The sequence below is a fragment of the Peribacillus sp. NPDC101480 genome, assembly GCF_050277335.1.
Taxonomy (GTDB): domain Bacteria; phylum Bacillota; class Bacilli; order Bacillales; family DSM-1321; genus Peribacillus.
In genome coordinates, this window is sequence record NZ_JBNNSB010000005.1 from 173015 (window position 1) to 403700 (window position 230686).

The 230686-nt window shown below is 39.2% G+C and carries 205 protein-coding genes, 13 pseudogenes and 2 riboswitches (1 of these 220 only partly in view); of the genes and pseudogenes, 51 read left to right on the plus strand and 167 right to left on the minus strand.

The features are described 5' to 3' along the window. Window positions 1–16: 16 nt before the first annotated feature. On the minus strand, window positions 17–1228 hold the full coding sequence (locus ACQKMF_RS17950) for an iron-containing alcohol dehydrogenase (RefSeq protein ID WP_427574315.1): 1212 nt from the start codon (window positions 1226–1228) through the stop codon (window positions 17–19). Window positions 1229–1353: 125 nt separating this feature from the next. Next, on the minus strand, window positions 1354–2241 hold the full coding sequence (locus tag ACQKMF_RS17955) for a R2-like ligand-binding oxidase (RefSeq protein ID WP_101225405.1): 888 nt from the start codon (window positions 2239–2241) through the stop codon (window positions 1354–1356). A 137-nt stretch (window positions 2242–2378) separates the two neighbouring features. On the opposite strand from ACQKMF_RS17955, the gene ACQKMF_RS17960 reads away from it, so the two are divergent. Beyond that, a complete protein-coding gene (locus ACQKMF_RS17960; RefSeq protein ID WP_101225406.1) occupies window positions 2379–3065 on the plus strand; it encodes a response regulator transcription factor in 687 nt (228 codons plus the stop codon). A gap of 346 nt (window positions 3066–3411) precedes the next feature. Here ACQKMF_RS17960 and ACQKMF_RS17965 read toward each other — a convergent pair whose 3' ends face one another. Beyond that, entirely contained in the window at window positions 3412–4500 is a 1089-nt protein-coding gene (locus tag ACQKMF_RS17965) for a branched-chain amino acid aminotransferase (protein ID WP_101225407.1), read from the minus strand. A gap of 644 nt (window positions 4501–5144) precedes the next feature. Between ACQKMF_RS17965 and ACQKMF_RS17970 the strand changes: the two genes are divergently transcribed. Both ACQKMF_RS17970 and ACQKMF_RS17975 read left to right on the plus strand, forming a co-directional pair. Beyond that, window positions 5145–6413 (plus strand): L-lactate MFS transporter, encoded by a 1269-nt coding sequence (locus tag ACQKMF_RS17970; RefSeq protein WP_402937174.1) that lies wholly within the window; start codon window positions 5145–5147, stop codon window positions 6411–6413. Window positions 6414–6916: 503 nt separating this feature from the next. Continuing rightward, complete coding sequence (locus ACQKMF_RS17975; RefSeq protein WP_402937176.1) at window positions 6917–7984, plus strand: AI-2E family transporter; 1068 nt, start codon at window positions 6917–6919, stop codon at window positions 7982–7984. 240 nt (window positions 7985–8224) lie between these two features. Here ACQKMF_RS17975 and ACQKMF_RS17980 read toward each other — a convergent pair whose 3' ends face one another. Beyond that, window positions 8225–8680 carry a YueI family protein gene (locus ACQKMF_RS17980; RefSeq protein ID WP_427574319.1) on the minus strand — a complete coding sequence of 152 codons (456 nt, stop codon included), beginning with the start codon at window positions 8678–8680 and terminating at the stop codon, window positions 8225–8227. Window positions 8681–8900: 220 nt separating this feature from the next. Here ACQKMF_RS17980 and ACQKMF_RS17985 point away from each other — a divergent pair, with 220 nt between their 5' ends. Next, window positions 8901–9644: a L,D-transpeptidase family protein gene (locus tag ACQKMF_RS17985; RefSeq protein WP_101225410.1), complete on the plus strand. Its 744-nt coding sequence runs from the start codon at window positions 8901–8903 to the stop codon at window positions 9642–9644. Between the two features lie 400 nt (window positions 9645–10044). Here ACQKMF_RS17985 and ACQKMF_RS17990 read toward each other — a convergent pair whose 3' ends face one another. From ACQKMF_RS17990 to ACQKMF_RS18035, 10 genes are all read right to left on the minus strand, one after another. After that, the gene (locus ACQKMF_RS17990; protein WP_272492815.1) at window positions 10045–10167 is read right to left on the minus strand and encodes a hypothetical protein; all 123 of its coding nucleotides are present in this window, start codon (window positions 10165–10167) and stop codon (window positions 10045–10047) included. Between the two features lie 110 nt (window positions 10168–10277). After that, window positions 10278–10700, minus strand: coding sequence for a nucleoside 2-deoxyribosyltransferase (locus tag ACQKMF_RS17995; protein WP_157831145.1), 423 nt, complete (start codon window positions 10698–10700; stop codon window positions 10278–10280). 477 nt (window positions 10701–11177) lie between these two features. After that, entirely contained in the window at window positions 11178–11498 is a 321-nt protein-coding gene (locus tag ACQKMF_RS18000; protein ID WP_101225412.1) for a type II toxin-antitoxin system HicB family antitoxin, read from the minus strand. A gap of 110 nt (window positions 11499–11608) precedes the next feature. Further along, on the minus strand, window positions 11609–11890 hold the full coding sequence (locus tag ACQKMF_RS18005; protein ID WP_402937182.1) for a DUF4190 domain-containing protein: 282 nt from the start codon (window positions 11888–11890) through the stop codon (window positions 11609–11611). A 323-nt stretch (window positions 11891–12213) separates the two neighbouring features. After that, on the minus strand, window positions 12214–12864 hold the full coding sequence (locus tag ACQKMF_RS18010) for an amino acid ABC transporter permease (RefSeq protein ID WP_034307000.1): 651 nt from the start codon (window positions 12862–12864) through the stop codon (window positions 12214–12216). Between the two features lie 14 nt (window positions 12865–12878). Beyond that, entirely contained in the window at window positions 12879–13517 is a 639-nt protein-coding gene (locus ACQKMF_RS18015) for an amino acid ABC transporter permease (RefSeq protein ID WP_427574323.1), read from the minus strand. 106 nt (window positions 13518–13623) lie between these two features. Beyond that, a complete protein-coding gene (locus ACQKMF_RS18020; RefSeq protein ID WP_101225415.1) occupies window positions 13624–14451 on the minus strand; it encodes a transporter substrate-binding domain-containing protein in 828 nt (275 codons plus the stop codon). A 22-nt stretch (window positions 14452–14473) separates the two neighbouring features. Beyond that, complete coding sequence (locus tag ACQKMF_RS18025) at window positions 14474–15202, minus strand: amino acid ABC transporter ATP-binding protein (RefSeq protein ID WP_048687119.1); 729 nt, start codon at window positions 15200–15202, stop codon at window positions 14474–14476. Window positions 15203–15625: 423 nt separating this feature from the next. After that, entirely contained in the window at window positions 15626–16036 is a 411-nt protein-coding gene (locus ACQKMF_RS18030) for a hypothetical protein (RefSeq protein ID WP_402937188.1), read from the minus strand. A gap of 235 nt (window positions 16037–16271) precedes the next feature. Then, window positions 16272–17174 carry an AEC family transporter gene (locus ACQKMF_RS18035; protein ID WP_101225417.1) on the minus strand — a complete coding sequence of 301 codons (903 nt, stop codon included), beginning with the start codon at window positions 17172–17174 and terminating at the stop codon, window positions 16272–16274. Window positions 17175–17432: 258 nt separating this feature from the next. On the opposite strand from ACQKMF_RS18035, the gene ACQKMF_RS18040 reads away from it, so the two are divergent. From ACQKMF_RS18040 to ACQKMF_RS18050, 3 genes are all read left to right on the plus strand, one after another. Continuing rightward, entirely contained in the window at window positions 17433–17885 is a 453-nt protein-coding gene (locus ACQKMF_RS18040) for a nucleoside deaminase (protein WP_427574486.1), read from the plus strand. Window positions 17886–17916: 31 nt separating this feature from the next. Continuing rightward, window positions 17917–19668, plus strand: a complete 1752-nt coding sequence (gene ade / locus ACQKMF_RS18045; protein ID WP_427574326.1) for an adenine deaminase — start codon at window positions 17917–17919, stop codon at window positions 19666–19668. Window positions 19669–19819: 151 nt separating this feature from the next. Beyond that, entirely contained in the window at window positions 19820–20878 is a 1059-nt protein-coding gene (locus ACQKMF_RS18050) for a lactonase family protein (RefSeq protein WP_427574328.1), read from the plus strand. A gap of 59 nt (window positions 20879–20937) precedes the next feature. Here ACQKMF_RS18050 and ACQKMF_RS18055 read toward each other — a convergent pair whose 3' ends face one another. The 5 genes from ACQKMF_RS18055 to ACQKMF_RS18075 all read right to left on the minus strand — a co-directional run bounded on the left by ACQKMF_RS18055 (window position 20938) and on the right by ACQKMF_RS18075 (window position 26343). Continuing rightward, window positions 20938–21735: an endonuclease I family protein gene (locus tag ACQKMF_RS18055; protein WP_260357759.1), complete on the minus strand. Its 798-nt coding sequence runs from the start codon at window positions 21733–21735 to the stop codon at window positions 20938–20940. A gap of 94 nt (window positions 21736–21829) precedes the next feature. Beyond that, window positions 21830–22444, minus strand: a complete 615-nt coding sequence (locus ACQKMF_RS18060) for an NUDIX hydrolase (protein WP_260357760.1) — start codon at window positions 22442–22444, stop codon at window positions 21830–21832. Window positions 22445–22729: 285 nt separating this feature from the next. After that, on the minus strand, window positions 22730–24070 hold the full coding sequence (locus tag ACQKMF_RS18065; RefSeq protein ID WP_427574331.1) for an aspartate aminotransferase family protein: 1341 nt from the start codon (window positions 24068–24070) through the stop codon (window positions 22730–22732). 71 nt (window positions 24071–24141) lie between these two features. Then, complete coding sequence (locus ACQKMF_RS18070; protein ID WP_311735943.1) at window positions 24142–25599, minus strand: CoA-acylating methylmalonate-semialdehyde dehydrogenase; 1458 nt, start codon at window positions 25597–25599, stop codon at window positions 24142–24144. Window positions 25600–25794: 195 nt separating this feature from the next. Beyond that, window positions 25795–26343, minus strand: coding sequence for a GNAT family N-acetyltransferase (locus ACQKMF_RS18075; protein WP_427574333.1), 549 nt, complete (start codon window positions 26341–26343; stop codon window positions 25795–25797). Between the two features lie 121 nt (window positions 26344–26464). Here ACQKMF_RS18075 and ACQKMF_RS18080 point away from each other — a divergent pair, with 121 nt between their 5' ends. Together ACQKMF_RS18080 and ACQKMF_RS18085 are read left to right on the plus strand one after the other, a co-directional pair. Beyond that, entirely contained in the window at window positions 26465–27421 is a 957-nt protein-coding gene (locus ACQKMF_RS18080; protein WP_402937198.1) for a D-2-hydroxyacid dehydrogenase, read from the plus strand. Window positions 27422–27605: 184 nt separating this feature from the next. Next, window positions 27606–27806 carry a cold-shock protein gene (locus ACQKMF_RS18085; protein WP_029714163.1) on the plus strand — a complete coding sequence of 67 codons (201 nt, stop codon included), beginning with the start codon at window positions 27606–27608 and terminating at the stop codon, window positions 27804–27806. A 219-nt stretch (window positions 27807–28025) separates the two neighbouring features. Here ACQKMF_RS18085 and ACQKMF_RS18090 read toward each other — a convergent pair whose 3' ends face one another. The 9 genes from ACQKMF_RS18090 to ACQKMF_RS18130 all read right to left on the minus strand — a co-directional run bounded on the left by ACQKMF_RS18090 (window position 28026) and on the right by ACQKMF_RS18130 (window position 37941). Continuing rightward, window positions 28026–28880, minus strand: coding sequence for a crotonase/enoyl-CoA hydratase family protein (locus ACQKMF_RS18090; protein ID WP_230175883.1), 855 nt, complete (start codon window positions 28878–28880; stop codon window positions 28026–28028). Window positions 28881–29085: 205 nt separating this feature from the next. Further along, window positions 29086–30078 (minus strand): ABC transporter ATP-binding protein, encoded by a 993-nt coding sequence (locus ACQKMF_RS18095; protein ID WP_048679436.1) that lies wholly within the window; start codon window positions 30076–30078, stop codon window positions 29086–29088. A gap of 13 nt (window positions 30079–30091) precedes the next feature. Beyond that, complete coding sequence (locus ACQKMF_RS18100) at window positions 30092–31105, minus strand: ABC transporter ATP-binding protein (protein WP_402937200.1); 1014 nt, start codon at window positions 31103–31105, stop codon at window positions 30092–30094. A 49-nt stretch (window positions 31106–31154) separates the two neighbouring features. Then, complete coding sequence (locus ACQKMF_RS18105) at window positions 31155–32084, minus strand: ABC transporter permease (RefSeq protein ID WP_101225426.1); 930 nt, start codon at window positions 32082–32084, stop codon at window positions 31155–31157. Next, complete coding sequence (locus ACQKMF_RS18110; protein ID WP_063235007.1) at window positions 32084–33013, minus strand: ABC transporter permease; 930 nt, start codon at window positions 33011–33013, stop codon at window positions 32084–32086. Before ACQKMF_RS18110 ends, ACQKMF_RS18105 begins: the two co-directional genes overlap by 1 nt. Window positions 33014–33146: 133 nt before the next feature. Then, window positions 33147–34781: a peptide ABC transporter substrate-binding protein gene (locus ACQKMF_RS18115; RefSeq protein ID WP_402937203.1), complete on the minus strand. Its 1635-nt coding sequence runs from the start codon at window positions 34779–34781 to the stop codon at window positions 33147–33149. 695 nt (window positions 34782–35476) lie between these two features. Beyond that, on the minus strand, window positions 35477–35911 hold the full coding sequence (locus ACQKMF_RS18120; protein WP_137017639.1) for a DMT family transporter: 435 nt from the start codon (window positions 35909–35911) through the stop codon (window positions 35477–35479). Between the two features lie 154 nt (window positions 35912–36065). Next, a complete protein-coding gene (locus tag ACQKMF_RS18125) occupies window positions 36066–36644 on the minus strand; it encodes a GNAT family N-acetyltransferase (RefSeq protein WP_427574338.1) in 579 nt (192 codons plus the stop codon). Window positions 36645–36708: 64 nt separating this feature from the next. Then, window positions 36709–37941: an NAD(P)/FAD-dependent oxidoreductase gene (locus ACQKMF_RS18130; RefSeq protein ID WP_427574340.1), complete on the minus strand. Its 1233-nt coding sequence runs from the start codon at window positions 37939–37941 to the stop codon at window positions 36709–36711. Between the two features lie 337 nt (window positions 37942–38278). Between ACQKMF_RS18130 and ACQKMF_RS18135 the strand changes: the two genes are divergently transcribed. From ACQKMF_RS18135 to ACQKMF_RS18150, 4 genes and pseudogenes are all read left to right on the plus strand, one after another. Then, window positions 38279–38905, plus strand: a complete 627-nt coding sequence (locus ACQKMF_RS18135) for a CAP domain-containing protein (protein ID WP_427574342.1) — start codon at window positions 38279–38281, stop codon at window positions 38903–38905. Window positions 38906–39187: 282 nt separating this feature from the next. Next, complete coding sequence (locus ACQKMF_RS18140) at window positions 39188–40069, plus strand: helix-turn-helix domain-containing protein (protein ID WP_427574344.1); 882 nt, start codon at window positions 39188–39190, stop codon at window positions 40067–40069. A 327-nt stretch (window positions 40070–40396) separates the two neighbouring features. Continuing rightward, a pseudogene (locus tag ACQKMF_RS18145) lies at window positions 40397–40636 on the plus strand (transposase); the annotation flags it as partial. 69 nt (window positions 40637–40705) lie between these two features. Then, complete coding sequence (locus tag ACQKMF_RS18150) at window positions 40706–41305, plus strand: exonuclease domain-containing protein (RefSeq protein ID WP_101225432.1); 600 nt, start codon at window positions 40706–40708, stop codon at window positions 41303–41305. Between the two features lie 196 nt (window positions 41306–41501). Here ACQKMF_RS18150 and ACQKMF_RS18155 read toward each other — a convergent pair whose 3' ends face one another. From ACQKMF_RS18155 to ACQKMF_RS18190, 8 genes are all read right to left on the minus strand, one after another. Continuing rightward, the gene (locus ACQKMF_RS18155; RefSeq protein WP_427574346.1) at window positions 41502–43898 is read right to left on the minus strand and encodes a YhgE/Pip family protein; all 2397 of its coding nucleotides are present in this window, start codon (window positions 43896–43898) and stop codon (window positions 41502–41504) included. A 406-nt stretch (window positions 43899–44304) separates the two neighbouring features. Next, window positions 44305–45303: an NAD(P)H-dependent flavin oxidoreductase gene (locus ACQKMF_RS18160; RefSeq protein ID WP_402937214.1), complete on the minus strand. Its 999-nt coding sequence runs from the start codon at window positions 45301–45303 to the stop codon at window positions 44305–44307. A 172-nt stretch (window positions 45304–45475) separates the two neighbouring features. Continuing rightward, window positions 45476–46216, minus strand: a complete 741-nt coding sequence (locus tag ACQKMF_RS18165; protein WP_427574488.1) for a Cof-type HAD-IIB family hydrolase — start codon at window positions 46214–46216, stop codon at window positions 45476–45478. Window positions 46217–46387: 171 nt separating this feature from the next. Then, window positions 46388–47383, minus strand: a complete 996-nt coding sequence (locus ACQKMF_RS18170; RefSeq protein ID WP_101225435.1) for a cation diffusion facilitator family transporter — start codon at window positions 47381–47383, stop codon at window positions 46388–46390. 286 nt (window positions 47384–47669) lie between these two features. After that, a complete protein-coding gene (locus tag ACQKMF_RS18175; RefSeq protein WP_427574349.1) occupies window positions 47670–48422 on the minus strand; it encodes a hypothetical protein in 753 nt (250 codons plus the stop codon). A 593-nt stretch (window positions 48423–49015) separates the two neighbouring features. Then, a complete protein-coding gene (locus ACQKMF_RS18180; protein ID WP_427574490.1) occupies window positions 49016–50434 on the minus strand; it encodes an amino acid permease in 1419 nt (472 codons plus the stop codon). 814 nt (window positions 50435–51248) lie between these two features. After that, window positions 51249–52379, minus strand: a complete 1131-nt coding sequence (locus tag ACQKMF_RS18185; protein WP_101225438.1) for a histidine kinase N-terminal domain-containing protein — start codon at window positions 52377–52379, stop codon at window positions 51249–51251. A gap of 243 nt (window positions 52380–52622) precedes the next feature. After that, window positions 52623–54455: a sigma-54-dependent Fis family transcriptional regulator gene (locus ACQKMF_RS18190; protein WP_427574351.1), complete on the minus strand. Its 1833-nt coding sequence runs from the start codon at window positions 54453–54455 to the stop codon at window positions 52623–52625. Between the two features lie 514 nt (window positions 54456–54969). Between ACQKMF_RS18190 and ACQKMF_RS18195 the strand changes: the two genes are divergently transcribed. After that, complete coding sequence (locus ACQKMF_RS18195; RefSeq protein WP_241590872.1) at window positions 54970–56451, plus strand: aldehyde dehydrogenase family protein; 1482 nt, start codon at window positions 54970–54972, stop codon at window positions 56449–56451. A gap of 189 nt (window positions 56452–56640) precedes the next feature. Here ACQKMF_RS18195 and ACQKMF_RS18200 read toward each other — a convergent pair whose 3' ends face one another. The 4 genes from ACQKMF_RS18200 to ACQKMF_RS18215 all read right to left on the minus strand — a co-directional run bounded on the left by ACQKMF_RS18200 (window position 56641) and on the right by ACQKMF_RS18215 (window position 61800). Continuing rightward, a complete protein-coding gene (locus ACQKMF_RS18200; RefSeq protein ID WP_101225442.1) occupies window positions 56641–57345 on the minus strand; it encodes a TerC family protein in 705 nt (234 codons plus the stop codon). Between the two features lie 322 nt (window positions 57346–57667). Continuing rightward, the gene (locus ACQKMF_RS18205; RefSeq protein ID WP_402937224.1) at window positions 57668–59155 is read right to left on the minus strand and encodes a tagaturonate reductase; all 1488 of its coding nucleotides are present in this window, start codon (window positions 59153–59155) and stop codon (window positions 57668–57670) included. A gap of 80 nt (window positions 59156–59235) precedes the next feature. Continuing rightward, complete coding sequence (locus ACQKMF_RS18210) at window positions 59236–60249, minus strand: zinc-binding alcohol dehydrogenase family protein (RefSeq protein WP_101225444.1); 1014 nt, start codon at window positions 60247–60249, stop codon at window positions 59236–59238. A 45-nt stretch (window positions 60250–60294) separates the two neighbouring features. Continuing rightward, window positions 60295–61800, minus strand: a complete 1506-nt coding sequence (locus ACQKMF_RS18215; protein WP_427574354.1) for a UxaA family hydrolase — start codon at window positions 61798–61800, stop codon at window positions 60295–60297. A 194-nt stretch (window positions 61801–61994) separates the two neighbouring features. Between ACQKMF_RS18215 and ACQKMF_RS18220 the strand changes: the two genes are divergently transcribed. Beyond that, window positions 61995–62861, plus strand: coding sequence for an AraC family transcriptional regulator (locus ACQKMF_RS18220; protein ID WP_427574356.1), 867 nt, complete (start codon window positions 61995–61997; stop codon window positions 62859–62861). Window positions 62862–62929: 68 nt separating this feature from the next. On the opposite strand, the gene ACQKMF_RS18225 is transcribed toward ACQKMF_RS18220, so the two are convergent. From ACQKMF_RS18225 to ACQKMF_RS18260, 8 genes are all read right to left on the minus strand, one after another. After that, window positions 62930–64171 (minus strand): MFS transporter, encoded by a 1242-nt coding sequence (locus ACQKMF_RS18225; protein ID WP_101225447.1) that lies wholly within the window; start codon window positions 64169–64171, stop codon window positions 62930–62932. 159 nt (window positions 64172–64330) lie between these two features. After that, window positions 64331–65332, minus strand: a complete 1002-nt coding sequence (locus ACQKMF_RS18230) for a LacI family DNA-binding transcriptional regulator (RefSeq protein ID WP_427574359.1) — start codon at window positions 65330–65332, stop codon at window positions 64331–64333. Window positions 65333–65518: 186 nt separating this feature from the next. After that, window positions 65519–66355, minus strand: coding sequence for an SDR family oxidoreductase (locus ACQKMF_RS18235; protein ID WP_402937231.1), 837 nt, complete (start codon window positions 66353–66355; stop codon window positions 65519–65521). After that, window positions 66352–67428 carry a mannonate dehydratase gene (gene uxuA / locus ACQKMF_RS18240; protein ID WP_101225450.1) on the minus strand — a complete coding sequence of 359 codons (1077 nt, stop codon included), beginning with the start codon at window positions 67426–67428 and terminating at the stop codon, window positions 66352–66354. Before uxuA ends, ACQKMF_RS18235 begins: the two co-directional genes overlap by 4 nt. A 12-nt stretch (window positions 67429–67440) precedes the next feature. After that, entirely contained in the window at window positions 67441–68061 is a 621-nt protein-coding gene (locus tag ACQKMF_RS18245; RefSeq protein WP_101225451.1) for a bifunctional 2-keto-4-hydroxyglutarate aldolase/2-keto-3-deoxy-6-phosphogluconate aldolase, read from the minus strand. A 13-nt stretch (window positions 68062–68074) separates the two neighbouring features. Further along, window positions 68075–69094, minus strand: a complete 1020-nt coding sequence (locus ACQKMF_RS18250) for a zinc-binding alcohol dehydrogenase family protein (protein ID WP_402937233.1) — start codon at window positions 69092–69094, stop codon at window positions 68075–68077. A gap of 8 nt (window positions 69095–69102) precedes the next feature. Continuing rightward, complete coding sequence (gene allD / locus ACQKMF_RS18255; protein ID WP_101225453.1) at window positions 69103–70113, minus strand: ureidoglycolate dehydrogenase; 1011 nt, start codon at window positions 70111–70113, stop codon at window positions 69103–69105. A 26-nt stretch (window positions 70114–70139) separates the two neighbouring features. After that, entirely contained in the window at window positions 70140–71096 is a 957-nt protein-coding gene (locus ACQKMF_RS18260; protein ID WP_427574362.1) for a sugar kinase, read from the minus strand. A 393-nt stretch (window positions 71097–71489) separates the two neighbouring features. Between ACQKMF_RS18260 and ACQKMF_RS18265 the strand changes: the two genes are divergently transcribed. Next, entirely contained in the window at window positions 71490–72407 is a 918-nt protein-coding gene (locus ACQKMF_RS18265) for a DMT family transporter (RefSeq protein WP_427574364.1), read from the plus strand. Between the two features lie 378 nt (window positions 72408–72785). On the opposite strand, the gene ACQKMF_RS18270 is transcribed toward ACQKMF_RS18265, so the two are convergent. The 23 genes from ACQKMF_RS18270 to ACQKMF_RS18380 form a co-directional block, all read right to left on the minus strand. Further along, entirely contained in the window at window positions 72786–73424 is a 639-nt protein-coding gene (locus ACQKMF_RS18270) for an urease accessory protein UreH (RefSeq protein WP_427574366.1), read from the minus strand. After that, entirely contained in the window at window positions 73421–73897 is a 477-nt protein-coding gene (gene larC / locus ACQKMF_RS18275; RefSeq protein ID WP_137017611.1) for a nickel insertion protein, read from the minus strand. Before larC (ACQKMF_RS18275) ends, ACQKMF_RS18270 begins: the two co-directional genes overlap by 4 nt. Then, window positions 73894–74820 (minus strand): LarC family nickel insertion protein, encoded by a 927-nt coding sequence (larC, locus tag ACQKMF_RS18280; RefSeq protein WP_402937241.1) that lies wholly within the window; start codon window positions 74818–74820, stop codon window positions 73894–73896. Before larC (ACQKMF_RS18280) ends, larC (ACQKMF_RS18275) begins: the two co-directional genes overlap by 4 nt. Next, window positions 74801–75571, minus strand: coding sequence for a nickel pincer cofactor biosynthesis protein LarB (larB, locus tag ACQKMF_RS18285; protein WP_101225459.1), 771 nt, complete (start codon window positions 75569–75571; stop codon window positions 74801–74803). The genes larC (ACQKMF_RS18280) and larB overlap by 20 nt, the downstream gene beginning before the upstream one ends. Further along, the gene (gene larE / locus ACQKMF_RS18290; protein ID WP_402937243.1) at window positions 75568–76383 is read right to left on the minus strand and encodes an ATP-dependent sacrificial sulfur transferase LarE; all 816 of its coding nucleotides are present in this window, start codon (window positions 76381–76383) and stop codon (window positions 75568–75570) included. Before larE ends, larB begins: the two co-directional genes overlap by 4 nt. Window positions 76384–76558: 175 nt before the next feature. Beyond that, entirely contained in the window at window positions 76559–77191 is a 633-nt protein-coding gene (locus ACQKMF_RS18295) for a bifunctional 4-hydroxy-2-oxoglutarate aldolase/2-dehydro-3-deoxy-phosphogluconate aldolase (protein ID WP_101225487.1), read from the minus strand. 13 nt (window positions 77192–77204) lie between these two features. Then, window positions 77205–78161 (minus strand): sugar kinase, encoded by a 957-nt coding sequence (locus tag ACQKMF_RS18300; RefSeq protein WP_101225461.1) that lies wholly within the window; start codon window positions 78159–78161, stop codon window positions 77205–77207. Between the two features lie 21 nt (window positions 78162–78182). Beyond that, on the minus strand, window positions 78183–79046 hold the full coding sequence (locus ACQKMF_RS18305; protein WP_402937245.1) for a fumarylacetoacetate hydrolase family protein: 864 nt from the start codon (window positions 79044–79046) through the stop codon (window positions 78183–78185). A gap of 14 nt (window positions 79047–79060) precedes the next feature. After that, entirely contained in the window at window positions 79061–80020 is a 960-nt protein-coding gene (locus ACQKMF_RS18310; RefSeq protein WP_402937247.1) for a C-terminal binding protein, read from the minus strand. Between the two features lie 34 nt (window positions 80021–80054). After that, window positions 80055–81002, minus strand: a complete 948-nt coding sequence (locus ACQKMF_RS18315; protein ID WP_230175867.1) for a U32 family peptidase — start codon at window positions 81000–81002, stop codon at window positions 80055–80057. Beyond that, window positions 80999–81910 carry a dihydrodipicolinate synthase family protein gene (locus ACQKMF_RS18320; protein WP_101225465.1) on the minus strand — a complete coding sequence of 304 codons (912 nt, stop codon included), beginning with the start codon at window positions 81908–81910 and terminating at the stop codon, window positions 80999–81001. The genes ACQKMF_RS18315 and ACQKMF_RS18320 overlap by 4 nt, the downstream gene beginning before the upstream one ends. A gap of 17 nt (window positions 81911–81927) precedes the next feature. Beyond that, complete coding sequence (gene dgoD / locus ACQKMF_RS18325; RefSeq protein WP_402937250.1) at window positions 81928–83076, minus strand: galactonate dehydratase; 1149 nt, start codon at window positions 83074–83076, stop codon at window positions 81928–81930. A gap of 67 nt (window positions 83077–83143) precedes the next feature. Beyond that, the gene (gucD, locus tag ACQKMF_RS18330; RefSeq protein WP_427574373.1) at window positions 83144–84613 is read right to left on the minus strand and encodes an alpha-ketoglutaric semialdehyde dehydrogenase GucD; all 1470 of its coding nucleotides are present in this window, start codon (window positions 84611–84613) and stop codon (window positions 83144–83146) included. 22 nt (window positions 84614–84635) lie between these two features. After that, the gene (locus tag ACQKMF_RS18335; RefSeq protein WP_402940054.1) at window positions 84636–85793 is read right to left on the minus strand and encodes a UxaA family hydrolase; all 1158 of its coding nucleotides are present in this window, start codon (window positions 85791–85793) and stop codon (window positions 84636–84638) included. A 4-nt stretch (window positions 85794–85797) separates the two neighbouring features. Then, on the minus strand, window positions 85798–86097 hold the full coding sequence (locus ACQKMF_RS18340; RefSeq protein WP_230175863.1) for a UxaA family hydrolase: 300 nt from the start codon (window positions 86095–86097) through the stop codon (window positions 85798–85800). An 11-nt stretch (window positions 86098–86108) separates the two neighbouring features. Next, window positions 86109–86996, minus strand: coding sequence for a fumarylacetoacetate hydrolase family protein (locus ACQKMF_RS18345; RefSeq protein WP_101225469.1), 888 nt, complete (start codon window positions 86994–86996; stop codon window positions 86109–86111). A 31-nt stretch (window positions 86997–87027) separates the two neighbouring features. Next, the gene (locus ACQKMF_RS18350) at window positions 87028–87795 is read right to left on the minus strand and encodes an IclR family transcriptional regulator (protein ID WP_101225470.1); all 768 of its coding nucleotides are present in this window, start codon (window positions 87793–87795) and stop codon (window positions 87028–87030) included. Between the two features lie 63 nt (window positions 87796–87858). Next, complete coding sequence (locus ACQKMF_RS18355; RefSeq protein ID WP_402937254.1) at window positions 87859–90063, minus strand: dihydroxy-acid dehydratase; 2205 nt, start codon at window positions 90061–90063, stop codon at window positions 87859–87861. Between the two features lie 64 nt (window positions 90064–90127). After that, window positions 90128–91378, minus strand: a complete 1251-nt coding sequence (locus tag ACQKMF_RS18360; RefSeq protein ID WP_402937256.1) for a lactate racemase domain-containing protein — start codon at window positions 91376–91378, stop codon at window positions 90128–90130. Window positions 91379–91402: 24 nt separating this feature from the next. Then, window positions 91403–92446, minus strand: coding sequence for a TRAP transporter substrate-binding protein (locus ACQKMF_RS18365; RefSeq protein ID WP_230175860.1), 1044 nt, complete (start codon window positions 92444–92446; stop codon window positions 91403–91405). Window positions 92447–92506: 60 nt separating this feature from the next. Beyond that, the gene (locus ACQKMF_RS18370) at window positions 92507–93784 is read right to left on the minus strand and encodes a TRAP transporter large permease (RefSeq protein ID WP_101225474.1); all 1278 of its coding nucleotides are present in this window, start codon (window positions 93782–93784) and stop codon (window positions 92507–92509) included. Continuing rightward, entirely contained in the window at window positions 93781–94353 is a 573-nt protein-coding gene (locus ACQKMF_RS18375; RefSeq protein WP_397314886.1) for a TRAP transporter small permease, read from the minus strand. Before ACQKMF_RS18375 ends, ACQKMF_RS18370 begins: the two co-directional genes overlap by 4 nt. Window positions 94354–94389: 36 nt before the next feature. Then, on the minus strand, window positions 94390–95418 hold the full coding sequence (locus tag ACQKMF_RS18380; RefSeq protein WP_402937260.1) for a TRAP transporter substrate-binding protein: 1029 nt from the start codon (window positions 95416–95418) through the stop codon (window positions 94390–94392). An 859-nt stretch (window positions 95419–96277) separates the two neighbouring features. Here ACQKMF_RS18380 and ACQKMF_RS18385 point away from each other — a divergent pair. Next, a complete protein-coding gene (locus tag ACQKMF_RS18385; RefSeq protein WP_402937262.1) occupies window positions 96278–98014 on the plus strand; it encodes a methyl-accepting chemotaxis protein in 1737 nt (578 codons plus the stop codon). 71 nt (window positions 98015–98085) lie between these two features. On the opposite strand, the gene ACQKMF_RS18390 is transcribed toward ACQKMF_RS18385, so the two are convergent. The 5 genes from ACQKMF_RS18390 to ACQKMF_RS18410 form a co-directional block, all read right to left on the minus strand. After that, the gene (locus ACQKMF_RS18390) at window positions 98086–99045 is read right to left on the minus strand and encodes a DUF4822 domain-containing protein (protein ID WP_427574378.1); all 960 of its coding nucleotides are present in this window, start codon (window positions 99043–99045) and stop codon (window positions 98086–98088) included. Window positions 99046–99120: 75 nt separating this feature from the next. Beyond that, window positions 99121–99822, minus strand: coding sequence for an ankyrin repeat domain-containing protein (locus ACQKMF_RS18395; protein WP_402937266.1), 702 nt, complete (start codon window positions 99820–99822; stop codon window positions 99121–99123). A gap of 270 nt (window positions 99823–100092) precedes the next feature. After that, on the minus strand, window positions 100093–100779 hold the full coding sequence (locus ACQKMF_RS18400) for a response regulator transcription factor (RefSeq protein ID WP_101225055.1): 687 nt from the start codon (window positions 100777–100779) through the stop codon (window positions 100093–100095). Beyond that, window positions 100776–102224 carry a sensor histidine kinase gene (locus ACQKMF_RS18405; RefSeq protein ID WP_402937268.1) on the minus strand — a complete coding sequence of 483 codons (1449 nt, stop codon included), beginning with the start codon at window positions 102222–102224 and terminating at the stop codon, window positions 100776–100778. The genes ACQKMF_RS18400 and ACQKMF_RS18405 overlap by 4 nt, the downstream gene beginning before the upstream one ends. Before the next feature lie 397 nt (window positions 102225–102621). Then, window positions 102622–104880: a metallophosphoesterase gene (locus ACQKMF_RS18410; protein WP_427574382.1), complete on the minus strand. Its 2259-nt coding sequence runs from the start codon at window positions 104878–104880 to the stop codon at window positions 102622–102624. Window positions 104881–105586: 706 nt separating this feature from the next. Next, window positions 105587–105765, plus strand: a riboswitch (Lysine riboswitch). Between the two features lie 132 nt (window positions 105766–105897). Between ACQKMF_RS18410 and dapA the strand changes: the two genes are divergently transcribed. Further along, window positions 105898–106794, plus strand: coding sequence for a 4-hydroxy-tetrahydrodipicolinate synthase (gene dapA, locus ACQKMF_RS18415; RefSeq protein WP_427574384.1), 897 nt, complete (start codon window positions 105898–105900; stop codon window positions 106792–106794). Window positions 106795–107235: 441 nt separating this feature from the next. On the opposite strand, the gene ACQKMF_RS18420 is transcribed toward dapA, so the two are convergent. After that, window positions 107236–107727, minus strand: coding sequence for an Lrp/AsnC family transcriptional regulator (locus ACQKMF_RS18420; RefSeq protein WP_230175854.1), 492 nt, complete (start codon window positions 107725–107727; stop codon window positions 107236–107238). Between the two features lie 251 nt (window positions 107728–107978). Here ACQKMF_RS18420 and ACQKMF_RS18425 point away from each other — a divergent pair, with 251 nt between their 5' ends. After that, window positions 107979–108893, plus strand: a complete 915-nt coding sequence (locus ACQKMF_RS18425) for a DMT family transporter (RefSeq protein ID WP_402937273.1) — start codon at window positions 107979–107981, stop codon at window positions 108891–108893. A gap of 137 nt (window positions 108894–109030) precedes the next feature. Here ACQKMF_RS18425 and ACQKMF_RS18430 read toward each other — a convergent pair. After that, window positions 109031–109307, minus strand: a pseudogene (locus ACQKMF_RS18430) (DNA alkylation repair protein); the annotation flags it as partial. 45 nt (window positions 109308–109352) lie between these two features. On the opposite strand from ACQKMF_RS18430, the pseudogene ACQKMF_RS18435 reads away from it, so the two are divergent. Next, window positions 109353–109453: pseudogene (locus tag ACQKMF_RS18435) on the plus strand (DNA alkylation repair protein); the annotation flags it as partial. A 212-nt stretch (window positions 109454–109665) separates the two neighbouring features. Here ACQKMF_RS18435 and sdaAA read toward each other — a convergent pair. From sdaAA to ACQKMF_RS18490, 11 genes and pseudogenes are all read right to left on the minus strand, one after another. After that, a complete protein-coding gene (sdaAA, locus tag ACQKMF_RS18440; RefSeq protein ID WP_363320530.1) occupies window positions 109666–111228 on the minus strand; it encodes an L-serine ammonia-lyase, iron-sulfur-dependent, subunit alpha in 1563 nt (520 codons plus the stop codon). A 69-nt stretch (window positions 111229–111297) separates the two neighbouring features. Beyond that, a complete protein-coding gene (locus tag ACQKMF_RS18445; protein WP_402937275.1) occupies window positions 111298–112479 on the minus strand; it encodes an amidohydrolase in 1182 nt (393 codons plus the stop codon). Between the two features lie 14 nt (window positions 112480–112493). Further along, the gene (locus ACQKMF_RS18450) at window positions 112494–113729 is read right to left on the minus strand and encodes an MFS transporter (protein WP_402937277.1); all 1236 of its coding nucleotides are present in this window, start codon (window positions 113727–113729) and stop codon (window positions 112494–112496) included. A 162-nt stretch (window positions 113730–113891) separates the two neighbouring features. After that, window positions 113892–116210, minus strand: a complete 2319-nt coding sequence (locus ACQKMF_RS18455; protein WP_402937279.1) for a helix-turn-helix domain-containing protein — start codon at window positions 116208–116210, stop codon at window positions 113892–113894. Between the two features lie 222 nt (window positions 116211–116432). Then, window positions 116433–116993 carry an HPP family protein gene (locus ACQKMF_RS18460; RefSeq protein WP_260357799.1) on the minus strand — a complete coding sequence of 187 codons (561 nt, stop codon included), beginning with the start codon at window positions 116991–116993 and terminating at the stop codon, window positions 116433–116435. Window positions 116994–117187: 194 nt separating this feature from the next. Next, window positions 117188–117721, minus strand: a complete 534-nt coding sequence (locus tag ACQKMF_RS18465; protein WP_402937281.1) for a GNAT family N-acetyltransferase — start codon at window positions 117719–117721, stop codon at window positions 117188–117190. A gap of 181 nt (window positions 117722–117902) precedes the next feature. Beyond that, window positions 117903–118198, minus strand: a pseudogene (locus ACQKMF_RS18470) (zinc-binding dehydrogenase); the annotation flags it as partial. Window positions 118199–118227: 29 nt separating this feature from the next. Next, on the minus strand, window positions 118228–119406 hold the full coding sequence (gene sat, locus ACQKMF_RS18475) for a sulfate adenylyltransferase (RefSeq protein ID WP_427574389.1): 1179 nt from the start codon (window positions 119404–119406) through the stop codon (window positions 118228–118230). 68 nt (window positions 119407–119474) lie between these two features. After that, window positions 119475–120071 carry an adenylyl-sulfate kinase gene (gene cysC, locus ACQKMF_RS18480; protein WP_402937285.1) on the minus strand — a complete coding sequence of 199 codons (597 nt, stop codon included), beginning with the start codon at window positions 120069–120071 and terminating at the stop codon, window positions 119475–119477. Window positions 120072–120083: 12 nt separating this feature from the next. After that, the gene (locus tag ACQKMF_RS18485) at window positions 120084–120956 is read right to left on the minus strand and encodes a sulfite exporter TauE/SafE family protein (protein ID WP_402937287.1); all 873 of its coding nucleotides are present in this window, start codon (window positions 120954–120956) and stop codon (window positions 120084–120086) included. A 331-nt stretch (window positions 120957–121287) separates the two neighbouring features. Next, window positions 121288–122007 (minus strand): glycosyltransferase family 2 protein, encoded by a 720-nt coding sequence (locus ACQKMF_RS18490; RefSeq protein WP_402937289.1) that lies wholly within the window; start codon window positions 122005–122007, stop codon window positions 121288–121290. Between the two features lie 294 nt (window positions 122008–122301). Between ACQKMF_RS18490 and ACQKMF_RS18495 the strand changes: the two genes are divergently transcribed. Continuing rightward, complete coding sequence (locus tag ACQKMF_RS18495; RefSeq protein WP_427574392.1) at window positions 122302–123381, plus strand: glycosyltransferase family 4 protein; 1080 nt, start codon at window positions 122302–122304, stop codon at window positions 123379–123381. 67 nt (window positions 123382–123448) lie between these two features. Here ACQKMF_RS18495 and ACQKMF_RS18500 read toward each other — a convergent pair whose 3' ends face one another. The 3 genes from ACQKMF_RS18500 to ACQKMF_RS18510 are packed head-to-tail and all read right to left on the minus strand — an operon-like array spanning window position 123449 to window position 125887. Further along, window positions 123449–124174, minus strand: a complete 726-nt coding sequence (locus ACQKMF_RS18500) for a sulfotransferase family 2 domain-containing protein (protein WP_402937293.1) — start codon at window positions 124172–124174, stop codon at window positions 123449–123451. 36 nt (window positions 124175–124210) lie between these two features. Next, window positions 124211–124924, minus strand: a complete 714-nt coding sequence (locus ACQKMF_RS18505; RefSeq protein WP_402937295.1) for a glycosyltransferase family 2 protein — start codon at window positions 124922–124924, stop codon at window positions 124211–124213. A gap of 57 nt (window positions 124925–124981) precedes the next feature. Beyond that, window positions 124982–125887: an NAD-dependent epimerase/dehydratase family protein gene (locus tag ACQKMF_RS18510; RefSeq protein ID WP_402937297.1), complete on the minus strand. Its 906-nt coding sequence runs from the start codon at window positions 125885–125887 to the stop codon at window positions 124982–124984. Window positions 125888–126427: 540 nt separating this feature from the next. On the opposite strand from ACQKMF_RS18510, the gene ACQKMF_RS18515 reads away from it, so the two are divergent. From ACQKMF_RS18515 to ACQKMF_RS18525, 3 genes are all read left to right on the plus strand, one after another. After that, complete coding sequence (locus ACQKMF_RS18515) at window positions 126428–126868, plus strand: hypothetical protein (RefSeq protein ID WP_402937299.1); 441 nt, start codon at window positions 126428–126430, stop codon at window positions 126866–126868. Window positions 126869–127101: 233 nt separating this feature from the next. Further along, the gene (locus ACQKMF_RS18520; protein WP_402937301.1) at window positions 127102–128322 is read left to right on the plus strand and encodes a glycosyltransferase family 4 protein; all 1221 of its coding nucleotides are present in this window, start codon (window positions 127102–127104) and stop codon (window positions 128320–128322) included. Window positions 128323–128467: 145 nt separating this feature from the next. Next, window positions 128468–129382: an NAD-dependent epimerase/dehydratase family protein gene (locus tag ACQKMF_RS18525; protein WP_402937303.1), complete on the plus strand. Its 915-nt coding sequence runs from the start codon at window positions 128468–128470 to the stop codon at window positions 129380–129382. Window positions 129383–129928: 546 nt separating this feature from the next. Here the strand turns inward: ACQKMF_RS18525 and ACQKMF_RS18530 are convergent. From ACQKMF_RS18530 to ACQKMF_RS18545, 4 genes are all read right to left on the minus strand, one after another. Then, window positions 129929–130777, minus strand: coding sequence for a dTDP-4-dehydrorhamnose reductase family protein (locus tag ACQKMF_RS18530; RefSeq protein ID WP_101225081.1), 849 nt, complete (start codon window positions 130775–130777; stop codon window positions 129929–129931). Window position 130778: 1 nt separating this feature from the next. Beyond that, window positions 130779–131765, minus strand: a complete 987-nt coding sequence (locus tag ACQKMF_RS18535) for a polysaccharide biosynthesis protein (protein WP_101225082.1) — start codon at window positions 131763–131765, stop codon at window positions 130779–130781. Continuing rightward, window positions 131758–132849, minus strand: a complete 1092-nt coding sequence (gene wecB, locus ACQKMF_RS18540) for a non-hydrolyzing UDP-N-acetylglucosamine 2-epimerase (RefSeq protein ID WP_101225083.1) — start codon at window positions 132847–132849, stop codon at window positions 131758–131760. Before wecB ends, ACQKMF_RS18535 begins: the two co-directional genes overlap by 8 nt. Before the next feature lie 393 nt (window positions 132850–133242). Further along, the gene (locus ACQKMF_RS18545; RefSeq protein ID WP_427574397.1) at window positions 133243–134958 is read right to left on the minus strand and encodes an ABC transporter ATP-binding protein; all 1716 of its coding nucleotides are present in this window, start codon (window positions 134956–134958) and stop codon (window positions 133243–133245) included. A 220-nt stretch (window positions 134959–135178) separates the two neighbouring features. Between ACQKMF_RS18545 and ACQKMF_RS18550 the strand changes: the two genes are divergently transcribed. Then, window positions 135179–136405, plus strand: coding sequence for an MFS transporter (locus tag ACQKMF_RS18550; protein WP_402937309.1), 1227 nt, complete (start codon window positions 135179–135181; stop codon window positions 136403–136405). Between the two features lie 208 nt (window positions 136406–136613). Here ACQKMF_RS18550 and ACQKMF_RS18555 read toward each other — a convergent pair whose 3' ends face one another. The 8 genes from ACQKMF_RS18555 to ACQKMF_RS18590 form a co-directional block, all read right to left on the minus strand. Then, window positions 136614–137876 carry a LysM peptidoglycan-binding domain-containing protein gene (locus ACQKMF_RS18555; protein ID WP_402937311.1) on the minus strand — a complete coding sequence of 421 codons (1263 nt, stop codon included), beginning with the start codon at window positions 137874–137876 and terminating at the stop codon, window positions 136614–136616. A gap of 176 nt (window positions 137877–138052) precedes the next feature. Further along, complete coding sequence (locus tag ACQKMF_RS18560; RefSeq protein ID WP_402937313.1) at window positions 138053–138802, minus strand: (S)-benzoin forming benzil reductase; 750 nt, start codon at window positions 138800–138802, stop codon at window positions 138053–138055. Window positions 138803–139141: 339 nt separating this feature from the next. Next, complete coding sequence (gene cls / locus ACQKMF_RS18565) at window positions 139142–140599, minus strand: cardiolipin synthase (protein WP_101225088.1); 1458 nt, start codon at window positions 140597–140599, stop codon at window positions 139142–139144. Window positions 140600–140806: 207 nt separating this feature from the next. Next, window positions 140807–141070: a metal-sensitive transcriptional regulator gene (locus ACQKMF_RS18570; RefSeq protein WP_054395644.1), complete on the minus strand. Its 264-nt coding sequence runs from the start codon at window positions 141068–141070 to the stop codon at window positions 140807–140809. Window positions 141071–141241: 171 nt separating this feature from the next. Beyond that, entirely contained in the window at window positions 141242–141685 is a 444-nt protein-coding gene (locus ACQKMF_RS18575) for a CoxG family protein (RefSeq protein WP_101225089.1), read from the minus strand. A gap of 154 nt (window positions 141686–141839) precedes the next feature. Next, window positions 141840–142367 carry a DUF4309 domain-containing protein gene (locus tag ACQKMF_RS18580; RefSeq protein ID WP_230176002.1) on the minus strand — a complete coding sequence of 176 codons (528 nt, stop codon included), beginning with the start codon at window positions 142365–142367 and terminating at the stop codon, window positions 141840–141842. A gap of 491 nt (window positions 142368–142858) precedes the next feature. Then, window positions 142859–144289, minus strand: coding sequence for an aspartate ammonia-lyase (gene aspA, locus ACQKMF_RS18585; protein WP_101225091.1), 1431 nt, complete (start codon window positions 144287–144289; stop codon window positions 142859–142861). 23 nt (window positions 144290–144312) lie between these two features. After that, window positions 144313–145302 carry an asparaginase gene (locus tag ACQKMF_RS18590; RefSeq protein ID WP_402940056.1) on the minus strand — a complete coding sequence of 330 codons (990 nt, stop codon included), beginning with the start codon at window positions 145300–145302 and terminating at the stop codon, window positions 144313–144315. Between the two features lie 229 nt (window positions 145303–145531). Here ACQKMF_RS18590 and ACQKMF_RS18595 point away from each other — a divergent pair, with 229 nt between their 5' ends. Then, a complete protein-coding gene (locus tag ACQKMF_RS18595; RefSeq protein WP_101225092.1) occupies window positions 145532–145906 on the plus strand; it encodes a helix-turn-helix domain-containing protein in 375 nt (124 codons plus the stop codon). A gap of 430 nt (window positions 145907–146336) precedes the next feature. Here ACQKMF_RS18595 and ACQKMF_RS18600 read toward each other — a convergent pair whose 3' ends face one another. The 7 genes from ACQKMF_RS18600 to ACQKMF_RS18630 form a co-directional block, all read right to left on the minus strand. After that, window positions 146337–146504, minus strand: coding sequence for a hypothetical protein (locus tag ACQKMF_RS18600; protein ID WP_162878727.1), 168 nt, complete (start codon window positions 146502–146504; stop codon window positions 146337–146339). Window positions 146505–146733: 229 nt separating this feature from the next. Continuing rightward, the gene (mmuM, locus tag ACQKMF_RS18605; RefSeq protein WP_427574402.1) at window positions 146734–147696 is read right to left on the minus strand and encodes a homocysteine S-methyltransferase; all 963 of its coding nucleotides are present in this window, start codon (window positions 147694–147696) and stop codon (window positions 146734–146736) included. After that, a complete protein-coding gene (gene mmuP / locus ACQKMF_RS18610) occupies window positions 147693–149081 on the minus strand; it encodes an S-methylmethionine permease (RefSeq protein ID WP_260357803.1) in 1389 nt (462 codons plus the stop codon). Before mmuP ends, mmuM begins: the two co-directional genes overlap by 4 nt. A gap of 83 nt (window positions 149082–149164) precedes the next feature. Then, window positions 149165–149267, minus strand: a riboswitch (SAM riboswitch). Window positions 149268–149491: 224 nt separating this feature from the next. Further along, on the minus strand, window positions 149492–150100 hold the full coding sequence (locus tag ACQKMF_RS18615; protein ID WP_260357804.1) for a flavin reductase family protein: 609 nt from the start codon (window positions 150098–150100) through the stop codon (window positions 149492–149494). Between the two features lie 17 nt (window positions 150101–150117). Then, the gene (locus tag ACQKMF_RS18620) at window positions 150118–150726 is read right to left on the minus strand and encodes an alpha/beta hydrolase (protein WP_230176001.1); all 609 of its coding nucleotides are present in this window, start codon (window positions 150724–150726) and stop codon (window positions 150118–150120) included. Further along, entirely contained in the window at window positions 150726–151673 is a 948-nt protein-coding gene (locus ACQKMF_RS18625) for a ring-cleaving dioxygenase (RefSeq protein WP_101225097.1), read from the minus strand. The genes ACQKMF_RS18620 and ACQKMF_RS18625 overlap by 1 nt, the downstream gene beginning before the upstream one ends. 24 nt (window positions 151674–151697) lie before the next feature. After that, on the minus strand, window positions 151698–152675 hold the full coding sequence (locus ACQKMF_RS18630; protein WP_427574405.1) for a ring-cleaving dioxygenase: 978 nt from the start codon (window positions 152673–152675) through the stop codon (window positions 151698–151700). 250 nt (window positions 152676–152925) lie between these two features. On the opposite strand from ACQKMF_RS18630, the gene ACQKMF_RS18635 reads away from it, so the two are divergent. Beyond that, window positions 152926–153525, plus strand: coding sequence for a nitroreductase family protein (locus ACQKMF_RS18635; RefSeq protein ID WP_402937326.1), 600 nt, complete (start codon window positions 152926–152928; stop codon window positions 153523–153525). A 182-nt stretch (window positions 153526–153707) separates the two neighbouring features. Here the strand turns inward: ACQKMF_RS18635 and ACQKMF_RS18640 are convergent, their stop codons facing one another. Genes ACQKMF_RS18640 through ACQKMF_RS18650 form a run of 3 tightly spaced genes read right to left on the minus strand, consistent with a single transcriptional unit; the run spans window position 153708 to window position 156045 of the window. Next, entirely contained in the window at window positions 153708–154760 is a 1053-nt protein-coding gene (locus tag ACQKMF_RS18640; protein ID WP_402937329.1) for an alpha/beta fold hydrolase, read from the minus strand. Beyond that, complete coding sequence (locus ACQKMF_RS18645; RefSeq protein ID WP_427574407.1) at window positions 154753–155256, minus strand: hypothetical protein; 504 nt, start codon at window positions 155254–155256, stop codon at window positions 154753–154755. Before ACQKMF_RS18645 ends, ACQKMF_RS18640 begins: the two co-directional genes overlap by 8 nt. A 27-nt stretch (window positions 155257–155283) precedes the next feature. Continuing rightward, window positions 155284–156045, minus strand: coding sequence for an SDR family oxidoreductase (locus ACQKMF_RS18650; RefSeq protein WP_230176000.1), 762 nt, complete (start codon window positions 156043–156045; stop codon window positions 155284–155286). Window positions 156046–156359: 314 nt separating this feature from the next. Here ACQKMF_RS18650 and ACQKMF_RS18655 point away from each other — a divergent pair, with 314 nt between their 5' ends. Continuing rightward, window positions 156360–156809, plus strand: coding sequence for an OsmC family protein (locus ACQKMF_RS18655; RefSeq protein ID WP_101225103.1), 450 nt, complete (start codon window positions 156360–156362; stop codon window positions 156807–156809). Window positions 156810–156860: 51 nt separating this feature from the next. On the opposite strand, the gene ACQKMF_RS18660 is transcribed toward ACQKMF_RS18655, so the two are convergent. Then, window positions 156861–157112, minus strand: a complete 252-nt coding sequence (locus ACQKMF_RS18660) for a YkuS family protein (protein ID WP_101225104.1) — start codon at window positions 157110–157112, stop codon at window positions 156861–156863. A gap of 98 nt (window positions 157113–157210) precedes the next feature. Between ACQKMF_RS18660 and ACQKMF_RS18665 the strand changes: the two genes are divergently transcribed. Then, the gene (locus ACQKMF_RS18665) at window positions 157211–157345 is read left to right on the plus strand and encodes a YuzL family protein (RefSeq protein ID WP_101225105.1); all 135 of its coding nucleotides are present in this window, start codon (window positions 157211–157213) and stop codon (window positions 157343–157345) included. A gap of 89 nt (window positions 157346–157434) precedes the next feature. On the opposite strand, the gene ACQKMF_RS18670 is transcribed toward ACQKMF_RS18665, so the two are convergent. Continuing rightward, window positions 157435–157596 carry a hypothetical protein gene (locus ACQKMF_RS18670; RefSeq protein ID WP_157831130.1) on the minus strand — a complete coding sequence of 54 codons (162 nt, stop codon included), beginning with the start codon at window positions 157594–157596 and terminating at the stop codon, window positions 157435–157437. Window positions 157597–157693: 97 nt separating this feature from the next. Between ACQKMF_RS18670 and ACQKMF_RS18675 the strand changes: the two genes are divergently transcribed. After that, entirely contained in the window at window positions 157694–157885 is a 192-nt protein-coding gene (locus tag ACQKMF_RS18675; protein WP_101225106.1) for a hypothetical protein, read from the plus strand. 246 nt (window positions 157886–158131) lie between these two features. Here the strand turns inward: ACQKMF_RS18675 and ACQKMF_RS18680 are convergent, their stop codons facing one another. From ACQKMF_RS18680 to ACQKMF_RS18690, 3 genes are all read right to left on the minus strand, one after another. Further along, window positions 158132–159070: a magnesium transporter CorA family protein gene (locus ACQKMF_RS18680; RefSeq protein WP_101225107.1), complete on the minus strand. Its 939-nt coding sequence runs from the start codon at window positions 159068–159070 to the stop codon at window positions 158132–158134. 320 nt (window positions 159071–159390) lie between these two features. After that, window positions 159391–159663, minus strand: a complete 273-nt coding sequence (locus ACQKMF_RS18685) for a hypothetical protein (RefSeq protein WP_101225108.1) — start codon at window positions 159661–159663, stop codon at window positions 159391–159393. A gap of 61 nt (window positions 159664–159724) precedes the next feature. Continuing rightward, window positions 159725–160804 carry a nitric oxide synthase oxygenase gene (locus tag ACQKMF_RS18690; RefSeq protein ID WP_427574411.1) on the minus strand — a complete coding sequence of 360 codons (1080 nt, stop codon included), beginning with the start codon at window positions 160802–160804 and terminating at the stop codon, window positions 159725–159727. A gap of 262 nt (window positions 160805–161066) precedes the next feature. Here ACQKMF_RS18690 and ACQKMF_RS18695 point away from each other — a divergent pair, with 262 nt between their 5' ends. Together ACQKMF_RS18695 and ACQKMF_RS18700 are read left to right on the plus strand one after the other, a co-directional pair. After that, complete coding sequence (locus tag ACQKMF_RS18695; protein WP_101225109.1) at window positions 161067–161390, plus strand: winged helix-turn-helix transcriptional regulator; 324 nt, start codon at window positions 161067–161069, stop codon at window positions 161388–161390. 140 nt (window positions 161391–161530) lie between these two features. Beyond that, on the plus strand, window positions 161531–162448 hold the full coding sequence (locus tag ACQKMF_RS18700) for an NAD(P)/FAD-dependent oxidoreductase (RefSeq protein ID WP_101225324.1): 918 nt from the start codon (window positions 161531–161533) through the stop codon (window positions 162446–162448). A 92-nt stretch (window positions 162449–162540) separates the two neighbouring features. Here the strand turns inward: ACQKMF_RS18700 and ACQKMF_RS18705 are convergent, their stop codons facing one another. Then, window positions 162541–162687 (minus strand): lmo0937 family membrane protein, encoded by a 147-nt coding sequence (locus tag ACQKMF_RS18705; RefSeq protein ID WP_157831131.1) that lies wholly within the window; start codon window positions 162685–162687, stop codon window positions 162541–162543. A 237-nt stretch (window positions 162688–162924) separates the two neighbouring features. Between ACQKMF_RS18705 and ACQKMF_RS18710 the strand changes: the two genes are divergently transcribed. Beyond that, window positions 162925–163245 carry a YckD family protein gene (locus ACQKMF_RS18710; protein WP_101225110.1) on the plus strand — a complete coding sequence of 107 codons (321 nt, stop codon included), beginning with the start codon at window positions 162925–162927 and terminating at the stop codon, window positions 163243–163245. 170 nt (window positions 163246–163415) lie between these two features. Continuing rightward, complete coding sequence (locus tag ACQKMF_RS18715) at window positions 163416–165389, plus strand: S9 family peptidase (RefSeq protein ID WP_230175809.1); 1974 nt, start codon at window positions 163416–163418, stop codon at window positions 165387–165389. Window positions 165390–165431: 42 nt separating this feature from the next. Here ACQKMF_RS18715 and ACQKMF_RS18720 read toward each other — a convergent pair whose 3' ends face one another. From ACQKMF_RS18720 to ACQKMF_RS18750, 7 genes are all read right to left on the minus strand, one after another. Next, window positions 165432–165863 (minus strand): CBS domain-containing protein, encoded by a 432-nt coding sequence (locus tag ACQKMF_RS18720; protein ID WP_402937339.1) that lies wholly within the window; start codon window positions 165861–165863, stop codon window positions 165432–165434. Window positions 165864–165943: 80 nt separating this feature from the next. Beyond that, entirely contained in the window at window positions 165944–166780 is an 837-nt protein-coding gene (locus tag ACQKMF_RS18725) for an MBL fold metallo-hydrolase (protein WP_402937341.1), read from the minus strand. Between the two features lie 622 nt (window positions 166781–167402). After that, window positions 167403–168383 carry an ABC transporter permease gene (locus ACQKMF_RS18730; RefSeq protein ID WP_402937343.1) on the minus strand — a complete coding sequence of 327 codons (981 nt, stop codon included), beginning with the start codon at window positions 168381–168383 and terminating at the stop codon, window positions 167403–167405. After that, window positions 168376–169290, minus strand: a complete 915-nt coding sequence (locus tag ACQKMF_RS18735; protein ID WP_230175807.1) for an ABC transporter ATP-binding protein — start codon at window positions 169288–169290, stop codon at window positions 168376–168378. The genes ACQKMF_RS18730 and ACQKMF_RS18735 overlap by 8 nt, the downstream gene beginning before the upstream one ends. Then, window positions 169287–170078, minus strand: coding sequence for an SGNH/GDSL hydrolase family protein (locus tag ACQKMF_RS18740; protein WP_402937345.1), 792 nt, complete (start codon window positions 170076–170078; stop codon window positions 169287–169289). The genes ACQKMF_RS18735 and ACQKMF_RS18740 overlap by 4 nt, the downstream gene beginning before the upstream one ends. 378 nt (window positions 170079–170456) lie before the next feature. Next, entirely contained in the window at window positions 170457–171653 is a 1197-nt protein-coding gene (locus ACQKMF_RS18745; protein WP_402937347.1) for an MFS transporter, read from the minus strand. 68 nt (window positions 171654–171721) lie between these two features. Further along, window positions 171722–173854, minus strand: coding sequence for a PAS domain S-box protein (locus tag ACQKMF_RS18750; RefSeq protein ID WP_402937349.1), 2133 nt, complete (start codon window positions 173852–173854; stop codon window positions 171722–171724). Window positions 173855–174270: 416 nt separating this feature from the next. Here ACQKMF_RS18750 and ACQKMF_RS18755 point away from each other — a divergent pair, with 416 nt between their 5' ends. After that, window positions 174271–175143 (plus strand): YitT family protein, encoded by an 873-nt coding sequence (locus tag ACQKMF_RS18755; RefSeq protein ID WP_397315077.1) that lies wholly within the window; start codon window positions 174271–174273, stop codon window positions 175141–175143. Window positions 175144–175228: 85 nt separating this feature from the next. Here ACQKMF_RS18755 and ACQKMF_RS18760 read toward each other — a convergent pair whose 3' ends face one another. From ACQKMF_RS18760 to ACQKMF_RS18775, 4 genes are all read right to left on the minus strand, one after another. Beyond that, on the minus strand, window positions 175229–175423 hold the full coding sequence (locus ACQKMF_RS18760) for a cold-shock protein (protein ID WP_034307294.1): 195 nt from the start codon (window positions 175421–175423) through the stop codon (window positions 175229–175231). Between the two features lie 843 nt (window positions 175424–176266). Beyond that, complete coding sequence (locus tag ACQKMF_RS18765) at window positions 176267–176473, minus strand: cold-inducible protein YdjO-related protein (protein WP_061463486.1); 207 nt, start codon at window positions 176471–176473, stop codon at window positions 176267–176269. A gap of 126 nt (window positions 176474–176599) precedes the next feature. Next, window positions 176600–178726: a DNA helicase RecQ gene (gene recQ / locus ACQKMF_RS18770; RefSeq protein WP_402940061.1), complete on the minus strand. Its 2127-nt coding sequence runs from the start codon at window positions 178724–178726 to the stop codon at window positions 176600–176602. A 156-nt stretch (window positions 178727–178882) separates the two neighbouring features. Continuing rightward, window positions 178883–179716, minus strand: coding sequence for a LysM peptidoglycan-binding domain-containing protein (locus ACQKMF_RS18775; protein ID WP_402937351.1), 834 nt, complete (start codon window positions 179714–179716; stop codon window positions 178883–178885). A gap of 257 nt (window positions 179717–179973) precedes the next feature. On the opposite strand from ACQKMF_RS18775, the gene ACQKMF_RS18780 reads away from it, so the two are divergent. The 3 genes from ACQKMF_RS18780 to cotJC are packed head-to-tail and all read left to right on the plus strand — an operon-like array spanning window position 179974 to window position 181056. Beyond that, a complete protein-coding gene (locus ACQKMF_RS18780; protein ID WP_063234475.1) occupies window positions 179974–180207 on the plus strand; it encodes a spore coat associated protein CotJA in 234 nt (77 codons plus the stop codon). Next, complete coding sequence (locus ACQKMF_RS18785) at window positions 180208–180474, plus strand: spore coat protein CotJB (RefSeq protein ID WP_063234474.1); 267 nt, start codon at window positions 180208–180210, stop codon at window positions 180472–180474. Window positions 180475–180486: 12 nt separating this feature from the next. Continuing rightward, window positions 180487–181056, plus strand: a complete 570-nt coding sequence (gene cotJC, locus ACQKMF_RS18790) for a spore coat protein CotJC (protein ID WP_101225121.1) — start codon at window positions 180487–180489, stop codon at window positions 181054–181056. A 45-nt stretch (window positions 181057–181101) separates the two neighbouring features. Here the strand turns inward: cotJC and ACQKMF_RS18795 are convergent, their stop codons facing one another. The 4 genes and pseudogenes from ACQKMF_RS18795 to ACQKMF_RS18810 form a co-directional block, all read right to left on the minus strand. Beyond that, entirely contained in the window at window positions 181102–181974 is an 873-nt protein-coding gene (locus ACQKMF_RS18795; protein ID WP_427574419.1) for a CvfB family protein, read from the minus strand. A 121-nt stretch (window positions 181975–182095) separates the two neighbouring features. Continuing rightward, window positions 182096–182386 (minus strand): annotated as a pseudogene (locus ACQKMF_RS18800) (response regulator); the annotation flags it as partial. A 5-nt stretch (window positions 182387–182391) separates the two neighbouring features. Next, window positions 182392–182601: pseudogene (locus ACQKMF_RS18805) on the minus strand (GGDEF domain-containing protein); the annotation flags it as partial. A gap of 145 nt (window positions 182602–182746) precedes the next feature. Continuing rightward, window positions 182747–182950 (minus strand): response regulator, encoded by a 204-nt coding sequence (locus ACQKMF_RS18810; RefSeq protein WP_101225124.1) that lies wholly within the window; start codon window positions 182948–182950, stop codon window positions 182747–182749. Between the two features lie 146 nt (window positions 182951–183096). Between ACQKMF_RS18810 and ACQKMF_RS18815 the strand changes: the two genes are divergently transcribed. Beyond that, window positions 183097–184287, plus strand: coding sequence for an alanyl-tRNA editing protein (locus ACQKMF_RS18815; protein ID WP_402937355.1), 1191 nt, complete (start codon window positions 183097–183099; stop codon window positions 184285–184287). Window positions 184288–184643: 356 nt separating this feature from the next. Here ACQKMF_RS18815 and ACQKMF_RS18820 read toward each other — a convergent pair whose 3' ends face one another. Beyond that, entirely contained in the window at window positions 184644–185060 is a 417-nt protein-coding gene (locus ACQKMF_RS18820; RefSeq protein WP_402937357.1) for a hypothetical protein, read from the minus strand. A 77-nt stretch (window positions 185061–185137) separates the two neighbouring features. Beyond that, window positions 185138–185329: a hypothetical protein gene (locus ACQKMF_RS18825; RefSeq protein ID WP_034307314.1), complete on the minus strand. Its 192-nt coding sequence runs from the start codon at window positions 185327–185329 to the stop codon at window positions 185138–185140. A 141-nt stretch (window positions 185330–185470) separates the two neighbouring features. On the opposite strand from ACQKMF_RS18825, the gene ACQKMF_RS18830 reads away from it, so the two are divergent. Then, window positions 185471–185992: a GNAT family N-acetyltransferase gene (locus ACQKMF_RS18830; protein ID WP_402937359.1), complete on the plus strand. Its 522-nt coding sequence runs from the start codon at window positions 185471–185473 to the stop codon at window positions 185990–185992. 40 nt (window positions 185993–186032) lie between these two features. Here the strand turns inward: ACQKMF_RS18830 and ACQKMF_RS18835 are convergent, their stop codons facing one another. Further along, window positions 186033–188291, minus strand: coding sequence for a HelD family protein (locus ACQKMF_RS18835; RefSeq protein ID WP_427574422.1), 2259 nt, complete (start codon window positions 188289–188291; stop codon window positions 186033–186035). 321 nt (window positions 188292–188612) lie between these two features. Between ACQKMF_RS18835 and ACQKMF_RS18840 the strand changes: the two genes are divergently transcribed. Next, entirely contained in the window at window positions 188613–188852 is a 240-nt protein-coding gene (locus tag ACQKMF_RS18840; protein ID WP_101225129.1) for a hypothetical protein, read from the plus strand. A 184-nt stretch (window positions 188853–189036) separates the two neighbouring features. Here the strand turns inward: ACQKMF_RS18840 and ACQKMF_RS18845 are convergent, their stop codons facing one another. Then, on the minus strand, window positions 189037–189438 hold the full coding sequence (locus ACQKMF_RS18845; protein WP_402937363.1) for an RDD family protein: 402 nt from the start codon (window positions 189436–189438) through the stop codon (window positions 189037–189039). Between the two features lie 343 nt (window positions 189439–189781). Here ACQKMF_RS18845 and ACQKMF_RS18850 point away from each other — a divergent pair, with 343 nt between their 5' ends. Together ACQKMF_RS18850 and ACQKMF_RS18855 are read left to right on the plus strand one after the other, a co-directional pair. Beyond that, the gene (locus ACQKMF_RS18850) at window positions 189782–191401 is read left to right on the plus strand and encodes an ABC-F family ATP-binding cassette domain-containing protein (RefSeq protein ID WP_101225131.1); all 1620 of its coding nucleotides are present in this window, start codon (window positions 189782–189784) and stop codon (window positions 191399–191401) included. A 198-nt stretch (window positions 191402–191599) separates the two neighbouring features. Continuing rightward, window positions 191600–191872 (plus strand): hypothetical protein, encoded by a 273-nt coding sequence (locus ACQKMF_RS18855; protein WP_034307327.1) that lies wholly within the window; start codon window positions 191600–191602, stop codon window positions 191870–191872. Between the two features lie 432 nt (window positions 191873–192304). On the opposite strand, the pseudogene ACQKMF_RS18860 reads toward ACQKMF_RS18855, so the two are convergent. From ACQKMF_RS18860 to ACQKMF_RS18880, 5 genes and pseudogenes are all read right to left on the minus strand, one after another. Then, a pseudogene (locus tag ACQKMF_RS18860) lies at window positions 192305–192523 on the minus strand (flotillin domain-containing protein); the annotation flags it as partial. 132 nt (window positions 192524–192655) lie between these two features. Continuing rightward, entirely contained in the window at window positions 192656–193789 is a 1134-nt protein-coding gene (locus ACQKMF_RS18865; RefSeq protein WP_427574425.1) for an NADH-dependent flavin oxidoreductase, read from the minus strand. 227 nt (window positions 193790–194016) lie between these two features. Further along, window positions 194017–194385, minus strand: a complete 369-nt coding sequence (locus ACQKMF_RS18870) for a MerR family transcriptional regulator (protein ID WP_427574427.1) — start codon at window positions 194383–194385, stop codon at window positions 194017–194019. A 429-nt stretch (window positions 194386–194814) separates the two neighbouring features. Continuing rightward, on the minus strand, window positions 194815–195453 hold the full coding sequence (locus tag ACQKMF_RS18875) for a LysE family translocator (RefSeq protein ID WP_260357828.1): 639 nt from the start codon (window positions 195451–195453) through the stop codon (window positions 194815–194817). A 266-nt stretch (window positions 195454–195719) separates the two neighbouring features. Continuing rightward, window positions 195720–196352, minus strand: a complete 633-nt coding sequence (locus ACQKMF_RS18880) for an FMN-binding negative transcriptional regulator (RefSeq protein ID WP_232783009.1) — start codon at window positions 196350–196352, stop codon at window positions 195720–195722. Between the two features lie 112 nt (window positions 196353–196464). On the opposite strand from ACQKMF_RS18880, the gene ACQKMF_RS18885 reads away from it, so the two are divergent. After that, on the plus strand, window positions 196465–197850 hold the full coding sequence (locus ACQKMF_RS18885) for a PLP-dependent aminotransferase family protein (RefSeq protein ID WP_427574430.1): 1386 nt from the start codon (window positions 196465–196467) through the stop codon (window positions 197848–197850). A 44-nt stretch (window positions 197851–197894) separates the two neighbouring features. After that, a pseudogene (locus tag ACQKMF_RS18890) lies at window positions 197895–198076 on the plus strand (SMR family transporter); the annotation flags it as partial. 182 nt (window positions 198077–198258) lie between these two features. Here the strand turns inward: ACQKMF_RS18890 and ACQKMF_RS18895 are convergent. Next, complete coding sequence (locus tag ACQKMF_RS18895) at window positions 198259–198870, minus strand: FMN-binding negative transcriptional regulator (RefSeq protein WP_427574432.1); 612 nt, start codon at window positions 198868–198870, stop codon at window positions 198259–198261. Window positions 198871–199260: 390 nt separating this feature from the next. Here ACQKMF_RS18895 and ACQKMF_RS18900 point away from each other — a divergent pair, with 390 nt between their 5' ends. Both ACQKMF_RS18900 and ACQKMF_RS18905 read left to right on the plus strand, forming a co-directional pair. Next, window positions 199261–200184: a LysR family transcriptional regulator gene (locus ACQKMF_RS18900; protein WP_286141456.1), complete on the plus strand. Its 924-nt coding sequence runs from the start codon at window positions 199261–199263 to the stop codon at window positions 200182–200184. A 116-nt stretch (window positions 200185–200300) separates the two neighbouring features. Then, window positions 200301–200939, plus strand: a complete 639-nt coding sequence (locus ACQKMF_RS18905) for an HD domain-containing protein (RefSeq protein ID WP_101225138.1) — start codon at window positions 200301–200303, stop codon at window positions 200937–200939. A gap of 464 nt (window positions 200940–201403) precedes the next feature. Here the strand turns inward: ACQKMF_RS18905 and ACQKMF_RS18910 are convergent, their stop codons facing one another. From ACQKMF_RS18910 to ACQKMF_RS18930, 5 genes are all read right to left on the minus strand, one after another. Continuing rightward, complete coding sequence (locus ACQKMF_RS18910) at window positions 201404–202447, minus strand: aldose epimerase family protein (protein WP_427574434.1); 1044 nt, start codon at window positions 202445–202447, stop codon at window positions 201404–201406. A 286-nt stretch (window positions 202448–202733) separates the two neighbouring features. Next, window positions 202734–204128, minus strand: a complete 1395-nt coding sequence (locus ACQKMF_RS18915; protein ID WP_230175785.1) for a sugar porter family MFS transporter — start codon at window positions 204126–204128, stop codon at window positions 202734–202736. Window positions 204129–204444: 316 nt separating this feature from the next. Beyond that, entirely contained in the window at window positions 204445–205869 is a 1425-nt protein-coding gene (gene araA, locus ACQKMF_RS18920; protein ID WP_260357834.1) for an L-arabinose isomerase, read from the minus strand. Window positions 205870–205921: 52 nt separating this feature from the next. Beyond that, window positions 205922–206617, minus strand: a complete 696-nt coding sequence (locus ACQKMF_RS18925; protein WP_054395601.1) for an L-ribulose-5-phosphate 4-epimerase — start codon at window positions 206615–206617, stop codon at window positions 205922–205924. Window positions 206618–206639: 22 nt separating this feature from the next. Then, window positions 206640–208250, minus strand: coding sequence for a xylulokinase (locus ACQKMF_RS18930; protein ID WP_402937383.1), 1611 nt, complete (start codon window positions 208248–208250; stop codon window positions 206640–206642). 336 nt (window positions 208251–208586) lie between these two features. Here ACQKMF_RS18930 and ACQKMF_RS18935 point away from each other — a divergent pair, with 336 nt between their 5' ends. Beyond that, window positions 208587–209675 carry a GntR family transcriptional regulator gene (locus ACQKMF_RS18935; RefSeq protein WP_402937385.1) on the plus strand — a complete coding sequence of 363 codons (1089 nt, stop codon included), beginning with the start codon at window positions 208587–208589 and terminating at the stop codon, window positions 209673–209675. A 14-nt stretch (window positions 209676–209689) separates the two neighbouring features. On the opposite strand, the pseudogene ACQKMF_RS18940 reads toward ACQKMF_RS18935, so the two are convergent. Next, window positions 209690–209899 (minus strand): annotated as a pseudogene (locus tag ACQKMF_RS18940) (IS110 family transposase); the annotation flags it as partial. Window positions 209900–210168: 269 nt separating this feature from the next. Between ACQKMF_RS18940 and ACQKMF_RS18945 the strand changes: the two are divergent. Beyond that, window positions 210169–210345 carry a small acid-soluble spore protein H gene (locus ACQKMF_RS18945; RefSeq protein ID WP_427574438.1) on the plus strand — a complete coding sequence of 59 codons (177 nt, stop codon included), beginning with the start codon at window positions 210169–210171 and terminating at the stop codon, window positions 210343–210345. A gap of 119 nt (window positions 210346–210464) precedes the next feature. Here the strand turns inward: ACQKMF_RS18945 and ACQKMF_RS18950 are convergent, their stop codons facing one another. Together ACQKMF_RS18950 and ACQKMF_RS18955 are read right to left on the minus strand one after the other, a co-directional pair. Further along, complete coding sequence (locus tag ACQKMF_RS18950; RefSeq protein WP_402937389.1) at window positions 210465–210725, minus strand: hypothetical protein; 261 nt, start codon at window positions 210723–210725, stop codon at window positions 210465–210467. Between the two features lie 78 nt (window positions 210726–210803). Continuing rightward, on the minus strand, window positions 210804–211247 hold the full coding sequence (locus tag ACQKMF_RS18955; RefSeq protein WP_101225146.1) for an Lrp/AsnC family transcriptional regulator: 444 nt from the start codon (window positions 211245–211247) through the stop codon (window positions 210804–210806). Window positions 211248–211366: 119 nt separating this feature from the next. Here ACQKMF_RS18955 and ACQKMF_RS18960 point away from each other — a divergent pair, with 119 nt between their 5' ends. Continuing rightward, entirely contained in the window at window positions 211367–211930 is a 564-nt protein-coding gene (locus ACQKMF_RS18960) for a cysteine hydrolase family protein (RefSeq protein WP_427574441.1), read from the plus strand. 225 nt (window positions 211931–212155) lie between these two features. On the opposite strand, the pseudogene ACQKMF_RS18965 reads toward ACQKMF_RS18960, so the two are convergent. The 11 genes and pseudogenes from ACQKMF_RS18965 to ACQKMF_RS19015 all read right to left on the minus strand — a co-directional run. Continuing rightward, window positions 212156–212468: pseudogene (locus ACQKMF_RS18965) on the minus strand (flotillin family protein); the annotation flags it as partial. A 352-nt stretch (window positions 212469–212820) separates the two neighbouring features. Next, on the minus strand, window positions 212821–214359 hold the full coding sequence (locus tag ACQKMF_RS18970; protein WP_402940065.1) for a glycoside hydrolase family 32 protein: 1539 nt from the start codon (window positions 214357–214359) through the stop codon (window positions 212821–212823). Window positions 214360–214465: 106 nt separating this feature from the next. Then, on the minus strand, window positions 214466–215929 hold the full coding sequence (locus ACQKMF_RS18975; RefSeq protein ID WP_402937394.1) for a glycoside hydrolase family 68 protein: 1464 nt from the start codon (window positions 215927–215929) through the stop codon (window positions 214466–214468). Window positions 215930–216069: 140 nt separating this feature from the next. Next, window positions 216070–217344 carry an ABC transporter substrate-binding protein gene (locus tag ACQKMF_RS18980; RefSeq protein WP_402937396.1) on the minus strand — a complete coding sequence of 425 codons (1275 nt, stop codon included), beginning with the start codon at window positions 217342–217344 and terminating at the stop codon, window positions 216070–216072. After that, on the minus strand, window positions 217344–218510 hold the full coding sequence (locus tag ACQKMF_RS18985) for a response regulator transcription factor (RefSeq protein WP_427574443.1): 1167 nt from the start codon (window positions 218508–218510) through the stop codon (window positions 217344–217346). The genes ACQKMF_RS18980 and ACQKMF_RS18985 overlap by 1 nt, the downstream gene beginning before the upstream one ends. 5 nt (window positions 218511–218515) lie before the next feature. After that, the gene (locus tag ACQKMF_RS18990; protein WP_427574445.1) at window positions 218516–220318 is read right to left on the minus strand and encodes a cache domain-containing sensor histidine kinase; all 1803 of its coding nucleotides are present in this window, start codon (window positions 220316–220318) and stop codon (window positions 218516–218518) included. A 259-nt stretch (window positions 220319–220577) separates the two neighbouring features. Continuing rightward, window positions 220578–220895, minus strand: a pseudogene (locus ACQKMF_RS18995) (iron chelate uptake ABC transporter family permease subunit); the annotation flags it as partial. A 624-nt stretch (window positions 220896–221519) separates the two neighbouring features. After that, window positions 221520–221872, minus strand: a pseudogene (locus ACQKMF_RS19000) (VOC family protein). A 254-nt stretch (window positions 221873–222126) separates the two neighbouring features. After that, window positions 222127–223224: an L-dopachrome tautomerase-related protein gene (locus ACQKMF_RS19005; protein ID WP_427574447.1), complete on the minus strand. Its 1098-nt coding sequence runs from the start codon at window positions 223222–223224 to the stop codon at window positions 222127–222129. A gap of 409 nt (window positions 223225–223633) precedes the next feature. Next, complete coding sequence (locus tag ACQKMF_RS19010; protein WP_427574449.1) at window positions 223634–224017, minus strand: VOC family protein; 384 nt, start codon at window positions 224015–224017, stop codon at window positions 223634–223636. Window positions 224018–224433: 416 nt separating this feature from the next. After that, window positions 224434–226893 (minus strand): SpoIID/LytB domain-containing protein, encoded by a 2460-nt coding sequence (locus ACQKMF_RS19015; RefSeq protein ID WP_427574451.1) that lies wholly within the window; start codon window positions 226891–226893, stop codon window positions 224434–224436. Between the two features lie 189 nt (window positions 226894–227082). Here ACQKMF_RS19015 and ACQKMF_RS19020 point away from each other — a divergent pair. Continuing rightward, window positions 227083–228508, plus strand: a pseudogene (locus tag ACQKMF_RS19020) (IS4 family transposase). 164 nt (window positions 228509–228672) lie between these two features. Here ACQKMF_RS19020 and ACQKMF_RS19025 read toward each other — a convergent pair. From ACQKMF_RS19025 to ACQKMF_RS19035, 3 genes are all read right to left on the minus strand, one after another. Next, entirely contained in the window at window positions 228673–229245 is a 573-nt protein-coding gene (locus ACQKMF_RS19025; protein ID WP_048689580.1) for a DJ-1/PfpI family protein, read from the minus strand. A 54-nt stretch (window positions 229246–229299) separates the two neighbouring features. Next, on the minus strand, window positions 229300–230013 hold the full coding sequence (locus tag ACQKMF_RS19030; RefSeq protein WP_427574453.1) for an iron-sulfur cluster assembly protein: 714 nt from the start codon (window positions 230011–230013) through the stop codon (window positions 229300–229302). 75 nt (window positions 230014–230088) lie between these two features. Further along, a protein-coding gene (locus tag ACQKMF_RS19035) for an amidohydrolase family protein (protein ID WP_048689574.1) crosses the window boundary here: on the minus strand, window positions 230089–230686 show its 3' portion. 428 nt of this gene lie beyond the right edge of the window; only the last 598 of its 1026 coding nucleotides appear in the window; the start codon falls outside the window, past its right edge — the gene reads right to left on this strand; the stop codon is at window positions 230089–230091.

A 230686-nucleotide genomic window follows, 5' to 3' on the forward strand; every position in this document is an offset into this window, starting at 1 on the left:
GCTGGCTTTTTTAAAATCAACTAATTCTCACGGGTGAAACTCTTGAAACTACTGACATTATTAATTCCTCCGACATCGGGTAATTAGTGGCAGCTGGATCCGTCCTTACTGCTTTAAGAATTCTTTCCATATCGGATTGGTTAATTTCATAGGCGCTGAAGTCAGAGGGCAGCCCAAGATCGGATAGGAAAACACGGAGCTTTTCCACCACTTTCACTAAGGTTCTTTTTGAATCTTCATCATGGATTTTCACACTAAAGGCTTCGGCTATCAAATGGGCCTTTGGAAGATATAAATCCGGGGTTGATTCCATTACGACCGGTAATAACACAGCATTGGCCAATCCATGAGGAATACGGAATAACGCCCCATATGCGTGGGCAAAGTTATGAACCGGGATCGCATTCAATGCACTACAAAATGCAGTGATTCCCATCATGCTTCCATGAAGCATTTCCATTCTGGCCTCAATATTAGTTCCGTCCTTTACGGCCCCCTGTAAATTTCTATCAATAACTCGGATGGCCTGAAATGCATAAGCATCGGTTATTGATGTAGCCGCAGGTGAAACGATCGCTTCCATTGCATGTGTCAATGCATCTGCACCAGTAAACGCCGTAATATCACTCGGCAGTCCGACTGTTAACTCAGGATCTAGAATGGCAACATCCGAACTTAAAAAAACATTGTATATATTCATTTTTACTTTTTTATGTTCATTATATATGACTGCTATCGGAGATACTTCAGAACCGGTTCCTGCTGTTGTGGCTACGGAAATATGCGGGATATTCATGGATTGGGCTTTTGGAAAACCCTCATACAGATAGCCGCTTGGAATTGCATCTTTAATATCCGTAATTCCTTTGTATAATCCGAATTTCAATGCCTTTGCGGTATCAATGACACTCCCTCCACCGATGGCAAGTATGGCATCGGCATTCACTTCGCGTGCATATTTTAATGCTTCATTTACACATTCACTCGCTGCGTCTTGTGTAACACCCAGAAACTGTCCAACTATTTCAGCTCTGGCACCTAAATTCTCCTGATCAAAAGTTTCGGCAACTTTATTAACGACACCTGCATTTTCCAAGCCCGCATCACTTACGAGTAGAATCCTTTTGGCCCCGAGACCATTGAAAAGGTTTGGAATGAGTGAACGAGTGTTAGTGCCACTGTAAACCGAAGTCCTTAGCCAAAAATTCGATTGAGCGTTTACGTTCATACAGATCACCTCAGATATATTAGTCTATATTCTTAGATAAGGATTGTTTATACCCTGTCTCAAAGTTCCTGATGGCCATTCATTAACAAACATACTAAATAGTAAGCTTTTATCTTTTACCGGCTTTACAAAACCCCATATTCCTTTTCGTTACTTTGATAGATTTCTTCAATCCCCTTCCCTTTTGCCCTGGCTAAAATCTCCATCCGCACCGTTAATTGTTTCATGGTAAAATTCAATATAGCTTGTTGGTCATTGCCAAATGGATTTCCTAACCGATCATACCCCTCCGTATTTAACGCGATGGCCAGAGGAGAAAGTTGCTCCATTCTCTTTTCAACCTGTTTAAAGATATGTGGATGTTCACTGATGATTCGTTGCAGCAGGAAGGTCCCATAAGCAATATGGCGCGATTCATCCTTCTTCAAAAGACCCACGCCTTTTAATAAACCAGGCATCATTTTATTAGCTTCAAGCGTCTGATAAAAACCGAAATATCCAGTTTCTGCAAGAACTCCCTCGGTAAACATATTATAAACAGTGGCTGCTTCTGCCAATGCTTCAGGGGATTGGTCGGATAAAAGTTTCTCCATCGCTTCAGGCAATATTTCGTAAAATATCGATTTATAAGTGTCTGAATGATAAACTGTCAAATCACCCGTTTCACCAACCTGATCTAATGTATAACGAAAGAACTCCATATGCTTCGCTTCCTCGAACAGAAATGTCGTTAAGTACATTTCTTCTTCAATCCTGCCTTCTTTGGCTATCGTCATAATGAGAGGCAGCAAATCCAAAGTCACTGCTTCTTCCCCGCCCTGAAAAAGTGAAATGATCCGTAATAACACTTGCCTTTCAATATCAGTAAATGACTTCCAATCTTCTTTATCCTGGCTGAAATCAATGTCACGAGGATTCCATATACCGAATCTTTTGGCCTTTTGATAGAGTTTAAATGGCAGGGTATCTTCTCTAAAACTCCGGCTGGTGGTCGTTAAATTCTTTCTTTTCATGGTAATGCCTCCTTAAAATTAAGAACTTTAAACTTTTGTATCCAAGGATTTATTAAATTTGTAAGAGTTTTCATTATATTGTAAGATATTAGTAGCATTTATCCTAGCACTGAAAATGTAGGGAGGAATAAAGTCGAATGCTTGAGGAAACTATGATGAATCATGTAAAAAAGATTTCCCATCAAAAAGATATGGCAAATAAAGCACAAATGATCTTAAAGGGCTGTGTGGATTTTTTTTCATTTCAACGCGCTTCTTTATTCAGTTACTCATGTTTAACAGGAATGGGTGAAGGAATATGTGCATGTACGAGTGAAGATACCTTTTCATTACATAATGTTAAAGAAAATATTCATGATATATATCCCATCCACCAAGCAGTCATCCATAACAAACCCATATACTTAACCATCCAACATGCGAAATCCTCCATCCCTGCAAAATACGTTAAAAGGTTTTCCATCTCTTCATTGGCTATCATTCCGGTAATTGTGAATGACATGGCCATCGGTTTAGTGTTGGTTGATCCCATTCACGCTAACGAGCCTGTTACCAAGAATGATTTAATGAAGCTTTCCCATTATTTAAAATTGGCCGTAGGTTCGACATTGGATTCCGCCCCTCCCACTTACCTTCTAAGCAAACGTGAAGTGGAGGTCCTTCAATATTTAGCCAATGGATTGGGATTAAAGCAAATGGCACCAAAGATGAGCGTTAGTGAATTCACAGTCAGAGATCATATTTCTTCTGCTATCAGGAAATTGGGAGTGAATCACCGGACCGAGGCCGTCGCTGTTGCCATAAGGCACAAAATGATTATGTGAAACAAAAAAAACCTTCAAAGAAGGTTTCAGACTGTAAACAAACTCTATAAAATCGAATTTTTTACGGTTTGTACAATTTGAACGTTGATTTCCTCTCCAGGCACTCACTTTTCCCGCTGGCGTCTCGTACCCTCCGTTCCAATCAACTTTGTTTTAACTTTTAAATAGAACCCTTTTGCCTAAAGTCTTCATTTGAGGTGATGAGGATGCTTTCTAAAACATGATTCTATTCAGCGAAAACACGGAGGTCTCGTTGAGCCTCAATACTTAATTTCAGGCCAAAATTCAAAGGGAATTTCAAAAGGGGTTCGGAATTTTTAAATTCCGAACCCCTTTTGTTTAAGTCTCATTGAGTCACTTTTTCTTCTACTTTCGTAGTCCAATTCAACTCGTCTGCGACTTTACCTGTTTGGACACCTGTCAGTGTATCATAAAGCTTTCTGGAAAGTTCGCCAGTTTCCCCGCTTTGAACAATCATTTCCTCACCATTCCACAAAAATTCACCAATTGGCGATATGACCGCGGCTGTTCCCGTTCCAAAGGCCTCTTCCAAGTGACCTAATTTATGGGCTTCATGGACTTCCTCCATCGAAATGCGTCTTTCCGACACGGGAAGACCCCAATGTTTCAGCAATTCTATAATGGAATCACGAGTAATACCCGGAAGGATGCTTCCATTTAAAGCAGGGGTGATGATTTCACCATTAATTTTGAAGAAAACATTCATGCTTCCAACTTCTTCGATATACTTTTTCTCCACTCCGTCTAACCAAAGAACTTGGGCATAACCCATCTTTTCGGATACTTCCTGGGCTTTTAGGCTCGATGCATAATTACCGCCCGTTTTGGCTTCACCTGTACCTCCATTAACTGCACGTGTAAAAGCTGACTCCACTGCAATTTTAACTGGATGGATGCCTTCTTTATAATACGAACCTACTGGTGACATGATGATGATGAACTGATACTTATTCGATGGAGATACTCCAAGATAAGGCTCAGTAGCTATAATGAATGGCCTGATATATAAAGATGTCCCTTCTACCTGGGGAACCCAATCCTTATCAACGCTAATTAAAGTCTTTAAGGCCTTCAACGCGAAATCAACGTCGACATCCGGTATGCATAATCGGCTATTCGAACTATTTAAGCGTTGGAAATTCTTTTCCGGACGGAATAAGATAATTTCATCCTCAGGTGTTGCATATGCCTTCAATCCTTCAAAAACGGATTGACCATAGTGAAAAATCATAGCTGACGGCTCCAATGAGAGCGGTTGATAAGGAACAATTCTTGGATCATGCCACCCTTGCCCTTGTGTGTAATCCATAATAAACATATGATCGGTAAACTGCTTACCGAACTCAAGCTGGTCCGCTTGTGGTTTTTCTTTCTTTGTTGTACTAAGCGTGATTTGCATGTCATGTTCCTTCATTACCAAAACCCCTTGTTGATTAAATTTACAAGATTTCACTTCCATAAAATCTATCTTTAATTAGTTTACTCCTATAAGGAATCATAGTTCAAGCCTTTAAGACGAAATTTTCGGAATTTTTTAAAATAAATGGGTTTTTCTTTGATTTCCAGACTATGATTCCTGAAAAAAGAATCAATTATTCCTGAAACCCCTAAAAATATCAATTCCGAGTGGTACGCTAAGATGTCTTGAATATTAGATTAATTTTATCAAAATAATCACTATAAAGCCAATGAGAATAATTCTGGTTCATCACACCTTAAGAGTAAATTCAATCGTTTCCCTTTTTGTAACCAGGAAAATCGATAAATGAAAAGACTTTTGGCAGATTCGTGAATAAAACACCTAAGCTAATAACTGCAAACCTTATATGTATATTAAAATCCTTAGAATATATAACATTTTTAATCCGAATCCATAAAGTGTTTTTTCCCAACTCTAAGCACAGAGGAAAATTTTACATGAAATTCAATTTAGTAGTTTACTACTAAATAATATTCTTATATACTTATCCCACAAGATAGATAAAACGCATGCAAAACGATATATTATAGATAAAACGCATGCAACTTTCTTATTTTTTAACGAAAAGGGGTAACAACATGACAAAAAACAGATGGTTAATCGCTTTATCCGCTATCGCCATTCACCTTTCCATTGGTGGTGCATACGCATATAGCGTTTACAAAAAACCATTAGTCGAGACTATGGGGTGGTCAGAAACTGAAGTAACTTTAGCATTCACAATAATGATGGCGCTTGCAGGAACTTCTGCTGCCTTCTTTGGCAAATTCGTAGAAAAAAATGGTCCAAGGAAGTCAGCTATGGTCGCTGCCGTATTATTCGGTTTAGGTCAAGCTGGTTCCGGTTTAGCAGTAATGGTCGATTCACTGCCGCTTTACCTAATGACATATGGGGTTTTAAGTGGACTTGGTATGGGGATTGGGTACATTTCACCAGTATCCACTTTAGTCAAATGGTTCCCAGATCGCAGGGGATTGGCAACAGGAATGGCAGTATTAGGTTTCGGTGCCGGAGCACTCATTACAGCCCCAGTAGCTGCAAGCCTTATGGAATCCGTTGGCATTTATACTACATATTATATTTTAGGCGCAGGCTATTTCATATTGATGTTCCTAGGAGCATCCTATATTGCACCGCCAAAGGCCAACTGGCTACCTGAAGGAATGAAGAAAGATATTGAGTCCGGTAAGAAAGAACTGAAGAAAGACCTAAGGCAATTAACTGCAAAAGAAGCGGTTAAAACTAAACACTTCTGGATGTTATGGTCCATGAAACTGATAAATACAAGTGCAGGGATCATGATGATTTCGGTAGCTTCACCTATGGCTCAAGACGTTGTTGGTCTGTCCGTAGCAGGTGCAGCAACATTAGTCGGAATTATGGGAATCTTTAATGGCGGAGGAAGACTTGGCTGGGCAGCAGCATCGGATTATATTGGACGTCCAAATGTTTTCGTCATTTTCTTCATCATTCAAATCGGAGCGTTCCTTTTACTTCCTACCACTACAAATACACTATTGTTCCAAGGACTCATCTTGCTGGTCGTTAGTTGTTACGGAGGAGGATTTTCAAATCTCCCTGCATTTGCCGGGGATTTATTTGGAACTAAGGAAATTGGGGCCATCCACGGTTACCTTTTAACTACATGGTCTCTAGGCGGGGTTTGCGGACCTATGTTAGTTACCGCAATCAGGGAAAGTACGAACAGTTACATCCCCGTATTCTATGTTTTCGCAGCATTAATTGCGATAGCATTTGCCATCTCCATCTGGTTGCGTCTGGACATTAAAAAAATGCAAACAGAACAGAAACAAGGGGTAACGAACCCATTCAGTAAAATATCCTAATTTAAAACCTTGTAAAAAGGCATTATCAAGTAAAGTTCCATAACCGGAATTCACCTTTGATGATGCCTTTTTTGTTTTGGCCTAACCGGCGGCTGCCCTTAAAAAAATTTCGGATATCTTCCGGATCGATGTCTTTTTGGAACTTTTTACGATTTATCATCCCAGCAGGATTTCTTGCTGGTGCAGTTTTGGCGCATTGCTTAAACTTAACCGCAGTAGTCTAGGGAAATGCATTCATTGGGCATATCGACTTATGAAGGTGAGGACAGGTAAAAGTCAAAGTGACCAAATATTTTTTAAAAGTTGACTTTCATATTTCAGTGAAAGTCTGTTTTTGTTTGCTTGCCGCTATATTAACAGACTGTATTCCCATCTCCTTCTGGTCAGCTATATCGAAAAAAGTTGAATGATCATTTTACACCAAACAATTAGAACAAGTTATTTAGTTTAACATTAAGCTAAATCAGGGAATCAAGTAAGAGATGGAATTAGGGGGGATTGTCTTGTGGATCAATAAACCGTTTTTCAAATATGCATGCGCGATCATTTTGATCATTTTAATTATTTTTTTACTAGGTAAGATTGATTATATTCTGCAGCCGCTACAAAAAATAATTGCTGCGATGTTTTTCCCTATTATTGTGGCTGGGCTTTTATACTATATATTACGTCCGGTCGTTAACTTTTTAACTGAATTTATCCCGAGGTCAGCTAGCATCTTTACCGTTTTTTTAATTATATTTAGTATGATTGGGATGGTAGGTTACTTTGGCAGTCCTGTAATCGTTGACCAATTTCAAAAATTATCTGAAAACCTCCCCAGCAAAGTCAAGGCATTATCTAAAGAATCTGAAGTCATGATTGAAAAAAATGATTTTGGCATGGTCAATATGGAAGAATTGAAAGAAAAAGCGGTCACACATTTGAAAGATTACTCCGAAAAACTCATAGTGAATGTCAATACCATTTTTTCCACGATCACTAGTGTTTTAACAGTATTGGTCATTACACCATTCATTTTATTCTATTTCTTGAAGGATGGAGATAAATTAAGACCATTTCTATTAAAATATATTCCGACCGATGTAGAATCAGAGGGAAACACGATTTTAAAAGACGTCGATAAAACCCTTTCAACTTATATTATCGGTCAATTCATCATATCAATCGTCATTGGAACTTTGATGTATATTGGCTACCTTATTATCGGTCTCGATTATGCACTTGTACTAGCCCTATTCGCCATGATTTTTACCGTTGTACCATTCCTTGGTCCATTAATAAGCATCATCCCTGCCCTCTTCATTGCCTTACAGCAAGACATTGGGCTGGCAGTGAAAGTACTCATTGTCCTTACCGTTGTTCAACAGGTCGAAGGGCACTTGGTTACACCGAATGTTATGGGAAAACGTCTTAACATTCACCCACTTACCATTATCTTATTGCTGCTTGCTGCAGGATCAATATACGGTTTCATTGGCATTTTAATCGCTATCCCCACGTATTCCGTAGTAAAAACAATCATAGGGAATTTCAGGAAGTTTTATAGCTTACGGAAAAGGGTTGCATAATCAGGAATGGTTGTCTAAACATTTAATTAAAGACGCTTGAAAAATAAAACAAAAATCATTCATCAACTTTTCAAACTGTAGACAAACTTTAGGATAAGCGAGTTTGCCTGCAGTTAATTGTTTTTCAAAACGTTCCAGTTCATCCACATATAACAGTAAAAAACAAGAAGGATAACCTATTCTTGATTTTAAATCTCTTTCGTGCCTCTTTTTATAGACAAACTAAAAACGTTGATAATTCTACCAACGTTTGTTTAATAATTTTTTAACAAAGCGCTTGAAAAACGATTTGAAGCTTTTCTTTTTGATAACTTGCTGGGCATGAAATTTCTTCTCGATATGAATTTCCTCTTTGTTTATGGCATTATTTTCTGCCAATACCAGACCCAAATCTGAGTTGTGATCTTTGTTTAGGACAATTTTATAAGGAATATTATGACTCATTGCCAATTTAATATATTTCCCTAAATATTGATAGTCCATCTGACCATTTAAAAACAAATTTGAACGGGGATACTGCTTCATCATCTGCTCTATCTCCGGATATACATTCGTTTCAAAGACTTGGCTTTTTTTTAGTACGATGACGACGCGTTCCCGTAATGTGCCCAGAAATTCCCTTCGTTCACTAGGCTTTATTTCTTTTGGACCATGGATTCCTTGTTCTAGATAGTCCTCCACATTTAGGCGTGACAATTCTTTTCCACCTCCGCTTTCACTTCAATAATGTATGTAATATGGCCAAAAATAGTGCCCATCATTCTTTAGGTATGCAAACAATCAGAAAGTACTCTGGGTTTAAAATACCCATTGTTAGTTTACCCCCACTTTAAAAAATTGTCACTTTAGCCCCACTTCATGCATAGGATAGTATATGTGTAAAAGTAGGTTGCTTAAATGAGGGACGGGGAAAAACATGAGGAAATTAATTGTATTTATATTGATATTCGCCTTTACTTTTGTTGGGTTCAGTAATACTTCAGGTGCTGCAGCAAGGCAACTGATTATCATCAATAAAGCCAATAATCAGCTTGCCTATTACGAAAATGATAAGTTGGTGAGGGTATTCATTGTGGCGACAGGAAAGAAAGCCTCCTACACTCCTGAAGGAAAGTTCAAGGTAGTGACAAAGATTGTGAATCGTCCCTATTATAAAGGCAACATTAGAGGCGGAGACCCAAAAAACCCTCTAGGTAAAAGATGGCTGGGGATCAATGCAAGGAACACACCAGGAAATACGTACGCAATACATGGCAATAATGATTCTACAACCATTGGGAAATATATAAGTGCCGGTTGTATTCGGATGTATAACAATGAAGTTCAGTGGCTGTACGATAGGGTGAGAATGAACACTGTAGTCTTGATTGCCAGTTCGAATAGATCATTTGCCACCATAGCTGCCACGAATGGATATAAAGTGAGCGGATCTGTGAGCCTACCTGTAAATACCAACTCCACCCTAAAAAAAGGAAGCAGTGGCCCCCAAGTAATTGAACTGCAAAAAAGATTAACTAAACTTGGATTCAGCACTAAAGGAGTGGATGGGTCATTTGGAAAAAACACCGAAACAGCTGTGAAAAAATTCCAAAGCTCTAAAAAGCTTACTTCTGATGGGATCGTCGGACCAAAAACGAAAAAAGCGCTTGGACTTAAATAATTTTCATTGCCGATATCCACTTTTAGAGGATATCTTTTTTTGTGTTTTAACTTTCCAACCTATACATTATTACCCATATCGTCTTTAATTTCCCACCACCGGTTATTGACTTTATGTTATAATTTATACATCAACAGCTAATCATAATCGCACTGTCATTACATAAAAGGAGGTAATACAAATGTACGATGAAATTCTCGTAAATTCCATTAAAGCAATTTTTGTTATTGGCACCATCTCGATGTTTGTGATATTAGGATTCGTAAAAGGACGCCGGTTTTAACTTTATCCAATTCTTTAAAATATCCTCACTTGCCTGATTACTTGTATTTTTTTCATACCGGTACTCAGGTTATTTTTAGTCAGAAAAAAAGCATATCCTCTATGGGCATGCTTTTCCTTACCAATTATCCGTTTTATCTAAAAGTTGATCGATGTCAAATGTATCAAGATGGAATGGAACTGACTCTTCTGCTATCGCTTCAGTGGCTAACAATAATTGGTCGATATCAATAATGGCCAAAACAGTCCTCTCCCTTTTTTAATGGTCTTTACCCTCATTTTTAATACTTTAAACAATTCGTTCAAAAGAAATTTTATTAGAGGGTATCTTTAAAATTTTACATTTGACATTTATTTAAGATGCAGTGAATCTTGTTCAGATCCTTCCGGAGAAAGCGTATGTATCAATTTAACCAGCTTATAAAAGGTCCCGCTGCAGATTGTTACCTCGGGCAGATTATGAAATATTGATTTTTTATTAATATGATAATTGTCTTTCTCAGGCGAATACACAATTATTTTCTTATTTAAAGATAAAGCATAGCCAAGCTCATATAGATTACCTTTTCCTGCGGTTAGGAAGATCAGCATGAAATCGGCTTCCTCAATCCCCTTTTTCTCATATTCTCCAATGCCGTCCGTTATTTGGTTTTTCTCATCATTCGTAATTAAATTCAAGTCATTCACACATGTAAACCCTTTTGAAGTCAATTTCTTGATCAATGATTTGACTTGCTTCAAATTTTTTTCGTCTGATGCTATATAATATTTCACACATACACCTCCAAAATATATAACTATTGATACTTTTTACCTACGTTACCTATACTATACATATTCGTTATAAAGAACGCAATATCCTTTCCCAAAAATTAAAAAATAATTAAATCGAAGTTTCAAGCGAAACAAAAAACCATCATTCCTCTACAGGTCATGATGGTTACAGACTGAAGACATCCCCTATGAAAATCGAGTTTGCCTACTGTTTTTTTAGGGGTTTGTGCAATTTAAACGTTAATTTCCTCTCCACCAGGCTCTCGCTTTTCCCGCAGGGGTCTCGCACACCCGCTCCAATCAATGAAAGTGAAGCCAATCAGGAGTATTTTATACAATGGTCACTGTCGAGTTCACCTTATACAAAAAATAATATTCTATGTACGTATTAAGTGCCTGACAATCCGGGTTACAAAATTTTCATTGAATCTCAAGATATGCAAAATAAAAACCTTGTCCTTTAACCGGCAAGGTTTTTTATTTTGCATATGTGATATTTTCTATTTCAATCCTAAAGGGTGCAGCCTCACAAATATTGATTCCCCTATCCAGATTTACCTTTTCCATTTCACTTGCATCCGGGATTCTTTTTTTATCGTGAATAAAATGTTCGACCATGGATTCCAGCAGTTCTTGAGCACAAGCTAAGGCATCTACCCGATTCCTACCGCTAACGGAAGAAATAATTCCTTCTCGCCTAAAATCCGGGAAACAAACCTGAACGGAAAAAGAGTCGATAATCAACGGGTGTTTTTCATAATAGAATACGGCTGGGTACTCAAAGATTTGAATGGTCAAAATATCATCCCTTCATACAAAATTTAGGTTTTTATATTAATTATAACATGAATTTCCATTTTATATAGGTTTAATTTACTTTTCTTTGTTTGTCAAGTTAATTTTTGCACTCAATAGGTTGTTATGTCCGTATTTACTGCGAAATAAAAAAACACCAGGAAAATCAGAATCACGAGAACATTCAAGATTATTCCAACAATGCTGCACACTTTTCCAGCTGTCACTAATCCATCTCCAGATTCACCAGTAAGCTTAATTTCTTGTTTGCCCTTCGATGCAAATATTAAACCGAGAATACCTAATATGATGCCTATGAATGGAATAAACAAAGATAATACACCCATGATCAATGATACAATCGCTTTGCTATTGCTTCTTTTAATTTCCGACATATATTCCACCTTCTTTCTTCCTTTATATATACGGTTATTAAAAGCAAAAGATTCATTTTTTGTGTATTCATTCATCACTATTATTCCAGTCCATACCAGAAATCCACGCCTTTTCCGCCGACTGTATGCCAAGCCTCATCAAAGCACGTGCCTGTGGGGTCTCGGCTAGCCAGTTATTCGGCAGGAGTGTCGCAAATTTCTTCAATCTATTGGGGTTCACAAGGAAATTACATGAAGGATAACCAAGTATAGTTTTATAATCATAGTTAGGGGTGAGACACTTCCGAACCTCGTAAAAAACGACTCATTTCTGAGCCGTTTTTTTAGGTTCGTTTCAATTCAAGTCTCTGGGCTACCAAAGAAAGGCTATAATTCACAATGAAGTACATGAGAGCCACCAGGATCAAAATCGGTATTAAATACTTTTGACTTTGTCCATATATGATTTGACCATGATGGGTCAGCTCCGGCAAAGAGATGACAACCGCTAAAGAGGTATCCTTTAATAAAGAAATGAATTGGCTGACAATGGGAGGAACCATGCGGCGCAGCGCTTGGGGCAGAATAATATGTATCAATGCCTGTGTATAGCTCAAACCTGATGAACGGGCAGCTTCCATTTGGCCTTTATCAATGGATTTTAGCCCACTTCGAATGACTTCAGAAAGCATGGCTGACTCAAAAATTGTCAAGGCAACTATGGCTGCTGGAATGATTTCCAGTTTAATCCGTATCTCCGGCAAAGCAAAATAGGTAAAAAATATTATTAATAACAGAGGCAAATTACGCACCGTTTCTACAATCAAAGCTAATATTTGTGATAACACCGGCACTTTTGCGTATCGGATTATACCTACAAGACCGCCAATAATGAAACTTAGAATAATGGATATAAAAGCTACCTGGAGCGTTACCCAAAATCCTTCTAATAAAAACTTAAGATTATCTGGTGTATAGGCACCTGCAAAATCCATATCTTATACCTCCCTCAATTACTCTTAGCCAGACGTTTTTCCAAATAACCGACGCCAAAACTTAAAGGAATGGTAAGAATTAAGTAAAACGCTGCAACGAAAATGTACACATCGAACACGACAAAAGTCCTTGAAGAAATCAAATCCCCGTGGTACATAAGATCGAGTCCTGCAACAACGGCTAAAATGGAAGAATTCTTTACTAGATTGATAAATTGGTTTCCTAAAGGAGGAATGACTATTTTAACGGCCTGCGGCAGAATGACGAGCCTCATTGCCTGTCCATAAGTCAGACCTGATGAACGGGCAGCTTCCATTTGACCCTTTGGCACAGAAAGTATGCCTGCTCGAATTGCCTCAGCTATGAAAGATGAAGTGTAAATGGTCAAGGCTAATGTCCCGGCGTATAGTCCGCTTAGTTTAAGACCGAGAAAGAAGAAAAAGGTAATGATCAATAACGGTATGTTCCGAATGAACTCGACATAGGCGGTACCCAGCCAGTTTAGTGGCTTTAATGGTGCAATCCGCATGATGGCAATTAGCACACCAAGAATCAAACTCGCTATCAACGCGACCAAACTCGACATGATCGTATTTTTAAAGCCTAATAAATACATATCCAGATTCTCTATTAAAATGGAGAAATCAAGCACGGCATACACTCCTTTAACTAGTAAGGATGAGCAAAACGCTCATCCTCATAGACAAATGTTCAAATGTTATTTAAGGTCAGCTTCCCTTATCCATTTGCTAAAATGTTTAATGTTTAATCCATTTATCATGGATTTCATCGTACTTGCCTGAATCTTTAAGAGACTTAAGGGCTTTATTCAACTCTTCAACAAATTCAGCATTTCCTTTTTTCACGGCAATACCATAAGGTTCTTCCGTAAATGTACCGCCAACAAGCTCATAACTTGGATCTTCATCTGCCATTCCATAAAGGATGGAATCATCCGTGGTCAATGCATCCCCTTGTCCGGATTTAAGTGCAGCGAACGCTTCGGAATAGTTTTCAAATTCAAGCACTTGTGCTTCAGGAGCTTTTTCACGGATATTTATGGAAGAAGTAGAGCCCTTGACAGCCAATACCTTTTTCCCTTTTAAACTATCAATACCCTTGATATCGCTGCCCTTTTTGACTAATAAAGATTGTCCTGCGTCGAAATAAACATCAGTGAAGTCTACTTCTTTTTTACGATCTTCCGTGATTGTCATGGTCGCTACAATCGCATCGATATCACCATTATTCAATAATGCCATCCTGGTTTTAGAAGTCACTTCTTTAAATTCAACTTTATTCTCATCACCAAGGATTTCTGCTGCAAGAGCTTTGGCAATATCAATATCAAAGCCTTCAACCTCTCCAGTACTAGGATTCTTCAATCCGAATAGTCTTGTATCATTTTTCACCCCAAAAACGATCTTATCCTTTTCCTTCACTTGTGCGAGAACATCTTTTTCTTTGTCTTTGCCTCCACCCTCTTCAGCTTTGTCTGAATCGTTCCCCCCGCCGCATCCAGCTAATAAAATGACAGCCAGTAAGGATAGCAAAGATAATTTTAACCATTTCTTTTTCTTCAACATGTAATTCACCCCTGTTTTTTTTTTAATGATTTAATATACGGCTAAGGAATAAACGAGCCCTCTCTTCACGAGGATTGGCGTAAAACTCAGCCGGTGATGCCTCTTCTAAAACCCTGCCTTCGTCCATGAATACGATTCGATCCGCTACTTCACGGGCAAATCCCATTTCGTGCGTGACCACCACCATCGTCATACCTTCATGGGCAAGTGCTTTCATTACATCCAGTACCTCGCCAATCATTTCTGGATCCAAGGCTGAGGTAGGTTCATCAAATAGCATGATTTCAGGTCCCATTGCCAAACCTCTGGCAATCGCTACCCGTTGCTGCTGTCCACCTGAAAGCTGAGAAGGAAATGAATTCGCTTTATCTCCAATCCCCACTTTGTCCAGATACTTCAGTGCAATCTTTTTCGCTTCCTCTTCGGATTGCCCTAGAACTTTCCTGGGAGCAAGCATGATATTCTCGAGCACTGTTTTATGAGGATATAAGTGAAAATGCTGGAAAACCATACCGATATTCCGACGAAGTTTGTTTATGTCCGTCTTTTTATCCGCTACATTTAGACCATTTATTGAAAGGGAACCTTGCGAAATGGTCTCTAGACGATTAATGCATCGAAGCAGTGTACTTTTCCCTGAACCCGAAGGTCCGATGACCACTACCACCTCCCCCTTCTTAATTGTAAGATTAATTTCTTTCAATACATGGAAATCGCCATAATACTTATTCACTCGGTCAAAAACTATCATAATTAGCCCCCTGCCCAAAACTGAAAATTTATAATAATCAGAATTCTAAAAGCGTAATATATCACTCTCTTAACTCGAAACAAATCTTATGTATAATCCTTTCTTCAAAAATTATTTCCCAATATTTCATAATTCATCGTGAAAAGTCCATTTTTATTGTTATTTTAAACTAGTAATTCAAATAATATATTCAATATTCACATTTTTTATTATATATAATATTTCTTAAAATTACCATATAAACTTTAAATTGTTAAAAACGATATTATATTTCATGATATTATTGCTATATTTCATAAAACTGATAAATTTAAATTGATATCCCATAAAAAAAATTCCCTCTTTTTGTAAAAATGCATTTATTTCCCGAAGGCTTAATACGCTCTTAAAAATACAAAAAGACAGCTATCGCTGTCTTTTTCATCATTCCTTTATCGCGTCTTCAAATGGCGCTGAATATAAACCCCTTGGCGCCAGCATATCCGTATCCGATTCACGGATTTCCCCTCCGTGAGTATATGGTCCTGCCGGAAAAAAATCAAACAAATCACTTTCCTTATGTATGATCAAGAAATAATCGTATAAATCATCCATAAGTTCCTGATGTTCATCTATTTTCACGATTTCGCCATATTCATCAATTTCAAAGTTTTCATTTATCGCATCCTGAAGTTCCTCATTATTTGAATACGCGATATAAAAATCGACATCACCGCACTCCATGCATAGCAAGAGTTTTTCTTCCAGTGACTCTTCATAGGTTTTCAGAACGATTCCCTTTAAAATGGCATCAATCTTTCCAGTATTAGTCAGTTCAATTTTAGTCTGGAACATAAAACCCCTCCAATCAAATACAGGCATTAAAAAAAGTAAACACCAGTTTAACAAGCTTGCCCTTTAATTTTAAATGAAAATGATTTGGACACCTAAATCAAGTCCACAAGTCGTTCACTAACCGCGAGGTCAAAGGTAATTCATATAATCTTTCCTGATCCCTCTTTTAATTAGCCAGGATTCTTCCGCTTCTTGTATATAATAAGTTTGCCCACATAATTAGAATGATAATCTCCTATAATACAAAGAAAAAGATGATTGGAAGCGTAATCAGGCTTAATGATGTACTTATGAACGTAGCACTTGATACGAATTCAGGCTCCGTATTGAATTGGAGCGCATACATCGTAGTGTTGGCCGCCGTTGGCATTGCAGCTACGATGATCATGATATGCCTGACCATATCACCCACTGGCAAGGCAAGAGATAGCAGGAAGGCAATGGCCGGTGACACGGCAAGTTTAAGGAGCAGCGAAACTGATAGCTTCCGATAGGCTATTTTTTTCAGCGAAATGTTGGCCAGCTGCATTCCCAGTGTAATCATTATTGTGGGAATCGCTGCATTTGCAACAAGGTTAATAGCTTCCATAACCGAATTGCTTAAAGGTACGTTAACGAACTGAAATACTGTACCGGCAATGGCTCCATAAACAATTGGCATTCGACATACTGCTTTAATCGCCGTTTGAACTCCGTTACCTTCCGGGCTGCCCTTCGCTGCGAAATAAATGCCGATCGTGCACATCACTAACTGCTGTCCCACCATAAGGATGATTGCATAATCGAGTCCTGCGGCTCCGAATAACAGGAAAATGACGGGTGTTCCGTAATTTCCGTTATTCATGAATGCAGATGCCAATATCATGCCGCTTGTCTCAGTGACTGTATAATTGCGAAAATAAGATATGATGTAGACTACCAGTATAAGAGAAAGACAAAGTACTATCGTGAATAAGAACAGGTAGAAATAATTAATCGTAAATTCTGCGGAATAAAAAGTCCGGAACACAAGAAAAGGTGACATTAAATATAATGCCATCGTGGAAATCGATTTTGTATCAAGTTTGAACTTTTTCTGACCGATGAACCCTAAAACAAAAATACCGAAAATCGGTAAAAGAACTCCCAAAAACCCCATGCACTTCACCTTCATAATCTTAATGATTTTCTTTTAACAATATCAGTTTTATTATTATTTGTAAAAATTCTTTTAAACCATTTTGATTGCACCTCATATACCCTAACACAAACTGACTTTTCTCTATTTTCAGAAAACAATATTCCATTTCCCCATGCATATGGTATATTGTTTATTATATTTACGTTAATAAACGTAACATCAGTACTTTAGGTTATAAATATATATGAAGGGGTGTTTTTAGTGGATGTAAAATTCATGGAGATGGCTGTTCAGCTTGCATATGAAAATGTATTGGCGAAGAACGGAGGACCTTTCGGTGCTATAATCGTAAAAGATGGAAAAGTCGTAGGCAGAGGATGTAATAATGTGACAACAGCCAACGATCCTACTGCTCACGCCGAAGTACAGGCGATTCGTGATGCATGCAGGAATCTCGACAGCTTCCAGCTTACAGATTGTGAAATATACACTAGCTGCGAACCTTGCCCCATGTGCATCGGTGCTATTTATTGGGCACGTCCAAAAGCCATTTATTACGCATGCACTAAAGAAGACGCTGCAATTATCGGCTTTGATGATCACTTTATATACAAAGAACTTGCCCTGCCAATGGAAAATCGCACGATTGAAATGAAACAATTGTCTTTTAATGATCATGATTTACCATTCCGCACATGGGAAACCTATGTTGAAAAAGTGAAATATTAATCGGATATATTTTGCCAAAGGGGTTACGAATATGAAAAAAAAATTGCTTAAAAGGAGAATTGACGTTGCAGCAGGAAGAACACCAGCAGATTGCGTCATTAAAAACGGGCAAATCATAGATGTTTTCAATGGGGATATCTATACAGGCGACATTGCGATCGTCGATGGTTACTTTGCTGGAATTGGGCATTATGATGGTATTTCACAAATCGATGCTACAGGAAAATTCGTATGCCCTTCCTTCATTGATGGCCATGTTCATATAGAATCATCGATGGTCAGGCCTTATGAACTTGCAAAAATCCTCCTTTTACATGGTGTGACCTGCATCGTTGCAGACCCTCATGAAATTGCCAATGTTTCTGGCAAAAAGGGCATGGAATATATGATTGAACAATCCGCTCAACTTCCTTTTGACTTTTACTTCATGATGCCCTCTTGTGTACCTGCTACGGAGTTTGAACATTCTGGTGCTGTCTTAAGAAGTGAAGATTTAATTTCCTTTTATCAAAACCCGAGAGTGCTTGGTTTAGCCGAAGTCATGAATTTCCCTGCCGTTTCACATACGGAGGAGGATATGCTGCAAAAAATATATGATGCAAATAGACTAGGCAAAAGCATCGATGGCCATGCAGCCGGATTATCCGGACAACAGCTCGATGTTTATATGAGTGCAGGCATAAAAACGGATCATGAATGCACTACTGCGGAAGAGGCAAAAGAAAGACTGCGTAAAGGTATGTATCTTATGATCAGGGAAGGCACCGTTGCCAAAGACTTAATAAACCTGATTCCAGTTATTAACGAGAAGAACTCCCGCCGTTGTTTATTCGTCACCGATGACCGGCACCTAGATGATATTGTATATGAGGGAAGTATCGATCACAACGTTCGACTTTCCATAGATACAGGTGTCCCGCCAATTACCGCCATACAAATGGCGACCATTAATGCAGCAGAATGCTTTGGTTTAAAGGAACATGGTGCAATTGCACCTGGATACAAGGCAGACTTCCTTCTATTGGATGATCTTGATTCCATCAACATCCACTCGGTTTTTAAAGATGGAAAGCTTATCGTTCAAAATAATCATTTACTTAACTTTCCAGATGATAGGAAACAGGTTATTGATGACGGGTTGAAGCACTCCGTTCATTATCATGAAATAACCGAAGATGATTTGGCGATACCTTTTAAAAATGAGTTCGCTAATATTATTGAGATAACTCCAAACAGCTTGATTACAAAACATTCGATTGAACCGGTCACACTTAATTATGATGGACTATTCCATTTCTCCGAACATGTTGATCATTTAAAACTTGCTGTTATTGAAAGGCATCATCTGACCAAACAATTAGGTCTTGGAATCGTCAAAGGGCTCGGGTTGAAATCAGGTGCAATTGCCACGACAGTAGCCCATGATTCACATAATTTGATCATTGCCGGAACGAATGATCAGGATATGCTGCTGGCAGCAAAGGAAATCAAAAAAATGCAGGGTGGATTGACCGTAATCCAAAATGGGGAAATACTCGCTTCCCTTCCCCTGCCAATAGCTGGATTGATGAGTGAATGTGATTATATGGATGTGGTCCATTCATTGAATAAAATCGATGAGGCCCTATTGAAACTCGGTGCTAACAGGCATTTCAACCCTTTTCTTACACTTGCCTTCTTGGCGTTACCTGTCATCCCTGAAATCAAACTGACGGATCAGGGTTTATTTTCCGTTTCTGAGTTTAGGCATATTCCTATCGAAGCCTCAAAGCCAGTCGATTAAATTTGACCCCCTAGTCGGGGTTTTTTTCTTCACGCACCCAAAAACTTCCAAAATAAAAAGGTTCCAAATCAATAGAATACGGGAAAAGGATATAAGGTATCATCTATGTTAAAATAAAAATAAACACAAATCTTTCTTGGAGGAGATAAATATGGTAAAACATGATCAACAGAACATTATTGGATACATAGGCACTTACACAAAAGGAAACAGCAAAGGTGTTTACCGATTTACTTTAGATACAGCAGAAGGAAAACTCAGCACACCGGTTCTTGCAGCAGAATTGACCGATCCGACTTATGTCGCCATCAGCCAGGACAAAAAGAATCTCTACGCCATTTTAAAAGAATCGGGCAGTGGAGGTGTTTCAGCCTATTCGATTAATGAAGATTCAGGTGAGCTTACCTTCTTGGGGAAACAATTGACACCAAACGGTTCTTCCTGCCATATTAGTGTTGACAGCAAGAAACAGGTCTTGGTCACTTCCAGTTATGGTGAAGGCGTGATTGAATCATATCCGCTTCATGACGATGCGACCCCTTTGCCTGTATCATCAACTGTTCAACATAAAGGTCAAGGACCGAATGAAGAACGCCAAGAAAAAGCACACACTCACTTTGCTGGTTTCACACCAGATGAAAGGTTCATTGCTGTAGTCGACCTCGGGATAGATAAAGTGATAACCTATAAAATACATAGTGGGAATTTGGAAGAAGTAAACAGCTTATCTGTTGCTCCCGGCAGCGGACCACGGCATCTGACCTTCCACCCAAACGGAAAATTTGCGTATGTTATGGCAGAATTGGTACCCGAAGTCATTGTTTTGAGCTTCGATAGTCAAACTGGAAGTTTTTCTGAATTACAAACGGTTCGGACCGTCCCGGAAGATTTCAAGGAAAATAACCAAGGAAGTGCCATTCATATTTCTGATGACGGGCAATTCATATATGCTGCAAACCGCGGACATGACAGTATTGCCGTTTTCCAAATCAATCAAGAAACAGGCAAACTGGCATTCGTGGAACTGGTTTCTACCGAAGGTCACTGGCCACGTGATTTTTCATTGGATCCTAGCGGAAAATTCCTGATCGCTTCTAATGAACAATCAGGAAACCTGACACTATATGCACGGAATGAGCATGACGGAAAATTAACATTATTGCAAAAGGATGTTCAAGTTCCCTTCCCTGTTTGCGTAAAATTCTTATAATCTTAAAAAGAGGATTGAAGCTTGTACTGCAGCTTCAATCCTCTTTTTAAGATTCTTCTTTAATTCCATTTCTCCGCCATTTCGGGAAAATCTATATATGGGTTACGATTACCCTGCATTTCATGTATAGCCTGGTTTCTATGTTTTTCATAAGTGCTGACGGGAAAAAGCTGATGCCATTCCAAAAGCAGTGCCAGGTCGATTTTGCTGCTATCGATGATTCCCTCATATCTGAGTAAAAAATACAAAGTTGCCCTCGCCACGATCCCTTTTCCGTATTCAGGCTCGAATTTACTTTCGTCTGATTTTCCGCAACCCGCTTTTATACCGGCAGCCGATCTCTCAGGGATATAATCCTCAAAATCATGGTATGGATAGTTACTCCGGCTGCTATTACACGTTGGTTCACAAGCGAACAGATGATGCAAATCCCCCCTCATCGGTTCTTTTTTATCGAACCATGATTGAGGTACTACATGTTCACAATTAACGAGAATGTTCTCCGAATTTATTGATTCAATACCTCTTGACAACACTTCCAGTATACGGATATCTTCCTCAATCACTTGTACAGGATCCATCCCTTTACCGGAATACAGACTTTTCAGCTGGCCATTTTCCTGTAAGTCCACCCATGGGTAAACATGACGATGTGGTGAGTAGTTCAGCTGGTTTTTATGGGTTGCCACAAGTAGGTCCTTCAATCCTTCCCGGTCCAAGGAACCATCTTTGTAGTATGCTAGCTTAAGTTCCTGATCTTTGGTTTCATCATAGTATTCGCGGTTTTCATTGAAGTTGACTAGTGCAGCCATTGCCATTTCCCGTTCTTTTTCAAGTACTTCAAAACTATACTTCATCCACTCATCCCCCCGCTTCTATTAAAAACCTAGCATTTACCATAATTAAAGCTTAATAGAAAAAGACTGAAAAAAAAAGGTGCTTTAGAAGTGTCTAACGAAGAATTTCAATAAAATGGGTAAGGATTTTCGCCGTCATTCCCCAGATTACCCGACCATTATATAAGTAAAAATATTCTTCCATCCGTTTCGGCTGCCATTTATAATTCTCCCCTCCAACGACTAAATCGTGGGGGAAGTTTTCATGCGGTTCCACTTTATATTCCACATGGTAAATTTCTGGCGGTTTTTCCATGAAAAAGGATAGCGGGACCGTAAAAATGGTTTCTACCTCAGCTGGATTAGGTATTATCCGTTGATGGTTACGAACAAACCCTGCATAAGGATAGACGATCATCCCAAATGGAGATACCAAATAATCGATAGGAAAGACATTATCGATATCTTCTTTTCTCAAATTAAGTTCCTCATATGTTTCCCTTAGGGCCGCCGCCTGTTCATCATGGTCCAGCTTGTCTATTTTTCCGCCGGGAAAACATATATCCCCTGGCTGCCTCCTCAGTTTGTGTGAACGTTCTTCGAAAAGAACATGAATTCCATCTTCTTTCTCTAGAAGCGGTACCAATACAGCATACTTTGAAAAATTCCCACTCCCTAAAATTTCAGGGATATGTAATGTTAGTTTTTTTGTTATATCTTCATTATTCATGTCCCTCACCTCTTCTGACGGTTAATATTGAGTTTCTACCACTCCTTATCATTCCATTTTCGAACATCTGCTATAACTAAGCAAGGAAAACGATTCCAAAATATTGCCTATAATTTCTACTAGATTCCTTTTCCTCTTATTCTTCCTTGATCATAGACAAAAGCACCGTTCAAAGTTCTAAAACGGTGCTAAAACTAAACGCATCAGTCTCATATAAAAAGCATGTTTGCGTATCAACAGTACACGCGTAAACTTAATTGAATATTCGGGTTTTTCTACTTATTTTCATAGTTCAGCTAGCGTTCGCTTTACCGTCGTTATGATGAATGAAAAATCCTCTTCAGTTATACTAAGTGGGGGAGCAAGAGTCAGGACATTATTGAAACCCGCTACAGTATCACCATTTTTACCTATGATCAGCCCCTTTTCTTTACATGATGCAATCACTTTATTGATTTTGGAAAGTTCGATCGGTTGTTTTGTCAGTTTATCTTCCACTAGTTCAATCCCTACCAACAAACCTTTCCCTCGCACATCCCCAACATTGGGATGAGTTTTAATTTCTTCAAACTCTTGCAGAAAACGTAACCCTAACTCCTTAGACCGTTCTATAAGTTTTTCATTTTCATATATTTCAATATTCTTCAAAGCGACGGCACATGCAGCCGGATTGCCGCCAAATGTATTTACATGCCGAAAGCGGTCATATACATCTGAGCCAATATACGCTTCATAAATTTCACGTTTGACGGCTGTAGCGGATAATGGCAGATAAGCGCTCGTAATTCCTTTAGCCATTGTTACGATGTCTGGTTTTACATCATAGTTCATAAATCCGAATCTCTTACCAGTACGGCCAAACCCGCAAATGACCTCATCCGAAATGAGAAGGACACCATTTTTCTCACAAATTTCTTTGACACGTTTCATATAACCATCAGGTGGCATTAAAATTCCGCCCCCAGTGATGATTGGTTCCATGATGACCGCAGCAACCGTTTCGCTCAGCTCCCATGTAATGGTACGTTCAATTTCCGCTGCACTTTTTTCACCGCTTTCATCCTCTGGATTTCTGTAAGAATCCGGCGGTGATACATGGAGAAAACCTGGGGCCAGCGGTTCATATTTGTATTTTCGCTGCGCCTGCCCGGTCGCTGACAGGGCACCCATTGAATTGCCATGATAGCCGCGATAACGCGAAATGAATTTATAGCGTCCATGTTCACCTTTTTGCTGATGATACTGCCGCGCAATTTTAAAGGCAGTCTCATTTGCTTCTGAACCGCTGTTAGAGAAGAAAACCACATAATCCCCACCAAGCCATTCATTTAATTTCTCTGCTAGCTTAATAGCCGGAATGTGGCTATTCGTTAAAGGGGCATAAGGAAGTTCCTTCAGTTGCTCGTAAGCGGCTTCAGCCAGTTCCGTGCGGCCATAACCAACGTTGACACACCATAAACCTGACATCCCATCCAGGAATCGATTCCCATCAACATCCGTAATCCATGCTCCTTGCCCTTTTTTTATCACCATTGCCCCAGGGGTGGGTTCAGCCCCTTTCATATGATGCCACACATATTTACCATCCATCGCTTTAAGATCCTGACCCTGCTTTTCAACCTGCATAAGCTACACTCCTCCTAAAAAGATGTATAAAGGAAGGCCGACCACAATTTGAGCCGACCCCCTTTTTCCTATCAGTATCTTGCCGTTAACATTTTCTTTCTAGTGTAAAATTCCACTCCGTCTTTCCCATTGGCATGAAGGTCTCCATAAAAGGAACTTTTATAGCCGGAAAATGGAAAGAATGCCATTGGCGCGGGTACCCCAAGATTAATGCCAAGCATCCCTGCATCAATTTCTTCGCGAAATTCCCTGATGGCTTTTGCACTATCCGTATAGAGGCAGGCACCATTGGCAAATTCTGATTGATTGGTCAATTCGATTGCTTCTTCAAGGGTATTGACCCGTACTATGGATAAGACAGGAGCAAAAATTTCATCACTCCATATTTTCATGTTTGTTTTTACATGATCAAATAATGTCGGTCCAACGTAATAGCCATTTTCCTGATCGCCTTCATTCCTGCCATCACGAAGGAGGACAGCTCCTTCTTTCTCCCCGATTTCAATATATTGTTCTGTTCTCTTTTTATGAGTATCACGAATCACAGGCCCCAAGAAAACGTCCTTATCCATTCCATTTCCTATCTTGATGTCATCCGCTGCAGCCTTTAATCTCTCAACGAGCGAATCTCCCACTTCTCCCACCGCAACAACCACTGACGCAGCCATGCAGCGCTCGCCTGCAGATCCGAAAGCGGCATTCGTAATGTTCGTTACCGCATTATCCAAATCCGCATCAGGCATGACGATTGAATGATTTTTCGCTCCTGATAAAGCCTGGACACGTTTTTTATTGGCAGCTGCCGTTTTGTATACATACTCTGCGACAGGCTGGGATCCAACAAATGATACCGCTTTAATGTCTTCATGTTCCAATATCCCATTCACGACATCGTGGGCACCATGGACAATATTGACAACTCCATCCGGAACACCGGCTTCTGTCAATAATTCCACAAGACGGTTGGCCAATAGCGGTGTCCGTTCTGAAGGTTTTAAGATAAACGTATTTCCACAAGCTATTGCCAGCGGGAACATCCAACATGGTACCATCATCGGGAAATTAAACGGCGTAATCCCTGCAACGACACCCATTGGATAACGATACATGCCAGATTCAATACCTGGAGAAATATCAGGAAGCTGGCTGCCCATCATCAAGGTAGGCGCACCTGCTGCGAATTCCACGCATTCAATCCCCCGCTGAACCTCACCATATGCTTCTGTATAGCTTTTTCCATTTTCGATTGTGACCAGCTTTGCAAGCTCATCCCAGTGTTCTATCAATAATTGCTGATAACGGAATAAGAAGCGGGCTCTTTTTGGAACGGCGACCTTTTTCCATTCTTTATACGCCTTTTTAGCAACCTGCACTGCTTGGTTTACATCTTCCTTTGTTGAAAGGGGAACGATCGCCAAAGCTTCTCCTGTTGCCGGATTAGGCACTTGTTCATGTTTCGATGTTGTGGAATCCACCCATTTGCCACCGATATAATTTTTCAACGTTTTTACTTCATTTATTACTGCCATTAAAGAAACCCTCCATTTCAACACGATTTTATAGTTTCATTATATTTTTCAAACGGACTTTTTACATTAGACGTTTTGTATAGTTTTTGATTCAATATTTGCACATATTGTTTGTTTTTGATTTTCCAATATTTATAATTTCAAAACCGATGTATTTTTCCTTATTTCTTCTTTAATCAGCAGACTCCAAAGCCATCATTTTATAATGGAATATAGCTTTAAGTCTTGATGCTTTCCCTTTACAAACATTCCTTTTCTAATGATTCCCTCAATAGACATACCAGCCTTTTGCATGACGCGTTCTGAACCCATATTTTCAACGAAGCACCTTGCTTGTATACGAACTAGGTTCATATTTTCAAAGCCAAAGGCGATTATCTTTTGCGCTGCCTCCGTCATCAAGCTACTCCCCCAATATTCGGGTGCAAGCACATACCCGATTTCTGCACTATGATGATCAACCTGCCATGAAACAAAATCAATAGTACCAATCAACTTACCACTTTCCTTGTGTTCTATGCCCCATGGAGCGATTTTCTTATCCTCATAATTTTGCAGGATAAACCTGATAAAATCTTTTGTATCACATAGGGAACGATGAGCTTCCCATGTGACGTAACGGGAAACTTCACTGTTGGATGCATAAGCGAACATGTCTTCGGCATCATTCATGGTGACTTTCCTCATGACCAAACGTTTTGATTCTATAATAGGCAGCTGTCCATATATGTCTTTCACGTTCATGAATACACCCCATTCCATTGATTATTAGTATTATAGCAAGATTGTTAAGCAATCGCTTTCCCGATTGAAAGATTTTCAAAACTTACGTATAATTCAGAAAAAAAGATACAGGAGGTTAGTTATGCCAAAAAGAAAACTAATAATAAGCCAAAATTTGAATGAGCTCTTACTACAGAAAATTAAAGAATTGGTTCCCGATTGGACGGTTATCACCGGAAGATCTCCGGAAATATGGAGAAATCATATAGCCGATGCTGAAGTGATCGCAGGCTGGAAAGCGGAAATGTCTGTATCGATTGATGCAAGCGAAGTAAAATGGATCCAGACATGGAGCGCCGGAGTGAATGCTTTACCCCTGGAAAATTTAGAACAAATGAATGTTCAGATTACAACTGCAAACGGTGTTCATGCGTATCCCATTTCAGAGACTATTTTCGCGTTAATGCTTGCCTTAACAAGAAAAGTAGATACATATATTAAACAACAGCAGACAAAGACTTGGCATCACGCACATATGAAGCAGGAAATTCATGAAAAGACCATCGGAATCATCGGTGTCGGAAAAATCGGAAAGGAAACCGCAAAAATTGCCAAGGCTTTTGGCATGACAGTGTTAGGAATGCGCCATTCGGATAAATCAGAAGAATTTGTCGATGAGATGTTCACACAAAAACAATTGAATGATCTTCTTCCAAGATGTGATTATATTGTCGTGACATTACCTTTGACCCCAGAAACAAGGTATATGTTCGGGAAAAAGGAATTCATGTTAATGAAGCGCTCCGCTTTTTTCATTAATATAGGAAGGGGAAATCTCGTCATTCAAAACGATTTGGTTCAAGCACTTATGGACAAAGAAATTGCGGGTGCCGGACTTGATGTGTTTGAAACGGAGCCACTTCCTGAGAATAGCCCACTATGGGAGTTGGACAATGTAATCATCACGCCGCACACATCCGGAAATACGGAATTTTACGACCAAAGGCTCATTCATGATATTTTCATGCCGAATTTAAAGAACTATCTAAATGGTAAAAAACCTTCAACAAATTTACTTGATTACAAAAAAGGGTATTAAAAATTGTTCATCGAATGTGTACATAAATAATCTTCCCATGTTAGCTTGCAGATTCCGACATTATCTGTTATATTTAAAAAGAATTATTTTTGTTCGGGAAGATTGATAAGTGAAAAACTTTTCGTCTAATGATTGAGCAAGGGTAGTAACACAATGTGTGGATTCACACTAGGAGGCAACAACAATGGAACAAGGTAAAGTAAAATGGTTTAACGCAGAAAAAGGATTTGGCTTCATCGAACGCGAAAACGGAGACGATGTATTCGTACATTTCTCAGCTATCCAAAGCGAAGGATTCAAATCATTAGACGAAGGTCAAGAAGTTACTTTTGAAGTTGAGCAAGGTCAACGTGGACCCCAAGCTACTAACGTTCAAAAAGCATAATTTTAAATACAATATATAACGGACCCTACTTGTAGGGTCTGTTTTTTTTGATTAAAAAAGCAATCATAAAAAAACCCTATTCACGGGGAATAGGGAACATGAAACAAGTTTAGTAAATGGTAAACCCAGTATAACACACTAAGAATAGAAACCCTAATTTATCCGAAAAGTAAAAATTATCACGCACTTCCCCTGGTTTCCCTGGGCCATTCCATTCAATCATTTCTTATCCACTTCATATGTTCGATCCGTTCCCCAAGGATAAAACGGAGGCATATCACTACTGCTTTTCATCTTGAAATCAGCTTTCCTTTTTTCGAGGAAAGCTTCGATCCCTTCTAGTGCATCCGCTTGTTTTCCGGTCCAATGAATCATTTTCGATTCTATTTTGTGTGATTCAACAGGATGGTTTGCACCGAGCATGGTCCACATTAATTGCCGGGATAACGTCACAGAAACGGAAGATGTATTTTCCGCAATGTCTGTTGCAATTTCCATAGCAGCAGACATCAATTCTTCTGGCTCGACGATCTTGTTTACCAACCTTCCCTCATATGCTTCACTGGCCGAAATCATCCTGCCGGTAAAAATCCATTCGGAAGCTTTACCCATTCCGACAAGCCTGGGTAAGAACCAGCCGCTGCATGCCTCCATCGTTATCCCCCGCCTCGCAAATACAAAACCCATATTTGCATCTGTTGAAGCGATTCTAATGTCCATGGGCAAAGTCATTGTTATCCCAATCCCGACTGCCGCTCCATTAATGGCAGCAATCATAGGTTTCTTCATCTCGAAAATCCGTAATGACAACATTCCCCCTGCATCGCGGTATTCAACCAAAGGAGTGTGATCCATAAACGTTTCTGCACCTTTTTCCAAATCCATTCCAGCACAAAAAGTATCCCCAGCGCCAGTTAATATGACGGCTCTTACGTCATCATTTTCATCCGCTTCATTAAAAGCGCGAATCATCTCCTCACACATCTTTTCATTGAAAGCATTCATTCTCTCTGGACGATTAAGAGTAACAATCATGACACGATCGACGATCTCACTAGTTATCGTGGAATACAATAACAGCCCCTCCTTCTCTCACAAATTGATACATTCAACAGAATTTTATATTTACATATAATTACATTTTATATGTTTTATTTTCAGATTCCTAGTTTTTTATTTTGACATGCTGATAAATAATTTGATAATCGTTTCTATTCTAAAAATATTTTACATAAATGTGTAAAAAAAGACCAGTCGCAAATGCAACTGGTTTTTTTGTTTACCAATATAAATGACAAGCAACGAAATGCCCTGGTTTTTGTTCTTTCCATTCAGGTACAGCACTGGAGCATATCTCCATCGCCTTAGGGCAGCGCGTCCGAAATACACAGCCGCTCGGCGGATTGATCGGACTTGGTACATCGCCTTTAAGGACGATCCTTTCCCGTTTAATAGTCGGGTCTGGTATCGGCACTGCGGATAGCAAGGCCTGTGTGTATGGGTGTAGCGGATCTTTCGTTAAAGAATCACTATCCGAAAGTTCCATCATTCTTCCAAGGTACATGACTAAAATGCGATCTGAAATATACTTGACCATCGATAAATCATGCGCGATGAATAAATAAGTCAATCCCATTTCTTTTTGCAGTTCTTTTAATAAGTTGACCACTTGGGCCTGTATCGAAACATCCAAGGCAGAGATTGGTTCATCACAAACGATGAATTTAGGATTTAAAGCCAATGCCCTTGCAATTCCAATACGCTGGCGTTGTCCACCACTGAATTCATGCGGAAAACGAGTGATATGTTCCGGACTTAAACCAACTAGCTTTAGCAGGTCTTCCACCCGTTTTCTTCGCTCTTTACCTTTTGAAATTCCATGAATGGCAAGTGGTTCCCCTATCAATTCCTCCACCTTCATCCTTGGGTTCAAGGATGCGTACGGATCTTGGAAAATCATTTGTATTTCACGGCGGATATGTGACATTTCCCCGGGTTTGTAATCGAAAATATTTTTCCCCTGAAAAAGAACTTCTCCATCAGTCGGTTCATATAATCGAGTGATTGTACGACCTGCAGTCGACTTACCGCAACCGCTTTCCCCAACAAGACCGACAGTTTCCCCTGGATAGATTTTGAGATCCAAACCGTCTACCGCTTTAAGCGATTGAGAACCGATAGGAAAATGCTTCTTCAGATTCTTTATTTCAACAAGAGGAGAATTTTCGTTGTATGTCTTTTCTTTTACGGCCTTATTTTTCAGTGAAACCATTAGTTCTCCTCCTTTATACATTAGTCGGTGCTTGTACCTGTGCTGCCTTGGCCATCGGGTGGTGCAGCCAGCATGCGGCTGTCTGACCTTCTTCCACTACTTCAAGCTCCGGATCATGTTCTTTGCACACTTTCATAGCTGATTCACATCTTGGGTAAAATGGGCATCCTTTTGGCGGATCCAATAAATCCGGTGGTGATCCGATAATCGGAACCAACGGAGCCGTTTTTTCCATATCCAGCCTTGGCACCGTTTTAAGCAGACCTCTTGTATAAGGATGCTGCGGGTTTGAAAATATAGCCTCTACCGTACCCGTCTCAACAACCTTGCCTGCATACATGACGACTACCCGTTCACAAGTTTCTGCAACCACGCCTAAATCATGAGTGATTAATATGATGGAAGTATCCATTCTTCGTTGGATATCTTTCATCAGTTCCAAAATTTGCGCTTGTATCGTTACATCCAATGCAGTTGTTGGTTCATCGGCAATCAGTAATTTCGGTTCGCAAGCAAGGGCCATCGCTATCATCGCCCTTTGGCGCATACCACCTGAAAACTCATGCGGATATTGCTGCATCCTTTTTTCCGGCTGTGGAATACCTACTAGTTTCAGTGTTTCCAACGCCCGTTCGTATGCATCATTTCGGGACATATTTTTATTATGCTTTAAAATGCCTTCCATGATCTGGCTACCGATTTTTGTCGTTGGATTGAGTGAAGTCATCGGATCCTGGAAAATCATGCTGATTTCATTTCCGCGAATCCTCTGCATTTCCTTTTCACTCATTTTAAGAAGGTCTTTACCGCCAAAGTTTATCGACCCTTTTCCATACTCTGCCGGGGGTGTTTCCAATAATCTCATGATAGATTTCGCTGTAACACTTTTGCCGCATCCGGACTCCCCAACAATCGCAACGGCTTCCCCCTTTTTCACGCCAAAGTTCACACCGCGAACCGCTTGCACTTTACCTGCATAAGTATGGAAGGTGATTTGTAAATCGTTGACTTCTAATAGGTTCTCCATCATCGTCCCTCCTATTCTAGTAATATCAAATCATTATGTTAGGACTCATTTATTTCCGTAGTTTTGGATCTAAGGCATCCTGCAACCCGTCACCAGCCACATTGAACGCGAACATCGTTAAGGAAATCAATATTGCCGGGATTAACAGTTGATAGAAATTCCCTACCAGAATGCTTCCCAGTGCATCACTTGTCAATGTTCCCCAGCTTGCCTGAGGTGCCGGAACTCCCAGTCCCAAAAAGCTAAGTGTAGCTTCGGCAAAAATGGCAGTAGGTACAGTCAACGTTAAATTGACAAGGATCGGTCCCATTGTATTAGGAATCATGTGTTTTCTTAAAGTCCAGCTCGTATTGGCTCCAGAGATTGTTGCAGCATGGATATATTCATTCTCTTTCAGTTGTAAAACCTGTCCCCGTACCAGTCGCGCCATCGGAATCCACCCCGTAATCGACATCGCAATGATGATCGGCAGAATACCAGGTTTTAATACGACCATCATTAAGATAACCATCAATAGGTATGGAATCGCATAGATAACCTCGGCAAACCGCATCATGATATTATCCGTGCGTCCACCGCGAATGGCAGAAATCCCGCCATAAAGGACACCAATTAAAAAGTCGATCAGCGCTGCCATCAATCCAATGAACAAAGATATCCTTGCACCGTACCAAGCTCGCGTAAATAGATCCCTTCCTGATGAATCCGTTCCAAACCAATGCTCGCTATTTGGGCTAAGATTCTTATTCTCGAAATCTTGTCCATAATAAGTATATCCGTTAATGTACGGACCAAAAATCGCCATCAAGACCAAGAGGATTATAAGAACAAATCCAGTCATCGCCAGCTTATTTTCTTTAAATCGACGCCAGACGTCAGACCAATATGAAACTGTAGGTCTTGCTATTTTTTCAGCTTCCTTAAAGTTGCCTTCGGCGGGTTGGAACATATCTTCGGTTAAATGCACTTTATCTGCCATTATTTCTTCTCCCCCGTCACTTTAATTCTAGGATCAATCAACGTATAGGCTATGTCAACGATGAATATCAATAGAATAAGCACCGCACTATACACAATTGTGGAACCAAGAATCACCGGGTAGTCCCTGTTGGATATTCCCTTTACGAACATATCTCCCATGCCCGGAATACCAAAAATACGTTCAATGATGAAGCTTCCTGTCACGATATTAGCCGTAAGGATGCCCAGAATCGTGATAATCGGCAATAACGCATTCCGAATCGCATGTTTGATTATGACACCGCTCCGTTTCAATCCTTTGGCTTTTGCTGTCAAAATGTAATCCTGCCCCATTACTTCAAGCATGCTTGTCCGCATCAGTCTCGCGATGAAAGCAAGCGGCATCATAGAAAGGGCAATGGATGGTAAAATGGTATGCTGCCATGTCGCCCATGTAGCAACAGGGAATATATTCCATTTAATTGCAAAATAATTGATTAAAATAGTCGCCAGGATAAAGTTAGGAACGGAAATCCCTACGATGGCAATGATCATTGATAAATAGTCGGGCCATTTATTTCTTTTCAGTGATGCCACGACACCCAAAATGAGGCCAAAGAAGATGGCAATCACCAAAGCTTGTGCCCCTAAGTGCAAGGACACCGGAAACCCCTTCAAAATGTAATCATTCACGGAAATGGATGAAGATTTCAATGAAGGACCAAAATCAAATTGAACGACTTCCAATAAATAATTCCCATATTGGGTCAACAACGGCTTGTCTAATCCATAGTGGACTTGAAGGTTTTCATAAACAGCAGGAGGCATGGCTCCTTCTTTTGCAAATGGATTTCCCGGAATCGTATGCATTATGATGAACGTTAATGTAATAACAGCCCATAAAGTAATAATCGCCCATTTAAAACGGTTTAATGTATATCTCAACATGGTAATCACCCCAATCATCGATTTTCTAAGAAGTTGAAAACGGAAATGAATGCATGAAATATTCAAATTCGCAATTGAAAAATGGGGTATGTCCTTAATCGGACATACCTCCCATTTCACTATTATCCTTCTATTATTTTTTATCCGCGTAAATAAAGTTCGGATAAGCGTTAATCGGAGCAAAAACTCCAGTAACATTCGATTTAACCATATATGGTTTTGTATAGAAGTAAACCGGAAGGATCGGCATTTCGTCAATCATGACTTTCTCTGCTTTATGCAAAGCATCCATGCGTTCTTTTGGATCCATTGTAGATTTTGCTTCTTTTAATAAATTATCATATTCTTTGTTTGACCAACCTGCATCATTATAGGCTCCGTCCGTTTCCCAAAGCATGAATGTCATCGGGTCAACATAGTCACCAACCCATCCTGCACGGGAAATTTCAAAGTCACCAGCTTTTTCACGGTCAAGCTTAACTTGGAATTCTGCATTTTCAAGTGTCACTTCAACACCCAGGTTATCACGCCACATTCCTTGAACCGCTTCAGCAATTTTCTTGTGTGAATCTAAAGTGTTATACAAAATTGAAAACTCAGGTAATTCTTTCATGCCTTCTTCAGCAAGTCCTTCTTTTAACAATTTCTTAGCTTCGGTAACATCTTCCTTAAATAGGTTACCTGTATTTTCCTGGAAATCTCCAGATGCATCAGGAATACCCGGAGGGACTACGCCGAAAGCAGGCTTTTGTCCGCCTTGAGCAACATTTTCGGTGATTTTTTGACGCTCGATAGCCATTGAAAGCGCTTTCCTTACTTTAGCATTATTGAAAGGTTTCACTTCTGTATTAAAGTTGTAATAGTAAACGGCAAGTTCTTTGCCCATTTTGAATTCTTTATCATCAGAATTGACCATTTGACCTTGAATATCCACTGGCAGTGGATAAGCGAGGTCCAATTCGCCACTCTGATACATTTGCCATGCTGTATTTTCATCTTCAATTAGAGCAAAGTTAACCGCATCCAATTTGATTTTATCTTTATCGTAGTAATTTTCATTCTTTTCGATTTTCAGGCTTTCTTTATGTTTCCATTCCGTTAATTTGAACGGCCCGTTTGAAACGTGAGTTTTTGCATCCAAAGCCCATTTCGGATTTTCTTCCTGTACCTTTTTATTGATTGGATAGAAAGTATAGAAAGAAGTCAAGTCAAGAAAATACGGTGTAGGCTGTTCCAAAGTAACGACTAATGTATGTTCGTCTGTCGCTTTAACCCCTACGTCCTCTTCCTTCCCTTTCTTACTGTTGTAAGCTTCCCCGCCTTTAAGATAATAAAGTTGGTAAGCATAGTCAGCAGCCGTTTCCGGTTTCAAAGCATATTTCCAAGCATATTCGAAGTCATTGGCTGTAAGCGGATCTCCATTTGACCATTTCAAACCATCTTTCAATTTGAATGTCCAAGTTAATCCATCTTCACTGGTTTCCCATGATTCTGCAGAACCAGGTACGATTTTGCCTTCTTCCGTTTTCTTTGTCAGTCCCTCAAACGTATGTTCAAGGATCCATGATTCATGAGTGCCTTGTGCATTTGCAGGGTGAAGCGAACCAGGTTCACTCGAATTGTTTACATTTAATACCTTTGATCCGGATGAGTCACCCGAGCCACCTTCTTTTTCATTCGAAGTTTCCTTCGAACCGCCATTGCATGCCGCAAGCATAAGCATGATGGCCATAAGAAGAGCAAGCACTGAAAATTTAGACTTTTTCAAAAAATATTCCCCCTCATCTTTAATCTTTCTTAGAATAATCACATTTAAGAGATTATCCTTCTAACACCTATTAATCTTTCGTATAGTACAAATAATGTCAGCGAGGAAAGTTAGAAGCATTCATTGCAGGAATTCACCAAAAAACAACTAGCGAACCGTTTGCATAAATCTGTATTTCTACCTATAAAAGCAATTAATGCAGTTTACTAGTTAAAAATCACCCTCTTTTCAACCTCGCTAAGGATACTATACCTCGAATTAAAGATGTTGAATTTTAAGTATATTACGAATAAATCAAAAAATCAATAAACCAGTGAGTACTTTTTCACAATATAGTAATTAATTGCTAATCAATTCGATCTAGATACTAGGTAAATAGAAATGATCACCTGAAAGGACTTCCGACTTCCAGGTGTTTTTCCAAACACCTCTAAATCAGTATTCATATAGGTTCTCTTGTCTATTTATTTCTAAATATTCTAATAATTAATGCTAGGTTGGTTACTAAGACCACCTTCCTAGCAAACCATCCACTCTCAAATAATATATTTTAGTAGGATAATGCATTACTTCATTAAAATATTTAGTTCTTTTTAATCGATATCCAAATAATAGTTAATAACTATAGTAGAATAGAAATACCCCTTCATTCTCCCCTATATGTACCCGTCGTTTCAATGAAAAATGACCCTTCTTCATTTATGATTAAATAAATATAATGACACGAAAAGTAAACATATGCCTGCCACCTTTTTCGCGTCCAATGGGATGCGTACCCCTCCAAATAAACCGAAATGGTCAATGACAGCCCCGATTAGTATCTGGCCTGCGATAACCCCGACCAATGCAGGTGCCACTCCAATCTGAGGGACAACCAATATAATAACAATGACATAAATAGCCCCTAACAGTCCGCCTATCAATTGCCATTTTGGTACAGAAGCTACCGCAGAAATATTTCCATTTCCTGCAAACAAAACAATAAATAATAAAGCGAGTGTCCCGATTCCAAACGAAATGAAAGAAGCCTCAATGACCCCCACTTTTTTCCCTAATCCACCATTGATTTGTCCTTGTATGGCAATGGTGATGCCGCCTAGGACCGCAAGCAACGGAAATAGTATCTTCACAATGATTTTGCTCCTTTTTATGTCCACCCGGACTGATTAAATGAATTCGCATTCCATTTTAACATGAAAAATATGTATATTGTCCATTACTGATATAAAATCATCTGCAAATAAAAAACTGGCACTTGGGCCAGCTGCAATCTTCTATATTAAACTAAAATCTATTTGATCCCTGAAAACTTTGTTGCCGTAACTGGCAATACTCTGTGCTTAACAAGGAAAACACAAGGGCATCATGCGATTGTTCACGAAGAAATAGATAACTTCGGAGGCTGCCTTCCTCTTTGAATCCAAATTTCTTCAATAAGTTTCTGGATGCAATATTATCCTTGAAAGTTAAAGCGGCGATTCTTTGTAGTTTCAATTCTTCAAAGCAATAGCGCAATACTTCGTTGACAGCTTCAGACGCAAGGTGTTTCCTCCAATATTCAGGATGGATTTCATATCCTATTTCGGCGCGTTTGTTGGCTAGGCTCAATTGATTCAGGCCAACGGTACCGATGAATTTGCCTGAATCCTTTAAAATGACTCCCCATCGCATCCCACGTTTGTTTATATAGGCACTTTTAAACGAGTCGATTAAGCGACGGGCATCTTCTAATAGAGTTAAACTTTCTATCCCATCATATTTAGTCACTTCATCTTTAGAGAGGATTTCAAATAGACTCTCAGCATGATGGTGACCTATTTCGATTAAACGCAGCCTTTCTGTTTCCAATTCCTTAAACCACATCGAAGAATCCCTCCGTATATTCAGCTGTCTACTTATTTCTATTCATGAATAAGAGATACCTGTTTTAATGGACAATACTTTTTGAAAAATTCCTTTCCTTAACGTACAATGCCGAGTCCTCATGTCCACCCTTTGTAATCAAATCCCTGATGATTTGGGAAAGGATGACACTGTAAACCGTTCCATTCCCGCCATAACCCAATAAGAAGTAGCAATTAGGATGGTCAGGATACATTCCTATTGTCGGTAAACCATCATGGGTCTCACCAAAAAAAGCTCCCCAATAATAATCAGCCGAAATCCGATTCTCTAATTCTGGAAACAAATTGACAAGCTGCTTTAATAATTTATCTCTTTTGTTCAAAATCATTGAATCCCTTTTATCCAGATAACCGGTCGATTCATCAAGACCACCAATGATAATTCGATTGTCAGGAGTTTTTCTTGCATATAAATAAGGCCGTGCCGTTTCCCATATCATCATATTATCATGCCATTTAGCTTGATCTGCTATTTGATTGGTTGCGATGGCATACGAACTGAGAATCACTGCATTTTTATCCTTCACCTCTTCTTGGGCTTCATACCCAGTCGCGAAGATGACCGTCTGTGCATGTATCGTATGTCCGGTTTGGGTAAATAACTGGGTTTGATTCTCTTTTAATATCTTCCCATTGATTTTTGTTTTTGAATAGACACGTACGCCTTTCGAAACTGCCATTTCAATCAATAAATGTGCATGTTTATAAGGGTTGATTTCAGCATCATTATCTGTAACCAGCGCTCCTGCTTTCGGAAACGAAAACTTTCGGTAAATCTCTTTTTCAGTATAATATTCAACAGGGAAATTGCGGGATTTTAGATTATTATATTCTTCTTTAAGCATAGAAACATCCTTGGGATTGGATGCATAGTATAAGCTTTTTCTAATTTTAAAATCCGGGTTTTCCTTTAAACTTGGAACAACCTCTTTTTCAAGTATCCTAATGGCGTCCAAACAAAGCAGAACATGCCGCGTCCCAGCTTCTTCTCCAAAACTATGAATGAGGGATGTTAATGTTTTATCATTTGAATACTGTAAGAGTCCAGTATTCGCAACCGTACTCCCTTCACTTATATCCCGTTTATCGATCAGAACCACATTCAGACCCGTCTCTGCCAAAAAATAGGCACAGTGCGCCCCAGATGAACCACTCCCCACTATACAAACATCACATGAAAGATCCTCTTCCAGCATTGGGTATTCTTTTGCTTCAAATGTATCTTTCCAAAACAATTTGCCTGCCTTTAAATCCATATAAGTTCCACCCTTAGGATAATTTATTAGTTCAATCATATTTAGTTACATATAACTATATCGTTTTGATGTTCTTATTGTTTACCCTGACAAACACGGCCTGCAAACGTAAAATGATTCTTTATCTACATGAAATGATCCTACCAATTTATCAAAAAGCCCTATGATTTTGATTTACCATATACTCTCCCAAGTTATATGGACCCGTATTTTGTATGTTCTTATTCGATACCTTTTTCCCATTCCAATAAAGAATGTTAATGAGCTAATTTTACACAAAACTATTTTTATAGCATACTATACTTCCAATCCAGATATTCTACTAGGAGGAATCAAAATGAAGAAAATCATCATTTTATCAGCACTGTCTCTATCCCTACTATCTCCAAAAGTTGCAATGGGAGCCAATACATACGAGGTGGCAAAAGGAGATACCTTAACGAAAATTGCTTCTGAATATGATGTCAGCATTGACGAATTACTCAAAACGAACTCTGCAATAAAGGATGCAAATCAAATTCGAATCGGACAAATCATAAATCTTCCGGCATCCAACACAACAGTAAATCAAAAAGAAAGTCAATCAGTTGAACAGCGGGTTCTTAGTTTGGTTAACGAAGAACGTTCAAAAGCTGGCCTCTCTCCCCTTGAAATGGATACAGAAGTTTCCAACGTAGCAATTCTGAAATCTGAGGATATGCGTGATAATAATTATTTCAATCATACAAGCCCGAGTTATGGATCTCCTTTCGATATGATGAAATCCTTTGGTATCAGTTACGAGTACGCAGGGGAAAATATCGCAGCAGGTCAACCTAGTGCGGATGCTGTCATGAAATCATGGATGAACAGCCCCGGACATAAGGCCAATATCCTGAACAAGAACTATACACATATTGGAATTGGGCATGTGACAGGAGGGAAATACGCCCACTATTGGACCCAGCAATTCATTGGAAATTAATAACGTTAGAGGCGGCAGGTTGCCGCCTCTTTTTTTATCCTTATATTTTAAATTTAATGCTTACTATTATCCGTGATTATATACTTTTCTCAATTTATAATGAAAAGACGTCATATTAGTTTGCTCACTTCAATACTAAAACGCAATTCATAATTTTTGTTGTAGGGATACCATGGAAAACACGTAAAGTAGTTATTTCGAACCATCTTTCATTATCTTACTGATAAAAATTAAATTATGTTAAAATAGAATTCTAGACATAGGTACAAAGGGGCAATTGTAATGAAAATAGAGGTTGGCTCTGTTATCAACGAATTACGTATAAAACAAAATCTTACAAGGGAAGAACTGGCTAAGGATATATGTGAACCTAATGCCCTGTCAGATTATGAAAGAAGCATCACTTCTCCAACCATTGATGAATTGGCACTTTTTGCGGATAAACTTAAAGTTGACCTGCCGTATTTCTTCACTACCAAAAATGAACCGATTTATAATTACATAGAAACGATAAAACTTTTGATTAACAAATACAAACGGACTCGTAATTATGAAGCAATCTATGAAATCGTCCAAAAAGAAATGGCAACTGCATCGGAAAAATCGATATCATTTTATCAATTCTTAAAATGGCATGAAGGTATCTCTTATTTTTATTTATACAATGACAAACAAAAGGCTATAGAATTATTGAATGAGGCCATTCAGATTACCATGGGTAAACGGGTCATTCTTCATCAACAGGAAATAGAAGTTTTAAATAGTATCGGGATCATCCATTTTAAAACGAAGAATTATGAAGAGGCCATCACCATCTTCAATGAAGCACTGGAATTTATCGAGAATATTCCCCATGTGAATCAAGAAGGTACCATTATAGTGAAGATCATTCATGGATTAGCACAAACATTGACTGAACTTCATTATTATCAGGAATCATTAAATTATACTCTTAAAGGGATCAACATTTGCAATTCGATAGAATCATTATATTTATATGCGGAACTCCATCTTTTAACTGGTAAAAATCTGGTTCATCTTCAACAACCTGAAGAAGGACTGCACTATATAAAGCAATCCAAGAACATTTTCAGCCTTCAAAAAAACGAAGAATTCGTACAAATTGCCGAACATGAATTGGAAAGCATTTTGCAATGCTTATGAACTTCAATGGATAAAAAAAGATAGAGATTGCTTAAAATCTCTATCTCAGACTGTAGACAAACTCGATGAAAATCGAGTTTGTCTACAGTTTTTTTTGGCTTTACAAATTTGGACGTTGATTTCCACTTCAGGCACTCGCTTTCCGCGGGCGGTCCGGGAGCCTCCTCGGCGCACTTGCGCCTGTGGGGTCTCCCTTGGACTCGCTATTCCCGCAGGAGTCTCGCAAACCCGCTCCAATCAACTATGTTTAAAATTTTAGATGGAACTCCTTTTGCCTATAATCTTTTTTGTTTTAAAATAGAACTATTAATACTTGAGGTGATGAGGATGCTTTCGAAACATAATTCTATTCAGCGAGACCAACTTGAAATGATTACTTTAGATCAACTGGTGCCGGCGAATCATTTGGTTCGTATAATTGAGGCTTCCATTGACTTCACTTTCATTTATGACTTGGTGAAAGATATGTATTCAGAGGAAGGACGCCCAAGTATTGATTCAGTTATTTTAGTTAAACTGACATTCATTCAATATACCTTTGGTATTCGTTCCATGCGTAAAACGATCATTACACTTTCAATAGCTATTCTATGTCAGCTATAATAGAAGAATGTAACCAAACTGGAGGAAAAAAAATTGACTAATAGATTAGGTTTAGTACTCGACGTAGAAACAACTGGTTTACGTCCCTCTTCAGATGAAATTATCGAGCTTGCCCTTATACTCTTTACATACAGCAGTGAAACAGGGGAAATCATTAATCTTGTTGATCAAGAATCATTTTTGAGGGAGCCTCTCTCCCATGGAGCAAGAAGGAATTATGATCAAGCATACAGAATTCATGGGATTCCATACAGCTCCGTCGAAGGAAAAAGTTTTCACGATGAAAAAATTAAATCCTTCATTGCCCGTACCGATTCGATATTCGCACATAATGCTTCTTTCGATAGAAGTTTTCTCTACCAAATGTATCCGGAAATCAATGATCAAAAATGGTTCTGTACGATGCGGAATGTACCTTGGAAGCAATATGGATTTGAGAATAGTAAACTCTTAACATTACTGCAGGCACATAATATCACCAATTTTCAAACACATAGGGCTATGGACGATATTGCTTATCTAATGGAACTTATGAGAAAACCAGGTCCTTCTGGCCATCCTTATTTAAAGGATGTCATTGCAAAAAATCCGATGAAGAAATATGCACCTGCACCTCAAAAGACAAGGGTATAGCCGTTTCAATAATTACTTCATTGTTCAGGCTGCACCAATGTTTAGTCACAAACAAACCGTTGCCAATTCCGTTAGAAAATGAATGCATATCTTTACGATTGGTGTTATTTTAGGGGCACTTTTATTTTCCTGCATTTCACTTATTACCTGATATTTATCAAAAAACAGCGACCCATTACGTGTCGCTGTTTTTTGATCATTGTTCAGTTGCTTCTTCCTGTTGTTCATTTAATGCGCCGTTCAATTTCTTATGCCGATACATAAAGTAAAGAAGTGATAATATTAATGCCGCAACGAGGAATATGGCCAATATGCCAAGATTATGCCACATGAAGCTATAATCTCCTGTTGAAATCACTGCCCGAAAAGCATTAATAGAGTAAGTCATCGGTAAAAACGGTGTGAATCCTTGCAGGAAGCCTGGAACCAATTCATTTGGGAATGTTCCGCCACTGCTTGTCAGTTGAAGAATCAAAATCAATAATGCTATGAACCGGCCAGGATTGTCAAAGGCCGAACCAAGGAACTGAATGATTGCCATGAATGTGCAGCTAGCAAGAATGCTTACTGCAAAAAATAGCGGCAGGCTCGTAACATTGATTCCAAGGCCTAAAATTAAAATCGAGTCCACCAATATGGCTTGACAGATTCCTATGAGAGCCATGACGCTGTATTTACTAAGAAACCAGCTAAATCCACTCGCCGGTTTAACAGCAGGGTCTCTTAACGGGAAAATGATTGTCAGAACGATAGCCCCGATAAATAAACTTAATGAAATTAAATATGGTGCAAAACTTGTTCCATAGTTCGGTACATTATTAATTGGTAATTTATCCACTTTAACTGGGCTTGCAAACATGTCATATACTTCTTCATTGGATTTTATCTTACCTGCTTCGTTTGCCCCGTCATTCAATTCCTCATGTAATTCTGCAGATCCATCTGAAAGTTTGGCGATTCCATCTTGTAACTTTATGGCACCATTCGCCAGTTCTCCCATACCGCTAGTAAGGCTGGATGAACCCTCCTTCAACTTATCCGTTCCCGTAACCAGACCTTTGGAACCTTCGGAAAGCTGTGAGGTTCCACTTGATAATTGCTTGGAGCCATCTTCAAGCTGATCAAGCCCGCTTACCAAGTTATTGCTGCCTTCGGTTAACTGTCCTAGCCCACTCTGAGCGGAATCTATACTATCGCCAAATGTTGTCAAACCAGACACCAATTGACCTTGACCATTTTTCAGTTCATTCGCCCCATTGGCGAGTTTATCCTGAGCTTGCTTTAATTGAGTGAAACCTCCGCTTAATGCACTTGTACCTTCACCTAACTGATTTGCACCATCACTAAGGCTATTTGAGCCTTTAGCAATTTCAGTTGCACTGGCTGATAGTTTCCCTACTCCTGCAGAAACTCCTTTACTACCTTCACTGATGCGGGTTAGAGAAGAAATCACTTCCTCCAAACGCGCTTTTTCTGCAGGATCATCCGCAGCTTCAGATTGTTGTTTCAATCCGGAAATAACCTCATCCAATCCTGCCGACACTTCAGATGCCCCCGCTTTTGCTTCGTTCGATGCTGCGCTCCAATCAGACAATGAACCTGAAAGCTGGGCAGCACCAGCCGCTACACCATTTGCTCCCTCTGTCAACGCGGGCAGCTTTTCTTCTATTTGATTGAAGCCCTCTAATGACTGCTGCAGTCCAGAGGCCAATTCACCAGTTCCCGCTTCAGATTTCTTGGCTCCTTGCAAAAGCTCGGATTGCCCATCTTTCATTTGTCCAACACCAGAGCTGAACTGTTGTAACCCTTGATTGAGTTCTTTCGATCCCGCAGCTGCCGAACCGACCCCATTCGAAAAGGTCAATGATTTTTCAGCTAATTTTTCCAAGTTTTCATGGATTTCGACAGAACCTGAATGAATGGAATCAATTCCTTCATCCACTTTTTTGGAGCCTTCTTTGGCTGAGTTAATCCCTTCACCAAGTTCACTGGATCCGCTCTTCACTGTATCTGTCCCATCTTTCAATTCCCCAGCTCCATCACTGGCACTTTTGAGTCCATCAGCCACTTCGTTCAAATTATCGAACATTGACTCTGCATAGGTTTTCGTAACGGCTGACGATACCTCCCCTTTAATTCTCTCAGAAGCTGCGTCACCTATTTTAGTCGATATATAGTTGAACCCTTCATTGGACGTATAAATCAAATCAAGTTTTTCCGGATTATCCTCCTGTAAGGTCGTTGCATTCTTCGAAAAGTTTTTCGGGATTTCTATTTTCATGTAATAATCTTGATTTTCAAGGCCTTCATTGGCTTCTTTTTGACTAACGAAATGCCAATCGAAATCCTTCTTTTCCTTTAATTCCTTGACTAAATCTTTTCCTATTGTAAGTTCCGATTCATTGAACTCCGCACCCTCATCCATATTGACAATGGCAACAGGCAATTGGTCGACCTTACCATATGGATCCCAAAATGCCCACAGGAACGTGCCGCTATATAATAAAGGAATCAGTATGATCCCTATTATGGAAATGAGTATCATAGGATGTTTTATTATGGCTAAAAATTCACCCTTTAAAGATTTAAACACGCCTACCAAGCCCTCCTATACGACGAATATGCCGTTTATTAATCTATCTAGGTGAAAACTGATTGAAGAATGCATAATTAAGTCATTTGCTTCTGCAATATAAATTTAAATTCTTCTTCACCTTGATATATATAATTTTTAAACAATCAATAATTACTGACCATATTGTTCATTTGGTCAGTATCACAAAAATAATATAACATTTATCCTTCTTTTTATCAATATTTTTTCACAATCTTACCTCGTATATTTACTGCTTTTCTCTTTATATCCTATTTTGATTGCCTTTTTAGCTGATTGAGACCTTATCATGAATTATGTCTGACATTATATGAAAAAAAGGGATATCCATAATGGATACCCTTTTTGTTAGCTATATTAGCATAATTAATAAAGCGCTTTCATATCATTTTGATATAATTCCTTTTAATTTTTCGGCCTGCCCGGTCAATTTCTTCAAGGACTCCTGATACTCTTTTTCCAATTGTTTAATGATGCCGGCAGCGGTATCTATTTTTTTAATTGCCCCTACACCATGACCCGCTGACCAAATATCACGCCACGCTTTAGATTCAGATGGTTTGGACATGCTGTCAAAATCGACTTTTTCTTTTTTGGCTAATTGTTCCGGGTCCATGCCTTCCTTTCTGATGCTCGGTTTCAGCATATTACAATTAACGCCTGAAAATGCATCAGTCAAGATGATGTCATCATGATCACAATCGACAAGCATTTCACGATATTCATCATTTGCCCTGCTCTCTTTCGCCACGATAAAACGTGTACCCATATATGCAAGATCAGCTCCAGCTGCCTGAGCTGCCAAAATACTGTGACCAGTACTGATGGATCCGGCAAGCAAAATGATTCCGTCCCAGAAAGTCCTTACGCTGTCCACGAAAGCAAAGCTATTTATCTCACCCGCATGACCACCGGCTCCCGCGGCAACCAAGATCAATCCGTCCACACCTGACTCCGCAGCTTTTTTTGCAAAATCCACAGAACTGACATCCGAAAAGACCAAGCCGCCATAGCTATGTACGACATCCACCACATGTTTGGGTGAACCTAATGATGTAATGACGACGGGAGGCTGATGCTTTTTGACCAATTCCAACTCTTCTTCAAGCCGGCTATATGTACGGTGGACAACCATATTCATTGCCCATGGAGCAATCTTTGAGCCTGGTTCTTTATCCTTTGCTGCAATCAATGTGTCGTTTATGTCACCCATCCATTGATCCAGTACCTCTATCGGACGCGCATTCGGTGCTGGAAAAGAGCCGATCACCCCATTCAAACAGCATTCTTTCACTAACTCAGGACCGGATATTAAAAACATAGGTGCTGAGATAACTGGTAAAGATAATTGATTCCACCACTGTTCAGGCAAACTTCTAGTCATCCATTAAACCTCCCATTATTAATATATTACCAAAATATAACACTACAAGATTATCATACTTCTAAAATACACAATTTTCAAGAAATTTAATTTAGCAGCAAAAATTTCATTTTCGGCAGCGCCATTTCAATAAAAAAACTGTATATGGATACGTCCCATATACAGTTTCGGTTCAATTTGAAAGCGCCCATTTACGAATTGCCTTAGCCACACCATCTTCTTCGTTTGTCGCTGTAATCCAATCTGCTTTTTCTTTCACAATTTCTTGGGCGTTTCCCATTGCCACACCCACTTTTGCTTCAGAAATCATTGCAAGGTCATTAAGGCTGTCACCCACTGCCATAACATTATCCATAGTAATATCGAGCAATGAACATACGAGCTTTATCGCTTTCGCTTTATTTACGCCCATGGCATTCACTTCAATATTCGTCGGGCTTGAATTGCTTATTTCAAAGTTTCCTTTTGACACCAGTTCATCCATGATGATTTTGCGGATGCTTTCATCATCTGTATCAAATCCGAATTTAAGCCATTGCGAATCATGGATTTTCTCAGGCATTTCAGCCCTGTAAATATTATCGCAGCTTATTGCCCAGAAATGTGTACCATGTTTTTGGCTTAATTCCCACATCCATTGTATGGAATCACTATCGACTATATTCCTTTCCACCAGTTTTCCTTGATTATCGTAAATTTCGCTTCCGTTTACCGTAATGAGAAATGATTGAAGTTCCATTGACTTTGCAAAATCACTGCATGTAGCATAGGATCTTCCTGTGCTCAATACCACAAAAACCCCTTGATTTTCGGCTTCTTTTATCGCTCTGCGATTTTCTTCAGATATCTCTCCTGTCTTATTGAGAAGCGTGCCATCCATATCAAGTGCAACTAGCTTAATATCTTGTTTCACCAATCTTATTCACCCTTTCATAATCCTTCTTTATGTAACTAAGTCCATGATAGCTTATAATGCATACGCAAGGAAAGTACGTGAATAATTGAACAGGCATTATAAGTAGTGTCGTGATATTTATAATCAAACAAATTTCTTATCATGACACTTTGTATTCTGCCATTCTTTCTACTCCCTGTCTTTTTTAATTTCATTCAATTCTTTTTTTATTTGACCTTCCCATTTTGGGACACCATCATTTTCATCGAATTCTATAATGACATCCGTTACCCCTCTTTCCTTGAATATCTCATTAAATAGCCGATCTTTAATGTCATCCGCTTGGGCAATTGAAATATGGGGATCAAGTTCGACTTCAAGTTCTACATGGAAGTCTTCCCCTTCTTTTAATACCGCCAGTTTCTGTATATCCCTTACGTCTGGATCATCCATGACCATCGTCCCGATTTTTTGTCGCATTTCAATATCGGCTTCCCCAAGAGCCCCTGCAGCATTATCAAGAAAAACCCTTCCAACCACATAGAACATACCGAGACCGATCATGACGGAAGCAACTCCTTCCGCTTGAATGAAAGGCGTGAAGTTTGCTAATAAAATGGCAATTATCGCAAGCACCCCGCCACCGGTCGCTACCATATCTTCCATGAATACTAATTTCGTCGCTGGTTTTGCTCTTTTTAAACCAGTGAAGCTCTTAAATATGACGGCTGCTCCTTTAGCTTCGATTCCAGTCTCATGCACCACTTCTTTCATCGCTTTAAATAATACATATGATTCCAACACAACCGCTAAGAAAAGGACGGACAAGTTAATAAGGATACCAGTTGATTCTGCAGGGTGCAAAATGTGATGAAACCCTTCTTTAATCGTTTCATAAGACATGATTCCGACAATCAATACTGCCCCTAATAATACTAGGTTAACCAAACGTCCAAAACCATCAGGGAATCGATCAGTTGGTGCCTTTTTACTTAGTGCGGAACCAATGAAGACGAAAAACTGATTCGCAGCATCGCCCAAAGTATGTAAAGTTTCAGCAAACATAGCGACATTCCCTGTCATGAAGTAAGCAATCCCCTTTAGCACAGCGATGATACTATTCACACAGGCAGCAATGAAAGCCGATTTATTACCTTGTTTCAATAACTGAAATAATTCTTTCATTTAAAAATCCCCCCTAATCTTTTTATAAATCCATTTTCATAATGTATTATCCCCAACACTGGAATATATGAAACCACAAAAGCGAAACCCTTAACTATACGATTTGCGAATAATTTGCATCACTTTGGTTTTTAAGTTGTATCTCCCACAAACGAATATATTCCAGAATCGGACTCATCTATTCTAATAAGTTCACAATGAACGCATCCACTTCTTTTGAAGGATGATTAATGCATCAAAAAAAGGAGTAAGCGGCGGCTTACTCCATATCAAGAACTTCAAGCGTTTATCCTTCCTTTTTCACTAACTTAGATGGATTATTTACTTTATAGCGTATTTCTTTATTATATTTTTTGTCGACCACTTTTCCATCAAATTCGATTTCGTCACCTTCTTCGAATTCAGCTTTTTTCAATGTCTTGCTATATCCACACCAAGCATCGCCGATGGTCAATTCAGGTTCCGTTGTCACTTTGACATTCTCCAAGAGTATGACTTCATCTTCTTCACCAGTAAAATGGTTCATTTTCGCCGTGAACTCCTTGACGGTCGCGGTGAAATGCACTTTTTCCCCAGGTAAGTCCAACTTAGGTTTTGCTGTCGTTTTTTTAGTTTTGGTTTTTGCTTGTTTTGGTTCTTCACTTAGCTGATCGGAGTTTTCCGTAATTGGCGCTTCCATCACCTGCTCAGTTTCACTTGGAACTGCGGCTGTTTCGGAAACCGGGCCACTCAACAATTCTTTTCCGAAACTGGAGCTTTGCATTTCCTTTAAATAGGAAGGGTTAATGCAACTAAGCTTACCATTTTCAAATTGAACGACTACAGTGTCAAGTCCGTTGCCGTATTGTTCATAACCTGCTAATTTGACCTTTGCTTGAAAACTTCCGCTTTTATATACTAGTTCTCTTTTTACCGAACGGGCAGTGAATAATTTCCATTCCAATCCTTTAGCGATATAGTCCGTATCATCTAAAAAAGGGATAAATTCTCCTTTTGGTGCGATATAATGAATCAAATCTTCAGCTGGAGTTTCAGCCACAGTAACCACTCCTAATCTTTTCTATAGATTATATTCTAGCAAAGGATTTCAAAGTTGCAAATGAATGAGTATCGTAATGGGTTGATTGCAGTCAGAATCCCGAACTCGCTTAAATCTTTACCATGAAATGAATGCGATCATTTTTGTAACCAGAAAAAAAGCTGCCCACTAAGAGCAGCCCAGACTGTGACAAATTCAAAAGAGCCTTTGCCTGCAGTTTTTTATTTGAAAAACGTTCCAGCATCTCAGAAATCCGCTCCATTTTCCGCCGACTGTCTGCCATGTCACATCAAACCGTAAAAACCATAAAGAAAAACTAGTCTTTAATATGGTTCGGGATGAGACCAGCCTACAGTTTTTTTTCTTAAAATACAATTCAGTTGATTGGAGCGGGTGTTCGAGACTCCCGCATAGAAAAGCACGTCCAAGGGAGACCCCCACAGGCGCAAAGAGCGCCGAGGAGGCTCCCGGACTGCCCGCGGAAAGCGAGTGCCTGGAGTGAAAATCAACGTTCAAAGTGTACCCCCAAAAAAGTAAAAACCATGAAGGATAATCAAGTTTTCTTTCTTTAATTGAAAAAACTACTGTATCCATTACCCTTCCTTAACGTGAATGTTTTTTAGTATTGCATCTTGTTCAGGAGTAATTACCTTTTTCTTATGATAAAACAGAAAGTATGACCCAATTACTAGAATAGTGAGAAGGGTTGTAAGAAAGAATTGCAATCTCATGGAATCAATGAACGCCTGAGCAACGAATATAATAAATAATACGGCAATGGTCACGTAGGTTAAATAAGGGAATAGCCACATTTTCACTTTGAGTGTCCCGGGATTTTCTTTTTCCGTCTTTTTCCGTAAATATAGATGAGAAAAGGCGATAAAGATATACATGATCATAGTGACTCCTCCAGAGCTGTTTGCGAGGAAAGCAAACAATTTATCAGGAGAAACAAATTTAAATGTCGTGAACACGTAAGAAAAGAAAACACTTGCCATTAACGCCCAAATCGGGATTCCCCGCTTATTCACTCGGGAAAGTATTTTCGGTGCATCACCTTTTTTTGATAAAGAATATAACATACGAGAGCTTGTATAAAGGCCTGAATTCAATACAGAAAGCAATGAAGTGAAGATTACGATATTCATGATTTGACCCGCTGCCGGCAGGCCTGCCATGTCAAATACGCTGGCATAGGGGGTTTTCAGTAAATCTTCAGCCCCTTGGGGGATTACGAGAACCAACACGGTCACTGAACCAACAAAGAAAAGAAGGAGACGCCATACAACACTGTTTATGGCTCTAATAATATTTTTTTCAGGGTTTTCAGACTCTCCTGCAGCAATGGCAGCTACCTCACTTCCCGATAAAGAGAAAGTAATGAAAATTACACTAAGAAGGACAGGCAGAAACCCTTTTGGTAAAAATCCTCCATCTCCAGTAATGTTTGAAAGGCCTGGAGAATCAAATCCCGGAACAAATCCGAAAATCATGGCGGCACCCAGGAAGAGGAATATTACAATGGCAGCCACTTTCATGAAAGCTAACCAGTATTCAAATTCCCCATAAGCTTTGACTGAATAGATATTCGTAATCGTCATTAATATAGGGAAGGATAGACTAGCAGCCCACATGGGTATACCAGGAAACCAATCATGAATCATAGTACCCAATAACGTAGTTTCTATAGCAATGATGATAACCCAGTTGAACCAGTATAACCAGCCGATCGTGTATCCGGCCCAGGGACCAAATGCTTGATGCGCATATGTTGAAAAGGATCCGCTATCAGGATTTACCACAGCCATTTCACCCAGCATACGCATTATAAGCACGATCATCAATCCAGCGATTATATAGGATAAAATAGCACCAGGCCCAGCTGAATCTATTATTGTTCCGCTTCCGATAAATAGTCCTGCCCCAATTACCCCGCCAATAGAAATCATTGTGACATGCCTGGTCTTAAGACCATGTTTCAATTCATTTGTTTGAAGTGCCACTATTGTCACCATCCTTTAAAACTGTCTAATTTCCGTTTTGTACAGTAAACCATTGCTCATGGGTACCTTAGTAGAAATCTTTCATTCAAAACGATGTTTACAGTGCAGTCCTATTCCCGTTTCATCATTAGTTTTAATGAGGCCAAATTCACGATCGTTATATGTATATTGCACAGCATATACTCTATTAACCGTAACCGCTTTTCGATTTATATTCCCTCTTTACTAACATCAGCACCTCAACTGAAAGTACAAAGAACCTTGCTGTTTTTGCACTTTTTGTTGAGTGAAGTCCTTTTATGTAAAAATATAGATATCCCGCTCTACCCTTTCTTTCCTTACACTTCCTTTTTAATAAAAGCACCCTCTCTCACTAAAATTTTATACATATATAATAAAAGCAATATCCATGCCAAAAAAAGGATAGTTATTTTATTAGGGTTTAACGCTTTTATGTATTTAAAACGATTCAATATTGAATTATTTTTTCAATTTTCGATTCATACATTAATTATCGACCCTTTTCGATTCATAAACGAATCAAAAAATGACAATTTATTTGTTTTCTTTTATTATTTCGACACATATATACTGAAAAATACAGGGATAAAAAAGAAGATGCTAAAATCCTAATTATGATTTCTTGGCATCTTCCAAATAAATTTATTTTCACTGAGAATGATTATATGTAAAACACCGGCAGAACCGGTATGCCCCTCCTTATAATAATTAAAACTCTATGTTTACAAGCTTCGAAAAAATTCGATATGTATATAATGCTGTATGTAAATTACCCTACTGATATGTATGAAACCCTTATGATTCAGTACTGAACTTCGGGGAAATGGATGCTGAATGTGGTTAAATTTTCATTGGAGACACAATTCATATATCCATCATTACTTTCAATGATCTTTTTACATACGTATAATCCAATTCCCGTTCCTAATTCTTTCGTTGTGACAAAGGGCTCAAAAATAGATTCGATCAATTCACTGGCAATGGCCGGTCCATTATTTGAAATTCGAATTATTCTTTCATTCGCCTCAATTAAAGAGTTTATCCTCAAAATTCTAGGATGTTCCTTATCCTTTAAGGCATCAATGGAATTAATAAAAAGATTCAAGAACACTTGTTTTAACCCATCCTTGCTCGCTGTCATGACGAAGTTTGGATAAATATCTATTTCCACATTAACGCTGGCATCCACAATATTTGCATATGTCAATTCTTGTATTTCTTCAATTAACTTTAATACGGCAATTTCCTCTCTTTGTTCCTCATTAAAATCAGATTTAGAGGTATGGAGGAATTGGGTTATCCTGAAATTCAACTGGTTTAACTCATAATCTATGATATCCAAATATTTCAAGTCAGGATTCTCCCGCTTCAATAATTTATTGAACCCCATTATAGCTGTAAGAGGGTTACGGAACTCATGTACAAAGCTTGATGATATTTGACCCAGTACCGCTAATTTATCTTTGTGGTTTTCACTAATATAAGACTTTTTTTCCTCAATCACTTCATTTGTAAGATTCGTATATCTAGTTACTGCATGGTAGCTGAACGTATCAAAGTGCAGGTTAATGTCATTAATGAATCTCTGCATATATTTAATTGGGATATTGGCGCCAAAAACATTTCTGATTATGATATTTCTTCCCAAATTGATATTATATAGAAAATCCCCAATGTTGATATTTGCTTCAAGACGTTCTTTTGCAACTTGGTAAGCCAATTTTATCAGCACATCATCAGACAATACCTCCTTGAACGTTTGGATGACCAGTGAGTACATCCCATAACCATTTTCCTTAATTCTATCTTTGTAAGGGTCTATTTCATTGATCTTAATAGTCTCGTTCCATTCATTTAAAAACACAGATTCATTTTCTTCCAAATATTGAATCAATATATGTTTATACTTCTTATGTTCAGATGACAACTCCATACTATTGACCACACATCCCCTTGCGGAATTTAGTTACTACATCAATAACATCATTCTATATGAGATTTTGATATCCTGCACTTCATTATTTATTGTTTTTTAGGTGAAATGTAGCTTATAAGGAGACAGGTATGCTAGTCCGCATATAGTTACTTGCGATAACAAAGAACCGACCAAATCAGGTCGGGAATCTGAAATTGTCATAAAAAGATCCTTCATATTTTTTTATATACTGTGAGTCTCTTACTTTTGAAAGTTGATTCCATACTTTTTCATTTTTCTATATAGCGTATTACGGCCGATGTCGAGTTGTTTCGCCGCGTTACTGATATTCCCATTTGTTCGTTCCAATGCATTCCTGATAAGTAGGGTTTCTTGTTCTTGAAAGTTTCTTGGTTCTCGATCGGCATTTGCCCCTTCCTCATGCGTCATGGAAGAAACAGGACAAAGTGCCGCAACCAATTCCCTTGTAATCGGGCCATTATCAGCTAGGAATGCAGCCTGTCCCAGCACATTTTTCAATTCACGGAAATTACCTGGCCACGAATATTCCAAAATGAATGTTTTAGCTTCGTCAGTTAGTTCGGTATGTTCGCTCTTATAAGGTAAATCCATTAAAATATATTCTGCTAACAGCAATAAATCTTTACGACTCCTTAGATTTGGAAGTTTTAAAGACAATCCACAAAGACGGAAAAATAGATCTGCACGGAATTCCCCAGCTTCAATTCCTTTTTGTAAGTCTTTGTTGGTGGCGGCAATGACCCTTACATCGATTGGAATGGAAGCATGTCCTCCGACGCGCGTCACACATCGTTCCTGAAGCACACGGAGCAGAGTCGCTTGAGCTTTAAGCGGCATGTCCCCGATTTCATCCAAAAACAGGGTACCGCCATCTGCAGCTTCGAATTTCCCCTTATGCCCCCCGCTTTTTGCGCCAGTAAAGGCACCCTTTTCATATCCAAATAACTCACTTTCCAATAAGTTTTCGGGAATTGCGCTGCAATTGATGGCGATGAATGGTTCATCACTTCTTAAGCTAACCCCATGAATGGATTGAGCGAACAGTTCTTTTCCCGTTCCGCTCTCCCCAGTGATTAGCAGGCTGATATCAAGCGCTGCAGCTCTTTTAGCAATGGATATGGTTTGATTCATTTGCGGATCATTACTTATTATATCGGTAAATTGATAACGATTAGTTTTTAAACCATCAATCAATTTTTGTTTTTTTAACCTTACGATCACGGAGGATTGATGTTCTATATTTTTACCAAGGGTTTGAACCAGGAATTCCTGGTCCTTAATTGAAACCTTCTGTTCTAAAACAAGTGGGTCTGTACCTGATATTATATTCGATACTGGTTTTTCCATTGTGCCGATTACATGTGACGCCGCTATATTGAGATCTGTAACTTTTCCCTCTTTATCAAGGGTAATTAACGGATCAGGGTATGAATCATATATAAAATAAAGGTTTTTCTCCCTTTTTTGTGTATGTGACAATAAGAGTGCTTGTTTGATGCTATCAGCCACCCTCTGAACTAAACTAATGGAAAAAGGATGATAATTCTGTTGATGACTGCTTAAATTCAGAACACCAAGCAGATGCCCCTCAGGGTGATAAATGGGCGATGCGGCACAAGTAAGGAAATGGTTATCCTGATGAAAGTGTTGACTGCCATGAATTAGTACAGGGTTTTTCTCTACTATGGCTGTTCCTATCGCATTTGTTCCTTTTGATTCCTCTAGCCAATTAGCCCCTTTTCTTAGGGAAACATTATCTGCATGCCGAATGAAAGCTGGATCCCCAACTGTTTCAATGATATATCCTTCAGGAGCAGCAAGTAATAAAATGGACTCCAAACCATTAATCGAGCGATAAACTTCTTCTAAAATGGGAGAAGAATGGTACAGGAGTTCCGCATATCGATCGTGGTATTCGGCCAACTCGAATGCACCAAGCATATCTTCCCTATCCATCATGCTTGGCTGAAGTCCCTTCGAAATGCACCGCTGCCATGATTCTTGAATAAATGCCGGTACGGTTCCTTTATCCGAGCTTATATTAACAGACATTGAATAATCCTCCCGTATGTATAATCCAGTAAATCGGCCACTGTTTTTTATTCAATTTCATTAATGAAACTCTATGTAATCCAAAGTTTCAGAGCATTTAGGGTTCGTTCATTCAATTTAATTATAACAGAAAATTCAGATACCCACCAAAATGAAAACGCATTATGCCAACTTCTAATCTTTTTTGTTCCATATTGGTACAACTTCCTGTTCCAATATGGAACAGTTTACCACCTTCCCATGTCCCTCCAGCATCTTCTTTAGCTGGTTTCATTGGTTTTTTGTTATGGCATAAGTCTTGCATAATTACATGTCGAGAAATTGATTCCTTATGATAAGGGGGGAAAGAATTCAAGTAATCCAGTTTTAAAGATATTCAGACTTGCTGCAAGTCAGTCAATGAGAATAGTATCAAAAACATAAGATTATGCCTGATCCTTTTACTTAGAGGAACGCAATTGTCCGAACAAAACAAATATCGAACTTAAAATCCAAATGAAAAGGGGTATTATACATGGAACAAACTATTAAACTTAATCCGAGAGTGCAGGAATTCTTGAAGGGCACTAAAAAGCTTTTGATTAATGGGGAATTGGTGGAAGCTGCTTCAGGAAAAACCTTTGAGACCCTCGATCCTTCAAACGGCAAGGTTTTAGCGGTTGTGAGTGAAGCAGGTCCGGAAGATGTAGATAAAGCAGTCAAAGCAGCCCGTAAGGCTTTCGACAACGGTCCATGGAAAAAAATGAGTGCATCGGAACGCAGTCGCCTCATTTATAAATTAGCGGACCTCATGGAGGAACATAAAGAAGCGTTAGCACAATTGGATACCCTGGATAATGGCAAGCCGATTGGCGAAACCACCAATGCCGATGTCCCCCTTGCAATTGATCACTTCCGTTATTATGCTGGATGGACCACTAAGATAGTGGGACAAACAATACCTGTTGCTGGGAATTACTTCAATTATACCCGTCATGAAGCAGTCGGGGTGGTAGGGCAGATCATCCCTTGGAATTTCCCTTTACTTATGGCCGCATGGAAATTAGGCGCAGCCCTTGCAACCGGATGTACGATCGTTTTAAAACCAGCGGAGCAAACGCCGCTTTCAGCATTATATTTAGGTCAATTGGCGCTTGAAGCTGGTTTTCCTCCTGGCGTTCTCAATGTTATACCTGGATTTGGTGAAACAGCAGGGTCACCGCTTGTAGATCATCCTGATGTCGATAAAATTGCCTTTACTGGTTCAACCTCAGTAGGGAAAATGATCATGCGCCAAGCTTCGGGAACCGTGAAAAAAATCTCGTTGGAATTAGGCGGGAAATCACCTAATATCATTTTACCGGATGCAGATATGAGTAAAGCCATTCCTGGAGCTTTAATGGGCATCATGTTTAATCAAGGACAAGTTTGCTGTGCCGGTTCCCGCCTGTACATTCAAAAGAAATCCTATGATAACGTGGTAGCTGACTTAGTGTCCCATGCAAAAAACATTAAACAAGGGGCCGGTCTTGATCCATCTACCCAGATAGGTCCTTTGGTATCCAGTGAACAAATGGAAAGAGTCGGCGGTTATATTGAAAAAGGAAAGTCTGAAGGAGCTGAAGTGGTTACCGGGGGTAATTACGGACAAGGAGAGGGTTATTTTGTAACTCCTACAATATTTGCAGGCGTTGAAGACGAAATGACAATCGCTAAAGAGGAAATCTTCGGTCCTGTTGTAGCTGCGATGCCTTTTGACGATTTGGATGATGTGATAAACCGTGCAAATAACTCAGAATATGGATTGGCTGCAGGTTTATGGACACAGGATGTAAAAAAAGCCCATTATGTGGCTAATGAATTAAAAGCAGGTACAGTTTGGGTAAACTGCTATAACGCATTTGATGCAGCTTCCCCATTTGGCGGTTATAAACAAAGTGGAATCGGTCGGGAAATGGGCAGTTATGCTTTGGATAATTATACGGAAGTCAAAAGTGTATGGATTAACTTAAACTAATAAATAGGGTGAATGCTCCATATGCTCATTTGGCTAAGATATCATGATTGAAGTGCATGTTATCGTTTGCTAATTCGCAAAAGGATGTACCAAAGTGCGGACTTTGGTACATCCTTTTTCTTGTTTTGTACTTATATGGCATAGACAAAAAGAAGAGACCTTTCATTTCGAAAGGTCTCTTTGTATCAATTATCCATTACGTTCGATTTGCATTTTTTCTCTGTTTGCTTTTTCTTTTTCGATATTTTTCTGTCTTGAAATCCCGGCTACCAGGATTCCAATTACCACTATTGCTTCAAATCCATATTTAATGAAGGGATTTGCAAAGTAGTCGTGCATGAAAGGTTCAGCTACGATCATTTTAGAAGCTGTCCAGCCTAGTATTCCCGCACCAATTATTATGATGAATGGGAAGCGTTCGATCAGTTTCAGGATCAAAGTGCTTCCATACATCACTACTGGAATTGATACAAGTAAACCGATCACCACTAAAGTGAAGTTACCATGAGAAGCACCTGCAACCGCTAGGACATTGTCCAATCCCATCAATGCATCTGCGATAATGATGGTTTTTATAGCAGCCCACATAGAGTCTGCAGGCTTCACATCATGTTCTTCTTCATCGATAAGGAGCTTATAAGCAATCCATACAAGAAGTAATCCCCCTATTAAATGCAGTCCCGGCACCTCTAATAGCCAAACAACAAGCAGCGTTGCAATGATCCTTATCACAATTGCGCCGACCGCTCCCCATATTATCACCTTTTTTTGCTGTTCTTTTGGAAGCTTTCTTGCAGCCAATCCAATAAGGATCGCATTATCACCGGCTAGAACCAAATCTATCATAATGATCGCTAAAAGTCCTGAAATGAATTCACCTGTTAAAAAATCCAACACAAATTCCTCCTTTTTACAAAAATAAAGAGACCTCTGCCATAAATGGCAAAGGTCTCGCTAAGCACTAAATGAATTAGGCCAATAAAGCCGGTGGGATTCCCACGTAATGACGACTTTATTTCAGGTTATCCCTGACGCTACTCCCCTTCACGGGAATAAAGAATATGTAATTCTTTTAATATCTTTCCATTAGGAAACTACCAAGAAAAAATATCACTAATTCAGTATACCAAAAATACAAATAAAATAAAGAAAAAAATAATAGATAGTAATGTTATTCATGAACTTAACCTTGTGGAATTCCTTTCAACGGATAATTTCAGTCAATCATCCCTTCTAGATATTGGCATAATTCGTTTCCAAGGTTAGGGATACCGCTCAAATCCTTCCCCCATAGATATTGATTACTCAACGTTGCCTCTACCAATTGTCTAAGCGGGATTTCTTCCCTCTCATAACGAAGCCATTGTTCCCTGAAAAATTCAATTACCTTTATATCATCTCTAACGACATAGACTTTACCCGCAAAGCTTTTACCAATATAACTCCCCTTGGTTTCGTTAACCCTATAAAATCGGATCAGGCCCGAAAAGCCTTTTACGATACAGTCGGGCAGCCTGCCTTTCGCCTTATGATATTCCTCCAAGGTAGGCAGGAGACGAGCCTTGAACTTCGAAATACTGTTCAGCGAGATATCGGCCAGGAGGTGATGTACAAAAGGATTCTTAAATCGCTCTAGAACACTTTCCCCATATTGCATCATCTCATTTTGATCAAAAGGTAATGAAGGAATTATTTCCTTTTCGATGGCATTGCTCAGAAATTGGCTGAATTCCGGATGATCGATTGCCTGTTTTACTTCTTCCAATCCAGATAAAATGCCTAAAGGAGCCAACAAGGTATGTGAACCATTAAGTATCCTTACCTTCCTCATTTGATAAGGTGTCAAATCTTTTACCCAATGCACATTTAAGCCGGATTGTTGTAAAGGAAGACGTTGATCAATACAAGGGTCACCTTCAATCGCCCATAAATGGTAGGGTTCTGCCGTATTTAGCAGAGTATCCTTGTATCCCCATTCAGCAAATAGGTTGTCCGACTCATTGGCTGGAAATCCTGTAACGATACGGTCTACAAGCGAGTTTAGGAATAGGTTGTCCCGGTCCACCCACTCCATGAATGGCTTTGGTAAATCCCAATCCCTGCTATGCTTAAGAACATATTGCTTCAATGAATCACCATTTCTCTCTAAAAGCTCACATGGAAGCATGATCAGTCCCTTTTTCGCATCCCCGTTGAAATGCAGATAACGATGATACAAAAAAGAAGTCAGCTTTCCTGGAAAAGATTCAATCGGCTTTCCTTCTTCCAAAGGAATCGGCTGGTATTTGAGTCCTGCTTCAGTCGTGTTGGAAACTACAAATTCCAATTCAGGATTTTCTGATAGTGCTAAAAATTCCATCCATTCTTCATATGGATCAATTACCTTTGAAAAAACGGAAATGATCTCTGTATGTTCCACTTTCCCGCCTTGGTGAAAACCACGTAACATTAATGTATACATTCCATCTTGCCGCTTTACTTCCTCTATTTTCCCTTTTCCGGCGAGGCGGGGCTGGGTAACTGCAATACTTCCCATGAAATGTCCTTGTTTATTACATTCATGAATCATCCAATCAAAGAAGCCTCGAAGAAAATTCCCCTCCCCTATTTGCAATACTTTCATGGGAAGTTCCATCATATGTGAATATTGGGCAGCGTTTGTATCTTTACTCAGATGCTTCAGTTGACTTTTATTTAGGTTCATGATCAAGGAACTCCTTTCTAATAGAAATATCCAATTCGGATTGCGTTTTATGTGGTTTCCTTATGACAGCGTACTAATGTTCATATTTCGACAATGGCCTTGATCACTTTAGCTTCAGGAGTTAACCAACCTTCAAACTGATTGATCATTTCATCCAAATGTGTGCGGTGGGTAATATACTGGCTCATATCCAACAAATCATTTTTCAGCGTATTCACGACATAATCAAAGTCATCCCTTGTTGCATTGCGGCTTCCCATTAATGTAAGCTCTTTACTGTGGAACTCAGGGTCATTAAAGGAAATATCCGCTTTAACTAAACCTACATAAATCAATCTTCCGCCGTGAGCAGGGTATTTAAATGAATCCATCATTGACTTAGCATTACCTGTCGCATCAAATACCACGCTTGGCATATCTCCATTCGTCAATTGGGCTAATTTCTCCATTGGATTCTCCAAAACATTCAAAGTATAATCGGCATTTGCCCACTTGCCGGCAAACGCAAGGCGTTCATCATTTACATCCATTGCGATCACCTTAGCACCCTGTTCTTTAGCGAATGCCATGACTCCCAAGCCAATTGGCCCAGCACCAATTACAAGTGCAAATTCCCCTTTATGAATAGCAGCGCGCCTAACTGCGTGAGCCCCTATACTTAAAGGCTCTATCATTGCGGATTGGTCAAGTGTGAGACCCTCGGTTCTCACCAAATGATTATAAGGAACCGTAATCCACTCACTCATGCCGCCTTCAGCATGTACACCCAACACTTTCATATCCGTACAGCAATTCGTTTTTCCACTTCTGCAAGCCAGGCATTCTCCACATTCCATATAGGGGATGATCGATACTTGATCCCCGACATTAAGCCCAGATTCATTTTCCGGTATCGACTCAATAAAACCGGATAATTCATGGCCAAGTATTCGAGGATAGCTAAAAAAGGGTTGATTGCCTCCATAGGCATGAATATCCGTTCCGCATATACCTATGCGCCGCACACGAATCAAAGCTTCCCCTGAGTTTGGAACTGGTTTTTCCGACTGTATCATCTTAAATTCAAAAGGTTGTTCACAAACGATACTTTTCACTGAATAACACTCCTTTTTAATAGCTTGATAGAAATTGTGTATGTATTAGAGAATGACTCCTTCTTTAAAGATGCTTATCTCCCTATATCCGAATTTTTCATTATTCGTTTTCTTTTTACCTGTTGAAAGCTCAAGAATGTAATGGAATAAATCGTCCTTTAATTCATCGATCTTTTGACCTTCTATCAACCGCCCGGCATTATAATCAATCCAGTGCTTTTTACGATCGGCTAAATCCGAATTCGTAGCTATTTTTACAGTAGGCACGGGTCCCCCAAACGGCGTTCCCCTTCCCGTAGTGAATAGAACGATATGTGCGCCGGCTGCTGCCAAAGCCGTCACCGAAATCAGGTCATTGCCAGGAGAATTGATTAAATTCAAACCATGCTTCTCTACTCGTTGTCCATATGGGCTTACATCCACTACAGTGGCATGGCCCCCTTTTTGTGTACATCCAAGTGATTTTTCCTCCAGTGTACTTATGCCGCCTTCCTTGTTTCCAGGTGAAGGGTTTTCATAAATTTCCTGATCATGGCGAATGAAATACTGTTTGAAATCATTAATAAGGCCAACGATTTTCTTAAAGGTTTCTTCATCCCTTGCCCTGTTCATCAATATCGTTTCCGCTCCAAACATCTCAGGAACCTCTGTCAATATCGTGGTCCCGCCATTTTCCACAATAAGATCGGAAACAGCACCAACCAATGGATTAGCGGTAATGCCTGAAAAACCATCGGAACCACCGCACTTCAAGCCTATTTTCAACTTTGAAACTGGTACGGTCTGGCGTACGAACCTTTCCGCATATTCCACTAATTCCCCCATTAAACGTAAGCCGCTCTCCAATTCATCTTGAACCTCCTGGGCTTTTAAAAATTTAATCCGATGAGGAGGAAATTCGCCTATGGCTTCTTTAAATGCTTCGATTTGATTGTTCTCACACCCTAATCCTACAACTAAAACCCCTGCTGCATTTGGATGTTGAGCCAAGGCTGCCAATAGTTTCTGCGTATGGGTCAAATCATCTCCCAATTGAGAACAACCGTAGGGGTGGGAAAAGTGATGAATCCCATCGATTTGACGATCTTTAAACTGCTCATTGCCCATTTTAGCGAGAAGTTCACATGTTTTATTGATGCAGCCTACCGTATTGATGATCCAGATTTCATTCCGGATACCCACTTCCCCATTTTCACGGATATATCCTTGGAAGGTATGATTTTGACTTGGCTTATTTGTATCTTGAATGCTAGGTTGATAGGAATAATCCAATATACCATGCAAACCGGATGCTAGATTATGGGTGTGAACCCAATCGCCAATGGAGATATCTTCTTTAGCTTTTCCGATCGAGTAGCCAAATTTGATTACGTCCTCCCCTCGTTTAACCGGTTTCACTAACATTTTATGCCCTTTAGGAATGTCGTCATTTGCCTTGATATGGATCATTCCACTGTCTTCTGTTTGAATCTGGAAGCTCTGTCCTTTATGAATTCCCTCCAAGGAAATAACAACATCATCATTTGAATGCAATTGAACATATTTATTCATTTTGTCCCTCCTTATCATGAGTAAGACGTTCAGAACCAAACGTCAATTCATTCCGAAAGCCCTTTCATTTTTCCCTTGAATTTTTTAATTTTTAAATCTATTTTAATTTTAACATCAATTTATGAGATATAAATTGCGTTTTTTGCTATAAATATACTCATTCTTGTTGTATTATACTTTCAGGAGATGAACAAATGAAAAAAATTCATAATGCATTAAACCATGATTTACTCTTCCCATTCTCATTTGTCTATCAAGATACGAAAAGTCCCCAGAATGAATTGTCCGATCATATGCATGACTATTATGAAATTGTTTATGTTTATAACGGTAAAGGGACCTTTTTTATCGGTGATGTGTTTTATGATATGCAGCAAGGGGATGTATTCCTGATCCCGAATAATACCATTCATAGGGCATTACCGAATAAGGACGACCCTGTCACCTCCACCATTATCTTTTTCAGTCCCACATTAATATATAAAGATGTGGTTGATGATTCTTTTTCATATTTACACTTGTTTGATCTGACAAAAAAGAGTAAGAATTACAAAATATCATTGCCGCAGAAGGAACAAGTAAAGTTGGAGGAACAGCTACAGCTCATCCTGCAAGAAACAACTAGCCAACTAATAGGCTCGAGGCATGCTTGTTTGCTGATCGTTCATCAGATCATACTTGATTTATACCGTACCCGGATAAATGGCAAAGAGGATTTATCCGAGGGCAGCTATAGCTCAGAATGGATCAAAGATATTTTAATCTATATTAATGAACATATTGATGAACCATTAACACTGACGGCACTTGCACAAAAAGCTTTGGTCAGTCCCGCTCACTTCAGCAGAGTTTTTAAGGAAACGACTGGAATTGGCTTAATCGTATATCTAAACACGAAAAGTATCATCAAGGCAAAGGAACTTTTGCTGGAAACGAATCACACCATTGCACATATTGCTGAAATGTGTGGTTTTGAAAGCATGCCCCAATTTTATCGTACCTTTAAGAAATACAATGAAAAGACACCAGCTACATTTCGAAAAGAAAATCGTATTCGCTAGGCGTGCCTAATACAAATGAAAAATGGAAGTGTCTTCCCTTTGGGAGACACTTCCATTCTAACAATCTATTACGCAGGCTTTACTATCGGTCGTACAAAACGGATGACTGCAAGCGATGCAACGATGGCCAATCCACCAGCAAGCAAGAATGCAACTGTGTATGTGCCTGAGGTATCGACAATGTATCCTGTTAACGTCGGTCCGATGATTCCTGCTGTATTTGCCAAGAAATGCATAAAACCTCCAACAGATCCAACATTACCAGGGTCTACGACATCGTTGACGATTGCCCAGTAAATGGCACCAGTCAAATATAGGAAGAAGACGGAAAGTGCTACAAGCGTTACCGCACTGACCGTCGTGGATACAAGTCCGGCAAAACCGATACATACTGCCGATAAGAACAAGCATGTTACAAGCACGAGTTTACGTGAGAATAAAACACCTTTTTGAGCGAATTTTTTAAAGAAGAAATCCGACACGAATCCACCCAAAGCAAGTCCGATGAATCCAAAGATCCAAGGAATCACTGTAATGATACTCATATTTTCCACACTTAGGCCGCGTGCATCCACCAAATAGCTTGGGAACCAAGTTAAGAAAAAGAAGAGAATATAGTTGTAGGAGAAAAAGGCTAGAGCTGTAAATAAAACAGTTTTTTGTTTTAAATAAAAGGTGAATTTCACCTTTCCTTCCGATGTTGCCGCTACATAAGATTTTCCTGTATGTTTCTGTTCTTTGGACTCTTGTGGTTTTTCTTTAACGAACTTCCACCAGCAAATCGCCCAAATAAGACCAATTATCATTATGGCAATGAAAGAAACTCTCCATCCATATGAGATGGCAATGAATCCAACTATTGGACCTGCGATTGCGCCACCAAGCGGAGTCCCGCTATTCGTCAGACCAACGACAGATGCCCGTTGATTTGACGGGAACCAGTTATTCACCATTTTATTGATGGTTGCTGAAAGAGGGCCTTCGCCCATCCCAAACAAGATGCGGATGACTATCATACTGGCAAAACCGACAGCAAGCACAAGTGCACCACTGAATAATGACCAAACGATCATTGCCACGAAAAGCGTAAGCTTTGCTCCCCATTTATCGGACGCCATGCCTCCAAGGAAGTTAAATACGGCATAACCAACTGAAAAGCTACTAAAGATAATTCCCATCTGTGTTGCTGTTAGGGATAAATCATCTTGGATGAACGGAGCTGCAATGGATAGTGCAGATCGGTCCAGATAATTTATTACCCCTGCCAAGAACAAGAAAACGATAACCATTCCTCTACCATTTGAAAACATAAAGAACCCCCCTATACGTTTCTATAAATGCAGCAGCATTTTTGGAAACGTTTCCATTTAATAACCAAGAGTAAAACCTATATGACCCAAAAACTAAATCGGTTTAGAATCCCCGTAAAAAAAGCGCTTTCTTTTTCACAGGAATTCTTACATCCGAATCTAGCAAGAATTCCTTGAAAGCAAAGTCGGTTTCAAGCGATGGACGCTTGTATCCTCTTTTCCTGATTTATTGATTTGACTAAGCAGTAACTCTGCTGCCAAGTTTGCCATTTCAATGGCCGGCTGATTAACCGTTGTGATGGTCGGTGTATAGAAACTGGCATAAGGAACATCATCGATACCTATGACCGCTATGTCATCAGGTATATTGATTTCGTGCTGTTTCATATAACGCAATACTTCATTAAGTACGATATCATTTCCTGCCAAAATGGCTTGAGGCGGCTTTTCCAATTCGAAAAATTCTAAAAGCGCAACCGGAATTTCATCTGCATTCACAGTTTTAATATATTCTGAATTGAATGGTACCCCATGTGACGCGAGTGAATCCTTGTACCCTTTGATCCGTTCGATTCGAGGACTGATATCGCGTATTATTGAAGTGGTTATGATTGCAATGTTTTCAAAACCCTTTTCAATAAACCGATCGACCGCTAACTTGGAAGCAAGGTGATTATCGAGCATGACTGTAGCAATATTCAATTCTTCGATCGTCCTATCCATGAAAACAATCGGGAATTGATCACTCTTCATACGTTGATATAAATCAAGATTGTCCCCTGTGGGGAAAATGATGATCCCATCCACTTGTTTAGCCCTTAGCATTTCAATATAATTCTTTTCCTTTTCAGGATTGTCATCTGCATTGCAAACGATAATGTGGAACCCTTGTTCATAAAAGTAGTTTTCTATAGCTCTAATAACTTGCGTTGAAAACGTGTGAAGGATATTGGCAACCACTACCCCAACGGTAAAAGTGGATTTTTGTTTTAAACTGCGCGCTATTATATTAGGCTGATAGTTTAACTCTTCTATTGTTTCTTCAATCTTTTTCCTTGTTTTTTCACTCATATATTCATAGCGTTTGTTCAGGTATTGGGAAACTGTGCTTTTTGATACTTTCGCGTGATTGGCGACATCAGTAATTGTAATGGTTTTCATTTCATTCATTCCTGTCGTGTGATTTCAATTTTTTCTGCCTAATACCAAAATGGCTTATATATAAGGAATATTCTATTATAATAAGTAAAGCTTTACAATCACCATCTGATGCAGTAAATAGACAATTTCCCAACCCGTTGAACTAATTTAAATCTTAACTTGTTCGCCTTTTTATTGGACCTGGCTTCAGACGCCCGAATATGCCATGAAGCCCCCATCGACCGGTACCGTAATTCCTGTGACAAAGCCCGAATAGGATTCATCAACGAGCCAAAGCAATGTACCAAGTAAATCTTCAGGCTGCCCGAAACGCTTCATGGGTGTTGAAGTAATGATTTTATCAGACCTTGCCGTCAGACTGCCATCTTCATTAAGCAAAAGATCCCGATTTTGCTTCGTCAAAAAGAAACCTGGAGCAATGGCATTCACCCGTAAACCTTCTTCGGCAAAATGAACAGCCATCCACATGGTAAAATTATTTATCGAAGCTTTGGCGGCACTATATGCTGGTACTTTAGTCATTGGAGCGTAGGCGCTCATGGAAGATATATTTACGATAACTGGTGCTTCCACTTGCAATAATTCTTTTCCAAAAACCTGACTTGCCAAAAATGTACCGGTAAAATTACTGGCAAAAACTTGGGAGAAACCATCCTCATCCAGATCAAAAAATGATTTTCCTTCTGCTTCTTCCCCATATTTCTCTGGAGAAGTAATGGCATCAGGATGATTGCCACCCGCTCCATTTATTAATAGATCCACTCTTCCGAACGTATCAATTATTTTCCCTCTTGCATCCTCCAATGAGGTTCTATTCAAAACATCTGCCGCGATTGATATCGCAGTTCCCCCTGCTTGTTCAATGAGTTCGACCACTTCTTGACCTTTTTCTGCCGTTCTGTTCAATATAGCTATCTTGACACCATGACGGGCCAATTCCACAGCCATTTTGGAACATAAAACACCGCTGCCCCCAGTGATGACTGCCACCCTGTTCGTTAAGTTTTCATGTATGGGGATCATGATTCCCCACCTGATTTACCAGCTTCATATGCATCCCATAATCCGAGCAAATACATGATTCCCAATGCTCGGTCATATAAACCGTATCCAGGGCGGCAATCTTCACCCCATATATGGCGGCCATGATCCGGTCTGACATAACCAGTATAATTTTGCTTATTCAATTCTTCCACGACGCCCTGTATATTGATGGATCCATCCTGGGTATGATGGGATGTTTCCACAAAGTCGCCATTTTCATAAATCTTCACATTTCTTATATGGGAGAAAGGCGAACGGTTTGCATACTTTTTAGCCACTTGGACCATATCATTTTCAGGGTTTGCCCCCATCGAGCCTGTACACATGGTGAACGCATTCGACGGTGAATCCGAAATCGAGATCAGTTTTTCATAGCTCGACTCTCCGGTGATGATTCTTGGCAAGCCAAAAATGGACCATGGCGGATCATCCGGGTGTATTGCCATTTTTATACCGCAAGCCTCGGCAACAGGTAATATTTCTTTTAGGAATATTTCAAGATTCGCCCACAGCTGCTCTTCGTCCACAGTTTTGTAAGCTTCGAATAATTCAGAGATTTGATCCATCTTTTCTGGTTCCCAACCTGGTAAAGTTAAATCTGAGGCTTCCGTTACCGTACGAATTAAATCTTGTGGATCTAACGTATCCACTTTCGCCTTTTCATAAAACAGGGCAGTTGAGCCATCTTCCAAAGGATGGAACATTTCAGTCCGAGTCCAATCAAAAATCGGCATGAAGTTATAACAAATGACTTTCACTCCAGCTTCCGAAAGATTCCGGATCGTCTCTTTGTATTTCTCTATATATATCATGCGATCTTCGTTACCCAATTTAATCGATTCATGGACATTTACACTTTCTACGACATCCGTGTGAAAACCAAATGATTGGATATACTCGATTTCTTTTTTAATTTCTTCCTTTTCCCATACCTCACCAACAGGTTTTTGGTGAAGTGCCCAGACGATCCCTTTCACTCCAGGAATCTGTTTAATGTGCTCCAATGAAACGGTATCATTGTCTTTCCCGTACCATCTAAATGTAATGTTCATCATGCACCTCCGTCATTCCGCAATTTTCTGCATGTATTTTCTGCTTAACTCCACTGCGGCCTCATAGCCGCCATTCTGATAGGCTTTGTTCAAGTCACTGCCGATACCGATTGCTACCGCGCCTGCATTAAGCCAGTCCTTCATGTTATCTAAATTTATTCCGCCTGTTGGCATGATCCTTACATTGGGCAGTGGTCCATTAACCGACTTGATGAAAGAAGGTTCGAAATGGTTTGCCGGAAATAACTTTAAAACATCACAACCTGCTTCCAATGATGTAGCCATTTCTCTAATTGTCATGCAACCAGGCATATAGGGAATGCCGTATCGATTACATAGTTCGGCTACTCCATTGACAAAATAGGGACTGACGATAAAATTGGCGCCAGCTAAAATCGCATGTCGTGCCGTTTCAGAATCAAGTACCGAGCCTGCCCCTAAGAGTGCTTCCGTATTTTGCAGTTCTTTGAAAGCTTCTTCAATTCCCGGTGTTGTATAAGTCAATTCGATTGCCCGAACACCTCCTTCTACAGCTGCGTTAGACAGCTGTACCGCTTCTTTTGCATCCTGTCCCCGGATAACAGCTACAACTTTCGTTTCCGTTATTTGATGTATGATTGAGTGTTTATCCATGACTCCTACCCCCTTAATTAAAAACGATGATCGCTTTTCGAACTTGTTCGGGATGATTTTCAACAAAATTAAATGCTTCCTGGATATCATCGAGCGAAAATGTATGGGTGACTAAACCTTCATGTCTGAGTTTGCCTTCATTCAAAAGCTTAACCACTTTTGGAAACTGGTCGGTTTGCAATCTAGATCCTTTCACAGATACTTCCTTTTTAGTGATTGGAAGCTGGGAAATAGCTGAAGGACGTTCATCAAAACCGAGTACGACAATCCGCCCGGCCGTTGACACTACATCAAAGGACAATTCAAAGGTCATCGGTAAGCATACTGCATCAATGACGACGTTGGCCCCTTCCCCATTCGTCCATTCTTCCACTCGTTTTTGAACATCTTCCTTTCCCGCATGTACAGTGATATCAGCGCCGCTTTCTTTAGCGAATTCCAAACGCTCATCACTTAAATCCGTGATCATCACAGATGCTCCTTGAAGCTTTGCCATCTTTAAAATGCATATCCCAATAGGTCCAGCTCCCTGGATTAGCACGGTTTCCCCTTCCTCGACTTCGCCTCTCCAAACGGCCTGTGCTCCAATTGTGTATGGCTCCGCCAATACTATTTCATCCCAAGCTAAAGCGGAATCCACAACATGTAATTGTTTCTCGGGAAGGACGAACCATTCCCTCAACCCACCATCTTCATGCACGCCAAAAACGGAAAGTTTTTCACAAACATTTTGGCGTCCTTTGCGGCAAGCGTAACACTCACCGCAATAACTGATGGGCTCAATAACAACGTGGTCCCCAACTTTTATGCCCGCGACGCCTTGACCTATCTCCACAACTTCTCCCGCTACTTCATGTCCAACGACCCGCGGCAAAGTTGCAAGAGGATTGGTGCCATGGTAAATATGCATATCCGATCCGCAAATCCCGACTCTTTTTACTTTTACAAGGACATCCGTCGAGTTCGAAATCCGTGGTTTTTCAACTTCTTGAATGTTAAGTTCATGAGCTTTACGTACTTGAACCGCTTTCATTTCCCCACCTACTTTGTAAGAAATTCATAAACACTTGATGCTATCGTAATACCTTGTTTCAGGTTTTTTTCTTCATTGATTTGTTCGATCTCACCCGGTACATATACGCGATCGAACCCTGGAGCAGGTTCAACCTGTTGCAGCTCTTCGATCATTTGATCCATTTGCTCTAGAAATATATCAGTATCCGTAAAGAACGAAGGATTAATTACACAAAAATAATGTCCCAGCTTCCGTTTCTTATCAAGATCGTCATACATTTTCCCAATGTGCGGGCCAAATGCCGCACCGGCCAATAATCCAGAAAACACATCTACAATTACGGATAGGCCATAACCTTTCGGGCCTCCGAAAGTGGAAAGGGAAACGACTTTATTCGGGTCTGTGACCGTAGCTCCATTTTCATCCACTCCCCATCCTTCAGGGATTTCCTTTCCCTCTTCCCGTGCCTGGAGGATTTTCCCCAGTGCAACATTGGAAGTTGCCATATCAAGAATAAAGGGTTTCTTCGTTTTGGCAGGAACTCCGTATGCGATTGGGTTGGTACCAAGAAAAGAAGTTTTCCCTCCGAATGGGACCACAATTTTATCGGTATGTGACATTGCGATTCCAATCAACTTTGCTTCAGCTGCTTTTTGAACGAAATAGCTTAGTGCTCCGCAATGGCTGCTATTAAAAACAGTCACCATGCCCACGCCATTATCTCTGGCCATTTCGATCGCATGGTCCATGGCCACGTCGCTGATCACATGACCAAATCCATCATCTCCATCAACTACACCGGTAACGGGTCCTGTCTTTTGAAAGGAAATCTGTGCATCGGGATTTATTCCTCCTGCCTGTAAACGGTTCACATAATGCTCTGTTCGTAAAACACCATGGGAATTGACATTTCTAAGATCGGCATGAACCAATACTTCCGCGATTTTCCCGGCATTTTCTTCATTTAAACCCACTTTGGTCAGCTGTTGTATTACTAATCGTTTTGCTTCCTCCGCTTGAATCGTTACTGTTGCCATTTCATTCCCTCGTTTCTTTCAGTCATCTATCTTTCTATAACGGCCTCATTCTGTATGAAAGGCATTACTTCATCCAAATACGGTAATCCTTCATTGTCCCCAGCCACAGTTGTGACAAGAGCTCCTACACCATTTGCGAATGTTAATCTTTCATCAATGGATAAGCCATGAAGATATCCGTAAATATAGCCGGCATCATAACCATCTCCCGCTCCAACAGTGTCCAGGGGTATAACAGGGAAGGCTTCTTTTTCATGCCATTCATTTTTGGTATATAGTTTTGAACCATGTTTCCCGTCCTTGATGACAAGTTGATCAATGTCATTCACCTTCGCGAATTTTGCCAAAGATTCTTTTGAGTCAGTTCCGATGATCAATCTTATTTCATCCAAACCTGTAAGCAAAATATCAACATATGGAAAAATATCATAATAAACTGATCTTGCTTCCTCGATTGACCATAGCTTTAAGCGGATATTCGGATCAAAGGAAATAGGTATATTTTTTTGTTTTGCAATGTCCATTACCCTCTTGGCAATATCCACATTTTGGGGATCTATAGCCAGAAATACTCCAGTAAGATGGACTATATCAATCTCTTCAAACATCTTTTCTGTTATATCTTCCGGTTTTAAAGTTAAAATCGGAGATTGATAGCGGTAATAAAATGTCTTTCCGGAACCATCTTCCCGGATTTCTTTAAAGTTAAGGGATGTTGGATAACCATTTACAAAGGCAACATCACTCATGTCCACGCCTTCCCCACGAGCGAAATTATAGATAACTCTGCCGAACTCGTCCTTGCCTAAACGACTTATCCATTTTGCCCGCATGCCTAGCCTTGCACAGCCAATTGCAAAATTCAGTTCTGCGCCTCCTACTTTTCGCTCAAAACGGGTTACGAATCTTAAAGGTCCTGTTTCTTCCGGATTTAGCGTAATCATGGCGTCGCCCAGCGTTAAAACACCATATTTTGATGACAATACAGTACCCCCTTCTTTCGAACAATCACAAATAAAAAGAAAAACATTTGATCATATCACTTTCATTAAGCTATATTGCTAAATCGATTTAGTTAATTACTAAACCGGTTTGGTAAATCATAAGGAAATTGTAAATGAAAACCCTACCAAAAACAATAGAAAAGTTAGATAATTTGTAATTTTATTTTTATTTGATAATATTTCAGCTAAATTTATGATAAAAAACCATATTAAGGTAAAGTGAAAGGGGTTATTTCTTCCCTCTTTTTTTAATGATTAAGAGCTTCTGATTTTTCATCCTTGGGCTTTTAATCAAATTTTACTCTTTGCTATTAATTTAGTGAAAGTTGTATAATATATCAATTATTAAATAAGTTTGAAAGGTTGTTTGGAATGAGTTTTTTGAAAATATACATCTTACTTACCGGAATAATGATCACGTGGGGGTTAAATGTCTCAGTTATTAAAATTTTAGTTGCGTATACGCAGCCAGTAACGATCACTTCATTGAGAATTTTTACTGCTTCTCTTATCGTCATTATTATTCTTTTCTTCTTTGGATTAATACGTCTTCCTAAAAAAAGTGAACTTCTTTACGTTTTTGGAGGAGCACTTTTGAGTGTCGTTTTTCATCATTATTTTTTAGCTGAGGGATTGACGAAGACTTCAGCCTCGAATGCTGGACTGATTCTGGGCATGGGGCCAATATTGACTGTCATCTTGACCATGATATTCTTTCGTAAAAAGCCCACTTTAATCCGGCTTCTTGGCTTTATATGCGGTGCTCTGGGCGTGAGTTTTACCGTTATGGCAGGAAGTGGAGGACTTCATTCCATTAATCTGGGAGATGTGGATATTCTCCTTTCCATTCTTTCACAGGCACTGAGTTTCATACTCATTAATAGAGCCTCAAAAACAATGGATCCACGATTATTAACCGGCTACATGATGCTTATCGGGTCTTTTATTCTTTTTGCCATCAGCTTATGGAAGGAACCAGAGGGCTTATCTTCACTGGCAACGGCACCGCCATCCATCTGGGGAGCTTTCTTGTTCTCCGCTATTTTTGCCACTGCCCTTGGGCACATGAGCTATAATTATGCCATTGGTAAGGTAGGCGCAGCCGAATCATCGATATTTCTTAACTTAAACACCTTATTCTCTTTGTTAGGGGCAGCATTTTTCCTTAATGAAGCCATAGTTCCTGCACATTTCATTGGACTTATATTCATTGTTTCAGGAGTATTGCTTGGCTCCGGTGCAATAGAAATATGGATTCTTCAACGGAAAAATAAACGCATTTCTGCCTAACGGCTACAGCAAAACCTAGATTTCGTGACTTTCTATATAAAAATACTAACAGATCCTACGACACTGCCATTCTTAAAAAAATGGCTTAGCAGTGTCATGGGGTCTTATTTTTATTGTCCATCCCTTCTTCCAACTACAAATAATTGCAGAATAATAATTGGAGGTTCATATCCGTTACAATATACCCCGGAAATTTGCTTGGACATGTCCATTGAAGTGTGCCCATTAAAACAAGCCTTTTTGTCAGTTTTCTTTCTGAGAAACCTCCTAGAAGACATATTGTCTACTTAATATTGGTTTTGATGAATTAATAAAAATAAAAGAGACTGTCCATGGGTTACAGACAGCCTGAGATTTCAGTCATGCTTATAAAATAAATCAATTAGCCCAGAGCGCAAACAAACCTTCTGTTACACCCAATTTGTATATATAATAAAGTCCGAATGAAAAACTTAAAGCTCCCGCCAGCTTGATGAAGATTCGGTTTAAAACGATGTCCTTTCGATTCAAAGCAAACGGTATGCCTAGTAAAGTTGTAAAGCACAGCATGCCAATAATGGTTCCCGCGCCAAATATTATTATATAGATGGACCCTTGGCCTATTCCGGTTACTGTCGACATCGTTAGAATGACCATTGCGGCACTGCCCGCGAGACCATGGACGAACCCAATTAAAGCAGACACCAAAAAAGGGCGAAATCTATCTTTGTCGTTCGTGATATTAGGGCTAGCTTTAAATAAACTTTTCGCCCCTAGCATAACAAGCATAATGCCAACACCGAATTCCAGCGTCATGCTTAACGACTCTGGAATCTCCCCTTTCATCCAAATGAACATCATACCTATAAGAAACAGCGTACATGTATGTCCTATACCCCAATACACCCCCGTTAGAGTGGAACGCGATAATTTTTTCGCATTTCCTGCCGTGGTTGCTACCGCAATAACATGATCCGGCTCTAACGAATGCTTTATCCCTAATATGAATCCAAATGTAAGAATCGACACCAAACTCATTTCTCTACCACCTCCCCGAGACACTTCCATACTTCTTCATACACCCTTTTAAGAGGTATATTGTTCTGTACGGCAATTTTACGGCAATCTTCATATTCAGGTGCCTGCTGCAAGGTCAACCCCTCATGAATCCCTCTCTTCATCGTCACTTCCCCCCATTGAGTATTCACATTGAAAAAAGAGCGCTCAAGCCGGTGCACGGTAAGAGGGTAGTAGCGAATACCGAGAGTCGTCGTTTCAGCAAATAATATCTTCTTCATTTTCGAAATCACCTGCTGTGAACAGAGAAGTTGCAATAACACCCCCGGTCGATTTTTTTTCATAAAGATTGGTGTATAAAATACATCATTTGCTCCTGATTCAAACAACAAATCCATTACATGCCCAAGCCATTCACCGGAAATATCATCTAGATTCACTTCCATTTTCACCATTTGTTCATCAAGATGCTCATGATCAGGTGGGCGCTTCATTGGATCTCCCCTATAATAATGCGTAGGACGTTCGGATGATTTTCGAATGTTTTTTTTCCCGCACCATAGCCAATCGATTCGACAGTCATGGGTGGAAGCGAGCCGAAATTTTCAGCTAAAACAGCAGCGATGGCAGCACCGGTCGGCGTTGCTAATTCAGAACGAATATCGTTTGAGGCAATCGGTACCCCCTTTAATATTTCAAGAGTGGCAGGTGCAGGAACAGGATATATTCCGTGATCAATATGTATATGTCCAAATCCCGTTGGAATGGCTGATGACTGAACAGATTCAATACCTAGCTGATCGATTAAAATTGCAGCCCCGATTATATCTATTATTGAGTCTACCGCTCCCACCTCGTGAAAGTGAACTTTATCAAGAGGAAGCCCGTGTATGTGCCCTTCCGCCTCACCAATCTTCTTAAAAATGGCGAGTGACATGTTTGTTACCGATTCATTAAAGTTCGCCTCATTGATAGCTTCTACAATTTGTTTGTAGGTACGGCTGCCGTGATGGTTGTGAGGTACATGGCTATGGTTGTGTTCATGTCCATGACTTTGTTCATGTTCATGGCTATGGTTGTGTTCTTGTCCATGGTTGTGCTCATGTCCATGACTGTGTTCTTGTCCATGACTGTGACTGTGTCCATGACTTTGTTCATGTCCATGACGGTGTTCTTGTCCATGGCTGTGGCTGTGTTCATGTGTTTGCTCTGATTTACTGGTAAGAAAGACATCAAATTTAGTACTTGTAATGCCATTTTTGACGACCTTCACCCATGACAGATTATATTCTTCATCTATGTTCAGCTTTTTTAACTCTTCTTCCATTTGTACAGGGTCTGCACCTGCATCAATCAACGCACCAATAACCATATCTCCGCTTATGCCGGAAAAGCAGTCAAAATATAAAGTCCTCATCACTATTGACCTCCTTTTTATGTACGAGTTTGTATATAATGGCTGCATTGTAGGCTGCACCAAATCCATTATCTATGTTCACCACACTTACACCCGATGCGCATGAATTAAGCATCGATAAAAGTGCCGATAAACCGTTAAAATTAGCACCGTAACCAATACTTGTCGGCACAGCAATAATTGGATTCGTGACAAGGCCTCCTAACACACTTGGAAGTGCCCCTTCCATCCCCGCAACACAAACTGATACCGTAGCCCCTCGTATCTCGTCAATATTATCAAGAAGGCGGTGCAGTCCAGCAACACCTACATCGTATATACGCCTGACTGGAATACCTAGAGTTTCGGCCGTCACGGCAGCTTCTTCAGCAACGGACAAATCTGATGTCCCGGCGCACACAATTGCAATATATGAATCAACGGATTTCGGCTTTTCTTTAACCCAAGCAAGTGTCCGTGCAATCTCGTTATACTCAAAATCACTACATTCTTTTTGTACAAATACCGCTTTTTCCCGAGAAATACGAGTCACAAGCACAGAATCATTCCTTGTCCGCAGCGATTGGACAATCGTTAAAATTTGTTCAGCTGTTTTCCCTTCCCCAAACACAATTTCGGGAAAGCCTTGTCTCCTTTTACGATGATGATCGATTTTTACAAACCCTAAATTTTCATAGGATGCAAGTTTTCCCTTCGCTTCCGCAACTGTCAATGAACCCTTTTGAACCTGCTCCAAAATATCGTCAATCATAACATTTCTTCCTTTTTAAGCGCCATATTCATACTTCCGCTTGTATAGCCCGTGAGATCCATTGATACATACTTATAACCAAATTGCTTCAGCCGTTTCGTGATCGCCGCATGGTATTGAAGCACTCGCGGCATATCATCGGGTTCAACTTCAATTCGGGCAGTATCCTCATGGGTCCTGACTCTTACCTGATGAATATCCAGTGATTTTATGTAAGCCTCTGATTTATCAACTTTGGTCAATTTTTCCTTCGTAATGATATCGCCATATGCTATTCGTGAGGATAGGCAAGCAAATGACGGTTTATCCCAGGTTGGCAATCCGGCTTGCTTGGACAATACTCTTATTTCTTCTTTGTATAAATCGGCTTCTAGAAGAGGTCCCTTGATTCCTTTTTCTTTAGCTGCTTTCATGCCTGGACGAAATTCGTTAGCATCATCAGCGATAACTCCATAAATAATATTATTAAATTCATATTCTTCAAGAATAGGAAGCAGATGGTCAAATAAACTACTTTTACAAAAGTAACAGCGATTCTGATTGTTTTCTTTATATCCAGGAATGGCCAACTCCGAAGTTTGAATGACACGATGGTTGGCACCAATCCATTTTGTTAGCATAATGGCTTCATTCAATTCACTCGACGGATAGGTTTCCGAATCTGCTGTAATGGCTAACACATTATCATAACCCAGAGTATCAATAGCGACTTTTAGCAAAAACGTGCTATCCACCCCTCCTGAAAAAGCGACCACAACCGACTCCATTTTTTGGAGAATACCCTGCAGATTACTGTACTTTTCTAGTAACATAGCACTTTTCCCCTTTCTGGTTTGTCTTTAATTTATCTACTGTCCATCAGCAATGCCACCCTTGATGGAAATTTAACGGATACATCAAATTGGTAGGAATGGAGGAAAAAACATACAGTCATACTTTCATTTCCAGCGATTATTGAATTGATATGAATATAAGCGTCGGACTGCATTAGCTTTTTTGTACGATAGCCGAGAATTTTTTTGCCGTTTCTGTCAGCCTTGTGTAATCTTCACCTGTAATCAATTTCGCAGGATTGATCAATGAACCGCCAACTCCCGCAGCGATGGCCCCTGCCTTAAAAAACGAAGCGAGGTTGTCAAGGTTGACACCGCCAGTTGGCATTAGAGGGATGTGAGGAAGCGGCCCTTTAAGATTTTTAAAGTAACTAACACCCAATGCATCTGCCGGGAAAACTTTGATGATGTCAGCTCCATTCTCGTAAGCAGTCAATATTTCGGTTGGTGTGAGCGCACCTGGGATGCTAATAACGCCATAGCGCTTCGCCATTTTAATCGTTTTGACATTGACGGTTGGAGAAAAGATAAATTCCGCCCCTGCCATTATTACCGCACGGGCCGTTTCAGGATCCAATACTGTACCGGCACCCGCTATGATATCATCACCGAACTCCTCTTTCACTCTTTCAATCAAATGGCACACTTTGGGAGTTTCCACTGTTATTTCTAGCGTTCGGATGCCGCCCTCTTTCAGGGCCCGGGCGATTGGTATAATTTGATTGGGGCGTGCTCCGCGAATGACGGCGACCAGCTTCCCATGTTTAAGCTCTTCAAGTTTAGTCATTTTTTCCACCTTTCTACCTCTTCACATCATCAGCGCCGCCACTCATGAACAAAGCGAGGTCGGCACGGGCCGGCAAACCCTCAACATCGCCATTTACCATCGTTGCCATTGCTCCCATGGCATTTCCACGCCTTGCAGCTTCATCTAGCGGCAGTCCATCAAGCAGACCGGAAAGTACACCGGATGCAAAAGCATCACCAGCACCGATGGGATCCACGACCCGTTCCACATAGAATCCAGGAACGTATGTTTTCGGTACAGACGGGGCTGAAATTAAAGAGCCTTCTTTGCCCAATTTAAGTAAAACTGTTTCGACACCGAGTTCATGAAAATGATCGGCAAATTTCTCCGGAGTATGGGAGCCGAATAAAAATTCGGCTTCGGCCACCCCAGGCATGACGATATCACTTTTCGAGGCGTACTTTGTTATGATGTGACGTGCTTCATTTTCATCACCCCATATTTTCAAGCGAATATTCGGATCGAAGACGATTTTTGTTCCGTTTTCCTTAGCAATGCGGATCGCTTTATCCAAGAGCGACTGACAAGAATTCCCTAGTGCAGGGGTAATCCCCGTAATATGGAGATAAGCGGCGTCTTGGATGGCAAGATCAGTTAGTAATTCCGCCGTCATTTTACTAGCGGCCGAATCTTTCCGGTAATAATAAACTCGAGTATCATTCAGCCGTCTGAATTCTTTAAAAAAGACTCCGGTAGGCGCATCAGGGTCTCTTGTTACATAAGAGACATCAACGCCTTCTCCGCGAATGAACGATTGCATGGCATCGCCAAATTCATCCTCACCGAGACGGCTAATCCAGCGTGAGCTATGACCGAGTCGGCTTAACCCGATCGCGACATTGGATTCCGCACCGCCAAACTTCATCGAAAAAGATCTGGCGTGGCGAAGCGGTCCTTCTTCATTCGGGGTAAACACTGTCATTGTTTCTCCGATGGTTACAACATCCATGTCATCATCTTCTTTCTCTTATCATGCTATTACGTGATTAGAAAGCTTACCGATCTTCTCAATTCTGACGTTCATCCGGTCACCGTTTTTCAACCAGATTTTCGGATTCCTTCCCATTCCAACGCCTGGTGGCGTGCCAGTTGCAATCAAATCACCTGGCATTAGCGTCATGGACTGTGATAAAAATGAAATGATTTTCGGAACCGTAAAAATTAGGTTGCTTGTATTTGAATCCTGCATAATTTCACCGTTTAATTCGAGCGAAATCGCTAGATTGTGGGGGTCACCCACTTCATCTTTTGTCACGATAACAGGACCAAATGGAGCGAATGTATCCGCCGTTTTGCCCCTTGACCACTGACCGTCCTGAAATTGCAAATCTCGGGCGCTGATATCATTCATAATCGTGTAGCCAAAGACGTAGTCATCCGCCTCTTCTTCTGACACATGTTTCGCTTCTCTACCAATGACAAACGCAAGCTCTGCTTCAAAGTCGACCTCGGTTGAATTAATCGGGATTTCAATCGCATCATTATGTCCGGCAATAGCATTAGCATATTTCGAAAAAATGACCGGTGATTCAGGAGGCTCCATCCCGGTTTCCTTGCAATGATCAAAATAGTTAAGTCCTACGCAAATGATTTTATCCGGCTTTGCGATTGGCGGCAGGATATTTACTTCTGACAGTTTGAATATTGCATCGTCATTTACCCGTTGCTCGATTAACTGTTCAGCACGTGAACGCAACTCGCTTCCTCGTTCTATAAATTTTTTCATGCAAGCAGGAAATTCTTCTGGACCGAGGGCCGTTAAGCTGATAATTTGATCATCTTTAACAAGACCGATGTGCTGTTCGGTTTGCACGGAAAAAGTTGCTATTTTCATATTTTTCCCCTTTCTTAGGTTAATGCGTATGGTGTTTTTTCCCCTTTTAAGACCTGAACGATATTTCTTGCTGCTTTTTGACGAAGTTCAACCATCGCTTCCTCAGAATACCAGGCGCTGTGCGGCGTAATGATGACATTGTCCATTGTGAGTAGCGGGCTATCGATTCGGACCGGCTCATTTTCTGTCACATCAAGTGCAGCACCTGCAATTATCCCTTTTTCAAGTGCATAGGAAAGTGCTTTTTCATCGATTATCGGTCCACGTGCCGTGTTAATGATGACCGCGTTACTCTTCATTTGTTTAAGGCGCTCCTCATTGATCAGGTGGTATGTATCATCAATTAAGGGCACATGGATCGACAAATAATCGGCTTCGCCTATAATTTCGTCGAGATCCATTTTTTGAACCCCGACAGCAGCCATGTCTGCCGCCGATACGAAAGGGTCATAAGCAGCGGTTTTAAAGCCGAGCGGTTTCACCTTTTCAATGAAACGGCGCGGAATCCGGCCAAAGCCGAGAACCCCAACCGTTTGTTCGTTAAAACGGTGAATCGGGACACACACTTTAAAGTCCCAGTTACCTTTTTTCACTTCCTTGTTTAACAGTGTCACTTTCCGCGCCGACGAAAGTAAAAGTGCCAATGCATGATTCGATACTTCTTCCATGCCATAATCCGGTACATTGGCGACAGTGATCCCCTTTTCTTTAGCCGCATTGAGATCAATTGTATTGACGCCAACACCATAGCGGGAGATGATTTTCGTGTTTTCAAGCGACTCAATGACTCGGCGTGAGATAGGAGCATATTGATTTAAAATTGCATCCGCTTCTTTTGCCTGCTCCATAACTTGTTCTTCAGTTTTGCATTGCGCTTTGATGAAATTGATATCCAGACCGCTTTCTTGAAAAATCTCTTCTTCATATTTCAAATGTTCAAATTCGTAATCCGTTAATAATATTTTAAAGGTCATTCGGGCTCAACTCCTTTATTGTAATACCAGACATCTATTTCGCTGCTGCCTTTTCAATTTTTGCAATTCCCAGTCCTTCTGCACCGAGTTTCGATGTTTTTGCTTCAGGATAGTATCGTTCGATCATTTGAATACCAATTGCGGCACGGCGTACACGTTCTTGAGCGAGTGAGATGTTCGTACTTTCCCATTGTTTCCCTGAAGGGTATACATCAGGATGATTACGCAGACCAAATTTAATGTATACAGGCGCCAATACACGGATAATTTCCGGTATTTCATAATAGCGAAGAAAGCCTCCAAAGGTATCCGGAACTTCAACATATAAATCAATTGGAATGTTTATTGATTGTCGGATCGCTGCAAGTTTAGACAGCGTTAATGCAGGTGGCACGTTGTAGGTATCCGCTCCGATGTCTTCCATTAATTTAACGGATACTGGATTGGCTGAACCCATTTGAACTGATACTTTAACAACAAAGTCTTCCGGAAGCTGTCCGTATTTTTTCATTTCTTTCGTTAAAAGTAGGAGTCCTTCATCCGCAACTAACGCACCGCGAAGACCAAGTGCAGCTCCTCTTTTCAAGTCTTCCATTGCATAAACAAGCTGGTCCGATCCTTCATGGCGGATTCCCTGAGATTTACCTCCTGGCGTAAGCGGTCCCGCACTGACATCCCATGAACCCCTGGGGCCGACAAACAAACTGAGCTCCATGCCGCGCTCTGCTGTCATTTCACACATTTCTTTAATTTCTTCATCCGTTTGAAGCATGATGCCGCTGCCCTGGGATATCCGGTGAATAGTCAAACCAAGTCGGTCAATTTCTTTCAATGTTTCTTTTAGGGCAGCTGGACCTTCTACACTTGGTAGTTCAATGCGGTATTGAGCTCCATCCGGAAATGTTTTCGTTGATGTAGGAAGTTCTTTAAGATCAGTGGATGGGTAGCCTAATTGTTCGAGCAAGTCGCGTGATTCTTTCATTTTTGGATGCCTTCTTTCATATCAATATTTTTTAAGAGAGCAGCTACTTTGTCACTCAAATCAGCAGGGTATACATCGCATGGGGCACGGTGTCCAGCCGCAACGTCAAACCAGCGCTGATGAACGGCTTCTTTCATGGCTGTAAAAAATGTCGGACCGTAATTGTACACATCCATCAGTTTTGAAATCACTTGATGATTTTTCTGGGCTTCAGCGAGATCCCCTTTATGATACGATTCATATAAATGTACGGATATTTCCGGGGCAAAGACAGCGCTTCCATTAATGCTTCCAGCTGCACCAATCATTTGAGCCGGAAGCAAATGCTCGTCAAACGCGGAGAAGACTTTGAAATCACTGCGAACTTTCTTCACTTCCGCGAGCACTTGACGAAGGTGCCCGAAATCACTGACCGTCTCTTTAATACCTGCTATGTTGGAATGATCTTGGGCTAATTTTTTAATCAATTCGATTGATAAATTTTGTCCGGTCAAGAGCGGGATGTTATAAATGAAAACTTGCAGATTAGTATGATTCGCTACGCTGGAAAAATGTCGATATAATTGCTCGTCAGACAGCTTCCAGTAATATGGGTTTACTACGAGAACGCCGTTTGCTCCATGCTCTTCTGCATAAGAAGTCAGTTCATGCACCTCTTTTAATGCGGTATGCCCGACTCCGACCATAACTGGCACTCGTCCGTTAATGTGCTTTAACATTTCGCGTACATATAATTTCCTTTCTTCAGTCGTAAGTGAGGAGAACTCACCTGAACTACCCATCAACAAAATACCGTCAATATTCCGTGAGATTAATAGGTCGATATACCTTCTGTTCAACTCCAAATCCAAGTTCCCAGTTTCATCAAATAAGGTGACTACCGGTGGAACGATGCCATGAAAGTCCATTATTTTTCCTCCTTTTATTACCATTCAGCGATACTCCCGTCTTCATTACGCCAAATTGGGTTTTTCCAATTATGTCCGGTCTCTGCTGCCTGCTTCACTTTTTCTTCATCAATTTCCACTCCAAGACCAGGTTTATCCGGAATGTTCACATAGCCATTTTCATAATCGAATAATTCTGGATTTTTCATATAATCGAGAATGTCCATGCCTTCGTTGTAATGAATACCAAGGCTTTGCTCCTGAATAATGAAATTCGGTGTCGTTGCGTCCAAATGAATGGATGAAGCAAGAGTCATCGGACCGAGCGGGCAGTGCGGCGCAATTGCTACATCATACGCTTCTGCCATTGCGGCAATTTTTTTCCCTTCTAAAATACCACCTGTATGAGACAGATCCGGCTGAATTATATCGACATAACCATCTTGAAGTAGCTGCTTAAAGCCCCAGCGCGTATACATTCTTTCTCCCGTCGCAATCGGACACGTAGTATGCCAGGCAATCTCACGAAGTGCTTCATTGTTTTCCGGGAGCACCGGTTCTTCAATGAACATTGGACGGTATGGTTCGAGTTCTTTCACAATCACCTTTGCCATCGTTTTATGAATCCTTCCGTGAAAATCCACACCGATCCCAAAGTCCTTGCCAACCGCTTCCCTGATTGAAGCAACGCGTTCGATGACCGCTTCTACTTTCGAAAAGCTATCTATGTAATTCATTTCTTCTGATGCGTTCATTTTGACAGCAAGGAAGCCTTCTTTCTGTTTTTCTATTGCGGCAGCAACTACATCCAGCGGTCTATCTCCTCCGACCCATGAGTAGACTTTAATTTTTTGACGTGCTTTGCCGCCGAGCATTTGGTATACAGGAATATCGAAGTATTTTCCTTTTATATCCCATAGTGCCTGCTCAATGCCGGAAATGGCGCTCATTAAAATTGGGCCCCCGCGGTAAAATCCACCTCGATAAAGCGTTTGCCAGATATCTTCAATATCGTTCGGATTTCTCCCGATCAAATAATCAGTCAGTTCGTTAACTGCTGCTTTAACAGTTTCAGCACGGCCTTCCACGACAGGCTCTCCCCATCCGGAAATGCCCTCATCCGTATCGATTTTTAAAAACAGCCAGCGGGGCGGAACTTTGTATAAAGAAATTTTTATGATTTTCATCAAGCACCTCGCAATGTTTTTTTGAAGAAAGAGAGATTTTCAAAAATGGAAACCTCCCTTGCACTTGTTAAGAACCTTTAATAAAAACCGTTTTTATGGCTGTATAAAATTCTTTCGCCGCTTCACCTTGCTCTCGCGAACCCGTGCTTGATGCCTTCATGCCTCCGAATGGGGCTTGCAACTCTACGCCCGCGCTTTCTGCGTTAATGCGGACAAGACCTGCTTCAATTTCATCAATGAACTCCAAAATTGAGCTAATATTTGATGTGAAGATTGATGCACTCAATCCATACTTCGTATTATTTGCCAAGTCAATCGCTTCGACAAGATCGGTTGCTTTCATAAGTGCGATAACTGGTCCAAAAATTTCTGCCTGTGCAATCTCCATTTCGGACGTCACGTCTTCAAAAATCGCTGGTGTGATGAAAAAGCCCCTATCATAGTCTCCGCCAGTTAATATCTCCCCGCCATGTATAAGTTTTGCGCCTTCCTGCTTGCCTTTTTCAATGTACTCTGTGACCGTTTTGAACTGGCTTTCGCTTGCACATGGACCCATCCAAATACCCTCTTGAAGACCGTTGCCTACTGTAATTTCCGCTGCTTCCTTTACCAGTTTTTGTTTGAATTCATCATAGACGGATGATTCAACGACTACACGACTTGAAGCTGTGCATTTCTGGCCGGAAGAACGAAATCCACCGCTGATGACCGCCTCGACAGCTTGGTCGATGTTTGCATCTTTCGTTACGATGACTGGGTTCTTGCCACCCATTTCAAGCTGATATTTTATGCCGCGTGCGGAAGCTGATTTTGCGACGCTCTGACCGACACTTTCAGAACCGGTAAATGTGATCGCATTTAAAAGCGGATGATCTATGAGTCCTTGACCGATGATCGACCCCTTACCGGTAATGAAGTTCACTACGCCCTCTGGGAAGCCTGCTTTTGTGAAGCATTCCATCACTTTCGCTGCAGTAACGGCTCCCTCCGTAGCCGGTTTCCATACGATTGAGTTGCCATATACAAGAGCAGGAGCCATTTTCCAGATGGGAATTGCAACCGGGAAGTTCCATGGCGTGATTATCCCGACAACACCAAGTGGGCTGCGTTTCGTAAACATTAGGGCATCTTTATCGGATGATGGAATAACATCGCCGTCTTTCCGCATCCCTTCCCCAGCATAGTAACGCAGAATTGCAACCCCCCGTGCCGTTTCACCTTTTGCTTCAGGTAACGTTTTCCCCATTTCGCGCGTCATCGTTTCGGCAATTTCATCTAGATTTTCTTCCAATATATTGGCCGTTTTGAAAAGGATTTGTCCACGTGCAGACTGCCCGATCCTGCGCCAATCCCTCTTTGCTTTATGCGCAGAAGCTACAGCTTTGTTCAAGTCATCTACCGTTGAGCTTTGAACATAACCAACCGGTTCTTTGTCCGCAGGATTAATGCTTTCGATTGTATTTCCAGAAGATGCATTCATCCACTCATTATTAATGAAATTTTTATATGTTTTCGTTGCAAATGTAGTTGATATCATAGTCTTTAGCTCCTTTTTCGTTTTAGAATGTCGGTCCAATTCTCCATATACCAAAGTCATGCTGCTTTAATATCTCAGCTTTTGTTAGTTTTCCGTTAGAAACATGTTGAATTTCTTCCATGATGCGCCTGCCCACTTCATCAACGGTTTCTAAACCATCGACGATCGTACCAGCATTTAAATCCATATTTTCATTCATCCTGTCAAACATTGGTGTATTAGTCGAGATTTTTATGACGGGTGAAATAGGAGAACCAGTCGGCGTGCCTCTTCCACTTGTAAAGAGAACGATTTGGGCACCGCCTGCGACCATTCCCGTCAATTGCTCGATGTCATGGCCAGGCGTATCCATCCATACGAGCCCTTTTTTTGTGGGCACCTGGGCATAATCAATGACCTCTTCCAGTCTGGTAGTGCCTGATTTTGTCGCTGCCCCCAGTGATTTTTCCTCGAGTGAGCTGAGACCTCCCTCAATGTTTCCCGGACTCGGATTTCCGGTGCGGATATCTACGCCCATTTGAATCGAGCGGTCTTCCATCATTTTAATAACCGCATAAGCTTTTTTGGCTACCTGGTCGTTTGCCGCCCGGTTAGCGATCAAATGCTCTGCACCGATGAGTTCAGTCGTTTCCGCTAATATTGCAGTTCCCCCCTGCTGAACAACCAAATCGCTTGTACGTCCGACTGCGGGGTTAGCCGATAAGCCGGAGCATGCATCCGACCCACCGCATTCTGTGCCGACAATCAGCTCGCTAAAATCACATAATTCCCGCTGCACCATCGAGGCATCCTGGACCATTTTGACCGCAATTTTAGCTACTTCGGCAATGGTTTGAAGAGTGCCGCCATGTTCCTGAATCGATACCGTTTCCACTGGTTTACCGCTTTTGGCAATTTCATCTCCAATACGGTGCGCCTGATGTGTTTCACAGCCAAGTCCGAGTACTATGACACCATATACATTTGGATTCATGCCCATTCCCGCATAGGTTCGGGCCGTTTGATCATAATCAGAGCCCACTTGCGCACAGCCATGCTGATGAATGAATGTGACGGTTCCGCTCACCAGCTCTGTTACTCGCTGCGCTGTTTGTGTTGCGCATGTTATCGTTGGCAAAATCAGTACGTGATTCCGGACACCGACGCGGCCATCAGGACGGCGGTAGCCCCAAAACTGCATTTTTTCATTCAGCAATTTTGTCACCCCTTCCCCTCTTTCCTTCTAAATTGTGTACATGAACATGTGCACCAGCGGGAATAAAAGCTGAGGCTGCACCTATGACTTCCCCATATTTAATTATGTCCGCTCCTTGTTCGATGGCTTTGACTGCGAACTTATGTCCAAAACGAATCGGTTCAAGAATGGATACGACAAGTTCTTCCATGCCTTTCTTCACAACTACTGATGTGTTTTCAGGGATTTCGGATAAAGCGACAGCTACACTATCTTTCGCACTTAAGTAAAGTGTTTTATATTCGCTCATTTTGTCACCCCTTAAATTGTTTGAACTGCTTTACTTTGGATAACCGGGTTGTTCAATACTCCAATTCCTGGTATTTCGATTTCAATTCGGTCATCGCCTTTCAATGTAAATTCATTTGGCGGAACCACGCATGTACCTGTAAGTAGCACTGATCCGTCAAAAACAGTATTATCTAAGACTAAATAGTCGACAAGCTCTTCCAATTTTCGTTTCAGTTGGTTTACTTTCGCTTCACCTTCAAATACTTTTTCTTCATTTCGATAAATACGGCACATGATTTTAAGCTCATATGGATCCGTAACAGCCTCTTTTAACAATATTGCCGGTCCAATTGAGCAAGAATTTTTCCATACCTTTGCCTGTGGAAGATAAAGCGGATTTTCACCTTCAATATCTCGGCAGCTCATGTCATTACCCGCGATATATCCGAGTACCGTTCCCTCTTTATCGATGACCAGACCAAGCTCCGGCTCAGGAATTTGCCATTTTGAATCTGAACGCAAGTATACCGGATCATTCGGGCCCACAGTTCTTGCTGCAGTCGATTTAAAGAAAATCTCAGGACGCACTGCATCATAAACTTTGTCATAGAATGTTTGGCGGTCCAGCTTTCCTTGCGTAGCTTCGTAGTTACGTGCTTCCTTGCTTTTTTTATAGGTAACGCCAGATGCCCATACTTCAGGTGCGTCGATAGGAGTTGTTAATTGAAGACCTTCCAGTGGCTGCAGTTCCCCTTCGGCGGCAATTTGTTTTACAATATCAAACGCTGTTCTGTTATCATGACGTGCCGTTGTAATCAACGACATAAAATCCGTAAATGGAAGGTCCACCACATTGTTTTCGTTTGTCACGGCAGCAAGTTGTTTTTTACTTTCTTTTACATAGCGAATAATTCTCATTTTCTAGTTCCTCCTAATTGGCAGGCCTCATTTATATTTTTTGATATTCATAGCCGAGCTCCTGCGAAATTTTACTGCTGCATTCCTTTAAGAGACGTACATAATACTCATGTGTTTCTTCATTTACTTTAGAAGCAGGCATCGATACACTCATTGCAGCGATTACCTTGCCTGAATAATCTTTTATCGGTACTGCCAGACAGAAAATGCCCGGTTCGTTTTCTTCATTATCCATTGAATATCCATTAATGCGTGCTTTTTCGATTTCCGCTAAAAATTGGTCCTTGGATCTAATCGATCTATCGGTCGGTCCTGTATAATCATAGCCGTCCAAGAGTAAATCCAGTTCACTATCCGTTTTGGTTGCAACAAGAGATTTGCCAACTGCACTCGTATGAATCGGAACACGCCGGCCAATACGTGAATAGAGGACCGTTACCCCAGTGCCCTCCACTTTATCGACATAGACACCTTCCTGCCCGTCTAATATGACAAGGTGCAGCGTCAAATTCGTTGTTGCTGAAAGCCATTCAAGATGTTTTCTTGCTACATTGCGCAAATCGAGATGGGTCACGACAACGCTTCCCCTCTCCAATAGCTTTAATCCTAGCGAGTATTTTCCATTTTCTTCGCCTTGTGAAATATAGTGATGCTCCTGTAAGGTTTTTAATAGTGAATGAACCGTACTTTTATGTAAATTCATTCGTTTGCTTATCTCTGTTATAGTTAGTTCACGCTCACGCTCATCAAATAAATCCAATATTTTCAAGGCACGCTCCACCGATTGGATGATAGGCATCGTTCCTCACTCCTTTTATCATTCTGTCTACCTTTATCTTATCGGATTTACGACGAGCATACCTCACTTTATTTCTACTTTTTTTTCCTGGATTATAATATCTTGTTCATAATCAAGCACCGCATCCTCAATGACAGCGATTGGAACAACACCATTTGCTGCATCTGTATGTCCAAACATCCTGTTGCTAGCCGCAACCATTTTTTGTCTAACTTTCATCCGCTGCTTGCGTTCAGCTGCCAATGATTGTCTTTCTTCTTTAAAATGATCCGCAAAATCATGAATAACCTTTCCAGTATGAAGTTGAGTAGAATCTACAAAATCAATCCGTCGATCACGAAGCTGAAGGTGAATTACATCCCCTGATTTAAGTAAACCAATGCCGCCACCTTCATACGCTTCCGGTGTCATATGTCCTATGGCAGCACCATATGTGACTCCTGAATAGCGGCCATCGCTAATGATTGTAGCGATTTTTTTCATAACACGATTTGCATTGATGTGTTGCATTGGTGTAAACATTTCAGGCATTCCGAATGCCACTGGCCCCTGCCCTGAGATAATAACCGCAATTTTCAATGTGCCTGCTTCAACCATCCTGTCAAATAGCTCCCCATAGGTAGCGGTTTTTAGAAGAGACCATTCCGGCTCATTGTTGTATTTAAGAGATTCTAGCAATAGATTATGTTCGAAAAGCTTTTGCTCTTTAATTTTTGAAAGCAGATTTGAATCGAGCAGGCTTTTATTTGCATCATCTTCATTTTCGTAATAAAGGACAAATGCAAGCTTATCATCGAATTGGTCAAGCTGTGGTGTCGGCATACCGCTGATTTTTACAACGGCGCTTTCAAAGAAGTTTCCTTTTAATACATCAACACCGCTGAATCCACGGCGTGGATTGGATAAAATGACCTGATTTTCCTTTACATTAACCGCTTTTAGACTACTTGTGATCGAAAGTCGTTCTTTCCAGGTTTTTGCTGCGACAGTCGGCGCATCCTGATCCATTGGTACACCATTCTCAATAAGTTCATGAAAAAGTGTTTCCATTCCTCTGCTTTTCCCGCTGCAACACTGCATCGCAAGTGAATAAATGTCCCTTCCTTCTGTCAAACTGTAATCAAATAAGTCAGGAATTGGATGTGAATGATGAATGCGGTCAAGGTCCCATAAACTGAATTTGAATCCTGCATAGAGCATGCCTGCGACAATATGCATCATTAAGTTAGTAGAACCACCCGAAGCGCTGTGAATACGGATTGCATTTTTTATGTTCGCAGCGACAATGTTGGCCACGCCGTAGCGCTCTTCGTTTATCATGCCGGCAAAGCTATCAAGCACCGAGTTAATCTGACGTTGTGTTGGTGGATCGGTCAACAGCTCCACGGCTGGATGAACGAGACCCATGCCTGCCACTAAATGACGTGAACTATTCCCCGTACCATTAAAGGCACATACACCTCCCTGCCCGTCACATGTTGCGACAGCAAGTCTCATTTCAAAGTATTTATGCTGTTCCTTCGTCAATATTCCTCGTTCATAGGCCCGTTCAAATACACCCTGAAATGCAGTATTCGATGAACATTGCAATATATATGCCATCGTATCCCGTAAATCAACGGCTACATCAGTAGCTCCTTTACTTTCCGCTTTTTTTGCAAGAGTTTCCAATTCTTCAATCACGTCAGCTGGAATCGAACCGCCTTCCAATACGTGAGCAGGTGCGAATGTTGCGAAAAAGGGTGCTTCACCACGGTTTCGGCGAACACGATCAACATGTGCGAGTGCACTTACAACACCAAGAGGCTGCTTATCACACCCTTGAATGACGAATGCACCATGATAACTGTGAGCTTCTAGCTGGTTGACAACCATTTGTGCAACCGCGTTTCGGCTCTGGAGAGAGTAACTCATTCCTTGATTGTTTTGCGCAGTGCCATCACACATCACCGGTGTCGAGAAATGAAACGGCACACCGCCGTTTTGCCAAATGCGGATTGCTGCCCGTGCTGACGTTTGGTAATCCATTATATGGGCCGGATGATCGGACGAACCACCGATTATTGCGATACGCGGGGCATTCCTCTCTAACCGCATATAAATTTCTTCAAGCGTCCAATCAGGCTTGCCCCCTTCATATGTGGAGCCAAGCGTCAGCTTCGAACGGTCCAACAAACCTGCAACCGTAATGGGTTCATTTGCTTTTCCCTGTACATTATCGCGGTAAGGGTTTATCCCGTTATCAATTAGTGGATATAGGTGTGTCATTTCAGCACTCCTTTTCTGATTTCAACTGAATTCTTCCATTCTCTAAAAATATTAACCAAGGTTTTTAATCTAGTGCCAATTCTTCTGGTTCTGACAGGATTTCTAAATTTTTGTTTTTTAAAGCTTCTTCCATCATGCTTTCAGAAATCCAAATTTCACCGATTTCAAGCGTGTTTTTTATTCTTACGACTCTCACTTTATTCAAATTGAAGGCATTGCACGTTTTGATAGCAGCTTTAACAGCTAATTCCTGCGTATCTAAACACATCGGGAGCTTTACTACATCTGTCACTGTGCTTGTGAGTGCATTGGCATAGCCTTTTTCCCATTCGATTTCATTCATGACGGCCTTCGTCGTCATATCAGCCATGCCGATGCCGTTTGCATTACCGTGAGTTTTTTCAGTAAGTCCAAGTACAACGGTCCGTTTAACCTCTGGCCCACCGGTAGCATATGGAGTGGCGAAGTTACCCGTAATATTCGGATCCATTCCATCCCCTGAAATATCCTTTCCGAGTTCATTTACAATAAGTACGTCAATCGAATCGAAATGGATTTTTGGCATCAATGATTTTGCTTCAAGCAATAGTCCCGGTTCCACTTCCTCCAGTTCCTCTGCTGGGACTGCGACGATTTTCGCTGGTTTATCATAGGCATTTTCAATAGTCGCAAGACCAAATATGATAGGAGCTTTCGCTAAAGAAATTTTTGCCATTTCAGGGACATGTTCCGCCATATACTTAAAGCTATATGCATGTGCAGCTTCGGCTCCCTTTTGCTTGCCTAAACCGATTGTAATCATTTTCATTAGTCCGCTTTCAACCGGTCCACGAAATGCCGTATGTGGTTTTATCCGATTAATGACAATGATTTTATCTGATTCATATGCAAGCTTATCAATATAGACAGGGAGCCCATTTGGCAATTCATCCAGTTTAATAACTTCCATTGATGAAAGTATTGACGCTCCAACCGATTCTTCTGAAATACCCAGTTGAAGCAACACATCAATTTGTCCCTCCGCTGTAGCACCCCCATGGCTTCCCATTGCAGGGACTATAAAAGGATTTCCGCCAGCCTCCTTAACGGCAGCCACCGTTTCTCTTACAAGAGTAGGAAGGTCCGCCACCCCTCTGCTTCCTACTGCAATTGCCACCCTGTCATCTTCATTTATTCTTGATAAGACACCTGCTTCTTTTATCGCCTTCTTCACCTCACCAGCTACATCAGCTATATGAGGTGCAAGAAATTTCTGCCTCACTTTGACCATTTTCGGTAATTGGATTTCACGTAAAAGTTCAGAGATAATATCCATTTTCTATCCTCCAAACAGTCTGGATTATTTACCGCGTACTTTTTCAACTTCGCTCATCATTTCCTCTACAAGATCCGGCCCGAATTTTTGAGCATATTCGTCCGTCACTGGTTGGATGGCTTTCTTCATTTTTTCCATTTCTTCCGGCTCTACTTCATTGATTTTCATTCCTTCTTCTTTTAGATACTTAAGTGCCTTTTCATTTTCTTTTTGGTTAACCTCCCGTTGATACTTTCCAGCCTCTTGTGCGGCCTCACTCATGATTTTTTGCTCTTCTTCTGATAGGTCGTCCCAGAACTTTTTACTTACAAGGAATACAAATGGTGTATAAACATGATTTGTAAGACTTAAGTAGTCTTGCACTTCATTATATTTTTGCGTTTGAATTGTTGCGAGTGGGTTCTCCTGCCCATCAACAGTGCCGGTTTCCAGTGCAGTAAATACTTCAGAGAAGGCCATCGGCGATGGATTAGCACCCAACTTTGAAAAAGCATCTAAATGCACTTCATTTTGCATGGTACGAATTTTAAGGCCTTTGAAATCCTCAACCGTTTTAACAGGGTGTTTACTGTTGGTCAAGTTTCGGAAACCATTTTCCCAATATCCCAGACCTACTAAATCATGTTCCGGTAATTTATCCAAAAGTTTTTTGCCTATTGCACCATCAAGTACGGAATAAGCTTCTTCTTCATTATTAAAGACAAACGGGAAGTCATAAATTCCAAATTCCTTAATCATTCCCACAAGTGGAGAGGTTGAAGGAACAGTTACTTCCTGTAAACCACCTTGAAGTGCTTCTGTCATTTTCTGATCATCCCCGAGGGTGGCATCAAAAAAGTTTTGGACCTTCATTTTTCCCCCGCTTTTTTCTTCAACCAGTTCTTTAAATTTCTCCATTCCTTGCCCTTGTGGATGCATTTTACTATTCCCGATTCCTGCTTTGATTGTTCTTTTTTGAATACCGTCAGCTGAAGCGCTTTCATTTTGGTTTCCGCAAGCACTTAATAGCAATACGGCTGGCAGTAAAACCCCCACCGCCAAACGCTTGAACAGATTATTCATTATCATTTTCCTCCTATTAATTAAGATGAATATCAGCATACAAACCGAATTACTAGTTTAATTCCGTTAGGAGGTAAACCATCCTAGAGGAACCAGCACTAAGGAAGGGAAAAGAATCAACAAGATCAATACAATTACTTCCACGAGCAAGAAAGGCCAAATCCCCTTCATGATATCTTCCATACTGATCTTGCTTATGCCGCACATGACATTTAATACGGTTCCGACCGGTGGTGTAAGTAAACCTATGGCGTTATTCAGGATAAACAGGACACCAAAGTAAACTGGATCAATACCTGCAGCGACCACCAATGGCATTAATACAGGTGTTAGAATAAGGATTGTCGGCGTCATATCCATAGCAGTTCCAACTACGATGACCAATAAGTTTATCATTATTAATAGAAGGAATGGATGATCCATAAATGGCTCCAGCAATCCAATCACCTGACCAGGTAAATCGGCTACCGTTATCAGCCAGGATGACACGAGTGCCGCGGCGACCAGAAACATGACAACACTCGTCATTTTTCCTGCATGAACAAAGACCTCATACAAATCTTTCATTTTCATTTCTCGATAAATTACAAGACCGACAAATATGGCGTAGACTGCAGCCACCACTGCCGCTTCAGTCGGTGTGAATAAACCGAATTTCAATCCACCAATGATAATGATGGGCAGGAATAGAGCCCAAACTCCTTGACGAAGAGAAGTAAGAATCTCTTTTGTTGAAGCTCGCGGGTTAACGGCGACTTTATCTTTTCGTGCAACAATGGCCCAGGTAACCGTTAGTCCAACCGCTAGTAAAATACCAGGAACGATTCCTGCCATAAACAGCTTTGTAATGGACACTCCACTTGCGACACCGAAAATGATAAAGCCAATACTTGGCGGAATGATCGGGGCAATGATACCACCGGATGCAATCAACCCACTTGACCGGTTCACATCATACCCTGACTTCACCATCATTGGAATTAATATAGCCCCAAGCGCTGCTGTATCGGCAACGGCAGATCCTGATAAACTTGCAAACAACACACTCGCAATGATCGCAACATAGCCAAGGCCTCCCTTGATATGGCCAACCAAGTTCATTGCCATCTCAACGATACGCCGTGATAATCCGCCCCTATTCATCGCCTCTCCTGCAAGCATAAAGAACGGTATGGCCATTAGAGGGAAGTTATCAGCGCCACTGATTAGATTTTGTGCGATTATTTGACTATCAAAAATACCAAGGAAATACATTAACACTACACTACTCACAAGTAAGGCAAAGGCAATAGGTATTCCAAGTCCCATGGCTCCCAGTAAAGATCCGACAAATACACCTATCATCCCTGTTTCTCCTCCTTGACAATCCTAATATCTGAAGCAAATTCATCAGTATGGAGAGAAATTAGCTCTTCTGACTCACTTATCATCACCAATTCTTCGTCTTTAATTTTATTGAAGAAAATCCGATACAAATTGAAAATGATCATGCTGCCCATTGAAACACTCACAAGAATACCTGTCCCATATACAAATGCCAGTGGCATGCCTGTGGCTGGTGCAGTACTATCTATGTTTATCAATGTCATTTTCCAGCTGCCATCCAGGATCAGGAGAAGAACGAATAACATCATCAAATCACTAATAACAAGAACCACTTTTTTCATCTTATTCGGGAGCCGTTTGATGACCATGTCGACACCTAAGTGTTCTTTGTTTTTGAAAGCTCCGATGGCGCCGAGGAACGTCAACCAAATAAAGAGATACCTTGACATTTCTTCTGACCAAGTAATCCCTGAATTAAAGAAATAACGAAGTACTACATTACCAAACACGAGTACGACCATAATTGCTAAAGCTGCCGCCATAATAATGTTCAACGAATTTTCTAGGGTTTTGGAAATTTTATTCACCTATACATCTCCCCCTTCCTATCTATAGCGCCTGCTTCATTCTGCTTTTATTTTTCCTACAAGCTCTTCCGCCCAGTCATTTTCCTCAAAAACTTCATCATAAACAGGTTGAGATGCTTTTAACATTTTTTGTGCAAAATCTTCGTCAGGCTTAGTGAATTTGATTCCATTATCCTTAAGATATGCTTTGTCATCTTCATAACTTTTTTCCATCAAATCAAACTCATATGCTGCCGACTCTTTTGCTGCTTTTTGAATGATGGTTTGTTGCTCCTTCGTCAGCCCTTTATAGAATTTGCTATTGATAATGTAAATATTGGGGCTGAACATATGCTTGGATTCTAGTACATCACTTTGAACTTCATTCCACCCCGAGGATCTCAACGTGGCAATGGGATTATCTTGAGCATCCACTACCTTTTGTTCAAGTGCGGTAAAAACTTCTGAAATTGGTAATGGACTAACATTTGCCCCCAATGATTCACCTAGTTTTATGTAATTCGGAATGTTCGGCATTCTGAGTCGAAGTCCTTCAAAATCTTTCATACTCTTAATTGGACGATTACTCGAAAACATCCTAAATCCATTTGCACTCCATGCGAGCGGTGTCACTCCATGCTTTGGATCAAGCTCTTCTGTCAATTCTTCTCCGATAGGTCCATTCAATACCTTCTTTACATGATCGTAATCCCGAAATAGGAAGGGCCATTCCGGAACACCCATTTTCGGAATGTCCGACTGCATAATTAGTCCTGGAACACCCATTTCAATCGTTCCGTTTCTGACGCCGTCATAAAATTCTTTTTCTGCACCTAAAGTACTGTTCGCATAAATCCGAACCTCTAGTTCTCCATTACTCTCTTTTTCTACTATTTTTTCAAATTTTTCTCTCAAGGCAATGTTTTGAGGGTGATTTTCAGCAAAATAATTCGCCACTTTTATCGTTTTCTTTTCAACGCCAGATCCACTGGCTTTTTCTCCCTCACCTCCACCACATCCTGATAAAAGTAAAGCTGCTGCAAGAGTTAAGCTTGTGGAGAATACAAAAGGCATTCTTTTTTTCAATAAAAACCCTCCCAAAAGTTTTTTGTAAGCGTTATCATTAATGACTGATTTTAAGAACTTCTCCTCACCCTTGTATAAGCCAAAGTTAAATTGTTTTATATTATAAAACTCCGTTTTTGTTTTATTCGGAGTAAGGAAAACACTTAACTTCTAGTTGCGTTTCAAGTTGATTCATGACATTTTAAGCAATTACTTTTAATAACAAGAATGTTAATCTGTTCTACATTATAAAACTCGGTTTTAAAATTTGAAATCTTACGTTGATTATAAGCTTCCAATTTTACTAATGTCAAACCATTTTTTGAATTTTATAACAATTTAACAAATCCTCTATTTTTCACTAATTAATATTTAGAGAATCAACATTTATTAATCATATCCTTTTCAGTCAAGATTTATAGAATCAGAATGGGAAAGATGAATTTTTTCTATACTAAAATATTTATAGAATAGAGAATTGAACATAACTATAAGGTTTCCCTTAAAATACATTCCTCTCCTTTTAATTGGGCTTTTAAGTTTGGAATTTTGTTTTTCCTTCTGAAAAAACTGTCTTTAAGAATTTTTTCTTGTTTGACCTTGCGCTTCATCAAAGTGGTAACCGTTTGTATATTTTAACCCGTGTCTTTCATACAGAAGTTATTTTCCTTTTTTAAAGATTTATACTTTTTTCTCTTTTGAAAAGTTACAATCCATTATTTATATTGAGATCATTTCAATATGAACCTCTTTCCAACAGGTTAAAGACTAAAGGGAAAAAAACTCTACCCGAAGCTTTTAAAGGCTCATTAAATATATTCAATTATTACCGATATATAAAACATGGTTAATATATAACACGGGGAAGGAATAAACAAAGATGAATAAACTCAGTACGAAAATAGGTTTTGTTCTTTTAACAGGCATGGTCATTACATTAATTGGAAGTTTACTATTGATGTATAAAAGTACAAATGATACGGTTGAGAAAACAATCGCTATGAGCAGCTTAGACATCGCAAGCAACATCGCTCAAGGAATAAATCCAACATATTATGCCGATTTTTTAAGTAATCAATCCGAAACCTCTACATATTGGGAGATACGCGAACAGTTAGACGATTATAAACAAAAAACTGGAGCATTATATGTCTATACATTGGGGATTGACGAAAGTAGCGAAAAAGTCCATATTCTTATAGATGGAATGGGTAAGGAAGATAAAAAAGCATCTCCCATTTCAACCCCCACAACCGTAACTTCATATCAGGATGTAGAAAGCGTCATGAAGGGAAAGGTTTCTACCACTTCCATCGTTCATGATCCTGAATATGGTGACTATTTATCCGTTTTTGTTCCCATAAAGAAAGGGGACGAGGTCATTGGAATACTAGGGGTGGATATTGATGCCAGTAAAGTCGATGCTACGACCGGCAAGGTACTGGGTGGCATCCTTCCCCTGATGATAATAATCAATGTAATCTTAATGGCAATCGTTGTAGGTGCATTAATATGGTTCTTGACTAGAAAGTTAAGCCCCCTTCTCAAGGTCAGCATGGCTGCAAAGGAAATCTCAAATGGAAATTTATTATCAGCCAATAAACTGATTAGCAGCACAAGGGTTAAAGGAAACGACGAAATAAAGGTTTTAGTGAAATCCTTTGAAGAAATGATCACCAATACAACCATTATTGTCAACTCCATGAAAAACTCTTCATACCAGATATTGGAATCATCAAGTGATATCGAACACAAAATCAAAGAAATGGATACTTCCACACAACATATCGTTAAAGGCATTCAGCAAGTTGCAGGGGCTGCGGAAGTACAATTGCACAGAAGTGAAGAATCATCAAGGGTCATCGAGGAAATGACCATAGGGATACAAAAAATTGCCGAAGCTTCTTCTGAAGTCAGCGAACAGACAAATCATGTTTCAGCTAGAATGTCCATCGGAAATAAAGATATAAATGAACTCTCAAATCAAATTCTGCAAGTAAAAGATGTTATGCTGCAAACAAGTTCAGAAATAAAGAAATTGGACGAACAAGCAAATGAAATTGTGAATATTGTACATTTAATTACGGGAATTGCCGAGCAAACCAACCTGCTGTCATTAAATGCGGCCATTGAAGCTGCTAGAGCCGGTGAACAGGGTAAAGGTTTTGCGGTGGTATCGAACGAAGTACGGAAATTGGCAGTAGGCACCAAGGAATCTGCAATCAATATACAAGAGTCCCTACTTCATTTTAAATCCATCATAAATGAATCAGTGAAAATGATGGAAACCGGTACTAAAGAGGTAGAGGAAGGGACAAAATTTGTCCTGAATACAAGAGAAACATTTAAACAGACCATAAAATCCTTTGAGCATGTTAGTGACCAGATTCAAGAAATATCCGCCATTACAGAGCAAATGGCAGCAAGTTCTCAAGAAATCAATGCTTCGATAGAAGATTTTGCAGGGTTAACAAGGGAAACGGCAGTGGCTTCAAAGCAAGTTGCCCAATCAACCGATCAACAAGCGAAATCCATGGTGGACATCTCCTTCTCCACCTCTTCGATGGTAAGGCTCGCTAATGACCTGGAAACATCTGTTGAACAGTTTAACGCGTAAAAAAATTGAACTACATTTTATTACTATATCAAGAAAGGGATTTTGCTATTAATGCAAAATCCCTTTTTTATTTACTTAGTTGATTTTAGCTTCAAATCACCTTCATAAGGTATATGTTCAACTGTTATCGTTATATCTTTGCCCTCTTTATCTTTACCGATTCGTTTATAAGTGAATTTATTTTCATTAAGCTCCGTAAGTTCAAGAACTGCACCATACTTATTTTCCCCTTGTGAAACATGGGCTCTAATCTTATTTCCATGAACAACATCGTAATAGCCGTAATCACCACGGCTTTCACCGGTTTTAGCATCAAAAAATTCATACTTATTTGTTTTATCATCATATTTTGCCAGACCTAAATAATTCGAGTTATAGCTTGATACATCATTTCCCTTTTCATCCAATGCCACTGTACCTTTCCATGTGGTGCTTGATAAAATTTTGTCTCCATCAACGTCTGTAACTACATCTCCTGTATAAGTTTCCAAATTTTTGTCTGGATCAGTAAAGGAAAGTTCTGTTTCAGTATAGGGAATATGATCGACAAACACTTCTACTTCGTTACCTTTTGCATCTTTGCCCATTCTTTTATAAGTAAACATATCCTTATTCAGTTCAGTTATTTCAACAACGGCTTGGTAACCCATTGATTCTGAAATTAACACTCTAATCTTCCCATTCGTGATAAAGAAAGTTCCTTTATCACCTCGACTTTTTTTAGTATTTTTATCAAAAAATTCATATCTCGATGCTTCATCATCATATTTAGCTAGACCAATGAAGCTTGCATTCTCCTTTGTTAAGTCATTATTATTTTTATCATAAACTTTTGTTCCTTGCCAATTCGTGCTAGTAAGAATTTTAGTCATTTCCTCTCCTGCGGTTAACTTTTTTTCTTGTTTACTCTGTTTTGCAGTTTGTTCCTGCTTCTGAGCGCTTTTATTTTCTTGTGCGTTTGTGTTACATCCTGTTATTGCCAACGTTATCCCAAGTAGTATAGCTGATGAAATTATTGCTTTTTTATTCATTTTTTCGTCTCCTCATCATATTGTGGGTTTTTTGTAGTGCAATTGATATTACAAATTGAAAGTATAGCGATCTGGTTATTTTGCTCCTGCCTTAAGTAAAATTTGTTCGATTTCCTTAAACCCTTTCTCGCGGGCATGTTGTAAAGGTGTCATACTGTTATTATCGGGGATGTTGACATCTGCCCCATGATCTATTAGCAATTGAACTGTTTGCTGCTGTTTTCCATCTCCATCATTCAAAATGATTGCTTCTAGCAAAGCGGTCCAACCGAGATCATTCACATGATTCACATCAATATCAGTTTTAGTAAGAAGTTCTTTAATAACCTCAACATAACCATGTTCCGAAGCAGGGATTAAAGCCGTTCCACCATAACGGTTGGTTATAGAGGGGTCTGCACCCGCTTCAATCGCAAGTTTAAGTATATCTACATAACCTTCAGCACCGGCATACAAGAAGGGGCTATTTTTCATGTCATCCTGAATGTTGACGTCTGCACCCGCTTCAATAAGGATTTTTGCCGTCTCTACATCATTGTTATAAGTCGCAATCATAGTGGCGGTTCGCCCTTTCGAGTCCTGTGCATTTATTTCTGCACCTTGCTCAATCAAGCTTCTTATTCTTTCCGTTTCTTTACGTTCTACGGCTTGAATCAATTGTACATTCATTCCCTTTCCTGTCTCCTTTTCTTGTTTATTTAGCTCTACTTCATTATCCAAGACACAGCCTTGAAGGATGAAAAGGCTTCCGATGACAATCGTTAGCCATCTCCACATGAAACACACCATCCTTTCCCTGTTTGTACTTCACAGCCGCAAATGGATTTCCCGTCATTCTTATGTAGCAAATTGACATGTTCTTTAGGTTTCATGATGTTTTTTTCTCCCTTTTATTTTTAGTTGCTTACTTATTCCGTCTTCATTATGTTAATGCTTAACCTTAAACTCCCTCTAAACAATTTCTTAAAAAATGATTAACTTATTAATAAAATTTCTTAATGTTTATAAAAAAAACCGCCACTTCGTGACGGGTCCTTAACATGCTATTTAAACATTAAAGCGATACCCTGCTCCCCAAACGGTTTCCAAAAATTTAGGATGTGCAGGATTTCTTTCAATTTTTTCACGTAGTTTCCTGATATGGACGGTTACAGTCGAAACATCCGCAGCCGATTCCAATCCCCAAATATTTTCATAAAGCTGCTCTTTGCTTAATACTTGATTCGGATGCATGACAAAAAACACCAAAGTATCGAATTCCTTTGTTGTAAACGGCACCACTTCTCCGTTTATGTGAACTCTGCGCGCTGACTTATCTATTGAAATCCCATGAACATAGATTGAATTAGATTTGGGGTGACTTCCTGATAAACGTTCATACCGCGCTATATGCGCTTTCACTCTTGCAACTAGTTCACTTGGACTAAATGGTTTTGTAATATAATCATCTGCCCCTAGACCAAGCCCCCTAATTTTATCGATATCTTCCTTTTTGGCGGATACAAGCAAAATCGGGATATTCTTGACAGCACGTATTTGTTTACATATCTCAAAACCATTCAACCCTGGAAGCATGATATCCAAAATGATTAAATGATAATTTCCTTGAAGGGCCTGTTGGAGACCTGCATCACCAGTATGTTGAATATCAACACTAAAATCATTAATTTCCAAATAGTCCCTTTGCAATTCAGCAATACTGACTTCGTCTTCAATAAGTAATATCTTTTTCACATTTCCTCACCTTTCTTTATGGAAAAAAAGACACTTGTACCTTTTCCTATCTCGCTAGTAGCCCAAATATCTCCACCATGCTCGCCGATAATTTTTTTTGCAATCGCAAGTCCTAAACCACTTCCACCCGTCCGGGAATTTCTAGATTCCTCAGCACGATAAAAGCGGTTAAATATATAAGGCAAAGCAGAAGATTCTATTCCATAGCCATTATCCGTTACTTGTACAACAACATCATATAGTCCTTCATGCAGAGAAATGGAAATGTGTTTTTCATCTTTATTCATATACTTTACACAATTGCTGATCAGGTTGGCCAATACGCGTTTCAGTTTCTCTCTATCCGCTGTCACGTATATCGGTTTATTCACCTGATGAAGTTCAATCTGGATCCCTAGTTGAAGTAAATCCAGTTGAAGTTCTTCTACGTAGTCTTTTAAATACTTATCTAACCTGACCGTTTCAAAAGTGAATGGTTCTTTTTTCAAATCCAACTTGGAAAATAAAAATAATTCATCTATCAATGAATCCATATCTCTTGCTTTTAGGTATACAGTCGATAAATACTTGTCCATTTTCTGTGGGGTGTTTGCTACTCCGTCTTTAATCCCCTCAACATACCCCATAATCGAAGTGATCGGTGTTTTCAAGTCATGGGAAATATTAGAGAGAAGCTCTTTGCGATTTTCCTCATACTGAAGCTGAATGTTTACGGACTCTTTTAACTTTTTTCTCATTTCCTCAAAAGCTCTATTCAATTGCCCGATTTCATCATTCGAAGTCGCCTTGATTTCAAAGTTTAAATCTCCTGATTTTATCCGCTCTGCGCCTTCTTTAAGAATTGAGATCGGTTTGATGATGCTACGTGAAACTAAATAATTTAATAGTCCAATAATCATTACAAACAGTAATAACAATAGAGCGAATAAAATGGGAAAGAGCTCTCGAGTCAGCTCGGCATATGAACTTGCCTTTCTCAATACAAAAATACTTCCTTCACTTTTATCAGAAAAATAAAAATCAAACTTTACATAGGTGAAAAAAAAGTCTTTCATTTTGATTGTGTCCCGCGTATTGATATTCGTTTCTTCGAACTTGGGAAGTGATTGTATCAAGCCTGGCTTATCTAGTGTTTGGGACGCATAATCAATGTTTTTACCTTTTCTAACGACAATCTTAATATCTCCATGTTCAATCTTCTTCAGTTGTTCTTCATTTAGAAGCTGCTCAGGATTATTTTTTGCCAAAAGCTTTAAATCGAGAAACACACTCTCCTCTACTGCAGTCAAAGGTTTTTGGAGATAAGATTTTTTGTATAAATGTTCTATCGCTTTTACATCACCTGTTATCGCAAAAATAAGTAAAAATCCAGCTGTTAAAAACAAAGTGATGGAAATAAGGATTACGCCAACGTAGGACAACAGAAATCTCATTTTAATTGACAAATATTTTCACCCCGCTTCGATCTTTCGTTTACTCATTTATAGAAAAGTTGTTTATCTGCTGTTCTTGCATAAAAAGATGTTTCCTACGATAACTTTTTTAGTACTTAAAAAAACATATCACACAAATCTTAAAATTTTCTAAAATACATGAAAAAAATCCTATTCTATTGTCGGTTTACAGTTTTTTTATTTGAAAAACGTTCCAGCTTGATTTCAGAAATCCGCTCTCTTTCCGCCGACTGTTTATCAAGCTTCCAGCGGGGTTCCGGCTAGCTTGTTTTTTGTTAAAATATTTTTTATTTGTCCAGAGTTTGTGAGACATAGAGAAAAAGCGAACTTCCCCTTAAGGAAAGTCCGCATTTTACAAATATCAAGAAAAGTTCATCTGTTCTTCTCTTTACTTTGGTGAAACGATCATTTGGTCATCCAATCTAATATCGTCAATCGACCAAAACCAATTATTTTTAGCATTATGCATTCTCCATTGTAATTTCATAGAGGCAGCATCTTCAGGAACATTAATCGATTTAACTTCATACTTATTCAAAACATGTCCATTTTTATTATCCGAAGCAGCTTTATTGTCATAAACGAGAACTTGTTGTTTTTCCCCATTATCAAAGACAGCAGTCACTTCAGCTGTTTGCGTTCCTTCTTGTTTATAGTGAGATGCAAATCCTAAGTATAGCTCTTTGGCATCATCAACTTTTACAGTAGGTGAAGTTAATGTACTATCAAAAAAGCCTTTTGCTGCTGGTGAACCGTTATCATCCCATTCATCAGGATCCGCTACTGCTATAACACCTTGACCAAGTTCAAATTTGTTACGCTCTTGGTCTTCTGCTTTTGTCCAAAAGTCCTTTGTTGTGAAGCTCCACCCTTGCCACTCTTCTGTACCAGCTGGCATATTCGAGCTATTCGTAACCGACCAGCCATTAGGAGCTGTATGGCTCCAACCGAGAATGGAACTTGGAATGTTTTCATTCACTGCTGGCTTTAATGCAGACTCTAATTGGTCAAAACTTTCTCCAAGCATCATGTTGACGAATACATTTATTTTCTTGGAGCCAATTATTTGGCCTTCCTCGTAAGCAGTAATCTTGAATTGTGATGAACCCGATATCTCCTTGCTAGGTGTAGCTTTTATTGTCAATATTTTTTCTTCTGTTCCTGATAGCACATACTCAAGTTCATTGTGCTCTACACTCCAACCTTCAGGTGCATCAACTTTAATTTTCCCGTTCATACTTTTACTTCCATAATTTTTCACCTTCACTTGGAGTGCAGTCGATTCACCTTCTGTTACTAAAGAAGGTGAAGCTTGTGCCGAGACCATTTCCAGGGCTTTTGTCTGACCATCAGCCAGTAACACCTTTTTACTGCTATTGTTAAATGAATCTAGTGCTTGTACCTTAATTTCATAATCAGTACCTGGCTTAACTCCAGCAACAGGGAACTCTAAATTCTTTGGCACAGGATCATAATAGAATTCAGAAAATGCGGTGATATCTGCGTCCATCTCCCCTGTTTCCTTGTTTTTGGCTGTAATGTGATATGAATGTACGAGTGCGTTATCTTTTGCCTGTGGAAATGTTACATTTAAACTTCTTAGTGTAGATTTTTCTTCTACAATCGAAGCCTTATCTTTAACTGCAAAAACCGGTGGTAACTGATCTCGATCGTCTGTATATTTAAATTTATTTTTTTTAGAAGGATTTTTTATTACCCATGGTTTTCCTGTCCAATCGTCTTTATGAAAGTCACGTTTTTTAATGACAACTTCATTATTATAAACTTCTACAATCATTCCTTGACTAATATCCCGATATCCTTCTGGATGGAACCCTTGAAGTTTGCCTGGCTCCAATTCCAAATAACTTACAGAAGACGTGCCAACTGACGTAAAGTCTTTTTGATGAATCGTTCTCGGGTCTTCGAGTGGATAATGAGAATGGCCTGAAAATGTAATTACCTGTGGATGTTTCTTTAAAGTATCATATAAAAGTTCTTTATTTTCCTGAGTTCCCCACAAGTCACTTCCATACACAGTGTCTTTAATGTGTTGATGAAGAAAAACAAAGATTGGTTGGTCCGGATTCTCTTTTTCTGCTGCAGCTAACTTTTCACCTAGCCAGTTAATTTGATTAACGGAATATAAACCATGCGTATTACCATTTTCCGGACTTAACGTAATAAAATCATATCCATTTACTTTTTTATGATAGTAAAGAGAATCCATTCCTGTTTTCTCGAGAAAACGATTTTGTGCCTTTTCAACGGAAAGTCCATTCCAATAATCATGGTTCCCCATTGTAAACATGGATTGGACACCACCTTGTTTCTTCTCATTATAAATGGAGAAGAACTTATCATATTCAGAAGCGTATCCATAGTCCGTTAAATCCCCAACGACAACAAAAGCATCCTGTCTAGGCGCAGCTTTATTTAATTGATCCATGGCTGTTCTGAACTTGTTCATATCAGCTGTTGTTCCATCATCAATATGCACATCACTGATTACTGGAAAAACGAGCTCAGGTTTACGCTTATTATCTGAATTTGAAGATTCCGAGAATGCTTGTACACTTGATAAAGAAGTTGTTAATCCTACCGTTACAACTGTCAGCATTGCTGCAAATTTATTTTTCCCTTTCAAAATCAATACCTCCTATTTATCGTTTAGCTAATTATGTATTTTTTAAACAGATCAACAACTATCCTCCTTGTTTATAAATTTTTAAGGTGTTTACCAATTAAAATAGTAACTTTACATTATTAATAAAATATAAGACCAATGTAATTTATATATTAATAAATCAAAAAGGACTAAGGCCAGTATTCGTTCCATTCACTTTTGTCTCGTTTTTGGTATTGATTTTCCATTTCTTAATGGGAATGGAATCCTATCCCTCAACTACGTAGTTACCCGTAAAATGGTAAATGGTTCCACAGTACATAGAAATACCAATTTTGATATGGTAAAGTCTAGAAGAAGGAAAGGAGAGAGGTTATTATAAAAAATTATTAAATATTGTGATGGTAATAACTCTTGTCTTTGGACTGTTTTTTGCGATTGCACCGACACCGATGAATAAAGCATTAGCATTGTCCTATGATAATACAAACCCTTATTCGACAGGTTGTGCTTCTAAAAGCCCAATCACCTATGAAACAGAATATATCTATAAAACTATTAATGTTAAGATTACATAATCTAAAAAAGATGAATCCAGCCCTATACCGTATCCATTTTCATTGATTATTCATGTATTCTAAAAAAAATTTTCTAAATTGCCTTGCAATAGAAAGGATTCCTTGTTATATTACAGTCAATTAAATATTTTCTTGCTTCATACTTTTGAAGTGAGGATAGAGGAGCAAAAACCATTAGTACACATTTTGAGGAGAATGAGATCCTATGACTATTGTGGAAAGGGGAATTTGCCGAAGCCGAAAGAATCTCATGTTCTTGAAGCTGGTTCTGCTATTGAATAAATACAGGACTGTCATATAGGAAACTATATGGAGGGCTATCTTATGCGCGGAAACATTTTTTGATAAATATTGTTTCTACTGCAGCAGCGAATCCTCGTTGTTGCTTTTTTGCGTTTACTCCTGAATGGCCCACCACCTCTGAATATTTTTAAAAAATCATACAAAAGGGTGTGAAGTTATGAATTTTGGCCAAGTTTTAACCGCAATGGTTACCCCGTTCAATCATAATGATGAGGTTGATTTTAATGCTACGAGAACTTTAGTAAACTATTTAATTGCTAATGGCTCTGATGGATTAGTAATAGCTGGTACAACTGGAGAGTCCCCTACATTAACAACAGAAGAGAAACTGGATTTATTCAAAATTGTTGTTGAAGTTGTTGATGGAAGAGTTCCTGTCATAGCTGGAACTGGCTCAAATAACACGAAAGCTTCCATCAACTTAACAAGGCAAGCTGAGGCAGCGGGAGTCGACGGAATAATGCTCGTTACCCCATACTATAACAAGCCGTCTCAAGAAGGATTATTTCAGCACTTTAAGGCTATTGCCCAATCAACATCTTTACCGGTAATGCTCTATAATATTCCAGGACGAAGTGTTGTAAACATGTCAGTAGAGACGATTGTTAACCTCTCAAGAATCAACAATATTGTGGCAGTAAAAGAGGCAAGTGGTGACTTAGATGCCATGGCACAAATCATAAGCAAAACAACTGGTGATTTTACATTGTACAGCGGCGATGATGGGTTAACATTACCGGTTTTAGCCATCGGTGGAACAGGAATTGTTTCGGTTTCTTCACACATAATTGGTAATGAAATGCAAGAAATGATAAATAGCTTTAAAAATGGTGATGTCCATGGTGCTGCCGCTACACATCGTAACCTTCTTCCAATCATGAAAGCATTATTTGCTGCACCAAGCCCCGCACCAGTAAAATCAGCATTAAATATGCGGGGGTTAAATGTTGGAGGTGTCCGGTTACCATTGGTCCCTATAAACGATGAAGAAAAAAGAGCACTACAAATGGCTCTACAACCTAGAAACGAAGAAGCTGTTTTGTTAAATAAATAAATAAATAAAGATAATGATTCATTCAGCATACTTTAATACCGTTTTTCTAATTAAAGACCATAATAAACGGGATAAAATTTTAAAAAGCAGTGCAGCTCATAAAGAGTGCACTGCTTTTTAATCGATCCACGGCTCAGTGCTTAAACTGGTTGAGCAATCCATTTTCAAGAAAAAATATATGGCATACAGTTGGAATTATAAATTTCAAATTTCTAACGCAATGATTTTATCGGGATCGATCATAAGCTTGTATTTCTAGTGATGTTGAGATGTAATTATTGAAAGACATAGTGTACCTGCTCAATTCTCTTGAAGTGATAAGAATAATCTTAAATGACTCGTTCCTTGCGATCCAATCTATAAAGGACTTCATTTTTTTATTTCTTCTTCTACCTTTTCTCTCTCTCTTGTTCTATAAAACACGTTCGATAAAGTGTACTTTTACGAACGGGACTTTTCTTCCCATATAGGTAAAACAGTTGAATATTTAATTTCTCTAAGAGCTAGGCTAGTTTGAATTTTTGTTATGCCTAGTTTATTTAACTTTCTAATAAATATTTCTAATTCCTTCCGATCTTTATTAGCCACTTTTAGAAGATAATCATACTCACCAGTTAAACAATGACACTCTAATACTTCTGACATAGAAGCTAATGCCTTTTCCAAAACTTCCAGTTCTTCAGCTTGATGTATATTTGTACTAATAAAAATGAAACATAATAAATCAAAACCTAGCTTCTCCTGGTTTAAAATTGCTACTTGTCCATTAATAAACCCTTCATTTTCCAAACGTTTTATCCTTGAATGTATAGCTGGGGGAGATAACTTGACACGCTTTGCGAGCTCAGTATTACTTAACTGTGCATCCTTTTGCAGTAAATCTAAAATTTGAATATCAACATTATCTAGAACCTTGCTTACGATAGATTCCACTTATAGTCACTCCTTTTACAAATGTTCCAAAAATAGTATCACTTCAATAGCAAAACAAAATTTAATTCTGTTTATCGGCAATATTCATTAATATTATTCTAAGTTTCTTCTATTATACAAAATAATATATTAAGTAACGATCTAAAATGTTAAAATTATTAATAAATAATTGTAAAAATTGAAATGTCATTGTGCACAATGGCTTCGATCCTTTTACTTAAACAGTGAAAGATGTAAAGGAGCAAAATGAAATGCAATATTATTATTTTTCGTTATTACTTGTAACAAGTTTGTTATGGGGTGGAAACTTTGTCGTTGGAAAGTCGCTTGTCGAACATGCTTCTCCGATGACATTGACGAGTTTAAGGTGGATCATTGCTGTTAGTTGTCTTTTGCCGATTGTATGGTGGAAAGAAAAAAAGATATTTCCTCCTCGAAGTGCAATCCTTCCTTTATTTTTGATGGGAATTACAGGTGTGGTTCTATTTAACCTATTGCAATTTGTAGCATTAGAGAAAACATCCGCGACTAATGTTGGATTAATATCAACATTAAACATGATTTCAATTGCTATTTTTTCATTTTTCTTTTTAAAAGAAAGAATTAATATTCTACAAATGTTTTCTATGTTTTTTTCGCTTATTGGCGTAATACTTGTACTTTCAAAAGGAAATATTGATCTTTTCCTTTCATTACGATTTAATACAGGTGATTTATATATGATGGCTGCTGTATGCGTTTGGGGAATATATTCCGTTTGTAGCAAATGGGCAATGGTAACGACAACACCCATGATGTCTACGTTATATTCTGGTATATTTGGACTTATAGTTCTTCTACCGTTTAATTTTTCCAATTTTACAGTGTCTAATATAAATACTTCCTTCATACAATCTATTTTATATACAGGCGTTATCTCAACTGTAGCATGTATGGTACTTTGGAATATTGGTGTACAAAAATTAGGTACAACAACATCAGGTATTTTCTTGAATTTTAATCCTATTTTTACTGCAATTTTAGCTTTTCTATTATTAGGTGAAAAAATGACGTGGATACAAGGGATTGGTAGTGGTATTGTGATTATAGGCTGTTATTTGTTCTCACATTTTAAAGCGAAGGTGATTTTCAAAAAGAATTCTAGACAATCGCAGATTCAAGCATGATATTTTTTCAATGTCTAAAAACATAATATCTCTCGTGATTACTTTTCTATATATACAAGAAAGCCTGATCCAAGGTGGATACAGGCTCATTTGTTAAAAAAACTTTACGGATAAGGAATAATAAAAAAGTGCTAATTTTAACATCTTACATACTTGCGTTTAAAACCAATCCTTCCTGTTTCGACTTCTTTTTGAATACTTTCGTAAGCTTTTAGAAAGCTGCTTTTTTCTTGTCAGCCTTTGCAGTCTCGACTGCCTTTTCATGGTGCGGCAAATATGAAATCCCCACGGTGTATAGAAAATTATTCATAGCTGATTTCGTTCTGGCGAATCGTGAATTGTATTTTTCACAAGGTCAAGCATATTGGAAATCTTGCTTTCTGAAAATTCAACGTCTAGTTGATTCCCTGAAAGCACCGTCTAGCTGAAGAGCTTTATTGCACGAGGACTTACGATGCTATGTCCTATGCAGGCATTATTGTTGCCCTAAAAGCCATGACAAAGTCGGATTATGATCGTTGGTTTCATATTTTAATATGCTGTCCGATTTAGTAGTTGCTGATATATGGAATTATTATTTTGCACTTCCGTCTTTTTGGAATTTCCCCTATTAAATTTTGCCCTTAAGATTGGCATCATATTATAGACAAAAGGCATTCGGAACGAATTCATTCCGAATTCCGAATGCCTTTTATGAATTTCATTCGCATATCATGCTTTCTTGCATCAGCGAAAATACGATTACGAGCTTAATTGATGATTTTATAGGTAACTACTTAGTTTGAACCAATACAATTTCGTCAATAGTCGGAATCTCTCTTTTTAATAAAGATAAGAGAGTGTCTTCGATTGTATTGTCGATTTCACAAATTGTTATTGCAGCACCATTGATTTTGGAACGTTCATTGGCCATACGGGCTATATTGAACCCCTTTTGATATAGTATTTCCGATAATTCAGCAATAACCCCTTTTTGGTCGGAATGGCGAATAACAAGTGTTGGCCTTTCACCTGAAAATTTAAATGGATACTCATCGAATTCTTGAACCTCCACTTTACCACCGCCTAAAGAGCTGGCCAAAACCTTTACAGTACGTGTGAACCCTGTCAATTCTACGAGAACCGTATTTGGATGGTAGCTTCCAAGCACCCGTTTCGTGAATTCATATTGTAAGCCATTTTCCTCAGCAATTTCCTTTGAATTTGGAATGCCGTCATCCATGGTAGATAACCCGAGCACACCGGCTAAAAGAGCTAGGTCTGTTCCATGGCCTTGATAGGTTTCTGCGAAAGAGCCCATCAGCGAGAACTTTGCATATACTGGATTTTCATTTAGTAGCTGGCGGGCAATATTCCCGATCCGGACAGCCCCTGCTGTATGGGAACTCGAAGGGCCAACCATTACGGGACCGATGATTTCATACGCACTTTGGTATTTTGCCGGCCCACAGCCACTAGTTTTTTCATTTAAAATCTGCTTCTTTAATTTTTGCCCGGTCGGAGTTCCGGCAAGACCGCCTATCCCGGTTTCTCTCAACGATTCGGGCATTTGCTGTCCGACTTCATGCATCACATGGATCACTTCATCCGGCGGGATGACCGAGGCTATCCCGGCTAAAGCCATATCCGCAGCAGCTTGGGCGGTAATTGCATGTAAACCGTTGCGGATGATGCACGGGATTTCCACCAGCCCAGCAACCGGGTCACAAACCAAACCCAATGAATTTTTTAAAGCAATTCCGACGGCATTTCCAACCTGCATTGGTGTTCCACCGGCAAGCTCTACCAGGGTGCCGGCTGCCATTGCGGTTGCTGATCCTATTTCAGCTTGGCACCCGCCGGCTGCCCCTGATATCGAAGCTTTATTGGCAACAACTAAGCCGAGAGCAGAGGCAGTGAATATTGTCTGCACAAGCTGCTCTCGGGTAAATTTCCCGCTGTCAAGTGCGTGAACAAGGACAGCTGGCAAGATTCCCGCTGAACCAGCTGTTGGCGTTGCCACAATCCGCCCCATTGCAGCATTTACTTCTGATACCGCGAGCGCATTTGCTGCAGCATTCAATGTTTTAGGATTGACAAATGAATTACCGTTTTGGGCATACTGATAAAGACGGTTTCCATCCCCACCAGTCAAACCAGTACGCGACATGACTGGACTCATTGTACCTCTGCGGACAGCCTCCTCCATTACAGTAAATTGTTCTGACATTTTTTCGATAATCGTTTCCCTCGAACAGCCTTTCTGTTGTACCTCTGTTTTGATCATCAATTCCGAAATAGTTGAGTTTTCCTGCTCTGCTTGTTCAATTAACTCTTTTAAATTAGTAAATGACATGTGATCACTCCTATAAAGAAGAAGGTTCCCACGCCGCAGGCATAAGAACCGTCCCCTTTTTCCTTTTTTTTACTTCTGCCCAAAATATTCCGCAACCACTGCAGCCATTGCTTTTGCCGCGATGATAAGGCTGTCCTCATTAATGACAAATTTAGGATGATGGTGAGGATAAACTGGTCCATTCTCCGGCTTTGCTCCAACATAAAACATACTGCCAGGAATTCTTTGCAAATAGTAAGCAAAATCCTCTGAACCGGACATTGGCGGTGTTTCCATTAATGCTTTGATTTCAGGAATTCCAGCCTTTTTAATCCCATTTACAACCAGTTCAGTCATGGCATTATCATTCACCAAAACAGGGTAATCATGCGAATATATTAAGTCATAGGTAATGTCAAATTCTTGAGCAAGCCCCGCTAGGATTCGCTTGAATTCCGTTTCCACTTTAGCACGAACTTCACTGGACATGGTTCTAACGTCTCCTTCAAGTTCCACGCTGTCCTTTATGACATTAAATGATCCCTTTCCATCAAACGAGCCAATCGTTACTGTCGCCATATCAAAAGGATTGATTCGGCGACTGACAATCGTCTGGGCTGCTACAACAAAATGGCTTGCTGCGACAATACTGTCATTGCTTGTATGCGGCATCGAACCATGTCCGCCTTTTCCTTGGATTTTCACTTTGAAATATGAGCGTCCGGCCTGCATTTCTCCAGAACGATAGTAGACTTCCCCGGTCACCGACGGGGACATTAGGTGAATACCGAAAATACTATCCACACCTTCCAAACATCCATCTTCAATCATGGCAATCGCTCCACCAGGAGGCGTTTCTTCCGCAGGCTGATGCAAGATAACGACGTTTCCTCTTAATTGGTCTTTCATTTCGATTAATGCTTCGGCTAATATCATTAAATAGGCAGTGTGTCCATCATGACCACATGCATGCATAACACCTGGATTAACCGATTTAAAAGGTACATCTGTCTCTTCCATAATGGGCAGTCCATCAAAATCAGCACGCAGGGCAACCGTTTTACCTGCCAGTCCGCCTTCGATTTTAACTACCACTCCATATCCGCCAACATTTGTCCGTATTATTACATTTTTATCTTTATAAAAATCAGCAATATATTGGGCCGTTTTTTCTTCTTTAAAAGATAATTCAGGATGTTGATGGAGATATCTGCGTATTTCAATCATTCTTTCTTTTTTCTCTTCAAGTTTTTGCATTAGTTGATCTAACATCATTTTCCCTCCTATTATTTTTCTGTTTTAACGGTAAGTAAAACTAGACCGCATATTACTACGGCTATTGCCAAGGTGATAAAAACGATAGAAAACGATCCACCAGCCATGGAAATTAAAGCACCGAATGCCATTGGTGCAATAAAGCCCCCAAGCGTTCCACCCGTATTGACGATCCCAATGGATGACCCAATTACTTTCTCAGGCAAAATTTTGTGCGGCCAAGAGAAAATTCCCACAAAAATAGTGGTTAGTAAAAATGTGAGCACATATAAGAAAGCAATGGAAAGGGCCAAGGAATTTGAGAATACTAAACCAAGAAACAACAAGGATGAAAGGACTGAACATACCATTAACAGTAACTTTTCCTTGCTAGCGAAATATTTTGTCAACAATACACCTGCAAATATGGAGGCTAATGTTCCTCCAATAGCGTTCACTGCCAGAATTATCCCTACCGTACTAATGGATAGTGAAAATTTTGTCTTTAGGAAAGTTGGCAGCCATGACATATTTCCGTAAAAAGCCACATTCGCCAGCAGCATGGCAACGAATAAAATAATTACATTTCGATTAGAAATCACTGACTTAAAACTAACTTGTTTCTTTTCAATCTTCGTTTTGGCAGTTGGTTGGCTATTAGGTACCAATAAAGCAACCATAAGTAACGCAATGGCAAAAAATGTCCCCAGTGCATAGTAGGCATAGTGCCAATTTATGTCAATCAGCCGTGCCCCGATTACAAACGCAAAAATTCCGCCAATTCCACTCGTTGACAAAATGAGCGATTGAATAAAAGTTCGTCTTGTTTTCGGGAAATTTTCGGCGATTCCTTTTGAACAGCTTGGAGGATAGCCTGCATGGCCAATACCAGCCAAGAAACGAATCAAAATAAACATCAATAAGCTTCCAGCAAGGCCAAATGCAAATGAAAATATCGTAATGAGCGAAAGCGAAAGCATCAGTACCTTTTTATATCCAATCCTATCTGCGAGCCATCCCCCAGGTATCTGCATTAACGAATAACCCAAGAAAAATAAACTCATTATCAAACCGGTTTGACTTGTTGTTAGATGGAATTGTTCTGCAATTGGGATAATTGCAGTCGAAATCATGTTTTTGTCCATGTAAATCATGGAATAACCAGCCATTAAAGCTGTAGTCAACAAAACTCCCCCGGTATTCTTTTCCTTTGATACCGAAAGTTTTGCATCGCTTTGCTTCTTAATCGTTCCTTGAGAAACAGACATAAAAGGCTACCTCCGAATTAATATTTATGTAATCGCTTTCTTGTCTTCATTATAATTTTTTTAACTATTTAAAACATTCCAATCATTGTCGAAAACACACTCCATCATTTGCCCTTTTTCATAACTTGGCTTATCCAAACAACAAAAAAAGACCATTAAGTTTTAACCTAATGGCCTAATTTCAAAGAGATGAATGGCATTTAACGTCAAAGTGGATTGTAATAAGAGCTCCGAGGCAATGTTTTCCTCATAGATTTGCAAATCTGGATAGGCTCGCTGCTTGAGATACGCAATGATCTCTTGATCATAGATATACTGCTGATTGAGATTGAGCCAATTAAAGTAAAATGCACCGTTATTTCTATCGAGAATGTATTTGCGAATTTGATAAGTGCCAGAAGGCAGCCCTGAAATCATGATTTTCTTTTCCTTTGTTAAGGAGCTCAAAAAGAAGCTTTCGACAGAATAAGTGGGATTTACATAGGAATTGTTATATATAGCTAATTGGTACCCTTGTTTCCCCTTCGTCAGTATAAAGTCCTCACCTTCGGCTAAAATTTCTTGCCCAATTTTTGCGATAAATTGCATGTTAAAAAACGCCGGACGTTTTATTTGATAATAATAAAGGAGGGCAATTCCATTCATTGCAATATTATCATTATTCATATTACTATTTTCTAATGAATGGGTATCAATCCAAAATCCCAAACCGGAAATCTCTTTTATAACATCAAGCATGTCTTTAAAAATGAGAGCTGATCGAAAAAAAGTTCCACTTAAATTTACTGTATTACCGTAAAGTGTATTCCAGTTTGTCAAGTAAATTGGTGTGCCAGCCAAGCCAGCTGAAGAAAGGTTTGCTTTTAATTCAATACACGACTTTTTTATATAATCTTTTACTCCCTTGAAGGAACTGTTATCCATATCGGTAAAGTCCAATTGTTCATTTGGATTGCAGCTGAAGCACACCAGGTCAATTTGATCCATTTGCTTTAAAAATTCAGTAACAGGGACTGATAATCCGTTTTCTAAGGAAAATGGTACATGAATTCCAACTTTTGCGGTGGAAGCCCTCTTTTTAACAGTTTGAAGGTATTCTTGATAAAAAGTCCGGGCTTTTTGATCCCACTCGGTGAACACCAATTCAAATTGCCACTTCCCGACAAAGTCATCTCCAAAATAACTGACGGCGTGCTGTAAAAAATCATCTAACATCCTTATATAATCGGGGCTGCTTACGACTTCCTTTTCAATCTCAACGCTAATGAATGGAATTAAACCCAGCCTTTGAAATTCGTTAAATAACGCATCAATCTTATAATAAGGCCCTCCTATTTGCAAAAACGGGTCCATTGTCGTAAAAGCGGGAGATAATAGGTTCGTGAAATAGGCATATTCAAAATGAAGCTGCTCCTGAACAAGCTTTAATTCTGCTTGGACTTCTTCATTTAAGGCATATTCCAGCTTTCCAATCACCAGTAATCGCTGGGCTTTATCCCGGACAAGAACAGGCTCTTGCGGAAGATTAATATGTACCGCAGAAACCCCCGATTCTTTCACCGTAACATTTTGGTCCTTTTGCGAAATATACTTGCTCAATTCAATTAAAAAGTCCGGCGAATTCACCAGAGTATATTGTTCGCTTATATTATTTACTTCATGGAAAGGTTCTTTTTTATGAAGACCACGATATTCTGCAGGTGTTTGATTGTACATTTCCTTAAAAGCCTTGTTAAAAGCTTTCACATTTGGAAAACCATTATTTAACGAGACTTTCATAATGGTATGATCGGTATATAACAGCTCATGAACAGCTGATTTCAAGCGGATTTGTTTTATATATTGTGAAAAGCTGACACCAACAGCCTGCTTGAAATAACGGGACAAATAGTATAGGGATAAATATTGCCGTTTGGCAATCTCTTCTAAAGACACTTGTTTACGATAATTTTTTTCAATAAAAGTAAGGATTTCCCTAATTCTTTCATCCTTCATTTCGATAAATCGATTCTGCCCGAGATTTGTGGTTTTGAAATTTCGGATAAGGAGTGTAACTAACTTGTAAATCAGGCTGTTGATTTCAAGTTCACTTCCATCCTGCTCTTGGTAATGTGCGATCAAAATTTCAGCCAAGAGTTGACGGATCTGATCAAACAGAAGATATAGCCCATTATCCTCTTTGGATGAATGGCAGTCGAAATAACACACATGAATATCCTGATAAAGCTGCTCGATGGAATTTAGGGGAATTTGCAGCAATAATACTACATTATCTTCGTGCCCCTTAACGGTATGAACATCATTAGCATTAATTAGCAGGAGATCATTTTCCGCCAAATGCCAGGAATCTTGATTGACGATAACTTCAACTTCTCCCCGAATTACGAAAAGAATTTCTATTCCTAAATGGATATGCTGTGAGTGATGGCGAATATTTTGCAAACTGATTTGATAAGAATCTCCTAATGTTGGTTCAGACATGAACATTCACCTTTTTTAATGGGATTTTACCACTCCCCATCAAGCTTTAGCAAATCATTATCATACGTTATTTTATGTAATGTGATGGTAAGTAAGGTTTTTAATTCTATTAGTAAGAAAAAGCGCAGCTCCCCGCTTATTGAAGTAAAGCAGTTATCAAATAAGTGAGGAGCTATAATACAGTCACAAATGAAGCACCCGTTTGGTTAATATATTAATTTTTCAAAACCAGTGCTTTGGATATTGTCTTGTTTGAAATAAGTTATTATAGATCATCGATATAAAAACTAATAATAAGGTACCTATTACAATTGAAATCAGGAATCCCCAACCAGCCTGAGAATTAATAGAAACAAGGGCACTTGCCGCTGCGGGGGGATGAACAGTCTTTGTGCAGGTCATTATAATCAATACAATAGCCAATGTTAGACCGATAATGAGCAGGCTTTTACCAAAGAAGCTCCAAATGATAAGAGCTGATGTAGTAGAGATAATATGTCCTCCAATAACATTCCGTGGTTGAGACAAGAGACTTTTATGCGCACCAAAAACAATAACACAGCTCGCCCCAAGAGGAGCTAATGCCATAGGGTATCCTAAATGGAAAGCTATAAAACTAATAATGATAATAGCAATGAGCCCACCTATAGCTGAAACAAAGGAATCCATATAATCTATTCTGTCTTTTTCCCTAGCTTCGCCCTTCATTTTCTTTAAATATGCTGTTAAACCTATGTTTTGTTGATTGCTCCAACTTTTTTCAAGACTTTTTTCTAATTCCATAATTTATGTTTTCCTCGCGTTTTCTAAGTAAGTCGACAAATCGACAGGGTTTTTATATATTGGTATCTTACAGGAAAACAATGATTTTTAAAATATATATCTTAATTTTCATTTTTTGTTTTCCATAAAACAGTTAACAACTTCCCTTATATCTGTAAGCATTGCGCGAGTGTTCCTAGTACTTTGTTAATTCATTAAGGCTTTACCGATAATAAAGAGTATAGATTAGTATCAAAAGAAACATCATTTTGGTACATATAATCTCTCAATATCCCTTCTTTTTTGAAGCCTAAATTTGTCAGCAACTTATTGGATGCTTTATTTTCAATAAAAACAATTGCTCCAATACGCGTTAAGTCAAGCTCTTTAAAACCATAGGAAATCACTTTACTGACAGCTTCTGTTGCATAACCTTTGCCCCAATAATTTGGGAAAAGTGCATAGCTCAGTTCTGCTCTCTTATGTTCATGGAACCATTCTTGAAATCCAATCGTTCCAATAATGCCATCCGTTCCTTTCAATTCAATTCCCCATTTAATACCACGTTTTTCAACAAAATTCTTTGAAAAATTCGTAATGATTTGCATCACCTGATCTATATTTGTTAATGGAGGTTGCCCATAATATCGTAATACATCTGGATTGGAAAAACATTTTAATAAATCCAGTGCATCCCCTTCAGCCAATTCTCTCAAGACCAATCGTTTTGTCTCTAATATTGGAAACATTTTTCCACTCCCTTTGCTAAAACTAGATCTATATCGTTCCAGAGGCACACCTCGTTAACACCGTACGTACTACCCTGACATATATCAGACTTATTTTTAAAAAAGGTCAGCCAGGTATACACCGGCTAACCTTATGATTAACGCATCCCTTAGCTTTATAAAAAATTACCTGTTTCATTTATTAGGATTTGCCACTATGTTCCAGTTTCATGGCGACATTTCCCTTCTTGTGTCCTTTCCCTACATATTTATGGGCTTGAACTATTTCTTCAAACTCATAATATCTGTCAATGACCACTACTAACTTCCCCGCTTCAACAAGTTTTTTGAGGAAGTTTAGAGCTTTGGGAGTTTCAGGTGAATTTTGACTCAATATCAGCTTCTTGCCTGTTGTCAATTTAGTCCATAGCATTCGTACACCGGGTAACGGCTGGCAACATTTAGATAAGTTCCGTCCTTCTTCAGCGATTTTATACAAGCATAGGTCTCACCGCGTTTACAATAGCTTACTCGCCTTCATTTATCTTCATGCCTCTAATAAGAACTTCAGCCACTTCAGGACGTGTAAACTCAAGTGGCGGGACAAGGCCGTTCCGGAGCATTTCCCTGACTTTGGTGCCACTTAATATAAACCTATCATCATCTTTGTGGGGACATGTTTTCAGGGAAGCCATATTCAAACATTTTTTGCAGTAAAAGCTATGTTCATAGAATAGAGGTTTAATGCCAATTTTCAGCGGATCAAACTGGCTAAAAATTTCTTGGGCATCATATGTCCCATAATAGTTGCCTACACCCGCATGATCTCGGCCGACAATGAAATGCGTGCACCCATAATTCTTTCGGACAATTGCATGAAATACTGCTTCCCTGGGCCCTGCATAGCGCATTGCTGCTGGGTATATGGCAAGTAAAACCCTATCCATTGGATAGTAGCCTTTTAGTAAGGCTTGATAGCTTTCCATCCGAACATCCGCAGGTATATCATCTTTTTTCGTTTCACCGACAAGAGGATGCAATAATAGTCCATCAACGGTTTCCAATGCTGTTTTTTGCAAGTATTCATGTGCACGGTGTACTGGGTTCCTCGTTTGAAAACCGACAACAGTATTCCAACCTAAATCCGTGAACATCTTTCTCGTTTCGGAAGGGTTCATATGAAATTCCCCGAATTGCTCATGCGATGACCCATTTATTAAATAAATTGGTCCTGCAACATAGATATCCCCTTGTCCAAACAGCTTTTTAACCCCAGGGTGATTGGGATCGTCTGTTTTATATACGAGTTTTGCTTCCTCCAGTTTATCGTATTCAAACGTTTCTTCCACCTGTATGATACCAGCAAGTTCCCCGTCATCACTGTATAAAGCGATCTCATCGCCAATGTTCAGCCGACTTGCCTCTTCCTTCGTGACAGGAAGAGTGATCGGTATCGTCCATGGCAAGCCATTTGCCAGATGCATATCTTTAATGACACTCCGGTAATCCTCTTTTCCCATGAATCCTACAAGCGGGCTGAACGCTCCATTTGAAATCATTTCCAGATCGGAAACATTCCATTTCGAGATGGTCAGGGACGATAAGGATTTACACTTTTCCATGTATTCCACACGGTCTTTTCCTGATAATTCACGTTGAATCAGTTTCCCGCCATGTGGATCGATACTGGTTCTTTGAACCTTCATTTATAACCCCTCAATCATTTGATTTGGTTTGTTTCATATTCTCTTTTTCAAATTCGGCCATGTCGATGTTAAAGGCCATTATCCTCTAAATAGTTCATGACCTGCTGCACACATTCTTCAATTGTGTATTGACTGGTTTCAATTAGTATCTCCGGATTTTCCGGTTCTTCATATGGAGCCGAAACGCCTGTGAAGGAGGTGATTTCCCCACTTCTAGCTTTCTTGTACAATCCTTTGGGATCCCGTTTTTCGCAGGCTTCGATGGGACACTTTACATAAATCTCAATAAACTCATCCTGTTGTACTTTTTTTCTTACTTCCTCCCTGTCACTCGCATAAGGCGAAATGAAAGTGGCCAACACTACTATTCCGCTATCCACAAATAGTTTGGAGACCTCTCCGATTCGCCTTATATTCTCTTTACGGTCACCAGAGCTGAAACCAAGGTCTTCATTTAATCCATTTCGTAGATTGTCTCCATCTAAAATATATGTCGAAATTCCCATCGCATGCAGTCTTCCCTCGACCATGTTGGCGATGGTGGACTTACCTGACCCTGATAAACCAGTAAACCAAAGAATATAGCTTTTATGTCCGTGCTGAGCTTGCCTTAGCTCTTTCGTAATGGAAAAAGGATGTTGATGGATATTCTCTTGTTTACTCACACTATCTCCCCTTTAATCTTTATGGAACCCCTTTTTGTTGTTCCGGATGACAAATACCAAAGAACCTGCCCACCCGATCAATATCAGCATATATATGACGGGGACCCAATGATGCTGAAGAGACCATGTTGCAAGCAGCGTTCGAGCATTCGTCAAAATGATAAAACCTCCGACAAGGACTCCCAATAAATAAGATGGCAATTTTGTAACGATCCATGCAGCAATCGGGGCAGCAATAATCCCTCCAACCATCAGGGAGGTTACCCAAAACCAGTTCACTTCCTGCCAACCTAATGCAATGAGAAACCCTAGGGTTGCGGAAACAGCAATTGCAAACTCACTAGTGTCAACTGTACCAACCACTTTTCTGACAGGAACACCTTCTTGGGATAATAGGACTGGAGTTGTGATAGGACCCCAACCGCCCCCACCCGTTGCATCTGCGAAGCCCGCTATCAATCCCAAGGTGATTGATTTTTTTCTTGTAAGATTAATTGATTTCTTTTCACTTTTTGTCTTAGACGTTCTTAAAAAGCGGAAAAGTACATACACACCAAGAATCAGCAGAAATATCGAAATGTATGGCTTAATCAGATCACCAGGTAAGTTACTTAAAAAGCACGCTCCTGCAAATGCCCCGATAGATCCAGGTATGATTAATTTGAAAAGTGCCTGGCGGTCGACATTCCCGAACTTCATATGTGAAATGCCTGATGCGGCCGTTGTCACGACTTCTGATAGATGAACGGATGCAGAGGCCACTGCCGGTGCGATTCCGAATGTCAGCAACATCGATGTGGATGTAACCCCATATGCCATGCCTAATGAACCATCGATCAGCTGAGCCAGAAATCCGATAAACGCAAATATAATGAGTTTTCTCATTTTCTCCTCCTACAAAGCATTCCTTTTTTTATAACGTACCTGTTGTCCCTTGTTCTGTAACAACCAATGCACTGACGCTCGTCCACTGTCGATTAACGCAATTAAGCCCTTCCTGACAAAAGCTTTAATTGGTGACAGTCCCTGATTATTAAGGAAAATGAATGATTTCTTTAAGATATGCAAAGAGCTTTATGTATGTTATAGACTCATATATGAAATTGGAAATTTCATTTGGCCACCCTCGAGGTCCCATGATGAAAGCCAGGCCCTTCCAACAACTAAAGAAGCCCCTGTTTTATAAAAACAGGGACCTCCTTTACAACTTGCTCACCTATTGTTGTTTCCTAAGTTCATTTACCAATAATTGTTTCATTTTGGCATGATGTCGATTAACCACCAGTCTATTTTCCATTTTGATGCTGCCTTCATGCTTTTTAGAGCCCATTTCTGTATGAATCCTATATAGTAATAGCGGTTGAGGCACAAAGTGAAATTTGAAATTTTGCAGGATCCGCAACCATAAATCATAATCGTGTGTGTATAGAAGCGACTCATCAAATATTCCGATGAGCTCAAATACCTTCCTGTGAATCATGACCGAGCAGCCATTAATAATATTTCCTCTGATCATTGCTTTAATAAGTTCAAGCTGATTAGGTGGGTATATCCCTATAATCGGAGTAATGATTTCGCCATTATCATCAATGCAATAATAACTGGTATAACTGAATCGTGCATCTTCCCTAACCATTGCTTCCAACTGAATCTCTATCTTCTCAGGGTAAAAGATATCATCTGAACTAAGCCAGCATATATAATCACCTGTTGCATTTTTGATGCCGGAATTCAATGCACTGGCCGTTCCCCCATTTTCCTTTTTGATATATGTTATTTTATCCAGAAACGGATCGATTTTTTCTGAATATAATGTAGAACCATCATTGACTACGATAATCTCAATATTTTTGTAGGTTTGGTTGAACAAGCTCTCCAAAGCTTTATCGATATATGGACAATTATAGAATGGAACAACAATCGATACTTTAGACATTTATGAACCGCCTTTCAATTGATTACCATGTATTTCGTGAGCATCAGGGCTATCCGTTTTATAAAGAAAATTCATATTAATATTTATTTCACACTAATTAAGATATGAACTATTCCCAATCGAGTCATCCCAAATTAAAACGGCTATAAATCCAATTTGTGAATCATACGTATATTACATGGCTCTTTGTCACACCTATTCAAAATGGATCGATTTGTGCTAACTGTTGTTTTGAAAGGTAAAGTCCAACCTAAATATGAGACGTGTTGCTCCATTATTTTGAGGAGGGGAAAAATGAATATATTGTTTGTTTTTTATGTTCCAAGTGGTGGAGTGGAAACATTGAATCGGCAACGATTTGCCGCTCTGAAAAAATACGGTATCGATGCTCATTATCTATATTATGATAACAGAAGGAATTTCTTGAATGACCACAGTGCCCCAACATTTATTACGAACAATGATGCTGAAATCAAAAAAATATTGGAAGAGGGAGATTATTCCGCTATCGTTGTCGTATCAGATTTCAAAACTTTACCGAGATTCAGGTCTATGGGTTATAAAGGAAAGATGATTATCGAAATACAGGGTTACGGTCCAAAAAATGTGGCAAGATCCGCACTTACAAATGCCATCCCAGATGTCAAGGCCCATGCAGATGGATTTCTTAACCCAAAGACTCCTCATATCATGCAATTATTAGATGAACTTTACCCTTCGTTTCCAAAGTTCAGTTTTAATAATTGTTTTGATACAAGTCAATTCTGCTACAAGCCAATGCCTTTAGATGGATATAGAAAAGTGGCTTGGATAGGAAGGATCGAAGATAATAAAAATTGGAGTGAATTCCTGAAAATCGGTTATCAACTAATTAACAATCATAATCCGAAAATACAATTACTTATGTTCGAAGATCCCACCTTAAGTGACCCTAACGAAAGAGATAAATTCAATAAATTAATAAAACGGTTAAATTTAAGCTCAAAGCTTACTTTGCATTCAAATGTCCCAAATTCCCAAATGGCTGATTTTTTCTCTGAAATTGGGGATTCTGGAGGCTTTTTATGTTCCACTTCAAAAGTGGAAGGAGCCCCTTACGCACTCCTAGAAGCGATGAGTTGTAGATGCCCTGTGCTGACGACGGATTCCGATGGTGTAAGGAGCTCAATCATTCATAATCAAACTGGAAAGTTTTACACGTTAGGAAACCTCGATAATGCCGTCAAAGAGGCAAAGGAATTAATGAATAACCAGACCTTAAGGGAAAGTATACGATCGAATGCCCTCGAGCATGTAAAGACTAATTTTAGTCCTGATTTGTATGCTCGAAATTTCATCAATATGCTTGAATCCTTAGGAATAGATTCCAAGTGAAAAGAAACCGCCGGAATTTTTTCATTCCGGCGGTTTCTTAATTTATTGGGGACTGTCATATTAGGAACTAGTTTGAGGCACTCAGTTCCATTTTGAACTTTTCCAATTGCTTTTGCTCGTCTACTGTAAGTGATTGAAGTTTTTCGTAAAGAAGTTTTTTGGCAAAATCATATAATTCCAAATCCAATGCGTTATATTTTCTAATCAAGTTTATTAAGTCCGATGGCACTTCTTTTTTGGCCAAGCGATTTTTAGTAATATTTTTTCTTGTATAATGGATATCCCCCCAGGCATATTCCTTTTTCAGGCAAAAAAGTGTTTCATTGAACAACTCAGTGACTCCCACCACAGCAAATGTCTTTAGGTTTTCCTTGGCTTTTTCAATGTCAGGAATCTCCTGGCTGCCGCATACCATCAATGTTTGTAAATTGGGTGCTTCAGGCCCTTTGACTACAAACTCCTCCAAGGTCATGTCTTTTACCATTTCATAGCCAGGATAATCCTTCAAAAAATAATAGGAAGAAATGACACGGTCTACCGGGTCACGTAACATCGTAAAATAATTGAATGGCCGTGAAAACTCCTGATGTATCCCATAGAAATAATGACCTGTAATTGCTTTGATATTCCTCTTTTCCGTCTCCGTTAATTCATCCATTTTCATCATCTTCATTTCAAAAGAGTCATGATCAAATATTTCGTTAAGCTTGTATTGTTTTTTAAATATTTCGTTTAAAGTCGTTCCGCCAGTTTTGGGGATATGCATAAATATATCGAGAAGACCTTCAGACATAATGATTCCTCCATTTCTAGTTATAAAAATCGTGCACTATAAGTTCTTTAAATTTTTTTTGAGAATGGGCCGGTAATGGGTTTCAATCGTAAGAATATCTTTTAACATCTCAGGTTGGAATCTGCTTGTACCCGATTCTTCATGTATTCTGAACTTCGTTAAGACTTCATCCAAATAATACATTTTATAACCATTTACCAATAAACGAAGCCACATTTCGTAATCATGGGTATAACGATGATATGGATTGAAGTAACCAACCGCGTCGAATACATCTTTCTTCAAAACGACAGTACAGCCATTCACGGCATTACGAAGTAAAAAAGCATGGTACACTCCGTTTTCAATATCTGAAAAGCGTTCGCCGGTCCAAGATAGAATGACTTCATCATTTTTGTTTATACTATCAAAATTCGTAAAACTCACCTTTGCATTATGTTCGAGCATAAACGAAATTTGCAGTGATACCTTTTCAGGAAGAAAATAATCATCCGAGCTTAACCAAGCGATATATTCTCCCGTAGCAGCACTTATCCCATGATTCAATGCCGTAGCAGTTCCCCCGTTCTCTTTTCTTAAATAACGGATTTGTTCCAAGAACGGCTCGATTTTTTCAGTATAAATTGTCGATCCGTCATCGACGACAATGACCTCTACATTCTTATATGTTTGATCAAGCGCACTTTGAATGGCGTGATCTATATAGGGACAATTATAAAATGGAATAATGATTGATACTTTCGGCTCCATTGCCTACCCTCCTGAAGAATATATAGCGTATTTTTTCGATTGCCTACAATTGATTTATCACTTTTCCTTTAATTCACGATGAAAGGCAAGGATGTCCATTAAAGATGATTCAAGTGGGATATTAGGCTTCCATCCTAAATTCACTAGCTTAATAGGATCGATTGCCGCTTTATTTTCGATTAAATCATTTCGTTTTGAATTGACCTTGATATCACCTGTTGTTACCGACCTATAGCCTTCTATGATTTCTTCTAAAGAACGATTATTACCTGAAGCAACATCATACGTATCTCCTGGCTGCCCTTTTCTCAAAAGAAAATCATATGCTCTCACTGCATCTCTTACATCCAGAAAATCACGTTGGTCATTCGGATTATCGACCTCAAGGACCTTTTCCAACCCCTTCTTTTCCATCTCTGCTATTTTTTTCGCAAAAATGGAACATACCCCATTAGAAAATCCAGGTCCAATTAGATTGGCTGGTTTTGCAATGATGATGTCCATGTTATATAAAACTGCCCATGATTGTGCTATAAGTACTTGAAGTGTTTTACTTAAACTATAAGGATGTGGAATGGAAGAGATTGAACCAGGATCAATTTGAAGAGCTGAGCCAACTATCACCATTTTACAGGTTGGACTTTCTTTGCGAATTGCATCAATTAAATATGCAGTGGACATGGTATTTGCCTCCAGAGTCGATACGGGTTCCGACCATGACTCCCCAACATGGTTTTGTCCGGCTAAATGAAGAAGGTACTGAGGTTTGGTCCTTTTAATGAGGTTCTTTACATCTCTTTCATTTGTCAGGTCACAGCATTCTGCTTGTATCCTACCTTCGAAATTCATCTTTTTTCTTGAAACCGCCGTAATATCAAATCCTGATTTCAGGAAGTGTGCGCATGCATGCCTGCCTGTAAACCCACTAGCCCCTGTGATCATTAATTTCCCTTGTTGATTCATTGATTTCTCATCCAATCATTATTGATATTAATAACCGCTTTAATCGACTCAAGGTTATCCAGATATTCATTGATAAAAGGATTCCGGATATACTGGTATTTTTCTGACACACTGGGTCAGCATGAACAATCGCTCGTAACACATCAAAACGTTATAGTTCTAAAAATCGCCATAAGCAGTTATTTACAAATCCATAGTAATCATAAACACAGTCTCTTTATTACACTATGTTTAAACCCCTCTATTGCTATGGGCTGTTCTCACATCTACCGTCAAAAGGGCTTTCACTTAAGGATGAACAATATCTTAAAAGCTGGACTTTTTTTGAGCTGAAAATTGTGGGAATATTCGTTTCCATATATAAGGATATTTTGGAAGTGGATTTTTCAGGAGGGTTGTACATAATGGGTCAATATGCTGCGACAGGAAAATGCCAAACATATTTTTAGTTGAAAATATTCATATTATGAATAACTTGTCTATACAAAAACCTTCTCAAATTAATATGTTAGAGTATTCCAATAAAAGAGGTGTTATAATTTGGGAAAATTTTTAGATGCACAAACTTCACAGAATGCCAGTTATCGTGACTCCATCTCGATACCGGTCACCACTACACCTGCACTTTTCGGCACATTGGGCCTAAACACTACTGGTGCAGGACCGAATATCAGGGTCGAATTCACTTTCACCGCAACTCTTAGCTCTCTAGCTGCCATATTAACTCCCGTCAACATTGAAATTTATAGAGGGACAGGCGTAGGACGCGTACTGGTTTATTCAGCACAACTAACATTACCCGTTGCAGGTTTAGGTGTTGCCTCCGAAACGATCATCACCCTAGCAGGAGCGGACTTCAATCCACCATCCCCTAATAACTTTTTAGTATATCAATCGTTCATAAGTATACCTGGCGGAATTGTCATCGCACCGACTCGTACTGGCCCAGAAAGCTTTTTCGCAGCTGCATTTTCCAACTAAATACTTCTAAGGGCAATGAAGAATATTAGATTTACCGTGTTTATAATGGTGGCGAGTGCTTCTTGATTGGACAAGTACTCGTTTTTTTATGAAATGATATTCAAAAATATGGGAATCCCTTAAATAAGCTACATAAACCCATGTGATTCGTCTATAGCATCATTTTTTCCCCGAATAGTTATAAAGAGATAACTTAAAATGGAGTATCAAAAGCATGATAAGGAGAGATTACCGTGAAAATATTACTTGCCACTTTTTGGGTAACACCACATGTTGGCGGTGTATGGAACTATATGCAGCAATTAAAGGAAAAGCTTGAAACTCTTGGTCATGAGGTCGATTTCCTAAGCTATGGTGAAAACCATGAATATGTTCATATCATTAACGAAAATCGTAGAATAGATATGGATTCACTGCCTCAAGAAGTATTAATGGAACAACAAGATTCATCCCTCCATAGTGATCCAGTGATTGCTTATTATGCCTCAAAGTGTGATTTTTTTCAGTTTGCCGCTAATAATTTAGGATTGGAAAAATATGATGTCATTCATACACAAGATATATTTTCGACCGTCTGCATTAACCGGATACGAACCGAAAAAACTGCTCTGGTCGCTACCCTTCATGGTTGTGTCGCTCACGAGCTAAGGAGCGCGTACTACAGCTCCAATACGCAAAAGAAAAGCTATGCAAAACAAGGTTGTGATTATTTTAACCGACTCGAATATGAAGGTGCGACCTCGGCTGACTATACGATCGTAGCCAATGAATGGATGAGAAATATTTTAACGGATGAATTTCAAGTGCCGAAAGAGCAACTTAGCGTTTTTCACTATGGATATGATATTGAATCCTTCTTGAAGCGAACGAACGAAAAAACCGAGATCCAACGCCCAAATGATAAGAAAGTGATTATCTATACTGGTCGCCTGAATGAGTTTAAAGGAGTACATCATTTGATAAGCGCACTCAAGGAATTAAAAAAGACTAGAAGTGATTGGGTTTGCTGGATTGTTGGGGATGGTCCCAAAGAATTGGAGTTGAAAAACAAAAGCAAAGCGGAGGGATTGGAAAGTGATGTGATTTTTATGGGAAGGCGGGATGATGTTCCTTTTTTGTTATCTCTTTCGGATATCTTCGTTCTTCCAACATTGATGGAAAATCAGCCGTTGTCTGTAATTGAAGCACAAATCACCGGAAAAGCTGTCATTGCCAGTGATGTAGGAGGAGTACCAGAAATCATCGAACATGGAATTACAGGTGTATTATCACCTGCGGGGGATGAACAGATGTTAACCATGCATATCAATTATTTATTGGAGAATGAGTCCTATATGAAAACCCTTGGTTTAAATGCCCAAAAATGGGGGCTGGAACATTGGTCACCCGATAAAGCCGTCCAAAAGGTGCTAGGTGTATATGAAAACGCACTTTGCAAAAAGAGAAATAAATGATGTCTACAAGAAAGGTGCTAACCACTTATTGCGTCAGCACTTTTTTTCCTTTTTCCTTTCTTTTTTGGCAATGCTAGGTACCTGTTTAAGACATTTTTGAACGTATTACATACAATACTAAAAACATATAAGAGGAGTATGATGCATGAAGGCTATCGTGACAGGAGGGGCTGGGTTCATCGGTTCCCATCTCGTTGAAGAACTTATCTTAAATGGTGCCGAGGTACATGTATTGGATAACATGATATCCGGACACAAAGAATATGTACATCCAAATGCCATCATCCATACTGAAGATATATGCAGTGAGGCAGCTGTCCAAATCATCGCGAGTGAAAAGCCGGATGTCGTTTTCCATTTGGCTGCACAAGCTGATGTGAGCCGTTCCATACTTGAACCCCAATATGATGCTGATGTGAACATTAATGGAACAATTAATATTCTTCGGGCTTGTCATGAATCTTCTGTAAGTAAACTGATCTTTTCCTCCACCTCAGGAGTTTATGGCAATTTACAGAAAGAACTGATTTCCGAAGACGACCCGACAGGCCCCATTTCTTATTATGGATTATCAAAACTGACTGCCGAATCATATATCCGCCTGTTTCATCAGTTATATGGGCTCCCCTATACGATTCTTCGTTATGGAAACGTTTATGGGCCGAGACAAACAGCAAAAGGCGAAGGCGGAGTCGTCGCAGTCTTTTTGGAAAAACTCAAAAAAGGGATGCCTTTAAGCATTCACGGTGATGGTGAACAAACTCGTGATTTTATATATGTGAAAGATATAGTGCATGCTAACATCGCTTCGGTGAATCGTGGTAATCAAGAAACGATCCAGGTCAGCACTGCACAGAAAACATCAGTAAATCAACTCTTGGAAATGCTAGCACAAATTCATGGTTCAAAAGTGAGTACACTCCATTCAGCCGCAAGAACAGGAGATATCAAACACAGCTGCCTTGATAACAGGAAAGCACGGCAATCGCTGAATTGGTATCCAAAGACTGATATTTTCAAAGGGTTATCCGAAACCTATTCCTTCTCGAGTAAGAAGTAGTTACAATGATATCCCCCATGCTCCCCTTTAAGACCACTACCACATCGTGTATGGATCGCTTACCTTTACACCTCATACCGCTGCTACATTCAAAATTAAAGACGCACTAAAAAAGGGTTACGTTTTCAATCTATCATTTCTCCCGAAAACCCAAATTTTCGGGAGAATATCAGTGGTCATTTTTTGGATCGTTTATAAAAAGGATTCCATCGAGAAAGATGTTTTTTTAAAATCCTTCGTATAGTATTCATAAGTTGAACAATTTCTAAAGCATTACTCTATTTATTAACTCTTAATAAAATGGCAGCGCTTTCATAAAAATTTCACCTTTACACTCAATAGCTCAACGACTTTCGCCACTTATATTCCCCTCGGGTTTATATAATATCAACCTTACATTTTTGTTTTAAAGAAAAAGACCCCTCGGATAGTTAACTTTTTCATCAAAGCGATGCGAGGTTTCCTACACGAAGAGATCTTTACATAACATGACCATTTTCAGCCTGAACGAAATCTAGTCTTTTGGTCACGAATGGATTAAACCATTCAACCAATCGACTTGTTTTCTTCCTTTTTCCTCATCCAATCTCTTAATTCCACCAGCATTTCTTCGTAAGTAGGCAGTTTGTATTGAAAATCATTTCTTGTATTTTTAATGGTTCGATCTAAATTAATAAATGAATCAGGAATGATTTCCACATCGGTTTTCTTGAAGATTTGCTGTATCAATGTCAATAAGGCCGCTTTTGAGATCTTTTCATCTGAGCCAAGATGATATAACCCAGTAATGTTCTTTTGGATCATCGTGTCCAGTGCCTTAGCCAGCTCGAGAGTCGTTACACCATTCCATAGCACTTTTTCGTATCCTTTTATTTCTCCCTTTTGCTTCATGAACCAAAGAAATAAACCAATTCCATTTTCTTTTAGCTCCGGGCCGATTATGGAGGTTCGTATAGTCAAATGTTTTTCACTAATGATTTCACCCAAATGTTTTGATTGGCCATAAATTGTGGAGCTGTCGGGTACATCATTCTCAGTATAATCACCTTTTGACCCTGAAAATACACAATCTGTACTGATATGAATCAATTTTCCATTATTGCGTTCAGTCAATTTAACAAGCTGATGGGGAAAAACACTATTTACCTGAAAAGCGAGTTTCGTATTATCACTAGCATGCTCATTTAAAATGCCGATACAATTAATCGTAATGTCAGGTTTAACTTTATCCATGATTTCCTCTAGACTCGTTACATCGGTTACATCCAGATATAGTCCCTTATTATCATTCGGATCCCTTGACGTATAGGTCACCTGATACTTCGGGTCCTGTGTGAAATACTCCTTTATTACATGGCCTGCCATCCCTTGTCCACCAAGGACTAATACCTTCATGTTAAATAAAGCCCCCGTTCTTTAACATTTCCTCGATCTGGGCTTTATCCATAAGTCCTGTGCCAGAGTTATAGTCTTCTAAACTAACCGGCTGGTATTTAGAATAATGTTCTTTTATCCCATCTATGTGAATGGCCGGCAATATGACATAATACTCATCGTCATAGGCAATCGCCGTTGTGCTTTCATATTCTGAAAGCAGGATTTCATGGAGTTTTTCACCAGGACGGATGCCCAGGACATCTACACCTACATTTGTTTTCCCGGATGCTTCTATCAACACTTCAGCTAAGTCAATAATTTTACAGGAAGGCATTTTCATCACGAATATTTCTCCGCCGACACTTTCAAAAGTAGCCTTGAATACCAATTTTATCGCTTCTTGAATGGTTAGAAAGAACCTTGTCATATTCAAGTCCGTTATCCCGATTTTCCCCTTTTCCTTGATTTGCTTTTTGAATACATGAATGACGCTTCCATTCGTACCCATGACATTTCCTCCGCGGATACATACGAATCTAGTTTTCGTGTTTAATGTATTAGCGTGTATGATCAGTCTTTCCGCCATTGCTTTTGATAGACCATAAAAATTGGATGGATTCGAAGCCTTGTCGGTAGATATATTCACAACAGAATGCACATTACAGCTTATAGCTGCCTCTATTACATTCTGTGTTCCGATTACATTCGTCTTTAATGCTTCAATGGGCTGATCTTCACAAACAGGAACATGCTTTAATGCAGCCAAGTGGAAAATATAATCAACACCTTGGCAAGCTTCCAATAAAGCTTCCTTCTCTTTTATGTCTCCGATAATAAAATGCAATTTCGGATTATTATCAAACTCTTGTTTCATTGTGAATTGATTGGATTCATTTCTTGAGAAAATTCGTATTTCACGCGGTTCAAAATCCAGTAGTTGCCTTACCAATTCATATCCCCATGAGCCTGTACCGCCCGTTACCAAAATTGTTCGATTCTTAATCAATTTCATGGCCTCCCAGTATTATTTTAAGCACTTTATCTGAAACGTTTTTATGGTCGTAGCCTTCTGGAAAGGTCCAGTCTTTTTGCTGGTTAACCATAATCTTCACACAATTGACGATTTGTTCAGCATTAATTCCCGATAACATATTGCTGCCTGACTCAATTGTTTCAGGCCTTTCCGTAGTTTTTCGTATCGTAACCGCAGGAACATGGAACAAGCAACATTCCTCTTGGACGGTTCCGCTATCGGTCAGCACACAAAAAGCGCTTTTTTCAAGCTTAACGAAGTCGAAGAAACCAAATGGCTCATGGAATTCAATTAGTGGATGTACATCTAAATTGGGACTGAGTTCAATGCGGGATTTTGTCCGGGGATGTAAGCTGCATATGATTCTTTTTTGATAGGTTTCGGCAACCAAATTAATGCCTTTCATAATTTCCATCAAACGGTCTTCATAATCAACATTTTCGGCTCGATGGGCTGTTACGAGGAAATAATCCTCCTTTTTCAAATTCATTTTGTCCAAAATTCCACTTTGCTCGATCTCATTGTTGTAATGATTCAAAACTTCGTAAATAGGGTTTCCCGATAAATATATCCTTTTGCTGGGGATACCTTCTTTCAGAAGATTCTCTTTACTTTGAGGAGTGTAAGGTAAATTCAAGCTTGATACAGCATCAATGATCTTTCGATTTTTCTCCTCAGGCACTTCCAGGTCAAAGCAACGGTTTCCTGCTTCCATATGAATGACGGGTATTCCCAGTCTTTCTGCTAAGATGGAGCTGAGCCCGGAGTTCGTATCCCCCAACACTAATACTTTGTCTGGCTTTTCTTTTAATAGGATTGTCTCTAAATTCTTAAAGATCGCCGATAACTGTTCGCCGAGTGTTTTCTGTTGATTCAGCAAGACGTAATCGGGTTTCCTTACCTGTAACTGTTGGAAGAATATTTCGCTTAAGGATGTAGTGAAATTTTGTCCGGTGTGTACTAGTATATGTGAATCGGCATACTGATCCAATTTCTTTATAATGAGACTTAATCTGATGATTTCAGGTCGAGTCCCTAAGATGGTCATTACTTTCACGATTTGCACTCCTTACTCTTTTCTGGTATATGGCCTCTCCTTCTACCCTTTATTGTATGCACTGCCAATCCTATTGTTATAGGCTAACCTATTAGATTTCGGTCTATATAAAACAAATAACCGCGTTTATAGACAGCACTTCCAACTCCGGCCAAGACACGTTTAAAGACTTTTTTTAAATAAAAAAAGCCATGGAACGACTCCAAGTCTTTTTTGGTAGAACATCTGCCTTAGTACACTAAGCATTATCATCCTTATGAGGTAAATGTTTCATCCATTTTTCAAAAGCCTTGTTTGTTACCCTATGGAATTATGGGAAATCATTCTGAATTGAATTCCACTCCAATCTATTAAAAATGCTATATGTCCTTATGGGGACATATAGCATTTTTATCATTTTTGGAATTGTAATTGATGCAGATTGGCAAAAATGCCCCCCTGCTCAAGTAAGTCATCGTGACCGCCCTCTTCAGCAATTCCTTCTTCCGTAACAACCACGATCTTGTCAGCATTTCGAATGGTTGCCAATCGGTGTGCGATAATTAACGTAGTTCTGTTTTCAGCTAGTTCTGTAAGAGCCTGCTGAATTATTCTTTCCGTCTCAGTATCGAGTGCAGAGGTTGCCTCATCGAGAATTAATATTGGCGGATTCTTCAAAAACATCCTCGCTATTGCAATTCGTTGTTTTTGTCCTCCAGATAATTTCAAGCCACGTTCACCTATTTGAGTTTCATAGCCTTCTGGAAGTCCTTCAATGAAAGTCTCCAAATGGGCTTTCCTTGCAGCATCTTGAATTTGTTCATCCGATGCTCCAAGCATTCCGTACGCAATGTTCTCTTTTACTGTTCCTGTGAAAAGAAACACGTCTTGCTGGACTATGCCAATTTGTGAGCGCAATGATTTTTTCGTCATCTCACGAATATCAATTCCATCAATGGATATTGAACCGGCCTTAACATCATAAAATCTTGGGATCAATGAACATATGGTCGTTTTCCCAGCTCCCGAAGGCCCGACAAAAGCAATGGTCTCACCAGCCTTAATTGTAAGATCAATACCTTTTAAAACTGGCTTTTTGTCTTCATAGTTAAAAGAAACGTCTTTAAAGGAAATATCGCCTAAAAGGGTGGTTACCTCTATTGCATCCTTTTTATCGACGACATCTGGCGTTACATCCAGAAGTTCCGTAAAACGCTTAAAGCCGGCCATCCCTTTTGGATAGAGTTCCATCAACGCACTGATTTTGTCGATCGGCTTAAACAATACGTTAACATATAAGACGAATGCAACCAGTTCACCATAAGAGAGCTGCCCATGAAATGTTAGCCAAGCACCAAGCACCAACACGGCAAGGGTCATAAACCTCGTCATCATGTATATGCCCGATAAGCTAAAGGACATAACCTTATATCCAAGAAGTTTCGCTTTACGGAATCGGCGATTATTAGTAGCAAATCTTTTCATTTCATATGTTTCATTAGTAAAGGATTGTACAACCCTGACTCCTGAGACGCTATCTTCCACACGGGCATTTACATCCGCAACTTCTGTATACATTTTCTTCCAGGCTTTATTCATCTTTAAATTACTTATGACAATTAATAAAACGAGGAACGGTAAAATACAAACCGATACGAGTGCAAGTTTCACATTGATTGTCAACATAATCCAAAATGCGCCTATAAAAGTCATGAAGGCAATGAATAAATCTTCGGGACCATGGTGAGCAAGTTCCCCAATATCGAAAAGGTCATTGGTTATGCGGCTCATGATATGGCCGGTTTTCGTGTTATCAAAAAAACGAAAAGATTGTTTCTGCACATGCTCAAATAATTCTTCACGCATATCAGTCTCGATATTGATACCCAATTTGTGCCCCCAATACCCTACGATGAACTGTAAGAAGGTACTAATGATATAAAGGAGGAACAAACCGGCACTTACCGAAACAATTGCAGACCAGTCGTCGCCAGGCAGCAGTGTATCTATGAACCACTGAACAGCTAGCGGAAATGCAAGTTCTAGTACAGCAACGACCACTGCACTGAAGAAGTCAATAATGAATAACCGCTTATGCGGCAGGTAATATGAAGCAAAACGTCGAATCATCAAATTTTTCTCCTTTTTTACATATATTAAGGAGTATAATTCCATATTCAATATTCAGCAAGCATTTGAGAACCCCCTTGTTCATATTATGGTAAAATCATCTATATAAAACAGGCCAACCCGGCTCATGCAATCTAGTAAATTAAGGAGTGAATCCAGTGTAAAAATTATAACCATTCTAAATATCCATGAACTTTATTTTCGCAAAAGGATGGTATATATGAAAAACTCATCTTTTCGATACCTTTGGATCGGTCAGTCGTTTGCAAATCTAGGTGATATATTTTATGTAGTCGGGTTGATTTCATTATTATATACTTTGACGGGATCTGCCTTTTATTTGAGCTTGCTTCCGTTCACTACAACGATTTTTCGATTTATCAGCAGTTTACTCTCCCCCCTTGTCATCGACAGGTTTCCTTTAAAAAGGATCCTTGTACAATCTCAATGGTGGAAGTCCATCTTACTCGTTGGCCTAGGAATCTATATAACAAATTTCAATCATGGTTTTGCTGTTGCCGTCATTTGCTTCATTGCCTCCATTTCATTATTGGATGGAGTCGCTGCCCCGGTCAGCGCAGCTTTGGTTCCTCAATTAGTTCCGAAGGAAGAACGGATGAAAGCGAATGGTTTCTTGAATATGATCACCCAGACCATCTTTGTAGCAGGATGGCCACTAGGTTCCGTCTTATTGATAAGTACCAACAGCAGTTTCATCATTTGGCTTACGGTCATGCTTTTTGCCGTTTCAACGATCTATACAATGAAAATAGAAGTCTCAGAACGAACGACGGACTCTGTTGTTCCGTCAAACTGGGGTTCGATTAAATCCGGATGGGTTTCGATTCGACAAATCCCAACTATCCGTACACTCATTTCCATTGATTTTATAACTACTTTGGCTTCAAGCGTGTGGATGGCTGCCGTTATATATGTATATGTTGAACAGAACCTGGAACTAGGTGAGGAGTGGTGGGGATATATTAACACAAGCTACTTTGTCGGCATGATATTCAGTGGATTGATCGTCATCCGTTTTGCCAAGTTACTAGAAAAATATATAGGGTTCTTCATCACTTTCGGGATATTTCTCAGTTCAATGCTAACCCTGCTTTTTGGAACTACCAGTATTCCTGCTTTGGCTTTACTGCTGGCATGCCTGTACGGTCTCCCGGAACAAATCCGGGAAGTGATCTACACCAAGCTATTCCAAGACCATGCTTCGGAAAAGACTCTTGCAAAATTTCATGCAGTTTGGGGAGCCGTCATCAATCTTACATTTGCCGGCTCTGTCTTACTATTAGGCTATATAACGGAAACATACAGTGTAAAAACAACGTTCCAATTTTCTTCCACCCTGATATTCCTTGCCTTTCTTTATGCAATTTTTAAAAAGAAAGACTTACAGGGAAAAAAACATGAGCATTCGATACCAAATCAGTCATAAATATTCCTGGATGATGCATTCCATTCGGTTAACCGTTAAAGTAAAGGAGCCTTGGTTTTCCCTGGCTCCTTTTTATTGGTTCATAGCCATTCGAACGATATTGGCTCCCTTTAATTCTTCTAGATGTGATTGGCTTGCCCTGATAAAAGTTGCACAACCAAACAAGGGAAAAATATAACACTTCTATTCACCGCCTGCACCCATTCATCTATTTAATAATCAAAATATTCTTTTCTATAAACGCCCAATTCTGAGGGAATTCCAAACCAATCTGCCAATAAGTTGCACCTATCAGTTCATATGCATCAATCATTTCATATTTCGCGCTTATCGATCGAATATCTTCAAACCAAACCACATGATTCGAATTTTCTCTTTGATAAGCATAATTAGGTGATGCCGCAGACGTGTCAAAAGTTATTTCAGCGCCAGTTGCAATAGCAAGATTTTGGGCATTTTGAGCTGATAAAGCTTTCGTCTCGTGGCTTGGTACTACCCAATCGTATCCATACATAGGAAATGCCGACTGCAATTTATATTCAGGAATATTCGTCAAAGCATAACGAAGAACCTCGCCCATCCACCAAAGTGGGGAAATTGGTTCAGGCGGGCCAGTAGGATACCCATAGTCAATGGTCATCACGGCAACAAGATCGGCTACCTCTCCGATCCCCCGATAATCATGGCCGCCTACAATTCGATTATCAGGATTATCCGCTGTTTTTGCGTGTACGTTCACATGAAGGATCAGTTCGTTCAATCCCTCCTTTAATTCTTTTAAAAAAAGCACATAATCGGAACGCCGAGCAGGTGGTATGAATTCGATGTCCATACTGACACCCCCATACCCTTTCTCCCTAACGAATTTCAGCATACTATTGATTAAATTCGCTCTGTATACTGTACTAGCAAGGACATCACCCGCCAAATCAGCATCAAAATCACCATCTTGAAAGTTCCGGATCATCAATAGGGGTGTCACCCCGGTTTGCTCGCATTTCGCGATAAGCGGGAGATCATCACCATCAACGTATGCATTTCCTTCCCTTGTAAACGAATAAGCTACAATGGCTAAATAGGATAATTTATCACCATTCTCCTCAAGTGTTTCAAATACTATTCCACCTGAATTCGGAAAGGCAAAACCCAGCGTAATCAATTGATTTTTGTAAGGGGACGGAATCAAAATTACCGTGCCGACTTTAAGCGAGTTTGCAGCGATTCCTGGATTGGCTTCCTTGATTGCCGCTGCACTCGTTCCAAAACGACTGCCGATTCTAGTAAGGGTATCCTGACTTTTAATTAGATACCTTCGTCCCACCGCTTTTTCCTCAGGTATATACAATGCCAGGCCAGGAACCAAAGCTGTTGATTCCAAACCGTTGACTTCAATTAACCTCGATGGTTCAATTTTATTTTTTCTGGCAATTTCCCAAAGGCTGTCACCTTTTTTCACAATAATGATCGTCATTCATAACCCTCCAAACTCCCTCCAAAAAAGTTTATGTTATTCAGGTAATTGGATAGAACGAATTATCATATTTCCTTGAAGATATCCTGCTTTTTTATATAATAAGGGATCACTTAAAAAAGAGGCTGTCCAAACGGACAACCCCACGCTATTTTCGTTTCACATGCTTCCATTCATTAAAGAAAATTCTTAATATCGTAGAACTTCCCATTCTCCAAATCTTCCGATTCAAGAAGCTGCAAAAGTATATCTGCCACAAATTCGGGGCTTCTTAACATGCCCTTCTCTTTATATTCATGAAATTTGTCTCGATCGGAAAAGTCCCGTTCGTCTGCTGACCGGATTGTCCCTTGCATCGCCGTATCCATTACTCCAGGTGAAAAAGATATGAGGGACGTAGGGAAAGACGCTTTATCCTGCTCCACCCCTGCAACCCGTGTAAACATTTCTAGCCCCGCCTTAGTACTGCAATAGGCTGCCCAGCCATGATAAGGATTTTTTGCTGCACCTGATGATATGTTCACCATTACCTTCTTTCTGTTCGAGTCCTTTGTCTGTTTAATGAATTCATCAGCCAATACGATGGGTGCCATGAAATTCACCCGCATGCTTGTTTCCAAATTTACCATACCAAGCTCTCCTACCGGCTTTATCGGTTCAATAACGCCTGCATTATTAATGAAGTAAATGTCACTTGTATCATCGACAGCAGCAAGAATCTCATTGACTAAGGAAGGTAACTTTTCAGTTTCATTCAAGTCCATCGAAATAAATGTAAGTTTCTTCCCTGATCGGTCAGCCAGCCGCTGCATTTCAGGATTGGCTGTACGGGAAACTAAAATGCAATGATCACTCGTCTGCAAACATCCTTTGGCGATGGCAGCACCTAAACCTTTTGAAGCTCCTGTGATTATAAACGTTTTCATGACTTTTCCCCCTTTTATGGATATAAACTATTGTACCAAAATAGAGTTCGGAAGGGGCTCATCCCGAACCATGACATTAAGGCAAGACTTGTGATTCTTAATGTTTTTTCTGGTTTTATGAATGAATTGAAGAAATTACATTCCTCCTAAACAATGGCTAGCCGAGACGCCACAGGCGCTTGCTTTGATGATGCATAGCTGACAGTCGGCTGAAAGGGAGCGGATTTCTGAACAACTGGAACATTTCATAAAGAAAAAAACTGCAGGCAAACTCGCTTTTCTTCGAATTTGTCTACAGTCTGAGCAGACCATGTAGTAATGGTCCGTTTAGTTTAAAAATTATAATATCGGTGATACTAGCCTTGCAATGGACTCTTTAAAACGAATCCACTTGGAACGCTTTTCAAACTCTTCAATTGTAAGCTGCCTGCAAACTTCGACATCCTTATAAAAAATCCTTGTCAGTGTTTCTGCCATTCCTTCATCATAAATGAAGGCATTGACTTCAAAGTTCAATTTAAAACTACGGACATCAATGTTAGCTGTCCCCACCGAGGAGACCTCTTCGTCCACCACGATCATCTTCGCATGAATAAAGCCGTTATCATAGATGTATATCTTAGCTCCCGCTCTTAATAACTGCCCTGCATTGAAAGTTGTTGCCCAATAAACGAAAAGGTGATCAGGTTTATTCGGAATCATGATTTTCACATCTAATCCTGATAAGCTGGCAATCCTGAGTGCATCCAATAAACTTGCATCCGGTATGAAGTAGGGTGTTTGAATGAGAATCGATTTTTTTGCTGAAGAAATTAATTTAATATAGCCATTTTTAATTTGTTCCCATTCAGAATCCGGCCCACTTGTCACTATTTGCAAATCTATATTTCCTTGAGGCTTTACAATAGGGAAATAATGAGGTTGATACGTTATATCATGGTGCTTTGATGCCTGATTCCAATCCAAGATGAAACGGGTTTGAATGGCTTTGACAGCCGACCCCTTTATTCGAAGGTGTGTATCACGCCAAAAACCAAATTTCGGATTAAGCCCTAAATACTCATCTCCAACATTAAAGCCTCCAACATACCCAATTTTCCCATCTATGATGACGAGCTTTCGATGGTTACGGAAATTCAGGCGTAAATTTATAAATTTTAATTTGGATGGAAAGAATGCCTCCACTCGTCCTCCAGCCTGCCTAAATTCCTTGAAGAAACGTTTAGTCATCCCTCTGGAACCCAGCTCGTCATAAAGCAGCCGAACTTTGACGCCTTCATTCGCTTTTTTAGTCAATGCTTCAATGAATCGTTTACCCAAGCCGTCCCTTTGAATGATGTAATATTGTATATGTATATGGTTTTCGGCCGCTTCAATATCTTTAAAAAGCTGGTCAAACTTATTTTTCCCTTCCGTAAAAATATCGACTTGATTATCTTCAGTAAGCACGGCATCATTATTCCGGAGATGCATATAAATCAAATCACGATAATTACTTGAAGAAGCATTTCGAAATGGGAAATGATCCGTTGAAAGCTCTTCCATCTGTTTATCAAGGATTTCTTCAATCCCGATCTTCTTCTTGTCCTCCCATTGGAATAAGTGGGCGTGCCTTAAACTTGTTCCAAAAAGGAGATATAAAATAAAACCGACTACAGGCAGAAAATATAACACCAATAACCAAGCCCAGGTCGTGCTCGCTTCCCTTCTTTCAAAAAATATGACAATCGTGGCAAATAAAATATTTAGAATGATGACGAGGCCGAGCAAAACCGATGTAACATGCGTAAATTCCATAGCATACCCTCACTCAATTTTTATCCCTTTAAGGATACCATGCAAATTCTTTATATCAAAGGATTTGCTTATCAGAAATGAAAACAGAGAATTCACAAAAATGGACCTCTTCTTGTAGAGGCCCATTTTAAAAAATACATCCACCCCGGACACTTAAATTTCTCAGATTGGTCAGGTTGTCTTATCATCATCGTCCTAAAAATTACACTACCGGCTTTTCACCAATAAATTCACTGCTTCTTTAACTAGCTCTTCGGGATTCTTTTCTCCGGATTCATTAGCCTCCCGGACGCATTCTACAAGATTGGAACTTACTATTACCCCAATTGTCCTATCGATTGCCGATCTAGTGGCAGATAACTGCGTTACTACATCTCTGCAATCTTTGTTTTCCTCCATCATCTTCAATATCCCACGAAGCTGTCCTTCAATTCGCTTCACTCTATTTTTAACCTGCTTATCATACTCCATGTGATGCCTCCTGCCCCGCCTATTACTTATGAATCGTATCCAAACATCCATTATAAAAACCATTCAATTGATCAAAGGCTTTATAAAGAATATTACAATTTATAATACATACCACTAAGGTATAATTGTCAAGTGCCAATATCCAATAATGACAGCTGCAATATGTAATTTCTATTTTTGTACAAGGAGACTTTGTGCAACTGCCTCAGAAAACTCGATCGTCATTTGGGGAACGTAGGTTTTTAACAAAGCATTGACGATGGGGGCTTTGGCCCCTTTTGCCGTAATCGCAAGGCAGCCTGTCATTTTAGTCTGTCCAATTCCGCACTGTTCCGCTAAAAAATAACCGTGCCCCTCAAATTTTTCATTTAATCCCTTAAGATTAAATGTTACCTTATCAGGTTCAATCCATTCCAATATATTCACTTCAAGTTTAATTTTCTTCTTCATTAATCCCAAATCGCTTTTAAACTCCCAAATAAGTGTCTCCTCACTTATCATCTCATGATTGATATATCCTGGGACAAGAGGTGCCCAACGGTCAATGCTACTTACAAATCCCCATACTGTTTTTATTGAAACAGGTAAAATGATACTATGCACACCTTCTGACAAAGCAAATCCCCCTTAATCATTCTACTTACATCTTTTTAATGTATGGCTGAACAATATTGAATAGAACGGTAAGTTTAGATTCTTAAACAAAATTCTCCCGGTGGTAGCAAAGAATCGCCCCTCTGCAATAAAGGGACGATCCTTTTTTTACTTATTAATCTGACGCGAATTCAACCGTATACATATTCAAGCTTGGATCTGGGTTAATCCAGGCGCTTTCAAACACGAAGACCACTTTATAATTTGCGGAATCGGTATAAGTGACATAGTACATCCCTTCTTGCTCCACTTCACTTACAGGTTCACCAATCAATTCCTTCAGCATGGATAAATGGATGGTTTGCAATTTCGGATCAAAATCATCAATGGCTGTAATCGTCTTTCTACCTGTTGAACCGTCATAGAGGAATCGAACATTACGGCTCCAATAATTGGCTGCAACGGTACTTAAATCTTCCGGTGCCCCCCAGGCTTTTTCCACTTTCTTCAACGAATCACCTACAGAAAATGGTCCACTGCTAATGGATTGTTGGGATTCGTAGGCCAAACCCATGATCTGCCTAATCAAAAGGTCTGGCGTGGATTGCGATGAAATTGAATCTGATGAAGCAAATGCAGCCTGCCCACTAAACATGAGAAATGCGAGCATTAGAAATGTAACGCTTCGGATAAAACGATTCACTTGTTTCAAAGTTACCCTCCTTTTTCACCTGGAAATGACTGATTACATTATATTAAATATCTTGAAAAAAATGAAAAGTTACGTATGTCATTTCATTTGGTTTTACACACGATTAATATTCATCGGAACTTTGGACACATACCCTTCGTTCAAAAAAAATCTTTAAATGAAATATTAAAGCCGATTAAGCCATTTAAAGTGAGCCACATTTTTTAAAATAAATTCTCCTGATTTAAAACTTCCCCATCCCCCATAGGTATTCTAAGGGAGATGGTTTTTTTATGAATAGTTAAACACCTACAAGATTTAGATGGACGATCAAAAAAATAACAGAATATTCAGTTTTCAATACTCGCAAGCAGAGTTGACAAACTGTTAGGTAACATTTCATATGTATGTAATTAATGACTATGCCTTAAAACCAACGGTCCTAAAGGCATAGTCATTACATCAAAAATAAGATAGATTAATGCATTCTACTAATATACTGGTTATTGCCGATCAAAAAGAGAAGCTCCCGCTATGCCGGGCTTTGTCATCTCATAAGGATTTAGAATCAGATCCAATTCTTCCTCTGTCAGTACATCATATTGTAAACAAAGTTCGCGAACTGATTTGCCTTTTAATATCGCTTCCCGGGCAATACGTGAAACCACTTCGTATCCAAGGTGCGGATTGACTGCTGTAATCACTCCAACACTTTGTTCGACATAATCTTTTAAATGTTGCTCATTTGCTTCAATGCCTTCTAAACAATAATCTGTAAAGACATTGAAAGCATTGTTCATAATGCTGATTGACTGCAATAAGTTGAATACAAGCACTGGCTCCATTACATTCAACTCGAGTTGTCCTGCTTCTGATGCTAAGCAAATCGTATTATCGTTCCCGATCACTTGGAAAGCGACTTGGTTAATCAATTCTGGCATTACTGGATTTACTTTTCCTGGCATGATGGATGAACCTGGTTGACGAGCTGGAAGTGTGATTTCCCCTAATCCCGCTCTTGGTCCTGAAGCCATCAAACGTAAATCATTAGCAATTTTAGACATATTCATCATACATACTTTCAATGAAGCTGACACTTCAGTATAAGCATCCGTATTTTGAGTTGCATCTACTAAATGTTCTGCTCCTACAAGCGGCAAGTTACTGATCTCAGCTAAATATGTAACAACATTTTCAATGTAACGCGGATCTGCGTTCAATCCCGTTCCCACTGCTGTTGCTCCCATATTCACTTCATATAAATGTTGACGTGATTGACTGATTCGTTTTATATCGCGATCCAACACACGACTGTAAGCCTCAAATTCTTGACCAAGGCGAATTGGCACTGCGTCCTGAAGATGTGTGCGTCCCATTTTGATAACATGATCAAATTGTTTTGCTTTATTCTTTAAGACCGTACTCATCTTGGTCATTGTTTGCAACAATTGCTCTAAAAGTCGTAGTGTTGATAAATGAATGGCAGTAGGGAATACGTCATTGGTTGATTGCGACATGTTAACATGGCTATTTGGACTAACATGTGCATAATCACCTTTATTGTGTCCCATAAGTTCTAACGCACGGTTGGCAACGATTTCATTGATGTTCATATTCATCGATGTCCCTGCGCCGCCTTGAATTGGGTCAACGATGAAATATTCATGCCACTTTCCATCAATCACTTCTTCAGAAGCTTTGACGATAGCGCTTCCAATACCATCATATAACCTTTTGGTATCCATATTTGCTAAAGCGGCTGCTTTTTTAATCATCGCTAGTGCACGAATCATTTCTTCATTGACTTTGTAACCGGTAATCGGAAAATTCTCTACAGCGCGTAGAGTTTGTATTCCATAATAAACATCTGCCGGAATTTCCTTTTCCCCAAGAAAGTCTTTCTCGATTCGGTATGTTCTCTCTTCTATCAACATTTCCTCTTGCCCCTTTGTTTGTTCTAGAATGTGATGTCCTCTGCAATCGGTGTTTCCATCATTTCCTTCACTTTTTTAGGATCCCGTGTCTTGGCTAAAATCCACATCAACTTCGGAATGATGGCTTCTGTATTCATATTTCTGGAACGAATGATGACATTCTTGTTCACTTTTCGTCCAACTTCGTAAATATCCATATCTTCCCCTTCTTCTAAACATTGGGTAGTAATGACTACGGATATTCCGCATTGTACTAACTCATTCAATTTTTCTAAAATATTTCTTCCTTGAAAGGGAATACCACCGCTTCCATAACTTTCAATTACGATTCCCCGACATTGATTTTTCAGGAAATCAAAGAATTCAGGCTTAATACCGGGATGCAGCTTAACCAAAGCAACATCAGTACATAGGGAAGCATCTAACTTAGCTTCCTTATTCTTTGGTGAATGAACTGGCTTTAGATACTCAATTTTATCTTTGAATATGGTAGCAATATAAGGATAGTTAATACTTTCAAATGAATCATAGCTTTTCGTTCTCAATTTAATGGCTCTCGTACCCTGGATGACTCTACCATCAAAAACAACATATACTCCTCCAATATCTTCACAAGCAAACCGAATTGCATCAGAGATATTTCTTTTGGCATCTGTCTTTTTAAAGGCAATTGGGATCTGAGAACCTGTAATGACGATTGGTTTCCCTAAATCTTGTAACATATATGAGAGCGCAGCTGAAGTGTAAGCCATTGTATCTGTTCCATGGGTAATCACAAAGCCATCGTAATCATGGTAGTGCTCATGGATGGATTGTGCCATTTCTGTCCAATCTTCCGGCTGCATATTTGTACTATCAATATTCATCAAAGGCTTACTATCAATCTTGCATAGTAAATCCAATCCCGGTAGGTGACCTAAAATGTCGTCAGCTTTCATCTCTGGAACCAGTCCATTTTTTCCTTCTAACGATGCAATTGTACCACCTGTAGTAATCAACATCAACTTCTTGATTTTTGACTTCAACTTCTCCAATATACTACCCCCTATATAGCCTCCCTGTTTCACACTCATTCTTATCATTTCAGAAAAGGATGTTTCGCTGCAAATGTACATGTTACGCGTACACCACATGTTATTATAGTCATGTTTCATAGTGAAATCAAGCTAAAATTATTCATTACGCGTACACTTATTTCAATTTGATGTTATAATGGATTTATATAAAAGGAGAGTAATAAGAATGATTTTAAATAGATTGACTTCATTAAGGAAGGCCAAAAGATGGTCTTTACAATATACCGCTGACAGACTTGGAATCGCCAAGAGTACCTATGCAGGTTATGAATCGGGCCACCGCCGCCCTTCATTAGAAACGATTAATTTATTGGCAGGCCTATATGATACATCCACTGATTACATTCTAGGTCGGGTAGATCATCCAGCTAAAGATATTACCACAGAGTCACCTCAAGTCATGGAATTAACGGATTTACCAAATATGGAGCTAGCCGTTGATGGAATCTCTCTTTCTGAAGAGGAGACGATTCAATTTATCGCTTTTATTAGAGCAAAACGAGAAGTGGAAATAAATCGCGATAAACAAAATGAAACATAGCAGAAATTGGGCTTAAGACTTGTATATGGGGGACGAACCGTACTTCATCAGGTACTTATAATATTCACGATTTACCTGGCATGATTTATATCTAACACTGTAAAAATTCCAGGGTTTTAACCAGTTAGGGTAGCCGGTTCCGATTAATTAAGTTCGCCCTTTTTAGACGTTACCCTTAATTATTTCTGGATGACAATGCAGGTTATACTTCCTTCTTAGTGACTTAAGACTAATACTAATGATGCGTGATGCGCCAAGCTGAGAAATTTAAGTTTTATTATTTATATAGAAGAAAGTCGGCTTATTATTTAGCTTACTTCCTTTTCCAACAAGGTATGATAGATATCTGTTCCCCTCCTGATTTATTAGTAATGAAAGAAAAAACCATAGCAAAAGCTCATGGTTTCCCCCCCGTATATACATGAATTATTTAAGGCATCTCGTCTTCTTTTTCCCGATTTTTAAAAGCTTCATGTGTGACAATATCCTCGATTTGTTCATACTGCCGGCTGTGTTCCTTCTCTTCGCTAATTCTATTATTAGGTAAATTTCCCGGATGGCCTTTTTCTTTGTGATTAAAATTTTTACCACGGCTCATACTCATTTCTCTCCTTTCTATTCATTGTTTGTTTAGTTTTCCCAAGCACACAAATATTATGATTTAATTTCTCCTATTCCTGTTTTTGAAGCGGTTTCTTTTTCAGCCTAAGAGATATGATAACTCGAATTTGAATAATGAATTCATAAAGAACAGGAACTGCCTAATTATGACGCTTCCTGTTCCTTTTAGTGGCCTATATCATACATACTTTAAAACAGTACAAGGGCTAGGAGGATACCACCACGGAAGGTCGCCACTTTCTTGAAATGTCTTCAATATGATGTGGTGCCGTTCTACAGCATCCTCCAATTAAACGCGCCCCTGCATGTTGCCATTCTTCAGATTTCAGGTCGAGCCTATTACATGATTCTTGACCATGCCATGTTTTAGTTTCCGGATTATATGTTTCACCTGAATTCGGATAAACAATGATTGGTTTATCCGTGTTTGCACGCAGCACCTGGATGGCTTCCGTGATACATGAAACTGGCGCACAGTTGATGCCGATTGCTGCAATTTGCTCACTGTCCCCAAACAATCTTGTACACTCCTCGAGTGAAGTACCGTCACTTATCGCTTTTTCATTTTTCAATGAAAAGGATAGCCAAGCATACACTTCTGGATAATCCTTCAATAATGAATATAATACCTTTGCTTCTTGCAGGGAAGGAATCGTTTCAAATGCTAAAAGGTCAGCTCCTGCTTCAATCAACGCTGATATTCGTGAGCTATGGAATGCAATTAAAGTTTCATCCGAAACACCATAGTTTCCTACATATTCTGAACCATCTGCAAGATAAGCCCCATAAGGCCCAACAGATGCAGCAACCAATGGCTTAGGCCTAAGCGTTTGATTTTTTTCCTTCCAAAAATCATCTCTTGCTTTTCTTGCGAGTAAAACCGTTTTCCGGATTAGCTCCAAAGCCTCTTTTTCTTGTATTCCGCGGAGTGCGAAACCTTCAACAGTGGCTTGGTAGCTAGCCGTAATCGCACAATCCGCTCCAGCACGAAAATAGTCAGAATGCACTTGATAAATCACTTCTGGATTTTCAAGTAATACACGTGCAGACCAGAGCGGGTCGTCCAAATCACATCCATGCCTCTCTAGCTCTGTAGCTAAAGCTCCGTCTAAAATCATGACTGAATGATCTCGTAAAATAGCGTCAATTGGGTTAGTTTTAATGTTCATGATCTACTCCTCTTTTCTTTATGGTTTTGTGTCAGATAATAACTTCCATAGCAAATCAAAATAAATGGAATGCCACAATATAGTGCAATTCGTTGTGTAGGATCAAATGCAATTCCTATGCAAGAAGCTAGGCATAGCATAAAAGAAACGATTGGTACGAGTGGATATAATGGCGTTCGATAAGCTAAGTCATTTACTGAATTTCCTTCGTTTATATATCGTCTGCGAAATAGAAATTGCGACATGCTAATACTCATCCAAACTACAACAACGGCTAGTCCAGAAATGGATACAAGCACTATGTAAACAGTATCCGGTGCAATAATACTCGAAAACAGGGCTAAGCAGCCGCCCAACATACTGAAAAGGACTGCATTTATCGGAACTCCCCGTTTTGTCAATTTTGCAAATATTGGTGATATAGTTTCCTTATCTGCAAGTGACCAAAGCATTCTGGATGCCGCATACAGTCCTGAGTTTGCAGCAGACAAAATGGCAGTTAATATAACAAAGTTCATAATATCCGCTGCATATGGCACACCAATCCGTTCAAGAACTGCCACAAAGGGGCTTTCTAATACGCTTGCATCCGAAATAGGCAATAATGCGGATAATACAACGATGGTTCCTACAAAAAAGATAATCAATCTCCATAATGTCATACGGATTGCCTTTGGTATCGTTTTTTCTGGATTCACAGTTTCTCCAGCTGCAATTCCAATTAATTCAGTTCCAGAGAATGCGAAATTCACCGCAAGCATCGTCATTATAATGGCAAAAGCACCATTCGGAAATAAACCTTCACTTGTAAAATTGGAGAATAACGGAGCGGATTGTGAATGAATTATTGGAATGAAACCTAGCATTGCCGCTGCTCCCAAAATAATGAAAATCACAATGGCAAATACCTTTATAGACGCAAACCAGAATTCGGATTCAGCGAAAAATTTAACGGTCCACGCATTTAATGCCAAAACCAATATGGCAAATAGTGCACTCCATATCCAGACATTGATTGATGGAAACCATCTCTGCATCAACAATCCTGCAGCCGTGAATTCCGAACCAAGTGCAACTGTCCAAGTTAGCCAATACAACCAGGCTACTGTATACCCTGTCCCAGGACCTATGTATTTAGCTGAGTAGCTATGAAACGCACCTGTCTCGGGCATATGTACTGCCAGTTCCCCTAGACATAGCATGACTAGATAAACCACTAATGCCCCAATCAGATACGAAAGGATGGTGCCAAACGGGCCTGCCTGTTGAATCGTATAACCCGAACTTAAGAATAAACCTGTTCCAATCACCCCGCCAAGCGATAGCATTATTATATGCCGTGCCTGCATTTTCCTTTGAAAATCATGCTTCCTTTTGTTCTCCATTCTTACTCTCCTTTATCTTGCATCCAGAAAAAACGAAAACGCACTCTAAAAAAGAGTGCGTTACTGACAAATAAACACGTACGGTCTTATCTATCAAGGTTTCACCCCCTGGAATTAGCACAGTGTCATTGCAGACCTGTTGCTGAGGTTTCATAGGGCCAGTCCCTCCACCTCTCTGGATAAGAAATTATTTTTTTATAACTTTATCAATCTATGAAAAAATTGTCAAGTTTTGTTTCGGTTTGTAAAGACTTCCTTTAAAATCCAAACGATCAACGCACCTTTGGCATAGATATGAACTTGTTTTTGGAACAGTCGCTTACATTATAGAATTGTAAATAATGCTAACCGGGAAAAATTTTTAAAAAATGACGACACCTTAAAAGATGACGCCATTTTTCTTATATTCCTTAAGGTCTTTCAATTTCAAATAATTCTCCTAGTTTTGTATAAGTATGACCCGCTAATCTTGCTACAGGTTTTAGCCCATTCTGGTCAATTCGGCCATTATGGTAAATCTCCTGCTCTATATGATAGCAGACTATTTTCCCTATCAATAAATCACAACCAGGTTTATTCTTGGAACCTGCCAAAGGTATCGCATGCTCCAATGTGCATTCAAAGCGTACCTTCGCTTCTTGCAATCCTGGTACCGACACCTTATCACTAACAGCCTGAGTGAAATTGGTAAGACCCAATTCACTTTCGTCAGACGGGAGTTCCTTGGCCGTTCGATTTGCATCAGCAACATTGTCTTCATCAGTGATATGAACAACGAATTCACCTGTTTGAATTGCATTTCGGGCCGTGTCCTTCAAAACTCCTTCTTTCCGTTGAACAGAAATGGAAATCATCGGAGGATTGGAACTGACTATGTTAAAAAAACTGAACGGCGCTATATTGATTGTACCGGTTTCGGATTGTGTCGTGACCAGGGCTATTGGTCTCGGTATGATGCTTCCAGTCAAAAACTTATAATTTTCCCGTTCTGTAAGACTTTCAGGATTTACTGAAATCATCTTCATCCCTCTCATTCTTATAAAAAGTTCTTTTGAAACCATGAACTTGCTGCATCAACCTCTGAACGTGTTAACTGATGACCGTAATTTTCCCAGTGAACGTCCACCGCAGCACCCGCTTGCAGTAAAATCCGATTAAGTTCATCAGTTTCTGCTGCGGGGCAAATCGGATCGTTTTTACCTGCAGCAATGAATACAGGTATATCCGATAGGGACGGCAAAGCAATCCCGCGTCTAGGCACCATTGGATGATGAAGAATCGCTCCTTTTAATGCCCCTTCGAAATGGAACATCAAACTTGCTGCTATGTTTGCACCATTAGAATAACCTAATGCCACCACTCTGTCACGATCGAAGTCATATTGTCCGGACGCTGATTCCAAGAAGTCATAAAGCTCCTTCGTACGGAAAATCAAATCTTCTTCATCAAAAACTCCTTCAGCCAGCCGGCGGAAATAACGGGGCATTCCGTTTTCAAGTACATTTCCCCGTACGCTGAGTACGGATGATCCCGGTGAAACCATCTCCGATAATGGCAAAAGATCCGTTTCCGTTCCTCCAGTGCCATGTAAAAGCAAAAGCAACGGTGCATCTGGATTACTTCCTTTTTGAAAAATATGCTTCATCATTTATCCTCCTCTAGTACCCTCGGCACTGCCGGCAGTAACGTTTTCTCCATAATTTCCCTTTTTTCTTCAAGCCATGGCGGCAGCATTAATTTACTACCCATCGTTTCCTTCGTTTCATCATGAGCAAAGCCAGGTGGATCTGTGGCAACTTCAAAGAGTATGCCTCCATCTTCCCTGAAATAAATGGCATCGAAGTATTGGCGGTCTTTAAAGGGTGTCACGCCATAGCCATGGTTTGCGATATGTTCCCTCCATTCTTTATGATCTTCATTATCGCTTGCACGCCATGCAAGATGATGGACAGTTCCCACTCCGATTTTCCCATTTGGCAAAACCGTTTTTTTAACATCTATCAAATTTCCGATGTCCGATGTGGATTTGAAGCGAATGAAATCGCCCTCTTCCCCCATCTTTTGCAAACCCATCACTTCCTCTAAAAGTTCCATCGTTTTGATCGGTTTAGACGTCAATAATACAGCACCTCCGAATCCCTTGATTGCCTTATCAGCTGGTACACCGCCGAATGACCACTCGCTATTTTTACCTTCTTTACGCTCAACCAGTTCAAGTTGCAATCCATGTGGGTCCTGAAATCCCAGATAATCCTCGCCGAAGCGTGAGATCTTTTCAAAGTCAATATTAAATTTACCCAAGCGCGTTTCCCAGAAGCCCAATGAACCTTCCGGAATGGCATATGTTGTTATCCCCACTTGTCCGGAGCCAATTGTCCCTCGGTATGCCCCAGGCCAAGGAAAGAAAGTGATGATAGTGCCCGGTGAACCTGATTCATCTCCGAAATATAAGTGATAGGTGCCTGGATCATCAAAATTAACGGTTTTCTTCACCATACGCATTCCCAGCACTCCAGCATAAAAATCCACATTCTCTTGAGGATTGCCTACAATTGCGGTTATATGATGTATTCCTGCATTTTGCTTTTGCATGCCGATTCCTTCCTTTCCCCTTGATTAATTAGTTGATTTTGTATTCAGTGGTTTTAAATTCGATTCAATATCTTTTCTTTTTGATTCTAAAAATGGCGGCAGGGCAAGGTTCTCACCTAGGTGCTGCTCTGCTTCATCAACTGCAAATCCAGGTCCATCAGTAGCTAGTTCAAATAATATTCCATTCGGCTCCCTAAAATAAAGTGAACGAAAATAAAAGCGGTCCACATATCCAGAGTTCACGAATTTTGATTCACTAATTTTTTCTATCCATTTTCTAAGTTCTTCTTCATTATCCACCCGAAAGGCAACATGGTGTACTCCACCCCTCCCCAACCTTTCCCGAGGAATGTCATTCCTTTCTTCAATATGAAGTTCCGCTCCTGTTCCTCCCTCACCTGTCTCATAAACGACAATTGGATTTTGCACCCTAATTGCAGATGGGTATGTGCCTGTTTTCCTGAACCCCAATACCTCGGAGAGAACACTTTCTGTTAGTTCAATATTAGGTACAGTAAGTTTTACCGGTCCTAATCCAAGGATGGAAAACTCTTGCGGTACCGGGCTTCCATCCCATGGTGATCCCCCTTGAACACCGTTATTATCCTGATCGGAAACCAGAAGTAGCCTCTGCCCTTCAGGATCTTTAAAAGAAAGCACCTTCCTTTCAAAACGGTTCGATATTTCATCATGCTCAACATTGAATTCCACAAACCGTTTTTTCCAATATCCTAGAGCTTCATCATCTCTCACCCTTAAAGAAATTTCAGAAATGCTATTGTTTCCCTCATGAGTGCGGGCAGCATTGGGAATTTCAAAAAACGTCAATTCCGTACCCGGAGAACCAATTTGATCTCCATAAAATAAGTGATACACACGAACATCATCTTGATTCACCGTTTTTTTGATTAATCGCATCCCTAAGACTTTTGTGTAGAAATCAAAGTTATTTCCCGCTTTAGCTGTAATCGCCGAAACATGATGTAATCCTTTTAATTCCATCCGTACCACTCCTATCTTTTCTTTATAAATCTCCCCTTAAGGAGAGGAATTAATCCGTAAACAATATCTCGAAATCGAGACATTTAACTAAACATATAATACTTTTAATACAAATATCTTGATTTAAAGATAAATGATAACGATAAATTTGTCAACCATTTTCAGACAAATAATTTCACCCGTATCCACTTTTCATAAAATAATAAAATCAGGTCAAAATAAGTCGGTATAATGAATGGAGGTATGATGTATGGCTAAGGACTTTTTTAGCGCAATTGAAGATAGACGCTCTTATTATTCCCTTAGCAAGGAACATGTTGTCCCTAATAAAAGGATTAAAGAAGTTATCGATCATGCCGTTCAATATTCCCCTTCCGCTTTCAATTCCCAAAGTGCAAGAGTGATTGTTTTAACTGGTCAAAGCCACGACCAATTATGGGATATCACGAAAAACACATTAAGAAAAGCTGTCGGTGACAAAGATTTCGAAAAAACGGAAGAAAAAATGAAATCATTTATAAATGGTTATGGTACGGTTTTATTCTTTGAAGACCAGGCCATTATAACAAGGCTTCAAGATCAATTCAAAACGTATGCCGAAAACTTTCCGATTTGGTCGAACCAATCGTCTGCCATTTTACAATTTGTCGTATGGACTTCCTTGGAAATTGAGGGGTTTGGTGCAAGCCTTCAGCATTATAATCCTTTAATCGATGACGAAGTGAGAAAGACATGGGATATATCACGCGATTGGAAACTCATCGCTCAGATGCCCTTTGGAAAACCCACTGCAGAGCCTGGCGATAAAGACTTCTCACCACTAGAAGAACGAGTGAAATATTATGAATGAGACAATAGGGGCTGGCTCTAAATACCAAGCCAGCCCTTTCATTTATTTCACTTTAGTAATCCGGAAATGTTGCAAAAAATCTTGAAAATATAAATGCCGCAAAGCCTATATATTCTACAACCGGCATGATTTTGATTTCCTCACTGGCGTTAAACATGTACATTTCACTTCCCCCCACTAACCTATTGAATTGGTGAAGAACGCCCAGGTAGCCATTCCTTCAAATAATATGGAAGTCCACCGGAATATTGTTTAGCAGCATGTCCACTTTTCAGTAGGCTATATGTCTTATCCTTACATGTTAAATGCTCCATTACCGGATAAATCATTTCCTGTGGGACCAATCGATCATACTTACTTGCAATGACCAAAACACTAGCATTAATTTTCGATAGCTTCGCTTTTTTCCCCCTTACCTTAAAACCACCATTAACCAAGCGATTTTTTATCAAGAGGTCTTTGGTTATTTGTTTGGCAACTGCGCCGGATAGAGGCACATGCCCATTTACCCACGCATTGAAGCGGCGCCAATTCTTAACGTATTCCTCATCATCCGCTTGATTCAATAACGATAAATACGGTGATATATAGATAGGTGATGTAATTAAACGAATTCCATATTTAACAGCACTGGCTGGAATCGTTTGATAAATATCTATTGTCTCGTCAAAATCCGCTGTTCCTTCTTTTAACGCTTCCTGCCATTGATCAAAAAATTCCGAGCCACTGAAATCCACCGGGGTCACGGAAAGTATCAAATTCTTGATGGGCTCGTCTGCAATGGCAGCATATATTGCGGCTATTGTACCTCCGAGGCAAAACCCCATGACTGTAATTTCTGATGCTCCAGAGTGACGTAATGCACGCTGTACTCCTTTTTGAATATAATCGACGATATAATCTTCGATCGATATGTCACCATCTTCAAAGCCCGGGCTTCCAAAATCAAGCAAATACACATCAAAACCTTCATTTACAAAAGATTCTATTAAACTATTCCCCGGAGATAAATCAAGAATCAAAGGAGTATTGATTAGTGAATATATAAGAAAAACCGGTACATCATATTTTTTTTGTGCTGAGGGATAAAACCAAAGCGTTGATTTGTTTTTTTTCCACACCGCTATTTTCGGAGTCAGTCCCATTTCAGGCATTGGCTGATTGGGAATATCCAATAAATGTTGCCATTTAGTTTTGGGTTCAGATTGATTTTTGGGCACTTTCCGTTTAGCCATTTGAATTCTCCTGACCAACTGAATTGAACTCAGGCAGCTGTGAGCTTAACAATAAGGAGTTATTTATAAAATCAGATAACCTTTTTTTACTCCCTTCCATTTCATTGGATGCCAATCTTGATTTCTTTTTGATGCTGCGGGATGAATTGGCATTGCCTTTATTGCGAATTGAAGAATTACCCCCGACATTCCCGCCCCTATTCTCAACAAGCATAGAGACCAATTCTTCCAACCCATCAATTTTTTCTTCGAGTTGGATGACTAATTTCGCTAAACTCGCCACATCTTTTTTTGTTGGATAATTCATGATGATGGACATTCTTTCTGAGGCTTCCTGAAGACTATTTATTCTTGGTACCTGCATTTGGGCATTGTCGCTTACTGCTTCTATTAACTCACGATTATTTAGCAAATCCTTAATTTTCTCATTAAGCTGTTGCTCTTTTTGTGCGCCTAGTAATTTAAGCCCTTTATAAAAATTTGATTTTCCCACCATATATTTCTTCCTTCCTTTCTCCTCCGTTTACACTAATGCCGATATTCCACCGTCAATGATCAAAATATGACCAACCATATAGTCAGAAGCCTGTGAGGCTAAAAATACGGCAGCGCCCTTTAAATCATCTTCATCGCCAAACCTGCCAGCCGGAGTTTTACCTAATATGTCATAGTTGGATTTTTCAAGAATTTTCTTTGTGATTTTAGTCGGGAAAAATCCAGGTGCAATTGCATTGACTTGGATGCCGTATCTAGCAAGTTTAACTCCTAAATCCTTCGTCATTGTAATGATGGCACCCTTACTGGTGTTATAAGCTATCGTATCCAATAACTCGGGAAACGTCCCGCCAAGACCCGAAACAGATGCAATATTTATGATTTTTCCGAAATTTTGCTGCTTCATGACCTTCGCAACAGCCTGTGAAAACAGGAAAGTACCTGTAACATTGACATTCAATACTTTTTCCCACTTATCCTTAGGAAGATCCAAAAGAGGACCTGACCAGGACGTACCGCTATTATTTACAAGAATATCAATCGTGCCAAATTGGGCAACCGTTTCCTGGACGACATGGTCGATGGCACTCTCATCGGTGATATCACATTCAAAGGCAACGGCATTAACACCCATCAGTTGCAAGTCTTCACATACCTCCTTACAGACAGGCAGATTTCGTGAAGCAATGACTATATTTGCGCCAGCCTCCCCCAACGCCATGGCAATCTGTTTGCCCAGTCCTCTGCCGCCGCCGGTAATGATAGCCGTTTTATTAGTCAAATCGAACATATTACTCAATGTAGTCAACTTTTCAGCCCTTCCTTAATGAAGTATTATTTATATAAAACCGTCTATATCATTATAGGAAGGCCTATCCAATATTGTGCTTAAAATAGCCTGATGCCTCTGCCTTTTGTTTCATCAACAGTATCCTTTATATCAATAATACCTATTCTTTCGACCGCTACAGTCGGTTTTGAATTGGCATACTGAAAAACTTAATTCGACCCACTGCTGTTATGATTAATCCCCCGAGTGAGCAAAATCGAATACTTAACCTGTTTAATCGTTTACACTATAGAAATGGTAAGGAGGTTAAAAAAATGACGATACATCACTTTCATTTAACTGCAGAGTGGCCAGGCGGCAGAAATGATATCGGCACAATTCATTCAGGGAATCTACTAACACAGATAAGTATTCCTACTGAAATGGAGGGACCAGGTATCGGCACTAATCCCGATGAAATGCTGCTTGGGGCGGCATCGACCTGCTATATCATTACCTATGCTGCCATGTTAGAGCGAGCCCATATAGAAAAGGTGAGCTTGACCATGCAATCCGAAGCGTTAGTGGATGTTACGAATGGAGTATTCACCTACAAGAAAATCATTCATCGCCCTAAACTTATATTAGTACCGGGCACTTCAGAAAAAGTGGTTGAAAAAGCGAGGAAACTTGCTGAAAAAGCTGAAGCTTCATGTATGATTTCCAGGGCGATCAAAGGGAATGTAGCGGTGGAATTGAATGCGGCAATTTCCATAGCACAGTAGCCTTGAACAAAAAAAGTGCCTAACCCTATATCGGTTTAGGCACTTTTTGAACTATTGAATGGCGTTCATTTTATTTTCAACCTCGCGGCACACTTCATCAGCAGTTAAACCATTTGCCTCAATGATAGACGCTTTAAATGAAGTATCGCTTATACCCATTACATTACTTTCCAAACCTGTTACCACACAACAATCCACGTTATTTGCGTCAGCTTCTTGTTTAATCTCCACAACATCAAAACCTTTTTCACGAAGTGCTTCCTGAATATTCGTTAATGATTCTTCAACACCGATTTTTGACATCAACACACACCTCCTCTACCTTCTAACCTGTCCTTTTCACCTTAAATATATGTATAGGATGCAAAGGAAAAAGGGAAAGTAATATCGAGGTGATAAACATGAATGGAAAAAACAAAAAAGATGCTTCTCAAACCCGTTTAGGGTCTTCTCAGGTAGAGGGGCAAGGCACCACTACGAAAGAAACCGGGTCCTTCACTCAACCCTCTTCACTTAAAAAGCAAAAGCGTTCTTGATAAGAATGCAGTGGAAAACGCTTGGCAGATAAACCAAGCGTTTTTTTTGCGTATCATGAAGACGGAATTCCATGACAATCGGGCTTCCCTTATATATTTTGCTTTATGATTTCCCGTTGAATCTTTAGATCATTCAATCGATCACCATCAATTGTTTTTGGATCCATTTTTGCTTTATCGGCTCCAGCCGGGTTTAAATCACTTGCCCTTAAATTATTATTGCGAGCCGCTTGCTCGTTCCATTTGGTCATAATGATCTCCTCCTCAGTCCTTATCCTTCCCAATCCTAATAATATTCATGAATACACCCCATCCTTTATTGCCAAGATACAAATGGAGGTGGTTTAATTGGAACCAAACAGACCCGGCAATAAGAATGTACCGGATTTTAAAGAGTTGAACGACCGTATCATCAGAGAAGCATCACAGAGTCCCCGTTTAGTGATTAAAACAAATTTGGATGCAAAGAATGTAAAAGATGAGAACCCTTATTCCGATCGAATTAACAGTGAAGGATTTGCTGATTTTTTTGAGGAATAAGATTAAACCGGCTTGGCAGCCTCAATTTTACGAACCAAATGGTTCGTAGGTAAGGGCCGTAAGGGTTCTATATAAAAGTTAGAACAAAGTTGATTGGAGCGGGTGTACGAGACTCTTGCGGGAAAAGCGAGTGCCTGGAGTGGAAATCATGCTCAAATTGCACAAACCCTAATAAAAACTGTAGACAAACTCGATTTACATCGAATTTGTCTACAGTCTAAAACCGGCTTAATAAGCTGGTTAATTTTAAAAATATTTTTTCTTCCAAAAAATGAATGCCGTCGTCCCCGCCAATGTAATGGCAATTAATAATGTAAATATGAATGCAAACCGATTATGTTCAAACGGCAGTTCCACATTCATTCCGTAAAAACTTGCCACCATCGTCGGAAGCGTCAAAATAATGGTCACGGAGGTTAGAAACTTCATCGCATTATTGACATTATTGGAAATGATTGAAGCGAATGCATCCATCATACCGCTAAGAATGGATAGATACACTTCTGCCATTTCAATTGCCTGAGCATTTTCGATAATTACATCCTCAAGCAATTCTTTATCTTCTTCATACATTTTCAAATAATTAAAACGGAGGATCTTATCAAGTACTACGCGATTGGATTTTAATGATGTCGTAAAATAAACCAAGCTTTTTTCCAAAGCCAGGAAAGTGTATAATTCTTTATTTTTCATGGACTGATGCAATTCACGTTCCGCTTCATTAGTCATCTTGTTAATCTGTTTCAGGTAACGTAAATAATAGGATGAAATCTCAAATAGTAATTGTAAGGCAAACCTTGTTTTCTTATTGGTGAAAAATCCTTTTATCTTATTGTTTTTGAAATTCGCCAATATCGGTGTTTCTTTCAAAGATACCGTAATGAAACAGTCTTTGGTAAAAATCATCCCTATAGGTATTGTTTCAAAAATCGGTAAGTCGGCTTCGTCCCTTGTCAAATATGGGAAGTCGACAATAATTAAAACATTATCATCCTCTTTTTCAATTCGAGGCCTTTCCTCATCATCCAACGGATCTTTCATGAAATTGATCGGTAACTTCAAAGTCGTGCATATATAATCTATTTCAGATTCTGTGGGCGCGACAATGTTCACCCAGGAACCTTTTGTCATTTCCTCGATCTTGTTTAGGTGTCGGTTTTCATCCGTCTTGTAGATTTCAATCATTTCTTGACCTCCTCTTCTATAGAGAAAGCCTTATTTACCTTCTTCGAGCAGATACTCAGGGAGAATAACAGTCTCGACTTCTAGCATCATATTGGCTTCCTCTTGCTTTCTGGGTTCAGGATCATAAGAACTGCTGCTCACTCGTATCCACTTCCTTTCGATTCTTTAATCTTAATCCTTATTCTTTTAAAGCACAATAACGAATTTAATACCTTGGTTCCCTGTTTTAAATTCGCAATTATCAGTTTTTAAGGGTTGGAAAATATAATAAAAACTACCACAAAAAAAAACGCTTAGGTTTCCCCAAGCGTCTGATAACTTTATCCATGCTTAGCATTATTATAATAGTGAACACCATACATGGCGCCTTCATCCACCATTTTATTATCGTCATGATCATATGGATCAGGGTGACCTGCCTTTTCAATTACAGGATCTAGTTCTGAAGCCGTCCTATTCCAAAAGCCTAATGTTTTTGTTTTTGCATTGGACCATATGTCCTTCACTTTTCCTCTGTTCGTTTTATTCGATAAAAATGAGACTCCGGCAACTCCGACTCCTAGTAATACCACGTTTCTTCCTAATGCCATCATTACCTTCCCCCTTATTTATTGGCTTGCTATATATATACCCAACGCCAATAAATGTAAACCTTTATTTATATGGAGGAATTTGATAAAAGAAATTAGGTTTCATTATTTCATTATTATATGGCTGATGAAAAACGTGGGTTGTGGCTGGAGAAACAGGCGGAATTAACCAGGTCCAGTCCCCCGTAACTTTCCGGTTACAAGTGGTTTCTTTTTCTTCGAATTTCTTGAATTGTTTAGCTGCTGTATGGTGATCAACAATGCTGACTCCGTGTTTTTTATACGAATAAAGGACTGCTTCATTCAGTTCGATAAGGGCTCGATCTTTCCATAAACTTGAATCACGTTTAATATCCAAGCCCATCCTCTCCCCGATTACCGGTAGCATATTGTAGCGTTCTTCATCAGCAAGGTTCCTGGCACCGATTTCCGTTCCCATGTACCACCCATTAAATGGTGCAGCTGAATACGTAATACCGCCAATTTCCAGCCTCATTCCAGATATGATTGGAACTGCATACCATTTGATTTGAAGATCTTTGAACCATGTCAGTTCAGGGTGGGTGATTTGAACTTCTTTAACGAGGCTTTCAGGCATGACATGTAAACTAGGGGTTTTTCCGTCCAATTGGACTACAAGGGGTAAAATATCGAAACGTCCGAATTTCCCTTCCCATCCCAATGCCATACATTGCTTGGTGAATGCTATTGAACTTGAATCGCCGATTACGCCATGCTCCGTCTCATATCCTGCATATCGAATAAGCTGATGATTCCAAATATCCACTTTTCGATCATGATCTTTTTGTTTGAAAATTGTAATCACGGGTCTGATGCTCCCATTATTCGTTGCATAATCGATATGCTCAAAGAGTGCCGATACAATTTCTTCTTCGCTTTGAATCATCCTTTTATCAATTACCCTCAGCGACTCCCAAAAAAAGCGCCCTATGCAACGATTGCTATTACGCCAAGCTAATTTAGCACCATAAACCAATTCTTCATATGTATGTTCATATCTGCCTGTTTCATCTATTTCCTTTTTGATTTGTTCAATCCTGCCATCCATGTCCTCTTCCGTTTTCGATATTTCCGGATAACTTGTCCTGATAAAGGATACGGCCTCTTGCAGTAAATCACTCATCTTTCCCACGAACCCTTCCATTTGTAAAACTTTAACTTCAATATTAAAATAACATATTTTTCTCGGTATCCCTAAAGAACACATTTTTTAAAAGCGCATTTTTTTAAAATGTGGCAATTATGAGGCGAATTTCTTTTCATGATACTTAAAGTAAGCTCATAATTTTCTTATACTTTAACATCTCTAGTAACTAAATAATTATCGGTAAAGTTGTTACATATGAGGTAAATGCATTATAATATATTAATAATGAGGTGATAAGATGAATAATACGACACTTTGTCCACGATTTGAAAAAGGAATGCAAATCTTGAGTAAACGCTGGACTGGATTGATTGTCAATCAATTACTTAATGGCCCTCAACGGTTTTGTAATATTGAATCTGCATTCCCGATAAGCGGCAGGATTCTTTCCGAACGTTTAAAGGACTTGGAAATTGAAGGTATTGTTAAAAGGGATGTATATCCAGAGACACCGGTCAGGATTGAATATTCTTTAACTGAAAAAGGCAAGGCTCTTGCACCGGTAATGAACGAAATTCAAAATTGGGCACAAGAATGGCTCGAACCAATACAGGAACAATGATACAGGCATTAACTGAAAAGGAGGAAGGTCCGCCAGCTGGCGGACTTCCTCCTTTTTTGTTTAGGCGCCAGCGACTAGTGGTATATTTTTTACAGATAGAATAACACTAGGTTTATTCCAAATTTATGGGCGGTGAATTCATGAAACAAGCAGATTGCATTATTATTGGTGGAGGTATAGCCGGTATTCAGGCAGCTATACAGCTCGGAAGATATAAACATAATATTATCGTCATTGATTCTTCTCAAGGCCGCTCCTCCATTGCCAAGGCTTACCATAACATTCTTGGATGGCCGGATGGGGTAAGCGGTAAACAATTAAGGACGCTTGGCAGACAGCACGCTGAAAAATTCGGTGTCGAATTCTTGGATGATACAGTGACAGCTCTAGAAAAAAAACAGGACAAGTTTTTTATCCAAACAAAGAATGACAGGCAATATCAAGCAAAAATGATTTTTCTCGGTACCGGCATTACCGATAACATTCCTCCAATCAAAAACATCTATCCAACTCTTGGGACATCCACATATATATGCCCTGACTGTGATGGGTATGAGATCATGGATAAGCAAACCGTTGTTCTTGGAGGCGGAAATACTGGTGCGGGCATGGCCCTTACACTTTTATATTGGTCAAAGGATATCATTTACGTAAATCATTTGAAATCAAAAATTGATGATGATTATAAGGAAAAATTGAAGGAAAATCAGATTCCCGTAATCGAAGAAGAAGTTTGTGAGGTTCATGTCGACGACAAACAGCAGCTAACGGGCATAGAATTGGTCTCCGGTAAAATAATCGAGGCTGAAAAAGCATTCACGGCGTTTAAAGGGAACAAACTAAATAATGACCTAGCCCTACAATTAGGTGTGCAAGTCAATGAAAACAAACATGTCTTGATTCATCCCCGGACTAAAGAAACGAATATTAAAGGAGTCTGGGCAGGCGGTGACCTCGTTGCCCATTCAGAACAAGTCACCATTTCAATGGGGGATGGCACCCAAGCAGCGATATGGATTCATAAGAGGCTGTTAGGCCAGCCACTTCCTTACGATTGACAGCATAACGGAAAATTAAAAGGCGGCCTGCTCACCAAGCCGCCTTTCAAATTGTTGTTTTAAACTTTTCCACGTTAGCCTTTGATACATATCTACACTCGATTCCTTCCCTTAAAAACTTTAACCAAAATGAGAATGACCGCGATGATAAGCAAGATATGTATAAAGCCTGCAGCCACTTTAAAAACCAGACCAAGAACCCATAATAATATTATTACACCAATAATCGTCCAGATCATAATCCCCCCTTTCTTCGAAGTTACATCAAAATTTTGTGCTTACATTTAAATTACCCATATCTTTCTTTAACAAACCCTCACCTATTTTTTTACATAAAACTGTAAATGCTGTAAATGATAATAAAAGAATAAGGAATCTTCCATAAAGAAAAACATTTACAAGGAAGAGACTTTCAGGTTTTAAATGCTCTTCAATTCTTCATAAGGCAAAAAAACAAAAGAAGGAGTCGTTCATTCATGAAAAAGTTTTTAGTCATCTGTTTAACAGCCTGTTCCCTATTCTTAGTCAACCTGAATCACCCAGCTGCAGAGGAAAATAAAGCAAAAACGGAACGTGTACAATTCACTGATGCTCAAAAATCTGAAATCGCCAAGATCCAAAAGCAGATACTCGCTGACAAAAAGATATTGATCCAAAAATATGTTGAGTATGGCGCGCTATCAAAAGAAGAAGCCGATAAAATGGTTTCACATTTTGAACAACATTATAAAATGATGGAAGAACATAATTTCCAAATACCGCCGCACCGCCCACATACACGACACATGCATAAGTAATTGTAAGTTTTTCGCCTATATATCCTGATGATCCGACCTGACGAAAAGGCCGGATTTTTTTCATTTCTTTCGTCCTTGATAAATAAACCTTACGCGTTTACCATTTACTAAAGGATTTATATTTCTCTTTAGCGAAATACATAACTATGAGAAATGAAAGGGTGAAAAGGATGAACAAAATAGGTATAACAGCAAGAGACTTATTTCACTTGAAATCAGTGACCGATCCAAAGCTATCACCGGATGGCAGTATGGCGGTTTATGTCCAAACCAGAATCGATGAAAAAACGGAAAAATACATTTCCAATCTGTTTATGTTCAGCCTGATTACGAATGAAACAAAGCAATGGACGTTTGGGGATAATCGTGATACATCACCAGCCTGGTCCCCAGACGGAAAGCATATCGCCTTTATTTCAGACAGATCAGGGAAAAAACAAGTCCACATTATTGGGAGCATTGGTGGGGAAGCTCGCCAGTTGACCCATTTCGTTAACGGCGCATCAAAACCTATTTGGTCTCCTTGTTCCACCAAGTTACTGCTTTCTACCGGGTTAAAGGAAGACGAAAACCTTAATACGGATAAGGAAAATGATTTGACCAAAAAAGTTAATAGGTATGACCGGATTAAGTATAAATGGGATGGAAGAGGCTATTTTGATCAGTTATATCAGCAGCTGGTTATAGTGGACATTTTTAAGGGAGAATCCACACTGCTAACGGAAAACAATGTGGATCATCAACCGAATGCATGGTCCCCAGACGGACAGCATATTGCATTCATAAGCGGGGATGCAGAAAGAAGTGATGATGAACTTTTTTCCGATATTTTCATCATGGACCTTGAAACGAAATCTTTAGAGAAGATAACGGATAGTACAGGTTTCTTTAGAGATCCGAAATGGTCTCCAAATGGCGAGCATCTATCTTTCATTGGCCATAATAAAGAATTTGCCGGTGCCACCTTTTCAAATATCTGGTTATATTCCATTTTCGATCAAACGACTCAATGTTTGACCGATGGATGGGACGTCCAAATAGGCGATTCCGCAATTGGGGATTTCCAAATCGGAGCCGTCGACCCAGGTATATTGTGGACAAACGATAGCCAAGGTTTTTACTTTTTAATAAGTGATTATGGAAATACCGGGGTATATTATGGTTCGATTGAAGGAGCAATGTACCCATCAATCCTTGACCCGCAGCATATATACGGCCTGACTATAGATCCCGAAAGCCACCGTGCCGTCGTGGCCATCAGCACACCTGTTCATCCCGGCGATCTCTTTGCCTATAACCTTACCAATGGTGATAAGGAACAAATCAGTTTTGTTAATGAGGATTTTTTGAAGGATAAACATTTGTCCACGGCTGAACCAATAACATTCCAATCCGTTGATGGACTTACCATCCACGGCTGGATCATGAGACCGACCGATTTTGATGGAAATCAAAAATATCCGCTCATTTTAGAAATCCACGGCGGACCGCATATGATGTATGCCAATACCTATGTTCATGAATTCCAGACCTTGGCTAATGAAGGGTATACTGTATTGTTCACTAACCCGCGCGGGAGTATAGGATATGGCCAAGACTTCGTAAATGCCTGCCGGGGAGATTATGGAGGCATGGATTATAAAGACTTAATGGCTGGAGTTGATCACGTTTTAGCTACGTATGATTTTATAGACCATGAAAATTTAGGGGTATCCGGAGGAAGTTATGGAGGGTTCATGACAAATTGGATCATCGGACATACCAACCGCTTCAAGGCCGCTGTGACTCAGCGTTGCATAAGTAACTGGCTAAGTTTTTATGGCGTCAGTGACATTGGCTATTATTTTACAGAGTGGGAAGTTGGCGGCGATATCGTTAACTCTGCTGAAAAATTATGGCAGCACTCGCCATTAAAATATGTCTCCAATGTGAATACCCCTTTACTTTTACTTCACGGTGATAAGGACTTCCGCTGTCCCATTGAACAGAGCGAGCAATTTTTTGTCGCCTTAAAACGTCAAAATAAAGAAGCGGTACTTGTTTCTTTCCCAGATGAAACTCATGAAGTATCCCGAAGCGGATCTCCAAAAATGCGCTTGCAACATGTTGAGGAAATCAAAGGATGGTTCAATAAATATCTTTAAAAATAAAAACTCTGTTAGCAAAAGCTAACAGAGTTTTTGTTTTTAGTGTTGAATTTGGTCTCTGTCTTCGGAAATTGAACTTAAAGCATTTCCAGCCATTGAATTTGACTGTTGGTGTACAGCAAGATCACCTAATGCCACGACTCCGACCAGCTTGTCATTCTCAATGATAGGGAGCCTTCTGATTTGTTCGGTAGCCATTAAATCCTCAGCTTCCTCCACTGACATATCAGGCGTGCCTGTTACAAGATTGGTGGTAATGACATCGGTAATTCTAGTCGAATTCGGCTTTTTCTCGGCAACACAGCGAATGACAATATCCCTGTCTGTTATAACACCAATTAAATGGTTATTCTCCAAAACAGGAATGACACCAACATCATCATTCTTCATTTTGACTGCTGCTTCATATATATTATCTTCCGCAGTGCAACAGTCCACGTCTGTTGTCATGATATCTCTTAAATTAGTCACGGAAATCCCTCCATTTTTCATAAGTTGCTTGTTTATTTTTGACTTCTGAAGAGAAATTATTCATGGAACTCGTTCACGCTTCATTCCACATATTTCCCGTGATCCGGTTTAGCTAATGAATCGAATTCCTTTGCAAGCTTCGCTAAACCCATTTCCAGTTCTTTCCCTTCTACAGGATAACCATGTCCCGTTATGGCAACAGTCGGCTTCAGACTTTCCAATAACCTTACCGATTCCTTGGCAGCCTCCCAATCGGTTGTCAAATACCGCGGCGGGCCTGCTATTTCTTTCTCCTGAGTGATAACCTTGTATAGGGAATCTTGCCTGACATTCACAAAAGCATCTCCAGCAATCAAACTTCGGTCACTTTCACGGAAAAGTGATATATGTCCTTTCGAATGGCCAGGGGTGTGAACCCATTTCCAATCGTGAAGCCCGGGAACACTATGATCATCAGGCAATGGCTGAACTTTTTCATCAAGGTTGATTCCCTCATTCGGAAATACCCATGAAATTTTAGCGACCATTCCCCCTTCAACAGTAGGATCAGGTTCGGGGTAATTTTCCTGTCCCGTTAAATAAGGCATTTCTTTAATGTGGGCATAGACAGGAGCATTCCAATACTCCATTAACTCAATCAATGCACCAACATGATCGAAATGTCCATGTGTCAAAATAATCGCGGCAGGTGGATTTTGCGGTCCGTATATTTCTTCAGCAGTTTTCTTTATTACCTCTGCTGAACGCGGCATCCCTGCATCTATCAATACCCATTCATCATCTTTGGATGACCCTATAAAAATTACATTAACTATTTGGACGGACAGACAATATATTTCATCATTTATAATCTGTACATCTCCACTGGAAACTGAAGTCATTGGCATGAATTTTTTATTCAAATGATTATCATCCATTTATAATCCTCCTAATTTGAACATACTGTTTTTTAAAGGATACCCTGTACGAGAAAATAAAAAACAACCTATAATTTATATAGGCTGTTACAGACAGTAAGAAAGATTCGAAAGCGAGTTTGCCTACAGTTCTTTAAAAAAGTTACAGATGACTTTTTTCGACAGTCAAGGCACCTTTTTTCGACCGATCATGCAGTTTTTCGGCCTTCACCGCACTTTTTTCAACCGTTCACTCAGTTATTCGACCTTCACCGCACTTTATTCGACCGTCCACGTAAGTTATTCAACCTTCACCGCACTTTATTCGACCGTCCACGCAGTTATTCAACCTTCCCTGCACTTTATTCGACCTTCCCTGCACTTTATTCGACCTTCCCTGCACTTTATTCGACCGTCCACGAATTTTTTCGACCTCACTTCATTATTCGGACTCTGGAGCCGTTATTTTGCGGTCCCCGCTTTAAATCCGCTCCCTTTCCGCCGACTGTGTTCCAAGCATCTATAGGGGGTCTCGGCTAGCCAGTTAAACCGAGTCTTCTTTTATAATCATGTTCGGGGTGCGAAACTCCCGAACCATCTATGTCAACAAACTGAAACAACCTATAATTTGTTAGGCTGTTTCTCAGTATACATCCCGCCGGGTAAATACTGTAAAAGATACGATTAAAGCAAGCGCCCACCAAACGAGCAGAGTAATGACGGAGGATAATAAAGTCATCCCTTCAATCGGTGGAGCCGTACCGCTGATGTAAGCGGTCAATTTCAAATTCACCATAAAAAAGTATTTCGCTGATTCCCATGATGAAACCATATTGTTCAATATAGCCCCGGAAATTAATGCAGCCAGCATGATGCCCATGCCTGCAGGGGTGCTTCTCACTAAAACCGAAAGCATGAAAGAAAGGGTTCCTACAACAACCGCCACCAGCCAGACAAGTCCCAAATCCATCAATAGGAATTTCCATTGTTCCACTAACCTTACTTGACTGACATCCACGTCAGCCCCATTCAATTCGAATCCGGTTATTACAGGAGCCCCCCATCCTTGATATCCGAAAACGATACCTGATAAAAGGTAAGATAATAAGGCTGTCATCGCGACGATAATCGAAACTGATAATAATAATGTTACATATTTGCTCAATAAGATTTTCCAGCGCTCCACTGGCCTGGTCAACAAAAGCTTGATTGTCCCTTGACTGCTTTCGGAGGAAACCATATCACTAGCCACAATCATGATCAACAGCGGAATGAACAAATCGATTGCATTTTCCAAAAACATGCGTGTAAAGGTGGCTGCGCCTGGTTCTGAGGGATTGATATCATGATCTAGATAATATTGCTGCTGCTTCAGACTAACTTGCAGCTGTTCACGCCACTCATCGAGCATCCTATTCGAGCCCAAACGATTTTGAGTATCAATGATTTGCTGCTGAAGAGCTGAACGCCAATCATCAGTTCCCAACTTCTTCCGCTGCTCTTCCACTTGTTTGTATTGGGCATATGTAAACATCAGCACTAAAATTCCCACGATGATACCGATTATGATTAATCGTTTCTTTGCCAACAACTTCATCATTTCATTTTGAATCAAGTTATTCAATGCCTGCACCTCCGACACCGGTAACTTGCAAAAACAATTCTTCCAATCCCGGGAGCTTTCGATTCATTTCATGCACCCTCACCCCTGCTTGGTTAAGTGCAGCATTCCATTCGGGTGTTCTGAGTTCATCATAGGCTGTAATGATATATTTTTGATCTATGGTAATTTCGGTGAAGCTGCTAAGAATTTCCGCTCCCTTTTGTATAGGTTCCACCCGCCAAAATATCCGCTCCTGCGTGGATAATAAGCTTTCCACCGTATCCGTTTTAATAATTTCCCCCCCTTTAATAATTGCAACCCGGTCACAAAGTTGCTGTATTTCACCTAATAAGTGTGAAGAAACCAGAACGCTCATACCTTCTTCTTCAGCCAACTTTCTGATGAATTGCCGCATTTCACGGATTCCGGCAGGATCTAGACCGTTGGTCGGTTCATCCAAAATCAAGAGCTTAGGGCTGTTCAGCATTGCCTGCGCGATTCCTAAGCGCTGCCTCATACCTAACGAATAAGTCTTCACTTTATCGTGAATTCTCGCTTGCAGACCGACGAGTTCAACAACCTCGATCATTCTTGTTTCATCAACTTCAGGTAACATTCTTGCAAAGTGGAGCAAATTATCCCATCCGCTCAAAAAAGGATACAACTCTGGATTTTCAACGATGCAGCCCATTTGCTTCATAGCCTTCGTAAATTCCTGACGGACATCATATCCGCATATATGGATGGAACCTGAGGATGGCTTAATCAAACCGACCAACATGCGGATCGTCGTCGTCTTGCCTGCTCCGTTCGGTCCTAAAAAGCCGAAAACCTCACCTTCATTCAGCTCAAAATCTATTCCTTTAATAATTTCCCTTTTGCCAATCCTTTTTCTCAAGTCCCTGACAGACAATGTCACCTGTTTCATCGTTTCACATCCTCCCATTTTATTAAAGGAGCAACTCTATCAGCAATTAAACGGTACCCCTTCTTATTAGGGTGAAATTTATCCGAATACAAATACTCATTTACCGACAATTGAAATAAATCAAATGTTGGAACGAAAATTGCATTTTTATAAAGAGCCACAACTTCTGCCGTTTCATTATTCCAGTCACGAACAATGCGGTTCGTATCAAAGTCTTCATCCAAATCTATAAACGGATTATATAGCCCAAGCAATAAAATGGTAGCTGTATCATTGGCTTTATTGATATCTTTAAAAATTTCATCTAAATTTCCCAAGAAATTCTTTTGTGATAAAGATATAGCTTCACGATCATATTCAAGCAGGGTCTGGCCTTTTTGAAATAAATCGTTACCCCCGATTGTAACTAAAATAACATCAGCTGCCTGGATTTGGCGCTTCACTTCCGGTTGTTTCACTTGCTGCACCAATTCTTTAGACACTTGTCCATTAATTCCGAGGTTATGAATGATTGGTTTTCTATTGTACTCGCTCTTCAAATCTTCAACAACAAGTCCAACGTAGCCTTTCCCTGTTTCATCACCTGTGCCGCGTGTCAATGAATCGCCTAATGCCACTACCGTAAAATCATCAGGAAGATCATTTTTAATGGGGGTTTCTTCCATTACTTCTCTATCGGAAGTTCCTTTTCCGTAATGGTCAGTAATCGCCCATCCAAGGCAAAATAAAAAAAACAGGCCGATAAGAGCTGATACGATGGTAGCAGCCAACACTTTTGGTTTGCTCAAAACACTCATCCTTCCATTCATTCTCTACCTTCCATTAAATCATATTATTTCCAAAAACAAAAAACTGATTGTTATGGGTAAAAATTCCAATTAATAAAAGCCTTTCCTTTTTAAAAAAGGCTGAAAGGGGTTACAAAAGGGATTCTATCTAAATTTTATAAGAAAGGTGATTGGAGCGAGTGCCCTAGGTTCCTATCAACGGTTAAAAATCCTTAAAAAACTTTTAATCAAGTTTGCATACAGTCTGAGGGATTGGATGAATCCCATTCGCGTTTTCTGCTTGATCATTTAGCAGGCATTCTCTCAAACTTGTTGAGAGACAAGTAAAAAAGACCTCTTCACCATGAAAGGTTAAGAGGTCCCTCGGTATATTTTCCATCATTTTTCTATTTTACCTATGGGTTTTCCCAATACTTTTAATTTTATATCTAACCTCATGAGCCATATTGTAAGCAGCATCCCGATCAGCGTGAGTAAACCATAAAATAAATAGACAGCATATATTCCAGATTTCTCCAATATTATCCCGCCGCTGAAGGTACTGAACCAGTTACCCAATCCATTGCCAATGGCGGAATAAAGCGTTATTGCTGTTACTGTTATTCGTGCAGGGACAACTTCCCTGATATATTGTAAAGCTGCAGGAATGAATAAGCCAAGTGAAAACCCTTGAATGATCGAAGTCACATATACGGTAGCCAAACTTGGTTCGGTGAAGTACAAAACCCAGCGGACCAATGAGGCCGTTCCAGCCAGTAAGGTAATTGGCAGCAGGCCTATTTTATGAATCCAGGTACCTGCGATTCTCATAAAGGGGATTTCCGATAATACAGCTAAAAGGAAAGCAATGCCAATTCCTGTATATGTCCCTCCCCTTGCCTCTACAAACAAACCATAGTATACATTATTTGCGAGATTAGGACCAAATAGCAGGAACGTTATGGCAAGAAAGATAAGAAACCGTTTCATGGTGATCAATTCTTTCATTCCACCGAAAAGCTTCACCTTTTCACCAGGTGTCTCTTCAGGCAAACGAAGAGCTAGACTAGCCGCAATCAAAAGACCGAAGAAAAAGGCATAAAATATCACTGAAGGACCCATGAAGGATTCAGATAGCCTTCCCATTACAAAAACGGCCACACCGTAACCAAGTGAACCGAATAAACGGATTTTCCCATAATTCGATTTGATTTTTGTTGTATATTGAAGGGTGATGCTATCTGAAACCGGTATTATCGCACTTTGAAAGATAGCCAAAGCGATTGCGACGGATACGATTAGTAAATAGTGCTCGAACAGTAGGTAGCCTAAACCGAATACACCAGCAAGCAACGATGTAATTGCCAGTATTTTTGCTGGTCTCCCGCTCCAATCACAGACAATTCCCCAAAAAGGTTGAAAAACGATCATCACTATCGGTCCAACAGACATGATCGTACCTATTTCAATACCGGACAAGCCAGCCTCATTGGCCAAATAAACGCTTAATAACGGTGTTAAACTTCCCACTGCAAAAAAAGAAAATAAGTAAAATACCTTCAAGCTAATAATATTGACATGCTTTTGTTTATCCAAATCCAGTTCCCCCACGCAGACAGCTTCTTAAAGTTGTTGATTTCAATCATTGCTTCCTATTATTGATATTAAATAGGGAGCACGATATTAAAGACTGTACCTTTATTGACCTCACTCTCGACAAAGACATTTCCCAAATGGCTTTCTATGATTTTAAAGCTGATCATGAGACCTAACCCATTACCAGTTTTTTTCGTTGTGAAGAATGGTTCTCCCAGTCTCTTAAGCTGCTCTGGCGGCATCCCAATTCCTGTGTCGGTAATGGATATATGCACTTTATCCTCTTTAAGTTCAGTCATGACTTTTATGAACCCACCGTCAGGCATAGCCTCCATACCATTTTTAATGAAGTTCAAAATGACTTGTTTTAATCGATTCTCATCACAACGAACGAGGATCTCTTCTTCATTGAAATCCGAAATTAGCGTGATGTTCTTCTTCCTGGCTTCAAAATCCGTCAAAGATACGACGTTTTGAATGACCGGCACAAGATTCTTCGATTCTAATATCAAGGCCTGTGGTTTGGCCAATTGCAAGAACTCTTCAACTATCTCATTCACACGATTGATTTCGTCCATGATTATTTCCAGATATTCCAGTTTATTTTCGTCCGTTTCATCTAATTGCAAAAATTCCGTATACCCTTTCATGGAGGTCAGCGGATTTCGTATTTCATGTGCCACTCCAGCAGCAAGCTGACCGACAGCGGCTAATTTATCCTGCCGATGGAGCATCTCTTCCGATTGTTTACGCTCAGTTATATCATATCTAAGTGCCAGAAACTGAAATGGCTTTCCTTCTTCGCTGAAAAATGGAACAATTGTTGTATCGACCCAATAAAAACTGCCGTCTTTCGCCTTGTTTCTAATTTCACCATGCCAAACTTTCCGTTCATGGACGGTTTTCCACATATGTTCAAAGAATTCCTTTGAATGGTATCCAGAATTAACTATCTTATGTGTATGGCCTAGCAGTTCATCTCTCCCATAACCGGAAACCTCGGAGAACTTATCATTCACTTCGATAATGACTCCTTTATCATCGGTAATCGCCACAATCAAGGATTGGTTGATTGCATATTGCATATCCTCCAGTTCCTTGATTGACCCCTTTAGTGCATTTTCTGCTTTTTTACGACTGGAAATATCTGAACGGATCGAAATATATTGATATGGCTTACCTTTTTTCATAAAGGGAACGATAGTTGTATCCACCCAATAAACATTACCGTCTTTAGCCCGGTTGCATATTTCACCATGCCATGTTTTCCCTTGGCTGATCGTTAGCCATAGGTCAGCGAAAAATTCTTTTGTATGATAACCAGAATTGATGATGGAATGATTTTTCCCTACTAGTTCATGTTTTTCATATTGTGATATTTCCAGGAATTTTTCGTTAACATATGTAATGATTCCTTTTGCATCCGTGATGGCGACTATCGCCGATTGATCTAAAGCAGAACGGATATCGCTCACAGTATTGTCGCTTTTTGCCAACCGCCTGCCAACTATCGTACTTGAAGCGATCAAGCTGGCAAGGATGAATAATGAAACGAAGCATGTAAGATAAAGCATAAATGGGGTGAGTGGAACAAATTCACCCGTTTCATTTTTCGTGTTCATCGGTAACACTCTTAAAAAAAGATAATAGCCTTCAATGATTGCCCCGCTCATCAAGAGAGTACTGATTGGCTTTAGCGAGGATTGACTTAATTTATTAAAATAAAATAATATTGCAAGTGCTGCTACAAATAAACTAAAGATACTTAAAAGCGTACTGAAGACCGACAATGGGCTAAAGTGCAAAGAATGGTTTAAAGAAGATGTTCCCATTATATAATTGGATAAAATGGCCATCGTAAACATGAAGCCGCAAAAAACGATTTGCAACACTTGTGTCTTATACGATATGGCCAATAACCCAACTCCTGCGAGAGCTATCGCCAATGCTAACGAAAAAATTATTGTAGCAATGTTGTATGCTGCCATTCCTGAATTATCAAGGGTGAATATGACCACAAAATTAAGCGTCCAAATAGCCACTCCCATAGAGCAGCTGCTCCCAATATACACCAGGCGTTTATATTTCTCTATCGTCAGTAATGTTGTCAGTAAATCCAACGCCGTATAGCACGCCATTATTATCAAAAGTACTGCAATCATAAAGAGGACAGGATTTGATGCCACAATTGATTGTTCCATTTTTTTACTTGACCACCTCAAACGTTCTATTCTCCTATATTGTAATGGAAATCCATAGTACCTCAAAGGTTTTTTATTTCCTTACTCCTATATATTTACACACTGACTATTTCGGCGCTCCTTATATCTCAAGAAAATGCTGGATTCCATCATAAAATCATAAAAATTAGAAATACTATTGTTTTGTAAGGAGTAGAATAGGATTACATGGTATTGACAAGCATTTTCAACCCTGCTTCATCATTGCAGGACATTATCAATAACAAAAATAATTATTCGAGAATATATTAATCAAGAATGTTAATTTCTTTATTTAATTATACCTATAGGTTTATAATTAAATAGAACCTATATAGAGAGAAGGAGTGGGGGGCATGATTATGTCAGACCTGGCAGGTGCAAGTACAACAGAAATTATGCATAAGAAGACCCAGCATAAAAAATTAACACTGAGACAAGTTTTACAAAGAGGTCTACTAATTACAATTGGTGCAGTTTTAATGGCTGTCGGCCTCGAGATTTTTTTAGTGCCGAATAACGTAATCGACGGGGGCATAACGGGTATATCGATTATGTTATCTTACATTACTGGATGGAAGCTCGGAATCTTTCTATTCATTTTGAATCTTCCTTTCTTTTTTATCGGTTATAAACAAATCGGCAAAACCTTCGCATTATCTACCCTTTATGGAATTTTAGTCCTTTCCATTACCACTACATTGCTTCATCATGTACCAGCTTTCACTCAAGATATCCTCCTAGCGTCCGCTTTCGGCGGAATGATTCTTGGCATTGGTGTTGGAATGGTCATTCGATATGGCGGCTCATTGGATGGTACAGAAATACTTGCCATACTCGCTAGCAAGAAGCTCCCTTTTTCCGTTGGGGAGATCGTCATGTTTTTTAATTTATTCATCCTTGGCAGTGCGGGCTTCGTATTCTCGTGGGATCGTGCCATGTATTCGATCATTGCTTACTTCGTGGCATATAAAACGATGGATATCGTCATCGCAGGTTTGGACGAATCCAAATTTGTTTGGATTATCAGTGATGAATTTAATGATATCGGTGATGCCATAATGAATCGCCTTGGACGGGGCGTAACCTTTTTAGCTGGTGAAGGTGCATATTCTGGTGATGATAAAAAAGTCATCTTTTGTGTAATAAACAGGCTTGAGGAAGCTAAACTTAAAGAGATAGTCAAAAGTTTCGATCCATCTGCATTTCTTGCCGTTGGGGATATCGCGGAAGTTCGAGGCGGTCGATTCAAGAAAAAAGATATCCACTAATCATTCACCTGCTTTTTGCTTGATCCAATTGGCAAAAAGATAAAAAAAGCTGAAGGGAGAATCCCCTTCAGCTTTTTTTATGACCTTAATAGTTTCTTGGATTGTTGATTGCTTGAAGCATTCTGGTGCCGGGTTTCATCTCGCTGCTACATAACGGACAAACGTGTTCATCATTACTTGTAAAGTTATCGCGAATCCAACCTTTGCAATCTTCTGATGTACATTCCCACACCTTTGTTTCTTCAGGAATGATTTCTTCCGTATTATTTCTTCTATACATATATCTCACTCCTTAGAATTGAATTGACTCCGTCCTGCTTAACAGATCACAAGCCATAAAGATAAAAGAAGAATAGATGGCGTTTAATCTAAATTGTGAGTAAATACCCATTCGCAAATCTAAGTATGATCATTGTTCTTTCAACCAAACTTTTTGAATGGTAAGAACTTGAGATTACGACATGAATTTTTCATATCTCATATCCATTATAACATATATATGCTTTATATATTTGAGGAAAGATTCTAAAAAAGAAAGTAGTCCCCAAAATGAAACACAGTCCCTGACTTACCCTTCAAGATAATCGAGACTGCGCTGTTTAAGAATCCATTTCATATGGTTCTTCCTGCTCGTTCGATGGAACATCGAGCATGAGAGTAATTTTTAATGCCAAAACCTAAAACAATGAAAGCCCTGCCTCTCTCCCATCCATACGGTTCCTAGACCGTGCCTGCGAGAATCAGATAAAAGCTTGTAAGTACATGTTTATTAATTAAAACCGTCCGTAATTCCAATTGGGTAGATTAAATTCCAAAAGACAAATGGTACATAGAAGTAAGTTAATGAAGAACAGAAATGGATCGAGGAAAATACTTGGTGATTACATGTATTTCTTTTTTCTAGATATGTTTAACTTGATTCTACTTCATCATGAAAATGATGAAAAATTATTTTATTAATAAAAATGTTACTTTAAATTACCCTCCAGTGCTTCCTTTTCATAACACTGAAATTTAATGATACCACACATATTTTTATATGTAAAGCATTAATCCAGAATAAAACCACTCCGCCCTACTTCATTTTTAAAATAAAAAATAAAGAGGCTAAGATTCACCTCTTTTATTTAAACGCATTATATTCATTTTCAATTTTAGGAAGTTCCCTGACTTCCTCAACTAATTGACTTCCACACATTGGGCAATCATAGTTTTCCGAGGCAAAATCTTTTCTCATCCAACCATTACAATCTGCTGATCCGCACGCATATACTATCGTATCTTCCATAACGATTTCTGGTTCCTCTGAATTCTTTTTACCAAAATACATGAGCAACCTCCTCTTTTTTATATAAAGAATCTGATTAAAGGCGCGAAATTTCACCTTTTTATCATTCCTAGTATACGCATTAAACCATATTCTTATTTATTCAATGAAAAAATTATCCAAAAAACCTTAACACATTTCGTTTTCCAGTCCTGCTTTAACCAAGATTGCCTTAATCATAAAGTAGGAAATATGCTCAGGCAGCGCTTCTTTTAATGGTTTCAATTTGTCAGAATCCAATTGTTTCGCAGTTTCCAAAACAAGATTAAAATCTTTCTCCAAGAAAATCTCATCCCAATTGATATCCAAGTGTTCTTCTGCACACTTTAATAAATGATTTTCAATTGAAATGGCAGACAATCCTCTCAATGTCCCTATTTCCTTGATTGATTTACCTTCCTGATATAAGCGATAGCTTTCTAAGTGAGATGGTTTAGTTGCTCTTTTTACCGTTTCCTTTGTAACCATAGTATTCGTTTCTAATTCAGGATGTGCCTGTACATACTGGGAAATCACTTGTAAAAACGCAGCTCCGAAGCGTTCGAATTTCTGCACCCCCACCCCTTTCACTTCTAGGAATTCCTCTTCCGTCTTCGGCAGTTTGACGGCCATATCTTTCAGGGATGCATCGGAAAAAATAATGAATGGAGGTACATTTTCCGTACTTGCCAATTCTTTTCTTAACTGCCTCAACTCTTCAAACAGCCCATGATCAGCACTGATGCTGCTTACTTTTTTTATTTCTTTACGCAGTACTTTTTTCTGTCCCAAAAGCACTTCCCTGCCAGCATTGGTAACTTTAAGAACCGGAAACTGTCCGCCCGTCATTTCGATATACTGTTTTGCTGTCAGGAAATCAATGAAATCACCAACATCCTTCGCTGATTGATCATTGATGATTCCATAGGTTGAGAGCTTCTGGAATCCGAACTCTTCAATTTTCTTATTGCGTGATCCCGTAAGAACTTGGGAAATCATCGTTTTACCGAATCGCTCACCCATTCTCAACATGCATGAAAGGACCATCTGTGCCTGTATAGTTACTTCAACAGAGTCACGTTTATCTGTACAATTTTCGCAATGACCGCAATCTTCCGGGTTTTCTTCTCCAAAGTATCGCAGAATGAAGGCTTGCAAACACCCTTCGGTAAAACAATAATCCTTCATTCTGTTCAATTTCTTCAATTCCTGGGCTTGCCACTCCTGCGAGGGATTTGATTGATCAATCAAGAAACGCTGTATCTGCATATCTTGAGGGGAATATAAAAGGATACATTCACTATCCAAACCATCCCTCCCTGCACGGCCCGCTTCCTGGTAATAACTCTCCATGTTCTTTGGAGTCTGGTAATGGATGACGTATCTAACATTCGATTTATCGATCCCCATACCAAAGGCAGATGTCGCTACCATCAAGGGTATGTCATCACGAATGAATTGATCTTGCTGTTCCGAACGGTCTTTTTCATTCATTCCAGCATGGTATCGACCTGTTTTGAATCCCGCTTTGATAAGCTTCGCATACAAGGAATCGACTTCTTTCCTAGTGGCTGCATAGATGATACCCGATTCATTTTTGTTTTTCTCTAAATAGCGCATTAAAAACCGGCCGCGATTTTCTTCTTTCACTACGGAAAAGAACAGGTTATCTCTGGAAAATCCAGTTGATATTGTATGCTCCTCTGTTATTCCGAGCGACTGACATATATCTTCCGTCACATGCGGCGTGGCTGTTGCGGTTAATGCCAGTACTGTCGGAGCTGATGGCATGTTTTTCAATAAGGTTTTGATTTTTAAATAGCTTGGTCTGAAGTCATGACCCCATTGAGATATACAGTGGGCCTCATCGATGGCTACCAATGAAATATCCACATTAAATAAATCCTGTTGGAATGCAGGATTTTCCAATCGTTCCGGCGCCAAATAAACCAACTTATATCTTCCGTGTTTAATATCGTTCATTCTATTGGATGATTCCAACCCAGAAATGGAGCTATTAAGAAACGTGGCATCAATCCCAGTTTGTTCGAGGGCATCTACTTGATCCTTCATCAAGGAAATTAGTGGGGATATAACGAGTGTTACACCTGGTAACAGAAGGGCTGGAATTTGGTAACATATTGATTTACCTCCGCCGGTAGGCATGATTCCCGCCGTGTTTATTCCTCCCAATACCTGTTCGATAATCTGTTCCTGACCTTTTCGGAATGACTCATAACCAAAGTACTCTTGTAAATATTCACGTGCTTTTTCCATCAATTCACTATTCCTCCTATTTACCTTCTAAGGATTTATAAGGATCTACTTCTTCCATTGTACCTGCTTTTCCCGACAACCTAAAGGACAAAAAAAGCAGACACATTATGCCTGTGTCTGCTTTTTAAATATATAAACATGTTTTGCATGGTTAAATTAATTCAGGATTTGCACTTTAACGTTTTTAACGCCCCAATTCACTGCATCCTGTTGGTTTGGAACAAATATGTCCACTCTATTCCCTTTGATGGCACTGCCTGTATCGGCTGCCGTTGCATAGCCATAACCTTCAACATAAACCTTTGATCCTAGTGGAATGACTGAAGGGTCCACGGCAATTACCTTTGCATCAGGATTAGCTTTCAAGTCCACTCCTGTGGCTGTTGTTCCGCTGCAGCCTTGACAATCAGCCGTATAGGCTGTTGCACTAACAGTAATCTCTTTTCCAGCTTCTGCTTGATCTTGGGATTCATTGTTTGTGTCTGCTGGTTCCGATTGTTCAACTGGTTCCGATTGTTCAACCGGCTTCGTTTGTTCTGCTGGCTTGGATTGTTCTGCTGGTGCAGCTTGCTCTGATTGTGGAGCTTGCTCTGATTTCTGTGCAGGCTCTACACTTGCAGCTTCGACTTTGTTAGCTGCTGGTTTAATGACCAGCTCTTGATCAGGATGGATTGTATCTGAATTTAAACCGTTCCAAGATTTAATATCATTTACTGCTACATCATATTTGTGTGCAATTCCCGATAATGTGTCCCCTGACTTTACTTTATAATGCTTTTCTTGAGAAATATGTATGGTTTCTCCGGCATAAATAGCGTCAGAAGACAAATCGTTCCAAGACTTAATATCTTCTATTGATACTTTATATGTTTGAGATATCCCCCATAATGTGTCTCCATCTTTCACTTTGACATCCTCTGCTTGTACCGGAATTGTAAATGCACCGGATATTGCAGCGGCTGCCGCTAACGATAAGATTGATTTTTTCATATGTTGTTACCTCCTTGTGAGCTGCTTTATAAGCTACGAGTTAAATCTTAACATAGTTTTTTTCTATACAAAGAACAAACAGATAAAGAATAGATGACAAACATCACAGTAAGATAACGGGACCATAACAAGATTTTATAATATTCTGAAAAAACATCATTTTCCAGATAATTTCCTTTCCAGACCAGGGAAGTCATATTATGCATTACCCAGGCATAAAAATTTAAAGGCTATATCTTTACAAAGGAGGTATTTTTTTGACTCGCGAAAAGACTTTTACCTTAGTTAAATCATATAAACCTTTCCATAGTAAATTCGATCCGTGCCCGCCTATTGGGAGAAAGTACTACAGGACACCTCCTAATTTGTATATTAATTTCCAACCGCCGAATTTGGAGCAGTTCACACCGGAAGAAGCTTTGAAATACGGTACACTTTGGAAATTCTTTTATGATTTTTATGATAATCCATATCGGGAAAGGGAGACATAAATGAATAAGAAACTGGATGATGAATATTATCAGTTGCTTGAACAAATACAGGCTGCGGATTTCGTACTTGTCGAGTTGACTCTTTATTTGGATACACATCCTAATGATCAGCAAGCATTACAGCAATTCAATCAATTTCATGAATACTCCAAACAATTGAAATCGGTTTTTGAGCCTAAATATGGTCCATTATTGGGTTTTGGAAACAGTCCAGGCGGTGAAAATAAATGGGAATGGGGCCAAGGCCCTTGGCCATGGCAGGTATAAGGAGAGATATCTATGTGGGTTTATGAAAAGAAGCTGCAATATCCAGTTAAAGTAAGAGACTGTAATCCTCAATTGGCAAAATATTTAATAGAACAATACGGGGGTGCTGATGGCGAGTTGGCTGCAGCACTCCGATACTTAAATCAACGATATACAATTCCTGATAAAGTGATTGGCCTGCTTACGGATATCGGAACGGAAGAATTTGCCCATCTCGAAATGATCGCCACGATGATTTATAAGCTTACAAAAGACGCCACCCCTCAGCAGATGGCTGCAGCTGGCCTAGGTGACCATTATGCCAATCATGATAGTGCCCTTTTTTATCATGACGCAGCAGGAAATCCATTTACTGCCACATATATCCAAGCCAAAGGCGACCCCATTGCAGATTTATATGAAGACATCGCCGCTGAAGAGAAGGCCAGAGCAACCTACCAATGGTTGATCGATATCTCGGATGATCCTGATATCAATGATTCACTCAGGTTTTTGCGTGAGAGGGAAATTATCCATTCGATGAGGTTCAGAGAAGCTGTGGAGATTTTAAAAGAAGAAAAAGGTAAAAAGAAGTTTTTTTAATGAAATTCACATAAAAAAAGCAGCGGAGAAAATCCGCTGCCTTTTTCATTTACGATCTGAAGAATATGTCCAACCATCTTCCTGATAAATCTTTTCTTCTTTCATCAGTTTACCGAGAGCACGCTTGAACGCTCCCTTGCTTAAACCGAAGTGAAACTTGATATCATCAGGTGGCGTTTTGTCACCATAAGGCATTGCACCGCCGCGATTCATTAAATATTTGAAAATGACATCGGCATCTTCCCCCATTAAATCTTGTTTAAAGGGGATTAAAGAAACGTTAAGCGTTCCATCTTCTTTACTATCAATGACGCGCCCTTCAACTAATTCACCAAGACGGGGCTCTTCATTGCGTTCACTTTCGTGAATGAAACAGCGGTACCCTTCTTGTGAAATAAAGAAAGACCCAACCATAAGCAAACGATAGACATTTCCCTTAATACTGGTGTTTCGTACTCCTTTTAAAGGAGCTTGCACTGCAATCTCCTGAATTACATCTTCCGTTGCAAGTTTACCAAACAGGCGGTCATTACGATCTGTCTTCAGGGATACATATAGACGATCACCAACCTCGGGCCATAATCGATCTATATTCGGAAGGTCGTCCAGTGATACAAGAATATCTTTGGAAAGACCGATGTCAACAAAAACACCCAGTTTCCTTTTCACATTGACAACTTCCGCCCAGCCATACTGATCAATCTGGATTTCGGGTATCTTCATTGTCGCTGTTAGCCTTGCTTGTTTGTCATGGTAGATGAACACAGTTACTTCATCGCCAATCTCAAGTTCCGTTCCTTCATTCATTTCATTATGATGAAGTAAGACATCTTCTGAACCATCTGTTAAAAACCATCCGAAATCAGCCTTACGTTCCACTTCTAACTCTACAGCCATACCGGCCTGAATTTTTTGCATGTATAAAAATCCTCCTGTAACTTACCTTTACCTACAATTGTACCCAATTATTTATATTTCCAACATATTTGAATTTATCATTTTTTTGTTGTTCTGTATACCTATTACGGTTTTTTATTTTTTAACACTTGCTTTCTTCATGGAATGCCTGCGGAACCAGAATATGCCCTTGTTTACCGTTACTTAATAAAGTATGCATGATCACTTTGGATAATTGGCTCGGTTTATACGGTTTAACTAAATAATCCTTTGCTCCCAATGAAATTCCCTTCTCCCTTTCGTCAAGTGCGGTCGATACAAAAACGGGAATCTCATTCAAGTCAGCGGAACCTTTTAATTCCCTCAAGTTCGTCCAGCCGTCCATCTCTCCCTCTTCAAGAAGGATATCCAGTACAATGGCATCAGGAGGTGAGCTTTTTAGCTGATTACGTCAGAACTGCTGATATTGCTTTTATTGAATTGTGCAAACTCAACAAGTACAAGATCCCCCACCGAGTGTCCGTATTGATCATTCACCCTTTTAAAGTGTTCAAGATCAATGATGCTTATCGTAAAATGACGCCCTGACCGCTTCAGTGTATCTTCAAGAAATCTTCTATTATATACCTGTGTCAACTCATCAATAAGGACCGATTTATCAAGATTTTCTTCCGCTGTATATGCCTTACTATCTTTACAATAAACTCATCGATATCAATCGGCTTACCAATAAAATCATCCGCACCCATCCTGAATGCTTTTATCCGTTTATGTTTATCGTTCTGAATACTGTTCATGATCTTCGGTATGACATATTTTTCGTTATTAAGATGAATCTCCTGAAGATTTGAAAACCATCCTTTGCAGGCAACTGAATATCAAGAATAAGGCAATCCGGCTGCATTTCAGAATATTGATTTGACGCTTTGACGGGGTCGGCATTCATTATGACCATCCACCCCTTATCCTCCAATAAATCTTTCAATAAAATCAACATGGATAATTGCCATCTTGCACAATTTATTTAGGATTTGTCATAAAGTTTACTTATTTACTTAACTAATCTTCTAAACCCGCGATTTCAAACTCTGGTATTTCGGTGATATAATTTAAGGATCAACTGAAAGGAAAATGAAATCATACATGACAAAAAAATTGTATTACACGTCCACCAAGACTTCCCAATGGGATACCAAAATTCGGGAGACCATTGAAGAAAATGGCTTTTACTATATCACTCTTGAAGAAACCGCTTTTTATCCCGAAGGGGGCGGTCAGCCTGCAGATACTGGTAAAATAGAAGGAATCACCGTTCTTGACGTTATAAAAGACAATGATGGAAAGATTCTTCATAAGGTGGAGAGACGGCCAGAATCAGAGATCGTTCACTGTGAACTTGATTGGTCCCGCCGCTTTGATCATATGCAACAGCATAGCGGCCAGCATTTACTCTCTGCCGTCTGCAGGGAACTGTTCGACTCTAATACAGTCAGCTTTCACCTTGGGAAGGAATATATAACGATCGATATAATGACAGGATTTCAATGGACTGAAGTACATACGGCTGCTGCTGAAAAGCTAGTTAATCAATATATTATCGAGAATCGCGAAATACTTATCTATTACGTGACAAACGAGCAATTACAGACACTTCCTGTCGTCAAAATGCCTAAAGTTTCAGAGAATATCCGTATAGTTGAGATAGAAGGGATTGAATATAACCCTTGCGGCGGAACCCATGTAGGGCGTACTGGTGAGATTGGCTTAATAAAAATTTTCAAAGCTGAGAGGCAGAAAGAACATACCCGTCTCTATTTTAAGTGCGGCAACAGGGCATTGAACGATTATTCCGAAAGCCTAGGAATTCTTTCAGCATTATCGAATAAGTTCAATACCGGACGTACAGAGATACTGAATAGGGTGGAAAAATTGGAAAATGACTATAAGCAGCTGCTATTGGCAAACGAAAACTTAAAACTTGAAAATGCAAATTTTCTTGCTGACTCCCTGCTTGCAGAAAATGGAGGGGGATTCATCTCTCATATTTTCGAAGATAGCTCAATGAAAGAACTGCTTTACCTTGCAAGTACGATTGTAAAAAAGGAAAAGGTTACCGTATTATTAGCATCACGTAAGGAGCAAAAGGTCATCCTTTCACACAGTGGGGACATCCCCTTTCATTGCGGACAATATTTTAAAGCTGAACTCAGTTCGTATAATGGGAAAGGCGGAGGGAACGAACAGACTGCACAAGCAGGTTTTACATCACAAAATGACTTAATCGCATTTTTCCAATACACAGTTAAAAATTTAGGCCATAATCCTGGTGTATAAAACCGTTCCGTAATGATGGCATACGTGGTGAACACGGAAATCATGACTTCTCGGATTGAGAATAGAGAGGACAAATTAATTCCTCTCTCTTGTAGACAAAAGGGCTTCCATCTGAATTATTAAACAAAGTTGATTAGAACGGAAGGTACGAGACTCCTGCGGGAAAAGCGCGTCCAAGGGAGACCCCACAGGCGCCAAGAGCGCCGAGGAGGCTCCCGGACCGCCCGCGGAAAGCGAGTGCCTGGAGTGGAAATCAACGTTCATATTCTGACACTCCCTCAAAAAAATGTAGGCAATCATAATAATTATCCAATTTGTCTACAGTCTGAAGAGGGGACAAATAAAGTCCTCTCTTTTTATTCTTCCATTTTCAATTTCCCTAACCCGCGTTCTTCAATATGTAGATGGTATTTTTCCTCGAGCTCCATGATACGGATAAACGCTTCCTCCTGATTATATTCTTGGTTTTCCGACTCCTCGGCAAACTCTTTTCTAGCCAAATGATAGGCAAGCTTATCCCTGAACACTCCTTCTTCATACTCATTGATGACTGTTTGAAGTTGATCCTCCAATTCCCGAGTCAAATCATAAATTTCATATTCCTTCACAAACTGTACTCCTTCCACGCCGAAATCTTTGGCAAAGGAATTAATATACTGTTCCATCTCACTAAATTCTTCTTTATTATCTTCAATATCGGAAGCAACCCAATATCCGTACTGAACCATTTTGAATAATGTTTCATACTGTTTCTTGGTAAAATTGATTTTCATTATCGATACTCCTTTTCCTGTTTCCTTACAACAAAAAGAATAAACCGCAATGGAACAAAAGTCCAATGCGGTTTATCTCAATCCAATATTTCCGTTACAGAAAAATAAGCTGCTTTTTCCGTATCTACTACATAATGGCAATCGCCTTTAACTAGATTATAATAACGGTGCTTTTGAATGTTTGAAATCATTTGAGTTGAGTCATCGCCTTCTACCTCATGCTCTAGTTCTTTGCCTCCCGGAAAATAAAAGCCAACTTTCAATTTCATCTTTCTCATCCTTCCCTTCGTCTGGTTGAATCACTCTTTTATTTCATATCCTTTCTCATGCATTTATAAACATAAATAAAATGCTTATTCGCTTTTTCCATGATATTCTAGGGGAAAATACGAAATTCAGAAGGTGTTTTTATGAAGATAAGGAAAGCCATGGAACAAGATGTACGTGGAATAGCAAATGTACATATAAACAGCTGGAAAACGACTTATAAAGGAATCCTCCCGGATCAATATTTGTCTTCCATGAATCTGGAAGCCAAAAAGAAAAACTGGCTTAGAAATTTAAAGATGCTGCATAATGCCACCTTTGTAGCGGAAAACGCCAATGGGGAAATCATCGGTTTCGCTGCTGGCGGCCCTGAACAAACGAATGATCCGCATATTCAAGGTGAAGTATATGCCATTTATTTTTTACAAGAATATCAACGACAGGGACTCGGCCGAAAAATGATAAAAGCGGTCATACATGAGCTTATGAAAATGGAACATCAGAATTTAATAATATGGGCATTAAAGGATAATCCTTCTTGCGGTTTTTACAGAGCACTTGGCGGTCAAGTGATAGCTGAAAAAACCGTTAAAATGGCAGGCATCGAGCTTATCGAAGTCGGTTTCGGGTGGGAAGATATTCATGGTATCCTTATGCATTTGTAAGCATTCCCGAGGAGCGTGGTTACTCTCCACCCTCCCCCTCTCATGTCTCGATAAGGAAGGCTTTTTTCTCATTACCTAAAAAATAAAGCCGGTGCAATGGCCTTGTCATTGTTACGTACAGCAATTTGATATCAAGTTCATTTCCATGGCAATACATTTCTTCGAGGGATATTGCAAATACGACATCGAATTCGAGACCTTTGGCTTGATAGGATGGAACAATCAACGTTTTATCTTTTGGGATGTTTCCCGCTTCATCTATTAAATGAAAGCCTTGATGAAATCCACTTAGTTTCTCGTTTGCCAGTTTGCAATCTTTCATCGTTTTGGCAATAACGGCAAACGTTTTAAAACCTTCTCCTTTAAGGCTTGCGATAAGATCGATCAGATCTTCTTCCCAACCTTCCTTTTCAATGGAAATGAATTCTGGTTCCTTGCCATGACGAACTACAGGTTCAACTTCCGGGAAATCGTATGTTAACATCTGAAGTATTCCATTAGCTCTTTTCATTATTTCAACAGTTGTTCTGTAGCTTTTTTGTAATTCAGTATAAGTCGCCCGAGGGAAAATACGACTGTGAACCTCGTCCCACGTTTGAAGTCCGCGATACGAATGGATGCCTTGCGCAAGATCTCCTACTAGTGTGAACATATCGGTATCCACTGCCGTCTTTAATGCCTGTAACTGCATGAAGCTATAATCCTGTGCCTCATCAATGACGACATTTTTTGCTTTGTTTTCTTTATCGACACCAAAAAGCCGCTCATGAAGATATAATAATGCTCCTAAGTCCTCCATCTCATAACTTTTAGCAGAGAATAATTTATGATTATACTCACATAAAACACTGGCATCTTCAACAGTAAGTTTACCGTTACTGTACGAGGCGAGACGCTCGGGATCTTGGTATAATTCCTGATAGTAATCCAGGAGATCTTTACTTTTGAATTGCTTAAAATACCCTTTTACCGAAGTACGGATCGCCTTTTGGACCTGCCCCATCCTTTCCTCTTTCTTATCGAGGCATTTTGTAACAAAGTCCTTGCGAATGACTGGATCGATATTCTTATAAAGAGCTTTCTCAATTTTGGCATCATAAAAATCAACTACACGTTCAAGGATTGTTTTCTTTTTCAATTTCACTTCATTTTGTAGTATGGCCTTCAGTTTGTCCAGCCTGCTGTATAACGGTAAATACCAATAATCCTCTTCCAATAATCTAATGAACTTCTTAGCGGAATAGAGGCGATATTTATCACAATAAAAATCAGCATCTGGATGAAAGCCCCTGAAAATATCCTTTACATATTCGTCCAATATATATTTAAAGGCAGGGGAACCCTTCAGACCTGATATCCAGACGGCTGAATTAATTTCTTCATCATCATTTTCCAGCAATCGAGTTAATTTATCATCCGCGATAAGCTTCACTTGCTTTCCTATCGCTGCCTGAACATATTCCGAAAATGTAAATTGTTTTACCTTTTCGACTCCCAATTCAGGTAAAGCTTCAGATATGTAATCAATGAAAACCCGGCTCGGAGCAAGAATCATCAATTGACGCGGATCGAACAAGTCTTTATAGTGATAAATGAAATAGGAGATCCTATGTAAAGCAATTGTGGTTTTACCACTGCCCGCTGCGCCTTGAACAATGATAGGTTTATTCAAATCTGCCCGAATGATTTTATTTTGTTCTTCCTGGATCGTGGTAATGATATCTGTCAATCGATTGCTGGAACTTTTGGAAAGGGATTCCTGCAACAATTCATCGGTTGTTGTCAAATCAATGTCCCTTATCTCCTCCAGGATACCTTCTTCTATCATTAGCTGTCTTTTTAAAGTAATGTTCCCGCTGAATGTCTCCCCTTCCGCTTCATATTCTATTTCACCAATCCGTCCCTCATAATACAGGTTTGCAATCGGTGAACGCCAATCGACAATAATCTGTTCCTGGCTTTCCCTCTGATAAAGCGATGCTTTTCCGAAATAAAGGACTTCGCCTCTATCACCGTCATTCCTTTCAAAATCCACTCTAGCAAAGTAGGGTTTTTTACTTGCTTTGCGTAAACTTTCAAGTTCGGTTTTGGACATCTCAAAAAAGTTGGCCGTCGTCAGCAGCTGTGAATATAAGGCTGATTCAGACCAATCGGCATCGCCAAAAGCTTCTTGCATATTCCTCTGAAATTGATCTTTGCTTGTTTCTGATGTTTTGATGACTACATCGATATAACGTTTCGTAAAATCCAGCCGCTGTCGTTCCTTTTCAAAATCAGGGTGATTTCCCAATAAAATCATTCCCCTTCCTTGTGTATTTATCAAACTTAAAATGCCGATGCTAATACGAAATGGACATTTATACTATCAGAAAAGCCAATGGTTGACAAATCTGGAGACATAGAATTATATAGTTGAAATTTACCCCTTCCCTTATATTTCATATAATTCGAAGAATACACTATATATTACATTGATTTAGAAATAATACGTTGACTTATGAACTGCTGCTATTGTCATCAATTCTTAACATAAATAATGCTAATTTAATGTTTTATCGGAAACTCACATTTTATACTTAAATTACAATTACATAATTTGCTTAAGAAAGTGGGTACTGTCATGGAAATAAATGAAAAACAACCAATGCTATCCCCTAAATTAATCCATGAACTTGAAATTTTATCATCCAAAACAAATATGCCTGTTTCTGAATTATTGGAAATATCTGTAGTATCATTGCTGGAAAAAGTGAATAATACCAAAGAACTCAATGTTGGACTTAATAATAAGGAAATGATCTTAAGAAATAAAATCATCATTAATCAAAATAAAGAGGTTCTGAATAACAAAAGCACTTGACCATAGAGGTTAAGTGCTTTTTGGTTCCTAACTGCCACTGTATTAATGGAATAGATATTCTAACGTGGTTTCCAATGTAATATTTGTATCTTAATTTGTAATTTCCCCGCCGAAAAATCATTTCTTATTCGGAATTGTAGATTTTCATAAAAAAAAAGCAGCTATTAAACTGCTTAACAATTAATCATGGTTTATTAGATGTCACGTACGTACCTGCTATGAAATCATGTATCGCTCTATGATCTTTCCTTATGCCAACCATGAACGCACTGACAATAAACCCTATCCCAAATGTAATGGCATAAACCAAAGCAGCAACTAAATACCTCAATAGCATTGTGCCTATGCCTAATTTCCTTCCGTCCACCCGTACTATGCGTATTCCCATAATCCTTTTACCCACTGTATAGCCATACCATAATATCGGGACAATCAGCATGTAAAGAAAGTTGAAAAACGTTGAAAAGTTTTCATTTTCCCAATCACCGGTAATCAACCCGAAAATAATCGCTAATGGAAAAGACACTATTATGCCATCCAAAAATGCTGCAAAAAGACGTTTCCAAAAACCTACTGAATCGCTCATTTAAAATCCTCCTGTTGTGTTAGTTACAGTTACCTATATTACCAATAATAAGGATGGTGCGTAATGAGTCTTTGTACCCGCCGAATTCTTTAACAAAAAAATAAAACTTACATAATTGGTGACAAATTATAAGCAAAATTAAATCTCTGTGTAATTTTTGCTTATAAACGTTTGTTTTTGCTAATCTGCCTTTAATTTTCCTAAGAAATAAGATACAATTTAAATGATGCACAGTTTAAAACATACAAGATTGTAAACTGCTGTTTGTATGAATCAGCGTAAAACTAATGAAACAAAGTGTTGGACACGTTGAAACAAAAGTATTTTGGAGGAATGTAAATAAATGATTACAGTAAATAATGTTGGTTTACGTTATGGCGATCGTAAACTGTTTGAAGATGTTAATATAAAATTCACTCCTGGTAACTGCTATGGCCTGATTGGTGCGAATGGTGCGGGTAAATCCACTTTCTTAAAAATCCTTTCAGGTGAAATTGAAGCGCAATCCGGCGATGTCCATATGGGTCCTGGCGAACGCCTTGCCGTTCTAAAGCAAGATCACTTCGCTTATGAAGAGGAAGAAGTCCTTAAAGTTGTCATTATGGGACATGAAAGATTATATGAAGTCATGCAAGAAAAAGATGCCATCTATATGAAGGAAAACTTCACCGACGAGGACGGAATGAAAGCGGCCGAACTTGAAGGAGAATTTGCCGAATTAAACGGCTGGGAAGCTGAACCTGAAGCTTCAATCCTCTTAAAAGGCCTTGGCATCACGGAAGACCTGCATACAAAGAAAATGGCTGAATTAAACGGTGGCGACAAAGTTAAAGTATTGCTTGCCCAGGCATTATTCGGTAAACCGGATGTTCTTTTATTGGATGAGCCTACCAACCACTTGGACTTAAAAGCGATCAAATGGCTGGAAGAATTCCTAATCAACTTTGAAAACACTGTTATCGTAGTTTCCCATGACCGTTACTTCCTTAACAAAGTTTGTACACATATCGCGGATCTTGATTTCGGTAAAATCAAAGTTTATATCGGTAACTATGACTTCTGGTATGAATCAAGCCAGCTTGCCCTTAAACTGACTCAAGATGCCAATAAGAAAAAAGAAGAAAAAATCAAAGAGCTTCAAAATTTCATCGCGCGTTTCAGTGCCAATGCATCCAAATCGAGCCAGGCGACATCCCGTAAGAAATTATTGGACAAAATCAGCTTGGATGACATCGAGCCTTCTTCACGCCGCTATCCATATGTCGGCTTTACCCCTGAACGTGAAATCGGGAACGACCTGCTTCGTGTAGATGGAATCTCGAAAACGGTCGATGGCGTAAAAATATTGGATAATGTCAGCTTCACGATGAATAAAGGCGACAAAATTGCATTTGTCGGTAAAGATGAGATTGCTAAAACAACAATGTTCAAAATCTTGGCAGGTGAAATTGAACCGGATAGCGGCTCATTCAAATGGGGCGTTACGACCTCTCAGGCATACTTCCCTAAGGATAATGCTGAATTCTTTGAAGGTGTCGATTTAAATCTTGTCGATTGGCTCCGTCAATATTCTCCTAATGACCAGAGCGAAAGCTTCCTGCGCGGTTTCTTGGGCAGAATGTTATTCTCTGGCGATGAAGTCACGAAAAAGGCAAGTGTACTTTCAGGGGGCGAAAAAGTCCGCTGTATGCTTTCCAAAATGATGTTAAGCGGTTCGAACGTCCTGATGCTTGATGAACCTACTAACCATCTGGACTTAGAGTCGATTACGGCATTAAACAACGGTTTAATCAGCTTTAAAGGATCTATGATCTTCTCTTCACATGATCATCAGTTCATCCAAACTATAGCGAACCGAATCATTGAACTTACTCCAAAAGGTACAGTCGATAAGCAAATGAGTTATGATGAGTACCTTGAAAATGGCGAATTGCAAAAACAAGTGGCTGAAATGTACAAATAATACCTTTATGAAAGCACATCCTTATTGGATGTGCTTTTTTCGTTCCCGATTCTTGCTGCCTGCATTTATTTCATACCTTTAATGTATTGAAGGTATAAAAAACACGCTGCAATAAATATAATAATATTCCCTGAAAGATGAGCACTGAATAATTTCATCGATAAAAAGGTATATTGGTAAGGAAGGAGTGAGTTAGAATTGGATGGTCATACTGTGAAAAATATTTTTGATGATACAGGATACCTTTTTTTATATGATAAATTCAGTTATCATTTTTATATATCCGGATTGTTCGATGTAGTGGAACAAGAAAAAGTAATCTCGGATTTTTTAAATTCTTATGGCTTCGATGATAAAAACCCTCTCTTTTTTGACGACTTTTCCTATTACTTTAATTGCTTTCATTATTCCCACCAAAAACAAAGGATGATGAATTACTTGAAAACCGAGTATGACGAACATATTTGTTAAGTATAAAAGTCCAGATAAACTGATCCTGCCTCTTATTAGCGAAAACCATTCAAAAAAGGTAAGAGCATACAAGTAGCTCTTACCTCGGACTGTAGGCAAACTCGATGAAAATCGAGTTTGCCTACAGTTTTTTTTGAGTTATAATTTAGACGTCGATTTCCGCTCCAGAAACTCGCTTTCCACGGGCGGTCCGCCCTCGGCGCCTTTACGCCTGCGGGGTGGGTCACACACACCCACTCCAATCAATTGGTTTAACTACTAGATAGAACCTTTTGACTAAAGTCTTTATTGTTTTAAAATAGAATTATTAAAACTTGTGTAATGAGGATGCTTTCTAAACATGATTCTATTCAGCGAGATCAACTTAAAATGATTACTTTAGATCAACTTGTGCCTGCGAACCAGTTGGTTCGTAAAATTGGGGCCATTAAAATCCGTTGCATACTCAGTCACTTTATTAGCCTCGCCATTCACACCTCTTCTGCCTGTATCCACTATAGTGATCTTGTCAATAATACTAAGCGGGCTTGCCACTTGTTTTGCATATTTTGGCAGCATTTTCAAAGTCTTATCCATTACAGCCGCATGCCCAAACCATTCAATAGCTTCAGCAATCTTCTACTTGGCTTCTGCCTCTGCTATCCCTTTTAACAAGTCCGTCCATACGTGTAAGCCTTTGTCAAGTTGGGCCAAGGCTGCTTTTTTGACGAGAGATGCTGCAACTGAAGACATCTCCCTTGCAAACCTCCCTTGCCCCTTTAGTTAATCACCGTTTGTTCTAGATTATTCCTCAATCTTAAACCATGTGCCTGAAGCTTGAATGACGCCCCAAAGTTTTTCTGGAAGGCCAAGCTCATTAACCTTTGAAGCCTTTAACACTGTTTGGATCTCAGACTCTTGTCCATTTTGAACCTTTTCAAGCCAGTCTGGATTCATGATTAACGCGTGGCCAATTGCAGCTAGGGTAAGTCCCTTATCTAATGCTTTAGCAACATCATCCGGAGTTACCATAGAACCAGCAGCCAGTACAGGAACTCGTCCGTTTACATGGTCAACAACCAACTCAAGATATGTCTTTTCATCTTGACTGTCGACTGGCTTTGAAGAAAGAGTATCAGCCAATGAAGCATGCACATAATCAACATCATCTTCAATCAGGCGTTCAATCAATACATAGGTATCCTTCATTCTCAAACCGCCTTCTTGGTGTTCGTCAGGAGATATCCTGTATCCTAAAATAAAAGGTTTTGTTGCATGCTTTTCAATCACCTTTTTCACTTCTTGAACGATTGCCAGTGGGAAACGCATGCGATTTTCCAATGATCCTCCCCATTGATCTTCTCGTCTGTTGAAGAAAGGTGAAAAGAAGTTTTGCATTAAAAAACCATGTGCACCATGAAGTTCAACGCCGTCAAAACCTGCTTCAATTGCTCTTCTAGTTGTTTCTCCAAATGCATGAATCACTTCCATTATTTCGACATGAGAAAGCTCTTTAGGTAGTACTGAAGGTGCAAATCCAGTAGCTTCAGTCACTAAAGCGCTGGAACTAACAACCTCTCCATTTGGTGTCAAATCCGGTAGTGCTTTGTTACCTGCATGGAAAATTTGAAGGATAGCAGCAGCTCCGCCACTTTTCGCGGTTTCAGCTAATTTACGTAAGCCCGGCGTAAATTTATCGTCATAAGCTGCAAATTCATTTGTAAAACCGATCCCGTTTCGAGTCACATGTGTACAACCTGTAATCACCAGTCCTACTCCGTTTACTCTTTTTTGGTAATAGGTTAATTCCTCATCTGAAACCGTGTAATCATCATTACTGGACCAAGTTGTCATTGGTGCCATAACCACTCTATTATTTAGGGTAATCCCGTTTTTAAATGTAAAAGATTTAAAAAAGTTGCTATATTTTTCGTTCATTCTTTAACCTCTTTCTCCAATAATATTAATCAAACATTGTTAGTTTGTCGTATTTTGTAGAGGGTTGATTAACCCTTCTTTTATTAAATGGTGCAAGAATAGGTTACTCCCTAGAGATCACTCTAACGCAAGTGTTTTTTATTTTCGAGAAAAACACGATGTAGAAAGCTGTCTGTACGAGGGTTACCCAAAAGATGTAAATGAAAAACCAACCAGATGCTGAATTTCTAAGAGAAACAGTCTCCTACTTCATTTTCATAAAAATGTATTTTATTATCCAAATGCTCTAAACTTTGATGGATTTTCTCCAATTCTTCCACTACTTTTTTTCGATGCTTTTTAAGCAGAGCTAATCTTTCTTCCATGGTTTTATCCCCCATATGCCCCCACATGGCAAATCGTTTCATGTCTTTTAGTGACATCCCTGTATTTTTTAGGTGGAGCAATGATTCAATCCATAATTTATTTTCATCCGAGTAAATTCTGACATTGTTATCGTCTCTATTTACTTTTATTAACCCTTCTTTTTCATAAAACCTCAATGTATGGTCGCTTAGCCCAACTATTTTAGAAAATTCTCCAATAGTATATGTCAATATAACCCCTCCATTAAAACTGATATGTCTATTTTTTCTTTTTTTAACTTGTGTTATAAAGATAGGATAATACTTAGAGTTTACTCTAAGTCAAGAAATTGTAATTCTTCTACATATAAAGATCTTTTAGATTTATTTCCTTAGAAAAATTTAAAAAAGGAGACTTAATGAGTAGAATAAAAAAAGTCACTTATTTATAAAGGGTGCATTTTTGAAGTGATTTTTCGAAATTACGAACCCATATGACAGATGTTTTGACTTCGTTTTCAAATAAAAAAGCAAACTCGCTCAGTTTTGGCAAGTTTGCTTTTTTATAGCTATCTGGTTCCTTATGCAAATAAAACTCCCTCAATAAACTAAAAACTATCTCACGAATGCTCTAGAAGTCATAGGAGTTCATAGTCATATCATTAACCGTTATCTATACTCTTATGTTTTGGAGGGGCTCGCAAAGGCGGAGAATACCCCTAGAACAATATATAAATAACCAGTTATCCGATTCTGCAACTTAGAATTCACTTCACTACCCAGAATCCGCTTTCTAATACTTGCTGCAAGAACTGCATACAGACCATCACTAATAAAAGCTAGGATAATAAATATAATTCCTAAAAGCAAAAATTGAATTGTGACTGATCCAGCAGAAGGTGATATGAATTGCGGAAAGAAGGCTAAAAAAAAGAGTGCTGTCTTAGGATTCATTACTTCTACGAGCGCTGATTCGTAAAATATCTTTAATAACCTTTTGCGAGGGGCTTTTAGAATTTCTGATGTCGTTCGATCGGATGTAGAAAGTAAAGTCTTACACCCCAGATAGATAAGATAAGCAGCACCTAAGTATTTAACGATATTAAAGGCTGTTGCTGATGTCATAAGGATTGCCGAAACTCCTATTGCTCCAGCTAAAACGTGAACAGAACCACCAAGAGATACACCCAGAACTGATACTATGCCCGCTTTCTTCCCTTGATCAATACTTCTTGCCATAATATACAACACAGCCGGTCCAGGTATTATTAACAATGTAGCAGCAGTAATTACAAATAGCCAAATATTTGAAAACTCCATAAAAAGCAACTCCTTGTTGTATTTTTGCACACGCTTTATTGGGCTCCTCCTTGATTGGTGAAAGCTAGTTTACACTTTTTTTAAGGTTCGCTTTCATCAAGGAGGCAATTTGTTGCTCATTTAGAAAAGGAATCTGTTCAAACTGTTTTAAAATGAGCTCTTGTCTGTAAGGAATGGCTTTGACTTACCTTTGCTTTCCCTTAAAAAGTGATAAACACCATTTTTGCTTTTAGGGGTGCCACCAGCAAACCCTAGTAATATGCCAATCATTCAATTAACCCTTTCCGTTGCTCACGCATCCATTGCGCAACCTGAATTTCCCCTTGTTCATTTGATTTTTCAAGCTCTGTAATAATCGCTTTGTAATCAGTGTCATTACGATTTTGACTCATTTTGGCTGCAGCTTGAATAGATGTGATTTCAATTTCAAAGCCAACTATTCCTTTCATTTCACTCTTAAGCAATTCTGGATCAAACGTTTCCCAGGTCCGACCATTTTCTCGATGCGACTCATAGTGATTAAGCATAGTATCCAAGGAGGAAATCAGCTCGTCTTCAGTGATTACACGAGCTGATCCATACGCATGTACAGCTAGATAGTCCCATGTAGGAACCTCTTCGCACTTATACCAACTTGATGAAATGTAAGCGTGCTGCCCTTGAAAAATCAGTAACACATCACTATTATTGTCTAAAGTTTTTTTCTGCATGTTTCCGTATGCAATGTGGCCAGTCGCATAGATTTTCCCTCCATCTTCCCGAATTTCCAAAGGAATATGCGTAGCCATGGGACGATGTTCATCAACAGTAATCAATAAGGCAAACGGGTTAGACTTCATAATTTGAACAGCCTCTTCATTTTTCATACGATATTGCTTAGGAATGTACACATTAATCATCCTTTCAACTTGAGTTTTTAAAAATGAATATCCGATAAAAAAATAGTATTATACAAATTGACATGAAAAAAGGTACAATAATAAACAAATATACATGTCAGAGGGAATGCAAATGAATAATACCATTTTTACTTTTAATGATAACTCCCCAAAATACAAACAAATCTACGATAAATTCAAATCATATATTGAACAAGGAGACATTTTGGCGAATGAGCAATTACCCTCCATTCGTCAACTTGCAGATTCCTTACATGTAAGCCGTAATACAACTTTACTGGCATATGAACAACTTGTTGCTGAAGGGTATATTCGTGGAGAGGGCAGAAAAGGTTATTTTGCAAATGAGTTAGAACCCCTAATATTTCAGGAGCCATTAATCTCTTATAATAATAAGCAGACTGAGTCCAAGAAACCTCCGGTAGTTAGTTTCAGGGCAGATGCCGTTGATCAAACACATTTCCCACTGAAAATTTGGAGGAGAATTGCTAACCAAGTATTAACATTACAGGATAGCTTTCGATACGGGGAACCATTTGGGGAAGAATGCCTGCGCGAACAAATCTCCACATATTTATTCCAATCACGCGGAGTGAAAACAAATGCAAATGCAATTATTATCGGAAGCAGTACCCAACAAATGCTTGTATACCTTGGGCATATACTGAAGGATGAATTCCAGAGTATTATAGTTGAAGACCCTGGTTACGACGGTGCTAGGGAAGCTTTTCAATTCCATCGATTTATGCTTGAAACTTTGCCGGTTTATGAAACAGGTGCTGAACTTTCCCAATTAGAACAAATGAAATCACGATTAATCTATGTAACCCCTTCCCATCAAAGTCCAATTGGAGTAAGCATGTCTATTCAACAACGGCAAATGCTTATTCATTGGGTTAACAAGATTCGTGGATATATTATTGAAGACGATTATGATAGTGAATTTCGCTATACACAAAAACCATTTCCTGCTCTTGCCTCAATTGATTTAGCAAGAGTCATTTATTTAGGGAATTTCTCGAAGTCCTTTCTTCCAGGAATTCGTTTAAGTTATATGGTCTTGCCACAGCCATTATTAAATCGTTTTAAAAATCAGTTTCTTCATTTTGAAGCTACCACCTCCCTGCTTAGCCAGCTTACAATGGCTAAACTTATGGAAGAGGGAGAATGGAGTCGACATATTAAACGAATGCGCCTTGTTTATAAAAGAAAAATGCAGCACTTAGTATCCGCATTAAAAGAGCAATTCGCTCAAAATATATCAATTATTGGTGAACAATCCGGTTTGTATGTATTAGTCAAGGTACATCTGAAGCATTCAGAAGAATGGTTAATTCAACAAGCTTCCTTTCATGGCGTTACTGTGTATCCTACGTCTCTCTACTTCATTAAAAATAACACCGACGGACCAATGGTTAAACTAGGTTTCAGTAATCTTTCTGACGATGAAATTGATGTGGGTGTGAAACTCTTAAAGAAGGCATGGATAAAAGAATAGCTCCATAATTCTTTGAATAAACGAATTGTAGCTATTTTATTTGAATGTTTGGTGTTGCAAAAATAATCTTCATAGGAACCTTTCTAGCATTATTAGTTATTGGATTTGAAGCGAGCTTCACATTTTTATCCTATGCAATGGACACATTTCCTATGGGGACAGCTTATGAATATGGACGGGAATTGGTGCGTCAGGTAGAGCATCATTTGGAATGATTTTATACGGATAATCCGAATATTGGAATAGTTAGTTTTTATTAGGAAGACATTAAGTGCTACTTTAGGTCTATAACATGTTTCTTAATAGATAAATTGAAGGATAATTTTAAGCCTAATTTCCATCTGAAATTAGGCTTAATTTTTTAACAAATCTACCACAGTAATTTAATAAGACAAAGTTGGATATCTTTTAATTTTGTAGATTTTTCTTCATAAGAGATGCTACTTGTATATTATCTTGTTGAGAAGTGTTTTCTAGATGCTTAATAATTAATTCTTGGCGTTCCAAAGGGTGATTTTGACTTAATTTAGCTTTCGCTTCAATTTTTGTGATTTTTATTTTAAATGCTACAATCCCTTTACTCATTCCTTCGATAAATCTGGAATCTACATCGTTTAAATTGTATGGGCTATCTGGACTTTCATATTTGTTTACCATATCATTTAGAGAATCGAATATGACTTTTTGATCTTCGACAATCTCCATATTTCCATATAAATGGATAGACACATAATTCCAAGTAGGAACTGCCATCGTTGTTTCATACCAAGACGGAGATATATAACAGTGAGGACCTTGGAAAACCGCAAGAACTTGTTGGCATTCCATATCCTTCCATTGTTCGTTTGGAAGGGCAAAATGACCATATAAAGCACTTTCACCTTTATTTAATATGAGTGGAAGATGTGTAGCGTACGGTTCTCCATTGTGTTGAGAAAATAAAGTGGCAAAGCTGTACTTTTCGATAAAATCATAAATTATTTCTTCATCCTTGAGGTGAAAATGTTTAGGTATATACATGATTTACCTCCTCCTTGATTAAGCCTTTGTTTTTCGGCTAACTCCAATTTTTAAAAATCTTAGTATTATATGAGATATTTTATTATGTAAACTGACATCTTAAAAGGTACAATTATTAATAATTGTACATGTCATAGCTGAGGACCCTTTTGGACCTTCTCCGCGGATATAGCCTGTATAAGATACCGGGCCCGACAGGTTATCCAACATCATAGTGAGTTATTTATGAACCAAAATAACAGATAGCTAATGGTGTTTTTTAATTTTATTCAGCAATCAGTCCAAATTATGGAATAATCCCTTAAAATAAAGTAACTTAATAACTAGATTATAAAATTGCAAGCATACAGATAATCAATAATTATTTTCATTAGAAAGGATTGAAATAGTATCGAATTAAGACATTTAGAATATTTTTTAATGGTCAGTAAAGAACTTCATTTTACAAAAGCAGCTGAAAAATTAGGAATTTCGCAACCAACTTTAAGCCATCAAATTAAAATGCTTGAACAAGATATAGGCTATGCACTTTTTAACCGTATTGGTAAAAAGATTGAACTTACTAAGGTGGGAGAAATTGTACAACAAGAAGCATTAAATATTCAAAATTCCTTACAAAGTATTTCTTCTCAAATTAAAGCACTTACAAAAGTAGAAATCGGGGAATTGAAAATTGCTGTGTTACCAGGAGAAATAACGGATTTGGTATCTACTTTATGTATTAAATTTAACCAATTGTATCCGAACATAAAAGTGTTTGTTCAAAGTACGGATGAAGTGGAAAAGGCTGTTTTAGAGAATCAAGCTGATTTTGGTATTGGTTTTGAATTCAATCGGAATGATATGTTGATGGTGACGAAGTTATATGATGAAGAATTTTACCTGATTAGTAATCAAAGTAATGGAGAGCAGAAGGTTTCATTTTCCGATGTTTTAGACAGTTCTCTTATTTTATTTCCAAATATCCATCAATGCAGAAAAATACTTGATAAAACGAGTCTTGAGGTTGGCAGGCAGATAGAACCTATTGTCGAAACGTCTAGCATTGAATCTATCTTGAAGCTTGTTCGAAATGGGGTTGGACGCAGTTTTGTTTCGCGTACATTATATGAATTTTATGATACAGAGGATTTATTTTTCCAACGTATTGAAAAACCAACTTTGACTAGATCTGTTTATCTCGTGATGAAAAAGAATCGTTTTATCAATTATGCAGCACGTAAGTATATTAAGTTATTACTATGTGAAATCGAAAGGCTGCGTTTTCATACAGAAAAAGATGAGATAGCTTCTTTGAAAAGTTCTATATTATAGTTTTTATCTATTATTATCATAGAAATGAATGAATAGATAAATGATAAATTCCTCTTTACAATGAATACAAGTTCATGAGAATGAGAACTATCAAATTGTAAAGGGGATTTTCAATTATGTTTCAAGAAGTAGCAGGTATTAAAATTCCAGATTCCCGATTGGCTAAAGAAGCAGCAGATCTTTTACGCGAGCATGGGGACGACTTGTTGTGGAATCATTCAAATCGTGTATTTTTATTTGGTGCAGTCAACGGAAAAAAAACGAAGCAAAATTATGATTTAGAGTTGCTATATGTTAGTGCATTATTCCATGATTTAGGCTTAACAAAAAAATTCAGCAGTCCAGATTTACGATTTGAAGTAGACGGTGCAAATGCAGCGAGAAGCTTTTTACAGCAGTATCAAATTCCAGATGAGTCGATTCGTCTTGTATGGGATGCTATTGCGTTACATACGACACCTGGCGTTGCAGAACATAAAGAGTCCGAAGTGGCACTACTCTTTTCAGGTGTTGGTTTAGATGTGATGGGAGATGGATTTGAACAATTCCCTGACGACTTGCGTGAAGAAATTATAAAAGCCTTCCCACGTAACAATTTCAAGAAGGTCATTATTCCAGCGTTTTATGAGGGCTTTAAGCATAAGCCAGAAACTACTTTTGGCAATATGAAGGAAGATATTATTGAATATTTTAGACCTGAATATAAAAATAAAAATTTCTGTGATTGTATTTTGCATTCACCATGGAAAGAATAGGGTACAAAAATGCACAACGTAACAACGAATCGTGGTAGGAAGGAAGTTAGTAGCAACAGGAGATTCAACGGTTATTAAATTCCTTCATATAATGTAACGGGGACAATCGTTAATTTTTGTTGCGGCATAGGATAAGCACCTCCTTTTATTGATACAAGTATCGAACCAGGAGGTGCTACGTATTTAATATGCGCTGTTTAAATGGTGGCTTTCCTTTAACCATAGTTTGCGACCCACCATCCAAGTGTTTACGCTTAGATATAAGTTATCCTCTCTCCTCCAAAACTCAGTTCCAGTGAGTGGTTAACTCTTATTCGGCGGGAATCCCACCCTATATATGTAACGACCTATGCTCGAACGCTCTGACAGGCACCGGATGCCGACCCTAACTAGCAGCCGAATCGATGTGAAAATATCGAAACCAAATCCACCTATCCGACACTTTAACACACTAACTGGAAACTTCAGCTGAGTCGGGTCCTGACCTCAATTTTGTATTTTGTTTGGGAAGTATAATTTTCGCCTGCTAAAAGAAGAATATCTCCAAAATCCTCAAATTCAATTGCTCCTGGTGCAGCTTGGGTTTCAAACGTTATCCCACCGTGTTGAATTAATTTTTCTCCGTGCATGAGTGGCACACCTTCCACAAAGTTTGCAGTGTAAATGACAACCGCAGGCTCTTCTGTGTATACCTCGACTGATATTTTCTGGTCAGGACTAATTAATTTTGCTGCAGTTTGATGAAGTCCTGAGCACGTTAGGAAAAATGGATGATCGATTCCTTGAACCTTTTTAACTTCTGCGTCAATTGCTTCAAAGGTTGATTTTAATTTCTTTGGGGTTCGAAAATCATAAGGCGTGCCAATTGTGCTTCGCTTTTCCCCAGTTACCGTGGTATCGTCATTTACTGGTGCAAATTCTTCAGAAAAGATTTGTAAGAAATGATCATCGATTGGATTGCTGGGATGCCCTGTTAAGTTAAAATAGACGTGATTGGTCGGATTAAAAATTGTGTCTTTATCACTAGTTGCTTGATAGCTGACTGACCAAATATTTAAGTTGTCTAATGTGTAAGTCACACTTACTTTCAAATTCCCCGGAAAACCATTCTCGCCATCAGGTGAGTGGGTTGAAAAGATGATTGATGCACTTTCATCCGTCTCCTTCACTTCATAATCCCAGATTTTTTCATCGAATCCAGGGCTGCCACCGTGTAATGTATTCCCTAATTGATTTACAGATGTTTGGTAACGTGATTCACCAATCGAAAATTGGCCATTTTTTATTCTTCCAGCGACTCTTCCTATTGTTGCTCCATAATATGTTTCTTTTTTGTAATCCTCAATCGAGTCAAATCCCAATACGATATTATTACGTCCCGTTTCCGTTAGGACGAACAGATTGACGATTCTTGCACCAAAGTTTGTAACTTCCATTCTTACTCCATGTTCATTTTCTATTGTAAACAGTAAGACTTCATTTCCAAACGAGCTTTGTGATGTTTTCATTTTATTCGGCTCCTTCCCTATTAAATTCCTTCATATAAATAAAAGTTAAAACACCATGAATTGTACAAAAAGTTCAGCAAACATTTTAATGGTGAAAAGCCGAAGTAGCAACTTCGGCCTTAAGATAAGGGAATCATATGAGTAAATCAACATGTTCATGATGTGTGTGTAGATCATAATTACAGAAGTATTTTCCCTTATGACCCCCTGATTTGAAAATGCATGCTTAACTCTCCTATTTGCGTATAGCTTCTTTGAATTCTGCTCCAAATCTCATAGGTCTAATTTAAGCACTTTTTCCCTTAGCTTGTTTGCTTTCTCCAATTTTTTCGATTTCCTCCAAAGTATGACCTCGAGTTTCAGGAACGCATGTCCTGATAAATAAAACACCAAGTAAACAAATAGCACCAAAGATTGCAAAAACAGCTTCTTGAGACATCGAAGCGGTCATGATTGGAAATAGCAATCCAACCAAGAAAGAACCAATCCAGTTAAATGATGAAGCTATTCCTGATGCACGCCCGCGAATTACCAGCGGGAAAATTTCTCCAACTATGACCCAGGTTAAAGGAGCCCATGTGAATGAATAAAGTGCTACATAGATACTTAAAAAAACAACCATCATCATCGGATTTGCATTAGGAATTAATATATTCAATATTGCCGGCAAAATAAAGGATAGTCCCATAATAGTTCCGCCTATTGTTAATAAAGTACGGCGATTAAATTTATCAGCAATCATAAGGAATATTAATGAACCTAGTACGAGAATAACCCCTTGAATAATTGGCCACATCAATACTGAGCTGGCTTCATGCCCTGTTGCTTTTTCCACAATCATAGGAATATAATAAAAAATTGCGTTTGCGCCCTGGAATTGTTGAAACGCAGCAACACCCACACCAGCAATTACTAAATAACGGTATTTATTACTTAAAAGTGTACCCCAAGATGCTTTTTGATTTACCTTTGCTTCCTCTTTAACAGTTTCTTGAATTTGTATTATTTCAGAGTCAATTTGTTCTTTGTTAGAGCGAATAAAGCCCAACACCTTACGAGCTTCATCAATTTTATTGTTCTTAATTAAAAAACGTGGTGATTCGGGTAACCTTGACACTCCAATAAATAAGATCAAAGCAGGTACGGCAGCCAAACTAAGCATCAACCGCCATGCCATAGTTCCTGGTAAGTCTTTCAATAAATAAGCGACAATGTACGAAAGTAACATTCCAGAGACAATCATTGTTTGATTAATTCCTGACAGACGTCCACGTAAACGTGCCGGCGCCATTTCCGACATATAGGCTGGGACCAACGCAGAAGCAGCACCTACAGCCAACCCTAATAAAATCCGGGCAACAATCATAAAAAGGAGCCCTTTATGAGGGGATATTCCTGCCAAAATGGAGCCAACAGCAAAAATGATAGAAGATATTAAAATCATTTTGCGCCGTCCTAAACGATCGGAAAGTTGTCCGGCCAGGGCACCTCCAAAAATAGCTCCAAACATCAACGAAGAGGTAATCCAGCCAATGGCACCAGGGTTGTTTTGAAGGTTCCAATCATGTTGCAGAAAAGGTAAAGCACCCGTCATAACGCCGATATCATAACCGAAGAGAATGCCTCCAAAAGCCCCAAAAAAATAAATGAATCCACTTGAGATTTTCTTTTCATTAACCATTAAAATTTCCTCCTCAAGGTTTTAAAATTATATTTTTAAAATCCCACTACTAAAAATATTGATTGCTTTAAAGAAAATAATAATAGTGTTTTCAATCTACAAATATATGCTAGTAGAATCATCTTAAAAATTATTGATTAGGATGAATTCTGTGTCGTTATTGTGCTATTAAAACGCTTTCATCTTTTTCCGGAAAACTACGAACACGCTTACAAAAAAAGTGATCATACTAATGGTTACTATTTCCAGACTACAACCTCTGGAGTACCTATTTCTTCCCTCCAAGGAAGCAGAGCCTCCTTGGAGGGAAGAAACATTACTTAATAACTACGTATTCCAAGCCAACAAGTTTTGCATAGGTTATGATTTGGTCTGTTGTTAAGTTCAATGAAACAACTGTATGGTGACCGCCACCATTCTCAAGCCAAGCTTTCACTCCATCTTGGAAGTTTGGCTTCACTTCCCAAAGTACACGGGCCACTGGAAGGTTTGGTGCTGGAACAGTTGGCTCAAATGCAGAAACTTCATTAATCAAAAGTTTATAGTTTGTACCAAAGTCAGCCATGGAAACAACGACACCGTCTCCTGCTTTGCCGTCGAATACTAAACGTGCTGGATCTTCACGATCACCTATACCTAATGGAGATACGACAATTTTTGGTTTGTTACTTGCTAAAGATGGGTCGACTTCAAGCATATGTGATTGAAGGATTGATTCTTGTCCAGCAGCTAATTCATATGTGTAATCTTCCATAAAGCCAGTTGATTGGTTATGGCTCATCACTTTCAGTAAGCGATCGAGTGCTGCCGTCTTCCAATCTCCTTCACCCGCAAAGCCATATCCTTGTGCCATCAAACGTTGGACGGCAAGACCAGGAAGTTGTTTCATCCCATATAAATCTTCGAAGTTCGTTGTGAAGGCCGTGTAACCACCATCATCAAGGAAACGTTTAATCGCAATTTCATAGCTTACCTGTACCTTTACGCTTTTCTCCCAATCTTCCCTACTGTTTGTACCATAATCAAATTCATAAAGGCCTTCGTATTCTGAAAATAAAGCATCAATTTCTTCATCAGTAACCGCATTTACATATTGAACAAGGTCTCCGATTCCAAAATAGTCAACTGTCCACCCAAATTGGATTTGCGCTTCAACCTTATCCCCTTCGGTTACTCCAACGTTACGCATGTTGTCTCCAAAGCGAGCCACCTTAATGTTGAAGCTTTCGTTATAAGCAACCGCTACGTCCATCCATTGTGCAATTTGCTTTTGCACTTCAGGGCGCTCCCAATAACCTACAACAACTTTATTTTGTTTTTTCAAACGGGCATTGATAAAACCATATTCACGGTCACCATGAGCGGATTGGTTCAGGTTCATAAAGTCCATATCAATCGTTGCCCAAGGAATGCTTTCATTGAATTGTGTAGCTAAATGAAGCAATGGTTTTTGTAATAGTTTTGTTCCACGAATCCACATTTTTGCAGGTGAGAAAGTATGCATCCAAGTGATGACACCGGCAACTTCGTCACGATAATTGACTTCTTTCATGATGCTTGTGATTCTATCTGCACTAACAGCTAAATCTTGCAATACAAGTGGATAAGGTAAAATACCGCTTTCATTTAATGCGTCGGTTATCGTTTGTGCATGCGCCTTGACCTCTGCTAACGCTTCTTCCCCATATAGATGTTGTGATCCTACGACGAACCAAAATTCCTTTTTTTCTGTTGTTAACATAATAATCCTCTTTTCTTAATTCTAATGGTTTGATAATTTAATAGAGTTGATCTTACTTTTGACCGTAATAAGCATATTTTCCATGTTTTCGTAAATAGTGTTTATCCAAAATATTTTGTGGTAATTCTTTTGCAAAATGATTTAAATCCCGTGTAAATAAATTCATTTTCGAAACTTCATCCAACACCACACTATTCATTACGGCGGATTTTGCATCTTTGCCCCAAGTAAACGGACCATGACCATGAAGTAAGACACCAGGAACGGCTAAAATGTCTAACCCACGCTCTTCAAATGTTTCGATGATTAACTTCCCAGTCTCCACTTCGTACCCACGATCAATCTCCTCTTGTGTTAGGTAGCGGGCACATGGGACGGATCCGTAAAATGTGTCTGCATGAGTGGTCCCCATCGCTGGAACATCAAGGCCTGCTTGAGCCCAGATTGTCGCCCAAGTTGAATGAGTATGTACAATGCCCCCGATTTCTTGGTAATACTTATAAAGTACTGCGTGAGTCGCTGTATCTGATGAAGGCCTCAACTCTCCTTCAACAACATTGCCATCTAAATCAACAACGACCATATCACTGGCTTTCATCGTTTCGTAATCAACACCACTAGGTTTGATAACAAATAAACCGCTTTCACGATCAATGGCACTTGCATTTCCCCATGTATATTTCACAAGTCCATATTTAGGCAAGTCCAAATTTGCTTGAAATACCTCTTCTTTCAGTTGTTCTAACACGTCAATCCCTCCAGTTTTCCACTCATAACATCAAATTGTCTACAGCGGCCTGCTCAATCACTAAACCCTTCCTGTATCTTTCAATAAATGCTTCAAATCCTTTAACATCTACTTGATCAGGATAAATTTCTTGTCCATCAACCTCTTCGAATACTTTTTTGTCGAGGAAGTCTTCTAAACTTTCTTTTTGATCTTTATTCATCATGTAAGATGCAAGAATCGCCATTCCCCACGCGCCGCCTTCTCCTGCTGTTGACATAACTGATACTGGAGTATTCATTGCAGCCGCAACAATTTTTTGTCCAACAAGAGGGGTTTTAAATAAACCACCGTGAGCCAAAATACGATCAATTGCAACATTTTCTTCTTTTGTCAAAATACCCATTCCGATTTTCAAAGCACCGAAAGCAGTAAAAAGGTGAGTCCGCATAAAGTTTGCTAAATTGAATTGACTCTCAGGCGAGCGAACAAATAATGGTCGCCCTTTTTCTAATCCTGTGATATTTTCACCTGAGAAATAACCGTAGCTAAGCAAACCGCCACCATCTGGATCCGCTTCCAAAGCTTTATTCAACATTACTTCAAATAATTTATTTATATCAACCTTTTGTCCCATTGCCTCAGAAAATTCACGGAACAATCCCAGCCAAGCATTCAGATCACTTGAACAGTTATTCGCGTGAACCATTCCAACGAGACTTCCGTTTGGTGTAGTTACCAGATCAATTTCTGGATAAACTTTTGAAAGTTCTTTCTCTAGTACAATCATCGCAAAAACGGAAGTTCCTACTGAGATGTTTCCGGTACGTTTCCTCACACTATTCGTAGCAACCATTCCTGTCCCCGCATCGCCTTCCGGTGGACAAATTGGAGTGCCTGGTTGTAAATTTCTTGATCTATCCAGGATTTTCGCTCCAATTTCAGTTAATTCACCCGCCTGCTCGCCCGAAATGTAGACTTTAGGAAGAATCTCTTTTAGCTTCCAAGGATAACCTTTCGTCGCAATTAAATCGTCAAACTGCTTGACCATTGATTCATTGTAATCTTGCGTTGATTCATCAATTGGGAACATGCCTGAAGCATCTCCAATGCCAATTGCTTTATTACCAGTCAATAACCAGTGAATGTAACCAGCCAAAGTCGTAATACAATCAATGCGAGGCAAATGTTTCTCTTCATTTAATATTGCTTGATAAAGGTGAGCAATACTCCATCGTTCAGGAATATTAAATTGAAATTGATCAGTTAGTTCTTTTGCTGCAACACCTGTTGTTGAGTTACGCCAAGTTCGAAACGGAACCAGTAGCTCCCCTGTACTGTCAAAAGCCATATACCCGTGCATCATTGCAGAAAATCCAATAGAACCTATTTTTCGAATGGTAATTCCGTAATTCCGTTCAACTTCTTGCTTCATTTCACTATAAGCTGTTTGAAGACCTGTGATAATATCCACTAAGTTGTACGTCCAAATTCCATCTTCCAATAGGTTCTCCCACTCATAACTTCCAGATGCGATAGTTTCATGTTGATTATCAATCAACACCGCTTTAATACGAGTGGATCCAAATTCGATTCCAAGTGAAGTTTCTCCCCCGGTAATCGCTTGTTTAATTTTTAATATATTCGTTTGCACGTTAATCCCCCTTCTGTCAGCGCTTTCAATAAAAGGAGGCGCTTAAATGTATTAACAACCATATTATATTTTTTGTACGTACATTTGTCAACGGTTTATATTATTTATACTTACAACTTTAAGACGAAATACTCCATCCTCACCTTAAAGTCATCAATTTGTAATAAGGAAGTTATACGACATGAAATCTAAGGGTAAATAGGGGGAATTTATAACTTTATACAAAAAATAAGATGATTTGTTTTAATTCATTCAAAATTATGTTAAAATATGTCCGCACAAATATTTTAAGCGCATAAATTAGAATGCAAACAACTATGAAAGAAGTGAGGTTTAATGAAACCAAAGTATCAGGTAATCATTGATGATTTAAAAAATAAAATCCTTACAGGTGAATATAGTGTAGGCGAACAAATTCCTACTGAATCCGTCATGCAAGAAATGTACAACGTTAGCCGACACACAGTACGAAAGTCCATTTTAGAATTATCAAACGAGGGATTCTTGAGAAGTGAAAAAGGATCTGGCACATATGTTAGTAACCAATATCAATCATCTGGTGGCAATTCCAAAAATAAAACGATCGGTGTTATCACGACCTACATTTCTGATTACATTTTCCCTTCTATTATCCGCGGAATTGAAAGAAGATTGAATGAAGATAATTATTCGTTACTATTAGCCAGTACAAATAATGATGTCGAACAAGAAAAAAAAGCCTTGGAAATGATGTTGTCATTTGGCGTGGATGGTTTGATCATTGAACCTACAAAAAGCAATCTATACAATCCCAACATCGCTTACTACCTATTGTTTAAGGAACAAGAGGTTCCATTCATCATGATCAACGCCTATTATGAAGAATTAGAGGTTCCTTTCTTTTGCCTGGATGATGTGCAGTCAAGCTACCTCGCAACAAAAGAACTGATTTCGAAAGGACACACCCAAATTGGAATCATTTCGAAAATGGATGATTTACAAGGAAAGTATCGAATGAAGGGATATATAAAAGCACTTGGAGAAGCCAAATTACGCTTTCAACCAGAGCAATTGCTTTCGTATACTACAGAAACGAAGCTAGACCTATACACAAACTTGAAAGAGTTCCTAAATGAAAATAGAGAGGTGTTGACTGCCATTGTTTGCTATAACGACGAGGTAGGGTTGGAAGTAGCAAATGTATGCAGACAACTTGATATTTCTATTCCCGAACAATTATCGATTATTGGCCAGGACAATTCTTATATTGCGAAAAATGCTAATATCAAACTAACGACATTGACACACCCACAAGAACAAATGGGACATGATGCAGCTGATTGGGTCATTAAGAAATTACAAGGAAAGAAGGATTTACCAAACGAAACCTATTATCAACCAGTGTTAATTGAAGGCGAAACTGTCAAAGAGTTAGAAATACAATAACCTTAGTGTGCGATGCCTATAGGCTCCACTCCCACAATGGCTGCCTCCATCCATTTTATTAAACCAGCAAATCCATCTTCATTATTTTCAATTGCTAATGGGTCTACGATTACAATTCCACGGGAATTCACTGCCCTAGCCACATGTAATTGTTGGGCAATATCCACCCCAATGGAAATTCTATCGTTTAGTTGATTTTGTTTATCTTGCATTTTAAACTTCATATTAGGCTTCCTCCTAGGGTTTTGGGTTAGTGTGATGTCTTACTCATATCTTACTGAGGAGCCCTATTTTTTTCAAAGCTGAAAAATAACGAACTTCAGGAATGCTAGCCTGTTCCATAAGAAAAAGGCTGCCTCAGCAACCTCCCTTTTTGAAGTATGCACCCCTATTAGTTCAGTAAGGGTGTATGGGTTCTTGGAAGTATTTTAATAAAACAAGTATCATCTAAGGAAATTGGAACAAATATTATAACTGTTCCAAACCAAATGAGGTGGCTAAACGAACAGAAGAAATTGCTTCTTCGCCAATTATGGCTAATGTAACCTACAATGAGAAAAGTATCTACATTGAGCACGTAGATGAACAAAATGGAACAGCTACAATCCATTCCGTTGATTATCCAAATAAAAAACAGAGTGTTTCTGTAACCAGCTTAAAAGAACAGTAATTTGTCAATATTTCCTCAATACATTAATAAACTTCCACCTTGGTTTGGTGGTTTCATGTTGTTAGATTAAGTTCATTGACCATCTTCTTTAACAATCTTTCCCCTTGTTTAAGTCTACACTATATCTCTTTGCCACCTCTTTGCTGGCGGATTTCTGGTTTTACCCGCATTCCTCGACATTTTGTGAATAATATGATAGCAGATCCTGCTACTACGGTAACTAACGTAAACAATTCATGTTGGCCTGTCATCATCAAAACAGGAGCTAAACTAACAATTACGATATCAACCATTCCAACACCAACATAAGCAAGCGCATAATCAACTAGCGTTTTACTTTTCCCTTCTGGATCTACGATACGTAAAAAGACAATTCCCATAGCTACTGTTCCAGCACCCTACTTGGAACGATTCAAGACGATTGGGATACATTATCCTCCTAAGAATAAAAAAATATATTATATTGTGGCAGTCAACGGATTATGTTGCTTAATCTCTTGTATTGATAGATATATAGAATAGTTCCCATAATCGAGAATTTTATTAAGAAAAAGATTCAATAGTTCTTGAGAGTTAACTTTTATTTTTAAATGGTAACAGCCTTCTCCCGATACTCGGTGAGCTTCAACTATCTCATTTCTATCATTAATAAAACGTATAAATGAATCATGGTTTGCTGTTTTCATATAAATAATGACAAATGCTGTATAAGAAAGTCCTAATTTCATTTCATCGACTATTAGAGAATAGGCTTTAATTACACCATTTTCCTCAAGTTTTTTAATACGATTTCCTACTGCTTGTCCCGTCATATGAATTTGTTCACCTAAGTCTTTCCATTGAATACGTGAATTTTCGGATAATAACCGAAGGATCTGAAAATCAATGTTATCAAGTTCCATAATAAACTCCTTTCACCATGAAATGCATTGATATAAAAGTATTTCATCAAAGTATCGATAGATTTCAATATATCATTTATCATTATATTGTACTAAAATTTTTTAAAGAGGTGGAAAAAATGAGCACAGCTTTAATCATTGTCGATATTCAAAATGACTATTTTCCAAATGGAAAGATGGAATTAAGCAACCCTGAAAAAGCAGCGGCTAATGCTGCTAAAGTTCTTGAATGGTTTAGACAGAATAACAAAGATAATATTTTTCATGTCCAGCATGTCGCAAGTGATCCAGGGTTAGGCTTCTTTCTTCCGAATACGGAGGGAGTTAAACTAAATGAAGCTGTTCTACCATTAGAACACGAAAGCATTATCATAAAACATTTCCCTAACAGTTTTTTACAGACTGAATTAGAAAGCAGATTAAAAGATAAAGGAGTAACAAAGCAAGTGATTGTAGGTATGATGACGCATATGTGTATTGATGCCACAGTCAGAGCTGCAGTGGAACTAGGCTTTGAAACTACACTTATTGAAGATGCATGTGCGACAAGAGACTTATCTTATCAAGATAAGGTCGTTCCAGCTGAACAGGTTCATTATTCGTTTGTCAGTGCACTTAACGGTATGTATGCCAATGTAATTTCGACCGAGGATTTCCTGCAAAAAAAACTAACACAACCTTGAAGCACCAATAATCTTTTATAAGTGGGAGTTTGTTTTAAAAACAAGCTCCCTTTTTTACTGATGTTGTACTTGTTATCCAAGTTATATCATGATGAATTACATGAAAACCGAGTTTTTCGTACATATTTGTTAGATATACTGATCATGCCTTTTATAAGCCAAACTATTCAAAAAAAGGTAAGAGCAAATATGTGCTCTTACCTTTCTTCACTTTATTATTCACTGTTATTCTTCCTTGCCTGCTCCCATATTCATATTCGCTTCGACATTCTCCTGGTTGATTGTGGTAAACGGTAAATTTTGCTTTCCTGAGAAATTCTCAAGCAGGTCTTTGACATAAAATTCCCGAGGATGCCTTTAATGACTCCTGCAATGATGCCATTAAATCCGTAGCATATCCAATCACTTTCGCGTCACCTGTATCCACTACAGTGATCTTGTCGATATTACTAAGCGGGCTTGCGACTTGTTTTGCATACTCCGGCATTTTCAAATTCATGTATATTACGGCCGCTTGCCCAAACTGTTCAAAAGCCTCTTTCTCTATTACATTCTTTTTGTTCCTAAATATCTTACTTCCAATAACTATCCACAGAGGAAATGCTTACACCATTTGATGAGGAGCTGTGTAGGAATTGATTACTCCTATATTAATACCAGCATGTGAGGCACCAGGTTTATAGGATGATTCAAGATGAACTGGACTCATAAAAACACTAGAATTTTATTCGAAACAAATAAAGAGTTTTTTTGTGGATCAATAATCAGTATCGTATAAACTAATGGTAGGTACTTTACCTATTCGGAAAATGTAGATTCTGAATAAAAGAGTCATTTCTTATAAAAGAATGTATGTGTAATCATATGAAAGGTATCTGCCAAGATGAGGTTCAATTAATCGAATCAAAATGTGTAACCTTCACATTCTTAAAGATCGCTTTGCCGCCCTCGGAGAAGAGAGTAATTCCTTTATCTTCAGCATGAGGGAATATTAAGTTTGAATAAGCAGCCTTTCCATCATCCACAAAAACTTCAATACTCGTTTTATCGACGAGAATCTTTAAATGAACCTTCTTCTTACTGACATCAAATGGTGCAGTACTTTCAACGAACTGATTGGTTTCGTCAGGTTGTTCTGTGAATAATCGATTGACATAAGAGTAATTTCCTTCTGCAGAAATGCCTACGTCAACGTGGCGTTTTTGATCATCTGACTCCCTGAGCCTAAATCCTGCATTCTTAAAATCCGACCATGAGAGATCTGCCTCTATTTGATAGGCATCTCCTTTAACATCAAGTGTTTCCGAGCCATCCACTTCGATTTTATCAAAAGAATTCGTTGAGCTTGTCAATTCTTTTAATGCTTCTGAAGGCTGTGAAGAAAGATAATACTTGTTCTCGCCTTCACGCTTTAGTTCAATTTGACGGACAATCGAATCCATTCCGTTAAACCCTTCTTTTAATGTCGGCGTATTGTCGGCGTAGGCCCAGTTATTCATCCAAGCGAGGGCATAGCGTTTGTCTAATTTGTCACTGGCCTTGCCATCTTCAAACGTTACTCCGCCATACCAATCGAAACCGTAGTCTAGCCATTGCGGTTCATTGTTAACTGAAAGAAATTCTGTTCCATTAAACGTTCCTGTCCAGTATGCATAGGTGTTGGGTTTCCCTGCTGCTTTTCCGTTTGCACTGACGCCCAACACCCACTTTACTGTCCCGTCATCAGCGCGGATCTGGTAAAGGTCAGGGCACTCTAAAACTCCAATGTTCTTAGTGGAAAAACTGCTCGTATAGCGCCAATCTTTCAGGTTATCAGACTCATAAAATCCTATTTTCGATCCTTCGGCCATGGTCATGACCCATTTTTGATTCGTGTTATCCCAGATGATTTTTGGATCTCTAAAATCCTTCGTTCCTGGATTTTTCATAATAGGCTCGTCACTGTAAGAGGTAAACGTCTTTCCTTTGTCCGTACTGTACCATAGAAATTGTTCTTGTTTCTGGCCATCCTTAGAGGGTTGTGTTGCGATCGCCACAAAAGCGTCTTTCCCGAACCCAGCTGTATTTTCCTTGTCTACAACGACTGACCCTGTCCATGGATCCCCATTTTGATTTGTATATTTTGGAATGGCAATTCCTTCATCCTTCCAGTGAATCAAATCTTTAGAGGTAACATGTCGCCATTCTGTACCATTGCCATCCGGGTAATCTCCATTATAGAGGTAAAAATAATGATAATTTCCTTCATAGTAAACGGGCTTCTGTGGATCGTTTTTCCAATGATCAGCAGAAGTAAAATGATAGGCAGCCCGATATGAGTGCTTTTCTACCTTATTTGGCGGATTAGCTTCTTTTGTTTTATAAAATGAATGAATCAAAATTCCTGTACTAATAACCATCCATAATCCAAGAACGAATAATCCAACCATCTTATATTTCTTTTTGTTCACTTAAACTCACCACTTTTTTTCTTTTAAAATAGAAAAAAGAAAATGCCAAGTTTTCCTGACATTTTCTTTTTCTTTTCACTGGTAACTACTTAACCGTAATCTGGCCTTGTTCAAGAATACTGTCTTTTACTACCGATGTTTTATTCCCTTTAATGTTAAGCTGGAAGCTTGGGGCAAAGGTAGATTTATTGTCTTCAAAATAACCTCTGTTTGTCATGTAGCTAGTCACTACAACATTATCACTGCCTGCCTGCGGGATTGCATAGTGTGCATAATTCCAAGTGATGTCATATGGATTTAGATCCTGATGCAGGACGATGCCCGTTTTATTTAATGGTTTATATGGGCCAGTTAAGGAATTTGACGTGTAACCTAACATGTAAATATCTTGATTATCGATTCCATCAATGGTCATTTTTGACCCTCTTGAACTTGTGAATAAATACCACTTGCCGTCCTTTTTAAAGATGTTTGGACGTTCGATTTCATCTGTGACCGTATTTGAAACAATCAATGGCTTCATTTCTTTTTTCAATGTATAATCGTCGTTTACTTCAATAATTCCAATTGCACCGTTTGCAAGTTCAGCTAACTCTTTTTTAGGGCTTTGCATAAGTTTGTTTTTTTCACTCTGGAAGAATTTATTGCTGTTGCCATAATAAGCTCTATTGTATAGCGATTCTTCGCCTTGGTAGCCATATTCTGTACCCGTATTTGCTTCAAATACAAGGTATTTGCGGCCGTTGTCTTCTACATAGTGAGGGTCTCTGAAGGTATGATTATCAGCGGAATTTCCGTCCTCTACAAATTTATCTACAGTTTGATAGTACTTGCTGTCTTTGCCTTCATAGATGGATTTGTAATCCTCAACACCATCCACTTTTAATGTTTCAGAATCTGGCTCTGAAACATTTACTTGAGCGGTTGTTAACGTTTGTTTCCCATAATTTCCTGACTCAGGTATATACGGTTCACGGTTTGTATAGAATAAGCGAACTTCCCCGTCCTCAGTGAAGGTTGCAGAACCTGACCACTCTTCTGCTTGCTCTTTTAGGTAAGGATCATTTGGAACGTTTTTATCATTGTCATCAAATACTCTTCCAGCATTCTTCCAAGCATCAAGGGAGTCGTCGCCCACTTTTTTGTAGAATATGTAGATGAACGTATCACTCGCGTTTTTAGGATCGCCTGCTAATCCAAAAACGATATGATATCCTTTGTACTCTGCAACAGTTCCATCAGCGTTTTGCAATGGCCATGTATCCCACACATCTAAATCAATGGTTTCGCCTGATTCCGTTACTTTTTTGGCAGAAGGGATGTTTTTAATTGTGGATTCGTCAAACTTAGGAACGGCATATCTAGTATCACCGTGCTGATTAATCATCTCTTTCATAGCTGATCGAGTGATTTGTGAAGTATCGTACGTTTCTTTGTAATCTGCCGGATCCTTTGGAGCTGCAAATGATTGGGTAACAGTACCGCCTAATAGAATGCCAGTACTGAGTATTCCTGCTGTTGCCTGTTTGGCAAGCCTGCTAAAGTTCATAAGTTCTTCCTCCTCGTTGTTTGCTAGTACAGTAGAATTATAGGCGATTCCTGAAAAGAGAGGTATGCCACATATTGATTGAAATTTAGTCGTATATTGATATCGCAATTGTGGAAGGCAAAAAAAGCCCCGGCAAGAGGCTATTCCTTCGAAAACCTCTCCCAGGACTTCTGATATTCATTGAGCAGCTGATTGCGGTTCAGCTGTTTCCCGACATAGAGCTGAGTCGCGGCTCCGAATTCTTCTCTAATTCCAACAGGGAAGTGAAACCAGTTAGATGGGATGGTGTTCCCATCTTTGTAATTTCGAAGAGTTTCTTCTGCGAGCGGCCCTATATCATCAGTTTTAATGTTCTTAAACGCAGGAATGAATTTGAATTCTTCCGTCATGAAGCGTTTTCCTTGTTCTGACAACACCATCCAATTTAAAAACTTCTTGGCTTCTTTTTTCTTTTCAGGAATGGACTGTTTATTTACGGCCCAATAATTTGGAACGCTGACGACAAGGGCTTCCTTTAAAGGTCGGTCATTAATCGGAATCGGCATAAAACCGATGTTCATGTCAGGCGAAGCTTGATCGATCATCGGCTGAATCCAGTTGCCTTGCTGAATGATGGCTGCTTTTTCGGAGGTAAACAGATTCACTTCCATTGTATAGTCCGTTGACAGTGGATTATCGTTTCCGTACTTTATGGTGAGATCCAGCAGGGCAAGGAGATCCTTAAATGTTTGATTGGTACTGATTTTTTCCGTTCCGTTATTTAAATTTCTTATAAAAGCATCAGTATCCTTTTGCTGGGCAAAAGCAACATTCATCAGATGGTCGCCCAATTTCCAGTCTTCATAGTAGCCTGTTGCAAAGGGAGTAATGCCTGCATTCTGTAGCTTTTCGGTAGCTGCTGTCAGTTCAGAAAGAGTGGCGGGCTGTTCAGTAATGCCTGCTTGTTTAAATAGATCCTTATTATAGATAAAGCCATACCCTTCAAGGTTAACCGGCATTCCGTAAATTTTCCCGTCCAATGTGACCGGCGTCAGGGCTTCTTTGTATGCTTGATTAATCCAGGGCTCCCCTGAGAGATCCTCCAGATAGTTCCGCCACAGCTTGGCATTTTCATAGCCGCTGTTTGTAAAGATATCCGGACCAGTGCCGGTCGCCATTTCGGCTTTTAGGTCGGCGAGGTCATCCATTGCGCCTCCAACTGTATGTACCCTGATATTGACGTGGGGATTTTCCCGTTCATAAGCACGCGTCATTTCTTCAAATTGAGTGGAGATTTCCACTTTCGGATTCCTTAAATCCAGCGTGATTTTCCGCTCTGTCTTTTCCGTTTTTTCCGGTGGGGCTTCGTCCTGACATGCAGAAAGAGGCAGGCTGACGGCTCCGATTAACAAAAGGGATAAAAACCTGTTTTTCATCATGTCACCCCTTTAGATTCATGTTGATCGTTCTTGTTCCTGAACTCAAAAGGCGTCATGCCGACGACCTTTTTAAATAGCTTTGAAAAGTAGATTTCATCTTGATAGCCAAGCATGGTCGAGATGGAGTAAATGCTTTTGTCTTTTTCTTTCAGCCACGATTTTGCCTGGCTGATTCTAAGCTCCGTGATGTATTTGGACAGGGTCATTCCGGTTTCTTGCTTATACTTTCTTGAGATATGCTCGCGACTTAAAAAGAAGACATTCGACAGCTTTTCCAGACTCAAATCCTCCATATAATACATGTCAACATAGGAAACCATGTCTTCCATGCGGCGGGCGGCATCTATTTCATCCAGACGGTGGATGGATCGGAAGTTTTGTTCCTCGAGCTTTTTCTGCAGAGCCTGAAACGAGGTCCTGATATCCGATAAAGTTTTGACCTGCTCTTCAGTTACAAGCCTTACAGGAATATCGAACTCCTGGCTGATCCATTCCTCAACGGAGAGCCATTGATCGCGAATGGTGATAACAAGGCAGAGGTTAAGGTCCGTCTGCAGGGAAAACGCATTTCCTAATTTGCGTTCCGTAAGCTCATCTGAAAGCTTTTGGATATAGTGATCCGGATTGTGCATCTGGTAAAAGGAGAGCAGGGTCAGCTTATAGCCCTCCGATTCAGGAAGAAACTCGGCAAGGCTGATTGGATCTGAACGGTCCCCCATACATATCGCAGTGGCTAACTGGTTTCTCCGCAGTTTTTTCACATCTTCCAGCACTTCAGCATGTTCAAAGTCATCCTTCCAGGCCTGTACCGATTTTTCCAGTGTATGATTGAACGCCTCATACTCAATCGGCTTCAGCAGGTAATCAAAGCTGCTGTGCTGAATGGCTTTACGCATATAGGAATAATCATTATATCCAGTAATGAAAATAACTTTCCCCGGATAGGAAATGGAATCCAGCCACTCAATCAGTTCGATTCCGCCCATACCGGGCATTTTCACGTCTGTAAAGATAATCTCCGGGCGTTCTTCCTCAATCAGTGATTTTGCCTCATGGCCATTTTTGGCTTCCAATAGCCTGGTGATGCCGTAAGTTTCCCACTGGCCTAAATGGCGTATGACGTCCCGCACATTGAATTCATCATCGACAATCAGTGCTTTCACCGTATTCATCTCCTTTCCTGAAGTAAGTCTTTATCATTCCCAAGGGCGGTCTTTATCGGGATCCTCATACTGACGGAAACCCCCTGTCCGTCATTCGAATCTACTTTCATTTCTGCACTTGGTCCATACCCTAGAAGCAGCCTGTCACGAATATTCTTCAGGCCTATATGTTCATGCGAATAAGTCCCTTCGTAAGGGGGTGTATAGATATGTTCCCGTAGACTCTGAAGCTCTTCTTCCGTCAGCCCCGGACCATCATTCTCTACAGTAAAGCACAGATCATTTCCTTGTTTTTCCCCGTTAATGGACAAATGAGCGTTGCTGTAACCTTCCTCATACGAGTGTTTAAAGAAATTCTCTGCTAGGGGCTGCAGAATCATACTAGGAATAGTCATGTCCAAAATGGACTCATCGATATTGATCGAGTAACTTACATTTTCACCAAAACGCTCTGTTTGAAGGGAGAGGTACGCTTTTGTATACTCAGCTTCATCCCGAACCCGTACCCATTGATCTGCCTGCATTGAGTAGCGCATCATTTTGGACAGCGAAGTCAGCAATTGATAGACCTTTGGTGCATTCGACCTGAGGGCAACAGCACCGATGGATTGTAAAGCGTTAAACAGAAAATGAGGATTGACCTGTGATTTTAGCGCCCTGAACTGGTTCTTCCTGTTTTCAATTTCAAGCTTATATTCACGGTCAATGTGGGAATTGATCCGGTTCATCATGTCCTTCATGTGTGACTCCAAATGGCCAATTTCATCGCTTTTGGTATCATCAAAAGGGACATTCATATTTCCGCCTTCAATGGAGCGGACTTTGCTGCTCAGCCTCGTAATGGGACGGGTAATCCTATTTGAGATAATGCCTATCATCAGCAAACCCAGTATTCCTACGCCGATGCCGACCAGGATATTGGTATAGGCGGTTTTCCTGACATCTTCATATAAAGCCTGACTCGACATGATCTTAATCAATTTCCAGCCGTTCAGTGACCCTGATAACTCCTTTGATAAGAGAATATCGTCATCATGCCGGCTCCTATTCCCGTCAAGAAGTTGCTTTTGATCGGTAGGAAGAGGTTTTCCAATCAGGGCATGATCATTTGCATACATGACGCGATCTTTTGAATCAATAAGCAAAACAGAAGAAGCGTCTCCCTGGACAAGGTTATTGCAAATGCGGGCATATTCGCCCAAATCAATGTCGATTGTAATCATCCCAAGAAACTTTTTAGAAAGAACGTCTATAATTTTGTGGTGAAAAGTCATCACCATCGTTTTGTCCGATTTTGGAACAATGGCTGCATTATTGTAATTCTCAAGAGGGTGGGGCGGCTCAATCAAATATTGTGAGTCAGATGTATACAGCTGTTTGATCGGGTCCTGGTTCAGAAAATTCGGCTGATACCTGTGTGTGCTGATCATTGCATTATAGACAGTAAATGACTCATTGTTTTTAGCAATATAGAAACGGATTTGCCGGAATTCGTTTCTCATTAGATAAAAGGTTTCGAGACTCTTTTCCGTGGTCATGGGGCTGAAATAAATGGAGTCTTCGAAGCCGTTATTAAAAATCCGAAACAGATCAGGGTTTCGGTACAGAATATATGGAAAATCAATCATGTCGTCAAAATACTGCTCCAGTTCATCCGCATTCTTCTGAAGCTGCTCCCGACTGTTTTCAAGTTCATGCTGCTCCACACTGTTTTTTGTATAAGTGTAGATGAAAAAAACGGACAGGAAATAGGGCAGAACGATGAAAATCAGCAGCATGATCAATAAACGGCTTTGTATGCTTTTCACAGGAGGCACCCCCTTTCGCAGAAGGCTCTTTTTTTTGTCTGATCTTATCTTCTCACTTTAGCATCCTAAAACTATATCAAATGAAAAAACCAAGTCAATCATGCTTAAGTAGGATTCGTGTAAGGGCATGTATCCTTATATTTCGCAGTTCGGGCTTATATTATGTTCCAATCTGCCCTGCGCCAGAGATTTGAAGATGATAAGGCAAACAAAAAAGCTGAAGACATCTTCAGCTTTTACAAAAATTGTGCTTTTTCTCCTACTTCTTCATCAACAAATACATAAAATAAGGAGCCCCTATTAAAGCGATCATAATTCCCGCAGGTATGCCTTCGGGTTCAAGGATGTTTCTTTCGATGGTATCTGCCAGAAGCAGCAGCCAGGCGCGGATCAGAATCGCTACCTTGATTCGCGTTTCTTTCTCTGCCTCGGCGGTAGCTATATCGGCATCCCTCTTCACCTGGGCAATCCTTGGCTTTCCGAGCGATTCAAGATATCCATTTTTATCCCGAACATCTTTAATCGTGAACGATACGATGATCAGTCCCATTTTAGCTAGATCCTGCGAGGCTATCCGGAAACAATTTGAACATTATGTAAGATACAAAAAAGAACCACTAAAGAGATCTTAAATTATATTTTTAGTTGTTTAATTTTAAAAAAGTAATTATGCAAAATAATACGTCTAATTCTATTCACTGTAATTTTTTGCATATACTAATAATTAATTACGTCTAATCTGAGTCCGAAAAACGCTCCCGTAGAATTCTCCACAAACCTTGCTGCTAATTTAAATCATTTCAGGAATGCTATTCTGCATAAAGAAAGAGCTGCCTTAAAGACAGCTCCGATTTTAGCCTGTTAGTTCTATAAGAAAAGCGAACCTTATTCAAGAATCGCGCCCGAGAACGAATATAAAAACTTGGTGGGCAGGTTTTCCCAAATTAATACATGTCAACTTCTATGGGCGCAATGCACTGTCACTTTTTATTAATAAAGAAAGTTTCATCTCCATTTGGTGGTTAGAAGTTTCTCTTGTCTCCATTCTGGAAATTTGGGTGATTATCGTGGAATTTCTAAAAGAAGTGTGAAAGGGATTGTTTCCAGGCAATCTCATATCTCTTTCTCAGCAAAGAAAACCACCCCGCGTAGGAAACAAAAGGGTGGTTCCCGATCAATCTTTATTCACCAAACATGGATCCTATTTTGCATTCTCATCAGCTTGATGAATTCCGAATATATTCCCTTCGGTATCAATATAGTATCCTTGCCACGCCATTCCAGGCAGTGCATATTTGGGCAATGCGACCTTGCCGCCAATCTCAAGAATTTTGGCTTCCGCTTCGTAATAATTATCGACACCCATTGTACAAGCATCTCCATTAAGAGCTTGGCCAGCTTCCGGCGGAGGACTTTGACGCTGCATCAAAGCACCATTTCCCAGGTTCATTCTCATCGCCAGTCACGCTCCCAAGTAAGGCATTCCTGCGAAATCACTCCAATCTTGAAATGACCATCCAAATACCTCACCTTAAAATTCTTTGCCCGTTCCATGTCATCCACATGAATTTCGAGGTGAACTAATTTTCCCTTGATTACCTCCTAGTTTTGTTCAAAATTTTTCCTCTTACCGTAAGTTGATACTTATGTAGCATCATGCCTATGGTGTTTATTTATTTTTTTAAGTCTAAGATGAAGCAGGCTTTTCAATTTGAGTTAAGTCACTTCTTTATCATAGGACAGTTGCGGGAATATCTTACAAAAAAGGCAGCTCCCTGATGGGGGATAGCTACCTTCGTTTACGATTACTATGAAAAGGTAGGAGCAGGGAATTCATCAATTCTCATACGAAGTAAACTATATGGTTTTTCCCGCAGGTCTCTTCCATAATGAAATCTCGCCTGCCGATGTAATTGATTCACAATGACATATAAGTATTGATCGGGGCCAATCGAAAAAGTATCCGGCCATAAAATTCTGGGGTCATGTGCGATGGTTTCCATTGCGCCATTCGGCAATATCTTCCGGATACTATTGTTTTCATAGTCTCCCGCATAAACGGTTCCTTTTGCGCCGGTGATCATTCCATCAGACGCACCTTTTTCCCCCAAATACTGCACATATTGGGATAAATTCAGGTCCTGTATCCTTCTGTCTCTTAGGGCTTCTGTTGAGATCGAGAACAGCTGACGGCTGGTTAGCGGAGCATAAAATAAAACCTTTCCATCAGGAGAAATCGCTAAACTATCGGAAGCCAATCTAAATGGGAAAGTCGAGCCGTCCGGGTTTCGATTCATCAAAATTTCACCTTCTACTTTCGGTAAAAAATAGGGATCAGGTGAAGTTGATATTGCCCTATTTAACCGTCTAAACGCGTTCCCATTTTCTAAATCTACGACGATAATAGCCCCTGGCCCTCTGGAAGAAGAATCCGTTATATATGCATAGCCTGCTCTTCCAACCCGAAAATCCAAACGGACATCATTCAGATAAGTTGTTGGCAAGACAACATCTTCTGTAAAGGTATATACTCTCCTTATTGTATTCGTGCTTAAATCAACAGCAACTAATTTTGCTCCCCCTTGAATAGGTTCAGAAAAATTTGGTGCCCCTGTATCTAGTACCCAAAGTGTCCCTCTTCCATCAGCAACGATACTTTGGACACTGACGAAAGACATCGTAATATTCCCAGTATTAACTAAATTGGTTTCTACACTGGGATAAGGCTGCAATTCACCCTCAACAATTTCCGCCACAGTAAATTGAACGTCGTCTCCCCATTTCGGAAAGCATACAAAAATACGACCGGTTTCGGAAACGCTGACACCTGTAGGCATAGCCCCATAAAAAGCATGCACCAGTTCAAACTGCCCAAAATATTTTTCCATAGGTAACATAGGTTGCATGATATCCTCCTCATCAAATCCTAACGGATATCACCTATATATGATGAAAATTTTTTGTAGTGCCTGGTTCTTGATAAATTTTTCAATCGTGATGGATGCTGTGGGTTTATTAGTCCAGGAGAAACATGGGAGTTTCGATAAAGTGATTCAAACTTCCACTGGCTCTTCAAAGACGGGGAATGAGAGCATCTGAATTTACGTTTGCAGTCAATTTTAGAACTAACATACATACTATTATGATTTGCTCCCGTCCAGCAGCCTGGTTAGAAAATAAATCTGTCTCCTGCCATAAGAAAAGGCAGCTTCAGCAACCTGCCTTATTGTAGCGTTGACACAAACTGTGAAGTTAAAAGGAAGTGCGAAAAAACTTAAGTAAAGGGAGTAGTGAGCCGGCTACTTCCTAAGAACATTAACCATTACAAATCATAAGTACATTACCATCTGGGTCTTGAAAGTTAAAATAAGCAAAATTTCCAATACGCTCTATTTCTTTAACAATGGCTATGTTATTACTCTTGATAAATTGGTAAGCTTCGTCTATATCTTTTGCGTAGAAATTAAATAAGACATTATTGGATGGCTTAAATATAAAATTAGGATCAAACGTATGGTCATCTAAAGTTAATCCAGTTTCACTTGTTACAGGAATATTGTAAACAGGTGATTCTACAGAGTCATTATTTCGCGAGATGCCAAGGAGATTGCAATACCATTCAACTGATTTCTTTAAATCTCTAACATGGATAAAAACATTGTTTATTCTACTATTAATAGGAGAACTGGTTATTTTCATTGTTTTCCACCTTTCATTGAGCCTTACCTATAGAAATTCAACAAGTTTCAAAAAATTCCTTTAGAGGTTCATCATAGTTCGAAAACACTGTGCTTGTAGAACTATCCTGCCCCGTTAGTTCATTAAGGGTACCTCCACATTCCCATCAAGCTAAGATATATTTGTATCCCCATAACGAAAAAATTCTATTTTCTATTGATTGATTTTACAGAAAAAGTAGCTCTTTTTTCGTTTTGGAGTGTTTAATATTTTTTATCTTGATGGCGATGCGGTGGGGACCCCAATAAGAGGCTGTTTCAGACTGAATTTACTATCGGAAATGAAATATATAGAAAAAGACCATGACTTTTAAGAATTCATGGTCTTTTTCAGTGCTCACCAAATTTTTTATTACGGCTTTTCACTGATTGATTTCGTTATCGGACGTTCGTTAGGTATTTTGCGTGCACATAACCTGTTCCCTTACCGTACTGAATTTTGTACCAAGAGCTACTCTTATTAATTACGGTAACGATTTGGTTTTTCTTCAAAGAGCCAAGAACTTTCCCAGATGTGGTTGGTTTGGAACGGACATTCAACTTTGTAGCATTGACCATACCAGTCATATTCTTCACTGCCGGTTTGTTTAAAGTGTAGGAAGTCGTCGTTGTACGTTTGTTCTGGCTTGGATCAATTGCTGTAATGGTAAACGTATACTTTCCGTTCGAAACCTTTGATACATTCCATGATGCACTTTGGATACCGGCATTATTTGTAGCATTATTGGTTAGTGTCGCCACGATTTTGTCTTTTGCATCTTTTACTTGAACGGTTACCTTCGCCCTTTCATTAATCTCATACTTCAAAGCAACATTACTCGTTTTTGAATCATATGAGGTTTTTATATTATTAATGGAAGGTGCCGTTATATCGGGTTTCGTTAAAGTAAATGGAACCGTTGCTGAGCTTTTATTTTGATTGCTGTCGATCGTTGCAATTTCAAATGAGTATTTACCGTTCATAACCTTCGATACATTCCACGATGTCCATTGGACACCGGCATTTTTCTCTTCATTAATGATCGGAGTAGCTTCGATTTTTCCTTTTGCGTCTTTTACTTGCACGGTAACCTTTGATTTTTCATTGATCTCATACTTCAGGAAAACTTTATTTGTTTTTGAGTCATATGAGGTATTTGTATTTTTAATAACTGGAGCCACTGTGTCAGGCTTTGTTAATGAAAATGGAACAGATGCTGAACTTGCATTATTACTACTATCAATCGCTCTAATTTCAAAGGTGTATGAACCGTTACTTACCTCTGATGCATCCCAAATGGCTAATTGCGATCCTGACGGCTTTTGATCCCCTTTGACAAGAGAAGCGATGATTTGCTCTTTTTCATCCTTAACTTCCACTGTCACATTCGCTTGTTCACTTGTATCAAAGGTTATTTTGACTTGGTTTGTTTTAGAATCGTAATGGGTCTTTAAACTATTAATCATTGGTGCTGTTTCATCTTTAGGTGCGGGATCCGGAGCTGGTGTTGGAATTGGCGTTGGAATGATAGGTGCCGGTTCTGGCTTGACTGGTTCTACTTCTTCAGGCTCGGGCTTATAAGCTTGTTTTAAGCTTGTCCCTTCATAATAGAAAGCAAGAATCTCGCGATACGTATTTCCCTTTTCGCCAGCCTTTTTCGCGCCATACTGACTTAGTCCGACACCATGGCCGTATCCCTTGCCTGAAACGTTAATCACATCCCTTGCTGTATCCACTTTGTCTACTAAAAAGCTTTTCATGATGCTCAGACCGATAATGTCTCTAATTTTCGAAGCCGATACATCTTCTAATATTACACTTTGCTGTAACGCTTTCCCTTTTTCTTTCACCATAAATTCAATCTTTATACTTCCTTTACTCACCCTGCTGCCACTTGTTAGTGCGTGAAGGGATAGGTGAGGGACAGCCGTTATTTTAATGTCTTTGCCGGTATATCCATTTTTCTGTAGCCATGCTCTTATATTAGAAATTACTGGTGTTTGTTCAACTTCCTTGGTATTAGCCCACCATGTATCTGCTTTTGTCAAATCTAAATTTGTAAGGTCTATTTGTTGCTTTTTTACACTAAAACTCCACACAGTTTGCGGATCATATGGATCGTCTTTGACCATTAAATATGGTAACTCTGTACCAATCCAAACATTATTGTTGGACTCGGTTTTCCCTCCATTGCTAGAGGAAAAAAGAGCATCTGAACCTATATGTTGTTTTTCACCATAACCGATGACCTGACCTTCTGTTGCTTTAACAGCTTTTGTTGAGTTTTCGTGCCAAGTGTAGCCACCGTATACCTGGTAACTCATTGTGTCGTCGGGCGTTCTGTTGATGTAGCTCATCGCATAGGTTCTTGCCGCAACAGCCTGTGCCTTTAAGGCTTCCTGATTCCATAAAGCCGGCATTTCAGCTGGAACAACCCCTTTTAAATAATCTTCAAGACCAATTGAGTTATATGGACGGATGAATTTTCCATCTTCCATAATAAAACGTAAATTACCTAAGTATGTACGCCCATTAATCGAAAGTGGACCGTTCCCTGTTTCAGGTTTCACTTCAATCTCAGAAGCTTTGCCTATCTCTTTTGAATCTGTCAGAACAACAATGTCCGTACCGCTGACCCTCAACGTATACTTCTTGTTCGATTCTAGTTTTACATTTGCTAGATTCGTAGTGTACGTGACTTCCGGTTCGACAGTAATCTCGGATTTATTACCAAGATAGCCTTTTAATTTAACCTTAATGATAGGATCGGCTGCCGCCTTAACAGACATTTCTGGAAGTAAAGATAGCATGAGAACGAGTGTAACAAACATCCATATTCCATTCCGTACCTTTTTCATTGAAAAACCTCCTCATAATTTGGAAAATTATTAAAATAATAGTATATCATCCATAATGAGACATTAGTCGATATTTTACTATTTTAGGGGTCCCACCGCATGGCCATTAAGCTAAAGTGAATTTGTATCATCATAACGAAAAAAACGCTATTCTATTTGTAGAAATTTACAGGAAGGATGGCGTTTTCTATGAGTTTTTCTGTTTTAGACGAAATGAATTTCTTTTCTCAAGAACTTCAAAACTACTTATCTCCGTCTTCTCTACAACAATTAGCTAAAGAAGTTGGTTTTGTTCCCGTAAAAGTAAATATCAAGCACAAGAATTAATTGCTTTATGTGTATGGCTTAGTCAACAGGTCGCGAGTACGCCACTCGCACAATTGTGTAGCCATCTCGTAGCATCTACAGGTGTCCTCATGAGCCCCGAAGGGCTTAATCAACGATTTAATGGTTCAGCCGTACAGTTTCTTCAACAAGTTCTAGCTAATCTTCTCACTCAAAGAATTCATTCAACACAAGAAATACTTCACCCCTACTCCACGACTTTTAAACGTATTCGTATCCTAGATTCTACAACATTTCAACTTCCAGATAAGTTTGCCTCACATTATCAAGTTTCTGACGGAAGCAGCCATACCGCAGGTGTTAAAATCCAACTTGAATATGAATTATTGAGTGGGAAGTTCCTTCACGTTTATGTAGGAGAAGGGAGAGAAAATGATAAAACCTTCGGTTCAACGAGTCTACAAATCATTCAACCGAAAGACTTATACATAAGGGATTTAGGGTATTTCGACTTACATGACTTACAGAAAATAAATGATGAAGGTGCTTACTATGTCTCACGTTTGAAGTTAAATTCTCGTATCTATCGTAAGAACGATAAACCAGAGTTTTTTCGAAATGGGACTGTGAAGAAAGGTACTCTCTTTATTCAGTTAGACACGGAAGAGCTTATGAATCAATTACGACCTGGACAAACACTCGAAATTTCAGTAGCATACATTGGCCTGTATCAAAAACTACCCGCCCGAGTGGTTATTCATCGACTAACTGAGGCACAAAAAGAGAAAAGATTGAAAGAACAAGCAAAAAAAGAATAGAAGAAGGGCATTACCTATAAAGACCGAAGCAAACGATTAAGTGGAATGAACGTATATATTACAAATCTTCCTTTAGAAGACGTTCCAACGGAACATATCCATGACCTGTATTCGTTACGTTGGCAGATTGAAATTCTATTTAAGAACTGGAAATCTTTCTTTCAAATTGACAAGTGCAAAGAGATCAAAAGGGAACGCTTAGAGTGTCACTTATATGGGCAACTGATTAGCATTTTACTCTGTTCCTCTACCATGTTTAAAATGCGTCAGTTACTTTTAGACATAGAAGGAGTTAAGTGAATATAAATCTATCTATATGATAAAAGACTATTATTTATTGTTTTATCAAGGATTACAAAAGGACACCCAAGAACTATCAAAGACTTTTCTCCATCTGTTTTACCTTTTGGAGAAAAACGGACGGAAATGTCATCGTTATAACAAGAAAACGGTCTTTGATATCTTAGGTTGTCTATGATTATTCGATGTCACAAAAACTCAAAGTTGCCTAATACTTTTTAAGAAAACTATTTGGAAGCCGTTTTAATAAATTCAGCCATAAATATTGTCCAATTTAAAAAGGATTGCCAGTGGCAACCCTTTTTTCTCAATATTAGTAATATCACCCATATTAGCTTGAAAATAAGGAGGGAATGTTTCAGTCCTTTTGACTTATTTAAACAGAAGCTTCTTTTTTAACATTTAGCAATTTAAAGAATTCTTTCATAAAACCTGGGAGATCTGGCCAAGCATGCCCTGACACGATATTGCCATCAACATGAAGCATTTCTTCCACGTATGTAGCTCCTGCAGCTTCTATTTCGGGTCTACATGCGTTATAAGCTGTCATCTCCCTGCCCTTTATATATTCTCTTATCGTTGTTAATACCAGTTGTCCGTGACAGATAACTCCAAGTGGTTTATTTTCTTTTAAAAAATGGGCGGTTATATCTTGTACTTTTTTATTCATACGAATATATTCAGGAGCACGGCCCCCAGGAATAATAAGTGCGTCATAATCAGTAGGTTCAATCTCTTCAACCGAGGCATGAGATTCAATTTTATATCCCCATTTCTCTGTAAACGTTTCCATTTCAGGCAAAAAATCATGAACAACTGTCTGGAGACTTTTTTTCACAGGTGAGGCAATTGTGCAATTAATATTTTCTTCGATACATCTATAATATGGATAAAATACTTCCAATGCCTCTACAGCGTCACCAGTTATAATAAGAACGTTTTTACTCATTTTTCATCACATTCCTTTTCTGAAATTTTTAAAAATTCCTAAGCATACTTAAAATTATATTTCCGTCAATGTACTTTCATCAGCGGAAGGCAAATTATATCGAGCCTCTAATAAACCGCGACAATAATGAGCATTAAACTCCATATTCATTCGTGACCCTTTAGCACCTCGCAGATAATCAGCAAACCCTTCTTCAGTTATCTCTTTATCTTCAGGAGTGGTTATGGCTAATTGATTTAAGTAATTCGACGTTTTTTTCTTTTCCAGGTATTTTTCCCTAAGTAACTTCCCTTCTACAGATAAAGGCAGTTCATATAGCTCTTGGATAGATATATTGAGGATTTCTTTCTTTGACATCCCATTTTGAAGTAAATATCTTATAAGTTTCTCTTGCCTTGCATAGAAAGCTTTTATCTGGAAAGTCTTACGTAATTCATCAAGATCTCCATCAGATAAACTACTAAAGGATTCGCTAAAGGATTTACCTGAAGTTGCTCCTTGGTTGATTTCAACCGAAGCACAGTGATCTAATAAAGTTACTTTAACTTCATTTACCCAGTCTAATTCAGCCACATACTTCAGTATATCTTCGGCCATGATATATGCGAAGTTAGGTGAACACCAGTAAGTTGGTAATCGAAAAACTACTTCGACATCGTTTTCTTTTATTACCGTGTGATCGATAAATCCTAATTCAGTTAAAGGCTGGTCTAATTCTGGATCATAAACTTTATCAAGCATGCTATAAACCTGTTTTTCTTTGTTCATAAAGTTCGATGCACCTCTCTTTTTCAATGATTGATACAAAACTTTAACACGACTCAACTGGTCTATTGATTGAGATTAAACCATTATATGTGAAGCTAGTTCGCACTTTTGTAACTTCGCTTTTTGAGCCTCGATATCAATATTATAGAGTCTGGCTGCATTACCGCCTAAAATTTTCTTTTTTACATTCAAATCAAAAGTTACGCCTGTTTCCTGTTGGATATCTTCAGGAAGCTCAAAATCTACGAATTTTTCGATAAGCCATTTTGGTTCCCATATTCCATAATCACTCCCGAAAAGGATGCGATCCTCATCCAGCCAGTACAATAACTCACTTATGATTTCTGCAAAATAACGAGGGCGTTGATGGATAAGTGATATGGCTACAGCTAATCCCCCGTATACATTTTTCTCTTGTGTTGCAATCCAACAAAAATCTTCCAGTCTAGGCAACCCAACATGCTCTACGATAAAATTCAGTTCTGGAAAAGTACTTGCAGCATCATCAACGTCAGCAACATCAAAAGCGTCGCGATTAAGCGGTGTGACCGTTGGACCTTTATGGATATGAATATTTTTTATTCCCAGATCAAGGCATTTTTGCAGATAACGCTGAGACCACGGATCAGACAGCTTATACCCTTTAGAATCGCCATACCAATCAGCTGTATAA

Bases quoted from the DNA above. Each gene is read 5' to 3' on its own strand.
- ACQKMF_RS17950 (WP_427574315.1), bottom strand. From the start codon at position 1,228: ATGAACGTAAACGCTCAATCGAATTTTTGGCTAAGGACTTCGGTTTAC.
- ACQKMF_RS17955 (WP_101225405.1), bottom strand. From the start codon at position 2,241: ATGAAAAGAAAGAATTTAACGACCACCAGCCGGAGTTTTAGAGAAGAT.
- ACQKMF_RS17960 (WP_101225406.1), top strand. From the start codon at position 2,379: ATGCTTGAGGAAACTATGATGAATCATGTAAAAAAGATTTCCCATCAA.
- ACQKMF_RS17965 (WP_101225407.1), bottom strand. From the start codon at position 4,500: ATGAAGGAACATGACATGCAAATCACGCTTAGTACAACAAAGAAAGAA.
- ACQKMF_RS17970 (WP_402937174.1), top strand. From the start codon at position 5,145: ATGACAAAAAACAGATGGTTAATCGCTTTATCCGCTATCGCCATTCAC.
- ACQKMF_RS17985 (WP_101225410.1), top strand. From the start codon at position 8,901: ATGAGGAAATTAATTGTATTTATATTGATATTCGCCTTTACTTTTGTT.
- ACQKMF_RS18005 (WP_402937182.1), bottom strand. From the start codon at position 11,890: ATGTCGGAAATTAAAAGAAGCAATAGCAAAGCGATTGTATCATTGATC.
- ACQKMF_RS18010 (WP_034307000.1), bottom strand. From the start codon at position 12,864: ATGGATTTTGCAGGTGCCTATACACCAGATAATCTTAAGTTTTTATTA.
- ACQKMF_RS18020 (WP_101225415.1), bottom strand. From the start codon at position 14,451: ATGTTGAAGAAAAAGAAATGGTTAAAATTATCTTTGCTATCCTTACTG.
- ACQKMF_RS18025 (WP_048687119.1), bottom strand. From the start codon at position 15,202: ATGATAGTTTTTGACCGAGTGAATAAGTATTATGGCGATTTCCATGTA.
- ACQKMF_RS18030 (WP_402937188.1), bottom strand. From the start codon at position 16,036: ATGTTCCAGACTAAAATTGAACTGACTAATACTGGAAAGATTGATGCC.
- ACQKMF_RS18035 (WP_101225417.1), bottom strand. From the start codon at position 17,174: ATGGGGTTTTTGGGAGTTCTTTTACCGATTTTCGGTATTTTTGTTTTA.
- ACQKMF_RS18040 (WP_427574486.1), top strand. From the start codon at position 17,433: ATGGAGATGGCTGTTCAGCTTGCATATGAAAATGTATTGGCGAAGAAC.
- ade (WP_427574326.1), top strand. From the start codon at position 17,917: ATGAAAAAAAAATTGCTTAAAAGGAGAATTGACGTTGCAGCAGGAAGA.
- ACQKMF_RS18050 (WP_427574328.1), top strand. From the start codon at position 19,820: ATGGTAAAACATGATCAACAGAACATTATTGGATACATAGGCACTTAC.
- ACQKMF_RS18055 (WP_260357759.1), bottom strand. From the start codon at position 21,735: ATGAAGTATAGTTTTGAAGTACTTGAAAAAGAACGGGAAATGGCAATG.
- ACQKMF_RS18060 (WP_260357760.1), bottom strand. From the start codon at position 22,444: ATGAATAATGAAGATATAACAAAAAAACTAACATTACATATCCCTGAA.
- ACQKMF_RS18065 (WP_427574331.1), bottom strand. From the start codon at position 24,070: ATGCAGGTTGAAAAGCAGGGTCAGGATCTTAAAGCGATGGATGGTAAA.
- ACQKMF_RS18070 (WP_311735943.1), bottom strand. From the start codon at position 25,599: ATGGCAGTAATAAATGAAGTAAAAACGTTGAAAAATTATATCGGTGGC.
- ACQKMF_RS18075 (WP_427574333.1), bottom strand. From the start codon at position 26,343: ATGAACGTGAAAGACATATATGGACAGCTGCCTATTATAGAATCAAAA.
- ACQKMF_RS18080 (WP_402937198.1), top strand. From the start codon at position 26,465: ATGCCAAAAAGAAAACTAATAATAAGCCAAAATTTGAATGAGCTCTTA.
- ACQKMF_RS18085 (WP_029714163.1), top strand. From the start codon at position 27,606: ATGGAACAAGGTAAAGTAAAATGGTTTAACGCAGAAAAAGGATTTGGC.
- ACQKMF_RS18095 (WP_048679436.1), bottom strand. From the start codon at position 30,078: ATGGTTTCACTGAAAAATAAGGCCGTAAAAGAAAAGACATACAACGAA.
- ACQKMF_RS18100 (WP_402937200.1), bottom strand. From the start codon at position 31,105: ATGGAGAACCTATTAGAAGTCAACGATTTACAAATCACCTTCCATACT.
- ACQKMF_RS18105 (WP_101225426.1), bottom strand. From the start codon at position 32,084: ATGGCAGATAAAGTGCATTTAACCGAAGATATGTTCCAACCCGCCGAA.
- ACQKMF_RS18110 (WP_063235007.1), bottom strand. From the start codon at position 33,013: ATGTTGAGATATACATTAAACCGTTTTAAATGGGCGATTATTACTTTA.
- ACQKMF_RS18125 (WP_427574338.1), bottom strand. From the start codon at position 36,644: ATGTGGTTTAAGGAATTGGAAACAGAAAGGCTGCGTTTAATCGAAATA.
- ACQKMF_RS18130 (WP_427574340.1), bottom strand. From the start codon at position 37,941: ATGGATTTAAAGGCAGGCAAATTGTTTTGGAAAGATACATTTGAAGCA.
- ACQKMF_RS18135 (WP_427574342.1), top strand. From the start codon at position 38,279: ATGAAGAAAATCATCATTTTATCAGCACTGTCTCTATCCCTACTATCT.
- ACQKMF_RS18140 (WP_427574344.1), top strand. From the start codon at position 39,188: ATGAAAATAGAGGTTGGCTCTGTTATCAACGAATTACGTATAAAACAA.
- ACQKMF_RS18160 (WP_402937214.1), bottom strand. From the start codon at position 45,303: ATGACTAGAAGTTTGCCTGAACAGTGGTGGAATCAATTATCTTTACCA.
- ACQKMF_RS18170 (WP_101225435.1), bottom strand. From the start codon at position 47,383: ATGAAAGAATTATTTCAGTTATTGAAACAAGGTAATAAATCGGCTTTC.
- ACQKMF_RS18185 (WP_101225438.1), bottom strand. From the start codon at position 52,379: ATGGAGTTGTCATCTGAACATAAGAAGTATAAACATATATTGATTCAA.
- ACQKMF_RS18190 (WP_427574351.1), bottom strand. From the start codon at position 54,455: ATGTCTGTTAATATAAGCTCGGATAAAGGAACCGTACCGGCATTTATT.
- ACQKMF_RS18195 (WP_241590872.1), top strand. From the start codon at position 54,970: ATGGAACAAACTATTAAACTTAATCCGAGAGTGCAGGAATTCTTGAAG.
- ACQKMF_RS18205 (WP_402937224.1), bottom strand. From the start codon at position 59,155: ATGAACCTAAATAAAAGTCAACTGAAGCATCTGAGTAAAGATACAAAC.
- ACQKMF_RS18215 (WP_427574354.1), bottom strand. From the start codon at position 61,800: ATGAATAAATATGTTCAATTGCATTCAAATGATGATGTTGTTATTTCC.
- ACQKMF_RS18220 (WP_427574356.1), top strand. From the start codon at position 61,995: ATGAAAAAAATTCATAATGCATTAAACCATGATTTACTCTTCCCATTC.
- ACQKMF_RS18225 (WP_101225447.1), bottom strand. From the start codon at position 64,171: ATGTTTTCAAATGGTAGAGGAATGGTTATCGTTTTCTTGTTCTTGGCA.
- ACQKMF_RS18230 (WP_427574359.1), bottom strand. From the start codon at position 65,332: ATGAAAACCATTACAATTACTGATGTCGCCAATCACGCGAAAGTATCA.
- ACQKMF_RS18235 (WP_402937231.1), bottom strand. From the start codon at position 66,355: ATGATCCCCATACATGAAAACTTAACGAACAGGGTGGCAGTCATCACT.
- uxuA (WP_101225450.1), bottom strand. From the start codon at position 67,428: ATGAACATTACATTTAGATGGTACGGGAAAGACAATGATACCGTTTCA.
- ACQKMF_RS18245 (WP_101225451.1), bottom strand. From the start codon at position 68,061: ATGGATAAACACTCAATCATACATCAAATAACGGAAACGAAAGTTGTA.
- ACQKMF_RS18250 (WP_402937233.1), bottom strand. From the start codon at position 69,094: ATGAAAGCGGTTCAAGTACGTAAAGCTCATGAACTTAACATTCAAGAA.
- allD (WP_101225453.1), bottom strand. From the start codon at position 70,113: ATGGCAACAGTAACGATTCAAGCGGAGGAAGCAAAACGATTAGTAATA.
- ACQKMF_RS18265 (WP_427574364.1), top strand. From the start codon at position 71,490: ATGAGTTTTTTGAAAATATACATCTTACTTACCGGAATAATGATCACG.
- ACQKMF_RS18270 (WP_427574366.1), bottom strand. From the start codon at position 73,424: ATGAGTTTGGTGTCGATTCTTACATTTGGATTCATATTAGGGATAAAG.
- larC (WP_137017611.1), bottom strand. From the start codon at position 73,897: ATGAAGCGCCCACCTGATCATGAGCATCTTGATGAACAAATGGTGAAA.
- larC (WP_402937241.1), bottom strand. From the start codon at position 74,820: ATGAGGACTTTATATTTTGACTGCTTTTCCGGCATAAGCGGAGATATG.
- larB (WP_101225459.1), bottom strand. From the start codon at position 75,571: ATGATTGACGATATTTTGGAGCAGGTTCAAAAGGGTTCATTGACAGTT.
- larE (WP_402937243.1), bottom strand. From the start codon at position 76,383: ATGTTACTAGAAAAGTACAGTAATCTGCAGGGTATTCTCCAAAAAATG.
- ACQKMF_RS18295 (WP_101225487.1), bottom strand. From the start codon at position 77,191: ATGACTAAACTTGAAGAGCTTAAACATGGGAAGCTGGTCGCCGTCATT.
- ACQKMF_RS18300 (WP_101225461.1), bottom strand. From the start codon at position 78,161: ATGGATGTTGTAACCATCGGAGAAACAATGACAGTGTTTACCCCGAAT.
- ACQKMF_RS18305 (WP_402937245.1), bottom strand. From the start codon at position 79,046: ATGAAAATAGCAACTTTTTCCGTGCAAACCGAACAGCACATCGGTCTT.
- ACQKMF_RS18310 (WP_402937247.1), bottom strand. From the start codon at position 80,020: ATGACCTTTAAAATATTATTAACGGATTACGAATTTGAACATTTGAAA.
- ACQKMF_RS18315 (WP_230175867.1), bottom strand. From the start codon at position 81,002: ATGAAAGAATCACGCGACTTGCTCGAACAATTAGGCTACCCATCCACT.
- ACQKMF_RS18320 (WP_101225465.1), bottom strand. From the start codon at position 81,910: ATGGACTTTCATGGCATCGTTCCACCGGTAGTCACCTTATTTGATGAA.
- dgoD (WP_402937250.1), bottom strand. From the start codon at position 83,076: ATGAAAATCATAAAAATTTCTTTATACAAAGTTCCGCCCCGCTGGCTG.
- gucD (WP_427574373.1), bottom strand. From the start codon at position 84,613: ATGATATCAACTACATTTGCAACGAAAACATATAAAAATTTCATTAAT.
- ACQKMF_RS18335 (WP_402940054.1), bottom strand. From the start codon at position 85,793: ATGCAGTTTTGGGGCTACCGCCGTCCTGATGGCCGCGTCGGTGTCCGG.
- ACQKMF_RS18340 (WP_230175863.1), bottom strand. From the start codon at position 86,097: ATGAGCGAATATAAAACACTTTACTTAAGTGCGAAAGATAGTGTAGCT.
- ACQKMF_RS18345 (WP_101225469.1), bottom strand. From the start codon at position 86,996: ATGAGAATTATTCGCTATGTAAAAGAAAGTAAAAAACAACTTGCTGCC.
- ACQKMF_RS18350 (WP_101225470.1), bottom strand. From the start codon at position 87,795: ATGCCTATCATCCAATCGGTGGAGCGTGCCTTGAAAATATTGGATTTA.
- ACQKMF_RS18355 (WP_402937254.1), bottom strand. From the start codon at position 90,063: ATGACACACCTATATCCACTAATTGATAACGGGATAAACCCTTACCGC.
- ACQKMF_RS18360 (WP_402937256.1), bottom strand. From the start codon at position 91,378: ATGGATATTATCTCTGAACTTTTACGTGAAATCCAATTACCGAAAATG.
- ACQKMF_RS18365 (WP_230175860.1), bottom strand. From the start codon at position 92,446: ATGATAATGAATAATCTGTTCAAGCGTTTGGCGGTGGGGGTTTTACTG.
- ACQKMF_RS18370 (WP_101225474.1), bottom strand. From the start codon at position 93,784: ATGATAGGTGTATTTGTCGGATCTTTACTGGGAGCCATGGGACTTGGA.
- ACQKMF_RS18385 (WP_402937262.1), top strand. From the start codon at position 96,278: ATGAATAAACTCAGTACGAAAATAGGTTTTGTTCTTTTAACAGGCATG.
- ACQKMF_RS18390 (WP_427574378.1), bottom strand. From the start codon at position 99,045: ATGAATAAAAAAGCAATAATTTCATCAGCTATACTACTTGGGATAACG.
- ACQKMF_RS18395 (WP_402937266.1), bottom strand. From the start codon at position 99,822: ATGTGGAGATGGCTAACGATTGTCATCGGAAGCCTTTTCATCCTTCAA.
- dapA (WP_427574384.1), top strand. From the start codon at position 105,898: ATGAATTTTGGCCAAGTTTTAACCGCAATGGTTACCCCGTTCAATCAT.
- ACQKMF_RS18425 (WP_402937273.1), top strand. From the start codon at position 107,979: ATGCAATATTATTATTTTTCGTTATTACTTGTAACAAGTTTGTTATGG.
- sdaAA (WP_363320530.1), bottom strand. From the start codon at position 111,228: ATGTCATTTACTAATTTAAAAGAGTTAATTGAACAAGCAGAGCAGGAA.
- ACQKMF_RS18445 (WP_402937275.1), bottom strand. From the start codon at position 112,479: ATGTTAGATCAACTAATGCAAAAACTTGAAGAGAAAAAAGAAAGAATG.
- ACQKMF_RS18450 (WP_402937277.1), bottom strand. From the start codon at position 113,729: ATGTCTGTTTCTCAAGGAACGATTAAGAAGCAAAGCGATGCAAAACTT.
- ACQKMF_RS18455 (WP_402937279.1), bottom strand. From the start codon at position 116,210: ATGTCTGAACCAACATTAGGAGATTCTTATCAAATCAGTTTGCAAAAT.
- ACQKMF_RS18460 (WP_260357799.1), bottom strand. From the start codon at position 116,993: ATGGAATTAGAAAAAAGTCTTGAAAAAAGTTGGAGCAATCAACAAAAC.
- ACQKMF_RS18465 (WP_402937281.1), bottom strand. From the start codon at position 117,721: ATGTTTCCAATATTAGAGACAAAACGATTGGTCTTGAGAGAATTGGCT.
- sat (WP_427574389.1), bottom strand. From the start codon at position 119,406: ATGAAGGTTCAAAGAACCAGTATCGATCCACATGGCGGGAAACTGATT.
- ACQKMF_RS18485 (WP_402937287.1), bottom strand. From the start codon at position 120,956: ATGAGAAAACTCATTATATTTGCGTTTATCGGATTTCTGGCTCAGCTG.
- ACQKMF_RS18490 (WP_402937289.1), bottom strand. From the start codon at position 122,007: ATGTCTAAAGTATCGATTGTTGTTCCATTCTATAATTGTCCATATATC.
- ACQKMF_RS18495 (WP_427574392.1), top strand. From the start codon at position 122,302: ATGAATATATTGTTTGTTTTTTATGTTCCAAGTGGTGGAGTGGAAACA.
- ACQKMF_RS18500 (WP_402937293.1), bottom strand. From the start codon at position 124,174: ATGTCTGAAGGTCTTCTCGATATATTTATGCATATCCCCAAAACTGGC.
- ACQKMF_RS18505 (WP_402937295.1), bottom strand. From the start codon at position 124,924: ATGGAGCCGAAAGTATCAATCATTATTCCATTTTATAATTGTCCCTAT.
- ACQKMF_RS18510 (WP_402937297.1), bottom strand. From the start codon at position 125,887: ATGAATCAACAAGGGAAATTAATGATCACAGGGGCTAGTGGGTTTACA.
- ACQKMF_RS18525 (WP_402937303.1), top strand. From the start codon at position 128,468: ATGAAGGCTATCGTGACAGGAGGGGCTGGGTTCATCGGTTCCCATCTC.
- ACQKMF_RS18530 (WP_101225081.1), bottom strand. From the start codon at position 130,777: ATGAAGGTATTAGTCCTTGGTGGACAAGGGATGGCAGGCCATGTAATA.
- ACQKMF_RS18545 (WP_427574397.1), bottom strand. From the start codon at position 134,958: ATGATTCGACGTTTTGCTTCATATTACCTGCCGCATAAGCGGTTATTC.
- ACQKMF_RS18550 (WP_402937309.1), top strand. From the start codon at position 135,179: ATGAAAAACTCATCTTTTCGATACCTTTGGATCGGTCAGTCGTTTGCA.
- ACQKMF_RS18555 (WP_402937311.1), bottom strand. From the start codon at position 137,876: ATGACGATCATTATTGTGAAAAAAGGTGACAGCCTTTGGGAAATTGCC.
- ACQKMF_RS18560 (WP_402937313.1), bottom strand. From the start codon at position 138,802: ATGAAAACGTTTATAATCACAGGAGCTTCAAAAGGTTTAGGTGCTGCC.
- cls (WP_101225088.1), bottom strand. From the start codon at position 140,599: ATGGAATTTACGCATGTTACATCGGTTTTGCTCGGCCTCGTCATCATT.
- ACQKMF_RS18570 (WP_054395644.1), bottom strand. From the start codon at position 141,070: ATGGAGTATGATAAGCAGGTTAAAAATAGAGTGAAGCGAATTGAAGGA.
- aspA (WP_101225091.1), bottom strand. From the start codon at position 144,289: ATGTTGATAGAAGAGAGAACATACCGAATCGAGAAAGACTTTCTTGGG.
- ACQKMF_RS18595 (WP_101225092.1), top strand. From the start codon at position 145,532: ATGATTTTAAATAGATTGACTTCATTAAGGAAGGCCAAAAGATGGTCT.
- ACQKMF_RS18600 (WP_162878727.1), bottom strand. From the start codon at position 146,504: ATGAGCCGTGGTAAAAATTTTAATCACAAAGAAAAAGGCCATCCGGGA.
- mmuM (WP_427574402.1), bottom strand. From the start codon at position 147,696: ATGAACATTAAAACTAACCCAATTGACGCTATTTTACGAGATCATTCA.
- mmuP (WP_260357803.1), bottom strand. From the start codon at position 149,081: ATGGAGAACAAAAGGAAGCATGATTTTCAAAGGAAAATGCAGGCACGG.
- ACQKMF_RS18615 (WP_260357804.1), bottom strand. From the start codon at position 150,100: ATGATTTCAGTAAATCCTGAAAGTCTTACAGAACGGGAAAATTATAAG.
- ACQKMF_RS18620 (WP_230176001.1), bottom strand. From the start codon at position 150,726: ATGAAGCATATTTTTCAAAAAGGAAGTAATCCAGATGCACCGTTGCTT.
- ACQKMF_RS18625 (WP_101225097.1), bottom strand. From the start codon at position 151,673: ATGCAAAAGCAAAATGCAGGAATACATCATATAACCGCAATTGTAGGC.
- ACQKMF_RS18630 (WP_427574405.1), bottom strand. From the start codon at position 152,675: ATGGAATTAAAAGGATTACATCATGTTTCGGCGATTACAGCTAAAGCG.
- ACQKMF_RS18635 (WP_402937326.1), top strand. From the start codon at position 152,926: ATGGCTAAGGACTTTTTTAGCGCAATTGAAGATAGACGCTCTTATTAT.
- ACQKMF_RS18640 (WP_402937329.1), bottom strand. From the start codon at position 154,760: ATGGCTAAACGGAAAGTGCCCAAAAATCAATCTGAACCCAAAACTAAA.
- ACQKMF_RS18645 (WP_427574407.1), bottom strand. From the start codon at position 155,256: ATGGTGGGAAAATCAAATTTTTATAAAGGGCTTAAATTACTAGGCGCA.
- ACQKMF_RS18650 (WP_230176000.1), bottom strand. From the start codon at position 156,045: ATGTTCGATTTGACTAATAAAACGGCTATCATTACCGGCGGCGGCAGA.
- ACQKMF_RS18655 (WP_101225103.1), top strand. From the start codon at position 156,360: ATGACGATACATCACTTTCATTTAACTGCAGAGTGGCCAGGCGGCAGA.
- ACQKMF_RS18660 (WP_101225104.1), bottom strand. From the start codon at position 157,112: ATGTCAAAAATCGGTGTTGAAGAATCATTAACGAATATTCAGGAAGCA.
- ACQKMF_RS18665 (WP_101225105.1), top strand. From the start codon at position 157,211: ATGAATGGAAAAAACAAAAAAGATGCTTCTCAAACCCGTTTAGGGTCT.
- ACQKMF_RS18670 (WP_157831130.1), bottom strand. From the start codon at position 157,596: ATGACCAAATGGAACGAGCAAGCGGCTCGCAATAATAATTTAAGGGCA.
- ACQKMF_RS18680 (WP_101225107.1), bottom strand. From the start codon at position 159,070: ATGATTGAAATCTACAAGACGGATGAAAACCGACACCTAAACAAGATC.
- ACQKMF_RS18685 (WP_101225108.1), bottom strand. From the start codon at position 159,663: ATGATGGCATTAGGAAGAAACGTGGTATTACTAGGAGTCGGAGTTGCC.
- ACQKMF_RS18690 (WP_427574411.1), bottom strand. From the start codon at position 160,804: ATGAGTGATTTACTGCAAGAGGCCGTATCCTTTATCAGGACAAGTTAT.
- ACQKMF_RS18695 (WP_101225109.1), top strand. From the start codon at position 161,067: ATGAATAATACGACACTTTGTCCACGATTTGAAAAAGGAATGCAAATC.
- ACQKMF_RS18700 (WP_101225324.1), top strand. From the start codon at position 161,531: ATGAAACAAGCAGATTGCATTATTATTGGTGGAGGTATAGCCGGTATT.
- ACQKMF_RS18705 (WP_157831131.1), bottom strand. From the start codon at position 162,687: ATGATCTGGACGATTATTGGTGTAATAATATTATTATGGGTTCTTGGT.
- ACQKMF_RS18710 (WP_101225110.1), top strand. From the start codon at position 162,925: ATGAAAAAGTTTTTAGTCATCTGTTTAACAGCCTGTTCCCTATTCTTA.
- ACQKMF_RS18715 (WP_230175809.1), top strand. From the start codon at position 163,416: ATGAACAAAATAGGTATAACAGCAAGAGACTTATTTCACTTGAAATCA.
- ACQKMF_RS18725 (WP_402937341.1), bottom strand. From the start codon at position 166,780: ATGGATGATAATCATTTGAATAAAAAATTCATGCCAATGACTTCAGTT.
- ACQKMF_RS18735 (WP_230175807.1), bottom strand. From the start codon at position 169,290: ATGAAACAGGTGACATTGTCTGTCAGGGACTTGAGAAAAAGGATTGGC.
- ACQKMF_RS18750 (WP_402937349.1), bottom strand. From the start codon at position 173,854: ATGGAACAATCAATTGTGGCATCAAATCCTGTCCTCTTTATGATTGCA.
- ACQKMF_RS18755 (WP_397315077.1), top strand. From the start codon at position 174,271: ATGCATAAGAAGACCCAGCATAAAAAATTAACACTGAGACAAGTTTTA.
- ACQKMF_RS18760 (WP_034307294.1), bottom strand. From the start codon at position 175,423: ATGTATAGAAGAAATAATACGGAAGAAATCATTCCTGAAGAAACAAAG.
- ACQKMF_RS18765 (WP_061463486.1), bottom strand. From the start codon at position 176,473: ATGTATTTTGGTAAAAAGAATTCAGAGGAACCAGAAATCGTTATGGAA.
- recQ (WP_402940061.1), bottom strand. From the start codon at position 178,726: ATGGAAAAAGCACGTGAATATTTACAAGAGTACTTTGGTTATGAGTCA.
- ACQKMF_RS18775 (WP_402937351.1), bottom strand. From the start codon at position 179,716: ATGAAAAAATCAATCTTATCGTTAGCGGCAGCCGCTGCAATATCCGGT.
- ACQKMF_RS18785 (WP_063234474.1), top strand. From the start codon at position 180,208: ATGAATAAGAAACTGGATGATGAATATTATCAGTTGCTTGAACAAATA.
- cotJC (WP_101225121.1), top strand. From the start codon at position 180,487: ATGTGGGTTTATGAAAAGAAGCTGCAATATCCAGTTAAAGTAAGAGAC.
- ACQKMF_RS18795 (WP_427574419.1), bottom strand. From the start codon at position 181,974: ATGCAAAAAATTCAGGCCGGTATGGCTGTAGAGTTAGAAGTGGAACGT.
- ACQKMF_RS18810 (WP_101225124.1), bottom strand. From the start codon at position 182,950: ATGTTGATTTTATTGAAAGATTTATTGGAGGATAAGGGGTGGATGGTC.
- ACQKMF_RS18815 (WP_402937355.1), top strand. From the start codon at position 183,097: ATGACAAAAAAATTGTATTACACGTCCACCAAGACTTCCCAATGGGAT.
- ACQKMF_RS18820 (WP_402937357.1), bottom strand. From the start codon at position 185,060: ATGAAAATCAATTTTACCAAGAAACAGTATGAAACATTATTCAAAATG.
- ACQKMF_RS18825 (WP_034307314.1), bottom strand. From the start codon at position 185,329: ATGAAATTGAAAGTTGGCTTTTATTTTCCGGGAGGCAAAGAACTAGAG.
- ACQKMF_RS18830 (WP_402937359.1), top strand. From the start codon at position 185,471: ATGAAGATAAGGAAAGCCATGGAACAAGATGTACGTGGAATAGCAAAT.
- ACQKMF_RS18835 (WP_427574422.1), bottom strand. From the start codon at position 188,291: ATGATTTTATTGGGAAATCACCCTGATTTTGAAAAGGAACGACAGCGG.
- ACQKMF_RS18840 (WP_101225129.1), top strand. From the start codon at position 188,613: ATGGAAATAAATGAAAAACAACCAATGCTATCCCCTAAATTAATCCAT.
- ACQKMF_RS18845 (WP_402937363.1), bottom strand. From the start codon at position 189,438: ATGAGCGATTCAGTAGGTTTTTGGAAACGTCTTTTTGCAGCATTTTTG.
- ACQKMF_RS18850 (WP_101225131.1), top strand. From the start codon at position 189,782: ATGATTACAGTAAATAATGTTGGTTTACGTTATGGCGATCGTAAACTG.
- ACQKMF_RS18865 (WP_427574425.1), bottom strand. From the start codon at position 193,789: ATGAACGAAAAATATAGCAACTTTTTTAAATCTTTTACATTTAAAAAC.
- ACQKMF_RS18875 (WP_260357828.1), bottom strand. From the start codon at position 195,453: ATGGAGTTTTCAAATATTTGGCTATTTGTAATTACTGCTGCTACATTG.
- ACQKMF_RS18880 (WP_232783009.1), bottom strand. From the start codon at position 196,352: ATGATTAATGTGTACATTCCTAAGCAATATCGTATGAAAAATGAAGAG.
- ACQKMF_RS18885 (WP_427574430.1), top strand. From the start codon at position 196,465: ATGAATAATACCATTTTTACTTTTAATGATAACTCCCCAAAATACAAA.
- ACQKMF_RS18895 (WP_427574432.1), bottom strand. From the start codon at position 198,870: ATGTATATACCTAAACATTTTCACCTCAAGGATGAAGAAATAATTTAT.
- ACQKMF_RS18905 (WP_101225138.1), top strand. From the start codon at position 200,301: ATGTTTCAAGAAGTAGCAGGTATTAAAATTCCAGATTCCCGATTGGCT.
- ACQKMF_RS18910 (WP_427574434.1), bottom strand. From the start codon at position 202,447: ATGAAAACATCACAAAGCTCGTTTGGAAATGAAGTCTTACTGTTTACA.
- ACQKMF_RS18915 (WP_230175785.1), bottom strand. From the start codon at position 204,128: ATGGTTAATGAAAAGAAAATCTCAAGTGGATTCATTTATTTTTTTGGG.
- araA (WP_260357834.1), bottom strand. From the start codon at position 205,869: ATGTTAACAACAGAAAAAAAGGAATTTTGGTTCGTCGTAGGATCACAA.
- ACQKMF_RS18935 (WP_402937385.1), top strand. From the start codon at position 208,587: ATGAAACCAAAGTATCAGGTAATCATTGATGATTTAAAAAATAAAATC.
- ACQKMF_RS18950 (WP_402937389.1), bottom strand. From the start codon at position 210,725: ATGGGAATTGTCTTTTTACGTATCGTAGATCCAGAAGGGAAAAGTAAA.
- ACQKMF_RS18955 (WP_101225146.1), bottom strand. From the start codon at position 211,247: ATGGAACTTGATAACATTGATTTTCAGATCCTTCGGTTATTATCCGAA.
- ACQKMF_RS18960 (WP_427574441.1), top strand. From the start codon at position 211,367: ATGAGCACAGCTTTAATCATTGTCGATATTCAAAATGACTATTTTCCA.
- ACQKMF_RS18970 (WP_402940065.1), bottom strand. From the start codon at position 214,359: ATGGTTGGATTATTCGTTCTTGGATTATGGATGGTTATTAGTACAGGA.
- ACQKMF_RS18975 (WP_402937394.1), bottom strand. From the start codon at position 215,929: ATGAACTTTAGCAGGCTTGCCAAACAGGCAACAGCAGGAATACTCAGT.
- ACQKMF_RS18980 (WP_402937396.1), bottom strand. From the start codon at position 217,344: ATGAAAAACAGGTTTTTATCCCTTTTGTTAATCGGAGCCGTCAGCCTG.
- ACQKMF_RS19005 (WP_427574447.1), bottom strand. From the start codon at position 223,224: ATGCAACCTATGTTACCTATGGAAAAATATTTTGGGCAGTTTGAACTG.
- ACQKMF_RS19010 (WP_427574449.1), bottom strand. From the start codon at position 224,017: ATGAAAATAACCAGTTCTCCTATTAATAGTAGAATAAACAATGTTTTT.
- ACQKMF_RS19015 (WP_427574451.1), bottom strand. From the start codon at position 226,893: ATGAAAAAGGTACGGAATGGAATATGGATGTTTGTTACACTCGTTCTC.
- ACQKMF_RS19025 (WP_048689580.1), bottom strand. From the start codon at position 229,245: ATGAGTAAAAACGTTCTTATTATAACTGGTGACGCTGTAGAGGCATTG.
- ACQKMF_RS19030 (WP_427574453.1), bottom strand. From the start codon at position 230,013: ATGAACAAAGAAAAACAGGTTTATAGCATGCTTGATAAAGTTTATGAT.